This is a genomic window from Mucilaginibacter sp. P2_A4 (assembly GCF_056405015.1).
Map to the genome: position 1 here is coordinate 346,030 of NZ_JBFUCX010000002.1, position 230,686 is coordinate 576,715.

General features: G+C 41.3%; 220 protein-coding genes and 1 pseudogene (2 of these 221 running past the window's edge). 132 read left to right on the top strand and 89 right to left on the bottom strand.

Features of this window, described 5'->3' with window-relative positions; translation table 11 throughout:
• A protein-coding gene (gene odhB, locus AC1DYB_RS05460) for a 2-oxoglutarate dehydrogenase complex dihydrolipoyllysine-residue succinyltransferase (protein WP_477433127.1) crosses the window boundary here: on the top strand, positions 1-421 show its final stretch. The gene continues 1,145 nt to the left of window position 1, outside the view; 421 of the gene's 1,566 nt are visible here — the last part of the coding sequence; its start codon lies beyond the left edge, outside the window; the stop codon is at positions 419-421.
• A 210-nt stretch (positions 422-631) separates the two neighbouring features.
• On the opposite strand, the gene AC1DYB_RS05465 is transcribed toward odhB, so the two are convergent.
• Positions 632-1,522: an alpha/beta hydrolase gene (locus AC1DYB_RS05465; protein ID WP_477433129.1), complete on the bottom strand. Its 891-nt coding sequence runs from the start codon at positions 1,520-1,522 to the stop codon at positions 632-634.
• A gap of 131 nt (positions 1,523-1,653) precedes the next feature.
• On the opposite strand from AC1DYB_RS05465, the gene trxA reads away from it, so the two are divergent.
• The 7 genes from trxA (at position 1,654) to AC1DYB_RS05500 (ending at position 8,397) form a co-directional block, all read left to right on the top strand.
• Positions 1,654-1,950, top strand: coding sequence for a thioredoxin (gene trxA, locus AC1DYB_RS05470; protein ID WP_295717750.1), 297 nt, complete (start codon positions 1,654-1,656; stop codon positions 1,948-1,950).
• A gap of 107 nt (positions 1,951-2,057) precedes the next feature.
• Positions 2,058-2,693, top strand: coding sequence for a TetR family transcriptional regulator C-terminal domain-containing protein (locus AC1DYB_RS05475; protein WP_477391559.1), 636 nt, complete (start codon positions 2,058-2,060; stop codon positions 2,691-2,693).
• 27 nt (positions 2,694-2,720) lie between these two features.
• Complete coding sequence (locus AC1DYB_RS05480) at positions 2,721-4,088, top strand: ABC1 kinase family protein (protein WP_295717744.1); 1,368 nt, start codon at positions 2,721-2,723, stop codon at positions 4,086-4,088.
• A gap of 200 nt (positions 4,089-4,288) precedes the next feature.
• Positions 4,289-4,603 (top strand): Dabb family protein, encoded by a 315-nt coding sequence (locus AC1DYB_RS05485; protein ID WP_477433131.1) that lies wholly within the window; start codon positions 4,289-4,291, stop codon positions 4,601-4,603.
• A 59-nt stretch (positions 4,604-4,662) separates the two neighbouring features.
• A complete protein-coding gene (locus AC1DYB_RS05490) occupies positions 4,663-6,108 on the top strand; it encodes an SDR family oxidoreductase (RefSeq protein ID WP_477433133.1) in 1,446 nt (481 codons plus the stop codon).
• Positions 6,109-6,191: 83 nt separating this feature from the next.
• The gene (locus AC1DYB_RS05495; RefSeq protein WP_477433135.1) at positions 6,192-7,091 is read left to right on the top strand and encodes a TIGR01777 family oxidoreductase; all 900 of its coding nucleotides are present in this window, start codon (positions 6,192-6,194) and stop codon (positions 7,089-7,091) included.
• Positions 7,084-8,397, top strand: coding sequence for a cryptochrome/photolyase family protein (locus AC1DYB_RS05500; RefSeq protein WP_477433137.1), 1,314 nt, complete (start codon positions 7,084-7,086; stop codon positions 8,395-8,397). Before AC1DYB_RS05495 ends, AC1DYB_RS05500 begins: the two co-directional genes overlap by 8 nt.
• On the opposite strand, the gene AC1DYB_RS05505 is transcribed toward AC1DYB_RS05500, so the two are convergent.
• From AC1DYB_RS05505 to ggt, 4 genes are all read right to left on the bottom strand, one after another.
• On the bottom strand, positions 8,398-9,333 hold the full coding sequence (locus tag AC1DYB_RS05505) for an FKBP-type peptidyl-prolyl cis-trans isomerase (protein ID WP_477433139.1): 936 nt from the start codon (positions 9,331-9,333) through the stop codon (positions 8,398-8,400).
• A 61-nt stretch (positions 9,334-9,394) separates the two neighbouring features.
• The gene (locus AC1DYB_RS05510; RefSeq protein ID WP_295717733.1) at positions 9,395-9,892 is read right to left on the bottom strand and encodes an FKBP-type peptidyl-prolyl cis-trans isomerase; all 498 of its coding nucleotides are present in this window, start codon (positions 9,890-9,892) and stop codon (positions 9,395-9,397) included.
• A gap of 234 nt (positions 9,893-10,126) precedes the next feature.
• Positions 10,127-10,579, bottom strand: coding sequence for a MarR family winged helix-turn-helix transcriptional regulator (locus AC1DYB_RS05515; protein WP_295717731.1), 453 nt, complete (start codon positions 10,577-10,579; stop codon positions 10,127-10,129).
• 121 nt (positions 10,580-10,700) lie between these two features.
• Complete coding sequence (gene ggt, locus AC1DYB_RS05520) at positions 10,701-12,422, bottom strand: gamma-glutamyltransferase (protein ID WP_477433141.1); 1,722 nt, start codon at positions 12,420-12,422, stop codon at positions 10,701-10,703.
• A gap of 244 nt (positions 12,423-12,666) precedes the next feature.
• On the opposite strand from ggt, the gene AC1DYB_RS05525 reads away from it, so the two are divergent.
• Positions 12,667-13,164 carry a hypothetical protein gene (locus AC1DYB_RS05525; RefSeq protein WP_295717729.1) on the top strand — a complete coding sequence of 166 codons (498 nt, stop codon included), beginning with the start codon at positions 12,667-12,669 and terminating at the stop codon, positions 13,162-13,164.
• Positions 13,165-13,345: 181 nt separating this feature from the next.
• Here AC1DYB_RS05525 and AC1DYB_RS05530 read toward each other — a convergent pair whose 3' ends face one another.
• Positions 13,346-17,089 carry a S8 family serine peptidase gene (locus tag AC1DYB_RS05530; RefSeq protein ID WP_477433143.1) on the bottom strand — a complete coding sequence of 1,248 codons (3,744 nt, stop codon included), beginning with the start codon at positions 17,087-17,089 and terminating at the stop codon, positions 13,346-13,348.
• 96 nt (positions 17,090-17,185) lie between these two features.
• Entirely contained in the window at positions 17,186-18,835 is a 1,650-nt protein-coding gene (locus tag AC1DYB_RS05535; protein ID WP_477433145.1) for an NAD+ synthase, read from the bottom strand.
• Positions 18,836-18,892: 57 nt separating this feature from the next.
• Between AC1DYB_RS05535 and gldB the strand changes: the two genes are divergently transcribed.
• Positions 18,893-19,930, top strand: coding sequence for a gliding motility lipoprotein GldB (gene gldB / locus AC1DYB_RS05540; protein WP_477433147.1), 1,038 nt, complete (start codon positions 18,893-18,895; stop codon positions 19,928-19,930).
• 92 nt (positions 19,931-20,022) lie between these two features.
• On the opposite strand, the gene AC1DYB_RS05545 is transcribed toward gldB, so the two are convergent.
• The 4 genes from AC1DYB_RS05545 to AC1DYB_RS05560 form a co-directional block, all read right to left on the bottom strand.
• Positions 20,023-20,217, bottom strand: a complete 195-nt coding sequence (locus tag AC1DYB_RS05545; protein WP_295717720.1) for a hypothetical protein — start codon at positions 20,215-20,217, stop codon at positions 20,023-20,025.
• 59 nt (positions 20,218-20,276) lie between these two features.
• Complete coding sequence (locus AC1DYB_RS05550; protein ID WP_477433149.1) at positions 20,277-21,167, bottom strand: DUF4349 domain-containing protein; 891 nt, start codon at positions 21,165-21,167, stop codon at positions 20,277-20,279.
• 182 nt (positions 21,168-21,349) lie between these two features.
• On the bottom strand, positions 21,350-22,234 hold the full coding sequence (locus tag AC1DYB_RS05555; protein WP_477433151.1) for a hypothetical protein: 885 nt from the start codon (positions 22,232-22,234) through the stop codon (positions 21,350-21,352).
• A gap of 291 nt (positions 22,235-22,525) precedes the next feature.
• Positions 22,526-23,422, bottom strand: coding sequence for an MBL fold metallo-hydrolase (locus AC1DYB_RS05560; RefSeq protein WP_477433153.1), 897 nt, complete (start codon positions 23,420-23,422; stop codon positions 22,526-22,528).
• A gap of 218 nt (positions 23,423-23,640) precedes the next feature.
• On the opposite strand from AC1DYB_RS05560, the gene AC1DYB_RS05565 reads away from it, so the two are divergent.
• The gene (locus AC1DYB_RS05565) at positions 23,641-26,049 is read left to right on the top strand and encodes an ABC transporter permease (protein ID WP_477433155.1); all 2,409 of its coding nucleotides are present in this window, start codon (positions 23,641-23,643) and stop codon (positions 26,047-26,049) included.
• Positions 26,050-26,072: 23 nt separating this feature from the next.
• On the opposite strand, the gene AC1DYB_RS05570 is transcribed toward AC1DYB_RS05565, so the two are convergent.
• Both AC1DYB_RS05570 and AC1DYB_RS05575 read right to left on the bottom strand, forming a co-directional pair.
• Positions 26,073-27,293 (bottom strand): serpin family protein, encoded by a 1,221-nt coding sequence (locus tag AC1DYB_RS05570; RefSeq protein ID WP_477433157.1) that lies wholly within the window; start codon positions 27,291-27,293, stop codon positions 26,073-26,075.
• Positions 27,294-27,349: 56 nt separating this feature from the next.
• Positions 27,350-29,023 carry an ArnT family glycosyltransferase gene (locus AC1DYB_RS05575; protein WP_477433159.1) on the bottom strand — a complete coding sequence of 558 codons (1,674 nt, stop codon included), beginning with the start codon at positions 29,021-29,023 and terminating at the stop codon, positions 27,350-27,352.
• A 119-nt stretch (positions 29,024-29,142) separates the two neighbouring features.
• On the opposite strand from AC1DYB_RS05575, the gene AC1DYB_RS05580 reads away from it, so the two are divergent.
• Both AC1DYB_RS05580 and AC1DYB_RS05585 read left to right on the top strand, forming a co-directional pair.
• Positions 29,143-30,384, top strand: coding sequence for an alkaline phosphatase family protein (locus AC1DYB_RS05580; RefSeq protein ID WP_477433161.1), 1,242 nt, complete (start codon positions 29,143-29,145; stop codon positions 30,382-30,384).
• A gap of 96 nt (positions 30,385-30,480) precedes the next feature.
• Complete coding sequence (locus tag AC1DYB_RS05585) at positions 30,481-31,329, top strand: metallophosphoesterase family protein (protein WP_477433163.1); 849 nt, start codon at positions 30,481-30,483, stop codon at positions 31,327-31,329.
• A gap of 2 nt (positions 31,330-31,331) precedes the next feature.
• Here AC1DYB_RS05585 and AC1DYB_RS05590 read toward each other — a convergent pair whose 3' ends face one another.
• The 6 genes from AC1DYB_RS05590 to AC1DYB_RS05615 all read right to left on the bottom strand — a co-directional run bounded on the left by AC1DYB_RS05590 (position 31,332) and on the right by AC1DYB_RS05615 (position 36,650).
• Complete coding sequence (locus AC1DYB_RS05590; RefSeq protein ID WP_477433165.1) at positions 31,332-32,300, bottom strand: Gfo/Idh/MocA family protein; 969 nt, start codon at positions 32,298-32,300, stop codon at positions 31,332-31,334.
• A 115-nt stretch (positions 32,301-32,415) separates the two neighbouring features.
• Complete coding sequence (locus AC1DYB_RS05595) at positions 32,416-33,483, bottom strand: hypothetical protein (protein ID WP_295717703.1); 1,068 nt, start codon at positions 33,481-33,483, stop codon at positions 32,416-32,418.
• 121 nt (positions 33,484-33,604) lie between these two features.
• Entirely contained in the window at positions 33,605-34,495 is an 891-nt protein-coding gene (locus AC1DYB_RS05600; protein WP_295717701.1) for a class I SAM-dependent methyltransferase, read from the bottom strand.
• Between the two features lie 174 nt (positions 34,496-34,669).
• Complete coding sequence (locus tag AC1DYB_RS05605) at positions 34,670-34,957, bottom strand: four helix bundle protein (protein ID WP_477433167.1); 288 nt, start codon at positions 34,955-34,957, stop codon at positions 34,670-34,672.
• Between the two features lie 212 nt (positions 34,958-35,169).
• A complete protein-coding gene (locus AC1DYB_RS05610) occupies positions 35,170-35,922 on the bottom strand; it encodes an ABC transporter ATP-binding protein (protein WP_295717698.1) in 753 nt (250 codons plus the stop codon).
• A complete protein-coding gene (locus AC1DYB_RS05615; protein WP_295717696.1) occupies positions 35,919-36,650 on the bottom strand; it encodes an MlaE family ABC transporter permease in 732 nt (243 codons plus the stop codon). The genes AC1DYB_RS05610 and AC1DYB_RS05615 overlap by 4 nt, the downstream gene beginning before the upstream one ends.
• Before the next feature lie 206 nt (positions 36,651-36,856).
• Between AC1DYB_RS05615 and AC1DYB_RS05620 the strand changes: the two genes are divergently transcribed.
• The 4 genes from AC1DYB_RS05620 (at position 36,857) to AC1DYB_RS05635 (ending at position 40,339) form a co-directional block, all read left to right on the top strand.
• Positions 36,857-37,564 carry an SDR family oxidoreductase gene (locus AC1DYB_RS05620; RefSeq protein WP_477391539.1) on the top strand — a complete coding sequence of 236 codons (708 nt, stop codon included), beginning with the start codon at positions 36,857-36,859 and terminating at the stop codon, positions 37,562-37,564.
• Between the two features lie 192 nt (positions 37,565-37,756).
• Positions 37,757-38,353 (top strand): PspC domain-containing protein, encoded by a 597-nt coding sequence (locus AC1DYB_RS05625; RefSeq protein ID WP_477433169.1) that lies wholly within the window; start codon positions 37,757-37,759, stop codon positions 38,351-38,353.
• Positions 38,354-38,357: 4 nt separating this feature from the next.
• The gene (locus tag AC1DYB_RS05630) at positions 38,358-39,350 is read left to right on the top strand and encodes a LiaI-LiaF-like domain-containing protein (RefSeq protein ID WP_295717691.1); all 993 of its coding nucleotides are present in this window, start codon (positions 38,358-38,360) and stop codon (positions 39,348-39,350) included.
• A gap of 287 nt (positions 39,351-39,637) precedes the next feature.
• Positions 39,638-40,339 (top strand): carboxypeptidase-like regulatory domain-containing protein, encoded by a 702-nt coding sequence (locus AC1DYB_RS05635; protein ID WP_295717685.1) that lies wholly within the window; start codon positions 39,638-39,640, stop codon positions 40,337-40,339.
• Positions 40,340-40,525: 186 nt separating this feature from the next.
• Here the strand turns inward: AC1DYB_RS05635 and AC1DYB_RS05640 are convergent, their stop codons facing one another.
• Complete coding sequence (locus AC1DYB_RS05640; RefSeq protein WP_477433171.1) at positions 40,526-41,149, bottom strand: NUDIX hydrolase; 624 nt, start codon at positions 41,147-41,149, stop codon at positions 40,526-40,528.
• 313 nt (positions 41,150-41,462) lie between these two features.
• A complete protein-coding gene (locus AC1DYB_RS05645; RefSeq protein WP_477433173.1) occupies positions 41,463-42,212 on the bottom strand; it encodes a hypothetical protein in 750 nt (249 codons plus the stop codon).
• 126 nt (positions 42,213-42,338) lie between these two features.
• On the opposite strand from AC1DYB_RS05645, the gene AC1DYB_RS05650 reads away from it, so the two are divergent.
• Positions 42,339-43,598: an NAD(P)-binding domain-containing protein gene (locus AC1DYB_RS05650; protein WP_477433175.1), complete on the top strand. Its 1,260-nt coding sequence runs from the start codon at positions 42,339-42,341 to the stop codon at positions 43,596-43,598.
• 50 nt (positions 43,599-43,648) lie between these two features.
• On the opposite strand, the gene AC1DYB_RS05655 is transcribed toward AC1DYB_RS05650, so the two are convergent.
• The 6 genes from AC1DYB_RS05655 to AC1DYB_RS05680 all read right to left on the bottom strand — a co-directional run bounded on the left by AC1DYB_RS05655 (position 43,649) and on the right by AC1DYB_RS05680 (position 50,832).
• Entirely contained in the window at positions 43,649-46,108 is a 2,460-nt protein-coding gene (locus tag AC1DYB_RS05655; protein ID WP_477433177.1) for a M1 family aminopeptidase, read from the bottom strand.
• Between the two features lie 86 nt (positions 46,109-46,194).
• Complete coding sequence (locus AC1DYB_RS05660; protein WP_477433179.1) at positions 46,195-47,040, bottom strand: hypothetical protein; 846 nt, start codon at positions 47,038-47,040, stop codon at positions 46,195-46,197.
• A 15-nt stretch (positions 47,041-47,055) separates the two neighbouring features.
• A complete protein-coding gene (locus AC1DYB_RS05665) occupies positions 47,056-47,688 on the bottom strand; it encodes an energy transducer TonB (protein ID WP_477433181.1) in 633 nt (210 codons plus the stop codon).
• A gap of 150 nt (positions 47,689-47,838) precedes the next feature.
• Positions 47,839-49,254 carry a C45 family autoproteolytic acyltransferase/hydolase gene (locus AC1DYB_RS05670; RefSeq protein WP_477433183.1) on the bottom strand — a complete coding sequence of 472 codons (1,416 nt, stop codon included), beginning with the start codon at positions 49,252-49,254 and terminating at the stop codon, positions 47,839-47,841.
• Positions 49,255-49,345: 91 nt separating this feature from the next.
• Positions 49,346-49,567: a hypothetical protein gene (locus AC1DYB_RS05675; protein ID WP_477433185.1), complete on the bottom strand. Its 222-nt coding sequence runs from the start codon at positions 49,565-49,567 to the stop codon at positions 49,346-49,348.
• On the bottom strand, positions 49,564-50,832 hold the full coding sequence (locus AC1DYB_RS05680) for a hypothetical protein (RefSeq protein WP_477433187.1): 1,269 nt from the start codon (positions 50,830-50,832) through the stop codon (positions 49,564-49,566). The genes AC1DYB_RS05675 and AC1DYB_RS05680 overlap by 4 nt, the downstream gene beginning before the upstream one ends.
• Before the next feature lie 703 nt (positions 50,833-51,535).
• Here AC1DYB_RS05680 and rplC point away from each other — a divergent pair.
• The 29 genes from rplC to rplQ all read left to right on the top strand — a co-directional run bounded on the left by rplC (position 51,536) and on the right by rplQ (position 66,819).
• The gene (gene rplC / locus AC1DYB_RS05685) at positions 51,536-52,153 is read left to right on the top strand and encodes a 50S ribosomal protein L3 (protein WP_295717663.1); all 618 of its coding nucleotides are present in this window, start codon (positions 51,536-51,538) and stop codon (positions 52,151-52,153) included.
• 1 nt (position 52,154) lies between these two features.
• Positions 52,155-52,787 carry a 50S ribosomal protein L4 gene (rplD, locus tag AC1DYB_RS05690; protein WP_295717661.1) on the top strand — a complete coding sequence of 211 codons (633 nt, stop codon included), beginning with the start codon at positions 52,155-52,157 and terminating at the stop codon, positions 52,785-52,787.
• Positions 52,788-52,789: 2 nt separating this feature from the next.
• On the top strand, positions 52,790-53,080 hold the full coding sequence (rplW, locus tag AC1DYB_RS05695) for a 50S ribosomal protein L23 (protein WP_090643376.1): 291 nt from the start codon (positions 52,790-52,792) through the stop codon (positions 53,078-53,080).
• A gap of 7 nt (positions 53,081-53,087) precedes the next feature.
• A complete protein-coding gene (rplB, locus tag AC1DYB_RS05700) occupies positions 53,088-53,915 on the top strand; it encodes a 50S ribosomal protein L2 (protein ID WP_295717657.1) in 828 nt (275 codons plus the stop codon).
• Positions 53,915-54,181 (top strand): 30S ribosomal protein S19, encoded by a 267-nt coding sequence (gene rpsS / locus AC1DYB_RS05705; RefSeq protein WP_076377419.1) that lies wholly within the window; start codon positions 53,915-53,917, stop codon positions 54,179-54,181. The genes rplB and rpsS overlap by 1 nt, the downstream gene beginning before the upstream one ends.
• 3 nt (positions 54,182-54,184) lie before the next feature.
• A complete protein-coding gene (gene rplV / locus AC1DYB_RS05710; protein ID WP_295717653.1) occupies positions 54,185-54,613 on the top strand; it encodes a 50S ribosomal protein L22 in 429 nt (142 codons plus the stop codon).
• Between the two features lie 6 nt (positions 54,614-54,619).
• Positions 54,620-55,534, top strand: a complete 915-nt coding sequence (gene rpsC, locus AC1DYB_RS05715) for a 30S ribosomal protein S3 (RefSeq protein WP_477433189.1) — start codon at positions 54,620-54,622, stop codon at positions 55,532-55,534.
• Between the two features lie 49 nt (positions 55,535-55,583).
• Positions 55,584-56,006, top strand: coding sequence for a 50S ribosomal protein L16 (gene rplP, locus AC1DYB_RS05720; protein WP_295717649.1), 423 nt, complete (start codon positions 55,584-55,586; stop codon positions 56,004-56,006).
• A gap of 133 nt (positions 56,007-56,139) precedes the next feature.
• Entirely contained in the window at positions 56,140-56,349 is a 210-nt protein-coding gene (gene rpmC / locus AC1DYB_RS05725; protein ID WP_295717647.1) for a 50S ribosomal protein L29, read from the top strand.
• 20 nt (positions 56,350-56,369) lie between these two features.
• Positions 56,370-56,624, top strand: a complete 255-nt coding sequence (rpsQ, locus tag AC1DYB_RS05730) for a 30S ribosomal protein S17 (protein WP_008506277.1) — start codon at positions 56,370-56,372, stop codon at positions 56,622-56,624.
• A 1-nt stretch (position 56,625) separates the two neighbouring features.
• The gene (gene rplN, locus AC1DYB_RS05735; RefSeq protein WP_073405786.1) at positions 56,626-56,994 is read left to right on the top strand and encodes a 50S ribosomal protein L14; all 369 of its coding nucleotides are present in this window, start codon (positions 56,626-56,628) and stop codon (positions 56,992-56,994) included.
• A gap of 2 nt (positions 56,995-56,996) precedes the next feature.
• On the top strand, positions 56,997-57,341 hold the full coding sequence (gene rplX, locus AC1DYB_RS05740) for a 50S ribosomal protein L24 (protein WP_477433191.1): 345 nt from the start codon (positions 56,997-56,999) through the stop codon (positions 57,339-57,341).
• Complete coding sequence (rplE, locus tag AC1DYB_RS05745; protein WP_090643407.1) at positions 57,341-57,904, top strand: 50S ribosomal protein L5; 564 nt, start codon at positions 57,341-57,343, stop codon at positions 57,902-57,904. Before rplX ends, rplE begins: the two co-directional genes overlap by 1 nt.
• Positions 57,897-58,166 carry a 30S ribosomal protein S14 gene (gene rpsN / locus AC1DYB_RS05750; RefSeq protein WP_295717634.1) on the top strand — a complete coding sequence of 90 codons (270 nt, stop codon included), beginning with the start codon at positions 57,897-57,899 and terminating at the stop codon, positions 58,164-58,166. Before rplE ends, rpsN begins: the two co-directional genes overlap by 8 nt.
• Before the next feature lie 148 nt (positions 58,167-58,314).
• Complete coding sequence (rpsH, locus tag AC1DYB_RS05755; RefSeq protein ID WP_477391526.1) at positions 58,315-58,713, top strand: 30S ribosomal protein S8; 399 nt, start codon at positions 58,315-58,317, stop codon at positions 58,711-58,713.
• Positions 58,714-58,729: 16 nt separating this feature from the next.
• Positions 58,730-59,287: a 50S ribosomal protein L6 gene (gene rplF / locus AC1DYB_RS05760; RefSeq protein ID WP_295717630.1), complete on the top strand. Its 558-nt coding sequence runs from the start codon at positions 58,730-58,732 to the stop codon at positions 59,285-59,287.
• A 5-nt stretch (positions 59,288-59,292) separates the two neighbouring features.
• On the top strand, positions 59,293-59,646 hold the full coding sequence (gene rplR / locus AC1DYB_RS05765) for a 50S ribosomal protein L18 (protein WP_295717628.1): 354 nt from the start codon (positions 59,293-59,295) through the stop codon (positions 59,644-59,646).
• A gap of 12 nt (positions 59,647-59,658) precedes the next feature.
• Positions 59,659-60,177 (top strand): 30S ribosomal protein S5, encoded by a 519-nt coding sequence (gene rpsE, locus AC1DYB_RS05770; RefSeq protein ID WP_295717627.1) that lies wholly within the window; start codon positions 59,659-59,661, stop codon positions 60,175-60,177.
• Positions 60,178-60,183: 6 nt separating this feature from the next.
• A complete protein-coding gene (gene rpmD / locus AC1DYB_RS05775; protein WP_183556590.1) occupies positions 60,184-60,363 on the top strand; it encodes a 50S ribosomal protein L30 in 180 nt (59 codons plus the stop codon).
• Positions 60,364-60,367: 4 nt separating this feature from the next.
• Entirely contained in the window at positions 60,368-60,814 is a 447-nt protein-coding gene (gene rplO, locus AC1DYB_RS05780) for a 50S ribosomal protein L15 (protein WP_295717624.1), read from the top strand.
• A gap of 7 nt (positions 60,815-60,821) precedes the next feature.
• Positions 60,822-62,162 (top strand): preprotein translocase subunit SecY, encoded by a 1,341-nt coding sequence (gene secY, locus AC1DYB_RS05785; RefSeq protein ID WP_477433193.1) that lies wholly within the window; start codon positions 60,822-60,824, stop codon positions 62,160-62,162.
• Between the two features lie 8 nt (positions 62,163-62,170).
• On the top strand, positions 62,171-62,962 hold the full coding sequence (gene map / locus AC1DYB_RS05790; RefSeq protein ID WP_477433195.1) for a type I methionyl aminopeptidase: 792 nt from the start codon (positions 62,171-62,173) through the stop codon (positions 62,960-62,962).
• Between the two features lie 63 nt (positions 62,963-63,025).
• Positions 63,026-63,244: a translation initiation factor IF-1 gene (infA, locus tag AC1DYB_RS05795; RefSeq protein ID WP_090643449.1), complete on the top strand. Its 219-nt coding sequence runs from the start codon at positions 63,026-63,028 to the stop codon at positions 63,242-63,244.
• An 8-nt stretch (positions 63,245-63,252) separates the two neighbouring features.
• Positions 63,253-63,369, top strand: a complete 117-nt coding sequence (gene rpmJ / locus AC1DYB_RS05800; protein ID WP_074487407.1) for a 50S ribosomal protein L36 — start codon at positions 63,253-63,255, stop codon at positions 63,367-63,369.
• A gap of 91 nt (positions 63,370-63,460) precedes the next feature.
• Entirely contained in the window at positions 63,461-63,838 is a 378-nt protein-coding gene (gene rpsM / locus AC1DYB_RS05805) for a 30S ribosomal protein S13 (RefSeq protein WP_295717612.1), read from the top strand.
• Positions 63,839-63,968: 130 nt separating this feature from the next.
• Positions 63,969-64,358 carry a 30S ribosomal protein S11 gene (gene rpsK / locus AC1DYB_RS05810; RefSeq protein ID WP_259097382.1) on the top strand — a complete coding sequence of 130 codons (390 nt, stop codon included), beginning with the start codon at positions 63,969-63,971 and terminating at the stop codon, positions 64,356-64,358.
• Between the two features lie 65 nt (positions 64,359-64,423).
• The gene (rpsD, locus tag AC1DYB_RS05815) at positions 64,424-65,032 is read left to right on the top strand and encodes a 30S ribosomal protein S4 (protein ID WP_295717606.1); all 609 of its coding nucleotides are present in this window, start codon (positions 64,424-64,426) and stop codon (positions 65,030-65,032) included.
• A 95-nt stretch (positions 65,033-65,127) separates the two neighbouring features.
• On the top strand, positions 65,128-66,120 hold the full coding sequence (locus AC1DYB_RS05820; RefSeq protein WP_295717604.1) for a DNA-directed RNA polymerase subunit alpha: 993 nt from the start codon (positions 65,128-65,130) through the stop codon (positions 66,118-66,120).
• Between the two features lie 153 nt (positions 66,121-66,273).
• On the top strand, positions 66,274-66,819 hold the full coding sequence (gene rplQ / locus AC1DYB_RS05825) for a 50S ribosomal protein L17 (protein ID WP_295717603.1): 546 nt from the start codon (positions 66,274-66,276) through the stop codon (positions 66,817-66,819).
• A 192-nt stretch (positions 66,820-67,011) separates the two neighbouring features.
• On the opposite strand, the gene AC1DYB_RS05830 is transcribed toward rplQ, so the two are convergent.
• Positions 67,012-67,533 (bottom strand): GNAT family N-acetyltransferase, encoded by a 522-nt coding sequence (locus AC1DYB_RS05830; RefSeq protein ID WP_477433197.1) that lies wholly within the window; start codon positions 67,531-67,533, stop codon positions 67,012-67,014.
• A gap of 610 nt (positions 67,534-68,143) precedes the next feature.
• On the opposite strand from AC1DYB_RS05830, the gene dnaK reads away from it, so the two are divergent.
• The 3 genes from dnaK (at position 68,144) to AC1DYB_RS05845 (ending at position 72,074) form a co-directional block, all read left to right on the top strand.
• The gene (gene dnaK / locus AC1DYB_RS05835; RefSeq protein WP_477433199.1) at positions 68,144-70,057 is read left to right on the top strand and encodes a molecular chaperone DnaK; all 1,914 of its coding nucleotides are present in this window, start codon (positions 68,144-68,146) and stop codon (positions 70,055-70,057) included.
• 466 nt (positions 70,058-70,523) lie between these two features.
• Entirely contained in the window at positions 70,524-71,543 is a 1,020-nt protein-coding gene (locus AC1DYB_RS05840; protein WP_477433201.1) for a Gfo/Idh/MocA family oxidoreductase, read from the top strand.
• Positions 71,544-71,585: 42 nt separating this feature from the next.
• Positions 71,586-72,074, top strand: coding sequence for a TlpA family protein disulfide reductase (locus AC1DYB_RS05845; RefSeq protein WP_295717597.1), 489 nt, complete (start codon positions 71,586-71,588; stop codon positions 72,072-72,074).
• A gap of 192 nt (positions 72,075-72,266) precedes the next feature.
• Here the strand turns inward: AC1DYB_RS05845 and AC1DYB_RS05850 are convergent, their stop codons facing one another.
• The 3 genes from AC1DYB_RS05850 to AC1DYB_RS05860 all read right to left on the bottom strand — a co-directional run bounded on the left by AC1DYB_RS05850 (position 72,267) and on the right by AC1DYB_RS05860 (position 75,844).
• On the bottom strand, positions 72,267-73,235 hold the full coding sequence (locus AC1DYB_RS05850; RefSeq protein WP_477433203.1) for a transglutaminase family protein: 969 nt from the start codon (positions 73,233-73,235) through the stop codon (positions 72,267-72,269).
• A 106-nt stretch (positions 73,236-73,341) separates the two neighbouring features.
• Positions 73,342-74,277: an alpha-E domain-containing protein gene (locus AC1DYB_RS05855; protein WP_295717595.1), complete on the bottom strand. Its 936-nt coding sequence runs from the start codon at positions 74,275-74,277 to the stop codon at positions 73,342-73,344.
• A 118-nt stretch (positions 74,278-74,395) separates the two neighbouring features.
• A complete protein-coding gene (locus tag AC1DYB_RS05860) occupies positions 74,396-75,844 on the bottom strand; it encodes a circularly permuted type 2 ATP-grasp protein (protein WP_477433205.1) in 1,449 nt (482 codons plus the stop codon).
• A gap of 524 nt (positions 75,845-76,368) precedes the next feature.
• On the opposite strand from AC1DYB_RS05860, the gene AC1DYB_RS05865 reads away from it, so the two are divergent.
• Positions 76,369-77,127: a hypothetical protein gene (locus AC1DYB_RS05865; protein ID WP_477433207.1), complete on the top strand. Its 759-nt coding sequence runs from the start codon at positions 76,369-76,371 to the stop codon at positions 77,125-77,127.
• Positions 77,128-77,144: 17 nt separating this feature from the next.
• Here the strand turns inward: AC1DYB_RS05865 and AC1DYB_RS05870 are convergent, their stop codons facing one another.
• Positions 77,145-78,008: an AraC family transcriptional regulator gene (locus AC1DYB_RS05870; protein ID WP_477433209.1), complete on the bottom strand. Its 864-nt coding sequence runs from the start codon at positions 78,006-78,008 to the stop codon at positions 77,145-77,147.
• A gap of 113 nt (positions 78,009-78,121) precedes the next feature.
• Here AC1DYB_RS05870 and AC1DYB_RS05875 point away from each other — a divergent pair, with 113 nt between their 5' ends.
• Positions 78,122-79,108 carry a zinc-dependent alcohol dehydrogenase family protein gene (locus AC1DYB_RS05875; protein WP_477433211.1) on the top strand — a complete coding sequence of 329 codons (987 nt, stop codon included), beginning with the start codon at positions 78,122-78,124 and terminating at the stop codon, positions 79,106-79,108.
• 824 nt (positions 79,109-79,932) lie between these two features.
• Here AC1DYB_RS05875 and AC1DYB_RS05880 read toward each other — a convergent pair.
• From AC1DYB_RS05880 to pdeM, 4 genes are all read right to left on the bottom strand, one after another.
• On the bottom strand, positions 79,933-80,718 hold the full coding sequence (locus AC1DYB_RS05880; protein ID WP_295721441.1) for a succinate dehydrogenase/fumarate reductase iron-sulfur subunit: 786 nt from the start codon (positions 80,716-80,718) through the stop codon (positions 79,933-79,935).
• 107 nt (positions 80,719-80,825) lie between these two features.
• A complete protein-coding gene (locus tag AC1DYB_RS05885) occupies positions 80,826-82,760 on the bottom strand; it encodes a fumarate reductase/succinate dehydrogenase flavoprotein subunit (protein WP_477398415.1) in 1,935 nt (644 codons plus the stop codon).
• A 98-nt stretch (positions 82,761-82,858) separates the two neighbouring features.
• A complete protein-coding gene (locus tag AC1DYB_RS05890; protein ID WP_295721437.1) occupies positions 82,859-83,641 on the bottom strand; it encodes a succinate dehydrogenase cytochrome b subunit in 783 nt (260 codons plus the stop codon).
• Between the two features lie 160 nt (positions 83,642-83,801).
• Complete coding sequence (gene pdeM / locus AC1DYB_RS05895) at positions 83,802-84,467, bottom strand: ligase-associated DNA damage response endonuclease PdeM (RefSeq protein ID WP_295721435.1); 666 nt, start codon at positions 84,465-84,467, stop codon at positions 83,802-83,804.
• A 127-nt stretch (positions 84,468-84,594) separates the two neighbouring features.
• Here pdeM and AC1DYB_RS05900 point away from each other — a divergent pair, with 127 nt between their 5' ends.
• The 13 genes from AC1DYB_RS05900 to AC1DYB_RS05960 all read left to right on the top strand — a co-directional run bounded on the left by AC1DYB_RS05900 (position 84,595) and on the right by AC1DYB_RS05960 (position 94,687).
• Complete coding sequence (locus tag AC1DYB_RS05900; RefSeq protein ID WP_477433213.1) at positions 84,595-84,999, top strand: hypothetical protein; 405 nt, start codon at positions 84,595-84,597, stop codon at positions 84,997-84,999.
• Between the two features lie 164 nt (positions 85,000-85,163).
• Entirely contained in the window at positions 85,164-85,583 is a 420-nt protein-coding gene (locus AC1DYB_RS05905; RefSeq protein ID WP_477398407.1) for a cobalamin B12-binding domain-containing protein, read from the top strand.
• A 12-nt stretch (positions 85,584-85,595) separates the two neighbouring features.
• Positions 85,596-86,378, top strand: coding sequence for an enoyl-CoA hydratase/isomerase family protein (locus AC1DYB_RS05910; protein ID WP_477433215.1), 783 nt, complete (start codon positions 85,596-85,598; stop codon positions 86,376-86,378).
• A 737-nt stretch (positions 86,379-87,115) separates the two neighbouring features.
• Entirely contained in the window at positions 87,116-87,718 is a 603-nt protein-coding gene (locus AC1DYB_RS05915) for a hypothetical protein (protein WP_477433217.1), read from the top strand.
• Positions 87,719-87,893: 175 nt separating this feature from the next.
• Positions 87,894-89,324: a sigma-54-dependent transcriptional regulator gene (locus AC1DYB_RS05920; RefSeq protein ID WP_477433219.1), complete on the top strand. Its 1,431-nt coding sequence runs from the start codon at positions 87,894-87,896 to the stop codon at positions 89,322-89,324.
• Positions 89,325-89,327: 3 nt separating this feature from the next.
• Entirely contained in the window at positions 89,328-89,537 is a 210-nt protein-coding gene (locus AC1DYB_RS05925; protein WP_295721422.1) for a hypothetical protein, read from the top strand.
• Between the two features lie 164 nt (positions 89,538-89,701).
• A complete protein-coding gene (locus tag AC1DYB_RS05930; protein ID WP_295721420.1) occupies positions 89,702-90,745 on the top strand; it encodes an AI-2E family transporter in 1,044 nt (347 codons plus the stop codon).
• A 154-nt stretch (positions 90,746-90,899) separates the two neighbouring features.
• The gene (locus AC1DYB_RS05935) at positions 90,900-91,166 is read left to right on the top strand and encodes a YtxH domain-containing protein (protein ID WP_147052900.1); all 267 of its coding nucleotides are present in this window, start codon (positions 90,900-90,902) and stop codon (positions 91,164-91,166) included.
• A 73-nt stretch (positions 91,167-91,239) separates the two neighbouring features.
• The gene (locus AC1DYB_RS05940; protein WP_477433221.1) at positions 91,240-91,590 is read left to right on the top strand and encodes a phage holin family protein; all 351 of its coding nucleotides are present in this window, start codon (positions 91,240-91,242) and stop codon (positions 91,588-91,590) included.
• Positions 91,591-91,595: 5 nt separating this feature from the next.
• Positions 91,596-92,042, top strand: coding sequence for a hypothetical protein (locus AC1DYB_RS05945; RefSeq protein WP_477433223.1), 447 nt, complete (start codon positions 91,596-91,598; stop codon positions 92,040-92,042).
• Between the two features lie 71 nt (positions 92,043-92,113).
• A complete protein-coding gene (gene trmB, locus AC1DYB_RS05950; protein WP_477433225.1) occupies positions 92,114-92,764 on the top strand; it encodes a tRNA (guanosine(46)-N7)-methyltransferase TrmB in 651 nt (216 codons plus the stop codon).
• 8 nt (positions 92,765-92,772) lie between these two features.
• Positions 92,773-93,105 (top strand): MGMT family protein, encoded by a 333-nt coding sequence (locus tag AC1DYB_RS05955; protein WP_477398883.1) that lies wholly within the window; start codon positions 92,773-92,775, stop codon positions 93,103-93,105.
• Between the two features lie 64 nt (positions 93,106-93,169).
• Complete coding sequence (locus AC1DYB_RS05960) at positions 93,170-94,687, top strand: TlpA family protein disulfide reductase (protein ID WP_477433227.1); 1,518 nt, start codon at positions 93,170-93,172, stop codon at positions 94,685-94,687.
• A gap of 15 nt (positions 94,688-94,702) precedes the next feature.
• Here the strand turns inward: AC1DYB_RS05960 and AC1DYB_RS05965 are convergent, their stop codons facing one another.
• Together AC1DYB_RS05965 and AC1DYB_RS05970 are read right to left on the bottom strand one after the other, a co-directional pair.
• On the bottom strand, positions 94,703-95,065 hold the full coding sequence (locus AC1DYB_RS05965) for a VOC family protein (protein ID WP_477433229.1): 363 nt from the start codon (positions 95,063-95,065) through the stop codon (positions 94,703-94,705).
• Between the two features lie 58 nt (positions 95,066-95,123).
• The gene (locus AC1DYB_RS05970) at positions 95,124-95,501 is read right to left on the bottom strand and encodes a VOC family protein (protein ID WP_477398889.1); all 378 of its coding nucleotides are present in this window, start codon (positions 95,499-95,501) and stop codon (positions 95,124-95,126) included.
• 194 nt (positions 95,502-95,695) lie between these two features.
• On the opposite strand from AC1DYB_RS05970, the gene AC1DYB_RS05975 reads away from it, so the two are divergent.
• The 8 genes from AC1DYB_RS05975 (at position 95,696) to AC1DYB_RS06010 (ending at position 104,542) form a co-directional block, all read left to right on the top strand.
• A complete protein-coding gene (locus tag AC1DYB_RS05975) occupies positions 95,696-96,040 on the top strand; it encodes a carboxymuconolactone decarboxylase family protein (RefSeq protein WP_477398891.1) in 345 nt (114 codons plus the stop codon).
• 238 nt (positions 96,041-96,278) lie between these two features.
• Positions 96,279-96,893: a biopolymer transporter ExbD gene (locus AC1DYB_RS05980; RefSeq protein ID WP_477433231.1), complete on the top strand. Its 615-nt coding sequence runs from the start codon at positions 96,279-96,281 to the stop codon at positions 96,891-96,893.
• A complete protein-coding gene (locus AC1DYB_RS05985; RefSeq protein ID WP_477433415.1) occupies positions 96,890-97,456 on the top strand; it encodes a DNA-3-methyladenine glycosylase I in 567 nt (188 codons plus the stop codon). The genes AC1DYB_RS05980 and AC1DYB_RS05985 overlap by 4 nt, the downstream gene beginning before the upstream one ends.
• A gap of 254 nt (positions 97,457-97,710) precedes the next feature.
• Entirely contained in the window at positions 97,711-100,518 is a 2,808-nt protein-coding gene (polA, locus tag AC1DYB_RS05990) for a DNA polymerase I (protein WP_477433233.1), read from the top strand.
• Positions 100,519-100,558: 40 nt separating this feature from the next.
• Entirely contained in the window at positions 100,559-101,350 is a 792-nt protein-coding gene (locus AC1DYB_RS05995; RefSeq protein WP_477433235.1) for a hypothetical protein, read from the top strand.
• Between the two features lie 255 nt (positions 101,351-101,605).
• Complete coding sequence (locus AC1DYB_RS06000) at positions 101,606-103,030, top strand: glycogen synthase (protein WP_477433237.1); 1,425 nt, start codon at positions 101,606-101,608, stop codon at positions 103,028-103,030.
• Positions 103,027-104,289, top strand: coding sequence for a glucose-1-phosphate adenylyltransferase (locus AC1DYB_RS06005; RefSeq protein WP_477398857.1), 1,263 nt, complete (start codon positions 103,027-103,029; stop codon positions 104,287-104,289). The genes AC1DYB_RS06000 and AC1DYB_RS06005 overlap by 4 nt, the downstream gene beginning before the upstream one ends.
• A 70-nt stretch (positions 104,290-104,359) precedes the next feature.
• Entirely contained in the window at positions 104,360-104,542 is a 183-nt protein-coding gene (locus AC1DYB_RS06010) for a hypothetical protein (RefSeq protein ID WP_477398855.1), read from the top strand.
• A gap of 159 nt (positions 104,543-104,701) precedes the next feature.
• Here the strand turns inward: AC1DYB_RS06010 and AC1DYB_RS06015 are convergent, their stop codons facing one another.
• The 3 genes from AC1DYB_RS06015 to AC1DYB_RS06025 all read right to left on the bottom strand — a co-directional run bounded on the left by AC1DYB_RS06015 (position 104,702) and on the right by AC1DYB_RS06025 (position 107,139).
• Positions 104,702-105,382, bottom strand: coding sequence for a metal-dependent hydrolase (locus AC1DYB_RS06015; protein ID WP_477433239.1), 681 nt, complete (start codon positions 105,380-105,382; stop codon positions 104,702-104,704).
• Between the two features lie 60 nt (positions 105,383-105,442).
• A complete protein-coding gene (locus AC1DYB_RS06020) occupies positions 105,443-105,757 on the bottom strand; it encodes a YbaB/EbfC family nucleoid-associated protein (protein ID WP_295716627.1) in 315 nt (104 codons plus the stop codon).
• A gap of 167 nt (positions 105,758-105,924) precedes the next feature.
• Entirely contained in the window at positions 105,925-107,139 is a 1,215-nt protein-coding gene (locus tag AC1DYB_RS06025; RefSeq protein WP_477433241.1) for a serine hydrolase domain-containing protein, read from the bottom strand.
• A gap of 109 nt (positions 107,140-107,248) precedes the next feature.
• On the opposite strand from AC1DYB_RS06025, the gene AC1DYB_RS06030 reads away from it, so the two are divergent.
• Positions 107,249-108,250 carry a tetratricopeptide repeat protein gene (locus AC1DYB_RS06030; protein WP_477433243.1) on the top strand — a complete coding sequence of 334 codons (1,002 nt, stop codon included), beginning with the start codon at positions 107,249-107,251 and terminating at the stop codon, positions 108,248-108,250.
• 65 nt (positions 108,251-108,315) lie between these two features.
• On the opposite strand, the gene AC1DYB_RS06035 is transcribed toward AC1DYB_RS06030, so the two are convergent.
• The gene (locus AC1DYB_RS06035) at positions 108,316-108,903 is read right to left on the bottom strand and encodes a hypothetical protein (protein ID WP_477433245.1); all 588 of its coding nucleotides are present in this window, start codon (positions 108,901-108,903) and stop codon (positions 108,316-108,318) included.
• Positions 108,904-109,212: 309 nt separating this feature from the next.
• On the opposite strand from AC1DYB_RS06035, the gene AC1DYB_RS06040 reads away from it, so the two are divergent.
• Positions 109,213-111,549 carry a TlpA family protein disulfide reductase gene (locus AC1DYB_RS06040; protein WP_477433247.1) on the top strand — a complete coding sequence of 779 codons (2,337 nt, stop codon included), beginning with the start codon at positions 109,213-109,215 and terminating at the stop codon, positions 111,547-111,549.
• A gap of 166 nt (positions 111,550-111,715) precedes the next feature.
• On the opposite strand, the gene AC1DYB_RS06045 is transcribed toward AC1DYB_RS06040, so the two are convergent.
• The gene (locus AC1DYB_RS06045; RefSeq protein WP_477433249.1) at positions 111,716-113,572 is read right to left on the bottom strand and encodes an alpha-amylase family glycosyl hydrolase; all 1,857 of its coding nucleotides are present in this window, start codon (positions 113,570-113,572) and stop codon (positions 111,716-111,718) included.
• Positions 113,573-113,776: 204 nt separating this feature from the next.
• On the opposite strand from AC1DYB_RS06045, the gene AC1DYB_RS06050 reads away from it, so the two are divergent.
• Positions 113,777-114,562: a LytR/AlgR family response regulator transcription factor gene (locus AC1DYB_RS06050; RefSeq protein WP_477433251.1), complete on the top strand. Its 786-nt coding sequence runs from the start codon at positions 113,777-113,779 to the stop codon at positions 114,560-114,562.
• A 16-nt stretch (positions 114,563-114,578) separates the two neighbouring features.
• Here the strand turns inward: AC1DYB_RS06050 and AC1DYB_RS06055 are convergent, their stop codons facing one another.
• Positions 114,579-114,788 (bottom strand): hypervirulence associated TUDOR domain-containing protein, encoded by a 210-nt coding sequence (locus AC1DYB_RS06055; RefSeq protein WP_477433253.1) that lies wholly within the window; start codon positions 114,786-114,788, stop codon positions 114,579-114,581.
• A 481-nt stretch (positions 114,789-115,269) separates the two neighbouring features.
• Here AC1DYB_RS06055 and AC1DYB_RS06060 point away from each other — a divergent pair.
• From AC1DYB_RS06060 to AC1DYB_RS06080, 5 genes and pseudogenes are all read left to right on the top strand, one after another.
• Positions 115,270-116,762: pseudogene (locus AC1DYB_RS06060) on the top strand (molybdopterin-dependent oxidoreductase).
• A 356-nt stretch (positions 116,763-117,118) separates the two neighbouring features.
• Complete coding sequence (gene fumC, locus AC1DYB_RS06065; RefSeq protein WP_477433255.1) at positions 117,119-118,513, top strand: class II fumarate hydratase; 1,395 nt, start codon at positions 117,119-117,121, stop codon at positions 118,511-118,513.
• Positions 118,514-118,620: 107 nt separating this feature from the next.
• Complete coding sequence (locus tag AC1DYB_RS06070; protein ID WP_477433257.1) at positions 118,621-119,169, top strand: fumarate hydratase; 549 nt, start codon at positions 118,621-118,623, stop codon at positions 119,167-119,169.
• A gap of 2 nt (positions 119,170-119,171) precedes the next feature.
• On the top strand, positions 119,172-119,966 hold the full coding sequence (locus AC1DYB_RS06075; RefSeq protein ID WP_477433259.1) for a S1/P1 nuclease: 795 nt from the start codon (positions 119,172-119,174) through the stop codon (positions 119,964-119,966).
• A 70-nt stretch (positions 119,967-120,036) separates the two neighbouring features.
• A complete protein-coding gene (locus AC1DYB_RS06080) occupies positions 120,037-120,477 on the top strand; it encodes a low molecular weight protein-tyrosine-phosphatase (protein WP_477433261.1) in 441 nt (146 codons plus the stop codon).
• A 706-nt stretch (positions 120,478-121,183) separates the two neighbouring features.
• Here AC1DYB_RS06080 and AC1DYB_RS06085 read toward each other — a convergent pair.
• On the bottom strand, positions 121,184-121,690 hold the full coding sequence (locus tag AC1DYB_RS06085; protein ID WP_477433263.1) for a GNAT family N-acetyltransferase: 507 nt from the start codon (positions 121,688-121,690) through the stop codon (positions 121,184-121,186).
• Positions 121,691-121,978: 288 nt separating this feature from the next.
• On the opposite strand from AC1DYB_RS06085, the gene hisS reads away from it, so the two are divergent.
• The 4 genes from hisS (at position 121,979) to AC1DYB_RS06105 (ending at position 127,415) form a co-directional block, all read left to right on the top strand.
• Complete coding sequence (gene hisS, locus AC1DYB_RS06090) at positions 121,979-123,358, top strand: histidine--tRNA ligase (protein WP_477433265.1); 1,380 nt, start codon at positions 121,979-121,981, stop codon at positions 123,356-123,358.
• Positions 123,359-123,664: 306 nt separating this feature from the next.
• The gene (locus AC1DYB_RS06095; protein WP_295720994.1) at positions 123,665-124,270 is read left to right on the top strand and encodes a DUF4142 domain-containing protein; all 606 of its coding nucleotides are present in this window, start codon (positions 123,665-123,667) and stop codon (positions 124,268-124,270) included.
• A gap of 90 nt (positions 124,271-124,360) precedes the next feature.
• Positions 124,361-126,787, top strand: a complete 2,427-nt coding sequence (locus tag AC1DYB_RS06100) for a zinc-dependent metalloprotease (protein WP_477433268.1) — start codon at positions 124,361-124,363, stop codon at positions 126,785-126,787.
• Positions 126,788-127,031: 244 nt separating this feature from the next.
• A complete protein-coding gene (locus AC1DYB_RS06105) occupies positions 127,032-127,415 on the top strand; it encodes a hypothetical protein (RefSeq protein ID WP_295720996.1) in 384 nt (127 codons plus the stop codon).
• Between the two features lie 66 nt (positions 127,416-127,481).
• Here the strand turns inward: AC1DYB_RS06105 and AC1DYB_RS06110 are convergent, their stop codons facing one another.
• Positions 127,482-128,381, bottom strand: coding sequence for a nucleotidyltransferase family protein (locus AC1DYB_RS06110; protein WP_477433271.1), 900 nt, complete (start codon positions 128,379-128,381; stop codon positions 127,482-127,484).
• Between the two features lie 86 nt (positions 128,382-128,467).
• A complete protein-coding gene (locus AC1DYB_RS06115) occupies positions 128,468-129,583 on the bottom strand; it encodes a M42 family metallopeptidase (RefSeq protein ID WP_477395780.1) in 1,116 nt (371 codons plus the stop codon).
• A gap of 267 nt (positions 129,584-129,850) precedes the next feature.
• Here AC1DYB_RS06115 and AC1DYB_RS06120 point away from each other — a divergent pair, with 267 nt between their 5' ends.
• On the top strand, positions 129,851-130,765 hold the full coding sequence (locus tag AC1DYB_RS06120) for a DUF6340 family protein (RefSeq protein ID WP_477433273.1): 915 nt from the start codon (positions 129,851-129,853) through the stop codon (positions 130,763-130,765).
• Between the two features lie 147 nt (positions 130,766-130,912).
• On the opposite strand, the gene AC1DYB_RS06125 is transcribed toward AC1DYB_RS06120, so the two are convergent.
• Together AC1DYB_RS06125 and AC1DYB_RS06130 are read right to left on the bottom strand one after the other, a co-directional pair.
• Positions 130,913-131,353, bottom strand: coding sequence for a GNAT family N-acetyltransferase (locus AC1DYB_RS06125; RefSeq protein ID WP_477433275.1), 441 nt, complete (start codon positions 131,351-131,353; stop codon positions 130,913-130,915).
• Positions 131,354-131,503: 150 nt separating this feature from the next.
• Entirely contained in the window at positions 131,504-133,045 is a 1,542-nt protein-coding gene (locus tag AC1DYB_RS06130) for an acyl-CoA carboxylase subunit beta (protein WP_477433277.1), read from the bottom strand.
• 107 nt (positions 133,046-133,152) lie between these two features.
• Here AC1DYB_RS06130 and AC1DYB_RS06135 point away from each other — a divergent pair, with 107 nt between their 5' ends.
• The 5 genes from AC1DYB_RS06135 (at position 133,153) to can (ending at position 137,511) form a co-directional block, all read left to right on the top strand.
• Positions 133,153-133,485 carry a hypothetical protein gene (locus AC1DYB_RS06135; protein WP_295721002.1) on the top strand — a complete coding sequence of 111 codons (333 nt, stop codon included), beginning with the start codon at positions 133,153-133,155 and terminating at the stop codon, positions 133,483-133,485.
• 77 nt (positions 133,486-133,562) lie between these two features.
• Positions 133,563-135,167 (top strand): SulP family inorganic anion transporter, encoded by a 1,605-nt coding sequence (locus AC1DYB_RS06140; RefSeq protein WP_477433280.1) that lies wholly within the window; start codon positions 133,563-133,565, stop codon positions 135,165-135,167.
• A gap of 9 nt (positions 135,168-135,176) precedes the next feature.
• Positions 135,177-135,899, top strand: coding sequence for a carbonic anhydrase (locus AC1DYB_RS06145; RefSeq protein WP_295721004.1), 723 nt, complete (start codon positions 135,177-135,179; stop codon positions 135,897-135,899).
• A 174-nt stretch (positions 135,900-136,073) separates the two neighbouring features.
• A complete protein-coding gene (locus tag AC1DYB_RS06150) occupies positions 136,074-136,811 on the top strand; it encodes a YoaK family protein (RefSeq protein ID WP_295721005.1) in 738 nt (245 codons plus the stop codon).
• 37 nt (positions 136,812-136,848) lie between these two features.
• On the top strand, positions 136,849-137,511 hold the full coding sequence (gene can, locus AC1DYB_RS06155) for a carbonate dehydratase (protein ID WP_295721006.1): 663 nt from the start codon (positions 136,849-136,851) through the stop codon (positions 137,509-137,511).
• Between the two features lie 199 nt (positions 137,512-137,710).
• Here the strand turns inward: can and pruA are convergent, their stop codons facing one another.
• Positions 137,711-139,348 carry an L-glutamate gamma-semialdehyde dehydrogenase gene (gene pruA, locus AC1DYB_RS06160; protein WP_477433283.1) on the bottom strand — a complete coding sequence of 546 codons (1,638 nt, stop codon included), beginning with the start codon at positions 139,346-139,348 and terminating at the stop codon, positions 137,711-137,713.
• A 152-nt stretch (positions 139,349-139,500) separates the two neighbouring features.
• On the opposite strand from pruA, the gene AC1DYB_RS06165 reads away from it, so the two are divergent.
• From AC1DYB_RS06165 to AC1DYB_RS06180, 4 genes are all read left to right on the top strand, one after another.
• Entirely contained in the window at positions 139,501-139,950 is a 450-nt protein-coding gene (locus tag AC1DYB_RS06165) for a WapI family immunity protein (RefSeq protein ID WP_477433285.1), read from the top strand.
• A 130-nt stretch (positions 139,951-140,080) separates the two neighbouring features.
• Positions 140,081-140,446 (top strand): glyoxalase superfamily protein, encoded by a 366-nt coding sequence (locus AC1DYB_RS06170; RefSeq protein WP_477433287.1) that lies wholly within the window; start codon positions 140,081-140,083, stop codon positions 140,444-140,446.
• A 9-nt stretch (positions 140,447-140,455) separates the two neighbouring features.
• Positions 140,456-140,803 carry an MmcQ/YjbR family DNA-binding protein gene (locus tag AC1DYB_RS06175; RefSeq protein WP_477433289.1) on the top strand — a complete coding sequence of 116 codons (348 nt, stop codon included), beginning with the start codon at positions 140,456-140,458 and terminating at the stop codon, positions 140,801-140,803.
• Between the two features lie 101 nt (positions 140,804-140,904).
• Entirely contained in the window at positions 140,905-141,315 is a 411-nt protein-coding gene (locus AC1DYB_RS06180) for a VOC family protein (RefSeq protein WP_477433291.1), read from the top strand.
• Positions 141,316-141,806: 491 nt separating this feature from the next.
• On the opposite strand, the gene rpsJ is transcribed toward AC1DYB_RS06180, so the two are convergent.
• From rpsJ to AC1DYB_RS06210, 6 genes are all read right to left on the bottom strand, one after another.
• Positions 141,807-142,112 (bottom strand): 30S ribosomal protein S10, encoded by a 306-nt coding sequence (rpsJ, locus tag AC1DYB_RS06185; RefSeq protein ID WP_022830652.1) that lies wholly within the window; start codon positions 142,110-142,112, stop codon positions 141,807-141,809.
• Between the two features lie 132 nt (positions 142,113-142,244).
• Positions 142,245-144,356 carry an elongation factor G gene (gene fusA, locus AC1DYB_RS06190; RefSeq protein WP_295721010.1) on the bottom strand — a complete coding sequence of 704 codons (2,112 nt, stop codon included), beginning with the start codon at positions 144,354-144,356 and terminating at the stop codon, positions 142,245-142,247.
• A gap of 144 nt (positions 144,357-144,500) precedes the next feature.
• Positions 144,501-144,968 carry a 30S ribosomal protein S7 gene (rpsG, locus tag AC1DYB_RS06195; RefSeq protein WP_091149764.1) on the bottom strand — a complete coding sequence of 156 codons (468 nt, stop codon included), beginning with the start codon at positions 144,966-144,968 and terminating at the stop codon, positions 144,501-144,503.
• 19 nt (positions 144,969-144,987) lie between these two features.
• On the bottom strand, positions 144,988-145,410 hold the full coding sequence (gene rpsL / locus AC1DYB_RS06200; protein WP_067190071.1) for a 30S ribosomal protein S12: 423 nt from the start codon (positions 145,408-145,410) through the stop codon (positions 144,988-144,990).
• A 1,072-nt stretch (positions 145,411-146,482) separates the two neighbouring features.
• A complete protein-coding gene (locus AC1DYB_RS06205; protein ID WP_295721011.1) occupies positions 146,483-146,677 on the bottom strand; it encodes a hypothetical protein in 195 nt (64 codons plus the stop codon).
• A 122-nt stretch (positions 146,678-146,799) separates the two neighbouring features.
• Positions 146,800-146,922 carry a hypothetical protein gene (locus AC1DYB_RS06210; protein WP_477433294.1) on the bottom strand — a complete coding sequence of 41 codons (123 nt, stop codon included), beginning with the start codon at positions 146,920-146,922 and terminating at the stop codon, positions 146,800-146,802.
• Positions 146,923-147,004: 82 nt separating this feature from the next.
• Here AC1DYB_RS06210 and AC1DYB_RS06215 point away from each other — a divergent pair, with 82 nt between their 5' ends.
• Together AC1DYB_RS06215 and AC1DYB_RS06220 are read left to right on the top strand one after the other, a co-directional pair.
• Complete coding sequence (locus tag AC1DYB_RS06215) at positions 147,005-148,759, top strand: DUF885 domain-containing protein (RefSeq protein ID WP_477433296.1); 1,755 nt, start codon at positions 147,005-147,007, stop codon at positions 148,757-148,759.
• 246 nt (positions 148,760-149,005) lie between these two features.
• The gene (locus AC1DYB_RS06220) at positions 149,006-149,428 is read left to right on the top strand and encodes a hypothetical protein (RefSeq protein ID WP_477433298.1); all 423 of its coding nucleotides are present in this window, start codon (positions 149,006-149,008) and stop codon (positions 149,426-149,428) included.
• 347 nt (positions 149,429-149,775) lie between these two features.
• On the opposite strand, the gene AC1DYB_RS06225 is transcribed toward AC1DYB_RS06220, so the two are convergent.
• The 8 genes from AC1DYB_RS06225 to sucD all read right to left on the bottom strand — a co-directional run bounded on the left by AC1DYB_RS06225 (position 149,776) and on the right by sucD (position 158,457).
• On the bottom strand, positions 149,776-149,976 hold the full coding sequence (locus AC1DYB_RS06225) for a cysteine-rich CWC family protein (protein WP_477433300.1): 201 nt from the start codon (positions 149,974-149,976) through the stop codon (positions 149,776-149,778).
• A gap of 193 nt (positions 149,977-150,169) precedes the next feature.
• Positions 150,170-152,542 carry a ribonucleoside-diphosphate reductase subunit alpha gene (locus AC1DYB_RS06230; protein WP_477433302.1) on the bottom strand — a complete coding sequence of 791 codons (2,373 nt, stop codon included), beginning with the start codon at positions 152,540-152,542 and terminating at the stop codon, positions 150,170-150,172.
• A 174-nt stretch (positions 152,543-152,716) separates the two neighbouring features.
• Entirely contained in the window at positions 152,717-153,688 is a 972-nt protein-coding gene (locus tag AC1DYB_RS06235) for a ribonucleoside-diphosphate reductase small subunit (protein WP_477433304.1), read from the bottom strand.
• Between the two features lie 574 nt (positions 153,689-154,262).
• The gene (locus tag AC1DYB_RS06240) at positions 154,263-154,634 is read right to left on the bottom strand and encodes a methionine-R-sulfoxide reductase (RefSeq protein ID WP_295721017.1); all 372 of its coding nucleotides are present in this window, start codon (positions 154,632-154,634) and stop codon (positions 154,263-154,265) included.
• Between the two features lie 207 nt (positions 154,635-154,841).
• The gene (locus AC1DYB_RS06245) at positions 154,842-156,392 is read right to left on the bottom strand and encodes a serine hydrolase domain-containing protein (RefSeq protein WP_477433307.1); all 1,551 of its coding nucleotides are present in this window, start codon (positions 156,390-156,392) and stop codon (positions 154,842-154,844) included.
• A gap of 272 nt (positions 156,393-156,664) precedes the next feature.
• Complete coding sequence (locus AC1DYB_RS06250) at positions 156,665-157,141, bottom strand: PIN domain-containing protein (RefSeq protein ID WP_477433309.1); 477 nt, start codon at positions 157,139-157,141, stop codon at positions 156,665-156,667.
• Positions 157,113-157,349 carry a UPF0175 family protein gene (locus AC1DYB_RS06255; RefSeq protein WP_477433311.1) on the bottom strand — a complete coding sequence of 79 codons (237 nt, stop codon included), beginning with the start codon at positions 157,347-157,349 and terminating at the stop codon, positions 157,113-157,115. Before AC1DYB_RS06255 ends, AC1DYB_RS06250 begins: the two co-directional genes overlap by 29 nt.
• A gap of 229 nt (positions 157,350-157,578) precedes the next feature.
• A complete protein-coding gene (gene sucD / locus AC1DYB_RS06260) occupies positions 157,579-158,457 on the bottom strand; it encodes a succinate--CoA ligase subunit alpha (RefSeq protein ID WP_477433313.1) in 879 nt (292 codons plus the stop codon).
• Positions 158,458-159,677: 1,220 nt separating this feature from the next.
• Between sucD and AC1DYB_RS06265 the strand changes: the two genes are divergently transcribed.
• From AC1DYB_RS06265 to AC1DYB_RS06290, 6 genes are all read left to right on the top strand, one after another.
• Complete coding sequence (locus tag AC1DYB_RS06265) at positions 159,678-159,854, top strand: hypothetical protein (RefSeq protein ID WP_477433315.1); 177 nt, start codon at positions 159,678-159,680, stop codon at positions 159,852-159,854.
• A gap of 226 nt (positions 159,855-160,080) precedes the next feature.
• Positions 160,081-161,358 carry a hypothetical protein gene (locus tag AC1DYB_RS06270; RefSeq protein WP_477433317.1) on the top strand — a complete coding sequence of 426 codons (1,278 nt, stop codon included), beginning with the start codon at positions 160,081-160,083 and terminating at the stop codon, positions 161,356-161,358.
• Positions 161,355-162,767 carry a hypothetical protein gene (locus tag AC1DYB_RS06275; RefSeq protein WP_477433319.1) on the top strand — a complete coding sequence of 471 codons (1,413 nt, stop codon included), beginning with the start codon at positions 161,355-161,357 and terminating at the stop codon, positions 162,765-162,767. Before AC1DYB_RS06270 ends, AC1DYB_RS06275 begins: the two co-directional genes overlap by 4 nt.
• A complete protein-coding gene (locus tag AC1DYB_RS06280) occupies positions 162,764-163,156 on the top strand; it encodes a hypothetical protein (protein WP_477433321.1) in 393 nt (130 codons plus the stop codon). The genes AC1DYB_RS06275 and AC1DYB_RS06280 overlap by 4 nt, the downstream gene beginning before the upstream one ends.
• Positions 163,134-163,577 (top strand): PIN domain-containing protein, encoded by a 444-nt coding sequence (locus tag AC1DYB_RS06285; RefSeq protein ID WP_477433323.1) that lies wholly within the window; start codon positions 163,134-163,136, stop codon positions 163,575-163,577. The genes AC1DYB_RS06280 and AC1DYB_RS06285 overlap by 23 nt, the downstream gene beginning before the upstream one ends.
• Positions 163,578-163,928: 351 nt before the next feature.
• A complete protein-coding gene (locus tag AC1DYB_RS06290) occupies positions 163,929-164,330 on the top strand; it encodes a transcriptional regulator (RefSeq protein ID WP_477433325.1) in 402 nt (133 codons plus the stop codon).
• Between the two features lie 455 nt (positions 164,331-164,785).
• Here AC1DYB_RS06290 and AC1DYB_RS06295 read toward each other — a convergent pair whose 3' ends face one another.
• The 3 genes from AC1DYB_RS06295 to AC1DYB_RS06305 form a co-directional block, all read right to left on the bottom strand.
• Positions 164,786-166,012 carry a dicarboxylate/amino acid:cation symporter gene (locus AC1DYB_RS06295; protein ID WP_477433327.1) on the bottom strand — a complete coding sequence of 409 codons (1,227 nt, stop codon included), beginning with the start codon at positions 166,010-166,012 and terminating at the stop codon, positions 164,786-164,788.
• 140 nt (positions 166,013-166,152) lie between these two features.
• Positions 166,153-166,932 carry a hypothetical protein gene (locus AC1DYB_RS06300; protein WP_477433329.1) on the bottom strand — a complete coding sequence of 260 codons (780 nt, stop codon included), beginning with the start codon at positions 166,930-166,932 and terminating at the stop codon, positions 166,153-166,155.
• A 450-nt stretch (positions 166,933-167,382) separates the two neighbouring features.
• Positions 167,383-168,168 (bottom strand): hypothetical protein, encoded by a 786-nt coding sequence (locus tag AC1DYB_RS06305; protein ID WP_477433331.1) that lies wholly within the window; start codon positions 168,166-168,168, stop codon positions 167,383-167,385.
• A 238-nt stretch (positions 168,169-168,406) separates the two neighbouring features.
• On the opposite strand from AC1DYB_RS06305, the gene AC1DYB_RS06310 reads away from it, so the two are divergent.
• The 3 genes from AC1DYB_RS06310 to AC1DYB_RS06320 all read left to right on the top strand — a co-directional run bounded on the left by AC1DYB_RS06310 (position 168,407) and on the right by AC1DYB_RS06320 (position 175,176).
• Positions 168,407-171,379, top strand: a complete 2,973-nt coding sequence (locus tag AC1DYB_RS06310; RefSeq protein ID WP_477433333.1) for a leucine--tRNA ligase — start codon at positions 168,407-168,409, stop codon at positions 171,377-171,379.
• 165 nt (positions 171,380-171,544) lie between these two features.
• Positions 171,545-172,501 (top strand): acyltransferase family protein, encoded by a 957-nt coding sequence (locus AC1DYB_RS06315; protein ID WP_477433335.1) that lies wholly within the window; start codon positions 171,545-171,547, stop codon positions 172,499-172,501.
• A gap of 131 nt (positions 172,502-172,632) precedes the next feature.
• Positions 172,633-175,176, top strand: coding sequence for a TonB-dependent receptor (locus tag AC1DYB_RS06320; protein ID WP_477433337.1), 2,544 nt, complete (start codon positions 172,633-172,635; stop codon positions 175,174-175,176).
• Between the two features lie 220 nt (positions 175,177-175,396).
• Here the strand turns inward: AC1DYB_RS06320 and AC1DYB_RS06325 are convergent, their stop codons facing one another.
• On the bottom strand, positions 175,397-177,205 hold the full coding sequence (locus AC1DYB_RS06325; RefSeq protein ID WP_477433339.1) for a MutS-related protein: 1,809 nt from the start codon (positions 177,203-177,205) through the stop codon (positions 175,397-175,399).
• 67 nt (positions 177,206-177,272) lie between these two features.
• Between AC1DYB_RS06325 and rlmH the strand changes: the two genes are divergently transcribed.
• The 3 genes from rlmH to AC1DYB_RS06340 all read left to right on the top strand — a co-directional run bounded on the left by rlmH (position 177,273) and on the right by AC1DYB_RS06340 (position 179,609).
• On the top strand, positions 177,273-177,746 hold the full coding sequence (rlmH, locus tag AC1DYB_RS06330; protein ID WP_477433341.1) for a 23S rRNA (pseudouridine(1915)-N(3))-methyltransferase RlmH: 474 nt from the start codon (positions 177,273-177,275) through the stop codon (positions 177,744-177,746).
• 275 nt (positions 177,747-178,021) lie between these two features.
• Complete coding sequence (locus tag AC1DYB_RS06335; protein WP_295721036.1) at positions 178,022-178,951, top strand: cation diffusion facilitator family transporter; 930 nt, start codon at positions 178,022-178,024, stop codon at positions 178,949-178,951.
• Positions 178,952-179,198: 247 nt separating this feature from the next.
• Complete coding sequence (locus tag AC1DYB_RS06340; RefSeq protein ID WP_477433343.1) at positions 179,199-179,609, top strand: Dabb family protein; 411 nt, start codon at positions 179,199-179,201, stop codon at positions 179,607-179,609.
• 774 nt (positions 179,610-180,383) lie between these two features.
• Here the strand turns inward: AC1DYB_RS06340 and AC1DYB_RS06345 are convergent.
• Positions 180,384-180,896, bottom strand: coding sequence for a DUF5606 family protein (locus AC1DYB_RS06345; RefSeq protein ID WP_477433345.1), 513 nt, complete (start codon positions 180,894-180,896; stop codon positions 180,384-180,386).
• An 88-nt stretch (positions 180,897-180,984) separates the two neighbouring features.
• The gene (locus AC1DYB_RS06350; protein WP_295718332.1) at positions 180,985-181,422 is read right to left on the bottom strand and encodes a peptidylprolyl isomerase; all 438 of its coding nucleotides are present in this window, start codon (positions 181,420-181,422) and stop codon (positions 180,985-180,987) included.
• A gap of 291 nt (positions 181,423-181,713) precedes the next feature.
• Between AC1DYB_RS06350 and AC1DYB_RS06355 the strand changes: the two genes are divergently transcribed.
• Entirely contained in the window at positions 181,714-182,895 is a 1,182-nt protein-coding gene (locus tag AC1DYB_RS06355; protein ID WP_477433347.1) for an asparagine synthetase B, read from the top strand.
• Here the strand turns inward: AC1DYB_RS06355 and AC1DYB_RS06360 are convergent.
• From AC1DYB_RS06360 to lpxK, 4 genes are all read right to left on the bottom strand, one after another.
• Positions 182,892-183,035: a Kazal-type serine protease inhibitor domain-containing protein gene (locus AC1DYB_RS06360; protein WP_477433349.1), complete on the bottom strand. Its 144-nt coding sequence runs from the start codon at positions 183,033-183,035 to the stop codon at positions 182,892-182,894. The genes AC1DYB_RS06355 and AC1DYB_RS06360 overlap by 4 nt on opposite strands.
• A gap of 138 nt (positions 183,036-183,173) precedes the next feature.
• Positions 183,174-185,270, bottom strand: coding sequence for a putative porin (locus tag AC1DYB_RS06365; RefSeq protein WP_477433351.1), 2,097 nt, complete (start codon positions 185,268-185,270; stop codon positions 183,174-183,176).
• Entirely contained in the window at positions 185,270-186,085 is an 816-nt protein-coding gene (locus AC1DYB_RS06370; protein ID WP_477433354.1) for a purine-nucleoside phosphorylase, read from the bottom strand. Before AC1DYB_RS06370 ends, AC1DYB_RS06365 begins: the two co-directional genes overlap by 1 nt.
• Positions 186,069-187,112, bottom strand: coding sequence for a tetraacyldisaccharide 4'-kinase (lpxK, locus tag AC1DYB_RS06375; RefSeq protein WP_477433356.1), 1,044 nt, complete (start codon positions 187,110-187,112; stop codon positions 186,069-186,071). Before lpxK ends, AC1DYB_RS06370 begins: the two co-directional genes overlap by 17 nt.
• Positions 187,113-187,377: 265 nt before the next feature.
• Here lpxK and AC1DYB_RS06380 point away from each other — a divergent pair, with 265 nt between their 5' ends.
• The gene (locus tag AC1DYB_RS06380) at positions 187,378-188,286 is read left to right on the top strand and encodes a serine hydrolase (RefSeq protein ID WP_477433358.1); all 909 of its coding nucleotides are present in this window, start codon (positions 187,378-187,380) and stop codon (positions 188,284-188,286) included.
• A gap of 139 nt (positions 188,287-188,425) precedes the next feature.
• Positions 188,426-188,992: a hypothetical protein gene (locus AC1DYB_RS06385; protein WP_477433360.1), complete on the top strand. Its 567-nt coding sequence runs from the start codon at positions 188,426-188,428 to the stop codon at positions 188,990-188,992.
• A gap of 240 nt (positions 188,993-189,232) precedes the next feature.
• Here AC1DYB_RS06385 and purN read toward each other — a convergent pair whose 3' ends face one another.
• Both purN and AC1DYB_RS06395 read right to left on the bottom strand, forming a co-directional pair.
• Entirely contained in the window at positions 189,233-189,811 is a 579-nt protein-coding gene (gene purN, locus AC1DYB_RS06390; RefSeq protein ID WP_295718351.1) for a phosphoribosylglycinamide formyltransferase, read from the bottom strand.
• A 110-nt stretch (positions 189,812-189,921) separates the two neighbouring features.
• Entirely contained in the window at positions 189,922-190,443 is a 522-nt protein-coding gene (locus AC1DYB_RS06395; protein WP_295718354.1) for a hypothetical protein, read from the bottom strand.
• Positions 190,444-190,659: 216 nt separating this feature from the next.
• On the opposite strand from AC1DYB_RS06395, the gene yiaK reads away from it, so the two are divergent.
• Positions 190,660-191,685, top strand: a complete 1,026-nt coding sequence (yiaK, locus tag AC1DYB_RS06400) for a 3-dehydro-L-gulonate 2-dehydrogenase (RefSeq protein ID WP_477433363.1) — start codon at positions 190,660-190,662, stop codon at positions 191,683-191,685.
• Positions 191,686-191,725: 40 nt separating this feature from the next.
• Positions 191,726-191,896 (top strand): hypothetical protein, encoded by a 171-nt coding sequence (locus AC1DYB_RS06405; RefSeq protein ID WP_477433365.1) that lies wholly within the window; start codon positions 191,726-191,728, stop codon positions 191,894-191,896.
• 69 nt (positions 191,897-191,965) lie between these two features.
• Here AC1DYB_RS06405 and AC1DYB_RS06410 read toward each other — a convergent pair whose 3' ends face one another.
• Together AC1DYB_RS06410 and panB are read right to left on the bottom strand one after the other, a co-directional pair.
• The gene (locus AC1DYB_RS06410; RefSeq protein WP_477433367.1) at positions 191,966-192,688 is read right to left on the bottom strand and encodes an RluA family pseudouridine synthase; all 723 of its coding nucleotides are present in this window, start codon (positions 192,686-192,688) and stop codon (positions 191,966-191,968) included.
• A gap of 150 nt (positions 192,689-192,838) precedes the next feature.
• The gene (gene panB, locus AC1DYB_RS06415; protein WP_477394782.1) at positions 192,839-193,651 is read right to left on the bottom strand and encodes a 3-methyl-2-oxobutanoate hydroxymethyltransferase; all 813 of its coding nucleotides are present in this window, start codon (positions 193,649-193,651) and stop codon (positions 192,839-192,841) included.
• 350 nt (positions 193,652-194,001) lie between these two features.
• On the opposite strand from panB, the gene carA reads away from it, so the two are divergent.
• Positions 194,002-195,102 carry a glutamine-hydrolyzing carbamoyl-phosphate synthase small subunit gene (gene carA, locus AC1DYB_RS06420; protein ID WP_477433369.1) on the top strand — a complete coding sequence of 367 codons (1,101 nt, stop codon included), beginning with the start codon at positions 194,002-194,004 and terminating at the stop codon, positions 195,100-195,102.
• A 96-nt stretch (positions 195,103-195,198) separates the two neighbouring features.
• Here the strand turns inward: carA and AC1DYB_RS06425 are convergent, their stop codons facing one another.
• Positions 195,199-197,442: an ATP-binding protein gene (locus AC1DYB_RS06425; protein WP_477433371.1), complete on the bottom strand. Its 2,244-nt coding sequence runs from the start codon at positions 197,440-197,442 to the stop codon at positions 195,199-195,201.
• 122 nt (positions 197,443-197,564) lie between these two features.
• Between AC1DYB_RS06425 and AC1DYB_RS06430 the strand changes: the two genes are divergently transcribed.
• Positions 197,565-198,041 carry a helix-hairpin-helix domain-containing protein gene (locus tag AC1DYB_RS06430; RefSeq protein WP_477433374.1) on the top strand — a complete coding sequence of 159 codons (477 nt, stop codon included), beginning with the start codon at positions 197,565-197,567 and terminating at the stop codon, positions 198,039-198,041.
• Between the two features lie 514 nt (positions 198,042-198,555).
• Here AC1DYB_RS06430 and AC1DYB_RS06435 read toward each other — a convergent pair.
• Complete coding sequence (locus AC1DYB_RS06435; protein ID WP_477433376.1) at positions 198,556-200,130, bottom strand: hypothetical protein; 1,575 nt, start codon at positions 200,128-200,130, stop codon at positions 198,556-198,558.
• A 601-nt stretch (positions 200,131-200,731) separates the two neighbouring features.
• Here AC1DYB_RS06435 and AC1DYB_RS06440 point away from each other — a divergent pair.
• The 5 genes from AC1DYB_RS06440 (at position 200,732) to lspA (ending at position 205,844) form a co-directional block, all read left to right on the top strand.
• Positions 200,732-201,496, top strand: coding sequence for an ABC transporter ATP-binding protein (locus tag AC1DYB_RS06440; RefSeq protein ID WP_295718383.1), 765 nt, complete (start codon positions 200,732-200,734; stop codon positions 201,494-201,496).
• 147 nt (positions 201,497-201,643) lie between these two features.
• Positions 201,644-202,741 carry an ABC transporter permease gene (locus AC1DYB_RS06445; protein WP_477433378.1) on the top strand — a complete coding sequence of 366 codons (1,098 nt, stop codon included), beginning with the start codon at positions 201,644-201,646 and terminating at the stop codon, positions 202,739-202,741.
• A 303-nt stretch (positions 202,742-203,044) separates the two neighbouring features.
• Positions 203,045-203,782 (top strand): DUF2490 domain-containing protein, encoded by a 738-nt coding sequence (locus AC1DYB_RS06450; RefSeq protein ID WP_477433380.1) that lies wholly within the window; start codon positions 203,045-203,047, stop codon positions 203,780-203,782.
• Between the two features lie 96 nt (positions 203,783-203,878).
• Entirely contained in the window at positions 203,879-205,174 is a 1,296-nt protein-coding gene (gene eno, locus AC1DYB_RS06455; RefSeq protein WP_295718391.1) for a phosphopyruvate hydratase, read from the top strand.
• A gap of 139 nt (positions 205,175-205,313) precedes the next feature.
• Positions 205,314-205,844, top strand: a complete 531-nt coding sequence (gene lspA / locus AC1DYB_RS06460; RefSeq protein WP_477433382.1) for a signal peptidase II — start codon at positions 205,314-205,316, stop codon at positions 205,842-205,844.
• 112 nt (positions 205,845-205,956) lie between these two features.
• Here lspA and AC1DYB_RS06465 read toward each other — a convergent pair whose 3' ends face one another.
• Both AC1DYB_RS06465 and AC1DYB_RS06470 read right to left on the bottom strand, forming a co-directional pair.
• Positions 205,957-206,127, bottom strand: coding sequence for a TlpA family protein disulfide reductase (locus tag AC1DYB_RS06465; RefSeq protein ID WP_477433384.1), 171 nt, complete (start codon positions 206,125-206,127; stop codon positions 205,957-205,959).
• Positions 206,128-206,130: 3 nt separating this feature from the next.
• The gene (locus tag AC1DYB_RS06470; RefSeq protein ID WP_477433386.1) at positions 206,131-207,135 is read right to left on the bottom strand and encodes a TlpA family protein disulfide reductase; all 1,005 of its coding nucleotides are present in this window, start codon (positions 207,133-207,135) and stop codon (positions 206,131-206,133) included.
• Positions 207,136-207,510: 375 nt separating this feature from the next.
• Here AC1DYB_RS06470 and AC1DYB_RS06475 point away from each other — a divergent pair, with 375 nt between their 5' ends.
• Both AC1DYB_RS06475 and AC1DYB_RS06480 read left to right on the top strand, forming a co-directional pair.
• Positions 207,511-208,839 (top strand): DEAD/DEAH box helicase, encoded by a 1,329-nt coding sequence (locus AC1DYB_RS06475; protein ID WP_477433388.1) that lies wholly within the window; start codon positions 207,511-207,513, stop codon positions 208,837-208,839.
• A gap of 161 nt (positions 208,840-209,000) precedes the next feature.
• Positions 209,001-209,300 carry an FtsB family cell division protein gene (locus AC1DYB_RS06480; RefSeq protein WP_477433390.1) on the top strand — a complete coding sequence of 100 codons (300 nt, stop codon included), beginning with the start codon at positions 209,001-209,003 and terminating at the stop codon, positions 209,298-209,300.
• Between the two features lie 295 nt (positions 209,301-209,595).
• Here the strand turns inward: AC1DYB_RS06480 and AC1DYB_RS06485 are convergent, their stop codons facing one another.
• From AC1DYB_RS06485 to fabG, 3 genes are all read right to left on the bottom strand, one after another.
• A complete protein-coding gene (locus AC1DYB_RS06485) occupies positions 209,596-210,021 on the bottom strand; it encodes an endonuclease domain-containing protein (protein WP_477433392.1) in 426 nt (141 codons plus the stop codon).
• A 260-nt stretch (positions 210,022-210,281) separates the two neighbouring features.
• On the bottom strand, positions 210,282-212,366 hold the full coding sequence (locus AC1DYB_RS06490; protein ID WP_477433394.1) for a hypothetical protein: 2,085 nt from the start codon (positions 212,364-212,366) through the stop codon (positions 210,282-210,284).
• 258 nt (positions 212,367-212,624) lie between these two features.
• Complete coding sequence (fabG, locus tag AC1DYB_RS06495) at positions 212,625-213,368, bottom strand: 3-oxoacyl-[acyl-carrier-protein] reductase (protein ID WP_295718403.1); 744 nt, start codon at positions 213,366-213,368, stop codon at positions 212,625-212,627.
• Between the two features lie 292 nt (positions 213,369-213,660).
• Here fabG and purH point away from each other — a divergent pair, with 292 nt between their 5' ends.
• The 6 genes from purH to rodA all read left to right on the top strand — a co-directional run bounded on the left by purH (position 213,661) and on the right by rodA (position 221,219).
• Positions 213,661-215,190, top strand: a complete 1,530-nt coding sequence (purH, locus tag AC1DYB_RS06500) for a bifunctional phosphoribosylaminoimidazolecarboxamide formyltransferase/IMP cyclohydrolase (RefSeq protein ID WP_477433396.1) — start codon at positions 213,661-213,663, stop codon at positions 215,188-215,190.
• 276 nt (positions 215,191-215,466) lie between these two features.
• The gene (locus AC1DYB_RS06505) at positions 215,467-216,489 is read left to right on the top strand and encodes a rod shape-determining protein (protein WP_090651245.1); all 1,023 of its coding nucleotides are present in this window, start codon (positions 215,467-215,469) and stop codon (positions 216,487-216,489) included.
• A gap of 105 nt (positions 216,490-216,594) precedes the next feature.
• Entirely contained in the window at positions 216,595-217,419 is an 825-nt protein-coding gene (gene mreC / locus AC1DYB_RS06510; RefSeq protein WP_295718408.1) for a rod shape-determining protein MreC, read from the top strand.
• The gene (locus AC1DYB_RS06515; RefSeq protein ID WP_295718409.1) at positions 217,419-217,937 is read left to right on the top strand and encodes a rod shape-determining protein MreD; all 519 of its coding nucleotides are present in this window, start codon (positions 217,419-217,421) and stop codon (positions 217,935-217,937) included. The genes mreC and AC1DYB_RS06515 overlap by 1 nt, the downstream gene beginning before the upstream one ends.
• The gene (gene mrdA / locus AC1DYB_RS06520; RefSeq protein ID WP_477433398.1) at positions 217,934-219,946 is read left to right on the top strand and encodes a penicillin-binding protein 2; all 2,013 of its coding nucleotides are present in this window, start codon (positions 217,934-217,936) and stop codon (positions 219,944-219,946) included. The genes AC1DYB_RS06515 and mrdA overlap by 4 nt, the downstream gene beginning before the upstream one ends.
• Position 219,947: 1 nt before the next feature.
• On the top strand, positions 219,948-221,219 hold the full coding sequence (gene rodA / locus AC1DYB_RS06525; protein ID WP_295718414.1) for a rod shape-determining protein RodA: 1,272 nt from the start codon (positions 219,948-219,950) through the stop codon (positions 221,217-221,219).
• Between the two features lie 142 nt (positions 221,220-221,361).
• Here the strand turns inward: rodA and AC1DYB_RS06530 are convergent, their stop codons facing one another.
• Positions 221,362-223,449, bottom strand: a complete 2,088-nt coding sequence (locus AC1DYB_RS06530) for a TonB-dependent receptor (RefSeq protein ID WP_477433400.1) — start codon at positions 223,447-223,449, stop codon at positions 221,362-221,364.
• Positions 223,450-223,530: 81 nt separating this feature from the next.
• Positions 223,531-223,896 carry an MmcQ/YjbR family DNA-binding protein gene (locus tag AC1DYB_RS06535; RefSeq protein WP_477395849.1) on the bottom strand — a complete coding sequence of 122 codons (366 nt, stop codon included), beginning with the start codon at positions 223,894-223,896 and terminating at the stop codon, positions 223,531-223,533.
• 118 nt (positions 223,897-224,014) lie between these two features.
• On the opposite strand from AC1DYB_RS06535, the gene AC1DYB_RS06540 reads away from it, so the two are divergent.
• The 3 genes from AC1DYB_RS06540 (at position 224,015) to AC1DYB_RS06550 (ending at position 229,544) form a co-directional block, all read left to right on the top strand.
• The gene (locus tag AC1DYB_RS06540) at positions 224,015-224,626 is read left to right on the top strand and encodes a class I SAM-dependent methyltransferase (RefSeq protein WP_477433403.1); all 612 of its coding nucleotides are present in this window, start codon (positions 224,015-224,017) and stop codon (positions 224,624-224,626) included.
• 236 nt (positions 224,627-224,862) lie between these two features.
• Positions 224,863-227,277, top strand: coding sequence for a glycoside hydrolase family 31 protein (locus tag AC1DYB_RS06545; RefSeq protein WP_477433405.1), 2,415 nt, complete (start codon positions 224,863-224,865; stop codon positions 227,275-227,277).
• 92 nt (positions 227,278-227,369) lie between these two features.
• Positions 227,370-229,544 (top strand): DUF5916 domain-containing protein, encoded by a 2,175-nt coding sequence (locus AC1DYB_RS06550; protein ID WP_477433407.1) that lies wholly within the window; start codon positions 227,370-227,372, stop codon positions 229,542-229,544.
• Between the two features lie 107 nt (positions 229,545-229,651).
• On the opposite strand, the gene AC1DYB_RS06555 is transcribed toward AC1DYB_RS06550, so the two are convergent.
• Both AC1DYB_RS06555 and AC1DYB_RS06560 read right to left on the bottom strand, forming a co-directional pair.
• Entirely contained in the window at positions 229,652-230,446 is a 795-nt protein-coding gene (locus AC1DYB_RS06555) for a class I SAM-dependent methyltransferase (RefSeq protein WP_477433409.1), read from the bottom strand.
• A 70-nt stretch (positions 230,447-230,516) separates the two neighbouring features.
• Positions 230,517-230,686, bottom strand: partial view of a GNAT family N-acetyltransferase gene (locus AC1DYB_RS06560; protein WP_477433411.1) — the 3' portion only. The gene runs 124 nt beyond the window's last position; 170 of the gene's 294 nt are visible here — the last part of the coding sequence; its start codon lies beyond the right edge, outside the window; it ends in the stop codon at positions 230,517-230,519.

Genomic DNA, 230,686 nt, shown 5'->3' on the forward strand with positions numbered 1-230,686 from the left:
TGCTGATATCTCTATAGCTGTATCGGCTCCTAAAGGTTTGGTGGTTCCGGTTATCCGTAATGCGGATAGCATGAGCCTTGCCGAAATTGAAAAAGCGATTGTTGTATTAGCCGGTAAAGCCCGCGAAAACAAATTAACCATACCAGAAATGACAGGTGGTACTTTCACTATCACCAACGGTGGTGTGTTTGGTTCTATGATGTCTACCCCGATATTAAATTCACCTCAATCTGCCATTTTAGGGATGCACAATATTATTGAGCGCCCGGTTGCCGTAAATGGACAAGTGGTTATCCGCCCGATGATGTACCTGGCCCTGTCATATGATCACCGCATCATTGATGGCCGCGAATCGGTAAGCTTCCTCGTACGTGTAAAACAATTACTGGAAGATCCTGCAAGATTGTTATTAGGGGTGTAAATTCCTCCATGATGATATAAAAAAAAGCCTGGTGAAAGCCGGGCTTTTTTTATGAAGAACGAAAACTTTTTAAAGGCTGAAAAACTTGTTCTTTTTTGTGTTTTTTTGACTGTTTTTTACTCTTTTTAGGGCTGTTTATTGATCATAATTGACACTTTTTAGGCATTTATGATGCAAAAAAGCAGCTTTAAGAAGTTTTTAGCGAAATGATCAATGCAAAATCTTCCTGCGCTCCTTACTAACCGGGTTTAGGTAATTATTATCGGCCAGCCAGTCGGCCATGCGTTGCGGCCAGGTACTGATGGATTGGAGCTTTGAGCGATTGCCCATATTAAAGCCGTGCCCACCTTGCGTAAAAATATGCACTTCGATAGGCACCTTAGCTTCCCTGTACTTTTGCAGCAGACTTACCACCGGTACCGCGCAGCAGGGATCATCATTGGCGGCCAATAAAAAAGCTGGAGGGGCATCTGCCGGGATCACATCCGGTATATACAGTGGTCCCGGGTATATCTGGATCACAAACTTGGGTTTGGCATTTAGGCGATCAATAGGGTCGGGGGCAGCAGGATCGCCTTTGCCTTCTCCATAGGCTACCATATCAACTACTTCGCCACCGGCAGAAAAGCCCATCATGCCTATTCGGTTGGTATCCAGCCCGTATTCGGCGGCTTTGCTACGCACCAGGCGCATAGCCCTATAACCGTCCTGCTTAGCGTGTACATCAATTTTATAGGGCGAAAGGGTATCCCTGCCCAATCGGTATTTCAATACAAAAACAGTAATACCCAGGTTGTTGAGGTATTTTGCGGGCTCCACGCCCTCGGCAGTATAAACCAGCAAACGATGACCTCCGCCGGGGCATATGACCACCGCCGCGCCGTTAGCTTTACCCGCCGGAGGTAAAAATACCGTAAGCGAGGGGTTATGGATATTTTTCACCCAATAATCCTTAGCCTGCTCGGGTTCATTACGCCGGCTCTCAAACCCCGGTGCGCCTTTTGGCCACAGTGGTATTACTACAGGTTTATCCTGCGCTGATACGGCTAATGGTGCTGCAAATAGTAGCAGGCATAGGTAAATGGCGAGTTTTGTTTGCATAAAGTAAATATAGTTTATAGTTGATGTTTCAAAGTTTATTAGCTTAAACTTTTCTGTAACTTAATAGTTATAAATGAGGATCATAGCTAAGGTTAATTTAGCTATGATATTGAACCATTAACTAAAATTATATGGCAAATTTCCAGGAAATTATAGCATCAGAGATACCTGTACTGGTTGATTTTTCGGCCGAGTGGTGTGGCCCGTGTAAAATGATGCCACCCATATTGCAGGATGTAAAGCACGCCCTTGGCGATAAGGTAAAGATTATCAAAATAGATATCGACAAAAACCCGCAGGCAGCAAGCGCGTACAAGGTGCAAAGTGTGCCTACGCTTATGATATTTCAAAAGGGGCAAACCAAATGGCGCCAAAGCGGCGTGGTGCAGGCAAGGGACCTACAGCGGACGATTGAGATGTTTATATAAGCCTTAGTCCCGCCTCTCAAAAGCAGGTGGGCTACGTGAGGCTTCTGTGACAAACAGTTCATACTATGTATGTAACTTTAACGTATAATACTAAAAGTAAATCCATTATGGCAACTATCGAAAGCATTCAGAATTCATATATTGATTATGTACTTACGGAGGGCTCACAACCTAAATCGGTATACATATTTGCTAAACAAAACGAAATGACCGAGGCTGAATTTTACCAGTTCTTTGGCTCGTTCGAGGCGGTGGAACAAGCTATTTGGGCAGGTTTTGCAACAAAAACATTAGCCGAAATAAGAGCTCAGGAAGTATGGGCACAGTATAGCGCCCGTGAAAAAGCCCTGTCATTCTTTTATGGCTTTTTTGAGTTGCTTAAAGGTAGTCGCAGTTTTGCCATTTATACTATCAATAAGCAGCCTAAAGGGTTTACTACCCCACGCGTTTTTGAAAACCTGAAAAATATTTACGAAAATTTTGCCGATGAGATCCTTAAAGAAGGCATTGAAACAACAGAACTTACTGATCGCAAATTTTTCAGCAAGCGTTATAAAGATGCACTGTGGATCCAGTTTGTATTTGTGCTAAACTTTTGGGTAAATGATAATTCGGCCGGATTTGAGAAAACCGATGAAGCTATTGAAAAAGGTGTTAACGTAACGTTCGATCTGTTTCAGCGTTCGCCCATCGATAACCTTTTTGAGTATGGTAAATTCCTTGTGAAAAACGGTAGGGTTTAAAGATAAGATGGGATTTTAAAATTCATTATGACAGATAACAAAAAAGATCTTCCGTCGGCTGATGGAGGAGATTTACAGGGGGCTGCTCCCGAACAAAGCAGCATGCCAACCACCAAAACTGAGCGCTCCGCCAAGTTTGTAAAAACGGGTTTTAAAATAGGAGGCAATTATATAAAGCATTATTCAAAAAAGCTGTTCAACCCGGATATGGATAAGTCCCAGCTGAACGAGGATAATGCCGCAGATATCTACCAGTCGCTAAGTGAACTTAAGGGCAGCGCGCTTAAGGTTGCCCAAATGCTCAGCATGGATAAAAACCTGCTGCCGCAGGCTTATGTAGATAAATTCACGCAATCGCAATACAATGCTCCACCGCTTTCGGGGCCGCTTATTGTACAAACGTTTAAAAAGTATTTTGGCAAAAATCCCGACAAGATCTATGATAAGTTCAATATCCGGTCGACCAATGCCGCATCAATAGGCCAGGTTCACCAGGCCGAACTGGATGGTAAAAAGCTGGCTGTGAAAATCCAATACCCCGGTGTGGGTGATTCTATATCATCCGACCTTAAACTGATTAAGCCTTTTGCTTTCCGTATGCTGGGCATGAGCGAAAAGGAATTGAATGTTTACATGAGCGAGGTAGAAGAACGCCTGCTGGAAGAGACTGATTATGAGCTGGAAGTGCGCCGCTCTATCGAGTTTTCTACCGCCTGCGCCAACCTGGATAACGTAGTGTTTCCTAAATACTATCCCGAACTATCCAGCAAGCGTATCATCACTATGGATTGGCTGGAAGGAAAACACCTGAAAGAATTTTTGGCTACCAACCCATCACAGGAACTGCGTAATCAGATAGGGCAGGCCCTTTGGGATTTTTATAATTTTCAGCAGCACGAACTGCGTGCAGTACATGCCGATCCGCATCCCGGCAACTTCATGATCACCCCGGAAGGTAAGCTTGGCGTTATTGATTTTGGTTGTATTAAAGAGATGCCGGAGGATTTTTATTATCCCTTCTTCTCGCTTACATCAACTAACCTGCTTGATAATAAAGAGGAAACCATCAAGGCTTTCCGGTTATTGGATATGATCCGCAAGGATGATACCCCGGCACAAATTGAGTTTTATTATACGCAATTTAAGGAGATGATCAGCTTATTTGCCATGCCTTACATTGATGATCATTTCGACTTTAGCCAAACCGAGTTTTTTGACAAGCTATTTGCTTTTGGCGAACGCCTTTCCAAAATGCCCGAATTTAAACAGGCCCGTGGAGTTAAGCATTTTATTTATGTTAACCGCACCAATTTCGGCTTGTATAATATTTTACATGAACTAAAGGCCGAAGTTAAAACGGATACCTTTAAACCGCATGTGGTATTGGAGTATTGAGCTCATCCAACCCATTTCAAAAAAGATCACTTTTGATTTGCGCTTGCATAGAAACTTACGAAGTTTTCAAAACTTCGTAAGTTTGACTTAAACGTTTTGTTGGAGTATTGAGCTTTATCAACCATTCTCCAGACGACGGGGCTTTTGATTTGAAGTTTTATTTATATTTGAATTTCCTCAGCCATATATAAAATATACATATGCCATTACTCGCAAACACCTTCGTTCACCACGTACATTTCTGGCTTACCAATAAAGCGGATAAGGATAAATTGATAGAGGGGCTAAACATCCTGAAACCTATCGCCCACATCCGTGATTTTCATATTGGCGTGTCTGCTGATACCAACCGCGATGTGATTGACCGCTCTTATGATGTATCCTTGTTGCTTTTGTTTGATTCGCCAGAGTTACAGGAGGCCTACCAGGTAGATCCTACCCATATTATTTTTGCCGAGCAGTATGCAAAGCCGCTTTGCAGTAAAGTCGTAGTGGTTGATAGCGTAAATATTTAATAAGTACCGGGTAAACACGCAATTTAAAACAGCCTGCCTGCTTTGTTGTTGCACATAACATGAAGGTATTACTTGCGGGGGCTAACGGTTACATAGGTACAAGGCTTATCCCGGTTTTGTTGGAGAAAGGCTATGACGTGGTTTGCCTTGTGCGTGATAAACGGCGTTTTCATGAACATAGCGACTTTAGTAAGCAAGTAACACTTACAACAGGAGATCTGCTTAAGGAATCGAGTATTGAGGCCTTTCCTGAAGATATTGATGCCGCTTATTACCTGGTGCATTCTATGTCGCAGGCGCAGGATTTTGCGGCGTTGGAGGCTTTATCAGCATATAATTTTATTCATGCGCTTGATAAAACCAGCTGCAGGCAAACGATATTTTTAAGCGGTATCACCAATGATAATAATCTCTCCAAACATCTCGAATCGCGCAGGCATGTAGAGGATGTTTTAAAGGAGGGTAAATCGGCGCTTACTGTGTTAAGGGCGGCTATTATCATCGGTTCCGGAAGCGCCTCGTTTGAGATCATTCGTGATCTTACCGAAAAACTACCCGTCATGACCGTGCCCCGCTGGGTAAACACCCGCTGTCAGCCTATAGCCATCCGCGATGTGCTGGGTTACCTGGTAAGTGTGATGCTCAACGAAAAAACGTTTAAGAAAACCTTTGATATAGGTGGACCGGATATTTTATCGTTCAAGGATATGATGCTTGTTTATGCCAAGGTGCGTAAGTTGAAAAGGCATATTTTTATCATTCCGTTCCTGTCGCCCAAAATTTCTTCCTACTGGCTTTACTTTGTTACTTCAACCAGTTATACCTTAGCGCAAAGCCTGGTAAACAGCATGAAGAACGAAACCATTATGCAGGATCATCGCATAGATGATATTGTATCGAGAAAATGCTTAACTTATGAGGAAGCACTTAACCTGGCCTTTGTTAAGATAGAGCAGAACTCTATTGTATCCAGCTGGAAGGACGCCCTGAATATGGGCTATCTCCATTCGGGTTTTATGGACCAGATAAAAGTACCACAGAATGGTACGCTGCAGTATAAAGTTAAAATGCCTTTTGAGCGAGAAAGCGCAGATGTATTCACTAATTTTATGTCAATAGGTGGCAACCGGGGTTGGTATTACTGGGACTGGATCTGGAACATCCGCGGTTTTATTGATAAGTTATTTGGAGGCGTAGGCATACGCAGGGGCCGCACCAGCAACATCAATATAGCTCCCGGCGATGTCATAGATTTTTGGCGTGTTTTGCTGGCCGATAAAGAAAATAAGCGCCTGCTGTTATATGCCGAAATGAAGCTGCCAGGCGAAGCCTGGCTGGAATTTAAAATAATTGAACGTAACGGGAATAAAAACCTGAGCCAGGTTGCTACTTTTAGGCCCAGCGGTTTGTGGGGGCGTTTGTACTGGTACGCCATGTGGCCTTTCCACCTGTTTATTTTTAATGGCATGGCAAAAGAAATTATACATTACGGGGAGGGAGTTTAGCCATTTGTTTTTTGGCTCTTAACTCCTCGCTTTGCGACGATCCAATAACATGAAAACAAAAAACCTTGACAAATAACAACAAGATGAACATATTGATAACGGGTGGTTCTGGCGGTTTAGGTAAGCGGCTTAGTAAGCTATTGCTGGCGAAAGGCTATTCCCTAAGTTTTTTGAGCCGGAACCCTGCTAAAGACATAGATATAAAAACCTTTATATGGAATGTGAATAATGGCACTATTGATGAACATTGTATTGATGGTGTAGATACTATTATTCATTTGGCGGGGGCCGGGATTGCAGATAAACGCTGGACGGAAAATCGTAAAAAAGAAATAGTAGAAAGTCGCACCAAGTCAATTGCCCTGTTATATAGCCTGCTTAAAACCCGGGCTAACAAAGTTACTTCGGTTATCTCTGCCTCGGGTATTGGTTATTATAGTGATAGGGGAGATGAATTACTGACAGAAACCAGCCCGCCGGTTAGTGATTTTATATCGCAATGCTGTATTGATTGGGAGGCCGCAGTTGATGAAGGTGAAAAGCTGGGTTTGCGCATAGTAAAATTCCGCACCGGTGTGGTGTTGGATAAAGAAGCAGGAGCATTGCCTGCGCTGGCCTTACCCGTAAAGCTTTTTGTAGGTTCGCCAATAGGGAATGGTAAACAATGGATTCCCTGGATCCACTGGCAGGATGTAGTTGACATGTACCTGTTTGCAATAGAAAACAAAGGGCTGAAAGGGGTTTTTAATATGGTGGCACCTAACCCGGTAACCAATGCCCAAATGACAACGGCAGTAGCTAAACAATTGCATAAACCTATGTGGGCGCCAAATGTGCCTGCATTTGTGCTAAAATTATTGCTGGGCGAAATGAGTAGCCTGGTGTTAGGAAGCACTAAAGTATCTGATCAAAAAATTAAAGATGCAGGCTTCAGTTTTAAGTATACCGAGGTGACAGCCGCATTGAAAGAAATATATGGATAAAAATACCCCAATAACTATCTTCTGGTTTCGCCGCGACCTGCGTTTAAATGACAATGCGGGTTTATATCAGGCCTTGAAAAGTGGCAACCCTGTTTTGCCTTTGTTTATTTTTGATAAGGAGATATTAGATAAGCTGGAAGACAAGGATGACGCCCGTGTCACTTTTATTTATGATGCTATTCAAGAGCTGCATGCAGAACTCCAAAAACATGGAAGCAGCCTATTGGTGATTTATGATAAGGCCGAACATGCCTGGGATAAAATAATCAAGGAACATAATATTGCATCGGTGTATACCAATCATGATTATGAACCCTACGCTACCAGGCGCGACGATGCTGTAGGGGAGAGGCTGAAAAAACAGAATATCGAGTTCAAAACCTTTAAAGACCAGGTAATATTTGAAAAAGATGAGGTAACCAAAGATGATGGTAAACCTTACACTGTTTATACCCCATATCAGCGCAAATGGTATGCAGCACTTAAGCCATTTCATCTTAAACCTTATCCTACCCTAAAGTATATAACCAACCTGGTTAAAACCCAGCCTTTGGCAATACCTTCATTAAAAGAAATGGGCTTTGAAAAAAGTACCCTTCCCTTGCCAGGTAAGGAGTATAAGGATGTTATCAGCGATTATGCGGAGAAACGAAATTTTCCTGCTATTAAAGGCACATCACATATTGGGATGCATTTACGTTTTGGTACCATAAGCATCAGGGAGCTGGCAAAAACGGCATATGGTTATAGTAGTAAAACGTGGCTTAATGAACTGATATGGCGCGAGTTTTATATGATGATATTATACCATTTTCCGCACACGATGGATCATGCTTTTCGCCCGGAGTATGACCGCATTAGATGGGTTAATGATGAAGCGCAATTTAAGGCCTGGTGCGATGGGCAGACCGGTTACCCGATAATTGACGCAGGCATGCGCGAACTGAATGCCACAGGCTTTATGCACAACCGTGTACGCATGATAGTGGCCAGCTTTTTAAGTAAAGATTTACTGATAGACTGGCGCTGGGGCGAACATTATTTTGCCCGTAAGCTGCTTGATTATGAAATGGCCAGCAATGTTGGCGGCTGGCAATGGGCTGCAGGCTCGGGTACAGATGCTGCGCCGTATTTCAGGATATTTAATCCTGAATCTCAAACAAAAAAGTTTGACCCGGAATTGAAATACATAAAAAAATGGGTTCCGGAATATGCTGACTTTAGCACATATCCGAAACCCATTATTGATCACGCTTTTGCACGCGAGCGTTGTTTAAAAGTATTTAAAGAGGCTTTAGCTAAATAATTAATTAGTCACGGTAACTATTGTAAAGTCGAAACGTAAGTTGGTATTCCCGGCTATACCGGTAGTACCCGCTCTTCCATAGGCATATCTTGAAGGTAATAGTAGTGTAACTGCGGCGCCTGCAGTATAACCCTGTAAACCCTCCGCTACACCTGTTACAGGTATGCTTCCACTATTGCCCGAAAGGTCAAAGGTTGTACCAGTTGTGTTGGAGTCAAATTCTGTTCCGGTTAAAAATTTGCCCGAGTAAGTTGTGGTAAAGGCTGAATATTGACCTATGGCATTGGCGCCTGTACCAGGAGTTGTTACTTTATAATAATAACCACCTGGAGCCTTAACAAAGCCAGTTAAGCCATTGGCAGCCTTGTAGTTATTTATAACCTGATCATCATACTTGTTTTGATCGGTATATACATTAAGATAATAATCAAGGCATTGGTTACCTGCAATACGGGTATTAACGTTACTTGCACTGCCCGTTCCATAGCCGTTTATTCCATAGGCCAGGCGCGAAGGTATTAATACCCTTGCTCTTGTTCCTTTATATTTAATGAGGTTATGAATAGCAATCTGCAAACCTTTTGGAAGCGCACTTTGATTTATGTGGCCTAAAAAACCATCGTAATGGTTATTGGTCAGCGAATCAAGTGAGTTGTATTTTCCGTCGAATGATTTTAAGGTAAAAACGAACTTCACTGTATCTGAATAGTCCAATGGCAGACCCGCAGTTGATCCCTGCGAAAGAATCTGGTAATAAATGCCGCTGGTATCATGATCAGTAGTATCACGTTTCATAGCTGTGAGGCCATTGGCTTTAATATAGTTTTGAATATTGGTTTCGTCGACTTGTGTAATATTAGGATCGTTGGCTGTTTTGCGGCAAGATATAAAACCTATTGTGGCAAGTAATAATAGCGTAAAAGTAATTTTCTTCATTTATATTGTTTGTTAACAGTAAACAGCTAATCATTGTGGCCCTTTACCTTTATTCTTTTGTCTAATTAGTTATATTATATAGCTGTATACGAAAATCAAGTACCGAATTAGCGGGCAAATGTACCGAATCCTGCGGATATGGCCCGTAAGCATATCTTGACGGAATAAGCAACCTTATTTTGCCACCTTTCTTTATCTGTGGTATGCCCAATTGCCAACCTCTTATCACACTTCCTAATGTATAGGACGGGTGAAAATTGGTAGTTTGCGCAAACACAACACCATCAGCCAACCGTTGCCCTGTAAAGCCCACTGTTACAGTTGTTGAACTGGTAAACAGGTCATTTCCTGAACCTTCTTCGCCCTTTTTAATAATGTAAAACACTCCTGATGTGTCCACACGTTTAGCGCTGTCTTCTGGATGCTTTGCCAGGTAATCGCTGATTATTTTATCATCAATTGCCGCTTGAATTTTATACTGTACCATAGGATCGGCAGATTTTTTACATGCGCCCAATCCCGCCATCAATACCAATAGTAAAACAAGTAACCTGTTCATTTTTTCAAAAGGCAAATTTATTCTTTTATAATAGAAAAACGGCAGCTTAACATTTTTTAACAATTAATAATCCGCACAGCATTAAATAAGTGTAGTTAAGAGCTTTATTTCAAACTAAACGAATCATTTTAAAGAAAATTACTTCGGTTTATGGCTGTACGTCCGTTAGTTTTTCTGGCCGCACTATTACTGGTTTACGGCAAAGTGTTTTTACAATAAAAGCTCTTGTAATGCTTATTGACTATTAGGTTTGTAGTTAACAGTAAGCTTGTTTATTTTTTTTAGCATTTCGGTAAGGTATTCTTTATCTGCCGGGCTGATGTGGGCATCAAGGTAGTTATTAAATTGTTTTACAACCACGCGTGCCTGGTGCCGTTTTTCTTTGCCCACATCTGTCAGATAAATCTTTACCGAACGTTTATCGCCCTGGTTAGATTCCCGATAGATTAGTCCTGTTTTTTCCAGCTGACTAAGCATTCTTGATAAACTGGTTGATTTAAGCCCTAATAATGCGGCCGCCTGGGATACAGTGGTGCCTTCCTTTTCGTCGATATTGATTAACAGGTAGCCTATAGACTGCGTGATGCCAAACTCAGTAACCAACTGGTTGTACCTGTTGGCAACGGTTTGCCACACAATTTTTAAAAAATAATCAATGGTTTCCTGGTGTTTTACACTATTATGCATGCATACCAAACGTAAGAAATGCTTGTTAATTACACAAATTTAAGTTTGCAGTTTGCCGTTGCCAGTTTGTGGTTTTTATTAAAACAGATGTTAAGCAAACCGCCAACTCCTAACCGCCTTACTACCACCCCAGTTTAGTATCATCACCCCGTGGATCGGCGCCGCCTTCGTAATAACCCCATTGGGTTTTTAGAATGGCATCTACCCGACCTATGGTCCCGTGGCTGGTTATTTTGTAGCCTTTACCTTGGAGTTTTGTAACGGTGGCACTATCAATAGCATCTTTTTCAATCGTTACCTCATCGGGCAGCCATTGTGAGTGGAAGCGTTTTGAAGTTACCGCCTGTTGCATGCTTTGGTTAAACTCTATTACATTAAGTATGGTTTGAAAAACTGATGTAATGATTGTTGAGCCGCCGGGAGTACCTACTACCATAAACAGTTTTCCGTCTTTTTCAACAATGGTTGGTGTCATGGATGATAGCATGCGTTTACCGGGTTGGATGCTGTTGGCCTTGCCTCCAATCAATCCGTACATATTGGGTACTCCCGGTTTGGAGCTAAAGTCGTCCATTTCATTGTTAAGCAGGAACCCCGCGCCTTTAACAAAAATTTTGGAACCAAAGCTGTCGTTCAATGTGGTAGTAATTGATACCGCGTTGCCATCCCTATCTACAATAGAATAGTGTGTTGTTTGGTCGCTTTCGTAACTTACAAAGGTGCCGGGCTGTATACTGGTGCTTGGTGTGGCAGCATCCCAGCTAAAATTGCTCATACGCGATGCGGTATAAGCTGGTTTCAGCAGGCTATCAACCGGCACTTTAAAAAAATCAGGATCGCCAAGGTATTTGGATCTATCTGCATAAACCCGGCGTTCGGCTTCAACTACCAATCGCACGGTTGAATCCTGGTTGTATCCCCACCTTTTTAAAGGATATTTTTCAACAGATTGCAGCAATTGGAGCAAAGCTATGCCTCCGCTTGATGGTGGCGGCATTGTAATGATCTTGTACCCTTTATAATTGCCTGTAATAGCGTTGCGCCAAACAGAGTGGTAATTTTTGAGATCTTCCTTTGTCATTAGTCCTTTGCCGCTTTTCATTTCGGCAACAATTTCATCGGCCACTATACCATCGTAAAATCCCTCTCTGCCTTTATCGCGGATGAGTTCAAAGGTTTTGGCCAAATCCTCCTGCAACAATACATCGCCTGCATTCCAATCTCCATCTTTTATCAAATAGGTTTTGCCCGGATTTAATTTTGTGAACTGGGCTTTGGTGCGATTGAGGTCGCTGGCTAAATGTTTTGTTATTTTAAAACCGTTGCGGGCAAGTTCAATAGCAGGTTGTACAAGATCGGCCCATTTAAGCTTGCCATATTTACGGTGTGCCTCAACCATCCCATCAACAGAACCGGGAACGCCGGATGCCTGGTGTGTATACAGGCTCATATCAGGAATTACATTCCCGGCAGAATCCAGGTACATATTGGCACTTGCTCCGGCTGGTCCTTTTTCCCTAAAATCCAGGGTATTTGTTTTGCCGCTTTTTGAACGGAAAACCATAAAGCCCCCACCGCCAATATTGCCTGCTTGCGGGTGTGTTACTGTTAATGCAAATTGTACCGCTACTGCGGCATCAACAGCGTTGCCACCTTTCTTTAAAATATCAAGCCCAACCTGCGCGGCATCCGGGTAAGCGCAAACCACCATCCCATTACGATATTGGTTACTATTGTTAACACCCAGTTGCCCGTGTACACATCCTGTGGTTATAAAAAAAAGTATGGTTAAAAACAGGGTTATGTAATTGCTCTTTCTTATTTTAAAGCTATATATCATCATTATCAGCGAAAATTATTTTACTAAAATAATCTATTTAAGGCCATAAATACATTAAAAGAAGACCAATATTTCCTGTTGAAAGTCAGTTAGATGAATATTTAACAATGTAGTTTTTTCTTTACAATACCATAAAAATTCATAATTGGCGTTTATTACTGAACATTTACGCCCAGACGGGGTTAATTCTTCATTAAGCTAATATGCGTTTACATTACCTGTTTAATTGTTTACTTAAAACTACTACATGAAAAAATTTATTTACATTCTGTTATGCTCGGTTTCTTTTTTATTAATAGGCAAGCGCTCGCAGGCGCAGGATTATAAGGTAGCCGCCGGATTAAAATTTGGCGCATATGAAATTGGGCCATCCGGCAAGTACTTCCTTGATAAGACCACTGCACTTGAAGGTATCCTGGGTATCCGCGATCACGGCCTGGTAATAACCGGTTTGTACGAGATACATACACAAGCGTTTAACGTTGATAAGCTTAATTTTTATTACGGTTTTGGAGGCCATTTGGGTTCTATTGGCAGTGGGTATTACCATCGCTTTGGCAGTGATGCCCAATACTATAAAGACAGGCACCTTTTATTAGGAGCCGATGGTGTTTTGGGCCTGGAATGGATGATTCCTAATAGCCCAATTGCAGTAAGCTTGGATCTTAATCCCCGCCTTGAAGTAGCCACAGGGCCATTTTTCGATATTGCACCGGGTGTAGGTGTAAAATATACTTTTCAATAAACATTAAAGCTAATGCCTATGGCATAAAGCTTTGATTTACTTACCCCAAAATTACAGTTACAATTTAAGAGCAGGCATTTTAGGCCTGCTCTATTTTTTTGCCATAAAATGTGAACTTTCCCTCACTTATCTGTGTAAAGGATTACAGCTTTTGGGGATGTTCTTTAATGGTATCAAGTTTTTAATGACTGATGATCACCTTTTTTCCATACACCTTACTGCCCAATAATACCTTTAAGACATATACGCCCGGTGGCAAATTGCTCACATTCATTACCGTGCTAAAATTACCTTGCGGGATATTTTGCTTATCCGAAATTATGATTTGCCCCACCGAATTTACAAGTGAGAGGTTGAGATCTGCGGCCGTTTTAGCTGTAAATAAAACGTTTAGGTTGGCGTTTGCCGGCACCGGGAATACCGTTAATCCTATGTCAGTTGATTTATCTGCATTGGCTACCGTTCTGGCATAAACAAAAACATCTGATATGGCCACGCATCCACTGCTTAAAGTATCTGCTACCTGGTAGTTTCCGCTTTGTATGGGATCATAGGTAACACCTGTGGCTCCTTTTATCGGTGCTCCATTTAATAACCATTGATTGCCCATTGCAATACTCGAGTTTAAGGTATTATTACTTTGTACAATAACAGGCTTCGTTAATGTGACGGCCTTCCTGGCTGCAGAAGCGCAACCCAGGCTTTGAACCTTCATATCATAAAAGTAATAGTAAAAGCTTTTGTAATAACTGGTATCTGAAGGGTTATCACTGGTTGCGTCATTTCCGGTGATGCTGAATATATTACCCGTGCTGAACGGATAGGCTGTTACACCCGCGTTGTTGCGATAAATAGTTGCGCTATTATCATATTCAACTGATATTACGTATTTACCGGCGGCTGGTAATTCAAGATTGAGGTCATAAACCTTACCGGGGTCTGCCGGATCATTTGCTTGCGGACCGGGGAGTGGTATGCTGCGGGTAGCCTGGGCGTTTATAGTTGTTGATGCCACAGTTTGCCCGTTGCTGTTACTTACATTAAATGTGATTTTGCCTGGGTTGCCGATATATAAACGCGCGCTTTGAATAACTACCGGTACTTTGGTATCAACAATAACAGATGGGGTAAACTGATCATATCCACCATCACTGAAAATATTTTTAGTTGCCGGCCCTACGGTGCCCTTAAAATCATTTATGCCTGCGTAATAAGTATTATTTACAGGCGGATATGTTGTGCTTATTGGGCTGCCAACAGCAACGGGGGCAGTATCTCCAATATTTTGGTACCAAAGCAAAGTGCCATCGCCATTCCCGGATAAAAGGTATTGTTTGCTATCGGTACAGTAATAAGCGCTAAGATCGCCAATAGTAGATGGAAAGTTAATAACTATGGTTGTTGTTACGGTATCATTTGTTTTTACCGGGTCGCCGGTTAAATTGCTTACAGCAGTTATGGTATAAGTGGCCCCGGCCATCGCGTTAAAATTTTGACTAAAGGTGAAGTTGTCTTCATCGCCGGGTGCAAGGGTACCTGTGTAGGTTCCGTTAAAGGTAGTAACAGTATTATCGGGCGCGGTTATTTTTACCATTAACGGAATATTGCTGATTGCCGCGCTGCCAAAATTTTTAACCCGGATAGTTACGGGCGTAGTGATAGAGCATGCCCCACTTGAGCCGGGGTTAACTATGGCCGATATGCCGGCATCAATACTGGTTTGTAAAAATTGTACACGGTAGTCCTGGGTTTCGCCTTTGCTGTAACTGCCACAGGCTTGTATGGTTGAGGCATCGGCGGTTTCGTTTAATACTACCCTCATTAAACTGTAAGTGCCCGGCAAAACGTTGGCCGGTATCTTAATGTTTGTGGTGTATGTTCCAGTGCCGTTAAAAATGCCGGTAGTTGCTACTTCTTCATTGCTATCAAAAATACCGTTTTCATTATAATCAATAAATACCTTAGCGGCTTTAGTGAAATTGCTGCCGCAGGTACCCAGGGTAATGCTTAGGGGGTAGGATTTGTCCTCCTCTAATTGAATGGTTAAATTGGTGTAATCAGAATAGCTTTTGCATCCCGGGGCAGGTGTATTGTCAATATTAGCAAGTTTAACGTTATCAATGCGCGAATCGGCATTACTCAAAGGTGCCGATGAGCAGTAAGCAGTACCGCCCATTCCGGTTACGATGAGGGAGTAAGCCTGCAAGCCTGATGAAAGGGTACCTTTATGAGATACAGTAATGGTGTAAGCCTTGCCTGGCACCGCGTTGGCAATATAAACCTGCTCCACATTATCCCGGATATTATTGCCGGTTGTTGCTGTGGCAGATGGGTGATCGGGATCCAAAACCCAAGCGTTGTAGGTAGTTGTGCCATCACTCACTTTTATATCCAAATCGTTTACCAATTTTGGTGTGCGGCTGTTTATTGTCCCGTCGGGTAAAACTGTCCCTTGTGGATCTGTCCAGGCAATAGTTGCAATCAAAGCATCAGCACCCGATGCCAGTACATTAAAGGTTTGCGTTTGACCCTGGGTAAGTGTACTCTCTTTAATAAGGCTTTTGGTGCCGTTTTCAGTTATAGCCTGGGCGGCCTTTGCCGTATTGAGCAGCCCCCATCCATAAATATAATCGGGCCCCACATTACCGGCATCAAAGGCAGTGTGACAAACCAGGCCCTTTAGTGTGGCCGAGCGCATAAAGCTTTGATTGTTTTTTTTGTAGTAGTACTCCTGCAATAAATATAAAGAGCCTGTAATGTTGGGTGCAGCCATTGATGTACCTGATAGGGTGAGGTACGATGTACTGTTGGCAACACCTGCTGAAGTTACATTTACACCATCACCAACAATATCTGGTTTTACGCGCCCATCATCGGTCGGTCCCCGGCTACTGAAATAAGCGATACTTACATCTTGCCGGTTTGTAGGGCCGGATGGTAAGGGATTTACGGCGCCAACAGTAATTATATTTTTAGCATTACCTGTTGTGCTGATGATATCATAGCCGCTGTTATCGCTGATGTTTGCAGGCCTTGCTCCTTTGTTAACAATGGTTTGATCTGTTCTGCTCCTGTAGCCATAATATGTTGATCCGATGGCTGGCCCGTTACTGGACCGGCTATTACCTGCCGATTCAACGATGAGGTAATACGGCGCGGTATAGGCAATTTTATCCCATGACTGCGCGCGGGTATCATAAAAACCAAAAGTGTAATCAACAGAATCACCGGGTAAGCCATACCATTCCCAACGCGAGTCGCTATCATTATAATCCCAGCCCGCCACATCTCCATAGGAGTGGTTAGATAGTAATAAGCCCGATGCGGCACCGCTCATTTCTGATACATCGTTATCAAAATCCCATGATAGCAAACCGGCCGAGTTAAAAGCCATGCCTTTAGCAGGTGCATATACCCCTTTGGCTATCATAGTACCTGCCACGTGAGTGGTATGGTCAAGTACAGCAGCACCATCTTTTATGGTGATGGTTTTACCGGCAAATTCCTGGTGAGCGGCGTAAACGGAGCCACCATCCCACATGGCCAATTTATTGAGGAGGCTGGTACTGGACCCTGAAAGATTTAATCCTAAAGAGCCGCCTGGTTGTATCTTATTGGTATTTGTTGTTGCCGCAGCGGTAGTATTATTATGTGTAATGAGGTATACCGGGAACCCCAAACTGTTTATGCCTTGTAACGATAATAAATTGCCATTTTTTGATCGGCGGCTTATGGTCCACCCGCGTTTGCCGGCTAATGACAGGGCCTGTTGCCTGCCCACGGTATAAGTGTTTCTTAATTGGGATGAAAAATTATCAAGTTCGGCCTTTTTTGCGGTGCTTACCAATGGTTGTTGAGCAAAAAGCTCAGTAGTGGTACCCAGCAAAAACAATAAAAAGTAAATTGCGGAGTATAGCTTATTCATTGACTTGGATATAGGCATTTTCAAAATAATGAGAAGGCAAATTAACTCATATATTTATACGAATATGCATATAATCGATAAACTCAATGAATATATCTACGAAAGATATTTACCTACTATCGGCATTCTGCGGCCCATACCAAAAGCCTTTGGCGAAACCCTTAAGATTGGCGGTGTTTGGTAACGTTTATGCTCGGCCGAGTTGGTAAGCTTGATTACCCGGCGAACTGTTGCTTCGTCATAGCCCATTTTAATGATCTCGGCAGATGAACGACGGTATTCAATATATTCTTCCAGTATTTTGTCCAAAATATCATATTCGGGCAGGGAGTCGGTATCTTTTTGATCAGGTCTTAACTCAGCCGAAGGCGGTTTAACGATGGAGTTAATCGGGATGATCTCCTTATCGCGGTTAATGTGGCGGGCCAATTCAAAAACCTGCGTTTTATACACATCGCCTATAACAGAAATGCCTCCGCACATATCGCCATATAAAGTACCGTAACCTACCGCCGCTTCGCTTTTATTGCTGGTGTTTAGCAAAATATAACCAAACTTATTGCACATCGCCATTAATAAAACAGCCCTGGTACGCGATTGGATATTTTCTTCGGCAATATTAAACGTAAGGTTTTTAAACTGCGGGTGCAGGGAACTCTCAATCGCTTCGGTAATATGCTTTATAGCTATGGTTTCACTTTTGCAGCCCAGGTTTTTCACAAGGTCCTCTGCATCTTTAAGGGAATGATCTGTTGAAAAACGCGAAGGCAGTAATACGGCCATCACATTCATCGGACCTAAGGCCTCCGCAGCCAGAGCACAAACCACTGCCGAATCTATCCCGCCGGATAAACCTAATATAGCTTGTTTAAAGCCGGATTTATAAAAATAATCACGGATCCCCAAAATAATTCCCTGGTGTATCTGGTCAATATCACTCGGGCGTTCGGCTTTTAGGGTTGATGTATGCTCAAAACTTATGGTGTTGTTATCGGCCAGGGTGTAATAAGCCATATTTTCCTCAAAATAGGGCAATTCATCTATAAGTTTGCCTGTATTGTCAAATACCAGCGATCCTCCATCAAATATCAGTTCGGTTTGTGCGCCTACCTGGTTTACATAAAGTAGTGGCAAATTATAGCGGCTGGCATTATCGCTCAAAATATCAATCCGCACCTCATCGTGGTTATAGGCAAATGGCGAAGCCGCGATATTAATCATTACATCGGGTTGCTGATGAATGAGGATATCCATGGGGCGGGTAATGTACAGCGGGTTCTCTATGGTATTCCACAAGTCCTCGCATATGGTAAGCGCTATTTTTTTGCCTTTAAATTCAATACAGTTAAAATCTGTTGATGGTTCAAAATAGCGGTATTCGTCAAATACATCGTAATTTGGTAGCAGAGCTTTATTCACTATCGCCTTAACCTTCCCGTCCTCAATAAAATATGCCGAGTTGTTAAGATCTTTACCCTCTGTTTTGTTATTGAAAGTGGGCAGGCCAATAATGCAGGCCACATCTGTACATACTGAGGCTATTTTTTTTGCGGCTTCATCGCACAAACCTATAAACTCATCAAATTCAAGAAAGTCGCGTGCCGGGTACCCGCAAACGCATAGTTCGGCAAATACAACAAGGTCGGCACCGTTTTGCTTTGCCTCTAAAATATGATCAATAATTTTGGCTGTGTTCGATTCGAAATTACCTATATGATAGTTGAGCTGGGCTAATGCGATTTTCATGGATGGTATAGTAACGTATTAATGCAAATAAAAATTATTTTTGCTCAAAGGATAAAAATGATAACTACCCGGTATAAAGCAAAACAAATTTACTTATTTTTTTTTATTGGCCTGATTTTGACAGCCTGCGGGCGCAATAAAAAGGTTGATGTAAGTAATATTAACCTTGATGTGACGATAGAGCGCTTTGATCATGATTTTGATGCTATGCGCACCGGGCGCATAAACCAGCAAGCCGTTTCTCTTCATAATAAGTATGGGGCATTTTACCAGGATTTTATTGAACGTGTTTTGCAGGCCGGTAGTACAAGAGATACTGCCTATTTTAAAACCCTGCATGAGGTATTTAAAGGTAAAGCTTATAACGATCTGAAACATGATGTAGAGGCTGTTTACCCAAATATGGATAAACAGAACGCCGAACTGACAGAGGCTTTTAAATACATCAAATACTATTATCCCAAAAAGAGAATCCCGAAAGTTTATGCTTACCTATCTGGATTCCAGGCGCAAACATCCATTGGTGATGGGTATTTTGCCATAGGGCTTGATTTGTTTTTGGGGGCCAACTCCAGGTTTTATCCTTCAATCACCAGTGCGTTTCCGCATTATTTATCAAGGCATTTTACGCCCGATAATATTACCCCCCGTGTGGTTGAGGGCATTGCCCGTGAGGATATGTTTCCCGAAGACGATAATGATAAATCATTACTATCAAAAATGGTGTACAACGGTAAGATCATGTATTTTATGGATAGGATATTACCTGATGTTAGTGATACAACTAAAATTAGCTATACCGCCACCCAGTTAAAATGGTGTAATGATTTTGAATCGAAAATATGGGGATACTTTTTAGAGGAGAACCTATTGTACGAAACCGATTATCCAAAAATTCAAAAATATCTTACTGAAGCGCCGTTTACTCCGGGCCTGGGCGAAAGAAATGAATCGGCACCAAAGTTGGCTGTATATACGGGCTGGCAAATTGTACGTGCCTATATGAATAAGCACCCTGAAGTTACCTTGCCACAATTAATGGCTGATAAGGATGCGCAAAAGATCCTGAATCAATCGAAATATAAGCCGAAGTAAATGTGCAGATTACGGATATGAGATGAGCAGATGAAGCATAAAAAAAGCGTCAGGGATAACCTTGACGCTTTTCTTATATATTGAATAATAAATTATTTCATAATATCGAACACTGCTTTTAAAGCAATACCGGCACCTAATGCTAATAATACATTGGCGATCCATGAAAAGTATGGGGTATTTTCATCACCTGCAAAGCGGATAAATACACCTACAATGCCTATGATAATAGCTACAACTAATAGTTTGTAATGTTTCTCTGAATTGGCGTTTTCCATTGACTCCATGATACCGTATTTAATGTTTTGGCAAAAATAGAAATGTTTAGCGAAAATGCCACTAATTTTTATGATTTTATCGAGCCTAAAAATGTGGGGTGTTTTCTTTTGTAATACCTTATTAATATCCACACACCAATACCCGCTAAAATAAACATCCACAAGTTGGCTAACCCCAAAACAAGTTGAGTAAACAGGTACCAGCCATAATGCAATGAATTTGCAAAACGTTTGTTAAATGACAATTGATAAGCCGAGGGATCATCATTCGCGATGGTTTCGTTCACTATAGTATTGCTTTGGTAAAAGCTAAGGGTTACTACGCTAAACTTAACAGCGGCGTCAATTTTCATATTGTCAATTTGCCCATCAACCATATCATCTTTTAATAACAGTACATTCAATGGGTTTTTTATGGTGATTTTCCCTTTTTTCTGTTGCTCTACCAGCTCTTTCCGGCTGTTAAGTTTTAATTTTGATGATAGAAAATCAAGTGATTTATCGTCGATATCCATTTTGCTGTAAGTAACATATATGCCCATATGTGCTACCTGCTGCATAAAATCGCCCAGCTTATCAGAGGGTACCTTAACAGTCATTTCTTCTGTAGTACTAAAAGCTGATACACGCTTTACAGAATCATCGCTAATGCGGTAATCCTGGGCTCCCTGCACAGACGATTCCATTTGGTGATGCATGACCATTCCGTTGTTCTTAATGGTTAAGGCGCTGATTTTTTCGGCCGTTTGCTGCACGTTTTGAACCTTGAAGCGCATGTCTGCAGTTTTTACCAGTTTGGGGTTTATTGTCGTCAATGAATCTGCGCGGGTATCTACAGCGGCCGAATCTGCAGACGAACTGCTACTGTTGTTAACAGCTTCGTACTTGGATACACCTCCCTTACACGCGCCCAGCAGAACAATGCCCGCCAGCAGCGCAGTTACAATTTTTGTTTTCATGAATTTTAATTGTTTTTTTTGGTTACTATTAATTCTGATAAAGGCGAATAAGTAACCCTTCTGTGGAGAGAATGAGGTAGTTGCAGAATAAATAAGATGGATATTGAACCGGCTTACGCCAATAAGGTAAATAGCAACGGCACCAAAACAAACATCGATGCCACTGTAATTTTTATGTTTTGTTATTTGATCAGTGTTCTGTTTAGTGAAAGGGGTAAGCCAATAGAGAAAACCATGTTGGCTTTATTTGATGAATACCTGGTTAAGTTAGCTACGCCTATGCCAAAGCTTATGAGGTTTTTGAAAGGCCTTAAGCCGGCCGAAAATGCTAAATTCATGCCTGTCCATTCGGCATTTATGCTTACATGTCTTATCGCCTCAAATGAAATACTGCCAAATATTGCGGTACCATGGGTGCCTTTTCCGTTAGCAATATCAATGGGGCTTTTTTCATAAAACCTGCCACTGCCTAAGCCAATGGTGTAACTAAGCCTTGAGCAGCCGGGAGTTAACGATGGAATTGTTTGTACCGCATGGCTTATAGCCATATAAAACGTTGATCCCGGCGAGTCTGATTGCCTATCATTGGCAAACATTTGCAGGGCGCCTGCCGAAATGCTTGTACCGGCAAATAACTTTCTGCTTAGGATGAAGTTGCCAGAAAAGTCACGAAACAGGTGTACATCAGTAACGTTCAAGCTGGTAGCAAAGTTTACTGCCGATTCTGGGTTGCCCACACAAAAACCAATTGAACCAATGAGGTCGGCCTTGTTGTTCCTGTATACTTCCGGGTAGGCCCCGCCTAAACCGCCGAAAATATATGTGCCATATCCGCCAAAGCCAGTCGGTGTTAAAAGTGCGATGGGGGCATCGCTGGGATAAAGATCTCCGTTTTCTATCTGTGATGCCCCCTGCGCGGCTACAACCGGAACGGGGGCCAAAAATGAATCTACTTGTTGCTTTAACTCCTTTTCGAAAGAATTTTGACTGAAGGCAGATCTGGCACACAAACAAAGTGCTACAATGGCACAAAACTTGAATGACTGCAGCCGGAATTTGCAAATCATGATGAGATGATTAGGGGACGAAATGAGTTAAGTAATGAGTTTATTACCGCTGTTTACGCATTACTGCATTGGTTAGTTATGGTAATTGAAAACTAATCAGCATGATTTGTTGAGGTATAACGCAATAAGGAGGGCCGTTCTTTTTAAAAGGACCCAAACCGGAAATATCCTGGTTCAGTAAATTAAACTGAACCAGGATTAAGCAGATTCATAAGATTTTTGGATTTTGATTGGGCAAGCTAAAAACCTTACGATTCTTTTAATCGGATAAATCCTGGTTCAGACAAATTTTTATGCACTTAGCTCTTCATAGGCTGAGGTTAAGCCTCTTTCAATACCATCACCCTGCCATTCAGTTACGCCGGTAATACTTTTAGCCCCAATGATTTCTTCTTTTGATTTGCCTGCTTTAATGCTGGTATCAACAAAGGTTACCAGGTTTTCCATAAAGTGTTGCATGGCTTTTACATCGTCCATAGTGCCGGTTACCTTAAGCGGATCAAAGGCATGGCCGAAAACGAAGATGGTATTCTTATCAAATTGTTTGGTGGCAGCCTCCAGCGTGGTTATCCAGCTTTTGCATGATGCACCGGCGCTGCGGTCAACAAAAGGGTATCGGCGATTAAATACCAGGTCGCCGGTGTGTACAACGTTGGCGTTTTCAAAGTGTATAAAACTATCGCCATTGGTATGGCCCGCGCCAAAGTAATGTGCGGTGATATGCTCATCACCTACCTTAGTTTTCCACTTATCGGTATAGGTAATATCTGGGTATAGTTGTTTATCGTCGTTATTTTGTTTTGCTGCCGATGCTTTTTGGTTGATAAGCGAGTTGGTGTGGGCCGCTACATTTTGGGCTATACCTTTAAAAGCGATGTTGCCGCTGGTATGGTCGCCGTGGTGATGGGTATTGATGAGCCATTTGAAAGGTTTATCTGATTGTTTCTTCAACTCAGCTATAAGGTGCGTAGCCTGTTCCGGAAATTCAGCATCAACCACAACAATACCTTCCTTGTTTGCCAGCCAGGCAATGGTGCCGCCTTTTTCGGCAAACATGCCAACATTACCACGTAATGTTTTAAACTGAAAAGTTGGGTCGGCCAGTATTGATGCCAGGCTTCTTTTTCCGAATAATGCAATTGAGCCTGCAGTAAGGGCTGTGTTCATTAAAAACTTACGGCGTTCCATAGATTTATTTGTTATGATTTTGGTAGTTGGGGATTAGTAAATTTAGGTATTTTAATTTCTAAGTAGCAAGCAGATAATAGGTTGTATCAATAATAATATATTAACCCGGAACAAATAACGGCGCAGCGAAATATCAACGGCCAAATGTGTTAAATTATGTTAACACAGCTACTTACGTTAATTAATGCCATTATCTTTATTGGATAATAATAAAACCTATGCTGAAAAATTACTTTAAACTGGCCTGGCGTAACCTTTGGAAAAACAAAGCTTTTTCATTGATCAATATCTTCGGTCTTTCGGTGGGTATTGCCTTTACCTTACTTATTGGTGCCTACATTTGGGGGCAGCTGCAGGTAAACCATCAGCTTAAAAATTTTAAGAACCAGTATATTTTAACAAGCCGGTGGAAAGATCCGGGCCAGGGTAATGAAATTGCTTCGGCAGGGCAGATGCCAAGAGCGCTAAGGGATAATTACCCCAACCTGGTAGCTAATTATTATCATTTTGATGGCGTTACCACTAATGTATCCAGGGGTGATATGCATTTTAGGGAGAGCCTGCAGCTGGGTGATAGCACGCTGCTCAAGATGTATGGATTAAAGTTATTGTATGGTGATGCTAAAACCGCCATGAATGATCCGTTTTCGGTGGTGCTTACGCAAAAAATGGCTTTGAAATATTTTGGTAAGCTGGATGTTGTTGGGCAAACCATCAACTTTGAAAGTTTTGGCGGCGAAAAGCACGATTTTGTGATCAGCGGGGTGTTGGATAATGTGCCCAAAAACTCGGTGACCAACCTTGATCAAAACAATAATTCCGATTTCTTTTTTACGGCCAGCTCGGCAAAATACTTTAAACGCAACCTGGAAGGGTGGACAAACTTTAGCACCGTAGGCTATGTTGAATTAAAAGATGGTGTTACCGCAAAGGACCTGGAAAGGCCGCTGCGTGAGCTGATGAAAAAGAACGCACCTGCAGATATCAGCAAAAGCCTTACAAACGTAGCGGTACCACTTACGGATTATTACCTTGAAGGATGGGGCGGCACCGTTAAAACCATGTGTTATACATTGGGTTACATCGCGCTGTTTATTTTGCTGATGGCTATCATCAATTTTGTGAACATCTGTATCGGCCGCTCATCCGGGCGAATGAAGGAGATGGGCATCCGCAAGGTGTTAGGTGGTTTACGCGGCCAGCTTATTTGGCAGTTTTTAACCGAATCGGTGCTCATGGTTTTAATTGCTACTGTGATTGCCCTGGTATTATACGCCCTGGCGAGGCCATATTTTAGCAATGTGCTTGGCGAGCAAATCACCGGGCTGTTTGGCTTCCCGGTTTATTTTATAGCGATACCTTTTTTGTTTGCCCTGTTTGTGGGGATATTGGCAGGTATTTACCCGGCGTTGGTGTTATCCGCATTGAAATCAGTCGACTCGCTAAAAGGCAAGCTGGCATCGGTAAAAGAGAGTGTGCTATTCCGCAAAACGCTGGTGGGCTTTCAGTTTGGTACCGCGGCTATCGTATTTATTGGTGCGCTTATCATTTCGCAGCAAATAAACCTGTTTTTTAACGGCAAGCTGGGTTATAATAAAGACTATGTAGTGTATGCCCAGCTGCCAAGGGATTGGTCGGTTAAAGGGGTGCAAAAAATGCAATCGGTAAAAGATCAGCTGATGCAGATGCCTGAGGTAAGCAGTGTTTCGCTTTCATGGGATATTCCGAACGGACAAAACGGCGGCAATTATACCGTGTACAAGCAAGGAGGGAACCCCGCGCAAGCAATCACTGCAACGGGTTTAATGGTTGATAATCAATACGCCGCCACCTACAATATCCCCATGAGGGCCGGTACATTTTTTAAGCCGGTTTTTATCCCGGCAGATACAACGCAGGTGGTGATTAACGAAACACAAGCTAAAATAATGGGATATAAAACTCCCGATGACGCCATAGGTCAAAAGATGATGCAGCAGGGCAGCAATATTCCGCTCATCATTTGCGGTGTAACGGCCGACTTTCATTTCGGGTCGATGCATGATTTAATATCGCCCATCACTTTTATGAATGTTAATTACACTACTTACTACCGGTATTTTTCTATCAAACTAAAGCCGGGCAACATGCAGCAAAGCATCACTGCGCTACAAAAAAGGTGGGCGGTGCTTTTACCCGGAGCTCCCTTTGAATATGGCTTTATGGACGATGCCCTTAAAAAAGTTTATCAATCCGAGATCCAGTTAAAGCAGGCCGCTTATATTGCTACAGTTTTAGCGGTGATTATTGTACTGTTGGGTGTATTGGGGCTAATATCACTAAGTATCCAGAAGCGTACTAAGGAGATCGGTATCCGCAAAGTATTGGGTTCATCGGTTGCAGGCATCATCACCTTGTTTATAAAAGAGTTTTTAGGGGTGATAGTAATTGCTTGTTTAGTGGCCTGCCCGCTGGCTTATTTAATGATGAATAACTGGCTTAATAATTATGCTTATAAAATAGCCATTACCCTAAATCCATTTATGGTTGCTATTGTTGGCCTTACCTTGGTTGCGGCTGTATTGATCACTATACAAACTATAAAAGCTGCCCTGGATAGCCCGGTGAAGAGTTTGAGGAGTGAATAGGTAATACACCCTAATAGCTCAGCTTATTTAGTAGGGTCATTCACTACGCCTGCAAACAATACCAACCCGCTTTTCATTTCGCGAATAGCAAAGATGAACGGATGATCAAACCTGATATAATTGGGAGCGGGGGCTGTACTTCCAACGCCTACGGATGTTACTGCGGCAGCCGTTGTACCATCTTCGTTTACCTCAACATAGGCTTTGTGTTTTACCTCGGTAATAGCGAGGCCGCCAGCCGCTACTATGCGGGTAAAATCGGCATTTCCTGAAAACGCATTGGCCATGCCCAGGTTGCTTAAAATATTAGTTAAAATTATGTCATAGCTGAATTTGAATTTTGGCATAGTGATCTGGGCATGTGTTGCCGTTAAACCGGCCATAAGGGTTTGCCATTTAGCCGAATCAAGCCCTGCCGCGTATTCCTTTACTGATTTTTGGGTTGGAGATAATATGACCATGCTGAATTTCTTATTGGAGTAAGGTAGCTCCAGAATTTTGGCGTCGGGTGTTATAACCGAATTAAAGTTGCCATCACCATTCATCAAATCTGCCTGAACCGTATTGCCCGATGCTAAATAGAAGTTTCCCTTTTGGGTTTGGGTTACATCAAATTTACTGGCCCAGCTACTTTTAAAGTAAATGGCGTTAATAAGATACATCCGGGCGTTTGAGGGTATATTGTTGATGATGCTGGTGATTTTGCCATCGGTTGCATTGTTAACCCAGCTATTGATAACATCCTTGGTAGCTGGATTATTAAAATCAAGAGCTTCAATTTTTGCATTGTAATTTGAAGCATTCCCCTGTAAAAATGCAGGTATGGGTGTAAATATGTTGGCGTACCAAATGGAATTGGCAAATTTCAAAGTGGTTTTAGGGTCGAGCTGGGGCAACTCAGCCATCATTTTGTGATAGTAACTATTAACCTGGTCTTCGGTAAAATCATTAAAATCCATAGTGTTCCTGATAGCTTGCAGGGTTTGTCCGGAGGCTCCGTTGCTGGTCATCCCTACGGCTATGCTCACGCTCAATGGCGACAGGAAAAGGTTATCAGCATCGGGATTACCACTAAGGGTAGCTTTAAATAGTTTCAGGGTAAAAGCATTATCCGCCGTAATTTTTAGTTGCTCGTTGGTGGTAAGCGAAAGCTCTTTGCCAGTATCCGGGGCGGTGTCTGTTTTTTTGCAGGCAGTAATTACTATGAGCGATAAGGCAATTGCTGTAAAGGTTTTGCGGATCATATGTGGCTGGTTTATAATGATATTACGAATCGCCCAACCGGAATGCAACAGTTTTTTTATTTTTTTTGCGAACTAACGATGGCTACCTCCATGGGATACAATTCCTTATCGCGGGCGGATTTGTTTAAAAAAGGAAGTGAGAGGCGGGTAACCGGGAAGGCTTTTAAAACTTTAACAACTTTTACATTCCACCCTTTACTCATGTATTTGCTCATCGCATCGGCACTGGTATAAAGCAGCACCGGGCCCGGCAGGGTATCTGTACTGTTGGTGTTAATTTCTGTAAATGGGGCATCCAGGTAAAAGTTCATATCATCATGAAACTGACCGGCATCTATATAAACGGGGAATTTAACGGGGTTGTTATGGTTTATCCACATGGCGGCCTCACTGCCGCTTTGGTAACGCAGTAGCGAGGGATAAAAGCACAGGTTCAAAAACAAGTTAACTATAAAGGATACTAAAAGGGTGCGGTAAATGGTTTGCTGTATTCCTGTTGATATTTGCTGTGGTAAAAATATCAGCAACAGTATAAATATGGCAATGATGAGTCCTGATAGCCAGCCAAAGGTCTCGGGCCTGAAAAAGTATTCGAGCAAACCCAAAACCATTAGCAGGAACACTATTGCCACGGTTTGTGTTAAACGCACAGCTTGTATGCTTTTTAGCGAAGTTAAATTATACAGGTATTGTGCCGTTATAATGGCAAAAAATGGAAATACGATATTGAGGTAATGCGGCAGCTGGAATTTGGAGGCTGAAAACAACAGAAAGGTGATCAACGATCCGCAGATGCAATACCACTCCTGCGCCTGTACATTTTTAACTCCTTTTTTGATAAACTGGAATATGGCTGCAAACAATAAAAGCGACCATGGCAAAAATGCCCATAGCAAAGTATGGATAAAGAAACCAGGGTCGCCACTCCCTTTGATGGGGCCGGTATTAAAAAAACGACCGAACTGGCTATCCCAAAAAAAGAATCTGATGCCTGATACGCCTGTATGTCCAAACACTACTTTTTCGGGATGGAGGTCAAACTGTTGGTACAGGCTCCAGATCTCGGGCAGTATGAATACCAGGATCAATACTGCGGCCAGCAGCCATCGCCAGTGAAATAATTGTTTCCATTGCCGGGTGATAAGCAGGTGACCTACAATAGCGCCCCCAATGGTTATAAGCGCGAACATGCCTTTGGTCATGAGTGCGCATGCGGTAAACAGGCTGGCCAGTGCTAAATGCCGGAAGCTGTTGCCGGGTTGGGCTTTATAAAAATGATAAACCGCTGCAATAATGAGCCCGGTTAAATAAGGCTCGGCCCTAACATCGGTATTGGATAGGATGATGTGCTGGGCGGTAAGCAATATCAGCACCGCCCAAAGTGCAATTTGTTTATTATAGAGATCTTTGGCAAACAGATAGGTATAAGCTACGCCCATCATCATAAACAAAATACCGGGTAGCTTATAGGCCCATGTTTTAAACCCAAAACATTTAAAAAACAAAGCGGTAACCCAAAACGGAAAATGCGGCTTATCCAGCCAGTCGGTGCCCCAGGCAAACAGGCTGCTGTAATTGTTACGCAACACCATGTTTTTGGCAATAGTGGCATACAAATTTGCATCCGGCCCCATAATGGTAGTAAACAAGCCGCTAAAATTTATAACAACTGCTATCCCAATAAACAGGTACAGCCATTTGGTTTGATTTGCTGTGTTGTTTTGATTCATATGGTTACGTGTGTAAATATAGAAAAGAGGCGAGAGAATATTCCATTATACAAAACCATAACAATTTATTAACCCAGCAATTTTTTATTCATCTTAGCTTCGCACATCATTCAACTAAAATGCAAAACCCTTTTAAATTATTATTTGTAAGCCTGCTTTGTGCGGCGACTATGGGAGCAAACGCCCAACCCCGTATTAAGAAAGCGGTATTTATTATTGCTGATGGTATCCCGGCCGATGTGATTGAAAAGTTAAATACCCCAAATTTGAAATTAATAGCTGGCCAGGGTACTTACCTGCGGGCACATGTTGGTGGCGAAAAGGGTGGTTATTCGCAAACACCTACCATATCAGCAAATGGGTATAATAGCCTGCTTACAGCAACCTGGGTAAATAAGCATAACGTTTGGGGTAACGATATTAAAGCGCCAAATTATAATTACTGGAATATCTTCAGGATGTTTAAGAATGCATACCCGGGTAAAAAAACTGCTGTATTTTCCAGCTGGACGGATAACCGCACCAAGCTCATTGGCGACAATCTGCCCGAGGCAGGCAACATCCACCCGGATTATGCTTATGATGGTTTTGAGTTGGATACAATAAAGTTTCAGCATGACAAAGCTGGAAATTATATGCACCTGATTGATGAGCAGGTGGCCGCCTCTGCCGCGTCGTGCATTAAAGATAAAGCACCCGATCTTTCATGGGTGTACCTGGAGTATACCGACGATATGGGGCACAAGTATGGCGATAGTCCGCAATATTATGATGCCATTGAGAAAATGGATGCGCAGGTTGGTCGTATCTGGCAGGCTATTCAATACCGCCAAAAAAACTTTAAGGAAGATTGGCTGATATTTATCACTACCGATCATGGCCGGGATGAGCAAACAGGCAAAAACCACGGCGGCCAAAGCGACCGTCAGCGCAACACCTGGATGGTTACCAATTATAAACCGCTTAATAATTACGCCAAATACTATACGCCGGGCATAGTAGATATTACGCCATCCATCAACAGCTTTTTAAATGTAAAAGTGCCGGAAACGCAATTACGCGAGTTGGACGGCATCTCATTAATTGGCGCTCTATCTGTTGCCCGGCCCGAAGTTAGTTTAATACAAGGCGCGCTTGATGTAAGCTGGAAAGCTATGGATGCTAAAGGTAAAGTGAAGATATGGGTAGCTGCCGCCAATAATTTTAAGGAAGGTAAAGCCGATGAATATAAATTATTAACTGAAGTTCCTGTTGCTGCAGAGCATGCCTTAGTTGATGTTAAAAATATGCCTTCGGGGTTTTATAAGGTTTGCATTGAAGGGGAATTGAATACAGTGAACAGGTGGGTGATAGTGAAGTAGGACTTTTAGACGAAGGATTTTTGGACAAAGGAGCAAGGATAGGGCATGAAAAACTTTATAAAATTTTAAAGTATTAACTGTTAATTTATACAAACAATGAGCAACCGCAGGGATTTTATTGGGACAAGCTTAACGGGCATAGCGGCTTTAACTTTGTTGCCTGCTGTTAATTCTTTTGCAAATGTTGGTAACAGTTATCAGCGGGAGCGTAAAACAAAACTTAAGTTTCGTTTTGCGCTGGCATCTGATATTCACTACGGGCAGCCGGGTACCGATTTTGCTACCAACACCGCCAACATGGTGAAATGGCTAAATGATGATCATGCTAAAAATCACCTGGATATGGTGATTGTAAATGGCGACCTGGTGCATAACCATCCCGACCTGCTACCCGAAATCAAAAGTACTTACCTTGATAAGCTGAGTGTGCCTTATCATACCATTCCCGGCAATCATGATTTTGCAGATGCCTCTGTTTGGAAGAAGAATTTTGGGTACGAGGATAAATATACTATTGAGTTTGGTGATATCGCGTTTGTGTTGGCCAATACTGCCGATACCAAAGGGACGTATGTTTGTCCTGATAATACCTTTATCAAAGCATCGCTGGATAAATTTGCCGACAAGAAAATTGTATTGGTAATACTGCATATTCCGCCAATAAATTGGACTAAAAATGATGTTTTTACAGATTGCCCCGAAACCATCGAACTGCTGCATAGCTACCCAAATGTAAAGGCCGCCTTTCATGGGCACGATCATTTGCTGGATGGGGTGCGTTATACCGGCAACAAGTTTCCGCACTTTTTTGATTCACATATTGGAGGCAACTGGGGTACCGATTACAAGGGATATAGAATAGTGGAGATAGATGAGCAAAATACCATTTACACTTACCAGGTAAATGCCAGCCAGAATCCGGTACTCAACTCCAATAAGTTTTAGTTTTATTTCTCCAACGGATATTTCAACCCAATCTGCGCCCGCGCCCGGTCGATCATATCAATCATCTGCCGCGACATTTGGTGAGGAATAATGGGGCTTTCTGTTGCACCTGATCTGATCAGATCGCAAAAATGGATAATTTCATAGTTTAAGCCACCAGCCGTAAATGGCTCATTGATCTCTACGCTGCGGCCATCCAGGTAATCAATAGTGGCCCGGGCAGGATTCCACCAGTTTTTATGGATGGTCACATGACCAAACGGACCGGCTATAAGCGCGTCGCCTTTGCCATGCAGATCAAAGCCAGCATATAATTGCGAGTAACCGCCTTTGTGCATGGTTTGGAATATGGCAAACATATCAATACCTGTTTCGCCAAAGCGCCCCATGGTTTGTATATCCTGCAATTCGCCAAGCCAGTCTATCGCCAAAAATGCTTCATAAATACCAATGCCCATTAAACTGCCGCCACCCAGGTCGAGGTTGTAATTTGGATGATCGGGCGGGCAATCTGCCACGGCCGATCCGGCACGTACATAACCAGCAGGGCCAATAGGATCTGTAGCCAGGTATTCTTTTAAACGGGTGTATAGCGGATAGAAGGGAGGTTTCATTCCTTCCATAAATAAAAGCCCGGTTGATTTTACTACTTCTAAAACCTCATCCAACTCAGATAAATTTACGGTGGCTGGTTTTTCGCACAGCACATGTTTGCCCGCTTTAAGGGCGGCTATGCTATAGGCGGCATGGCTATCAGGTAAGGTGGCTATATATACCGCGTCAATATCGCTTGCCAATAATTCATCAATACTTGAACAGGCTAAGCCTCCATGATGTGCAACAAAAGCGTTAACGGTTGACGATCTGCGCGACCATGACGATACCAGTTGGGTATCAGCCACATCATTTAAGCCTTGCATAAACCTATGGGCAATGCGCCCGCAACCGATAATGCCCCATTTAATCATCATTTGAATTAGTTTGTTGAATGTTGAAAATATTGATTTAATAAAAAAGCCTTAAATCAAAAATATATAAATATTCATGACTTAAGGCTTTTAACCCAGGCTACTTGTAGTGACCTGCTTATTGGTACTGAATGTAAATAGGGTACGGTTTGTATCTTGATAAAACCTCCTCTGGTGTTAGCATGTGGTGAGGAGCTTTTTTGATATCGTTTTTGTAGAACAATTTAAATCCTGTAAACTGAACTGGCTCCTGGTTAATAAAGTAGCGGTAAGTTCCTGTTTTAAGATCAGGTTCGCCCCAGCCATCCATATCCATAACCAACTGTACTTCTTTATGCAGCTTGATGTTTTTGTAATTGGTTACCATTTTTTTAGTGAAACGGTGTACGATAAGGATTTTTGGAGGTATGCCGTTTTTCTTTACAATTTTAGCCAGGTAGTCTGATACATAGTTAATATCTGCAGCATCATAGGTACCTATCTTTCGGCCTGGTTTGCTTCCGTCTTTCATCGAAAACTCAGGATCCATACCAAAATGAACCTGTGGCATTGATAAATATTTTTCAAATAATGGTAGCTCAGCCTGTATGTTACTTAAAGCCACCTGCACATCTAAAAATACAATTGCATGTGCTTTTTTTGCTAAAACCAATACACTGTCTATCTGCTTAAATGGCATGCGATAACGGTATTTACCGTCTTTACCACCGTCGCCTTGTGCTACAACAGCGATGTAATGCAGGGCTGGCTGTACAGGTGTTTTAGGATCGGCCTTTTCCCAATGTTTAACTTCGCCCTTTAATTTGGCAAGCATTTCTTTAGGGGGCAACTCGCCCAAAATACCCATTTTTTTGGAGTAAAGATTGCCATAAAAAGCAACTACACGTTTGAAGGGCAAAATTGCACCGCCATTAGGGTATGGGGTATTTTTAACCGGCCATCTGCCAGAAGTATCGCCATGAGCATTAAATTTTAACAAAGTATCATACTTTGCCTTATCTAAAGGCGGATAATCTGATTTTTTTACGCTGAGCGTATCCGCTTCTTCGGCTTTGGCCGAATCTTTAGCAGTAGCTGGTTTCTTATCTTCTTTTTTGCCTGCGCCGTCGCTTTGCGAGCAACCGGGTAGTACTATAATGGATGATAAGACGATGGTGGCAGATAATAGGACGTTTTTTAATTTCATGTGTCGACGTTCGGTAAATGGCAGATGTGTGTGTAAGATGTAATGTAAATTAAACTAATTTTCAGCAACTTATAAAGAAACTAAAGCTGGTTTAGTTTGCCGCAAATATAGATATTGAAAATTAATTACTTTTAACTTTATAAAACTTTCCAAAAACGCCCAGTGGTAATTTTGAACCCGCTGTGGCTTGTAAATAAAGTTCACCAATCTCCAGGTTTTCTACTTTTGGGTGTGCGCTTTTAATCAGATTTTCTATGATCACCGATGAAAAGCCAAGCGAATAGGTGTTCAGGATCAGGAAATGTTCCTCAGGATCCAGCAGTTGAATCACATCGGCCATCATCTCGTTGATATTATCTTCCAGCTTCCATTTTTCGCCATTTGGCCCATTGCCGTAAGCTGGTGGGTCAAGGATAATGCCATTGTACTTTTTGCCACGTTTCAATTCGCGCTTTACAAACTTAAGTGCATCCTCAACCACCCAGCGGATATTGCTTAAGCCCGAGATCTCCTGGTTTTCGTTTGCCCAGGTAACCACCTGTTTAATTGAATCCACGTGTGTGGTATCGGCACCGGCAGCTTGCGCAATTAATGATGCCCCGCCAGTGTAAGCAAAAAGGTTAAGCACCTTTGGCTGTGGTGTTTTAAAACGTTTTATATTCTGGGTAATGTAATCCCAGTTTACCGCCTGCTCCGGGAATATCCCAAGATGTTTAAAGGAGGTTAAGCCCAAACGGAATTTAATGGCCGCATCATTGTTTTTATATTCGATGTGCCAGCGGTCGGGAGTTTTAGGATCTTTTTTTATCCAGTCGCCTGCAGTGGCAGAGCGGCCTTTAAATTTAATATGGTGCAGGCGCTGCCATTCAGACGGGGGGAGGCTTTTGCTCCAAACTGCCTGCGGCTCGGGGCGTATCAGTACGGTATTGCCAAAACGCTCAAGCTTTTCAAAATCGCCGCAATCAATCAGCTCGTAATCTTTCCAGTGCGTCGGGGTTAATAGTTGAATCATTTTTTAGTATCAAGTAGTTAGTATCAAGTATCAAGACAGCTGCACTTGTGTGGCGCAAATTTAGTATCTTTTTTGGATAAAAGATTTGCTAATCCAATTGCCTTATAATCAATTCGATCAAAACCTTGAAATTGCGACCTTATACTATCCCCAAAAAACTCTTGCGACTTGATACTAATTAGCGAGGCTTTTTTGCAAGCCGTAGATCATCTTTTGAATGTCGTTGATCTGTATGCAAACTCTATCTAATGTTTCCGTGGTTATATAATTAAACTCTTTGGCGATAATAAATTGGGTTTCCAACTCAAAGGAGGATCCCAAAGCAATGTTTAAAAATTGATGTAATTCTTTGTTCGACTTTCTTCCACAACCTTCTGCAATATTGGATGGGATTGAAATGGCTGCACGAACCATTTGAGAAATTAATCCATACTTTTCTTCGGACGGAAATGTTCTGCACAATTGAAAAGTAGTTTTAGATACCTCAATGCCAGCTTTCCATACTTTAACTCCTTGAAATTGTGCATGTTTATTATATTAGTATCAAGTAGTTAGTATCAAGTATCAAGACAGCTGCACTTGTGTGGCGCAAAATTAGTTTTTTTAGGAGTGTCGTGGTCTTATATCTCATTGTCGCGCCGATCAAAAATCTTGATACTAACTACTTGATACTATTATAGTTTAGCTTTAGCCGCTCTCATGAACTTGCTGGCAAATACAAAGTCGTTAAGTTCCTTATTATCGGTGTGGGCAATTTCTTTGTTGCTGCCTTCCCACCATTTTTTGCCCTGGTGCAGGAACAAAATATGATCGCCTATCCCCATTACCGAATTCATATCATGTGTAACCACAACCGTTGTGATCTGGTATTCTTCGGTAAGTTCACTTATCAGGTCATCAATCAGGATAGATGTCATTGGGTCGAGGCCAGAGTTTGGCTCATCAACAAACAAATACTTTGGTTGCATAGATATGGCTCTTGCAATACCCACACGTTTTTTCATACCACCAGAAAGCTCAGATGGATACAATTTATTTTTCCCGGCCAGGTTAACCCTCTCGAGGCAAAAATTGGCCCTTTCCCGTTTTTCGGCTTTGCTTTGGTTGGTGAACAAGTTTAGCGGGAACATGATGTTTTCCTCCACTGTCATACTATCAAACAGGGCCGAGTTTTGGAATAGCATCCCAATATGGGTGCGGATAGGAACCCGCTCCTCAAAGCCCATATCGGTAAAATTTTCACCATTAAAAAGCACATCTCCTTCGGTAGGTTCATGCAAACCTACAATGCATTTTAATAAGGTTGTTTTACCTGATCCGGACCCACCGATGATGAGGTTATTGACACCGGGTTTAAAATTTGCGCTTATACCAGAAAGAACTTCGTGTTCGCCAAATGTTTTATGGATGTTTTTGATTTCTATCATAAAAATAGGCGGGAAATTATTAAATCGAACAATAAAATCATTACACAGCTATAAACCACACCGCGGGTTGCCGCCTGGCCTACTTCAAGGGCGCCGCCCTTGGTATAAAAGCCCTGGTAGCTGCAAATGGTAGTGATGATGAAACCAAACACAACCGCTTTAACCATACATACCGTAATAATAACTGAGTTAAAACCATCAGACAGGCCGATCATGAAATCATCAGTGGTCACTTCACTTGAAGAAAAACAGGCAATGTATCCACCCATAAATCCTAATAACACAGAAACAATTACCAGCAGCGGGAACATGCTTACACCGGCAATTACTTTAGGTGATATCAAATAGCCCGGCGCATTTACCCCCATGATCTCCAAAGCATCAATTTGCTCGGTTACCCGCATGGTGCCTATTTGGGATGCCATACTTGAGCCAACCCGGCCTGCAAGTACCAAAGATGAAATGGTGGGGCTAAATTCAAGAACCATACTATCCCGGGTAATACCACCTACTACCGATTTTGCAATTAGTGGACTTACCAACTGGAAAGCGGTTTGGATGGTTACTGCTGCACCAATAAAAAGAGAAATAATCATGATAATGCCTAATGAGCCAATACCGGCTGAAACCATTTCGCGCATTACCTCGGCCCAGTATACGGTGAATTTTTCGGGCTTACGGAAACTTAATCGTAGTAAGAGGATATATCTGCCTAAACTTTGAATCATTGTTATGTATTAAAAATTGGATAAAATTACATTTTTAAATTTAGCTTACCATTCGCTATTGTTTAATTGCCTAAAATAGGGGCTTTTTACCAGCCATTATTTTAGCTTACGTAATTTAGCATAGTAAAGCTTCAACAGGTATAAAATAAAAAATCACCCTTATTAGTCCGGGTATTTAAATTAAAGAACAATTAAAGAACATTATTATGATGAAAAACGCCCTTATTACCGGTTCCACAAAAGGCATGGGCCGTGCCATTGCCATAGCTTTTGCTAATGAAGGATTAAACGTAGCCATTTGTTCCAGAAATGAAAAAGAATTATTGGAATTTAAGGACGAGCTGCTGGGGGTTAATCCCAATATTAAGGTTTTAGCTAAGGTAGCCGATGGCAGCAACAAAAGTCAGCTGCTTGATTTTGCCGCCGCCGCGCAGCATGACCTTGGTTTTATTGATGTAGTTGTGAATAATTTGGGCATGTTCATTCCATCAAGCATACTTGATGATGCTGATGACACTTTTCAAAAGGAGTTGAATACCAACCTTATGCCTACCTATGAGCTATATCGTTTTTTTGGGAAAACCATGATAGCCGCACGCAAGGGACACTTTTTTAATATATGCTCGGTAGCGTCGTTAAATCCTATCGCTCAGGCAGGTACGTATAGCGTAACAAAATATGCGCTGTTAGGTCTAACCAAGGTAATGAGGCTTGAAATGCAGGAGCATGGTGTAAAGGTGACCGCGATAATTCCGGGATCGACGTTAACGGATTCATGGAAGGATGCAGTTGTTGATAAAAACACAATGGTTTTACCAGAAGACATCGCATCGGCAATCATCAATATATACAGGATGAGTGCCGGGGCTAATGTTGATGAGATAATCATTAAACCGGCGCCGGGACAGATATAAAAAACTGTAAATACCCGGCATTTGGTAATAGCTCATAGATGGCGCTTTTTCACCGGGGAGTTTCACCGCCAAAACCCGGCAATTCACCGACTTGTTGCCCCTGCTAACCTATATTGTATAGGTGTTTTTAGCTGTCCGCTGTACTTTTATATCATCAAACAAACCCAAACTTGAACGATTTAAAATAAAATTATGGAAAAGAAACTTTACCGGGATGAATACCGGAAGAAAATAGGCGGTGTTTGCGCCGGGCTGGCCGAATACTTTGATATGGATGTTGCTATTATCAGGGCCTTGTTTTTACTCACATTTATATTTATGGGCACCGGGCTGATGGCCTACGTTGTGCTATGGATAGTGCTACCAAAAAAAGGGATCAATTTTTATAACCCCAATGTTGATTACAGGGTGCCACCAGAACAGCAATATAATCCCAATGTCGATTACAGGGTACCGCCAGAGCAACAATATAACCCATTTGAAGCTGTGCCTCCACGGAAATCATCATCAACCGCAGGCGTTATTTTTGGATGTATACTGATATTCTTTGGCGCATCATTCCTGCTTCATGAGCTGCATGTTTTTTACTTTTGGCACGTTGCTAAATTATGGCCGGCTATTTTAATAGTGGTTGGTTTGGCAGTCATCGTATCTGGTCAAAAAAAGCAACCATGGGAAACAGATTTTCAAAATGCCAATAAGGGGCCGGAAGTTAAAGCAACTGACGAATCTCTGAACACTGAAGAGAAAAAAGACGACAATTTTACAGACACCCCTCCAACTATATAAGATCATGAAGAGTGATAAACTAATCCCGGGTACTATCCTGGTATGTATAGGAGCCATATTTCTGCTCCACAATTTTGATATTATTGATTTCCATTGGATAAATATATTACACCTGTGGCCTATATTTTTAATTATAGGCGGGGTAAACCTGGTGTTTGCAGGTAATAAATCGCCACTGGCAACAATTTTAAAACTTAGCGTGGTAATTGCCGGTTTTGCACTATTGCTTTTTGGCCGCTTTGGCGATCGGTATAATTTTTGGCCGGGTGATTTTGTTCATTTCGATGGAAACAACAACGATGATAATGGTGATGGCGACAATGATAGCGACAGCACCAGTACCGACCACGGCGTTGTGAAAATTGAAGGCAGCAGTATATTTAATAAAGAATATACCCCAGATGCCAAACTGGCCCGCCTTAACATCAGTGGTGGCGGTACCACTTATACACTTAACGATACCACGAGCCAACTGTTTAAGGCCGAAACAAAGGAGTTTTATGGTAAGTATGAGTTTAATACCAGCAAGGATGATTCGGTTTATGTATTAAACCTGAAGATGAAAAATAACAAAGGGTGGCATTTTGACTCTAACGACAATAAATCAAACCTCGCTAACATCAGGCTTAATCCAAATCCTATCTGGGATATTTATGTGGAAACTGGTGCAACAAAACTGGACTTTGATTTATCAAAATTTAAAATTAAAAGTGTAACTTTAAAAGGCGGTGCAGCATCATTTGGTGTAAAACTGGGTGCCCCGTTAGAAACCACCAATGTTGAAGTTGCAACCGGGGTATCCGAAGTTACCATAAGTGTGCCTAAGAACGCGGCTTGCAGCATAAATGCCAACACCGGCTTGTCATCTAACGAGTTTGAAGGGTTTGATAAAAAGAATAATAACACTTATGAAACTGCAGGCTTTGATGCAGCAAAAAACAAAATATATATCCATATGAGTGGTGGCATATCTGATTTTAAAGTAAACAGGTATTAACCACTCCCCAACCATTACCGGGACAAAACTTATATATTGCCAATTTCACCGCTTCATGAACAATGGGGCGGTTTTTTTATGTTGAGGCTTCATAATGTTACTTACACGTTAAATCAACCAGTGCCTTTCCCCCACAAAAACTTCTCGTTTTTCATGTTTAAAACCACTCCCTGGTGTAAGCATAACCTCACCCTTTTGTAATTTATACACTACAAAAAGGTAAATATGTTAAATTGAAAACCATTCACACAAAAAATAGGTTTAATTTACAGCTTAAATCCACTTCTATGAAAGTAACGAGTATTATATGTGTAGCCTTTCTTTTTATTACCGCAACTGTGCATGCGCAGGATGTACTCAAAGGAACGGTGTACGAAAAAAGTAAGAGCGAGAAACTGGCTAATGTTTTTGTGAAGGACGTTAATAACAAACAGATCACTATAACAGATAATAACGGTAATTTCAGCATTCGTACCCTAACGGGTCATACACTAATATTCAATTCACCAGGTTTTGTATCCGATACATTATATGTTACAGATTTGCGGCCCAAACGAGTGGAAATGGTATCGCAAACCATATCATTGAGGCAGGTTAACGTAACAGCCACCCGCGAGGCTTTTGATCCACATAAAGAATATCCGGAAGTTTATACCAAGAGCAGGGTTTCGGTAATGTCGCCATCCACCTGGTTTAGTAAAGAGGGTAAGGATGCACGGCGGTTAAAAAGATATTTTCAGCATGAAGAAGAAGAGAGGCAGGTAGATGAAGCCTTTAATGTTGACTATGTAAAAAGTGTAGTGCCGCTACGCGGCGCGGAGCTGGAGAACTTCATGTCGATATACAGGCCAAGCTATGCTTTCCTTAAAAATAATAATGCACCATCAATGACAGCATATATTAATGATGCTTACAAAAAGTACCAGGCCTTGCCCGCTAATAAAAAGGCTTTGCCAAAGTTAGGGGCGGCACCTGTGAGTTTGCAGTAAATATGTAGTTGCGAGGTCCTAAAAGGTAAAAATGTTTTAAAGGGTTTGTCATGCTGAACGCAGTGAAGTGTCTATTCGTAGACTATACAGGGCGAACATGCATAGCGAATAATAGATCCTTCACTGCGTTCAGGATGACAAAAAGTTTTTTACAATCTCTGTGTACCTTCAATGATATAAGTTACATTAATCCACTTCCGCAGTCAAATCTCCTGTTACTATCTTTTGGTATAGTAATTCAATCTGGCTTTTCAGAATCCTGTCTTCAGACAGGTCCGGGAGGTTATTGATATCGAAATATGCCACATCAAGTACATCAAAGCCTTTATTAAGGGTGCTTGAAAGTGCTTTGCAGTAAAATACCATCTTATAAACATAAAATGGCTGTGGGGGATGAGGGTGCATCTTTTTATCGAATACAGCAAGCAATCGTTCGGGAACTATAGTAAGCCCGGTTTCTTCCTCAAATTCTTTGATGATCACTTCCTTTGCACTATAGCCAATATCTGCCCATCCACCCGGTAACGACCATTTGCCATCCGCGCTTTCCTTTGCCAGCAATATTTTGTTCTCCGCATTGAGCAGTATCCCGCGTACATCCACTTTAACGGTAGGATAATCGGACGGCATCGGAAAGTTTAGTTTAATATCTTCAGCGCCCCAACCGGTAACATTATTCAGCATTTTAATGCTAATATGTTGTAACTCGCTATAACGTTCAATATCATATTCGTTTTTGGCGTAAAGTAAGCCAACATCGGCCACAGAGCGTAGTTGGGTTATAAGTGTTAAAAGTTCGGTGTTATTCATGCAGAGAAAGTTATTGAAGTAACATGTCAGGGGTAGTTGATAAAATTTCGCGAAATTCTGAAGGCGAAATAAAATTTTAAAGGGTTTGTCATCCTGAACGCAGTGAAGGATCTATTCGCAGATTTACAGGGCGGAAAAGCATGGCGAATAATAGATCCTTCACTGCGTTCAGGATGACAAAATGTTTTTTGCAAAAAAACGTCATAGGTGACGGAATGAACCATCCAATCGCCGACATGAATTGCGCGAAATAGATCCTTGGATGCGCTTAGGATGACAAATGAGAAAATATATCCGAAATCTTAAATCAAACCTAACCTCTCCCTAACAATTCATCAAGCTTGTTGCGCTCGGTTTGCAGCTCACGGGCAAGTTTCTTTTCCTTTTCGTTGGCTTTTGCTTTGTAGGTTTTGTATTCTTCATCAAGCTCGTTATACAACTTAATGCGGTATTTGGCTTCGCGGCTATGAGCACCAGAACGGGCTATTACAATGGCGGCAGCCAAACCAAAAACAATAACCAAGCCCCACATAACTAAGTTATAAGTGGCTTTGGTAAAGCTTACACCTAAAAGATTTATTTCATCGCGTTTGGCATTTGATTCAGAAAGGGTTTGATCTTTGGTTGCTACATCGGTTTTAAGCGTGGCTATATCCTGCGTTTGCGCGGCCAGTTTGGTTTGGGCCTCTTTAAGCTTGCGGCGTTCTATTGTTAAGGTATCATGCATGTTTTTCCATAATGCAGAAACCAAAGGCTGTTGGTAACGGAATAGTTTACTAAGCAGGTATTGATATTGGCCATTCAGGCTTTTATCCTTTGCCAGTGCCGAATCGGCAGCGGTTTCGCGGGGCTTAGCATAGTTTGGTTGATATGCAGTAACGGGCTTTGCACCCGCAGGAGCGGCGGCATTATATTTTACTGCCGGTTTTATAACAGCCGGTTTTGCAGCCGGCAGCTTAGCGGCAGTTTTTTTAATAGTATCCTGGGCAAAACCCATATGGCTGATGCCTAAAATAATTACTATTAAAACAGAGATACGAAATATAAAATGCTTGTTCATCATGTAAAATAGGTATCAGATTATTAACAAAACAGGATTTTAAAGGTTTTAATTATATTATCCTGAGCTTTCTGATCGCTAATGTAAGCTTTCATACGGAATTTTGCTACTCATAGTTATATTAGCGGCATGAATATAGGCATCATTGGTTTGGGCGATATGGGGCGTTTATACGCAAAGGCTTTTGCAAAAGCCGGTTACACTGTTTGTGGGTGCGATTTGCCCGAAAATCGTAATAAGCTGGAAGAGGAACTTACACCCTTTGGCATTACTATTATAGATAGGGCCGGCGATGTATCGCGCACCAACGACCTCGTTATTTATTCTGTTGAAGCCGACAGGCTGGAGCAGGTAGTGGCGGAGTGTGGTCCTTTAACCAAATACGGGGTTATTGTGGCCGGGCAAACATCCGTAAAGCACCCCGAAATAGCCATATTTGAAAAATATCTGCCTGCAGATGTGCAGATCATTACCTTTCATGCCATGCACGGGCCGGGTTTTGAACCTAAAGGGCAAACGCTTATCCTGATACCGCATCGGTGTAAACCAGATGCCTACCAGCGGATGGTTGATTTGTTTACCGCCATTGGCAGCGATATAGTGGAAATTGCTGATTACCACGAACACGATAAAATTGTGGCCGATACCCAGGCAGTAACCCATGTAGGTTTTGAGAGTATGGGAACCGCGTGGAAGGCCGCCGGCTTTTTCCCCTGGGAAAATGCATCTTATATTGGGGGTATTGATAATGTAAAAATATTGACCACCCTGCGCATCTTTAGTTATAAAGCGCACGTGTACGCGGGGCTTGCTATATTAAACCCCTATGCCCGGCAGCAGGTAAAACGCTATTCGGAATCCGAATCGGAATTGTTTAAGCTGATGATCAAGGAGGAGGCCCAAACTTTTAGAGAGCGGCTGTACCGTGCCCGCGATTTTGTTTTCCACGAAAGCCGAAAACCCATTATGCTAAATGATGTGGTGATGAAAGAGTTCTCGCTATCACAAAAGCCCGAACTGCAAAAGCCCAACTCGCACCTGAGTATATTAAGTATGGTTGATGCCTGGTATCACTTAGGGGTAAATCCCTATGACAACCTCATTTGCCAAACTCCGCCTTTTCGCCTCCGGTTGGGCATTGCCGAATACTTGTTCAAGAACGAGGACTTATTAGAGGAATCCATCGAAACTGCACTGTATGATAAAACCATCCGCGGTGATGATTTGGAGTTTCATTCGGCAGTAAGGGAGTGGTCGGCTATTATTGGCTATGGCGACATGGAAGGTTATAAGAAACACTTTAACGAAGTACAGTCCTTTTTCAGCCACAGGTTGGAAGAGGGTAAAGCACAAAGCGCGGAGCTGATCAGGCGGTTGATGATGGAGTAATTTTTATTTCGGAACTGGGAGTTTTGATTTAATCATATCAATAACTCCTTTTACTTCGCTTTATTAATCTCCGCTATAGCATCATCAACAACTTTTACAGATGCCGCGTCATTTAATCCGGCGCGGTTCGTTTTAACCTGTGTTAATATTCCAATTACTTTTGGCCCCACATATTTTTTAAATTCAACTCCCAGTTTTTTGATCTCCTCAATCCCCTGCAGCACGTGTTCTTGATTTTTTAAGCGGCCTAAGTAGTTTCCAAACTTTTCGCTGAGCTTATACCTTTGCTCCTCAAAACGGCTCATATAAAAATGGTATATGTAAGCCCATTTTTCATCGCCGGCATTTGCGGTATATACCGTAAATATTGCCCCGGTCAAGTCTCCTTTGTTATCTTTTTCGTACAAAGGTGCAAGTGTCATTGCTTCTGCGGGGTTTACCTGGTTTATTGCCCATAACGCCGCACCCTGTACCGCGTATGATTCGCTTTTTAGCGCCTGTTTTAATAGTTCGAGGTCGGCGGGTTTTTTAAATTTGCCCAAAAATACTATTGCCTGGGCACGGGTTAAGCTAATGCTATCCTTTTGGGCTATTTCAACTATCGATGGGTAGGCCGCTTTACGGATAGTGTCATTATCCATATTTAATGCCTGCATGGCTTTAAGCCGTAAACCGTAATATTTATCCTTCAAAGCTCCTATCAGGACCTTTTGGCCGGTAATGGTTTTTTGCCCGGCTATTGCCGCGTCAATAGCCTCGTAGCGATCCAGATATAGCGGTGCGCTGGCATATTGAAAAGCATATTCTTCAAGGGTTTTATTATCTGTTTTTTTGGCAAGCAACAGTTTATCGCCATCAACATTTACCAGCTGTGGTTTGGAAGTTACCGGGAAAACTAAAGTATCAAGCTTTTGGCGCATCCAAATCTTGTGGCGTTCCTTTTTGCCATCTGCATAAATATCAATAGCCATTGGTAAAATAAAAGTTTGCCCGGGCTGGGTTTGCTGCAGGTAAACGGTTTGTGTTTTGCGGGTTTCATCCCATTTATAACTGATACTCAATTCGGGGTGACCGGCACCATAATACCACTGATTAAAAAACCAGTTCAGATCCAGTCCGCTGGCTTTTTCCATTGCCAACCGGAGTTGCTGGGCTTCAGCGTTTTTAAAGGCGTTTGTTGTAAGGTAAATGTTCAACCCTTTATAAAAAGCATCGTTACCTAAATAGTGCCGGAGCATATTTAATATGCGGCCACCTTTTTGATAAGTAACCCCATCAAAAACATCCTGTTTATCGTTATAATAAAAACGTACCAGGTTTTTTGTGGCATTTTGAGGACTGTTAAGGTAGCCCTGTAGGCCTTCATGAATGTGTTCGTCCGCGGCATCTTGCCCATACCGGTGCTCGGCCCAAAGTATTTCGCCAAGATCGGCAAATGATTCATTAAGGGTAAGGTTGCTCCAGCTTTCGGTAGTAACGTAATCACCAAACCATTGGTGAAATAGTTCATGCACACCGCCAAAATCATTATGTACCCTATCAATCAGTTCACGTTTGGTGGCCTGTGCCCCCTCGCCGGTAACCATGGCCGTGGTGTTTTCCATCGCGCCGCTCACATAGTCGCGCACGGTAATTTGCGCGTATTTGTTCCATGGGTAATCTACACCGGTGATTTTAGAAAAGAATCCAATTGCATCGGGCGTAAAGCCGAAAATATCCTTGGCATAAGGGGCGTATTTGGGTTCAACGTAATAGTTTACCTCTTTGCCATGCCAGCTGTCCTTATATATTGAAAAATCGCCAACGGCCATCATAAATAGATAGGGGGCATTCGGAAGGTCCATTTTCCAGGTATCGGTGCGGGTATGGTCGGTATTTGTTTTTTGCGAGGCAAGCCGGCCGTTTGATAAGGTAACATATTTGGCCGGAACGGTCATGATGATCTCGCTGGTGGTTTTTTGATTTGGCTTATCAATAGTAGGGAACCAGGCCGATGAACTTTCGGGTTCTCCTTCAGTCCATATTTGTGTGGGTTTATCCTTTTCTGTTCCGTCAGGATTAATAAAGTATAATCCTTTTCCCTGCTTCCTTGACGTTTTTAACTCATTGGGCTTTGCAGTGTAATCGAGGTATATGGTATAGCTTTCGTTGTTATGATAAACCCTATCTAATGTAATTGCCACGGTAAGGCTATCATAAGTGAATTTAAGCGGGACATTTTTACCATATTTTATAATCGAGATGTTTTTCAGGTCCATGCCTTTGGCATCCAGTCTTAAAGTGTCGGTCGGGTAAAAATGCGGTTTTAAAGTAACCCATTCCTTGCCGTATAGGTGGCGTTTTTTGTAGTCGAAGCTTACATTAAGTTTGGTGTGTACTAAATCATTGATCCTGGCAGGTGTTCCCCGGTATATTTTTGATAGCCCGTCTGCTGGCTTTTCTTGTGCCACCAAGGGGCCGCTTATGAATAAAGTGCTACAAATTAAAAGGGTTAGGCAAAGCTTTTTCATATCCATTCATTTTTAATGATGAACAAATATATGCATAGTACTATTTATAACATAGTACTATTTTGAATTAATTTTTAGGACAGAACTTAATTTTCAAATCCAGGGAATACTATATGAAAAATGCTCCACCATTCGTGTTCAAATGAAAGGTATAGCTTAAAAGGGCCATGGATAACTATCGTTTCATTACTTTCTAAAATGGCATTGTACTTAATATACCCTTCGGCATAGCCCATACCGGTTTCGGTCTTAAACTCGAAACCAATATCTGCAATCTTGTATTCAGGATCAGTAAAAGCGTTGTAGGAATTAAAAATTTGATTCAGCTTTTCTACCAATTCAACCTTGCTTACGGATCTATCACCCTTTAATATAAAAGGATCAGCAATGCACCAGCTACGCTCATTAAGTTTTTGTGCTAACCATCCTGATAAAAATTCTTCTGCCCTGTTCCCGATATCTAATTTATGATTGGGGTGAAACTCTTCGTAAGTGAAGTGTGTAACCATCCCCGGAATATTAAAGTCATCGGTTTCCTGGTCAAACAGTTCTTCGGTAATAAAGGAATATTTAGTGCGGTTGTCATATGCTGCGATAAAATCTACCTCAATATTTTTTTGAGCTAACAAATCGGTTACTTCCTCAAATGCCAAATCTACCAGGTCATCACTCAGTTCATCGGCCCTTTTAAAATCGGGTTTGCCTAACAGGTCAAATACCTTAATGCGTTTCGCGCCGGCGTAATTTTGTTCAAAAGCCATCACGTGTTTTAAAAATTCATTCTCAATTAATGGGTCTAAATTTCCAGAACTTTGTGAATCTGCGCCTAATTCTGCCTTTAACTTTAAACGCAGCAATTCATTTTCCATCCGCAGGTTATCTTCCTCGTCGTCGTAAAGAGGATCATTTGGCATATCTTGATTGGTTTGCATGGTAAGTTTGCGTTATTATGATTTCATCTTTAATAAATAAATTTCCTTTTTGGAAGGCATTTTAAATTTCTCGATGTTATCACTGTTGTAAAACGGATCGGCTATTTCGATCTGATCTGATGGGAATTCTTTTCCGAGGATTTTTTCGGCCTCGTCAATAGTATAACGTGTGCCTTTAATGTCGAAAACAAAACCGTAGTCAGATTTTTTTAGCTGCTTCATGTTTACGCTTCCTTTTGGTATCGAGAAATCAATTGGCACGGTGTATTGTACGCGCACCGGTTTGCCATCCTGTACTCCGGGCGACCATTGAGGGCTGTTTTGTAAAACAGTTACAGCCTCTGCTTCACAGCCGGCACCTATACAATTCATTGGCGTAACATTGGTAACCCTTCCGTCGCGCTCAACTACAAAGGAAAGTCTCACTTTTCCGTTAATACCTATTAAGCGGGCAACTTCCGGATATTTAACGTTCTTACTAATATATTTACCAAAAGCCTGTATTCCTCCGGGAAACTCGGGAAGGACTTCAACAGCCTTGAATCCTCGATTATTGGGAAGTTGAGTTGTATCAGTTTTTTGAGTTGATTGGGCAAAAGAAGTTTGTACTATAAAAAAAGGGATAAGGAGCAGGTAATAAGGTTTCATGAGGTAAAGATAAATATTTGCTTTACAACAGGCCGTGAGTGCATGGCTGAAATCGAAATATTTGAGCGGAAGATATTTTATTAGGAAACCTTACGAAGCTTTTAAAGTTTCGTAAGGTTTGGAGCATTTAACAAATTCTCAAATTTTCGATTATTTAGCAGCAAATAATGTCCACGGATATGCTTTCATATCCCTTAGATATTTGGCCTGGTAATTATATTCAGGATGTTTTTTAAAGAAGGGGGCAGCCAGGAAGTCAGATCCGCCGGGGTGGCCCATGTGTGCCCATAGCTGCATCTTGCTGGCAAGATCGGCATTGGTAACTTTACCCTGTACCGCGCCCATCGGGAAATAGGGGCCTTCGCTCCACTCCGGGCAACCTTTTGGATCTTCGTCTATATGGCCGTCAATTACACAACGGTTAAACGCGTTTTTGCCGTTTAGTGCATCATAGGTATCACCTTCTATTATCTTTCCGTTCTCTACGTCCAGCTTGCCTTTGTAATTAACACAAACCAATTTCTCCATCCTTAGCTTACGGGCGTTGGGGGAGTTTGTTTTATCATTTACATCAAATGTAGTTTCCTGTTTTATCAGGTTAGGATCGGCCGGGAAGTTGGAGCCAATCATCGCCGTGTCTTTCGACCTCCATATTTTTTGAGTTTTAAGGCCCAGCTCCAGTTTAGCTACCTCGTTGGTTTTGGTATCGCCTATTAGCCAGTCGTTAGCATAACCGCCGTTATTATCTGTACTCATGATCTTTATAACATCATCAATACTATTACTGTATTGTGCAGCTTTACGGGCACGCACAAACTCGGGTGTGCGGGTGGTGTCAAAACCGTTAAAGCCGGTAATGGTGGTTTCTGTGATCAGGATGCCGGTGCTTGTTACCACAAAGTCATCGCCACTGTGAATAAATCCTGGTGCGGTGTCCATTAATATATGGTTTCCTTTTTGGGGTACAATATCTGCTATAATATTCCAACGCTCGCCCACAATGTAATCGGTCCAGTTATTATGGCCAATCACAATTTTACCATCTTTAGTATAACGACCGGTTGCTATAAATGCGCTGCAATTGCCTGGCGCTTTGTTGTTGCCGCTACCCGGTTTGGCTTTGTTCATGAGGGTGGGTACATAATATTGCGCCAGCTCAATGTTGGCATTAAGGGCTGTGATATCCAGCGTATCGTATTTTAAACCTTTGGCTTGCAAGCCCTCCGTAATGCCGCGAATCTCGTCCTGGTATTCCTTATCTATCTTTTTCCATAAAAAGCCGGCCGCTGCTTTGCGGTAAAATGCCCAATCCTTTTTACTGCTATAGGGCAGGTAGTACTGCATTACCTTTATTAAGGTATCAATCTCCTTTGATAGCAGGTAGCCGTGCTGGTAACCAATATCGGCAGGGGAGCCCGCAAGGTGCACGTAGATCCAACCGTTTTTATCCTCACGGGTAGCCTTGCCGATGCGGTCCACGGCAGTTTTTTCTGTTGATTTTTGCTTGCAGGCGAATAACAGCGTTGTGATCAGGATGATGGAAAGGGTTTGGGTAATGTGTTTCATCGTGTTTAACTGCTTAATTGTTAGATGGATGAATATAGGGAAAGAATTGGATTTTTTATAAACTGATGTTCTGGCAGGTATTATGTAACGCTTAAAGTGCCGCAATTGCATCTTTTGGTAATTGAACAAAAGGACCTTCGCCCGGATTGAAAGTACAGGCCAGTCCGGTTTTACTTATACAGCCGTAGGTACTGCCATAAAATAGGTATACTAATTCTCCCTTTTTATATTCCCTGTCAAGCCAGTGGGATTCGCGCAAGGGGATGTCCCGTGTCAGTATATGAGGATGATTTTTGTCTGGCTTGGTTTTCATATCTGTTTCTTTTTTTGCCACTTCATAAAAAGGTTACGGCTGCCCTCATACCATTCTTTACATAACAAATATTCGATGCCATTAATAGTAAAAACATCTTTCCAATATCTGGGCCGATCTTTAACCGTTCTTAATTCTGCTATAGATTTCCCGGCAACAACTTTGATTAAAAAAGGATAATTGATATCAAAGTTTACTTTCGAAAATGTTTTATCAGATAAGTTTTTAATGTCGGTGTCAGCTATTAATTTATTCTCGATTAGAGCCACGAAAGATGTTTTCACGAGCTCGCCTACTTTCATCGTAGGTTGAGCTGCTTTGGTGTTTGTGTCTTTTCCCTTTTGTTGAGACTTTGTTTTTTTCGTCTTATCGGCAGGTTTGGCGGCCATTTTATTAAGGGTGATATTGATGACCGTTTCGCCGGGTTGGGCCCCGACGGTTTTGTCAAGCGCGGCTATGCTTTGTTTATATTCGAGATATACTTCACCAAACCGGCTTAACTGGATGCCTTTCATAAAATCAAGCAGGTCGGGGTGCTCGCCAATATTATTCCCAACTGCCGATTGATGATGTTTAGCCTTTGGAACGGTAAAGTAGTTTATTGGGTGCACAAAGCGCAAAAAGTGTGTTTTAATGGTATTTTGCTCATGGGCGCTAAGTTCCACAGGATTAACGCGCGATGTCCATTTTTTGCCTTTTATCCAATCTTTGTGTTCACCAATTGTAAACAGCTTATGCTCCGCCGTTTTATAATCATAGGAGTAATCATTTTGATTTACAGAATAGATATGGGCCAGTTTCCAGCCATTGGAATTTATTTTGGGAGATTTGCCCCGCGGAGATGCCCTGTGTTCCAACTCCTCCTTGGTTTCCATATGACCATAAGGGAATTTCATCTGCAGTATAGTATCTCTAAAGTCGTCGTATTCGGGTACATAACCTTCAATGGCCATGTTATAAAAATAATGGGCCAAAAAATTATCGCAGTATATAAAAGCTGCATTGTTATATTCGGTTAAAAAGCCACGGCGAAGCAGGTTCCATTGTTTTTGCGAAGCGCCGCCAAATTTTCTGATAAAAAATTTTGCATCAGGCTCATCAACAAAGCGCATTAGTATTTGATGCCAATCCTGGACTACTTGTACAGCCGGAAGGTTAATTTCGATAGTATCCCGGTAAAAATCATGGATGGTTACCGAAGAGGAGTTGGTTAAGGGGACGATATTTTTTTGAGTAATACGATCCAGGAAGTCGAGCATTTTCATGATGTGCAATGTTAATGATAGTTTGTGTTCAGAAAATAGTTGTTTTTAATATTTTCCCTATATCCAATATGCACCATGAATTATAAGGGATTTTGAAAATAGTTTTCCACAATTTTAAGTTGTAGTGTGGGGCGTACAAAATTATGACGAAAGAAATTCGAGTATCCCCACAATAGGGATGGCAGCGAATACCGGCCCGTGGCTAATGCCTGTGCAGTATAAGCGTACAGCCCGGGCCGCAGGCATTGCCATTAATTAGATAATGGACTTTTGGACAAAGGATTAAGGATTTTGTTAATAGGCCAACACACCCCTCAGCCCCTCTCAAGAGGGGAATCGCACATGGCCTCCGCTTTTCATCCGATACGCAGCGTTAATAAGCAGCCTTTTTCAAATTTTGTTCATTCCTTAATTCAGAAAATTCTGGTCCGGGCAAATCCTACGCCGCCTGTCAATCGGGAGATTACTTTGCGCTTTGCGATGATGTGGGAGAGAAATAAATCAAGCGAATTTGAATCACTTAATCCCCAATCAAATAACTCAAAACCGCCTGTTAAAACACGTATATAAAATTTATAAAAAAATAACTCACTAACTATTTGATTATTACTACAAAGTTTCTATCTTTGCCGTCCCTTTCGGGGGGAATAATATGTCTTGAACGAAGCCCTACTGCTTCGATGGACACAAATAAATTAAGAAAATGTCAGGAATTATTGGTAAAAAAGTAGGAATGACCAGCATTTTCGATGAAACAGGGAAAAATATTCCTTGTACAGTAATCGAAGCTGGCCCTTGCGTGGTAACACAAGTTAAGTCTGTTGAATCAGACGGATATGCTGCTGTACAGCTGGCATATGGCGACAAAAAGGAAAAAAACACTTCTGGTCCGTTAAAAGGACACTTCCAAAAAGCCGGTACAACTCCAAAGCGTAAGCTTGTTGAATTCAAAACTTTCGAGGACGAAAAATCATTAGGTGATACTATCACTGTAGAGATTTTCGCTGCGGGAGATTTTGTTGATGTAGTTGGTACTTCAAAAGGTAAAGGATTTCAGGGTGTGGTAAAACGTCACGGTTTTGCGGGTGTGGGTATGCAAACTCACGGTCAGCACAATCGTTTACGTGCGCCAGGATCTTTGGGTGCGTCATCGTGGCCGTCTCGTGTATTTAAAGGCATGCGCATGGCGGGTCAAACCGGAAACGTTCGTGTTAAAACACAAAATTTACAAGTTGTAAAGGTTTACGCTGAGCAGAATCTGTTGGTTGTTAAAGGTTCCATCCCCGGAGCTAAGGGTTCATTCGTAATAGTGGATAAATAAGATGGAAGTAAACGTATTAAACGTATCAGGTAAAGAAACAGGTGCCAAGGTGCAGCTTCCTGAGTCGGTATTCGGTATTGAACCAAACGATCACGCGATCTATCTTGATGTTAAGCAGTATTTAGCTAACCAACGTCAGGGTACACACAAATCAAAACAGCGTAACGAAATTGCAGGTTCAACCCGCAAATTATATAAACAAAAAGGTACAGGTGGTGCCCGTGCAGGTAGCGTTAAATCTCCATTATTTAATGGTGGTGGTCGCGTTTTCGGTCCGCAACCACGCGATTACAGTTTCAAGTTAAACAAGAAACTTAAATCACTGGCTCGTAAATCGGCTTTATCATACAAAGCAAAGGATAACAACATTTTAGTATTGGAAGATTTTAACTTTGATAACATCAAAACTAAAACTTACATTAAAATGGAAGCTGACCTGAATGTTACTAATGAAAAAACATTATTAGTAGTAGCAGCAGCTGAAAACAACAATGTGTATTTATCAAGCAGAAACCTGAAGAAAACGAAAGTAATTTCAGTTGAGCAGCTAAACACTTATGATGTGTTAAACGCTGGTAAACTGTTATTAACTACAGGCGCTGTTAAAACTTTGGAGGAAGCATTAGCTAAGTAATTATGGAAATTTTAAAGAAACCCCTACTTACTGAAAAAGTAACTCAATTAACCGAGAAACTTAACCGTTATGCTTTCAAAGTTGATCACAGAGCAAACAAGATTCAGATTAAAGGCGCCATTGAGGCAATGTATGGTGTTAACGTTAAGGCGGTAAACACTATGAAATACGTCGGCAAACTTAAAACTCGCAATACTAAAGCAGGCGCCGTATCTGGCCGTGCTGCTACGTATAAAAAAGCGATCATTACGTTGAATGACGGTCAAACAATTGATTTTTACAGCAATATATAATTAAGAGATGGCAGTAAAGAGATTTAAACCGGTTACCCCCGGTACCCGTTTCAGAGTTGATGTATCTAATTCAGATATTACAACAAACGTTCCTGAAAAGTCGTTAGTTGAATCAGCCAACACAAGATCGGGCGGGCGTAACAATACCGGTAAAATGACTATGCGCTACATGGGTGGTGGTCATAAACAAGCATATAGGTTGATTGATTTCAAACGTAATAAATTTGACATCCCTGCAAAAGTTGCAACTATTGAGTATGATCCTAACCGTTCTGCACGTATAGCACTGTTACATTTTGTTGATGGTGAAAAACGATACATGATCGCTCCGGAAGGCTTAACAGTTGGAACGATGGTTGTAGCCGGCGAGACAGCTACTCCAGAGGTTGGTAATACCATGCCTTTGAAGAACATCCCGTTAGGTTCTATCATTCACAACATTGAGTTAAACCCAGGCCAGGGTGGTGTAATTGCCCGCAGCGCCGGTACTTACGCTCAGCTTTCAGCACGTGATGGTAAATATGCCATTATTAAATTGCCTTCAGGCGAAACACGTATGATACTGTCAACTTGTTTGGCAACTATCGGTACCGTTTCAAATGGCGAAAGAGCAAACGCGGTGTTAGGTAAAGCAGGCCGCAAACGTTGGTTAGGCCGCAGGCCGCGTGTTCGTGGTGTTGCCATGAACCCGGTAGATCACCCTATGGGTGGTGGTGAGGGTAGAGCCTCAGGTGGTCATCCACGTTCACGTAAAGGTTTGTTAGCTAAAGGCTACAAAACACGTGACAAGAAAAAAGGGTCTGATCGTTATATCATTGAAAGAAGGAAAAAATAATGGCACGTTCAATTAAAAAAGGACCTTATATTGATCATAACCTGGAAAGAAAAGTTCTTACCTTGAATGAATCAAGCAAAAAATCAGTTGTAAAAACATGGTCACGTCGTTCCATGATCTCTCCTGATTTCGTTGGTCACACATTCGCAGTACACAATGGTAACAAGTTTATCCCGGTGTATGTAACAGAAAACATGGTTGGTCACAAGCTGGGAGAGTTTGCTCCAACCCGCACATTCCGCGGTCACGCAGAAAAGAAAAAATAAGGCATGGAAGCAACAACTAAAATCAAAAAGTCTGTATTGATCAGACAGCAAAAAGAAGCTGCGAAAGCCCAGGTAGGCGGCGCTTCTGTTGCCAAGCTACAGAACTGCCCAACTTCACCACGCAAAATGCGTTTGGTGGTTGACCTGATCCGTGGTGAAAACGTTGAGAAAGCGTTATACATATTAAAATATACTAACAAAGAAGCTGCAATTCGTGTAGAGAAACTTTTGTTATCAGCTATTAAAAACTGGGAAGCAAAAAACGAAGGCAAACGCGTTGAAGATAGCGCCTTATTTGTAAAAGAGATTTCAGTAGGTGGTGGCCGTCAATTAAAAAGACTGCGCCCTGCTCCGCAAGGAAGAGGGTACCGCATACGCAAACGCTCAAACCATGTAACACTGATTGTGGATAGTAAAAACGATAATAATTAATTTGAAATGGGACAGAAAGCACATCCAATAGGTAACAGGTTAGGAATCATCAGAGGATGGGATTCTAATTGGTTCGGTGGCAATCACTATGCCGACAAATTAGTTGAAGACGAAAAGATCCGCAAATACCTTTCAGCTCGTATAGCTAAAGGTGGTGTATCAAAAGTAGTTATCGAACGCACTTTAAAACGTATCACTGTAACTATCCACACTGCCCGTCCGGGTATTGTGATTGGTAAAGGCGGTGCAGAGGTTGATAAGATCAAAGAAGAGTTGAAAAAACTTACCAAAAAGGAAGTTCAGATCAACATCTTTGAAATTAAACGCCCTGAACTTGATGCACAATTAGTAGCTGAAGGTATCGCAAAACAATTAGAAGCACGTATCTCTTTCCGTCGTGCCATGAAAACTACAATTGCTTCAACCATGAGAATGGGTGCTGAAGGAATCAAGATCATGACATCAGGCAGGTTAGGCGGTGCCGAGATGGCACGTAGCGAACAATATAAAGAAGGAAGAATTCCTTTGCACACTTTCCGTGCCGATATTGACTACGCATTAGCAGAAGCATTAACTACTTATGGTAAAATAGGTGTTAAAGTATGGATCTGTAAAGGCGAAGTTTATGGCAAACGCGACTTGTCTCCAAACATTGGTGGTACAAGCAGCAACAGCGGTAAAGGTGGCAGGCCAGATGGTGCTCCGGCATTCGGTGGACGTGGCAACGAGCGCGGTGGCGAACGTGGTGGCGAACGCAGAAATGACAGGAAACCAGGTGCTGGTGGCGACCGCAGAGGCGGCCCGGGTGCAGGTGGCAATGCTGGTCCTCGTGGTGGCGGTAGTAGCCGTCCGGGTGGTCCAGGTGGCAACCGTCCAGGTGGTCAAGGTGGTGGTAACCGTCCAGGCGGCCCAAAGAGATAATAATTACAAGTAGAAGAAAAATATCGTAACGATATAAAAGCTTAAGAAAATGCTACAGCCAAAAAGAACGAAGTTCAGAAAGATGCAAAAAGGCAGGATGAAAGGTTTAACCACTCGTGGTGCTGAACTTTCATTCGGATCTTTTGGTGTAAAATCACTCGAAGCGGCATGGATTACCAGCCGCCAGATCGAGGCTGCACGTATCGCTGTAACACGTTTTATGAAACGTGAAGGCCAGGTTTGGATCAGGATTTTTCCTGACAAGCCTGTAACCAAAAAACCAGCAGAGGTACGTATGGGTAAAGGTAAAGGTGCTCCAGAATATTGGGTAGCGGTAGTTCGCCCCGGAAGGATCATCTTTGAAGCCGAAGGAGTGCCTTTGGAAGTTGCTAAAGAGGCTTTACGCCTTGCAGCTGCCAAGCTTCCAGTACAAACAAGATTTATAGTACGTAGGGATTACGTAGAAGCATAAATAATTGTTCGGAGTAGTTGAAAGGTTGTAATGTTTAAAGGTTGAAAAACCATATTGATTTAGCAACCGCCCCAAAAGGGAACTTTTTAACATTTCAACTTTCCAACTTTACAACGAATAAAATAATAAGAAAATGAAAAACTCAGAAATTTTGGAGCTATCAACAGAAGAATTGAACGCAAAACTCGCAGAGGAAAGGTCAACCCTAACCAAATTGAAATTTGCTCACGCAGTTTCTGCTATTGAGAATCCATCCCGTATAACAAAGGTACGCAAGGGAATTGCTCAGTTAAATACTGAATTAACACAGCGCAAAGCGGCGTCGGCTTCTGAAAAGAATTAATTTTTTAAGCATTCAGAAAAATGGAAAGAAATTTAAGAAAAACACGTACCGGCCTGGTGGTTAGCAATAAGATGGAGAAATCTATTGTTGTGGCTGTTGAGCGTAAAGTAAAACACCCTATCTACGGTAAGTTCGTTAAAAAAACCACAAAATTTATGGCTCATGATGAGACTAATACTTGTGGCATAGGCGATACCGTACTGATTATGGAAACCCGCCCGCTGAGCAAAAGCAAAAACTGGAGATTAGTTCAAATTTTAGAAAGGGCTAAATAAGATGGTACAACAGGAATCAAGATTAAACGTAGCCGATAACAGTGGCGCTAAAGAAGTTTTAGTGATCCGTGTGTTAGGTGGTACCGGCAAAAGGTACGCATCTATAGGCGATAAGATAGTAGTAACCGTAAAAAGCGCTTTACCTTCAGGTAACGTAAAAAAAGGTACTGTATCAAAAGCCGTAGTAGTACGCACCAAAAAAGAGATCCGCAGAAAAGATGGTTCATACATCCGTTTCGACGATAACGCAGCTGTTTTGTTAAATAACCAGGACGAGCCAAGAGGTACCCGTATCTTTGGCCCGGTTGCAAGAGAACTGCGTGAGAAACAATTTATGAAAATTGTATCATTAGCACCGGAGGTATTGTAATCATGGAAAAGAAAAAACACGCACAGCCAACTAAACTAAAGATCCGCAAAGGTGATTTAGTGAAAGTTATAGCCGGTGATTCAAAGGGAACACAAGGCAAAATTGTTGAAGTATTAGTTGATAAAGGTAGAGCTATTGTTGAAGGTGCCAATATGGTATCAAAACATACTAAACCTAATGCTGCTAATCCTAACGGCGGAATTGTTAAACAAGAAGCTGCAATACATATTTCAAACCTAATGCTGGTTGATCCTAAAACAGGTAATACAACCCGTGTTGGCCGTAAGAAAAACGAAGCCGGCAAATTAGTAAGGGTAGCAAAAAAATCAGGGGAGGAAATTAAGTAATGACTTACGTACCAAGATTAAAAACAAAATATAAGGACGAAATTCGTACTGCACTGAAAGATAAATTTCAGTACAAAAGCGTAATGCAGGTTCCTAAACTGGAAAAGATTGCCATTAACCAGGGTGTTGGCGGTGCTACTACCGATAAAAAACTTATCGAGAACACAATCACCGAATTAACAACCATCACTGGTCAGCAGGCAGTATCTTCAAAATCTAAGAAAGATATCTCAAACTTTAAATTGCGTAAAAATATGCCGGTTGGCGTACGTGTTACCTTGCGTGACAACACAATGTATGAGTTTTTGGATCGCTTAATTGCTGTTGCCCTTCCACGTATCCGTGATTTTAAAGGCATCAACGATAAAGGTTTTGACGGAAGAGGTAACTATACTTTAGGTATAACAGAGCAAATTATATTCCCTGAGATAAATATTGACAAAATCAATAAAATCCAAGGTATGGATATTACCTTTGTAACCTCCGCAACAAACGATGTTGAAGCATTGGAGTTGTTGAAACAATTTGGATTACCATTTAAAAATCAAAATAGCAATGGCTAAAGAAGGTGTAAAAGCTCGTGAAGTAAAGCGCGCTAAATTGGTTGCAAAATACGCAGAGAAAAGAGCAGCCCTTAAAGAAGCCGGCGATTTCGTTGGTTTAGATAAATTGCCTAAAGCGTCGTCTCCGGTAAAATTACACAACCGTTGTAAATTGACTGGTCGCCCTCGTGGTTATATGCGTCAGTTTGGTATTTCACGCGTAACATTCCGTGAAATGGCATTGGCAGGTAAAATACCGGGAGTAAAGAAAGCTAGCTGGTAAAAAAGAGCAAAAAGCTCAAGGCATAAAGCATAAAGCTAAACAGGCTTTAAGCTTTGTGCTTTTAGCATTGAGCTAAAAAAGAGAATTTAACCGATGGCAGGTCGTCCCGGATGTTACGGGAAGGAAACCACCATCATAACACAATAAAATGAATACAGATCCAATCGCAGATTATCTTACACGAGTAAGGAATGCTATTAAAGCCAACCATAGGGTTGTTGAAATTCCTGCATCAAATCTTAAAAAGGAAATCACTAAGGTGCTTTTCGATAAAGGTTACATTGCCAATTACAAGTTTGAAGAAGTTGGTCCTCAGGGCAGCATTAAAGTTGCTTTAAAGTACCACCCGATAACTAAAATTTCTGCTATCCGTAGCATTACGCGCATCAGTAAACCAGGTTTGAGAAAATACGCAGGCATGGATAACTTGCCAAGAGTATTAAATGGTTTAGGTATTGCCATCTTGTCGACTTCAAAAGGCGTAATGTCTGATAAAGAAGCCCGTCAGCAAAATGTAGGTGGCGAAGTTTTATGCTACGTTTATTAATAGGAGAAATTAAGCAATGTCAAGAGTAGGAAAAGCACCGATAGCAATGCCACAGGGAGTAACTGTTACCGTATCAGCAGATAATGTTGTTACTGTAAAAGGCCCTAAAGGTGAATTGCAGCAAGCGGTTGATAGCGATATCACCATTGCACAGGAAGACGGTCAGTTACTGGTTACACGCCCGTCTGATCAAAAACGTCACAAAGCATTACATGGTTTATACCGTGCATTGTTAAATAACATGGTAGTAGGTGTAACAGAAGGTTACAAAATACAACAGGAATTAGTGGGTGTGGGTTACCGTGCTACCAATACAGGTAATACATTAGATTTAGTGTTGGGTTACTCTCACCACTATGTATTTGAATTACCACAAGAAATTAAAGTTACAACCACTGCTGATAAGGGTAAAAACCCAACTATCATACTTGAGTCAATTGACAAACAGTTAATTGGACAAGTAGCTGCAAAAATACGCTCGTTACGTACTCCAGAGCCTTACAAGGGTAAAGGTATTAAGTTTGTAGGCGAGATATTGAGAAGAAAAGCAGGTAAATCAGCATCTAAAAAATAATCGTCATGGGAGCTAAATTATCAAGAAGAGACAGGATTAAAAAAGGTATCAGAAAACGCCTTTCAGGATCAACAGAGCGTCCTCGCCTGTCAGTATTTAGGAGCAATAAAGGTATTTACGCGCAGATCATTGACGATTTAACCGGTAAAACTATCGTATCAGCATCATCTTTATCAAAAGACTTTGTTGCAGCAGAAGGCACAAAATCTGATCAATCAGTAGCCGTAGGCAAACTGGTAGCTCAGAAAGCTATCGCAGCAGGTATTAAAGATGTGGTTTTCGACAGGAACGGTTATTTGTACCATGGTCGTGTTAAGTCACTGGCCGAAGGTGCACGTGAAGGTGGTTTAAACTTTTAATCGAAAAGAGAAATGTCAACAATCAACATAAAAAGAGTAAAAACAAGCGAGATCGAATTAAAAGACCGCTTGGTAAGCATACAACGTGTTGCCAAAGTAACCAAAGGTGGTCGTACTTTTAGCTTCAGTGCCATTGTGGTAGTGGGCGATGAGAACGGTGTTGTAGGTTACGGTTTAGGTAAAGCAAAAGAGGTTACTGAAGCAATTGCTAAAGGTATTGATGATGCAAAAAAGAACCTGGTAAAAGTGCCAATTATTAACGGTACTGTACCTCATGAGCAGATAGGTAAATTTAGCGGTGGTTTTGTTTTTATTAAACCAGCAGCAAATGGTACCGGTGTTATTGCGGGTGGTGCAATGCGTGCAGTGTTAGAGTCTGCAGGTATCCACAACGTATTGGCAAAATCAAAAGGTTCATCAAATCCGCACAACGTGGTTAAAGCAACTGTATCTGCATTATCACAATTACGTGATGCACATACTGTAGCGCAGCAACGTGGCGTTAGTTTAGGTAAAGTATTTAACGGATAATCAGTCATGGCCAAAATCAAAATAACTCAGATTAAAAGCGTGATCGACAGAAGTGAGCGCCAAAAAAAGACGATCGAAGCATTAGGCTTGCGTAAAATTAACCACAGTGTGGAAGTTGAGGCAACTCCTGCTATAGTAGGTATGGTTAGAAAAGTTAATCACCTGGTAGCGGTAGAAAATATTTAATATCATGAATTTAAGTAATTTAAAACCTGCAGAAGGTTCTACTAAAAATAGAAAAAGAATTGGCCGTGGTACAGGTTCTGGCCGTGGTGGAACATCAACCCGTGGCCATAAAGGCGCCGGGTCACGTTCAGGTACAAGCACAAAGGTTGGTTTTGAAGGCGGTCAGATGCCTTTACAACGTCGTGTGCCTAAGGTTGGTTTTAAAAACCCTAACCGTGTAGAGTATACAGGCGTTAACCTTGATGTGCTGCAAGAATTAGTTGAAAAATATACACTTACAAAGGTTGATTTCGCTACTTTGAAAGAGCACGGTTTAGCATCTCGTAATGACCTGGTTAAGATCCTTGGTCGTGGCGAGTTAAAAGCCAAATTAGAAGTTGAGGCACATGCATTTACTGCTACAGCTCAAAAAGCTATTGAAGCAGCTGGTGGTACCATAGTTAAGCTATAATTTTAGGATGAAGAAATTTTTCACCACATTATCCAATATCTGGAAAATCGAAGATCTGAGAGTGCGTATTATAAACACACTCTTATTTCTTTTAATATATCGCGTCGGTTCATTTGTGGTTCTGCCAGGGGTTAATCCTGCATCAGTATCAAACCAAAAAGCAGAAGGATTAGTAGGATTGCTGAATATGTTTGCGGGAGGTTCGTTTTCACGTTCCTCAATTTTTGCATTGGGTGTAATGCCTTATATCTCGGCTTCAATTGTGGTGCAATTATTAGGTATCGCTGTTCCTTACTTCACCAAATTGCAAAAAGAAGGCGAAAGCGGTCGTAATAAACTTAACCAGTGGACGCGATACCTAACTATAGGTATCACGTTTTTACAGGCTATAGGTTACCTTAAATCGCAGGTTGCTCCTGATGCTATGCTGATAAGCAATCCGATGTTTACTATACTTAATACGTTTGTTTTAACCGCAGGTACATTATTTGTAATGTGGCTGGGAGAGAAAATTACGGATAAAGGTATTGGTAACGGTATATCACTGATCATCATGGTTGGTATTATTGCCCAATTGCCAGGCGCTTTCTTAACAGAGTTCACATCACGTACCACAGGTACTGGTGGTTTAGTAACTTTCATTGTTGAAATTGTAGCCTTAATTGGTGTGGTAATGTTTACTATCATGATAGTACAGGGTACCCGTAAAATTGCGGTACAGTATGCTAAACGAATAGTAGGTAATAAACAATACGGCGGTGTACGTCAGTACATACCTTTAAAGGTAAACGCGGCAGGTGTAATGCCTATCATATTTGCCCAGGCTTTAATGTTTATACCACAAACGGTACAACAATTTTTGCCAAGCATTTCATCAAACGGTATATTAATTGCGTTATCAAATTATAACTCATGGCAGCACAATTTGCTGTTTGGCGTACTGATAATCCTGTTCACTTATTTCTATACAGCAATTACGGTTAATCCTAACCAAATGGCTGATGATATGAAAAAGAATGGCGGTTTTATCCCCGGCGTTAAACCAGGTAAAACAACTGCAGATTATATTGATGGTGTAATTTCAAGAATTACTTTACCAGGATCTATTTTCCTGGCTATTATAGCAATCATTCCTGCAATTGCCAGTTTGGTTGGTGTGTCTCCAATTTTCGCAAGATTCTTTGGTGGTACATCGCTGATCATCCTGGTGGGTGTTGTATTGGATACATTGCAACAAATAGAAAGTCACCTGTTGATGCGCCATTATGATGGTTTAATGAAAACCGGACGAATTAAAGGACGTACAGCAATGCCTGCTGCTGCCGGAACAAGTCCGACAGCGATCTAATATATAAGATGTCAAAAATCAATTATAAGTCTGTCGAGGAGATAGAACTCATAAGGGAAAGTTCGTTACTCGTATCTAAGACCCTTGGGGAAATAGCTAAGGTTATCGGACCTGGTGTGAGGACTATCGAGCTTGACAAGCTGGCTGAGACTTTTATACGCGATAACGGCGGTATACCTGCTTTTTTAAACTATCACGGCTTCCCTTTTTCACTATGCATCTCCCTGAACGATCAGGTGGTGCATGGTTTTCCAGGCAAGCATGTTTTAACCGACGGTGATCTGGTTTCTGTTGACTGCGGTGTTATCTTAAACAAATACTTTGGTGATTCTGCTTATACCTTTGCCATTGGTGAGGTATCAGAACAGACTAAGAAACTCATGCGTGTTACGCAGGAGTGTTTAGACCTGGGCGTAGCAAAAGCTGTTGTAGGTATGCGCATAGGCGATATAGGCTATGCTGTACAGGAACATGCGGAGAAGAATGGCTTCGGTGTTGTTAAAGAGCTTGTAGGGCATGGGGTAGGGCTTCAGTTACATGAAAAACCCGAAGTACCAAACTATGGCAAGCGTGGTGCAGGTACCAAACTGGAAGAAGGTATGGTGATTGCTATTGAACCAATGATTAATGCAGGCCGTGCCGGTGTTAAGTTTTGGGATGATGGCTGGACAGTATCAACTTCAGATAAAAAGGTATCGGCGCATTACGAGCATACAGTTGCCATTGGCAAAGGTAAGCCAGACATTTTATCAACGTTTGAATATGTTGATAATGTTTTAAAAGAAAAGAATAATAATTAAATAATTTTTATTAATTTTGCATCCCGGTTTTAGGGCGGATAATTAAGTAATAATCAACAAAATATGGCTAAACAATCTTCGATTGAGCAAGACGGTACAATTAGGGAGGCATTGTCAAATGCAATGTTCAGGGTTGAACTTGAAAATGGTCACGAGATTATTGCACATATTTCCGGCAAGATGCGTATGCACTATATCAAGATTTTACCTGGCGACAGAGTGAAATTAGAAATGAGTCCGTACGATTTAAGTAAGGGTAGAATAACCTATAGATATAAATAATAAAAGAGATGAAAGTTAGAGCATCCATTAAGAAACGCAGCGCTGATTGCAAAATCATTCGCCGTAACGGGAAACTTTATGTTATTAACAAAAAGAATCCTAAGTACAAACAACGCCAGGGCTAAGAACAATTTTGAATTGGAGAAAGATTGAATTACTGATTTTAAGGAATTCGATAATTCAATAATTCGATAACTCAATAAATAAAAAAGAAATATGGCAAGGATATCAGGTATTGATTTACCAAAAAATAAAAGAGGAGAAATCGGACTTACTTACATTTTCGGTATAGGCCGCTCAACAGCTCAAAAGATTTTGACTGAAGCAGGTATTGATTTTAATACCAAAGTGCAAGACTGGAGCGATGATCAGTTAGCCGCGATTCGTGGAATCATTAACGATCAGATCAAGGTTGAAGGTTCACTTCGTTCAGAAGTTCAATTAAACATTAAGCGTTTAATGGATATAGGTTGCTACCGTGGTACACGTCACCGTAAAGGTTTACCATTACGTGGTCAGCGTACTAAGAACAACTCACGTACCCGTAAAGGAAAACGTAAAACAGTTGCCAACAAAAAGAAGGCTACTAAATAATAATTGATTAGTGGTTGAGAGGTGGTAATTTATTATTGCTTTAAGATCATTAGGAATAAGTTATAAAGAATGGTTACGGGTCCTGGTTATGGTATTAACCAAGTAATTCGTAAAATCAATAATCAAAAAAATGGCTAAAAGTAAAAAAGTTACCAAAAAGCGCATTGTAATTGTGGAGCCGGTTGGCGAAGCACACATCAATGCAACTTTTAACAACATCATTATCACCCTTACCAACAAAACCGGCCAGGCTATTTCATGGTCATCAGCTGGTAAAATGGGCTTTAAGGGTTCAAAAAAGAATACTCCTTACGCTGCAGGTCAAGCTGCCGGCGATTGCGGTAAAGTTGCCTATGATTTAGGTTTACGCAAGGTAGAAGTATTTGTAAAAGGCCCTGGTGCCGGTCGTGAATCAGCTATCCGTACTTTGCAAACTGCAGGTATTGAAGTTACCACGATAAAAGACATTACGCCGCTTCCACACAATGGTTGCCGTCCGTCTAAAAGAAGAAGAGTTTAATTAACAGATTTTAAAGCTAAGATTCTGCAGCGTAAGGTTGCATGATACTTTAAGAACACACAACAATGGCAAGATATACAGGACCAAAGTCCAAAATAGCACGTCGTTTCCGTGAGCCGATCTTCGGTCCGGATAAGGCGTTAGAACGTAAAAACTATCCACCCGGAATGCATGGTGCTTCCAAACGTCGTGGAAAGCAATCAGAATATTCAACCCAGTTAATGGAGAAACAAAAAGTTAAATACACTTACGGTGTATTAGAGCGTCAGTTCGAAAACTTGTTTCACCGTGCATCGGCTAAAGAAGGTATCACAGGCGAAAACCTGCTGAAATTTTTAGAGGCTCGTTTAGATAATGCTGTTTACCGTTTAGGTATATCACCTACACGTTCTGGAGCCCGTCAGCTGGTTAATCACAAACACATTAACGTTAATGGTGCTGTTGTAAACATTGCATCTTACGCGTTAAAAGCAGGTGATGTGATTTCTGTACGTGAAAAATCTAAATCACTTGAAGCTATTACTACATCAGTAGCCGGAAGAAGAATCAACAAATACAGCTGGTTAGAGTGGGATGCAAATGCCTTAACAGGTAAATTCCTTAACTATCCTAACCGCGATGAGATACCTGAAAACATTAAGGAAAATTTAATCGTTGAGTTGTACTCAAAATAATAACGATACTTATCCACGTGATGATTGGCATGTTATGTCAATCATTTTCGTGGTTTAAATCATTTCAATTAGCAAACAATAAATAAAGGATATAAATGGCAATTTTAGCATTTCAAAAACCAGACAAGGTTATCATGCAGAAATCGAATGATTTTGATGGAACGTTTGAATTTCGTCCGTTAGAACCAGGCTTCGGTATAACCATTGGTAATGCTCTACGTCGTATCTTACTTTCATCACTAGAAGGTTATGCAATAACTTCTGTTCGTTTTTCAGGAGTTACGCATGAGTTTTCAACCATCAAAGGTGTTGTTGAAGACGTAACCGAGATCATTTTGAACCTTAAGCAAGTTCGTTTCAAAAAAACAGGTGAATCTGGCGATAACGAGAAAGTATTTGTTATCATAAATGGTCAGGATGAATTTAAAGCTGGTGATATCACTAAATTCTCCAACAACTTTACTGTATTAAATCCTGATCTGATACTTTGCAATATGGATTCATCAGTAACGCTTGAAATTGAGCTTACTGTTGGTAAAGGCCGTGGTTATGTTCCAAGCGAGGAAAATAAAAACCCGGATGCAAATGTTGGTGTTATTGCTATCGATTCTATTTTTACGCCTATAAAAAACGTAAAATATACTATCGAGAACTATCGTGTTGAGCAAAAAACTGATTATGAAAAATTAGTTTTAGATATTGCTACCGATGGATCTATCCATCCTGAAGATGCATTAAAAGAAGCTGCTAAGATCCTTATCCAGCACTTTATGTTATTTAGCGATGAGAACATGATGCTTGAAGCTCAGGCCAAAGAAGAAACCAAAGAAGTTGATGAAGAGATATTACACATGCGTAAGATCCTTAAAACTGAATTGGTTGATCTTGACTTGTCTGTACGTGCATTGAATTGCCTTAAAGCTGCTGATATCCGCAGCCTTGCCGATTTAGTATCGTATGATGTTGCTGATATGTTGAAGTTCAGAAACTTTGGTAAAAAATCATTAACTGAAATTCAGGACCTGGTTAAATCAAAAGGTTTATCTTTTGGTATGAACCTGTCTAAATTTAAGTTAGACGAAGAATAATAAAAGAGAATCAAGAGTTAAGAATCAAGATATAAGAAAAGATCCTGATTCTTGACTCTTAATTCTTCAATCTAATAATAAAAATAGCGAAGGCATAATTCCGAAGGCTTGAGTTGATCGCCAGACGGTATGCACGTGAAATAATTAAAAACAATGAGACACGGAAACAAAAACAATCACTTAGGCCGTACTACCAGCCACCGCAAAGCGATGCTGGCCAACATGGCAACTTCGCTTATCTTACACAAGCGCATCACTACAACATTAGCTAAAGCGAAAGTTTTACGCGGTTATGTTGAGCCACTTTTAACAAAATCAAAAAGCGATACTACACACTCTCGTCGTATAGTATTTAGCTACCTGCAGGATAAAGATGCAGTTACTATCCTTTTCCGCGAAATTGCTGAGAAAATAGCAACCCGTCCAGGTGGTTACACTCGTATCATTAAGTTAGAAAACCGTTTAGGTGATAACGCTGAAATGGCAATGATTGAGTTAGTTGATTATAACACCGTTTACGGAGTTGATACTGCAGCTGCGGCTAAAAAATCAACTCGTCGTCGTGGTGCTTCTGCAAAAGCTAAAACTGCTGCACCTGTTGCTGCTGAAGAAGCTGTTGTTGCCGAAGAAGTTAAAGAAGCGCCAGTTGCTGAAACTGAAGCTCCTGCAACTCCGGAAGCAGAAGAAAAAGGAGAATAATTTCATCTACCTCTTAGATATTGAAAAACGCACTGTTCATTTGAGCAGGGCGTTTTTTTTTGTGAAATACTTTTTGTCTGAACCGGGATTAACGGGATTTTTCGGATTAAGGGATTTTACCTGTCATCACGTCTTTCACAATCAAATCCAGGAATCAGCTGAATCTGTTGAGTCCCCGTGCTGACAAATTGATTACTTCTCCAACCTATAAGTAAGCAACCCTTCCACGTCTTCCACCTGTTCAAAACCACATTTATCTAACAAGCGGCGCGAAGGCAGGTTATCTGCATAGGTGTGCACAATAATAGCTTTTACAAATTGATGCGTGAACGCCCAGGTAATCATTGTTTGTAAAGCTTCTGTCGCGAAGCCTTTGTTGTGATGGTTGCCATCAATCATATAGCCTATCTCTGCTTCGCCATTTTCATTAGGGTAGCCTGCAAAGCCCATGCCGCCTACCGAGGTATTTGCACTTTTAAGCACCAGTTCCCAATCTGTATACCATAGATATTTTTCGGGGTGGGCGAGGGTGTTGGGTAGCCAGAAGTTGTCGAGCGCATCTATGATTTCGGCATAGTAAAAGGGTTCGACAAGCATAAATGACGGTGTTAACCCGATGGAAATTTCCATGAGTGCACGGTCTTGCCGTAGCAGCAAAAGTTGTTCGTGTGTTAACGGTATCAGTTTTAACCGTTCCGATTCGATAAAAAACATTTGATTTGTTTGGAATTAAATAACAATAGTAAACCAGTTCTCTTTTTTAAAGTGAAGGGTAAGCTTTGTATACAAAGCTTTTGTTATGCAATTCCAGGCGTGGTAATAAGCCTGTTTGGAGTATTTGGTAACAGAGGCGTTTTGTTTGTATAAAGTTAATGAAATTTTAAACTTATGACGATGAGAGTTTTTGTTGATCAAGAATCAAGCTTATTGATTGAAATTTAACAAACTTCTATTTGAACGTATTTCAGTATATAATAGAAGATAAGTAGACCAGGCAGTTTTAAAGTAAACCTTAACTGCTTTAGCAATGGCCTCCGAGGCAGCTGACTGCTCTTTATATTTAGATAGTGCAATTAATGTTTCCACATATAAGTTTGCAGCCTTTTAAATGAAATTTAGACTACATTTTTAACTTCTAAACGCAACCTTTCACCCTTAACCTTTCAGCTTTCACCTTAATTTCTGCCAACCTGTCACCACTGGGGATGACTTTTCTGACGCAATAATTGTCATCCTGACCATATGCCCTGCCAAATAGGTATTGGCACAAACGTTGTTAAATAGGTGTTGTAGTAAATTAATAAAATCAAGAAAAAACAATCATATGTCTAAAATAATTGGAATCGACTTAGGAACAACAAACTCCTGCGTGGCTGTAATGGAAGGTAACGAACCTGTAGTTATAGCAAACAGCGAGGGCAAACGTACTACGCCGTCCGTAGTAGCTTTTATAGATAACGGCGAGCGTAAAGTTGGCGATCCTGCAAAACGTCAGGCAATCACTAACCCTACAAAAACCATCTCATCTATCAAACGCTTTATGGGTAACCAGTTTAACGAGGTTACAAGTGAAGCTGCACGTGTACCTTATAATGTAGTTAAAGGTGACAACAACACTCCACGTGTTGAAATTGGCGACCGTAAATATACTCCGCAAGAGATCTCTGCAATGATTCTTCAGAAAATGAAGAAAACTGCTGAAGACTTTTTAGGACATGAAGTTACAGAAGCTGTTATCACTGTACCAGCTTACTTTAACGATGCACAACGCCAGGCCACTAAAGAAGCCGGTGAAATTGCTGGTTTAAAAGTACGTCGTATCATTAACGAACCTACTGCTGCTGCCTTAGCTTATGGCTTTGATAAAGCACACAAGGATATGAAAATTGCAGTTTTTGACTGCGGTGGTGGTACACATGACGTATCAATCCTTGAATTAGGTGATGGCGTTTTTGAAGTAAAATCAACTGATGGTGATACTCACTTAGGTGGTGATGATTTTGACCAGGTAATTATTGACTGGTTGGCTGATGAATTTAAAAGTGATGAAGGTATTGATCTGCGTAAAGATCCAATGGCTTTGCAACGTTTAAAAGAATCTGCCGAAAAAGCTAAAATTGAGTTATCAAGTTCTGCACAAACAGAAATTAACTTACCATACATTACTGCTGCTGATGGCATGCCAAAGCACTTGGTTAAAACTTTAACCCGTGCTAAATTTGAGCAACTGGCAGATAGCCTGATCAAACGTACTATTGAGCCTTGCAGAACTGCATTGAAAAATGCTGGTTACAGCACTTCTGATATCGACGAAGTTATCCTTGTAGGTGGTTCTACACGTATCCCTGCAATACAGGAAGCTGTTCAAAAATTCTTTGGTAAAACTCCTTCAAAAGGTGTTAACCCTGATGAAGTTGTTGCAATTGGTGCTGCTATTCAAGGTGGTGTGTTAACAGGTGAGGTTAAGGATGTGTTGTTATTGGATGTTACTCCACTTTCATTAGGTATTGAAACTATGGGTGGTGTAATGACAAAATTAATTGAAGCAAACACAACTATCCCAACTAAAAAATCTGAAACTTTCTCAACTGCGTCTGATAGCCAGCCATCTGTAGAGATTCACATATTACAGGGTGAGCGCCCAATGGCTGCGGGTAACCGTACTATAGGCCGTTTCCACCTGGATGGTATTCCACCAGCACCTCGTGGTGTACCACAGGTTGAAGTAACTTTTGATATTGATGCCAACGGTATATTGCATGTATCTGCTAAAGATAAAGCAACCGGTAAAGAGCAAAAAATCCGTATCGAAGCTTCTTCTGGCTTAACTGATGCTGAGATCAAGAAGATGAAGGATGAGGCTGAAGCAAATGCTGAATCAGATAAAAAAGCACGTGAAGAAGTTGAAAAACTGAATGGTGCTGATGCTTTGATCTTCTCAACAGAAAAACAACTGAAAGAGTACGGCGATAAAATTTCTGCCGACAAAAAAGGTCCTATCGAAGCTGGTTTAGCTAAGTTGAAAGAAGCTTATGCTGCTAAAAACTTTGATGCGATAGATGCCGCTCAAACTGAACTGAATGCTGCATGGGCTATTGCATCTGAAGAGATGTACAAAGCTGCAGGCGACGCTCAGCAAGGTGGTCAGCCTGAAGGTAACACAGGAGCAGGTGCACAGGATCATGGCGATACTGTAACTGATGTTGACTTTGAAGAAGTTAAAGACGAAAAAAACTAAGTTTTAGTTAAATACATTGTAAAGCCCGGCTGGATTATTTCAGCCGGGCTTTTTTGTGTGCGCACGGACTTTTCCCAACGCATCATTGTTTCGTTCCTACCTATGACAAGTTGTAGAATCCCAGACTTACGAAGTTTTTAAAACTTCGTAAGTCTTTCACCGCCTGTTATTTTCACCTTTAGAGTTTTTCAAATTTTGTCAACTACCCATGACGTGTTTGCAAAAAAAACTTTTGTCATGCTGAACGCAGTGAAGCATCTATTATTCGCTATCCCTTTTCGCCCTGTATAGTCTGCGAATAGATTCTTCGCGATGCTCAGAATGACAAAAACTATTTAAAATGCCAATTCTCTTTCAAAGTTCCGGGTTTTAAAACTCGCAATGACGTTACAGAAGAACTTTATCATTATCTAAAAACCTCCCGCAAATAATCTTATTTTTACTTCCAAACTAAAGGCAAACACCTATGTCAACAAAACCAATAGTAACCGGCCTGATGGCCTACGGCATGTCGGGCAGAATTTTTCATGCTCCATTTTTAACCACTAACCCCGGCTTTACTTTTAAAGCAGTTGTAGAACGTCATGAAAAAAAGGCCGGTAAAATATATCCGGATGTAATTAGCTATAATTCAGTTGATGAGCTGCTTAATGATGCTGAAATTGAACTGATCGTAGTTAACACCCCCAACAATACCCACTTTGACTATGCCATGCAGGCCCTTAATGCCGGGAAACATGTACTGATAGAAAAACCCGCGGCGGTAACTTCGGCAGAGGTAAAGGCCTTATTTGATTTAGGCAGAAAGTTGAATCTTAAAGTAATGATCTACCAGAACCGCAGATATGACAGTGGTTTTCTATCGGTGAAAAAGGTAATTGAAAGTGGACGTCTTGGTGAGTTAATAGAGGTTCATTTTCGGTTGGACAGGTACCGGATGCCTATTGGTGTAAAACAATTTAAAGAAACCAAAGGCACCCCCGGTAATGGCTTAACTTATGATTTGGGTGCACACCTTGTTGATAACGCGATCAGTATATTTGGCAGGCCGTTAAGTTATATAAAAACTACTGCCACTCACCGGCCCGGTTCGCAGGTGGATGATTACTTCAACATTCACTTAACCTATCCTAATCAGCTGCATGTTTATTTAACTTCGGGATTGCTTATTGCAGAGGCATTGCCTGGCTTTGTGATTCACGGAACATTGGGCAGTTTTGTTAAATTACGCACCGATGTACAGGAAGCCCAATTGGATACAGGCATGATGCCAACCGACGAAGGTTTTGGTGTTGAGCCTTTAGGTAGTGAAGGAAAATTGGTGCTAATGGGCGCCGATAATCAGAAAACAGTAGAGTGGTTTCCGTCAGACAAAGGTAATTACAATGGATTATTTGATGCGGTGCATCATACCGTGCGCGAAAACGCGTTATTCCCTGTAACAGAAGAACATATTGCCTGGCAGTTGGAATTGCTGGAGAGTTAAAAATATCGTAACTATGCTTTAATGAAAAATTTTATCAATACAATGAAGAGAATATACTTGTTGCTTTGCCTTATTGTAGCTGCCGGCTGCAGTCAGGCCCAAACCATGCCTGCCAACAGCAAAATTGCACCATATCACATACTGACAACTGACAGCGTTTACGTAACGCCCGCCGACCTGAAAAAGAATAAGCCTGTGATGGTGATCTATTTTTCGCCGGATTGCAGCCATTGTCAACATTTGATGTATGACCTGAAACCACAAATGGATAAGCTCAAAGGGGTACAGATAGTTATGATCACCTTTGTTAATCAGTTAAAAGCTATCCAGGTTTTTCAGCGTGATTTTGACCTGGCCAAATACCACAATATTACCATTGGTACCGAAGGGTATACTTATGTAGTGCAACGATATTATCACGTGCAAACAACGCCATACATCGCCATTTACGACAAAAACGGAAAGTTATTCCAGGCCTTTGATAAAGTGCCAAAAATTCCGGTATTGATGGAGACGATTAAGAAAGTGTAAGCTGCAGATTGCAGATTTCAGATTTCAAATGTGCAGATGATTTGTTTTGATGTCTGATATCTCCCACGCGTCATTGCGAGGTACGAAGCAATCCCCGATAAGCAGAGCCGCTCTGTAAGTAGGGGATTGCTTCGTACCTTACAGCAATGACGCTTTTTGTTTAACACACCTGCACATCTGAAATCTGCACATCTATTGCTGTTGTTGCTGCTGTTGCTGAATGATCTCCATATAGCGCTGGTAGCTATTTTTAGGGATATCGGTTACTTGTTGAAGCGGGGTGTCATAATGGGGTTTATCGTCAATGCAAAACCCGTTCCCATCGTCAACGGTAACAGCAACTTCAAGTTTATGGCCTGATGAGCCTTTATATACGCCCTTCACCGGCGAACAATCAGAAAAATTACGACCAACAGCCAGGCGCACATGGGTTTCATTGGCGACGCAGTTATTGGTAGGATCGATACCCAGCCAGCCATAATCCGGGATATAGGCTTCGGCCCAGGCATGGGTAGCGCCTTCTCCACGCATATTACTGCTATGAGTACATATATAGCCGCTTACGTAACGTGCAGGGATCTTTAATAAGCGCAGCATCACCATTAAAATATGCGCGAAATCCTGGCAAACACCGGCTTTTAAATTCCATACCTCATCAAGGGTGGTTTCAACAGTGGTAACGCCTTTTATGTAGTTGAAATTTTGATAAACATAGCTGCAAAAACGAAGGGCGATCTGGTAGGGGGTATCATCTTTGTTCCGTTCCCGGTCAACTACAACCTGTAATTCGGGTAAGCCTTCAAAATACTCCTGCTTTAAAAAATCAATATAAGGTACCATATATTGAATGTTTTTCAGGTATTCCCATTGTTGCTCGGGGAAGATATCATTTACCGGTAATGGTCGCTGCCTGGTGGTAACACTTAGTTTTGAATTGATGAGCATTACCGAATGCCGTTCGCTGTAAGTAAAGCTGCCCACCTCGTTGCCGTAATAATCAGTATGCGTATCCACAACCGGGTTGCCTGTAATTTGCATCTCCTGGTGTATTACATCCTGATATTCATCTTTGATAGGGTACAGTATGATCTGGTTGGCGCTATCGCGTACCATCCCTTCATAGGTGTATTTGGTTATATGTTGTATTTTAAATTCAGGCATGGTTTCAATTGTTTAATTTGACGATTTGAAAATGAATCAGCTCATCCATTATTAATCCTCAAATTGTTTATTAATCATTTTCAAATCAGCGAACTTTCAAATTAATTTATGAGTTGGCAAAGTAATATTCATTTAGTGAGTTACCTATGCCATAAAGTTCCGTTCGGATTTGTGTTAAAAACAAATGCAAACCCTCGGCCCGGATGCTTCTTACCGAACTGTATTTGATCCGGCTTTGTAAGCGGCCGATCTGGAATGACATCTCGCGGAATGTATCAACATTGGTATCATTCTTTAACCTATCAAAATAGCGTTGAATGTTATTTACCGAATAGATAACTGAGCGCGGGAAATCATTATTTAAAACAACCTGCTCCAGCACATTCTCGGCCTCAAAGCCTTCCCTGTAGGTTTTGAGGTATAGCTCATATCCGCCTAAAGAAAGCAATAAATGTTTCCAATAAGTGGTATCTGTCAACAGATCGGGATTATCACTTATCGAGCTGAATTTGGTATCCAAAATATCTACCGATTGTATAGCTCGTTCCAGGTATTTACCAATATTCATAAAACTCCGGCCTTCGCCCCGTTCCATCGTTATCTCAACCGTGCCATAATAAAGCATCACCTGTTTTATTAATACGTCAAGCACACCAATAGGGTCCTCGCGCTGTAGGGAGCGCTCCAGGCGCGAGTCTTTCACCGTATGGTAATACTCGTTAAGGCATTGCCATAAGTCCTTGGTGATGTGTTCCTGTACGCCACGCGCGTTTTCGCGGGCTAGCGTTATAATGCTGAGGATCGAGTTAGGGTTGTTTTTGCCCGTAACCATGTATTTTAAAACCGCACGGCTGTCATTATCCAGCTTATCGGCCTCATCTTCATTCACCCCGGCAAATATCCTGATCACCGGCTCCCAGGTAAACTCCTGAATGGTATCCTGCGATGAGGCATAATTAATTTTGAGCATCCGTAGCATACCATCGCTGCGCTCAATGTAGCGGCTTAACCAATAAAAACTTGCTGCAACTCTGCTTAACATATTAGCCCCCTAACCCCCTAAAGGGGGGATTTTTTTGATTTGTATAATTTATAAAGTTCATTTTCAGGTTTGCTTTTAGCCTCCTGCACATTTACTCCCCCTTTAGGGGGCCGGGGGGCTACGCCAATACCCATGTATCCTTACTGCCACCGCCCTGCGAGCTATTAACTACCAGTGAGCCTTCTTTTAAGGCAACGCGGGTTAATCCGCCGGGCACTATTTCTATGCCATCCGGGCCATATAATGCATAGGGGCGCAGATCAATACGGCGGGGTGTTAGTGAACCCTGCATATAACATGGCGCCGATGACAGGCTGATAGTTGGTTGCGCTATAAAGTTACGGGGATCTTTCAGGATCTCTTTTTTATAATCATCAATCTCCTGCTCAGATGCCGCGTGCCCCATCAGCATGCCGTAGCCACCACTGCCATTGGTTTTTTTAACCACCATTTTATTGAGGTTTTTAAACACGTAGTCGCGCTCGTCGCGGTTGCCTAATTGGTGGGTGGGTACGTTTTTTAGTATCGGTTCTTCGTTCAGGTAATAACGGATCATATCGGGTACATAAACATACACCGCCTTATCATCGGCAACCCCGGTGCCTATAGCGTTTACAATGGCGACATTACCTTTACGATAAGCGCCCATAATACCGGCAACACCCAGCATACTTGCCGGGTTAAACACCAGCGGATCTAAATATTCATCATCAACCCTGCGGTATATTACATCAACCTGTTGTAAACCGGTAGTGGTTTTCATATAAACCTTGTGGTTATTCACTACCAGGTCACGCCCCTCAACCAGCTCAACGCCCATTAAACGGGCAAGAGTAGTATGCTCAAAATAGGCGGAATTATAAATCCCCGGACTCAGCAATACAATGGTGGGGTTGGAGATTTGCCTGGGCGATAATGCCAGCAGGTTTTTATACAATATGGTTGGATATTCCGTCACGCTCCTTACCCCGCATTGCGGCAGCAGATCGGGGAATAAGCGTTTGGTTATCTCCCGGTTCTCCAGCATATAACTTACTCCAGATGGGGTGCGCAGGTTATCCTCGAGTACGTAAAAGGTACCGTCTTCATCGCGGATCAGATCGATGCCCGAAATATGTACATAAATATCATATGGTACTTTCAGCTGGTACATCTCGCGCAAAAAATGCGGGCACGAATATATGATATCAATAGGTACGATGCCGTCCTTTACAATAAACTGGTTATGGTAAATATCTTTCAGGAAAAGATTAAGTGCTGTAAGGCGCTGCTTAATACCGCGTTCAACAAAGGCCCACTCACTGGCGGTAATAATGCGGGGGATGATATCAAACGGAAATATTTTTTCGATGCCCTCGCCACTGTTGTACACGGTGAAGGTAATTCCCTGGCTCATGAATAAGCGCTTGGCCAGCTCTTCTTTTTTGTTGAGATCATCGGCCGATTCTTGTGAAATATATTCAATTACCTTACGATAATGCTCGCGAACATTGCTGTCCGAGCCGTACATTTCGTCCCAAACACCTTCAATAGGGTTATATTTATCAAAATAAGCTGATTCCTGCATAAAAAAATGATGAAAATGTAAAAGTTACTAATCAGTTATTTTTAAAAATGTAATTTATGAAGTGTTTTTGATAAAAAAGCAAATTATTTTGATTTTTTTGTGAATATTTTAATTGATTTTTCATTTTTAACAGGATTTCGGTATTAATATGGTAAATAATACGAGTAAATTTAACTCATAATGGCTGTTTTGTTTGGATAAGATATCAATTATTAACCGGATTAAAGCTATATTATTCTCTTTATGCTCATTCAAATTGTCAGAAACCTCTGCTTTTTATTGGGGGTAGCGTGTTGTTACTCATTGTAGTTAGGTCAAACCAAAACAGATTAGCAAAAAACTAAGTAGGCAGTCAATGTTTTGGCTTTTGCACAAATTATAAATTGAGATTCAGTAAGGTGATTTCTTAAATAATGTCCTGATTATAAGATTTGTATCAAATATTATATTTAAATTAGTTGGAGGGTTATTGTAAGGAAGTGCCAATTATTTTACCCTGATTCAAACGTAGGTGGGTTTTGAATATGAAAATCGTATGGAGCATAGTTATTTTCCTGGCAGGGTGCCTTCAGGCATTGGCGCAAACTACTGTTCTGGCCGATAATCCCGATGATGGGTGCAAAATTAAGTTCGAAAAAATCAAAGTAAAAATTGACGACAGGCGAAGAAAGTACGAATTTAATGTGCAGGAATACAAGGATGGCCTGTTCTGCAGTGAGTGCCGGCGAACTAAAAGCGAAATTGAAGAACGGGTAAATATTAGTTTTGCCCAACACATAAAAGATGGTGCAGCCCATAAAAGGCATGCTATAGCCACCCGGCAAATGTATGATGATCTTTATACGGAGTACATGACCGACTTTAATCGCTTTAAGGAAGAGTATGACGATAAATATAACGATTGCGGTGGCGACGCCGCTCAGATACCGCTGCAAACAATAACTAACCAGCAACTGCAATTATATACCAGTAAACTTAGTGGCGATACAAGCTTTTATAATTCAGAAGTTGAGGTATTCCGTATCGATTATAATTTTTATTATGCCTGGGCCATAAGGATTAGTATTGTTAAATGGCAAATTATCAGTGGTTTTGAATCTATTCAAGTAGCAAAAAAAAGCTATCGAAGAGGGATGAATAGCACAAGCAATAGTATCACACAGGCAGGCAATATGTTAAATAATTATTTAAACACTTTGGCCGATAAACAGCAGGCTGGGTTTTTGAATATAGGTTTGCAATCGCCGGTATGGCCATTGAAGGGTGTATTGGTGGCTAAATAACGGAGGCTCTTCTTTAATCAGATTGTTGCCGTTAACTTTTCTTTCGCGCCCATCTTCCTGAAATCAGATGGGTTTACATGTTTATATTTTTTAAAGATCCTGTTAAGGTGACTTTCGTCATTAAAGCCAAGTTCGTTGGCAATTTCGGCCATGCGCATATTGCTATGAAGCAAACGGTTTTCAATTAGTTTGAGCTTGTAATTGATGATGTACTGCTGCATGGTTTCGCTGGTATGTTTTTTGAAATAGCGGCCCAGATAGGTTTCGGAGATTCCCATTTTATCGCTCATAACTTCTGCCTTTAATTTTTCGGGGAAGTAGATATTCGCCTGGATGTACTGCAAAATATTCAATGCCTTTTCTTCGGTTGTTTCGTCAACCTCCTGGGGTAAGCTAAGGGCAATGTTGCGGGTAACAATCATAATAACCGTGTATATATACTGTTGCAATAGCTCTTTGCTATATAGGCCATGATTTAAATGCTCAGTTATTACAGCATTCATTATAGATTTCATAACCGGCCGGTCATCATAATTTTTGATTACACAGCCCGGCGCCTGGTTAGCATTTTTTAAAATAAATTCCAGGTTTTTCAGCATCTCACCGGATAGGTTGTGCTGTTTAATATAATCTAAATTGAACCGGATAAACAGAAATTGTGTGGTAGTTTCAATAGTAAAATAGTGCGAATCATTGGGCGTAAGTAAAAACAAATGTCCCGGTTTATAGGTAAATTTACTTTGGTTGATGCACTGCTTACCTGTGCCGCTCACAATATAAATAAACTCAAAAAAACTGTGCGAGTGCATGTTACGAGGGCATACATCCATAGGTTCTCTGAGTACTATCTCAAACGGCTGATACAGGTTATCTTTTACCATAGTATAAATGTACAATTATTAAGAAATATTGTGCAAGGATTTGGGTTCTGTTCTTGCATAATTTTACATCGCTAAAACAAAATAGAACGATGAAAACTAACCACCTAACAACAATGAAAGCGCTTGTATTAGAAGCTGCCAATACTCCATTTAAACTTACAGAGGTTGATCGGCCGGTTGCCGGCGCGGGCCAGGTTCTGGTGCGTATAGTGGCCAGCGGCGTAAGTCCGCTTGATAATAAAATCCGGACAGGCGGCGGCGCGCATGCAAAGCAGGCTTTACCCGCTATTTTAGGGATGGACCTTGCCGGAATAGTGGAGGAAGTTGGTGCAGGTGTTACTAACTTTAAACCTGGCGACGAAGTTTATGGTATGGCAGGTGGCATCGGCGGACTGCAGGGCACTCTTGCCGAATATGGCGCATTTGACGCCGACTTGCTGGCTATAAAACCCGGAAACCTGAGTATGCGCCAGGTAGCTGCGATGCCATTGAATTTTATTACCGCCTGGGAGGGCCTGGTTGACAGGGCTAAAGTAAGCGTGGGGCAAAAGGTGTTGATTCACGGTGGGGCAGGTGGCGTAGGGCATTTGGCCATACAAATAGCCAAAGCTTATGGCGCCGATGTTTTTGCAACGGGCAGCGCAACGCAACAGGGATATATAGAAAGCCTGGGCGCCACTTTTATTGACTACCGGACTACCACTGTTGATGAATATGTAAATAAATATACCGGAGGCGATGGTTTTGATATTGTGTATGATACGGTTGGCGGCGCAACGCTTGATGCATCATTTAGCGCCGCACGTTACTATACAGGTCATGTATTAAGCAGCCTAGGTTGGGGCGAGCACAAGTTGGCGCCACTATCATTCAGAGGAGCAACCTATTCAGGCGTATTTACGCTCATGCCAATGATCACCGGAAAAGGCCGTAAACATCATGGGGACATTATGCGGGCGGCTACCAAACTTGCCGAAGCAGGTAAACTACAGCCTTTGGTTTATGAAAGGAAATTTACCCTGGCAACAGCACAACAGGCGCATGAGATCATAGAAAACGGGAAGACTGTAGGGAAGTTGGTGGTGGATGTAATGGAGTAAGCTTTTCTTTATCGTCGAGTTGTAAAAATCGGTGGCCTCTGAAGGAGAAAATGATGTAACAAAAATGACTGTCATATTGAGCCTGTCGAAGGATAACGGGCAAAGGCCTCTGCCCGCGAGTCTTCGACAGGCTACGTATGACAAGTTGTAGAATCCCAGACTTACGAAGTTTTAAAAACTTCGTAAGTCTTTCGCCGCTTGTCATTTCCCCCTTTAGAGTCTTCCGAATTTTATCAACTCAGACGGACAGGCCCACACGCCTCAAAATCCACCACGTCATTGCGAGGTACGAAGCAATCTCCACAAGGGCAGGGCCATTATACTGGGTATACATTTCAACCCGCTCTGTACAGTATAGAGATTGCTTCGTGCCTTATATGTTAATGTAAGTTATTGATTACCAGTATTATTTGTAGAGACGCATATTTGCGTCTCCCGCGTGCAAATCGGAAGTGTAAATCCGCTCTGTATAGCTAGAGACGCAAATATGCGTCTCTACGAAAAGCCGCGCTTGCCATACTTCATCACCATTTTTTTCAGGTTTACCTTGATGGATTTTCGCAATGGCGTGTTAGCAAAAAAAACATTTTGTCATCCCGGAACGGAGTGAAGGATCTGTTATTCGCCATACTTCTTCGCCCTGTACAGGCTGCGAATAGATCCTTCACTGCGTTCAGGATGACAAACTTTTCAAATGTCATGTCCCTTTTAATATCCCACGGATTTTAAAACCTCACGGCAATGACGGATTTTCAAGGTTAAGTCTTAACAAAACAGGCCCGGGAAAACTCCCGGGCCTGTTAAAGTATCTAAGTAAAACAATCTTAGTGTTTGTCTTCGTGGATCTCTTCTTCTCTAAACAGCTTAGCACTGAAAAAATCATTATTCATGCGTGCAATATTAGTCAGCTTAATTTCTTTAGGGCATTCAGCCTCGCATGCACCAGTGTTGGTACAACTGCCAAATCCTTCTTCGTCCATTTGGGCAACCATTGATTGTGCACGACGGTAACGCTCTGGCTGACCTTGCGGCAACAAGCCTAACTGGGTTATCTTTGCTCCAACAAAAAGCATGGCCGAAGCATTTTTACATGCTGCAACGCAGGCGCCGCAACCAATACAGGTTGCAGAGTTAAATGCTTCATCGGCAATAACTTTAGGGATAGCGATAGCATTACCATCGGGTACTCCACCGGTATTAACTGATACATAACCACCAGCCTGCTGGATCCTGTCGAAAGCAGAGCGATCAACAGCTAAGTCTTTTACAACGGGGAATGCTGATGCGCGCCATGGCTCAATAGTAATGGTTTCACCATCATGAAAAGTACGCATGTGCAGCTGGCAGGTAGTAACACCTCGCTTAGGCCCATGTGGGTGGCCATTTATATATAACGAGCACATGCCACAAATACCTTCGCGGCAATCGTGATCAAAGTTGATAGGCTCGTCGCCTTTGTGGGTTAAACTTTCGTTAACAACGTCAAGCATTTCCAGGAATGACATATCAGGCGAAATACTTTCGGCCTTGTAGGTCACAAATTTGCCCGATGTTTGAGCGTTTTTTTGACGCCATACTTTCAGCGTCAGGTTCATATTTCCGTTACTCATCTCTTTAAGATTTTGTATCAAATGTTTTGTTGTTAGTATCAAGCCGCAAGTATCAAGTATCAAGGTTTTTTGCTTCCGTCCTGATACTCGATACTAACTACTTGCTACTAAGCATAATTTCTTTGCGATAAATGAACTGATTCAAATACCAATGCTTCTTTATGTAGTACTTCTGGCTGGTTTTCACCTTTAAACTCCCAGGCTGCCACAAACGCGAAGTTTTCATCGTCGCGCAGTGCTTCGCCATCGGCAGTTTGTGATTCAACCCTGAAGTGACCACCGCACGATTCGCGGCGCATCAAAGCGTCATCAACCATCAGTTCGCCCAGTTCAATGAAATCGGCAATCCGGCCCGCTCTTTCCAACGAAGCGTTTACTTCTTCGTTTTCGCCGGTCACGATAGCATTTTTCCAGAAATCAACTTTCAGTGCCTGGATCAATCCTTTAGCTTTTTTCAGTCCTTCTTCTGTACGTGCCATTCCGCAATATTCCCACATAATATGGCCAAGGTCGCGGTGGTATTCGTTAACAGTTTTATTGCCTTTTAAAGCCAACAGTTTATTGATATATGTAATTACATCCTGTTTGGTTTTCTCAAAAGCAGGGTGTGAAATATCAACCTTTTTAGGGCCAATTTTTGCCAGGTAATCGCCAAGTGTATAAGGGATTACAAAATAACCATCAGATAAACCCTGCATCAAAGCAGATGCACCTAAACGGTTAGCGCCGTGATCAGAGAAGTTACACTCACCTAAAGCATATAATCCCGGTACATTGGTGCTCAGGTTATAATCAACCCAAAGGCCACCCATGGTATAGTGAACAGCAGGGTAAATACGCATTGGCTGTTTGTATGGGTTCTCGTCGGTTATCTGGATATACATATCAAACAGGTTACCATATTTGGCTTTCACTGTTTCTTCGCCCAAACGTTTAATAGCATCGGCAAAGTCAAGGAAAACCGCGAAGCCTGAGCCTCCTACACCTTTACCTTCTTCAATCATTTCCTTGGCGTTACGTGAAGCCACGTCGCGCGGAACAAGGTTACCAAACGCCGGATATTTACGTTCAAGGAAGTAATCACGATCGTCCTCTTTTACCTGGTCGGCCTTGATAGTGCCTTTACGCAATTGTTCAGCAATCTCCACAGTTTTTGGAGCCCAAACACGTCCATCGTTACGTAACGACTCAGACATCAGCGTAAGCTTTGACTGGTGATCGCCGCTTACCGGGATACATGTAGGGTGAATTTGTGTATAGCATGGGTTGCCAAAGAAAGCGCCACGTTTGTGTGCCCTCCAGGCCGCAGTTACGTTTGAGCCAATGGCGTTTGTTGACAGGTAGAACACATTGCTGTATCCACCGGTACATAACAATACTGCGTGGCCTGCATGTGTTTCAATAGCGCCGGTGATCATGTTGCGGGTAACAATACCTTTGGCATGGCCATCTATGGTAACAACATCCAACATTTCTGTACGGGTGTACATTTTAACTTTACCGGCGTGTATCTGGCGGTTTAATGCCGAGTAAGCACCTAAAAGTAATTGTTGTCCGGTTTGGCCACGTGCATAGAACGTACGTGACACCTGCGAACCACCAAATGAGCGGTTATCCAGCAAGCCGCCGTATTCGCGGGCAAAAGGAACACCCTGTGCAACACATTGGTCAATTATATTAACAGATACTTCGGCAAGGCGGTACACGTTACCTTCGCGGGCACGGTAGTCACCACCTTTAATAGTATCATAAAACAAACGGTAAACACTGTCACCATCGTTTTGGTAGTTTTTTGCTGCGTTGATACCACCCTGTGCTGCAATGGAGTGTGCACGACGGGGGCTATCCTGGAAACAAAAAGATTTTACGTTATAACCAAGCTCGGCCAATGAAGCCGCGGCTGATGCGCCTGCCAAACCCGTACCTACAATAATGATATCGTATTTACGCTTGTTGGCCGGGTTAACCAGCTTCAGGTCAAATTTATGCTTGCTCCATTTTTCGGCTAATGGGCCTTGAGGAATTTTAGCATCTAAACTCATTTCTTTTATAATTTTATATTAGTGAGTAGTTGATAGGGAGAATTGTGCAAGGTTTTAATCAATTTACAATTCAACTTCATCAACCAAATCCAACTTAATTAACCTCTGTGCATAAAAAAGTAATACACCGGCATCGCTGCAAAAGCCAGCGGAATAATTACCGCAAAAAACCAGGTGCCTACTGCATACACTACAGGTGTGTATTTACGGTGTACCCAGCCCAACGTGCGGAAAGCACTCTGGAAACCATGTAGCAGGTGGAATGATAAAGCACCCATGGCAATTACGTAGAATATAACATACCATAAGCTGCTAAAGCTTCTAACCACGCGTGCATGCAGGTCTTTCACTCTTACAATTTCCACATCGTTTACAACAGAAACTGATTTGTTGAACTCGGCATAGCCAGGGTTGTAATCAACATCTGTAGTCACGCCGGTTTTCAGGTCGGTACGGTACTCTTTAAAGCCCATGGTTTTATCGTTATGATAACTGAACCAGAAATCGCTCATGTGAATCACGATGAATAAAAACAGGATTGAACCAAGCAGTCCCATGTTTTTTGACGACCATGTTGCATCTGATTTTTGTGCTACAGCATAACCTACAGGGCGTGCCTTGCGGTTTTTAACTGTTAAAATAATTGCGTACAACGCATGTACCAGGATAGACAGGTAAAGCAGGTATGCGATAACTTCGATAGGTGGAAAATGTGTTAAAAAATTGGCATACACATTAAAACCAAAACCATTATCGTTGCTAAATAACAACAGGTTGCCCCCAAGGTGTACTATGATAAAAGTACACAAAAACAAGCCTGTTAAAGCCATGATAAGCTTTTTTCCCAGCGATGAGTTAAAGGTTTGTTTAATTTCGCTCATTATGAAATAGATTTATTTTGGCAAAAGTATTTATTAAATGCCAAAAGATATAAATGGATTCGGCTTATTAGCGGCTAAAAAGTTATTTAGAATCAATCTAAGAAATTACAGTGCAATTACACGGTAATTATGATTAAAATGAGGGTTAAAGCAGGGAGAATTAAGCAATTGCTATTACCTTATCTTTTAAAACGGCAAATATTTTATCGTTTTGAGCGCTGCGGATAGCCACCCTGCCAGTAAACTTGCCAAAAGAAGGTAGTATGGCCTGCCTGCTGCCAAAAGCAAAACAGGGTAGGGTTATGCTTTGCCTGCCACGGCCGCTTAAGTTTATACCGGGGTGAATATGACCACAAAAAACATAGGCGGCGGCGTTTTGCAGCTTATCATCGGGCAAAGGATGGTGGAGCATCAGGAACGGTGCGATCAGCAGTTCGTTATGTAGTTCGATGTTAAGTTTTTGGTAATGGCTGTCGGCAATAATATCATGGTTGCCTTTTATGAGGATGATCTGTATCTGCGGGAACTGACTGCGCCAAAGGATGAACCAATCCCAGTCGTTATTCATATCGCTATGAAACAGATCGCCCAGGAATAACAGCTTTTCGGGTTTGTGTTCGTGGATGAGATCAGATAGGGTAGCCAGGTCGCTTTGCTCCATATCGCGGGGCACGGCTATGCCGGCTTTACGAAAATGCCCCACCTTACCAAAATGCACATCGGTAATGATTAAAGCTTTTTGCTGTTGCCAGTAAATGGCTTTTTGTGGGAGGAGTAAAAGATCTTGTTCAAGCAAGTTGAAAGTTGTGGCCTCACTGATCATCATAACAGGGCAAAGTTAAAATTTATTTTTTGAGATGTTTACCAGGCCGTTACTAAGCCAATAAATAAATGTTATTTAACAAACTGTAGCACAAGTGCAATGCTTATCGTAATGGTATAAAAATGATTTTATGAAAGCATTTGGCCTACTGTTTTTATTCATCGCGCTTGTAGTGGCGGGTGGTTGCAAAAAGGATAACGTGACATCGCAGAAGCTTCAGGGTAATTACACAGGCAGGCTGGTTACCCAGGGTGCTCAATCGACACCAGGCGTTATTGATTTTAAACTGGAAATAACAGGCAATAATTACCACGCTTTTCCTACTACGGGACTTCTGCCACTGAGCAGCAAGGGAACCTTCGCCTTAAATAATAACGATCAGATTGCTTTTACAGATAGCCTGGTGCACACCGCTAATTTTAACTGGAGTCTTTTATTAAGTGGTACTTATTCTGCAGAATATAAAGGAGACAGTTTAATACTGGTTAAAGGTGGTGATGGCTATAGTTATACCTACCGGCTAAAAAAACAATAAATTGCCTGTTCAGTTTGCCTCAGCTTGTTTGCTCCCGAACATTCAATGACCAATATCAAAGATGAATTTTAATTAATCATCAATTTCGATGTTCGGAGCTATAAATTCAGTATTCGGTATTATCTTTCATTCTTATTACTTTTACGGCAACCAATCCGGTTTACATGAGTAATACCTTTAACCGACCCATCCGCGTTTTAGTTGCCAAAGTAGGGCTTGACGGGCACGACCGCGGCGCACGCATTATAGCTACGTCGCTGCGCGATGCCGGTATGGAAGTAATTTATACCGGCTTGCGCCAAACACCTGAGATGGTAGTAAATACCGCCCTGCAGGAAGATGTGGATGCCATTGGTATTTCCATATTATCAGGAGCGCACATGACGGTCTTCCCCAAAATACTCAAGCTTATAAAAGAGAAGCAGATGGATGACGTGCTTGTAACCGGCGGCGGGATTATCCCAAATGATGATATGATAACCCTGAAAGAGCAGGGCGTAGGTGAACTTTTTCCGCCCGGAACCAGCACGCAGGACATTGTTAAATACATAACGGATTGGGTGCATAAGCACCGTAACTTTTAAATAGCTATTGCAATGGAATTTCAAAATTTGTTGATCAACAATCAAGATCGTATACAATATATTACTATCAATAGGGAAAGCAAGCTCAATGCGCTCAACAAAGCCACCCTTGCCGAGCTGCATACCGCATTTTTTGAAGCATTTAATAACCCGGCTGTGGGCGGCATTATTTTAACCGGGGCAGGAACAAAGGCTTTTGTAGCCGGCGCCGATATTAGTGAATTTGCCGACCTGGCTGTTGACGGGGGTACCGCGCTTGCCAGCAATAACCAAACTGAAGTTTTTGACCAGATTGCTAATGGCAGTAAACCCGTGCTTGCGGCCATAAACGGGTTTGCTTTGGGTGGAGGCCTTGAACTGGCCATGGCCTGCCATATCCGCGTGGCTGCCGAAACAGCAAAAATGGGCACGCCCGAAGTTACCCTGGGATTAATTCCGGGGTATGGTGGTACCCAACGCTTACCCCAATTGGTGGGTAAAGGCAAAGCCTTTGAGATGATTTTAACAGGCGACATGATCAATGCGGCCGATGCGCTTCATTATGGATTAGTTACCCATGTGTTTGCTCCGGAAGCGTTGTTGGAAAAAGCCGAAGAGTTAATGAAAAAGATATTGCTTCGGGCTCCTTTAGCCCTTGCTGCTGCTATCCGGTCTGTAAATGTCGGTTTTAATGATGGGGTAAACGGATTTGAAACCGAAATAGAAGAGTTTGGAAAATGTTTCGGTACCGAAGACTTTAAAGAAGGTGTTGCCGCTTTTTTAGGGAAACGTAAAGCGGAATTTAAAGGGAAGTAATAGCCTCAAGGGAAGCAGATTTTTATTAGCCCATAGCACAAATTAACCCCGATGTCATTTCGATTGAGCTCGGGAAGGGATAGTGAGGTGGGGCGAAAGAGAAATCTTATGCAAGATGCTAAGCCTGGATATTATCTTATATTAGGAAATGGTTTGTTTATATATAATTATATTCTAATCATTGCCTCTTCATCATTCAGGAAAGTCCAATGTTTCTACAGGCTTTAAAGGTACAACTTGTATAGTTCCCTGAATATCAAAAGATCTTTATTCGAAACAGTGCACGTAGACTTAGCATATCGCATAAGATTTCTCTTTCGCGCCGCGCTCATTCCTGTCCCTGCTCAATCGAAATGACATCGGGGTTAATTTGTGCTATGTGGTAATTAATATCCCCCTCTGATTCTCTCAACAAACAAGAACCACAAAAAAGAATCGCGCAGCTTTTTTTTCTCCAAATTTCAATCTAAACTGAAAAAAAGATCAATTCACGCAGAAAACCCCTTTCTGTGCCTTGAAGTCCAATGTTAATTCTGTGTTAATTTTGACAGTAAAAAGGCAATTGTAATCCCATTTGACAATAGCCTGACCATGGTACCCTTATGGTCAGAAAATAAAATACTATTAATCAATTGATTAAATACTCGTGACTTTGGGATGAAAAATCATATATGATTTGGTGCTTTAATTTGCCCTGTGTTTAAAACAAAAACAAATATCAAAACACAACAATTGTTATGAAAAATTCATTCAAAATTTCAGCTTTAATTTTAGCTTTTGCCGGTTTAGGCCTTGGCGCATCAGCTCAAACAACAACTACCACAACAACTACTTCTACTACAACTACTACCCCGGGCGGTATCCGTTACAGCATTGGTGTTGATGCAGGTATACCTGTAGGTAACTTTAAAGATAACTACAAATGGAACTTAGGCGGTTCGGTACAGGCAGATATCCCGGTTTACAAAAACCAATTATTTGTAACTGTTAATGCGGGTTACAATAACATTTTTGGTAAAAAGAATATTGGTGGTGTTGCTAATGCAGATGTAACTGATTTTCATTTAATACCTGTAAAAGCCGGTTTAAAATTCTTCCCTATCGAAAACTTTTATGTTCAGGGTGAAGCAGGTGCAGCATTTTTGTTAAACAAAAGTGATGTTGGCGCTAATAAATCAACCGCGTTTGTTTATGCTCCGCAAATTGGTGTTCAGTTCCCTGTAAGCAAAAGCAGCTTTATTGATGCCGGTGTACGTTACGAGGCTACTACCAAGTATGCTACTGGCGTTGATGCAAGTAAAGTAAACTTTATTGGCGTACGTGTAGCTTACGGATTTTAATATCGATCCTACTTATACCTATTAAAGAGGGAGGCCAAATTTGGTCTCCCTTTTTTGTTCTCTGACATTTTTTTAACCTGTGAACAACTATTATTAAATAAAACATCCTCAAATTAGCAACATTGTTTGTAACTTAACGGCTTTAATACATTTACCATCACCTGTTATAACTGATATGAAGAAAATCCTCATCATTGATGATGAAGTTAATGTAGGCTTATTGCTATCTAAATTTTTAATACGCAATGGTTTTGATGTAAAGACCGCAACAAGCGGCACAGGCGGAATGGAGGCACTTAAAGAAAGCGAGTACAACCTGGTGCTTTGCGATTTCAGGCTGGAGGATACCGATGGCCGCGAAATGTTGCGTAATATTAAAATACATTATCCAAAAACGGGTGTTATTATTATTACAGGCTACTCGGATATAAAAATGGCTGTCGAGCTCATTAAAATGGGAGCCTATGACTATATCACCAAGCCTTTGTACCCCGACGAGATATTAAATACCATTAATAAAGCCTTTGAAACCCATTACGCATTGGTCGAAGAGTCGGGAAATGCTGTTACGGTAGTTGCTGATAAATCAAAAAGCAAGGAGAACAAAAAGCAGGTTTTTGCAAGTGAGTTTGTTGCAGGTGTCAGCAAAACTTCGAAGGAGCTTTTGCGGCAGATTGAATTGGTTGCACCAACCAATTACAGTGTGATTATTTTGGGCGAAAGCGGTACCGGTAAAGAATCGGTAGCCAAAAGCATCCACCTGAACAGCCCGCGTCATAATCAGCCCTTTATAGCTATGGATTGCGGTTCATTAACAAAGGAGCTTGCCGCAAGTGAGTTTTTTGGTCACGAAAAAGGATCATTTACCGGAGCGCTATATACAAAAATAGGTCACTTTGAAATGGCTAATGGGGGCACTTTGTTTTTGGACGAGGTAGGCAACCTATCCTATGAAATTCAGGCTGCCTTATTGCGTACCGTACAAGAGCGTAAGGTTAAAAGAATAGGCAGTACTAAGGAGATTGATCTTGATGTGCGCATTATTATAGCCACTAATGAGAGTCTGCAGGAGGGCATCCAAAAGGGAAGATTCAGGGAAGATCTGTACCATCGCTTTAATGAGTTTACCATATATATGCCGCCTTTGCGCGAACGTGGTAATGACATCATGCTGCTGGCCGACCATTTTTTAAGAATAGCAAACAATGAATTGGGGCGTAATGTAGATACTTTTTCGCCCGAGGTAATTGATTGTTTTATGAATTACCGCTGGCCGGGAAATATCCGCGAACTGAAGAACGTGATCAGGAGGGCGGCTTTACTTGCCGAGGATAATGAGATCACGATGAAGGCATTGCCTTTGGAGATATCAAATTTTAAAACACCATCGTTTGAGTACTCCCATAATTCTAATTCAATACCACATGATGCGCCGGAAATAAGGGAAAATCGTCATGATTTGAAAAACGCGGCACTTGAAGCAGAATATGAAACCATTATAAGGGTTTTAAGAGAAGTGAACTTTAACAAAACCAAGGCCGCCGAGATATTGAAGATAGACAGGAAAACGCTGTATAACAAAATGAAAGCCATCAACCTTAAATAAAAGATGGATTTACTACAAAATCAGGGGACAGGCGAGGATGAAAACCTGCGCAAGTTAAAGCACGACATAAAAAATCAGCTTTCAAACATTCACCTTGCGCTTGAACAGCTAAAGTATGAACTGCCCGATATCAGCGAGGATTGCATGTTTTATATTGATACTATTTCAACAAGTTCGACCAAAATAAATGACCTGTTAAACGATACTCATTAAATGAAGTACAAAGGATATTCTTTCAAAAACGCCAAAACTTTTTGGCGTTTTTTTGTTTAATATGGAAGAGAATTAAGATATAGGAATCAAGAGATATTGGTTTTGGTGCTTTTTTCTACCCGGATTCCTGACTTTAACCTTTTGATTCTTTAGCTAAGCCTTTAATGTCAATTTTTAATTATAAGCAGCGCAACAACATCATCCTGGCAAGCATCATTATATTGGGGTGCTTTTTGCTTTACGCGCTTAGCGGTTTGTTTAGCAGCATACTTGGCGCCATTGTGTTATACACTATTTTTAGGCCTTTGTATATTAACCTGTCCGATAAAAGGGGCTGGAACGGCTCGCTGGTAGCCCTGCTCATTATTTTCACCTCGCTTATTATTATTGTTATCCCTTTTCTTACGCTAAGCATTATGGTGGTGGGGAAAATATCGAGTATAAATATCAAAGATCTTCCTATTGATCAATGGACTTCAAAAATTGATGCTTTTGCGGGTGCAAACCTCAATCAGCCACACTTTGCCGAAGATACACTTCAAAAACTGGGCAGCATTGGCGCAGGTTTGTTCCCATCCATATTAAGCAGCGCGGCCAGCATTATTATTACATTGCTGGTTTTGTACTTTATTTTGTACTTTATGCTTACACAGATGAGTGAGTTTGAAGCCGGATTGCTCAAATATGCGCCTTTTCGTGAGCAGCACGCGTTAAAATTTGCAGCCGCCCTGCGCGATTCTACCTATTCTAACGTTTTAGGACAAGGAATAATAGCCCTGACACAGGGTGTGCTGCTGGCAAATGGCTTTTTAATATTTGGCATACCCGATCCGGTATTCTGGGGAGTTATAGCTGTATTTATTTCGTTTTTACCGGTTGTGGGCGCGCCAACATTATGTATACCGGCAAGTATAGTTTTATTTGCACAGGGCCATAACTGGCAGGGAGTTTTGTTGCTGGCTTATGGCTTGTTGTTTATTGGCAACGTTGATAATTTTCTAAGAATGATCATTAACAAACGCATAGCCAATACGCATCCTATTATATCTATCGTTGGGGTATTCATTGGAATTCCTCTTTTTGGAATTTTGGGCTTGGTTTTTGGTCCGGTTTTGTTATCTTACTTTTTATTGTTACTGGAGATTTATGAAACCAACCGTTTAGCTGCCGACCGACTGGAAAGGATACGTACAGTGCCAGAAAACTGACAGGTATAATGCTCACTTTTGTAAACACAGTATCAAAAACACAATAAGTAAAAAAACTATTTATACAGAAATTGTATACAAATAATACAATTGATGATATTTGGCAAGGTATTTAGTATTAATCAATCAATGTTCAACTTTAAATTATATTCCAATGAACGATAACACAAAAGTAGTTGTTGCTTTACTTGCAGGCCTGGCGGCAGGAGCAGCTTTAGGTATTTTATTTGCTCCGGATAAAGGGGGCGAAACACGCGATAAACTTACAGAATCATTAAAGAACCTTGGCGACTCTATAAAAGAAACCGCTGCGGCAGAAATTGATAACCTTGTTGGATTAAAAGACAAGGTAGTTGAAAACATTAAATCAAAGATAAGGGGTGCCGAAGAAGAGTACCAGGACGATTTGGAACATGCATAATTTTAAATTGCCCGGATAATTCATTTTGTGTGAATTATCCGGGATTATAAAATTATAAAACAAACAAACACCTATGGAAGCCCAAAAAGAAACACCACCACCATTACCGCCCATTATTGATCAGTTAAAGGAATACGCCGAAACGCGTTTTAAACTTTTAAAATATGAGGCTATAGAGGGGAGTACTTCAATTTTAGCAAGCGTTATTACCGATGTTATTGTTGCAATAAGCATGTTACTGGCTTTTATATTTGCCAGTTTTACACTCGCTTTTTATTTAGGTGATCTGTTTCAATCATTGTGGGAGGGCTTTGGTTGCGTGGCTCTTATTTATTTAATAATTGCCATTATTATAAAGCTTAATAAACGTGCTTTTGAAAAGCCTTTGGCTAACATCTTTATCCAGAAAATATTTAAACGGTAGTCACAATGAGTTATAAAATAAGAAGTATAAACGATTTGCAGGACGAGATTTTCAGGCTGAAAACATTGGAGAGTCAGCAAAGCTTTGCATTAAAGGCACGTTTTAGTAGTCCTTCTGCCATATTTTCATCTGTTCTGTCAATGTTTCCGCGCTCTGTTGATAGTGATGGTGTGCGTAGTTCAGGGCTTTTTCATCCGGATATTATAAACCTTATTTCGCGGTTCGTTATTCCCTTAACCCTAAATAAAACCATTTTTAAAAACTCCAATTTTTTAATTAAAACATTGGTAGGGCTGGTATCACAAAAAGCATCAAACTACGTTAACGAAGATTCGGTTTCGGGCATTTGGGGTACGGTGAAGGGGCTTTTTGAAAAATTCACCAAAAAGAAATCAACGGGCGATTATAAACCCGAACCATACAAAAAACCGGCAACCGGGGCAGTTGTTTAAAGCTATTTTAAACCGCGTTCTGCTCAATTAACATAAAAACCTATTTTTGCACTTTATTTTTAAAATATAAAGTGGGAAAAGATAAGTTAAAACGCTTTGCTGAGATAGATACTTTTAGTAATGTATTACAGTTAGATGCCGGTAAACCTTTTAAGGGACAATGGAATACCGGTTTTTTCAATAACAACAACCCTGTAGTTTTGGAGCTTGCCTGTGGTAAAGGCGAATACACCGTAAACCTGGCCAATTTATTTCCCGATAAAAATTTTATTGGTATTGATTATAAAGGTAACCGCATATGGCGCGGGGCTAAAACAGCTATTGAAGATAGTGTAAACAATGTTGCCTTCCTGAGGATACAAATAGAGAACCTGCTGGATTACTTTGCCGATGGAGAAGTTGATGAAATTTGGATCACCTTCCCCGATCCGCAGCCGCAGTTAAGTCGCGAAAAGAAACGCCTCACATCGCCGCGCTTTTTAGATAAGTATATTGAAATCCTAAAACCATCGGGCTGTGTTAACCTTAAAACGGATAATGACGACCTGCATGCTTATACTGCCGAAAAGATAGAAGAGCTAAAACTGAAACTGCATGCTAAAACCGAAGATCTATATCATTCGGAATATGCAGATGAGGTTTTATCCATTAAAACTTACTACGAGAAAAAATATTTAAAAGATAATAAGAACATTAACTACCTTAAGTTTTCTTTTGCGTAGGTTAATCAATGGAAGATATCAATTTTTTCGATAAAGTTTACCAGGTTGCCCGGCTGATACCTAAAGGACGGGTAACTTCTTATGGTGCTATTGCCTCATACCTGGGCACCAAAGGCTCCTCGCGCGTGGTGGGCTATGCCATGCAGGCGGCTGGCAGGGTTAATCCACCGGTACCGGCGCATAGGGTAGTTAACAGGCAAGGCTTGCTCACCGCTAAATTTCATTTCGGCGGTAGCACCATGCAGGAGATGCTGGAAAGCGAAGGCGTAAAAGTAGTTGACGACCAGGTGCAGGATTTTAAAACGGTGTATTGGGATCCTAATATTGAGCTGGCTTTGTGATTGAGGGTAGGATATAACAATGTTTAAAAAATATCGTTATTCACTCTACAAATCCTACCTAATCATGAAAAAAACTTTTGTCGCATTTATTGTCTTTTTATTTATTCTAAAAGTAGCCGCAGCTCAGAAAGCGGTTTTACATATCACCTTGTTAAATTCTGCTAATCCTGATTGTTCATTGTCCACCAGTGATGCCTTTGATTTTGATTATCTGAAAAAAGGAGATATCGATATTCATTTAGGTAAAGGATATAAATCGTCATATGCTTTCAATTTAACTCAGCCAAGATTTGTTTCCTTTTTCTGTTCAAGAGATTCAACCCGTTCTAATTCGTTGAGATATGTTTTCTTTTTGTCGCCGGGAGATAATCTTTTTTTTAAGGTCGATTTTAGTAAAAATAATAATGGTATTGTTGTTACCGGCAAAGGAGCAAACAACAACCAACCATTAATTGGGAGTTTCAGCGACATCGATTTAATGAAGTATTACGGTGATACAATACCTAATCGGGTTATAGATGTTATCAACCATCAACAATCATTTTATAAAAGTAACGCCGAAAGTTATATTAAACAATTTAAACCCACAGCGGCTTTTATAAAGAACATCAATTATAATGTGCAATATAATGCGGCAAACACTTATTATAATTTTAAAGAAAATAATAAATTCCAGGTACGGGATGCATATACCCGAAATTTTGACAAATGGCAACATGTAAACGATAGCTTGTTTGCAATAATTAAACTTAACAATAACGATGCTTTAATCTCCAATAGTTATACAGGCTTGATTCGCAGTTTTCTAATGCGAGAAAAGGAAAGGCTATGGGGTGAAAGTTTTAAAAATCCCGTAACTTTTTTTAAAGAATGGTATAACTCCGATACAACCGTCGGGCCAAAATTATTTAATGAAGATCAGCAAAACCTTCTGAAAGAAAAGATCATCAATAAACATTTTACAGGAAGGTCGGCCGAATACCTTTACGCGGTATTATTTGATAATGCTATGGGGGATCGAAATCCTAAAAATATAGTCCAGATCTTTGAGCGCTTTAAACAGCGTTACCCACACAGTAAATATGTGGAGTGGTTTAGCCCTTCAATTGATACCGTTAAAAAAAAGCAGCGGCAAAGCCTGACAGCTGATATGGTTTTTGTTACCGATAATGGTATAAGGCTTAATAATTTTGATGAGGTACTTGCAATTACAAAAGGGAAAACCATACTATTAGATATGTGGGGAACCTGGTGCGGACCATGCCGTGGAGAAATTGAAAAAAATAGTGCTGCTATAAAAGCCCATTTTAAAGATAAAGGGTTAAGTTATTTATATGTTGCCAATTTTGATTTACAAAACGAAAAGGAATGGAAAAAACTTATAGCCTACTTTGATTTAAAAGGTACACATATCTTGGCCAACAAAAACCTATCTCAAGATATTATGGCGAAGGTAAAAGGCAACGGTTATCCTACTTATGTAGTGATCAAAAAAGATGGATCGTACGAACAATCAAAAGCCGGTTTCCCCATGAACAGAGATGTATTAATTAAGCAGTTAGAGGATGCTTTGGCTCAGTAATTGGAATAAATAACACTACCTGGTCATCTCTAGCAACTCCATCCGGTTACCAAAGGGATCTATAAAAGCAAAACGTTCACGCCCTGCAATTTGGGGCTCTTCCACAATTTCAATACCGTGATCTTGCAGATGTTTTCGGGCAGCAACAATACTCGTTACCTCAAAAGCGCTATGCCTGATGGTGCGCGGCAATAAGTGTTCAACACCAATATGTAGATCAATATTGCCGATAGCGAACCAATAACCTGCAGAAGTGAATACATCGGGCCTTTCAATCAATTCCAGCCCGATAACGTTGGTGTAAAATAGTTTTGCCTCCTCCAGTTTTTCTGGTGAAACGCAAATGTGAATGTGGTCGGCACGTTTAAAGTTGATCATTGAAAAGAAGATAAATTACCGTTATTGCTGATGATGAGTTGCAAAAAAGTTGGAATTATTACTCATCCTCCGCAAAAGTCAGCACATAATTGTTATTATCCTTGATAGAAAATTCGGTAGCCCCATAAAAAGTAGTTTCCAGTCCTTTAATTACAGGTACAAGCTCTTTTATCCCCTCAAAAAAAGTGCGGATGTTTTTAAGTTTGATATAGAATAGCATGGAGGCTCCATCCTGCCGGCTAATATCGGGCAGTTCCTCACCCAGACTGGCCATGGTTTGAAACATAAACGTAACGTTACCTTTGGCCATCATAGCCCACACCAGGTTGTTGCCGGTTTCGGGCACGGTAACCACCAGTTCGAAACCCAGTAGCTGGTAAAATTTAATGGTTTCGTTAATATCCTTAACAAAAATATTGGGTGATAAACTTTCCATGTTTTCTTTGATTATGCGGTAAAAATTGAAATAAAATTCTTGAGATAAAAATAAAGATTTATAACTTTAAATGCTAAATAAATTAGTAAAATTGTAAGGTAAATGGCTAAAGGTAATGTTATAAATTATTTGAGGCAATCACTAATCCAACAATTTGCTATTGTTAAGGCATTCAATAACTCAATAAATATAAAGTGGGAAAATTAATAGAAGAATTTGACGCCTATCGGTCTAAAATGAACGACAGGATAATGGAGACTGCTAACACCAACATCAAACGCTTTTTCGCGCTTGATACCACCAGTTACGCCGATGGAGCCCTTGATGTAAAAACCAAAGAAATGCTGGGCCTGGTAGCCAGCATGGTGCTACGTTGCGATGACTGTATTAAATATCACCTGGGCAAATGCTTTGAGGCTGGTGTAAAGCACGATGAAATGAACGAGATCTTTATGATTGCCAACCTGGTAGGAGGTTCCATCGTGATACCGCATTACCGCCGGGCAGTGGAGTATTGGGATGAGCTGAATGAGGTTTAGCTGACCGCTGAGTGGTTGCAATTGGTAAATCCGTGATATCTGGATGCATGGCGACGAGTCGACTCACCCCGACATCGCTTCGCTTGTCACCCTTCTCTCCGCTTCGCGCATAGAGGGGCAGAAAAATAAATTTCCTTACCCTCTTTGCACCGTAGGTGAAAGAAGGTCGGCCAGTGCAGCGGAGATCCAATAGTTGTGCGGTGCATGTTTATAATTGTTATCACTTAATCCTAAACTTATGTATAAGTCTAAATCAAGCCGCAAACTGTTTTATGTTGACATGTTTCCTATGGTTAATTTAGCATTAATTATACTGATGTTTTTGCTGGTTTACGGAAAACCGGTTGCACGTTATCCCATCAATATCAATTTACCAGCTGGGTATTCATTTAATACGCGTGATCCGGATTTTGACTTCATAAGTGTTTTGGTTGGACAAAACAAAATTATGCTCGCACTTAAATCTCCTGAAATACGCGAAGATGTTTTAAAACAAATGGCCGAAATATATCATATCCCATTTACCGGGGGAGAAGTAACCAAATTTGGCAAAACCGATGTTATCGGCATGCCCCTGAGTGCATTAAAGCGGTATATTAACAATTATTACAATGTTTCTGACTATTACTCCCAGGTCGGTATTCTGCCGGATTTATCATGTAATGATGAATTATATAATTGGATAAAGTGTGCAGAACGAGCCTCAGTTAAATTACATTACGCAACGTTACCCGTCGAAATTCAAGCTGATGGAGAGACCCCTTACCCGGTTATTAAAAATATTATAAGTGTGTTACAAAAACAACGCATCAATAAATTTACCATAGTATACACATTTTTATGGCAACGATGAATCAACAAACCAACGAAATAACCCGCTGCTCATGGGCCGGGACCGACGAACTTTATATCAAGTATCACGATGAAGAATGGGGTAAGGAAGTTCATGATGACCATATCCTGTTTGAGTTTTTGATCCTTGAATCGGCCCAGGCCGGTTTAAGCTGGATCACCATTTTGCGTAGGAGATATGGCTATAAAAAAGCCTTTGCAGATTTTGATGTGCATAAAGTAGCTGCCTTTACAGATGAGGATGTGGAACGCCTGATGCAGGATGCCGGTATTATCCGCAACCGGCTTAAAATTCTGGCGGCTATCAGCAATGCGAAGCTGTTTATCGGCATTCAACAGGAATTTGGCTCGTTTGATAAATACCTGTACAGTTTTATGCCCGGTGGTAAGCCTATTATAAATCACTTCCACAAAATACCTGCTAGCACAGCCGAATCTGACGCTATTAGCAAAGACATGAAAAAGCGGGGCTTCAAATTCTTTGGTACCACTATTTGCTACGCCCATATGCAGGCAACAGGAATGGTGAATGATCATATTCCGGAGTGTAGCTATAAATTTTAATAGACACGAATTGCACGAACGAGAACGAATTACACTAATTTTAATAGACACTAATGGCACAAATGAGAACGAATTACACGAATTAGTAGTGGAGGTTTTTTGACTTACGCAAATTGATTTGCATCTATTTAATAATGAATTTGATTAAGCGTGATTCTAAAATATCGTATAAATTCGTGTACTTTGCAAAAGCCCATTGCACGCGGGTTTCGTGAAAATTCGAACCTATTCGTGTAATTCGTGAAAAATTAATTATGAAAAAACTATTTCTTTTGGATGGTATGGCCCTTATTTACCGGGCGCATTTTGCTTTGAGTAAAAGTCCGCGGTTTACCTCGGGCGGGATGAATACATCGGCAGTGATGGGGTTTACCAATACCCTGCTGGATGTTTTGAAAAAAGAAAAGCCTACCCACATGGCTGTTGTTTTTGATACCGAAGCACCAACCGAACGCCATACAGATTATGAGCATTATAAAGCACATCGCGAAGCCATGCCCGAGGATCTGTCCAAAGCATTGCCTTATGTGGTTAAACTGATTTTAGGTTTCAATATCCCCGTTATTACATCAGACGGGTATGAGGCAGATGATATCATTGGTACCCTGGCCAAAAAAGCCGAACAAAAAGGTTACCAGGTTTACTGTATGACACCCGATAAGGATTTTGCACAACTGGTATCTGATAATATCCGCATTTACAAACCCGCCCGTATGGGTAACGAAATGGAGATATTGGGCGTTAAGGAAGTGCTGGAGAAATGGGAAATTGAACGTGTTGAACAGGTAATAGATATTTTGGGTTTATGGGGCGATGCGGTAGATAATATTCCTGGTATCCCGGGGATTGGCGAAAAAACCGCGAAGTCGCTTATTAAACAATATGGTTCTATGGAAGAGATCATTGCCCATAGCCATGAGTTAAAAGGGAAGCAGCGCGAAAACGTGGAGCAATTTGCCGAGCAGGGCTTGCTTTCAAAAAAACTGGCTACTATTCTTTTGAATGTACCCGTGGAGTTGGACGAGGAAGGACTGGAGATCTGCGCGCCAAGCAAGGAACTGTTGGAACCACTTTTTGCCGAACTGGAGTTCCGCACACTGGGGAAACGTGTTTTTGGCGATGATTTCAGCATTACCGAAATGAAACCTGCTGGTACGCAAACAGATTTGTTTGGTAACGATGTTGCAACCGGCCGTACTACCATGACCGTTGATATTGAGGATATCCGGGAGGATTTTATTATTGCCTCTAAAAATATAGATAACGTACCGCACGAATACCACCTGGCCGATACCTTTGAAAAACGTGCCAGCTTAATTGCCATGCTTCAACAGCAGGAGTCGTTTTGTTTTGATACCGAAACAACCGGCACCGACGCCAATAATTGTGAATTGGTAGGTCTTTCATTCTCGGTAAAGGCAGGCGAGGCCTGGTACATACCTGTACCTGTTGACCAGGAAGCTGTTAAAAGCATTGTTAAAGAGTTTAAGCCTATATTGGAAAATGAAAAAATCAGTAAAATAGGGCAAAACCTCAAATTTGATATCCTGGTGCTTAAATGGTACGATGTGCAGGTTAAGGGCAAGCTGTTTGATACCATGATGGCGCATTATGTTATAGACCCAGATACCCGCCATGGTATGGATGTTTTGTCAGAAAATTACCTGAACTATAAGCCGGTTTCTATCACTTCGCTCATTGGTGCCAAAGGTAAAAACCAGGGCAACATGCGCGATGTAGAGATAGGAAAAATAAAAGAATATGCGGCCGAAGATGCAGATATTACCCTGCAGTTGAAAGCCGTATTTGAACCTAAATTAAAAGAAGTTGAAAGCGAAAAGCTGATTCATGAAATAGAGCATCCGCTGATATATGTACTGGCTGATATTGAGTACGAAGGCGTAAAAATAGATCATGATACCCTTCGTGAGTTTAGCAAGGAGTTGGAAACGGATGTAGCTAAATTAGAGAAAACGGTTTTTGAGAAAGCAGGAGTAAGGTTCAATATTGCGTCGCCAAAACAATTGGGTGAAGTGCTTTTTGAAAAACTGATGCTTGATCCCAAGGCAAAGAAAACCAAAACCGGTCAGTACCAAACAGGCGAAGATGTATTGCTTTCCCTGGCTGCCAAAAGCGATATTGTAAGGGATATATTAGATTTTCGCCAGCTGCAAAAGCTAAAATCTACTTATGTTGATGCCTTGCCGCTCATGGTAAATCCTAAAACGGGCAGGGTGCATACCTCTTATAACCAGGCTGTAGCTGCAACTGGCAGATTGAGTAGCGTTAATCCTAATCTTCAAAATATCCCTATCCGTACAGAGCGTGGCCGCGAGGTGCGTAAGGCATTTATTCCAAGAGATAACGGGCATAGCATTATATCTGCCGATTATTCGCAGATAGAGTTACGCATTATTGCCGAGATCAGCAAAGATCCCAACATGATGCAGGCCTTTGTTGATAACCTGGATATACACACCGCAACCGCTGCCAATGTTTATGGTATTGCTTTGGATGAAGTAACCAGCGAACAACGCCGTAATGCCAAGGCCGTTAACTTCGGGATCATTTACGGGCAATCGGCATTCGGTTTATCGCAAGGCCTGGGCATTCCGCGTAAGGAAGCTGCCGATATTATTGAGCAATACTTTGCGCAGTTTGTTGGTATTAAGCAATACATGAGTGATACCATGAACTTTGCCCGCGAGAATGGTTATGTATGCACACTGATGGGTAGGCGCAGGTATTTACGGGATATCAATTCGGCCAACGCGACTGTACGTGGCTTCGCCGAGCGAAATGCCATCAACGCGCCCATACAAGGCTCGGCTGCAGATATGATCAAGATAGCCATGATCAATATTCACCGCGAATTTAAAGCACAAAACCTGGAGGCCCGCATGACTATGCAGGTGCATGATGAGTTGGTGTTTGATGTGCCTAATAACGAGATTGAAATAGTGAAGCCTATTATTATGCATAACATGAAAACGGCTATTAAAACTACGGTACCTATTATGGTAGAGATTGGTACAGGCTTGAATTGGTTGGAGGCACATTGATAACGCCGCGATTGTGAGGTATTTGGTCTTTTTGATGGTTATGGTAATTGGTTGTAAACCGGCTGTTAGGCCAGTTGTCTCAATTAACACCAAGCCAGCAGTTGCGCTTAAAAAGAAAATTAATGGTGATGCTTCTAAAGATTATGCAGAAATAGACAAAAAAGACAGCATTCAACTTAAAGTAATGTTGAATGATATGCTCCGTATCGCAAATCAATTAAAAGATAGAAGCGATTACCATAAACAGGTAAATCAATGGAATTATACCTGCGAAACAACAGGAGATATCCGGTTTGGACATCTTTTTGCCAGGGATAAAAGGCACCTGGTAATAAAACGGAATATGGGTACCTGGCTTACCCATATTGATGTTTTCTTGTTGGATAGATCAAATTTTCGTTTAGTTTTAAATACTGTTATAACGGATATGACCATGCTTGGAGATTCTATCCGTGAAATTAATGGAGACCATTTTAAAGACTTTGTTGTGCATTGGTACCCCTCTTCGGGATGTTGCCGGCGAAACATCTACGATGTGTATTTATACCAAAAGGATAAAGGCAATTTTACATCGAAGTATGAATTTATTAATCCAACATTTTCGGCATCTGAAAAAATTATCCGTGGTATAGACTATGGTCAGCCGGGCGAAGGACCGCTTTATAAATATAAATGGAACGGCCTGCATGTTGATACGATAGAATATATTTATCCTGCTGATACCTTACAGAAGGGCCTCCCCAGAGAATATCGTAAAATTGAGGACATTGATTGGTTTATAGATCATTCCATTGGAGAGGTACCAAAAAAACATAAAGCAAAACCGCGTTAGTCGTTCCTTAATTGCATTGTTTAACCTTCAGTCGGAACAATAGCGGCTTTTTTTATTAGCCTCATCCTACCTTAGTGTACCCAAATCATAAAGCGGAGCGGGGCTGAATGCCTCTTTTTCTACCAATATTTCAATATATACATGAAAAGGTTAATAAGATTTTTACAATATCATATCTAAATTTAAAAAACTATATTAATTATTATAGGTTTCTCTTTTGGTAATCTTTCCTTAAATTGAGCCAATAAAACCTAAATGAAAATATTCCATCTGAGTGCCGAATGTTATCCTGTCGCCAAAGTTGGCGGTCTTGCAGATGTTGTTGGTGCACTGCCTAAATACCAAAATATGGCAGGTTTGCAGGCAGCAGTTGTGATGCCTTATTACGACCGCAAGTTTACCCAGGAAAACGAATTTGAGGTAGTTTTTAGTGCCGTTACTTTACTGAATACACGCCGCCTTTATTTTGAAATTTTAAAGGAGAAGACCGATAAACTGGGTTTTGAGCTATTTTTAGTTTACATCCCTGGTCTGCTTGACCGGGAAAATGTGTACAGCTATCCCGACGAAAGGGAGCAGTTTATCGCGTTCCAGCTGGCTTTTTTAGATTGGATCAGCTACTCGCAGCAAACGCCTGATCTTATCCATTGCCATGACCATCATTCTGGCCTGGTCCCATTCCTGCTTTATCACTCCAGGTTATATAAGCGATTGGCAAATGTGCCAACCATTTTTACTATACACAATGGCCAGTATCATGGTGCTTTTGGTTGGGAACAGTTACCCTATCTGCCCGAGATTGATATGACTGCCGCTGGTTTACTTGATTGGGCCGGTGGAATAAACCCCTTGGCAGCCGCTGTAAAATGTAGCTGGCTGTATACCACGGTATCACCAACTTACTTACGCGAGCTCACCATCAATTCAAACGGGTTAGAATACCTTTTTTATATTGAAAGGGCTAAAGGCTATGGTATCATCAACGGTATTGATACAGAGGTTTGGAATCCTCAAACCGACCCAATGGTACCTCATCATTTTAATACCCGGACGCTGGCTAAAGGCAAGCAAGCCAACAAAGAAGCGCTTTGCACCCGCTTTGGCTTAAACCCGGCTAAGCCATTGTTTGTGTTTATTGGCAGATTGGTGATTGAAAAAGGTGCCGATCTGTTGCCTGAAGCCATTGATCGTATACTGGCAGAGTATGGAGATGAAGCTAACTTCTTTATACTTGGCTCTGGCGATAAGGAAATGGAGATAGCATTGCTTGATCTTAAGGACAAATATCCTGGCAGGTGCAATGTGTTTATTGGTTATGATGAGGCATTAGCCCATGTGGTATACGCCGGTGCCGATTTCCTGCTGATGCCATCGCGTGTGGAACCATGTGGACTTAATCAACTATATTCTTTACGCTATGGCACCATGCCAATTGTACGTAGTACAGGCGGGTTGATAGATTCGGTAATTGATTTTGGTGATGAGGGGGGCTACGGTATCCGCTTTAACCAGGTTAGTGTTGATGATATTTACCATGCTATTACGCGTGCCATAACACTTTACCAAAACCCCGCACAATTACAAATATTACGCAAGCGTATGATGGCCCTTGATTTTTCCTGGGACCGTTCGGCCAAAGAATATATAAACCTTTATGAAAGTTTAAACCCTCAGATATGACATCTAAAGTAATCTCAATTGTGCTTGGCGGTGGCCAGGGCAGTCGCTTATCACCACTTACTGCAACACGTTCAAAACCGGCTGTGCCAATTGCCGGTAAGTACCGTTTGGTTGATATTCCAATTTCGAATTGCCTGCACTCGGGTATTACGCGTATTTATGTATTAACGCAGTTTAACTCTGCATCTTTAAACAAGCACATCAAAAACACCTATCACTTTAGCAGTTTCAGTGATGCTTTTGTTGATATTTTGGCTGCCGAGCAAACACCATCAAGCGTGGCCTGGTTCCAGGGTACGGCCGATGCGGTAAGGCAAAGCCTCCACCATTTGGCGGTGCACGAGTTTGAGTATGTACTGATCCTATCAGGCGACCAATTATACCAGATGGATTTTGAGGATATGATCAACAAGCACATCGAATCCGGCGCCGAGATCTCTATCGCTACCATTCCTGTTGATGCAGCTGATGTACCGGGCTTTGGTATTTTAAAAGCTGATGAGCATAGCATGGTTACTGCTTTTGTTGAAAAACCAAAATCAAACTTTGAGAGCTGGGCATCTGAGGTAAGTGATGAAATGCAGGCTGAAGGCAGGGTTTACCTGGCATCTATGGGTATTTACATTTTCAACCGCAAATTGCTGTATGATTTGTTGGAAGGGAATGATCGTACCGACTTTGGTAAAGAGATTATCCCGCAGTCAATAGTTGAGCATAAAGTATTGAGCTATCAATATGAAGGTTACTGGACAGATATTGGTACCATTCCATCGTTTTTTGACGCTAACCTGGGTTTAACGGATGAGATTCCTAAATTTAATCTTTTTGGCGAAAATCATATCTATACCCGGGCGCGCATGCTGCCGCCATCAAAAGTATCAGGCACAACATTGAACAAATCTATTGTTGCTGATGGCTGCATTATCAGCGCTAAAGAAATTACGCGATCGATTATAGGGATTCGTACCCGTATTGGAGTTGATACCGAAATTGAAAACTGCTATGTAATGGGTTGCGATAGCTACCAAACATTAGAGCAGATTGCCGAACTGAAACTAAGTGCATCGCCAATTATGGGTATAGGCGATAGGTGTAAGATTAAAAATGCCATCATTGATAAAAACACCTATATCGGCGACGACGTGGTTATCAACTGTGGCGAAAAGCTGGAAGACGGCGATTACGGCACCCACACGGTACAGGATGGTATTGTAGTTGTTAAAAAGCGAGCCATTATTCCAAACGGCACCGTTATTTAATAATAAATTAAGTAAAAACAATCAATGGTTAATTTGTTATAGATATATTAAAACTATAAAACAATTAACTATGAAAAAGGCACTTTGTATGATTGCTTTAGCAGCAATCTCTTTCGGAAGCGTTTTTGCGCATGGGGTACCCGTAAAATCTTCAAATGGTATTATGCAAACAGATACTACCAAGAAAAAAATGAAAAAGAAGATGAAAAAGGATACAACAATGAAAAAGGACACCATGAAAATGAAGAAGTAACCTTCATGTAACCAAAAAGCCTCCTGATCATCAGGAGGCTTTTTGGTTTATATCCGGGTCATCCTGAACTTGTTTCAGGATCTCACAGGACAAGTAGCCAACATGGTGTATACCATGCGCGTGGGGTGCCGAAACAAGTTCGGCAAGACTATTCAGAAGCTACAAATCAATCGTTTCGCCAATTGCAGGTAACTTTAAATTCAGGCCTGCTTTGATGAACTTTTCTCTTACTTCGTCTTTATCAATCCTGATAACTTCAAACGAATCATAATGTATGCCAATGATGTTTTTACAATTGATGAAAGCGCTGGCTTTTATGGCATCATCTGCACCCATGGTATAGTTATCGCCAATTGGCAAATATGCCCAGTTGAGGTTCTCGTCTGCCAGCAGTTTCATATCATAAGTAAGGGCCGTATCGCCGGCAAAGTATATCTTTTTACCTTCAACCGATAACAGGAAACCAGCTGGATTGCCACCCGGTGAGCCATCGTGCATGGTACTGGAGTGTACGGCATTCACCATTTTTACCCTGCCAAAATCAAAATTAAAGCCGCCGCCAATGTTCATTCCATGTACATTATCAACACCTTTGCTGTTAAGCCAGTCGGCAATTTCAGCAATACATATTACTTTGGCGCCGCTATTTTTCTGAATCTCAAACAGGTCGGCAATATGATCGCCATGGCCATGAGATATCAAAATGTAATCTGGTTTTAAGCTATTGATGTCAATATCCTTTGCCAGTGGGTTATGTGTTATAAATGGATCAAACAATAGTTTTTTGCCATTGCTCAATTCTATTTCGACTGTCGATTGGCCGTAATAGGTAGTTTTCATAGTAAAATGATATTTGTTTTCAGTTATCTTAAACCGTTGTTCCCTTAAAAGGGTATTGAACTATTTACCAAATAAGCTGCCCAGGCCGCCCATACCGCCAAACATATCTTTGGTCATGGCAGCCATTTCGGCCTGGCTTATATTATCGGCCTGTTCCATGGCTTTATTAAAGGCTACAACCAATAGCTCTTCCAGTTCTTCTTTATCAGCATCAGCCAAAAAAGCACTATCAATATTTACCGATTGTACCACTTTATTAGCATTGGCTGTAACTGTAATTTTACCACCTTCGGCAGTACCCGATACGCTGATAGCATCCAGGCGTTTTTTTGATTCGCCAGCCTTTTGCTGGGCTTCCATTATTTTATCAAACATAATTTTATTAGATGTGCAAATATGCGGATGTGCAGATTACAGATGTGCAAATATGCAGATGAGTAACTGCTTAAATGAATTGACACTTAAATTTTACAATTTCAAAACCAAATAGTTTTAAGTCGATTCCAACCACGAATCACGAATCACGAACCACGAACCACGAATTAATCGTCACTGGTATCACCATTGCCGTTGTAGGCGCTTTTTCTTACTACAGGCATACCGGCAGCTCTAAAAAGATCGTCGAGTTTAAGCAGGCTTCCGTTGGCTAAATTAGACAACAACACAACAGTGATATCGTTTTTCATATCGCGCAGGTAAATGTGCCTGAAACCATGCCACCAGCCGGTATGGTAAATAACCTCCTGGCCCGGTGCGGTAAAGGTACGCCAGCCATAACCATAGCTAAAGTGGCCATGCAGCATAGGATTGCGCGGCACATAAGCCGAATCAAGCGTAGCCTGTTTTAATAACAGTCCGGCGCGCAAAGCGCGGTCAAATAAAAACAGGTCGCCCACGGTGCTGTAAATGCCCTTATCGCCCACAGGGCCATCCAAAAAGTTTTGTGCCACAGAATATTTCCACTGACCGCGATCATGCCCTACAACGTGAACCGGGATTTTGTCATATACCGCTTTGGAGTATACATTGGTATGCGCCATACTTGCAGGTTTAAATACATTATCCTTCATGAACTGCGTGTAGGATTCTCCGCTCACTTTTTCGATAATGGAACCCAATACCATAAAATTGGAATTGTTGTAAAGGAATCTTTTGTTGGGTACGTTAAAAGGTCGCGGTTTATATTCCGCAATCATTTTCATGGCGTCAGCATTTGAAATTCCTTTCCTTTGGTTAAGATGCTGGCTGCGGTATATATCATCAATAAAATATACATAGTTCATCATGCCGGAACGGTGCGTAAGCAACAGGCGGATGGTTACCCCATCATAAGGGAAATCCGGAAAAAACTTTTTTACATCATCATCCAATTTAAGCTTGCCGCGCTCCATCAGCATCAGTATACCGGTAGATGTCATGGTTTTGGTAACCGAGGCCAGTTCAAACTGGTAACTTAGCTTCAGGCTGTCGCGGTGCAGGTAATCGGCCCAGCCAATGGCGTTTTCATAAACTATTTTACCTTTTTTTGCAACCAGCACATTGCCGTTGAACCCACGGGTACGGTGCAGTTCCTGCATTACCGCGTCTATCTTTTTATCCCCCTGTTTGGGGTTGTAGGCCATCAGTGCCGTGGTATCTAAAGGTTTGCCGGGAAGGGGGGCAGCAGCTTGGTTTTTATCTTTATTTTTTGATGAACAGGCTGTTAAAATCAGCAGGGTGGCGGTAAACAAAAAGGCGCTCTTATACAATAACTTCATAGGTAAATTTCTCACTCTTAAACGAAAGCGAAAATTAGAAATTATACAGCAGGTATCGATTAAAGTTTTTATTTTTTTCTTTTAGTTAAATCTCTTTGTATGTTTAAGTATGAATTTGATTAAAACCAGTTGCCTGTTGATAGCGATTTTATTGTTTTCTGCTGTTGCTTACACGCAGGAAAGCGACGTTGCTGCCTTAATAAAGCAAGGTATCCAACTAAATAACGATCATAATTATGCGGGCGCGATAGAAAAATATAAGCAAGCTTTGGCAGCCGATCCAGAAAACGCGCAAGCGAATTACCAGATGGCTTTTAGTTTAAATGCATCGGGTAAAGGAATGGAAGGGGTGCCATATTTAAACAAGGTAATTAAAACCAATTCCAACTTTACCGGACCGGCTTATGAATTGCTGGGCGGTATTTATGATAGCAGCCACCAGCCGCAGCAGGCAATTGATGCCTACAAGGAAGGGCTGAAAATAAAGCCGGATTACCAGCCACTGTATTTTAACCTTGGGATAGCCTATTTCCGCGCCAAACAATATCCCGAAGCAGAGCAGGCCGCTATGGAAGCTATTAAACTCGATCCTAAACATGCCAACAGTCAGCGCTTGTATGGCCTGGTTACTTTTCATCAAAACAAAAGGGCGGCGGCCCTAATGGGATTGTGCAGCTTTTTGTTGCTGGAACCCGATGGCCCAAGAAGTGACGAAGCCTATACCAATATGCAAAGCATTTTAAAAGGCGGTACCTTAAAAACAGAAGACGCTAAAGCGGAAGCATCAACCGCTGCATTGAACAGAACATTAAATGCGGCCATAGCAAAGGCAAAACCCGGCTCAACCGCTGCCGAATTATTGGAGAACCAGTTGCAAGCCGTTTTTGAGGCTGTTGGCCAGCTGGCCGAAAAGCAAACAGGTAACGATTTTTTCAGGCATTACTACGCTAACTTCTTTTATCAGCTGAGTAAAACCAATAACATGCAGGCATTTGCCAGGCTGATGGGCTTAAGCGCCAATAAAGAGGCAGGCAAACAATGGCTGCAGCAAAATGAGGATAAGCGCAAGGCGCTGGAGGCCTGGGTTGCCGGCGTGGAAAGAAAGTTTTGAAAAAGAAAGAAATTTTAGACTTACGAGGATAATATCGCAAGTCTAAAATCTCATTTTAAATAATATCAATGAGCCCAGGTAAAGCCAGTTACATCGAATTCCATTTCCTTACTTCCACTTTCATAAAATTCTGCTTGGATAATTATTTTTTTTGCTGTTTTTAGCTTTTTGATCAATTTGTTGGTCGAATTTATAAAAATGACGTTGGTGCTTCCATCAGATGAAGATGAACAGTTAAATGTGGTTGGCTGTTCGCTATCAAATTTGATTTTAACTTCTGTACCTTCAACATCAGTTATGAATTGCCCTTTACTTACTTGCAAAATAGCCTCATTTCCGGTGCTTGTTTTTCTTATGTTTAAGGATGCCGTTGAGCCTCCATCATAAGGAAATGGAAAATCTAATAATTCATTTGCATCTATTGATGCATAGTAATTTGTTTTATTGGTCATTTTATCCTCTTTTTCTGAGTATTCCCATTTTGGCTTTTCGGAGTCTTGAGATTCAGTGACAGAAGAATCTGATTTGCTTTCCAATTTTTTTGATGTTGATGTGTCAGTTTTAGTTGAATCGGAATTTGATGAAATTGCTTTATCATTTGAGTCGCATGAGAAAGCAAACAGAATAAGAGCTAAAAAAGTAAATTTTTTCATAATTATGATTTGGTTTTTTTGCCTAAAATAAAAAATATAAACATATGTTATGCTAAAAAAAATAGTATTTTTTATTTTTAATGGAAATATATTGTATATAATATATAAGCTGCTTTAAGGCAATATGTTAAACTTTAAGCTGAGTGCATTCAATCTGCATAGCGTCTACTGCTCAATTCCGTCCCCTCTGGATTCTCCTTTGGCGTTACCCCACAAATATGCAAAATCACATAATCCATCAAAATAGAGGTATTTGCTATTTTCAACCTGGACGAAAGAATTAATTTTGATGTCACCATAACCTATCAGATGAGATCCTTCTTTATTTCCATATTAGTATTGCTTAGTTTAAATTCAGCGGCGCAGAAAAACACCCCTCCAAAGGTAACGCGTGGTAATACAGACGACTTTGCCATTCCTCAACTAAATATCCCCCAAAACAAAGTATTTGAAATTACTACGCACAGTAAGGATGAGGGTACTTACGGGCGGGAAGAAATTTACACGTACGCATTTAAATCGTTAGGTAAAAACAGGGAAGGTAACAACGTATTGGAGGGTAAAATTGTGCGTGCTTATATATACGATGTTAGAAGCGGAACCACCTTGCTCAATACCGACTCTATCCGTAACACTGGCTTTTTATCAACAATAATATGGTTGCCGCTGGCGATGCTAAATAAGCCCTTTACGGTGGTTGTGAGCCAAAAAGGGGAAATGATAGGGTTAAATGGTATACAACAAACTTTGCAGGAAATCATATCCCGTTGGCATATTAGCGATCTTTCTTCTAAATATATTTTGAATGATGGCAAACGTGTTTTTTCGCAAGCCATAGCCAATCTGTTCTTTAATCAGCATGGTTCAACAGCTGATACTGCTGTAACTGATTACCCTTTTGATAAGGGTAACAGTGCCCCATTTAAGATAACAGGTAAAAGCAAGGGAACTGTTACCGTACAATCTATATATAATTCAGACGGTAATGAGAGTGGCCGTAAATATATTTTAGATACACGTACGGGCTTAATTAAAAGCGGCGTTAAAACGCAGGATATCCGGTTTAAAACAAGTCCGCAGCCCGGTTACGCTGCAAATACTGTAATTAAACTTAAAACAATGGTAACGCTAACCTCAGCGCGTTTGCATCCATTGCCCGATACCGCCTGGGTAAATATGGCGGCTGGATTAAGCAACTATAGTAACTGTTTTACAAAGGGCATTGGTTTTGATAAGATCAAGATCCGGGATTTTATAAACTCGCCAGATCCGCGCTTTTTAAACGATAGATACTACATTTCAGCAAGATTGCGCCTTGCACGGAAATTGCAAAGTGACGATACCTACGATGGTACCTATGATAGTTTGTTACTATCGGCACCTAATAGATATATAGCAAATGACGAGATTAACCTGTGGAATAAATTAAATTTAGCGTTGAGTATGCAAGGTGCTGCTGAAGCTTATGAGGTAAGTAAATACGCCTATAAAATAGGAACAACATTTGACGACTGGTTACAATCCAATTTTTCAACAGATGTAAAAAATAATAATGGCGAAGCATCAATAAAGAAAAATTACGAATTACTGGCGTTGTTCAAGACCAATGAGGATCCCAAATACATTAGAAAGACCACTCCCTTATACTTGTGGGCCATGGCCGAAAAGCGAAAAAGCGATTCGTCTTTTGTAATTGAAACCGCCAAAGTATTTAAAAACATGGACGATCAAGATATGCTTGCAGGCAATGGTGGCCGCTATGCTTTATTGGTTTACCGAATGTTGATAGACACTAAACAACAGGTGCAAGCCAAAGACCTGTTAGTAGCGACTATAACGAAATTGGAAAGATTTACGGCTGATACATTGAACGAAAGAAGGTATGCCGATAAAAATTTACTTGCCGGAGCCTGGTATTTTAAATATCTCGCCGAAGAAGCTGCTGCCGATCCAAATGCCACACAGTCTTTGGCCCAGGCAGTTAAGTATTCGCCTGTAGAACAAAAAGAAAAAGTACATATCAGTACTATAGATCGTGGGTTTTTAAACACCAAAGAAAGCTATCGTGAATTGTTTTTTGAGCGACTGCTCAGTTCTGGTAACGAAGCGGCAGCCCTCAAAATGTTTGCAGAGCATGTAACGGCAATGCCCGAAAGCATAGAGGAAATGAAGGGATTATTCGCAAAAAAATTCCCGGGTAAAGATTTTAAGGTTTTTTTTAATACAGAGATTATAGGTTTATGGCCAGTGGCCCCAGCCTTTATGGTAAAAGGTATAGACGGCAAACAACATAACCTGGCCCAATACAAAGACAAGTGGCTGTTGATAGATTTTTGGGGCACATGGTGTAGCCCATGCCGGGCAGAAATGCCTGTGGTAAATAATTTTAGTACAGAGGTAACTGCCGGAAAATATCAAAACGTTAACTTTTTAAGTATTGCATGCAGTGATACAGAAGCAAGGGTAAAGGCATATCTGAAGGATAGTAAATTCATGATGCCGACGGCTTTATCTGATGGCGCTGTTGAGCGCAATTATAAAATTTTACATTACCCTACAAAGGTAATTATTGCGCCAAACGGCAGAATGATAACAATGGAAAGTAAAGACTGGGAAACCGTAATAAAAAACTTTAGCCAACTGTAAAAAAGCGTCCTGTCTCGGCAAATGTCTCCCTTAAAAAGAACCCCGAGGCCGCATGCTAAATATAAGTCTATACATGTCCGATCTTCATGTTCCCTCAAGGCCATCTTTTAGAGAAGCCCTGAAGGAACGAGAAAGCTTTTGCCAGGAAAGCTGGTTATAAATTATTTTAATTACTCAACTTTAAAACCCACATATGCATAGCAGGTATGGTTGCTTTTTTGGTGGTGTTTAACAAGTCGCCGGTTATTACATTTTGTGCTTTGGTAAAGCCAGCTATTCTTTCTGTGTATTTACCAAAATCAACGGTGCTTTCTTTTTTTGCAGTGTTCATAATACACATTATCGTTTGTTTGGCATCATATCTGAAATATACATATAGTCCGTTAACAGGTATATAATGCATCATTTTTCCGGTTTTTAATGCTGAGGAGGTTTTCCGGAAAGTGCCCAATTTTTTAACAATTTTTTGAACAGCGAGTTCATCGGCTGTAAGACCTTCGCCGGTAAAGGCATTTTTTTTATCCACTGCCCATCCGCCAGGAAAATCAGCTCTTACCAAACCATCGGGATTTGTAAAGCCTTTTAAAAGCACCTCCGATCCATAATATAGCTGCGGAACACCCCTACAGGTTAATAACCATTCATAGCCAATCTTTTGTTTTTCTACATCTTCGCCTACAACCGAAAAAAAGCGGGGCTCATCGTGGTTATCCAACAAAAGCACATTGTGGGTTGCATCTTTATTCAAAAAATCGCTGCTCAAGGTATAATATAATTTATTAACGCCATCCGTCCAGTCAAATGGTTGCATCAACGCGGGTATAATGCCAAAATACAGGCATTGAAAATCTACCGAACCCTGTAAATTGCTTTTGAAAGGTAAACTAAAATTGTTCTGGTTAAAATACGATTGATTGGCTACGCCAAATACCCGTGTTTCGCCAAATAAAGTAAGCTTAGGGAATTCGTCCATAATGGCCTGGTTACACCGGTTAGCAAAATTCATGTCGTTGTAGGTATAGGTATCTATTCTTATACCATCAATTCCAAATTTTTGCACATACCAGATGATATTTTGGATCATATAGTTGGCCATAAATGGGTTGGATTGATTAACATCCGGCATTTCGGCGGTAAACCAGCCATCGGTCATTTTCTTTTTATCTGATGGCGCCGCGTATGGATCAAACTGGGTTTGTTCCCTGTAATTAGTCTGGGTAAATTGCGACCAGCGGTGCATCCAGTCTTGCGCCGGCGGATCCTGCTCCAAAAAATGGTAGAGACCGGTATGATTGTATACAACATCCATGATCAGTTTCATCCCATTTTTATGCAGCGTATTACTTAATTGCGTATAAAGAGCGTCGCTCCCATATCGGGGATCAATTTTATAATGATCGGTAATGGCATAGCCGTGCTCGGTACGGTTGGGCATGTCATTTTCCATAACCGGTGTAAGCCATAAAGCAGTTACGCCAAGGCTTTTAAAATAGTCGATATGATTTAATATGCCCTGAAAGTCGCCGCCATGTCTTAAGTACATCGAATCACGATTCAGTGATTGGTCCCTCATTCCGGTTATTCTATCGTTTTTTGTATCGCCATTACTAAACCGGTCTGTTAACAGCAGATCTATAAAATCGCCCGAAGTTACGCCCTGCGCATAACTACTGCCGTTGCCCAGCGGTTTTGCCAATAAAGGCCATGGTATTACCGAAGAATTAGCCCCATCTCCAAAAACGATTTTTACTGATCCCGGCTTTGCGGCGGGGCTGATAACGATATCAACGGCCGTATATTTTAAGTTGGGGAAATGGTGAGTTTGGAGTACGGTAATACCCGGGTAATTGATTTTAATTTTTTGCTGAGACAGAGCTTTGTTTTCGCTTCTGATTAATAATTGAACATGGTTCATTTTCATGCCAACCCACCAATTGGTAGGATAGACGTTGGTTTGCTGCCCGTACAGATTTAAATATCCAAGTACGGTAATAAATAATAAGGTTAAAAGATTCTTCTTCATGATCATTTAAATGGAGTTGATTAATTGGAGGCAGCAAAGTAAATGTTGACTTACGTATAGCAAATTTTTGATGCAGACAGCAAAAAAAGGAGGGTGAATGACGTATGGATCGGTTACCTTTCAAGTAAATGCGTATTACTTTTATGGCGGCCTCGCTAATTTTATTACTTTTAAAACGTGCCGGATTTGATCGCTAACAGAAAGTTGAAGAAAATTGAATTGTATATCCTATACTGGATATGCTACTTGCTGTTATTTACCATACTGCAGGGGCTTACAGAGGGAGATTTTTTGACGGTTTTTAGAAACGAGTTTTTTAGTTTAATCCCCAAAGTATTTTTTGTTGCCATAGTTGTTGAAGCTTTAATGGCAGATTTGCTTTTCCATCAAAAAATTGTCCGCTTTATAGCGGTGTATGTTTTATTGATGGCGGCGTTCGCGCTGATGTTACGCCTGATAGATAATTATATTATACTGAAATATTTTTTAACCAGCTGGACAAAAGAACCGATACTAAGTGTTGCTCCGTTTTTATATAATTGTGTTAAGCTTCAATTTGTGCTCACAATTCCTTTTTGTATAAAACTATATCAGCTTTTAAATTTGGAAAAGGTGCGGGCATTGGAAAATGAGGCAGAAAAAAATATAGAGGAGAAGAATTTATTAATGGCCTCCAACAGTGGCGACACGTTCCTGTCTGTTAAATGCGAACGGCGAATGGTAAAGATGAATTTTAACGATATATGCTATGCTGAAGCACAAGGCAATTATCTCGTTATCTTCACGATGAACGAAACTTATAAAACCTATTTATCAATTTCGGATCTGCAGAGCAAACTGCCTGGGGTATTGTTTGCGAGGGTACACCGGTCGTTTATTGTTGCTTTGAATAAGATAGAAAGTCATAACAATAGTGAGATAATTATAGGCGATAAAAAAATTCCAATCGGAAGGTCATATATTTCTAAGGTTCGGGAGATATTGCCGTAATGGGTGTGTTTGTAAATTAGATTTTCTTTAAGGCCGAACCTTTGTGAGCAGCAATGTGATCGCTTTTATCACTTTTAATTTCGTATTGCGGCGTTTCCGGGCTGCAATGATGGATATAACCTTTATAGTTAAAATCAGAAGTGTGTATTTTAATAATTTTACCGGTTACGTAACCTGCCTCAGAATTCCATTTTACGTGATCCCCTATTTTAAACCTATCTGCCATATTGTTATGATTTCTGTTTATTAATCAATTAGCTATATCTATATGCCTTGAACTCAATAACAATGCAAAAAAACTATTCAATTGAGTATCAAAACTTAAAGAAATAAATAGTGTTGCCTGTTTATAATATCCATATTTGAGGACCTCAGAATATAATGATAGACTACCTTTTGAGGCCGGATATAATAAGCGGACTAAATTCAGTCTTTACTGTATAACGTTTAAAACCACACATTCTTACAACTTTACGCCATACTGTATAGCTTAAGGTAAGTGTTTATTACTTAATAAATAACAGGCAACAATGTTTACAAACTTTAACGAAGCTGAGCGGGCAATCCGTTTTCCCGACGACAGGCGAATGTTTATTGGCATCAATCCCTATGCGCTTGTTATTATTTTTTTCTTTTTGTTTTTAACTATCGGTCTGGCTTGGTTGCAATTTTTGGTATTTGGTTTGCCACCCGATCCTTCCATAGTTATGCCTGCAATTACCCCGGCAGATCCTGTTGGTTTTCCAGGATGGCTTCGTCTTAGCCATTGGATTAATTTCTTCTTTTTGGCGCTTATTATCAGGAGCGGACTTTCCATACTGGCTGATCATCCCCGCCTGTACTGGAATCGTGGCTGTTCGCCCAGTTCAGAGTGGATCCGTTTTACTCCTGTAAAGGTGCCGGCTGATCGGGTTTATACAGCCAAAGAAGATAGCAGGTATTTAAATCCTGTAGCCGGACTGCCTGGTTACCGCCATTCTGTAGGAATTGCCCGGTCATGGCATTTTATAACCGTGCCTTTTTTTCTGTTTAATGGTGCGGGATGTATTGTGCTAATGTTTTTTACCAATCAATGGAAACGGTTAATTCCTACATCGTGGCAGGTATTGCCTGATGCCTGGAATGTTTTTGTACACTACGCAACCTTTCATATGCCCATTGAGCCAAATGGTTTTTATCATTTTAATGCCTTGCAACAGATTTCTTACTTCGGCGTAGTTTTTATTTTAGCTCCCATTGCGATGCTTAGCGGGATGTCAATGTCTCCCGCTATAGAAAATCGTTTCCATTGGATTCCAAAACTATTTGGTAACAGGCAGGGCGCACGCTCGGTTCATTTTTTGGTGATGCTGGCTTTTGTTGCCTTTACCATCATTCATGTAGCAATGGTTGCAGCAACAGGATTTACACGCAATATGAACCACATAACCGTGAATACAGATGCACCCATGAGCCATACAGGATTATACGTTGGGCTTGGTATTGTTTTATTCACTGTGGCTTTTGGTTTCCTGGCACATTGGATATCCTGGCAAAGGCCCCGTTCGTTACAAAAAACGGAAGCGGCTATCAACGGTACTTTATGGCTTAACACGATCAATAAATTCAAGCCTAAAGTTTATTATAAACAAAAGGATATATCACCTTACTTCTGGGTAAACGGCAAGATGCCCGAATCTGATGAATGGCTCAAGCTGGCAGCAAATGATTTTAAAGATTTTAAGCTCAAGATAGGCGGCCTGGTTGAAAACCCGGTTGAGCTATCGCTCGAAGATTTGAAACAAATGAATTTGGAGCAAAACATAACGATGCACCATTGCATCCAGGGCTGGTCTGGAATTGCTGAATGGGGCGGCTTCCCCTTAAACTGCTCATAGATATGGTAAAGCCTTATCCTGCTGCAACAATTGCGGTGTTTTATTCTTTTGGTGAAGGCATTTATGGAGGAACCTATTATGATACGCATAGCCTGGATAATTGTCTTAAACCAGAATCTATCCTTGCATGGGAAATGAATTACCACACGCTTCCCGAAAAACATGGAGCGCCTTTAAGGCTCAGAATAGAAAATCAATTGGGTTATAAAATGGTAAAATGGATCAGTAAAATAGAATTTTTAGATACCCATAAGCATATAGGAAAAGGATATGGCGGCAAAAATGAAGACGATGAATATTTTGACTTGCTGGCAAATACTTAGTGGCTATTTAAATTTGATTTAGTAGCTTTTTTATACTTCGAATGAAGCACATATCCACGCGTCGATTGCGAGGCACGAAGCAATCCCCAATAAGCAGGTGCGCTTGCAATTTCGCCCTGTGTAGTTGGGGATTGCTTCGTCGTTCCTCCTCGCAATGACGTTTTTTTATATTGATGGGTCAGTACCTTATAATGACGGTAGGTTTATTTATTTTTAAACAGCCTCTTGAGACACAGCATGAATTTTGACGAAATCTTTTAGAGATAATATACTTCCATCCATCACAAAAAGATTACCATTTCCCATTCCCTTACATCATATAAAAGCATAACTTTGCCCCTGCAAAATTTAATGCTATGAGTTTCAGAACCGAACACGATACCATGGGCGAGGTACAGGTACCTGCCGATAAATACTGGGGAGCACAAACAGAAAGATCACGCAACAACTTTAAAATTGGTCCGGAGGCATCTATGCCTAAAGAGATCATTGAAGCCTTTGCTTACCTGAAAAAAGCTGCCGCTTATACCAATACTGATCTTGGCGTACTATCTGCCGAAAAACGCGACCTGATAGCCCAGGTTTGCGATGAGATTCTGACCGGTGCATTATCATCAGAGTTTCCGCTGGTGATCTGGCAAACAGGCTCGGGCACACAATCAAACATGAACGTGAACGAGGTGGTGGCTAATAGGTCGCACGTTTTACAGGGCAACAAATTGGGCGAGGGCAAAACCTTTATCCACCCTAATGATGACGTGAACAAATCACAATCATCAAACGACACCTACCCAACTGCCATGCACATTGCTGCTTACAAGATCCTGGTAGATGTAACTATCCCCGGTGTTGAAAAACTGCGCGATACTTTGCAGGCTAAAGTTGAAGCTTTTAAATCGGTAGTGAAAATTGGCAGAACCCATTTAATGGATGCTACACCACTTACCCTGGGCCAGGAGTTTTCTGGTTACGTATCTCAACTAAATCATGGCTTAAAAGCGCTGCGCAATACATTAGATCACCTTTCTGAGCTTGCCCTTGGTGGTACTGCTGTAGGTACAGGTATCAATACCCCTAAAGGTTATGATGTTAAGGTAGCCGAATATATTGCCCAATTTACGGGCCTGCCATTTATTACGGCAGAAAACAAATTTGAAGCTTTAGCCGCCCACGATGCCATTGTGGAAAGCCATGGTGCTTTAAAACAAATCGCGGTATCATTAATGAAGATAGCTAACGACATCAGGATGCTGGCTTCTGGTCCGCGTTCTGGTATTGGCGAAATCCATATCCCCGATAACGAACCGGGATCGTCCATTATGCCGGGCAAGGTTAACCCAACCCAAAACGAAGCCGTTACCATGGTAGCAGCACAGGTAATGGGTAACGATGTAACCATCTCTATCGGCGGATCAAACGGGCATTACGAGCTGAACGTATTTAAACCGGTTATGGCTGCCAACTTCCTGCAATCGGCAAGATTGATAGGCGATGCATGTGTATCTTTCAATGACCATTGCGCGGTTGGTATCGAACCAAACTACGCCGGTATTAAAAAACACCTTGAAAATTCATTGATGCTGGTAACCGCGCTTAATCCGCATATCGGTTATGAAAACGCGGCTAAAATTGCCAAAACAGCTTTAAAGGAAAATAAATCGCTACGCGAAGCCGCCATTGGTTTAGGATTGTTAACCAACGAACAGTTTGACCAATGGGTGATACCCGAAAATATGATAGGTTCTTTATAAGAAGAGCCTCACCCAGCCCTCTTCCAAAGGAGAGGGCTTTTGATTTACTGCTTTTGAACAGCAATTGTATGCCAAACCCTCTGAACGATTTTCTTTCAGCGCCCTCAATGAAAAAGACTTTCAGCAAAAGACTCTATAGCCTTTTGTCTTTTACCTTTCACCCTAAAAAAGCCTTTTATCTTTTGCCTTTCGCTTTTTACCTCAGTGCCTGCACCATGAACCCCAATTTACAAAAAACGGGTGTTAAATATTTGCAGGGCGAATGGCGGCAGGATTCGGTTCCGGCGCAAAAACGACTGGTAACTTATTCATTGTACGACCTGAAATTTAGCTGCGATTCTTTTTTAATGAAGATAAGCACCGTGAGCAAGGTAAATTATGGAGCTGATACCTGCATGAACAGCGGCCATTGGGCCGAGTACATTCGCGGTACCTATGTGCAAAAGCAGGATACCCTGCACCTTAAAGGTCAGTTTTGCAATGCCGATGGCAGTTATAAAGATGAGAAAAGCTGTTTCCGCTATGGCGATTACGAAGAGTTTTTTAGGGTGAAACAAAAGGCCGATTCTTTAATTGAATTTACAAGTACATCAAACGTAATACCCATTAATGCGCGTTTAATTAAAAGAACAAGCTGCATCCCAAAACCACTATGAAAATGAGCACTAACTTTTTCAAAAAGATCATTCTTTTTGTAGCTGTATGCTACATCCCATTGCAAAGCATGGCATGGGGAACCAACGGGCACCGCATTTGCGGCCAAATAGCTGATAGCTATTTAACTCCAAAAGCACGCTTAGCTATCCAGGCTATTTTAGGCAATGAGTCTATTGCTATTACCAGCAACTGGGCCGATTTTATTAAATCGGATCCGGCTTACAGTTACCTGTACAACTGGCATTTTATTGATATGGATAAGGCTTACACTTATCCCGAGCTGCAAGTTTATTTAAAGGCAGATACCGCCGTAGATTCATACACCAAAATGAATTTTTTAATTGCCGAACTCAAGAAAAAAACGACCACCAAAACCAATAAATTGTTATACCTGCGTATGCTGATCCATATTGTGGAGGATGTACACCAGCCCTTCCATACCGGGCATACCAGCGATAAGGGTGGCAATGATTTTAAAGTACAGTGGTTTGGCAAGGATAGCAACCTGCATTCGGTTTGGGATAGCCAGCTGATAGATAATCAGCAGTTAAGCTATACCGAGTATGCCACCTGGATAAACCACACTGCGGCCGCGCAACGTGCCACATTGCAAAAAGACCCTATAAGCCAATGGCTTTTTGAAAGCAATCAACTGGCCGAAAAGTTTTATGCCGATATTAAACCAGGTGATAACCTGAACTACAAATACAATTTTAGTCATATAGCAATCCTTAACCAGCAGCTGTTAAAAGCAGGAGTACGTTTGGCCGGAGTGCTTAATCAGATATTTGGTTAATTGTAGCCGAAGGCTGAAAGCTTAAAGCAAAAAGCTTTGAGCTTTCGGCCTTTTGCTTTAAGCTTAAACAATGAAAATACTAATGGTTTGCCTCGGTAACATTTGCCGTTCGCCGCTGGCGGAAGGGATCATGCAGCACCTGAGCGATGGGGAAGGACTTGGCTGGGAAATTGATTCTGCAGGCACAGGCGACTGGCATGTAGGAGAGGGCCCCGACAGGCGAGCTACCCGCACGGCGCGCAATCACGGTATCGATATCAGTAGCCAGGTTTGTCGTTTATTCAGGCAAAGTGATTTTGATGAGTTCGATCATATATTTGTGATGGATAAATACAACCTCAATGATATCCTGAACATGGCCCGCAATGATAGGCACGCCCAAAAAGTAAAGCTATTATTAGGCGACAAAATAGTACCCGATCCATACCATGATGATACCCAGTTTGAACCAGTGTTTACGCTGATTGAAGGCGGCTGCAAGGATCTAATCAGGAAGCTGACGAGCCGATAATATAAAGAATCGACGTTGTTAGGTAACTCACGTGTTTTGCAAAAAAGAACACTTTATCCCCGTAGTTTGTATCCCCACAAACTACAGCTTCCAAAGCAATTGTGCCGGCTGTTTGTGAGGACGCAAACAGCGGGGAAAAAATAGTATTAGAATCGTCGCGAAGCACGAAGCAATCTTACCCCGTAGTTTGGGTCCCCACAAACTACAGTTTCCAAAGCAATTGTGCTGGCTGTTTGTGAGGACACAAACAGCGGGGAAAGAATAGTATTAGAATCGTCGCGAACGACGAAGCAATCCCCCCCCGTAGTTTGTGTCCCCACAAACTACAGCTTCCAAAGCAATTGTGCAGGCTGTTTGTGAGGACACAAACAGCGGGGAAGCGGAAAAATATATGTTTTAGTAGCCAAAAGCTTTTGTTTTCCAGAAGCGTCAGCAGAACAGCTTCGGCCGAAAATGGGCAGAACGATGGTGGGTTGTGCGGCTGTAGGGCATAGGAAGTTTTTGCCTGGATTGGGCATTGGGTGAGGGCAAAATAATTCCAGCCCAGGTTCTGCCCGTTTTGCAGAGCAAAGGCCGGTGCGGCAAAGAAGCATTTCTGCTGACTTGATTTTTTGGTTACTTTTGTATCAAGACAAAAGTAACTAGGCCCTCCCGCGGCCATGAGCGGGCCAATGTTGTTTGATTACTACTAAGTAGACTTAGAACCTTAAAGGGCTTTCCTCACCCTAAAAAACGGCAGATCTTCTCCATACCAGAAAGCCTCTCCCCAGCGCTCAAAACCAGCTTTAAGTAAAACCTTTTGTGATGCAGCATTATTTGGATGGGTAACAGCACATATCTCCAGTAGGCCAACTTTATTTAAGCCATAATTAATCAAAGCTTTGGCAAGTTCGGTTGCAATGCCCTGACCCCAATATTTCAAATGCAGGCGGTATCCAAGCTCAATTTTGTCACCGTCAGATTCGCTTGGTTTTAGCATACATACACCTATAAACTCATTATCGCCCACATTAAATATACCCCAACGACCCAGACCGGTTTTGTTCTTATAATCTTTAAGAGTATCCTTAAAAACCTGCTTGCTTTCGGCGGGCGTACGCTTTTTTACATATTGGGTAAGGCGTTCATCCTCGTCCATCAAAAGGGAAAGTTCTTCGTCGGCAGCAGTAAATTCTCGTATCAGCAGGCGGGGCGTTTGAATGATAATGTTCATGGTTTTCAAAAATATATTATTCTGCAGGTAATCAGGAAGGGGTAAGGTAAAAAGTATGTCATTTAAGGGGATATGCCGCTATAATCTATAAAAAGGTCAATCCTTTAAAAAATATAAGTTATTGATAGTCAAAAAGAACAGTGTTTCAACCCTTTATTTAGCAAAAACTTAGAACCTTGACTATCAACATAAATAGTGTTCGGTCCGCTCCACATGTTCCACCCGTTCCGGTGGAACGCCGAAATGATTGCCGTTAGCGCATAAATCTCTTTTTTGTACATTTGCCGCATGGCATCTATTAAACCATCCGTACCTAAAGGAACCCGCGATTTTTCACCTGTTGAAATGGTGAAACGTAACTACATCTTCGATACTATTAAAAGCGTTTTCCGTAAATACGGCTACCAGCAGATAGAAACACCAACCATGGAAAACCTATCAACCCTAACTGGTAAATACGGTGATGAGGGAGATAAGCTGATATTTAAAGTGCTGAACAGTGGCGATTACCTGGCCAAAGTAAAACCCGAGAAACTGGCTACGCTTAACTCCAATGCCATAACGTTGGATATCTCCGAAAAAGCCCTGCGCTATGATCTTACCGTTCCATTCGCCCGCTACGTAGTGATGCACCAGAATGAGATTACACTCCCGTTCAAACGTTTCCAGGTGCAGCCTGTTTGGCGTGCAGATAGGCCTCAGCGAGGCCGTTACCGCGAATTTTACCAGTGCGATGCCGACGTGGTGGGTTCCGACTCTTTACTGAACGAAGCAGAGTTTGTACTGATATATGATGAGGCTTTAGGCAAATTGGGATTGAAGGATTTTACCATCAAGATCAATAACCGCAAAATCCTGTCGGGCATAGCCCAGATCATTGATAAGGCCGATAATATCATTGACCTTACCGTTGCCATTGATAAGCTGGATAAAATAGGCCTGGATGGCGTTATCAAAGAGCTCATGGAACGTGGCTTTACCGAAGCCGACATAGAAAAAATAAAACCGGTCATTTTACTGGAAGGCACTAATACCGAAAAACTGCAAAGTCTGCGTGTGGCCTTGGCTGGCTCAGAAACCGGGCTGAAAGGCTGCGATGAGATAGAAACTGTTTTTAAATACATCGAAAGCTGCCCGCTACAAACGGCAAAGCTTGAACTGGATATAACCCTTGCCCGCGGACTTAACTATTACACAGGCGCCATATTTGAGGTGAAAACTAACGAGGCAGTCATGGGCAGCATCGGCGGTGGCGGTCGTTATGATGATCTTACAGGTATGTTTGGTTTAAAAGGCCTTACCGGGGTTGGTATTTCTTTTGGTGCAGACAGGATCTATGATGTATTGGAGGAATTGAACCTTTTCCCATCGACAACAAACCAAAGCACACAGGTACTCATCTGTAACTTTGATAAGGAAGGCGAAACTTATGCTTTGCCTTTATTACAACAACTCCGCCGTCAAAATGTAAATACCGAACTTTACCCGGCAGGTGCCAAGATCAAAAAGCAACTGGATTATGCTAATAACAAAAACATCCCCTATACGGTTGTAATTGGCGGTGATGAAATGCAAAGCGGCCTTTTAACATTTAAAGATATGGCCAGTGGTGTACAGGAAAAACTGACTGCGGATGAGATTGTGAAAAGGATGGTCAATCTTCAATAAAAAAGCTCTGAGTCCTGCCGAACTTGTTTCGGCATCCCATAAGCAAGGTCTACAGCATGACGGTTACATGTTTTGTGGGATGCTGAAACAAGTTCAGCACGACAAGTTTTAGAATGCCAGACTTACGAAGTTTTTAAAACTTCGTAAGTCTTCGCTGATTTGTCACTCCCTCCCTCGGCTTTTCGCGAAATTTTATCAGTTAGCATGATATTTTCTTTAACTATATTGTCTGTAATTTTACAAATAAGAAAATAAAACTTATCGTAGTGAAAGTTGTTGACTATAAAAACAATATAAATCATCACTATGAAAAAGTTAAGTTTAATAACGATGCTGGCGATTGCAGCCTTATCGTTCCAATCATGCGGGGGAGCTAAAGACAGCAAAGAAGCTGCTGATAGTACAAACGCAAGTAAAGATTCTTCAACAATGGCAGTTAAAGATACCGCCGGTGTTACCGGGGCTCATGGTATAGCTGTTGACGAAAATGATGCCAAATTTGCTACCGCTGCAGCAAACGGTGGTATGGCCGAAGTAGCTGTTGGGCAATTAGCCGGCGAAAAAGCTATGAATGCCAAGGTAAAGGCATTTGCCGCAATGATGGTAACCGATCACAGCAAAGTAAATGAAGAGTTAATGGCTATTGCTAAAGCTAAAAACATCACATTACCTTCTGCCCCTGATGAAGATCATCAAAAAATGAAAGCCGATCTGGCAGCAAAACCAGGCGCCGATTTTGATAAGGCGTATGTAGATGCCATGATTGACGGCCATAAGAAAACAATTTCTTTGTTTGAAGATGCTGCCAAAAATTGCAAGGATGCCGACCTGAAAGCTTTTGCAGAAAAAACCTTGCCTACTATTAAAGGTCACCTGACCGAAATTGAAGGTATTAAAAAAGGGATGAAATAATTTCTGATATATAGGTAATGGGAGGGAGGTGATTTTCACCTCCTTTCTTTTTTTATACCTATTTTAGGGCTGATTAATAAGTCGGCCCCTATGAAAAAAAGCTACTACTTCTTCTTATTCCTCCTTTCATTTTCCTGTTTTAACGCAAAAGCGCAAAAGGCAGATGATATTGAAACCAAAACCAAAGGTTTTACCAAATATACAGGTTACTTCAATTTTTACTGGGATGACAAGACAGGGAAGGTTTTTTTGGAAATAGATAAACTGAACCAGGAGTTTCTTTATGTGAACTCCTTACCTGCGGGTGTAGGTTCAAACGACCTGGGGCTCGATCGAGGGCAAATTGGTAACAGCCGGATTGTGAAGTTTATAAAAAGTGGTCCTAAGGTGTTGTTGATCCAGCCCAATTACAGTTACCGGGCTATAAGCGATAATGTTGATGAACGTAAATCCGTTGCTGAAGCCTTTGCGCAATCGGCCATATGGGGCTTTACCGCCCTTGCCCAGGATGGCGATAAAGTACTGGTTGATTTTACTCCTTTTTTGCTGCGCGACAGCCATAAAATTACTGATAGGTTAAATGATAATAATCAAGGCAGCTTTAGCTTTGATGAAAGCCGCTCGGCGGTGTACTTGCCCAATACCAAAAGTTTTCCTGATAATTCGGAGTTTGAAGCCACCATTACATTGGCAGGTAAAGCTAAAGGGGCCGAAATTAGTTCGGTGTCGCCTGATCCTAATGCTGTTACGGTGAGGATGCACCAGTCGTTCATAAAACTGCCCGATGATAATTATAAACAGCGTAAGTTCGATCCGCGCTCGGGTTATTATGATGTGGAGTATATGGATTATGCAACACCGATAGATCAGCCAATCATGAAACGTTTACTGACAAGGCATCGCCTCCAAAAAAAGGAGCCTACGGCAACCATCAGTGAACCGGTAAAGCCCATCATATATTATGTTGATCGTGGAGCGCCCGAGCCTGTGCGCAATGCCTTAATAGAAGGGGCCAGTTGGTGGAACCAGGCTTTTGAGGCGGCGGGGTATAAAAACGCGTTCCAGGTGAAGTTGCTGCCAGACGACGCCGATCCGATGGATATCCGTTACAATATTATTCAATGGATCCACCGCTCAACCAGGGGATGGTCATACGGCGAGGGGATTAGTGATCCACGTACCGGCGAAATTATTAAGGGGCAGGTATCACTCGGTTCGTTGCGCGACAGGCAGGATTTTTTAATAGCCGAAGGATTGGTGCAACCGTATGAAGATGGTAAACCGGTTAGTGATAAAATGATGAAACTGGCCCTTGCCCGGTTGCGGCAACTGGCCGCGCATGAGGTTGGGCATACACTGGGCTTACAGCATAATTTTACAGCCAGTGTAAATGGCAGGGCATCTGTAATGGATTACCCGCCGCCCGTGATCAGTTTGAATACTGACGGCACCATCGATCTGAGTAAAGCTTACCGCACAGAGATTGGAGAATACGATAAACGCGCTATTCTTTATGGCTACCAGGATTTCCAGGCAGGCACCAATGAGGATGAGGCCTTAAAGGGTATTGTTACTCAAACTATTAAACAAGGCTTCTTATTTATATCCGATGATGACGCCCGCCCCGCCGGTAGCGCGCATCCGCAGGCACATCTTTGGGATAGTGGTACCAATGCTGCTGATGAATTGAATAGGCTGATGGTGCTTCGGAAACATGTATTAGATAATTTCTCTGAAAAGGCCATCCGCCAGGATGCGCCAATGGCCACGCTTGAAGAGGTATTGGTGCCTATGTACTTGATGCACCGTTTCCAGGCCGAGGCTGCTTCAAAAATGCTGGGCGGTTTGTATTATACCTTCGCTTTAAAAAACGATGGACAAACCATTACTAAGTTTGTTCCCCCTGCCGAGCAATGGAAAGCATTTGATGCATTAATGGGAACCATAGCTCCCAACGCACTTGCACTACCCGAAAAGTTGATCGAAAAAATACCACCGCGACCAATAGGGTACCCGCGAACAAGGGAAACCTTTAAATCGCACACAGGGTTAACCTTTGATCCTATGGCTGCTGCAGAATCTGTCGCGGGTGCAACGCTCTCTTTTATGCTGCAACCAGAGCGGGCGGCAAGATTGATTGAATATCAATCGCGGGATAATACCCAGCCGGGCTTATTACCGGTGCTGAATAAATTAGTGGCCCAAACCTGGAAAGCACCACAGGCAGCAGGCTATAAAGGCGAATTGCAACGCCTGGTAAATAATTTAACCCTTAAACAGATCCTGACTCTTGCTGCTACCACCAGTGCCCCGGAGAACGTGCGCGGCATTGCCCTGCTGCAAATTGATGAATTGAAGAAATGGATGCAAACTGCTATAAATACCGCTACTGATCTCCGAAAAGCAAATTTGTTGTTCGGAATGTCGCAGATCAGTCAGTTTGAAAAAAATCCGGATAAGTTTCAACCGGCAGCAGTGTTGAACATGCCCGATGGCTCACCTATTGGTATGGATTAACGGATATGGGCATTTATTACCGACGAAGCCTGAAATTACACCGATGAAGGCTGCGTATTGAGCGATGAATGTGTAATTGATTGATTGTTAGTGCGTTTATGAGTGTTTGCCGAGTGGAATAGGCTTTTGGTCTATAATAATATAACGATGGTCTATTGCATTTTTTTGATGCCGAAAGATGTTGTTGATTTGAATATTGAAACTAAAAACAAAATTCAAAAACGATATTTAAAATCAAAAGATCATGAAAAATTCAATCAAATTATCAGCATTATTCTTTCTATTAAGCGCCGGCATTTTTGCCACAACAGCAGCAAGTGCTAAAAACCATACCCCCAAAACTAATGATGTTATCACCGTATCAGCCATGAAGAAAAATCTTGGGGTAGCGGTTAATATTATCAAAGCCGATGAAGGAAAATCAGTTGTAAGGATTTACGATAAAGAAAACCACATATTACTAAAAGACTTTTTGCCTAATAAAGCCGAAGCTTCAAAGGGTTATATTTTAACCAGCCTGGAAAATGGTGATTATACCTTTGAAGTGACTTCAAACAAGGAAGTAGTTACAAAAACAGTTCATGTATATGATGAAGACCAAAAGAAAACATTTTTCTTTGTTGACTAATCCAGAGTGTTATAAAACAAAAAAATCCCGCCATAAGCGGGATTTTTTTGTTTTATATAAGGGATATTAATCCCAAAGGTTTGTTGGATAAGTGCCATTGGCAACTAATTCCGAAATACATTTTTGTACAATAGGTTTATCTTCTTTATAAGTTACACCAAACCATTTTGCGCCGGTAGGGATAACTTTAAATGATGCAGTACCTGCTTTGATCAGCTCATCAGCAACTAAAGGGATAAAGAACTCCGATTTTGGGTTGTTCTCGTTAGCTGCAACAAATGTCCTGAACATTTCTTCGCTTTGCTTAAAAATAGCGGGAGTAAAGCCCCAGAAATTCATAGATACACGGGTTTCATTTGGTAATGGATGTTCGCCGGTGGCATCTTTATAGGCAACGCTGCCATCTTCTTTAAAATAAACCTCGGTGCGCTCGTTAATTGCTACCATATTGCCTTCTTCAACCTGGCAAACTCCACGTGATACGGAGCCATAATCAGAAAGCGTTCTGTCTATCTGGTAGCCTATTATAGAGTAAGTATCATCGGAAACTTCAGTAGTTAAAAATTTCGCCATTTTTTCAAAAGAATCGTAACCATAAAAATCATCGGCGTTAATTACACAAAAAGGCTCATTGATTTGGTTGCGGGCGGCAAGTACAGCATGTGCGGTACCCCATGGTTTTGCGCGTTCAATAGTTTTATCAATGCCAAAAGGTTTCAGGTCTAAGCTTTGAAAAACGTAATCTGTTTCTATACGGCCTTTTAATTTGGGTTCAAATATCGCTTTAAAATTATCTGCAAATTCTTCACGTATAATAAAGCTTACTTTGCCAAAACCGGCTTTAATAGCATCATATATAGAATAATCGATAATAGTCTCTCCGTTGGGGCCAAAGCCGTCAACCTGTTTCATGCTTCCGTAGCGGCTGGCCATACCGGCAGCCAAAATAAGTAGTGTGGGTTTCATAGAGTGTCTGTGGGGTATTTGTTAAGCTAATTTTTTAATTGTGTATTAAGGAAGGGTTTAAGGTCGAAAATGTTTTAATGAATAGATTATTTGATGTATCTGAAATCCTGTCCGGCTTTGATATTTAACAAAACTTCGTATATCAAACGGATAACATTATCAACATCCTCCTTGTGAATCATCTCCACAGTGGTATGCATATAACGTAGAGGTAAAGATATCAGCGCAGATGGTACGCCATCATTTGAGTAAGCAAATGCGTCAGTATCGGTACCGGTTGATCGTGATGAGGCCTGGCGCTGAAAAGGTATTCCTGCCTTTTGGGCAGTTTCAATTAGCAGTTTATTCAGGTTGTTTTGTACCGCAGGGGCATAAGATACAACCGGGCCACGGCCGCAAGCCAGATCGCCCTGGGTAATCTTATTGATCATTGGGGTTTGGGTATCATGCGTAACATCGGTAACAATAGCTACATTGGGTTTTATTTTATGAGCTATCATTTCTGCGCCACGTAAGCCAATCTCTTCCTGTACGGCGTTTACAATATATAAGCCAAACGGCAGTTTTATGTTGTTCTCTTTTAATAGGCGGGCAACCTCGGCAATCATGAAACCACCTGCGCGGTTATCCAGCGCGCGGCCAACATAATAACGATCATTCAGGATCATAAACTCATCCTCGTAGGTAATTACGCAACCAACATGGATGCCTAATTTTTCTACCTCATCTTTAGATGTACAGCCACAATCTAAAAAGATATTTTTAAGGGTTGGAGCTTCCTCTTTTTCGCCGCCAGAACGGGTATGGATAGCAGGCCAGCCAAATACTGCTTTTACAATGCCATTATCGGTATGGATATTTACCCTTTTTGATGGTGCTATCTGGTGATCAGAGCCACCATTGCGAATAACGTATATTAAACCATCGCTGGTGATGTAGTTTACAAACCATGATATTTCATCGGCATGTGCCTCAATCACTACCTTATAATCTGCTTTTGGATTAATGATCCCAACTGCTGTACCATAATTGTCTACATAATGGTCATCAATATAGGGCTTTAGATATTCGAGCCATAATTCCTGGCCTTTCCATTCAAAGCCGGTAGGAGAGGGATTATTAATGTATTTCTCGAAAAATGGTAGCGAAGTTTCGTTTACTATAGAAATATGCGAAGCGGAATCAGATTTTTTTTTAGCCATGTTATTTTTAGTAACCTTACAATATGCAATAAGCAAATATAATAAAGCCGTTGATAAAGCCTTAAAATAACTTGCCATAATGGGAATAAATGTGTGTTTTTATTATAAATTTAATACTTCAATATCCTGAATTGGTGTTTTTTTTAATTATTGAGTGTTTTAAACCATTTGATTAATTATTTGTCATTAACTGTGTACTTTACAGTAATCTGTAAAGTCGGGTTATTTATAATATTTTTGTTCTTTGCTACTTTAATTTACTACATCGTGAAACGATTTGCGCCTTTTTTTATTTTGATAATTGCCTTTTTAACGTCATGCAATGTTGCTCAGTACGTTACTGTGCCGGTTAATTACGGCCCTAAAATGGGTTTCAGGCATGATAGCACTACCATTGTAGTTATAAACAGGTATAAGCCCGATAGCATAAAGATAAGAGATCAGCGAAGGTTGACTGTTTTGAAAAAAATGGCCGTTACCTCTCTCCAGACGGCTGCTACTCAGTTAAAATATTTACGCGGGGTACGTATCATCAATATTGTTGATTCTTTAAATTACGCCGTAAATACCGATTCTGTTAAATTCCTGGCATCAAAGTATGGTGCCCACTATGTTTTAGCGCTAAATGATATAACCGCGGGTATATATGCCGAGAATAGTTATTACAACGGTAATGTAAGTACTTATTATACAACCAAAGTAAAAACGATTCTTAACTTGTATGAAAACAACGGTCTTTATTCCAAAAGACTTTCAGGAATGGCCGAAGTGCCCCAGGATGAAGTGTATTCGGGCGGCTTTGCGGCATTATTTTATCGCCCCTCTTACAGGAGTAGTATTCCGACTTTAACAATAGCTACCCAAAATGCAACGCTGGATGCGTTAAAGGATTACTTGCCCTTCTCTATTTCAAACGAGCGACCGCTATACACAGATGGCGAAGCACTACAATCATCAGCAGCGCTGATAAAAGCGGGGAAATTTGATTTGGCTTTTAAGATACTAAATCCCTTAATTGATGGTGCCGATGTAAAGCTGGCAAGTAAGGCAGCTTACAACCTTGCGGTAGTTTACGAGGCGCAGGGCGATATTGAGGAGGCATTGAAAACTGCTAAGCTATCAAACGACAAGCGCCGGAGCGAAATGGCCCAGGCCCTGATTGCCGATTTACTGAAGGAGTAGGTTTAAACGCGCAGATTTTTAAATGTGCAGATTTTTTTTTCTGAACCTGAATTTTAAGAATTTAGGAATGGGCAGAATATAAACGGCATTCTGTTAATTCATTAATTCGGTAAATTCTGGTTCAGACATCATCTGACATCTGCACATCTAAATACCCTTCTCCAATATTTCGTAATCAAAACCATTTTTAGCAAATAGTATACCAGTCTGTTTAAAGCCAGACTTTAAGTAGAAACCGATGGCTAATAAACGGGCATTGCACCATAAACGTTTGCCGCCATTTGTAACTGCAAAATCTGTAATGTGATTTAGCAACTGTTTGCCAATGCCCATGCCTTGTACTGATTCATCAATCCCAAATTTTCGGAACTGGAAATCATCACCCTTTTGAAACAAGGATACCACTCCAACAATGGCATTATCCTTAAAAGCTGCAAAGTGCAGCCCTTCATTATCCTCGTCCATTTCCATTTCATATAGTTTTTGGGCAGGATATAAAACCTTTTGCCGTAATCGCCAGGTAAGCTCCGGGCGGATCTGCTCAATGCTTATTTCGGATTTCGGATGTTCGATCTCGGATTTGGTCATTTTGGGAATGTAGATTTCTGATTTTATGATGGTATCCTATTTTTTAAATTATGCAATTCAAGAATTAAAAATAAACCCGAAACGGAGAAGTCCTCTTTAACACCCCTGAAAACAATTAAAGGTTAAAAATCGAACTTCCCAATTCCGAAATCAAAGCGGAATATTCCCATGTTTTTTCCTTGGGTTGTTTACTACTTTATTTTCCAGCATTTTAAAGGCCTGAATGAGTTTAATGCGCGTTTCTGCAGGTTCAATTACCTCGTCGATGAAACCGCGCTCAGCGGCACGGTAGGGGTTGGCAAAGGTATCGGAATAGAGTTGTTCCATTTCCTTCCATTTGGCTTCCTTATCTACTGCGGTTGTAATCTCCCTTTTAAAAATGATTTCGGCTGCGCCTTTGGCACCCATTACAGCAATCTCTGCAGATGGCCACGCATAGTTCATATCGGCGCCAATATGTTTGGAGTTCATCACATCATAGGCCCCACCGTAGGCCTTACGGGTTATCACCGTAATACGCGGAACGGTAGCCTCGCAAAAAGCATACAGCAATTTAGCACCGTTGGTGATAATTGCATTCCATTCCTGATCGGTACCGGGTAAAAAACCAGGAACATCTTCAAAAACCAGCAACGGAATGTTGAAGCTATCGCAAAAACGCACAAAGCGCGCTGCTTTGGTTGAACTGTTGATATCTAAAACACCGGCCAAAAACGCCGGTTGGTTAGCTACAATGCCAATGCTGCGGCCTGCAAGGCGGGCAAAGCCAACAACAATGTTTTCTGCAAAATCCTTATGGATCTCTAAAAAAGAGCCTGTATCTATCACATGGTCAATAATCTCGCGGATATCATAGGGGGTAGATGCAATCTGCGGCAAAAGGGTATTCAGCTCCGATCGATATTCGTTTCCTATATCATAAGGCAAGGCCGGAGCCCTATCCTCACAATTTTGCGGCATGTAGCTTAGTAGTTTTTTTATGTTTTGAATAGCCTCAATTTCATTGGTACACGCAAAATGTGTTACGCCCGATTTGGTGGCATGAGTTGTAGCGCCGCCGAGTTCTTCAGACGTCACCACTTCGTGAGTAACCGTTTTTACAACGTTAGGCCCGGTCACAAACATGTAGGATGTGTTTTCCACCATCAAAATAAAATCAGTGATGGCAGGTGAGTAAACCGCCCCACCGGCGCAGGGACCCATGATGGCCGAAATTTGCGGAACAACGCCAGATGCCATGGTGTTTTTATAGAATATATCGGCATAGCCGCCTAAGGATACCACGCCTTCCTGTATGCGTGCGCCGCCCGAGTCGTTTAGCCCGATAACGGGAGCGCCGTTTTTGATAGCGAGATCCATGATCTTGCAAATCTTTTCGGCATGAGTTTCAGATAAGGATCCACCGAAAACGGTAAAATCCTGGGAAAATACGTAAACCAACCTGCCATTTATGGTGCCATAACCGGTTACAACACCATCGCCCGGATATTTTTCTTTCTCCATTCCAAAGTCGGTGGAGCGATGAGCTACCAGCATTCCGATCTCCTGGAACGAGCCTTCATCCATTAAAAAATGCAGGCGTTCCCGCGCCGTTAATTTCCCTTTTTTATGCTGACTTTCAATACGTACTGTGCCGCCGCCTTCAAATGCCTTCTGGCGTTTTTGCCTTAATAATCCAAGCTTTTTATCCACAATTCAGGTTGTTTGTAACATGATAAAAATAGTAATTAAATTGTAAGATAAGGGTAAATCTGCTGTACATGCTTTTAACAACCCCATTTTTACCTATATTTGTAATAATGAAGATCAGGAATTTTAAAATACTGGTAGCAATAATGTTTTTGGGTGTCTTTGTCATAAAGATGGCCATATCTCTTGCTCCTGCATTTTTATATCTTGACAATAAAACTGTAAGCGCAGTTATCCTGCAACTGGAGCAGGAATCAAAGGCCGAAAAGGACACACCTGATAAGGATACTTTTAAAGAAAAAAAGGTTTTTGATGAATATGATTTGCACGCAATTGATTTTATCACCTTTGTGGTAGAAACCAATGTGCTGCATAACCAGGAACATTCGCTCTACAAGCAGGTTTACCATCCTATAGTACCTACCCCGCCTCCCAACGTTTAAATGATTTAACCGGATATTCCTTATCCGGAAGCAACGCTTTACAATTCATTTAAATTTTCATTCAAACATTCATTCTCATGCAAATTAAGCAAGGTGGGTTTGCCGTTGGCAATCTTAACCTAAAAAAATACTTTTTACCCAAAAATCTAAAAAGAGATCTTCCGGCAAGTCTTGTAGTTTTCCTGGTAGCCTTACCACTATGTCTTGGTATAGCGCTGGCATCTGGCGCACCACTGTTTGCGGGTGTACTTACAGGTATTATTGGTGGTATAGTTGTTGGTTCATTAAGCGGCTCGCAGTTGAGCGTTGCTGGTCCGGCGGCAGGTTTAACGGTTATTGTATTAAATGCCATTACCAGCCTCGGTTCCTATGAAACATTTTTACTTGCCCTGGTACTGGCTGGTGCTTTCCAGATTTTGCTTGGTGTTTTAAAAGCAGGTACCATTGCCAACTATTTTCCATCATCGGTAATTGAGGGAATGCTGGCGGCTATTGGAATTATCCTCATCATGAAGCAATTTCCGCATGCGGTGGGTTACGATGCTAATTTTGAAGGGGATGAAAGCTTTAGCCAGGCAGATGAACATAACAGTTTCTCCGGGATACTTGGCGCCTTCGCTAAAATAAACTACGGCGCGGTAATAATCAGCGTGGTTTCATTGGCATTCATGATCTACTGGCCTAAATTTAAAAAGCTGGCAATGATACCTGCCCCATTATTAGTGGTGCTCGCTGGTATTGGTTTAAGCACAGCGTTTGCGGGTACCGATTTAGCGTTGCTTGATAAGCAGTTTGTGCGTATACCCATTGTGAATAGCAGCAGTGAGTTTTTTGCTTTATTTAAAACAGCTGATTTTAGTGGAATTGGTAATAAACAGGTTTGGATAACCGCTTTTACCATTGCTATTGTGGCCAGCCTGGAAACGTTGTTGAGCCTGGAGGCCGTTGATAAAATTGACCCTATAAAGCGAATTTCGCCTACCAATCGTGAATTGGTTGCACAGGGAATAGGTAATATTACCAGTGGACTATTGGGTGGCTTACCCATGACTGCCGTTATTGTACGTTCATCGGCTAACGTAAATTCCGGTGCCCGTACCAAGATGAGCACGGTGGTTCATGGCTCATTGCTACTGGTGTCGCTACTGTTTATCCCTGTACTTATCAACCTGATACCACTATCATGCCTGGCAGCTATCCTGCTCATGACCGGCTATAAACTGGCCCGCATATCGTTATTTAAGCATATGTGGCATTTAGGTTTAAGCCAGTTTATCCCTTTTGTGGTAACTATAGCCGCAGTTGTGTTAACAGACCTGCTTATTGGCGTTGGTATTGGCATGTTGGTTGGGATCTTTTATATCCTGCGCACCAACTTACGCAATCCCTATTTTTACCAGATCACCAAAAATGGCGATAAAAAAGTGATTAATATAAAGCTTGCAGAAGAGGTTTCCTTTTTGAATAAAGCAGCGATACAGATCACTTTAACAAGTTTACCAAGTGGTACAGATGTGATCATTGACGGCTCCAACTCGCGCTATATTGACCCGGATGTACTGGAGATCATCCATAATTATAAGCACAACGCCTATACCAAAGGTATAATTGTCCAATTACTTGATATAAAGGATAAGTACGATGTACCTCCTTTAAAAGAATTAATGTATAACCCTAACTAAGAAAAAATCATGGCACTTATAGAAAATAAAAAAAACGAGAAACCGGTAATTGATACCACTAATCTAAAACTGGCCCAGTCTGATAGCTATAACGCGTTATTACGCGGAAACAATGAGTGGGTGGAGAGAAAGTTAAAAGAAGACGGCGACTTTTTCAAAAACCTGGCAAAAGGCCAGCACCCGCAGGTATTGTGGATAGGCTGTTCAGATAGCAGGGTACCTGCAAACGAGGTTACCGGTACCAAGGCAGGCGAGGTGTTTGTACACCGTAATATTGCCAACGTATGTGTACACTCGGATATGAATATGCTGAGCGTATTGGATTATGCGGTAAACGTGCTTAAAGTAAAACATGTTATAGTAGCTGGTCATTATGGTTGCGGCGGTGTGGCAGCTGCCATGAGCAACAAGCAATTCGGTTTGATAGACAACTGGTTGCGCCATATTAAAGATGTGTACCGCTTGCATAGTCATGAACTTGACCGCATTACCGACGAGACTCAAAGACAGAATCGCCTTGTAGAGCTTAACGTGAGCGAACAGGTGTATAACCTATGTAAAACATCCATCATTCAAAATGCCTGGATGGAACGTAATGATCTGGAAGTACACGGCTGGGTGATTGATTTGGGTACTGGCTTGGTGAAAGACATCAAGGTAAGCAGCAGCAGTCCGCATAATTTAGGTTATGTGTATGAGCTGGATAGCATCGAAGCTGTGGCTTCGCATTAAAAATAATAATACAATAATTTCTCTGTGCCGAAGGGGCACAGGGAGGTTTTTTTAGTTTGCCCCGGTTCATGCAAATGGCCGGGGTTTTTTGTTTACAGGAGGTTAACAATAGCGTAAGCAATAACTATAAATTTTTATCCTATTTTTATGCGTTGTTAATAAACAGCATTAACTATGCTCAGGCAATCAAAAGAAGAACGCACCCTTAAACAAAATTTATTGCTGGCTTCGTCAACGGCTTTTGTATCGGGCGTTACCAATGTTGCGGGGATGGTTGCTTTTTTAGCTTTTACCTCCAATATTACCGGGCATGTGGCCAACCTTGCCAAACATATTGTGGAGCAGAATTTTAGGGAGATTGTGGTATTTGTAATCTGGTTGCTGCTTTTCTTTGCGGGGGCTTTTTTATCCAATTTTATAGTGCGCTCGCTGGAGCATAAAAGCCGTTACCGGGCACATTCCACACCAATCATCATCGAAATTATTTTGCTATTGTTTGTTGCCGTTTATGGTCATAACTTTTATAAAGAAACTGATCTGGAACGCGAGATAGTTATAGGAGTTATTATTTTTTCGATGGGTTTGCAAAATAGCCTGGTATCAACCATATCCGGCGGGTTAATCAAATCGACCCATTTAACAGGTTTGTTTACTGATTTGGGTGGTGATGTTTCTGAATGGCTACATCCCAATGTCGAAAAAACAACTGTCATTCGCAATAAAATAATTGTTCGGGTTACGGTGCTCTCCTTTTATTTTATTGGGGCAATATTGGGTGGTTTTCTTTTTAATTTGTATGAGTTTGCTATTTTTTATTTCATACCATTAATTTTGCTTACTATATTGTATTACGATCTTTCGCCTGTTGCGCTGCACAAAATAACCCGTTTATTTTGGACTGAAAAAAGGTGATCGACTTAAAAAAAATCTAACTATAAAACTATAAACTATGTGTGCCAAAAAAATTTTCCATGATACCAGCCATATTACATACGAAAGCTTGTTAGATGGCAATAAGCAATTTATTGAAGATGCTTTAGCCGAAGACCCTGAGTATTTTTTGAAACTGGCCAACGGGCAAACGCCACCTGTACTTTGGATTGGTTGTGCCGATAGTCGCGTGCCGGCCAACCAGATCACCAATACTTCGCCGGGCGAGATTTTTGTGCACCGTAATATTGCCAATATGGTAATCCATTCGGATATGAATATGTTATCGGTACTGGATTATGCTGTAAATGTATTAAAGGTAAAACACGTTATTGTAACCGGTCATTACGGTTGTGGCGGCGTAATAGCGGCAATGAGCAATAGTGAATTCGGCTTGATAGATAACTGGCTACGCCATATTAAAGATGTTTACCGTCTGCATGCTGACGAACTTGACGCGATTGAAAACGATCAGGAACGCACTAACCGACTGGTAGAGTTGAATGTGATAGAAAACGTTTACAACCTATGCAAAACCTCCATTGTGCAAAATGCCTGGAAACACGGCCAGGAACTGGCAGTACATGGCTGGGTATATAGCATCAGCACCGGTATAATTAAGGATATGAAAGTGAGCACCAGCGACAATGCCAATTTGGGAGATGTGTTTAAGTTTAAATAGGGAATTAAGAGTCAAGAATCAAGAGACAAGAATCAAGAGACAAGAATCAAGAATTAAGAGTCAAGAATCAAGAATTAAGACGGGAGAAAAGTTGACAATAGTTATCTTAAAAGTAAAGCGCCGGGAATTGGTTTTCCGGCGCTTTTTTTGATCTATTCAAAAGTCTTAACTCTTGATTCTTGTCTCTTGATTCTATAACTTATATTTCTTTAGCCAAAAACGGGTACCTGTAATCCTTCGGTGGATCAAAGGTTTCTTTGATGGTGCGTGGCGATACCCAGCGTAACAGGTTGATCATAGAGCCAGCCTTGTCATTGGTGCCTGATCCTCTTGCGCCGCCAAATGGCTGCTGACCAACAACTGCTCCGGTTGGTTTGTCGTTGATGTAGAAGTTACCGGCTGCGTTGCGTAGCTGATAGGTTGCTTTGGCAATAGCATATCTGTCTTGTGATATGATAGAGCCCGTAAGGGCGTAGATAGATGTTTTATCTACAATGTTAAGCACCTCGTCAAATTGATCATCCTCGTACACGTAAATAGTCAATACAGGGCCAAAAAGCTCTTCGCACATGGTTACGTAGTACGGGTCTTCTACTTTTAACACGGTTGGCTCCACAAACCAGCCTTTTGTTTTATCGTAGCTGCCACCGGCAACAATTTCAACACCTTCATCTGCCTTGGCGGCATCAATGTATTTAGCCAGTTTATCAAACGAAGCCTCGGTGATTACGGCATTGATGAAATTTTCAAAATTCTCAACCGGACCTATCTTGAATGAGGTGATATCGCGCTGCATGTTGGCTTTTACTGCAGGCCATAATGAGGCAGGCACATAAGCCCTTGAAGCAGCAGAACATTTTTGTCCCTGGTACTCAAACGCACCACGAACAAGGGCTGTACTTACCACATCGGCATTGGCGCTTGGGTGGGCAAGTACAAAATCTTTACCGCCTGTTTCGCCCACAATGCGTGGATAGGTTTTGTATTTATGAATGTTGGTGCCTATTGTTTGCCAAATGTTTTGGAACACCTTGGTTGATCCTGTAAAGTGAATACCTGCAAAATCGGGGTGATTAAATATTACTTCGCCTGCAACCGGGCCATCAACGTAGATCAGGTTGATTACGCCAGCAGGTACGCCGGCTTCTATAAATACCTTCATGATTACGTCTGCAGCGTAAATCTGGGTGTAAGCAGGTTTCCATACTACAACGTTACCCATCATTGCGGCCGAAGCGGGTAAATTACCCGCTATAGCTGTAAAGTTGAAGGGCGTTAAAGCAAATACAAAACCTTCCAGCGGGCGTTGCTCTACGCGATTCCAAACGCCTTTGCCTGATACGGGTGGCTGTTGTTTGTAGATTTCGGTCATGTACTCCACGTTAAAACGCAGAAAATCTATCAGCTCACAAGCCGAATCAATCTCGGCCTGGTAAGCATTTTTTGACTGGCCAAGCATCGTAGCCGCGTTTATAGCAGCGCGGTACGGACCTGCAATTAAATCGGCAGCTTTTAAAAATATTGCAGCACGCTGCTCCCATGGCAGGTTTTCCCAATCGGCTTTAGCAGCCAGGGCAGCATCAATAGCAGTGGTTACGTGGCTGGCATCACCTTCGCTGAAGGTGGCTAACAAATGTTTATGATCATGCGGCGGACGAATTTCCAGCTTTGTGCCGGTGCGTACTTCCTTACCTCCAATGTACATGGGTATGTCTAACTGTTGCGCGCGGGCCTCGTCTAAAGCAGCTTTGAGTGCTACACGTTCAAGACTTCGAGGGCCATAGTTTAAAACCGGCTCGTTTTGGGGAGCAGGAACATTAAAAAATCCTTTAAGCATAATGGGTCGTCAATTTATTGGCGCAAAGATAGGGATTTTGGAGAGGATGGCGGGTGAAGGGATTGTCAAATTGTTAATGTAGGAAATACAAACGCGATGAAAGTATTAATATTTTTATTATTTAATGCTTTTATTATTAATATATTTATTGTGTGGAAGAAAAGGAAGAATCATTTTTTGAATTAAATATAGATGGAGATTCAGTCACAATCATCCCACTAAAAATAATAAATTATAATTCGGAATTATCCTGGGATAAAAATTGGATAGAAGCTCAAATAATAGTTGAAGCCGGCGGTTTTAAAGGGGATTATACGGGAGAATTCATGATCCAGGATTTTGTTAGGTTTAGAGAAGAATTAAAAGAATTGTATACAAATTTAGATAGTTCGGCTAAATTTAGGGGTTATGAAAATTATTTAGAAATTGATATCAAGGGACATGGGGCAGGATATTTTAATGCGACATGTATAGCTGTTGACCAATCTGGTTATCAATTCGGGCCTGAATTGAAGTTTGAATTAGGTTTTGACCAAACATACATTCCAGGTTATATAAAGCAACTCGATGGAATCATAAGTCGATTTCCTTTCATTAAATAATACTAATAAATTCGTATTTTTTTTATGCGAAAGCAGGCAGAGGCTTTGCTATAAATTCAAACCTCCGGGAATTTTAATTAAATAGTAATGTTTGATTTTGATTACTTTTAATAAATTATACCGATTGCTCATGTCCACCATAAAACCTATCCTCCGTATTTTCAATTACGATAAAGCCATCGAATTTTACATTAACTGGCTTGGCTTTAAAACAGACTGGGAGCATAAGCCGAATCATGCGCCTATTTACATGCAGGTATCATTAAGGGACGTTGTATTTTACCTTTCCGAGCATCATGGCGATGCAAGTCCGGGTGCTCATATTTTTGTGGAGGGCTTTAGCAGCTTAAAAGATTTTCATACTCAAATTACCGACAAAAAGTATAAGTATAATACTCCGGGTTTAGAAGTACCCGAATGGAATCCAAAAGCGATAACTGTAACAGTGAGCGATCCTTTTGGTAATCGAATAACTTTTTTGGAGGAATTAGTATAAGTTTATAGTATGACCATAGAAGATATTCAATCCATTTGCAATCAACTACCCGGCGTTACCGAAGATATTAAACTCGGCGAACATTTGTGTTTCAACGTAGGCGGTAAAACTTTCCTGTTTACAGGTCCCGATTCGGTACCGGCAACCGCGTCGGTAAAAGTGCCGGATGAGGATTTTGAAGAAACATTGCAAAAGGAGTGCTTTTCGCCCCAGGCATATATTGGCCGGTATAAATGGGTGCATATAGCTGATATCAGCTGTTTGAGCATCCCCGATTGGGAATTTTACATCAAACAATCGTATCGGCTTATTGCCGAAAAGCTTCCGGCCAAAGTGCGGAAAGAAATAGGGGTATAGGCAATGCTGGCAATAATCGCCCTTTAATTGTCGTATTTGCACCGCGTGGGTTTGGGGGGATGGCTTTACTTTTGCATCATAACAAATAAAAACAAACTATCATGGCAACTCAAATTTTTGTAAATCTTCCGGTTAAAGATCTTAGTAAATCAATTGAATTTTTTACCAGCCTGGGTTATACTTTTAATCCTCAATTTACTAATGAATACGCCGGTTCATTGGTTATAAGCGATACCATATTTTTTATGCTGGTAACCGAGCCTTTCTTTAAAACTTTCACCAAAAAGGAAATTGCCGATGCCGGCAAAGTTACCGAAGCCATCAACTGTATTTCCCTGGACAGCCGCGAAGCTGTAGATGAAATGATAACCAAAGCGGTAGCTGCCGGAGCCACTACACCAAACGACAAGCAGGATCATGGCTGGATGTATGGCCACGGTTTCGAAGACCTTGATGGGCACCTATGGGAGTTCGCGTATATGGATATGAGCCAGGCTCCGCAACACATGTAAGGGGAGTATTGAAGAAGTATCAAGTAGTTAGTATCAAGTATCAAGACAATTTCGTGGCATCGCACCGTGAGTGGTGGCTTGATGCTGAAATTCTGTTAATTCTTAAATTCGTTTAATTCCCGTTCAGACAAATTTGCGTTAGTGACAGGCGCGGATACCGGCCGGGAGCGGAATGCCTGCAGGCGTATGAGCAGATGGCCCGGCCGCAGGCAACGCCCTCAAATGGGGCCAAAGGATGAATAGATAATGGATGAAGGAACATTTCATCTCCCGTCATTGCGAGGTACGAAGCAATCTCCACACAGGCAGGTCAATCAGGCAAGTTTTACACTATCATGTCCGCTCTGTATTGTTTGGAGATTGCTTCGTGCTTCGCAATGACGCGTTGGAGAGGTTTGCCGTATAAGTAGCTTTATAACAAAAAAACACCACCCGAAACCGGATGGTGTTTTTGTATGTTGTCCCACACCTTTCAGTGGGCCGGGCATCTATCAAACTTTGATTTCAACTTCAACTCCGCTTGGCAACTCAAGCTTCATCAGGGCATCTACAGTTTTTGAATTTGAGCTGTAAATGTCTAATAAGCGCTTGTATGAGCATAATTGAAATTGCTCACGTGCCTTTTTGTTTACGTGTGGTGAACGTAAAACGGTGAAAATTTTCTTTTCGGTTGGTAACGGAAGTGGTCCGCTAACTACAGCGCCTGTTGGCTTTACTGTTTTTACGATCTTCTCAGCAGATTTATCTACCAGGTTGTAATCGTAAGATTTTAATTTGATCCTGATTCTTTGGCTCATGTTAATTTGATTTTAACCACCCTAAGAGCTATTTATTAGGGCAATTGTTGAATTATTGATTTATTGAATTACTGAATTAGCTTTCTTGTGTTTTTGATTCACTCAATCACTAATTCAATAATTCTAAATTATTTATGCGTTTGCAGCAGCTTTTTTGCCTTTTACTTTGGCAACTACTTCTTCCTGTACGTTACGTGGTGCTTCAGAATAGTGATCAAACTCCATTGTTGAAGTAGCACGGCCTGAAGTGATGGTACGTAACTGAGTTACATAACCAAACATTTCTGAAAGTGGTACAGTAGCTTTAATTACCTGTGCACCTGCACGTGAATCCATACCTAAAAGCTGGCCACGACGACGGTTCATGTCACCGATAACATCACCCATGTTTTCTTCTGGGGTAAGGATCTCGATTTTCATGATCGGCTCAAGCAATACTGGTTTACATTTTGGCAATGCCTCACGGTAAGCCATTTTTGCAGCTAACTCGAAAGATAGCGCATCTGAATCGACCGCGTGGAATGAACCATCAATTAACCTTACTTTTAAGCTGGTTAACGGGAAGCCGGCTAATACACCGTTTGCCATTGAAGCAGCAAAGCCTTTTTCAACAGATGGAATAAACTCACGAGGGATTGAACCACCGCTAATTTCATTCACAAACTGTAAACCTTCTTTACCTTCATCGTTTGGAGAAAGGATAACCTGGATATCGGCAAATTTACCACGACCACCGGTTTGTTTCTTATAAGTTTCACGGTGTTGGATAGTACCTGTAATTGCTTCTTTGTAAGCAACTTGTGGCGCACCCTGGTTAACTTCTACTTTAAACTCACGTTTTAAGCGGTCCATGATGATATCTAAGTGAAGCTCGCCCATACCTGAAATTACAGTTTGGCCGGTTTCTTCGTCAGATTTTACGTGGAAAGTTGGATCTTCCTCAGATAATTTACCAAGAGCGATACCTAATTTATCTACGTCGGCCTGTGTTTTAGGCTCAATAGCTAAACCGATAACCGGCTCAGGGAAATTCATCGATTCAAGAATGATCGGGTGTTTTTCATCACAAAGGGTATCACCTGTTTTAATATCCTTAAAGCCTACTACCGCTGCAATATCACCTGCACCTACATTAGGGATAGGGTTTTGCTTGTTAGCGTGCATCTGGAAGATACGGGAGATACGTTCTTTGTTATCTGAACGCATGTTGTGTACGTATGAACCAGCCTCTAAATTACCAGAGTATACGCGGATAAAGCACAAACGACCTACGAAAGGATCGGTAGCAATTTTAAACGCTAATGCTGCAAATGGTTCTTTTTCTGATGGTTTACGTAAAATTTCTTCGCCTGTATCAGGGTGATGACCAATAATACCTTCAACATCCATTGGTGAAGGCAATAATTCCATCACATAATCAAGCATGGTTTGTACACCTTTGTTTTTGAAAGATGAACCACAAACCATAGGTACAATTTTAGCATCTAATACTGCTTTACGCAATGCATCTAAAATTTCTCTTTCTGTGATTGATTCTGGCGCTTCAAAGAATTTCTCCATCAGGCTTTCATCATAATCAGCTACTGATTCAAGAAGTTTTTCTCTCCACTCAGTTGCTTCTTCGATCATATCCTCAGGGATAGGCACTTCTGTAAAGGTCATACCTTTATCATGCTCATTCCAAACAATACCTCTCCAGTTAATTAAATCAACAACACCTGTAAATTTCTCTTCGGCACCAATAGGTAACTGAAGTGGTACAGCGTTGCTGCCTAACATGCTTTTTACCTGTTTTACAACATTTAAAAAGTCGGCACCAGAACGGTCCATTTTATTAACGAAACCTATACGGGCAACGTTATAATTGTTTGCAAGTCTCCAGTTGGTTTCTGATTGTGGCTCAACACCATCAACAGCACTAAAAAGGAATACCAAACCATCTAATACACGCAGTGAGCGGTTTACCTCAACGGTAAAATCCACGTGACCTGGTGTATCAATAATGTTGATATGATATTTTTGTCCTCTGTAGTTCCAATCTACTGTTGTAGCAGCAGATGTAATGGTAATACCACGTTCCTGCTCTTGCGCCATCCAGTCCATTGTTGCAGCACCTTCGTGTACTTCACCAATTTTGTGGCTTACGCCCGAGTAATAAAGGATACGCTCGGTAGTAGTGGTTTTACCGGCATCAATGTGAGCGGCAATACCTATATTTCTTGTAAATCTTAGATCTCTTGACATGTTTTTTATTTTATGATTTCACTGATTTAATAAAACGATTACACTGATTTATTGATTTTGCTGTTTAGGGCGCAATCATAATAAATCAGTGTAACCTTAATATATAATCGGTGTAATCCTTTCTATATCGGTGTAATCCTTTAATTAAAATCTAAAGTGAGAGAACGCTTTGTTGGCTTCAGCCATTTTGTGCGTATCTTCTTTCTTTTTCACTGCTGCACCTTCACCTTTAGCTGCTGATATGATTTCACCGGCTAATTTCTCCATCATGGTTTTTTCACCACGACGACGGGCATAGCTAATTAACCATTTCATACCTAAAGCGATTTTACGCTCAGGACGAACTTCGGTTGGTACCTGGAAGTTAGCACCACCAACACGACGGCTTTTAACTTCAACTGCAGGCATAACATTGTTTAAAGCCTTTTTCCAGGTTTCTAAACCGCTTTCGCTGGTTTTCTTTTCAACAATATCAACTGCGTTATAAAATATGGCGTATGCGGTTGATTTTTTACCATCATACATCATGTTATTTACGAACCTTGTTACCATGGTATCATTGAACCGTGGATCAGGAAGGATAATTCTTTTTTTTGGTTTTGACTTTCTCATTGCTTTCTATCCTCCTTAATTATTTCTTTTTCTTAGCTGGTGCGCCTTTTGTAGGTGCAGCTGCCTGACCTGGTTTAGGGCGTTTTGTTCCGTATTTACTACGACGTTGGTTCCTGCCGGCAACACCTGATGTATCTAATGCACCACGGATGATGTGGTAACGTACACCTGGTAAATCCTTAACACGACCACCGCGGATCAAAACAATAGAGTGCTCCTGTAAGTTGTGACCTTCACCTGGGATGTAAGCATTTACTTCTTTTCCGTTGGTTAAGCGCACACGGGCAACTTTACGCATTGCTGAGTTTGGTTTTTTAGGGGTAGTGGTATACACGCGTGTGCATACTCCTCTTCGCTGTGGACAGCTGTCCAACGCTGGTGACTTACTCTTGTCAACCAGAGCTACTCTACCTTTTCTAACTAATTGCTGAATAGTAGGCATTTTTTCCTTTTTGTATTTACTGTTTTATCCTTATTTTAAGGACTGCAAAGGTATGGAGTATTTTTTGATTTTCAAGGGGTTGAGACGAAAAAGTTTTGTAAAGGGTTGATTGGGTGGGCGAAGGGGGGGGATAGCTGGGAAATTATTGTCATTTTAGGTGTTAGGGACAGTTTTAACATCTGTCATCCCGCCATTGTCATTGCGGGTTTTATTATCCTGGGGACATTGAACGGAAAATGACATCTCCATCACGTCATGCTGAACTTGTTTCAGCACCCCACTTGCTAAGTGTACTTCATGCGGTCCACCCGTCCTGTGGGATCCTGAAACAAGTTCACTGTTGTCCGGTAAAAGATTTGAATAAAACTTTACCGGACAGCCGGTTGAGAAATGGCTGCGATATTTTCAGTAAAAACTTTTTTTTGAAGCTATAGCGCATTCACAACAGGTTAAATGGCAAAAATATCGAAGATTGCGTGCTTTTTTTACCGGACAGCCGGTTCTTAAAAAAGAAATGAATTATTGAGTTTTTAGGGGGCTTGGTTTTGAAAATGCACAAAAAAAGGCCTTTTTTAGGCCTTAAGAGATGTTTTTATATATCAAAGGAGATTTTACCGGACAACAGTGAAACAAGTTCAGGACGACTTCAGTTTTATAATTTGCCATAGGTAGGCACGAAGCAATCGCCGACATGCAGAGACACTTCGTAGGTTTGCAATATGGTTACATAATACTAAAATGATGGAGCGAGCAAAAAAGTCTTTAATCCTTACTCCATAAACAGTGAAGCACTCAACGGAGTTAATCCTTTATCTAATAATGGCAATGCCTGCGGCCCGGGCTGTACGTTTATACTGCGCATGCATTAGTCACAGGCCGGTATTCACTTCCATCCCTATTGCGGGCGTAGGGAGTCCACAACATGTTATTCTCCTTGTTTAATAAAATAATTCGGCTGGATTTTTCAGAATAGGTTAAAACAAACGGTAAAAACCAATCGCCTATAAACAAACAAAGCGGTGATCACTCACCGCCTTGCCATCAATCACTCAAAAACAACACTCTTTATAAATTAATAATGGTTATAACCACCCTGGTTATAGTCGTGGTTATGGCCACGATCATGTCCGCGGTCATGATCATCATCATCATGGTACCTGCCATGGTGATTTCCGCGCCCGTATCCATCACGTACAACACAACCAGATGATACCGATATTACTACTGTTGATATTAATAATGCAAATGCAACAAATCTCTTTTTCATGGTAAATAATTTTAGTGGTACACCTTATTTAAACGATGTACATATGTATGATACATTTTTACCGAAAAGGTTTAATTTCAATATAAAAGCCTTTAACTGGTTATGGTTAAAGGCTTTTATTGTTATGCTGCTGCCGGCTTTGGCGGCGGTGGCGGATGTGGCATGTTGCGCGGCGGAGCGCAGCTTGTGGCTAATGTGGCAATTGTTACTGCAAGTAATAATATGCCGGTGAATCTCTTTTTCATAGTAGTATGTTTATTAATACAATACCAACAGGCCGAAAATTGTTTTTAAAACCATTATCTTAGATTTTCCAATTCCATCAGTATGAAAAAGTTAGCTTACCTTATCCTTCCATTTTGTATCCTTGTTAGTTGTAAACCAAAACCGACAGCTGAAAGCGCGCTATCGGGCGATGTGGCATTTCAAAAACTGGCAGATGATTATCTTGATGGTTACCTGGCCTGGCGCCCTGCCAATGGTGTTGCACTTGGCTATCATCAATACGATGGTAAGGTTACTGATATTAGTAAGGCCTCGATAGATAAAGAACTGGCGCGTTTAAAGGATTTTGATACCAAATTAAGCGGGGCTGATACCGCATCTTTTAGTCCAACGGTTTTTTATGATTACCGCATTTTACGTTCGGCTGTAAAAGGAGAGATCTGGACTTTTGATGATCTGGGCACTTTTACTAAAAACCCGATGACCTATGCCGGGATAGTTGATGTAAGCATTTATGTAAAGCGCAATTTTGCACCGATAGAGGAGCGTGTAAAATCAATTATCGCTATTGAAAAAATGGCGCCCAAACTACTGGCCGATGCCAGGCTTAATTTGAATGATACTTTGGCCAAGCCGTATGTAGAAACCGCTATCCAGATAGCTCAGGGTTCGGCAGCATTTTTAGGTGGCGATCTTAAAGTAGCACTGAAAGATGTTAAGAACGATACGCTGATGAAGGCTTTCAATACCGCTAACGATGCGGCAATTTTGGCGGTTAATGCTTTCGCCGATTACCTGAAGAAGGAAAAGCTGCCAAAGGCAAATAATAAATATGCCATTGGCACGGCCAGCTATCAAAAAATGCTGCTTTATAGCGAGGGAATTAAGCTATCGCCAGATAAAATATTGCAAATTGGCTTAACCGAATTGAAAGATCAACAGCATGCTTTTAACGATGCTGCTAAGATCATTAATCCAAATAAAAAACCGGTTGATGTATATCACGACCTTCAAAAGGATCACCCTACTGCTGAGACTCTGATCCCCGATGCCAAAAAGAACCTGGAACAGATCAGGCAGTTCCTGATCGATAAAAATATCGTGACGATGCCATCAGAAGTAAGGGTTAAGGTAGAGGAAACCCCGCAATATGCACGCGCCACAGGCACGGCGTCAATGGATACGCCCGGTCCGTTTGAAACTAAGGCGACTGAGGCTTATTACTACATTACTCCGGTTGATCCCAAATGGACAGCACAACAAAAAGAAGATTGGCTGAAACAGTTTGATTATTATACTACAGATAATGTAACTATTCATGAAGCCTATCCCGGTCACTACACCCAGTTTTTACACCTGAATGCCTCATCGGCAACAAAAATTGAAAAGATATTTGGCAGCTACGCCTACATTGAAGGCTGGGCGCACTACTGCGAAAAAATGATGGCCGATGAAGGTTATGGTCATAATGGCGATTCGGTAAAGGCTGCTAAATATCGCCTGGCACAAGCCGGTGATGCATTGTTAAGGCTCTGCCGTTTATGTGTATCTGTTAAAACCCATACCCAGGGTATGAGTGTTGATGAGGCTACTAAGTTTTTTATGGACAACTGGTACCAGGGCGATAAGCCATCCAGGCAGGAAGCCCTGCGCGGAACCTTTGATCCCGGTTACTTGTTCTATACCATCGGCAAGCTGGAGATATTAAAGCTGCGCGAGGATTACAAGAAACAGGAAGGCGCCAGCTTTTCCCTCAAAAAATTCCATGACGAAGTGCTTGACCACGGCATGCCCCAGATTGGTATGCTGCGCGAAATTATGCTGAAGGATAAAAGTACCTGGGGAGATGTGCTGTAGGGGGGAGCAAATAACTATTTTATTAAAAGCCTTTAATTGAAAAATTAGGGGCTTTGTCTTTAATAACTGCTTGTTCGATTAAAGTAACTTTAATTTTTTACATCTACTTTTCACCAAAAAAAGTAGATGCAAAATCTACTTTGTCTACACATGTCTACATTTTATTTATTGGTTGAGATATTTATTTCTTTTTTATTGCATTTTATAATTTTTTATCTACATTTGTGTATCGATACCTCATACAAAATGGAAATAACAGATAAGGATATACTCGATAGCTTAAAGGCTAAGAAAGAGAAGTTATTAACTGAGCTTCATAAAGTTAATGTAGCTATTTGTGTTTATGAAGGTGTAGAGATAGAAGGGGGATCTAAAGTAGTTATAGAAGGTGATATACCGGTAAGTAGTAATGCAATTAAGGTAGATGCTAAACCTCTTAATTATGAGCCAGGACTTACTTATAGCGGAAAGATACTTTTTGTTCTTAAGAAAAATGGACCATCTTATGTAACTGATATAGTAGAGGAGTTGTTAAAATTGGAACCAGGTGCTTTTGAAAGGGAGCAGCTAAGTAAGAGAATTACTATTATGACTTCACGGTTATATACGACTAAGAAGATAACGGCTAAGAAAGTAGGTAGGAAGAATAAGTACATGTTACTAACATAAAATACAAAGGGCGATTTAACGCCCTTTGTAAAATACTCGTAAGTTGTAGTTTAGAGTGCATTAATCATATTATGCAAACCATCATTAGAGTTGCGAAGTGAAGATGATATCATTAATCATATTAACAAGCGCCTCAACTACTTCTAATTAGTGCAGGAAAATGGATGCGACTCCGTTGGAAAGGCTGCCTTATGGTGGCCTTTCATGTTTATTGAAAACTAAGTTATATACAATATATGATTTATGCAACTTATAAGGATGTCCTTAGCTGTTTCTTTTAATATGTTTCTTAGTCATGCTGTAACTATGTAAGAGAAAATAAGATGCAATTTGAGTTCTAAAATATTTTACAAGGTGTTAATATATTCCTGCTGAATAACAAGCAGGCAATTAGCGCATAGGCATCCGTCATACAATTCACTCACATACTGCACTTCGTTGATAGTGAGCTGCACGGTACTGCACTGGCACTTGGTGAATGAATTGGCTTTACATTCAAAAGTGGCCTCACAGCGTTCGCAACGGATAATCTCGTGTTTTGGGTGCATAGTTTTAGTCCGGAAGTCGGGAAAGTCCGGGAAGTCCGAAAGTTTGTTTTTTGTTGTTTGTCAAAGGTCGACAAGTTTGATAGTAAATAAAAGCTTTGCGAATCATTATAATGTAAAAGACCGGTAAGCTGTTGAGCTACCGGTCTTCTTTTATCTTTCGGACTTTTCCGACTTGCTGACTTTCCGACTACGCTTACGCAGAGCAGGTAACGCAACCTTCTTCCATTGAGCAGCTTGGGCCTTCTGGAACATTATCTGCAAGTTGGTTTACATGTTCCGGAATAACAGGCTCCATGTTTGATCCGCCCTGATTCTCTACTGTGAACTTAACAGCTTGTGAAGCAGCTTGTGTACGCAGGTAATACATACCAGTTTTTAAGCCTTTTTTCCATGCGTAGAAGTGCATTGAAGTTAGTTTGGAGGCGTTTGGCGAGTTGATGAAAAGGTTCAATGATTGCGATTGACAAACATAAGCACCTCTATCAGCAGCCATATCAATGATGTTACGCATCTTTATTTCCCAAACTGTTTTGTACAGTTCTTTGATATCTGCAGGTATTTCGGCAATGTCCTGTACAGATCCGTTTGCTGTGATGATCTTATCTTTCATAGCAGGGGTCCATAAGCCAAGGTTAACCAGGTCGCGCAATAAGTATTTGTTTACTACGATGAACTCACCACTCAATACCCTACGGGTGTAAATGTTTGAAGTATATGGCTCAAAGCACTCGTTGTTACCTAATATTTGTGAGGTTGATGCAGTTGGCATTGGCGCTACTAACAGTGAGTTGCGTACACCATGGTTCATTACATCCAGGCGCAGGTTTTCCCAATCCCAACGGTTAGTGGCAGGTGATACATTCCAAAGATCAAACTGGAATTTACCTTTTGATAACGGTGAACCTTTAAATGTTTCGTAAGGGCCATCTTTTATAGCCAAATCTTTAGAAGCCGTCATGGCAGCAAAATAAATGGTTTCAAAGATCTCTTTGTTCAGTTGTTTAGCCTCATCGCTTTCAAACGGCATACGCAGCTGGATGAAAGTATCCGCCAAACCTTGTACACCTAAACCAATAGGGCGGTGACGTAAGTTTGAATATTCGGCTTCCTTAACCGGGTAGTAGTTATAATCGATGATCTTGTTCAGGTTTAAAGTAGCCTGGTAAGTAACATCATACAATTTGTTATGATCAAAGGTTCCGTTGCTGATGTAACGTGGCAGTGCCAATGAAGCAAGGTTACAAACCGCTATCTCGTTAGCATCGGTATACTCCATAATTTCGGTACAAAGGTTTGAACTTTTTATAGTACCTAAATTTTGCTGGTTTGATTTGCTGTTGGCAGCATCTTTATACAAGAGGTATGGTGTACCGGTTTCTACCTGGGCATCTAATACGGCAAACCAAAGTTCCTGTGCTTTGATGGTTCTGCGGGCACGGCCTTCTTTTTCGTACCTGGTGTACAATTCAACAAACTCGGCACCGAAACAATCGGCCAAACCTGGTGCTTCATGCGGGCAAAACAAGCTCCACTCTTCGTTGGCCTCAACACGCTCCATGAACAGGTCAGATACCCAAAGGGCATAGAACAAATCGCGGGCACGCATTTCTTCTTTACCGTGGTTTTTACGCAGATCTAAAAATTCAAATATATCTGCATGCCATGGCTCAAGGTAGATAGCGAAAGCGCCTTTACGCTTGCCACCGCCCTGGTCAACATAGCGGGCGGTATCGTTAAATACACGCAGCATTGGGATAATTCCATTACTTGTGCCATTTGTACCGCTGATGTATGAGCCTGTAGCCCTTACGTTGTGGATGCTTAAACCGATACCACCGGCACTTTGCGAAATTTTAGCAGTTTGTTTTAAAGTATCATATATGCCATCAATGCTATCATCTTTCATGGTTAACAGGAAGCATGATGACATTTGTGGTTTTGGTGTACCTGCATTAAAAAGGGTAGGAGTAGCGTGAGTAAACCAGCGCTCGCTCATTAAATGGTATGTTTTGATTGCGCTTTCAACATCCTCTTTGTGAATACCAACAGATACACGCATAAACAGGTGTTGCGGACGCTCCACAATTTTACCATCCACCTTTAACAGGTATGATTTTTCAAGTGTTTTGAAACCGAAGTAGTCGAAACCAAAGTCGCGGTCATAAATGATCGTACTATCTAACAGTTCGGCATTTGATTGAATAACTTCCCATACATCATCGGCTATAAGTGAAGCATTTTTGCCTGTTTTGCCATCCACGTAGTTGTACAGGAGGCGCATAGTTTCTGAGAACGACTTGATCGTATTTTTGTGCAGGTTTGATACTGCTATACGCGAAGCCAGTAAAGCATAATCAGGGTGCTTCGTCGTTAATGATGCTGCAGTTTCGGCAGCGAGGTTGTCAAGTTCTGAAGTTGTTACTCCATCAAATAAACCTTCAATTACCTTTTTTGCCACATCAATTGGGTCAACCAGTTGGAACCCATAACACAGTTTTTCGATACGAGCTGTGATCTTGTCGAATTTTACCGATTCTTTTCTACCGTCTCTTTTTACTACAAGCATATTTAATGGTATTTAGTAGTTAGTGTCAAGTAGCAAGACCTGAACCAACTTGTGTGTATATTGTATTTTGTTAACTCTTATTTTTTGTATCAAGTAGTTAGTATCAAGTAGCAAGACCTTTTACCAACCGGTGATTTTTACAGATAATTAAGCATCCCGATACTTGATACTGACTTAAAAGTCTTCATCTAATGAGAATGCTTTACTTTCGGCATTGTTTAATACACCGCTTTTTTGATAATCGCCAACGCGTTTTTCAAAAAAGTTGGTTTTGCCTTGTAGTGATATCATCTCCATAAAATCAAACGGGTTGCTGGCGCCGTAATGTTTTTCGTACCCCAGTTCGCCCAGCCACCTGTCGGCCACAAATTCAATATATTGACTCATTAATTTGGCATTCATCCCTATCAGGTTAACAGGTAACGCGTCAGTAACAAATTCTTTTTCAATTTCAACAGCATCGGTAATAATGCTTAAAACTGCTTCGGCGCTCAACCTTTTGTTTAGCATTTTGTAAAGCAGGCAGGCAAATTCGCAATGCGAACCTTCATCACGGGAGATCAATTCATTGCTGAAAGTTAATCCCGGCATCAGGCCACGTTTTTTAAGCCAGAAGATAGAGCAGAAGCTACCTGAGAAGAAGATCCCTTCAACAGCAGCAAAAGCTACCAAACGCTCGGCAAAATTACCGTTGTTTATCCAGCGTAAAGCCCACTCGGCCTTTTTACCCACACATGGTACCGTATCAATGGCATGGAACAGGCGGTCTTTTTCGGCCGGATCTTTAATGTAGGTATCAATCAGCAAGGCATAGGTTTCTGAGTGGATGTTCTCCATCATGATCTGGAAACCGTAAAAGCAACGGGCTTCTGGTAATTGTACCTCGCTCATGAAATTCACAGCCAGGTTCTCATTCACTATACCATCGCTTGCCGCAAAGAAAGCCAGGATGTGCGAGATGAAATGCTTCTCGCCTGAATTCAGATTTTCCCAATGCTTCATATCGTCCGAGAGATCGATTTCTTCGGCTGTCCAAAAACTGGCTTCAGCCTTTTTATACATTTCCCAAATGGCCGGATACTTAATAGGTAGTATCACAAACCTGTCTTTATTCTCTCTCAGTAATATTTCGTCTTCCTGTATCATTGGTACCTGTTTTTTATTCGTTTTATCCCTACGTAGCGCCATCAGACACCAAAGCGAGCCTTATTAAAAATAAAGCTTTCAAGTTTTTGTGATTTAGCTTGACCAATCACAATGTTTAGTATGTAAATCTATGACAGCTAAGTGTTTGTATTGTGGATGACGAATGCATCCGCTGCCTGTTGAATACCTTTTTTATTACCTTGTAGAACAAAGTTAATGTTTGAGTTGGAATGCTTATAATGATAGTTTTTAACAAAGGCCAGAGTTATTAACACTTTGTGCCATAACTTTTAAAGCCGCCTGGCTAAACAGAAAATTAATGAACTTGATTACAGCTAATTAAAATTGAACCCTAAAATGGATAGTGTAAAAACTTGCCGAAAACAATAATTTAACATTGTAAATTACTTTACTTAACACCGACAATCATTGAAAAATGCATAATGGCTTTGCTAAAGCCGGATGGGAATCTCGAAATCTGGCTCTGAAAATAGCCGCAAAACCGGTTTGTGGAAAACAAAAGGTCCCGATCGACTTTAATCGACCGGGACATTCCTGAATTGTTTAAAGAAAATTATTTAATATCATCTGCCGATACAAATTTCATCGACACTGAATTTACACAATGGCGGGTGTTTTTTGGGGTGAAGTATTCACCTTCAAAAACGTGACCTAAGTGCGCGCCGCAATTAGCGCACTCAATTTCAACGCGGCGACCATCCGGATCTGGTACTCTTTTTACTGCACCGGGTATTTCATCATCAAAACTTGGCCATCCGCAATGCGATTCAAATTTTGACTCGGAAGTGTAAAGCGGGGTGTCGCAACGTTTGCAAACATATAAACCCTGAGCATGGTTATTTAACAACGCGCCTGTAAACGGGCGCTCGGTGCCTTTATGTAATATAATATATTCTTCTTCGGGTGTTAACTTGTTGTATTCCATTTTTATTTAGTGAGTTTATGAGTGGGTGAATTAGTGATTTTAGTTCACCTTTTTGCTACATAAAGATACGACAATTTAAAGGTTTTGATTGTTTTGGAAGGGGATGTTTACATTGGGTTGACTGGAGATTAGGTGTGCAGATGTGTAAATTTCAGATGTGCAGATATAACATTACGGTTCAGACAAAGCCGCATTGATACCCCCCCTTCAGGGGGCCGGGGGGCTAACATCCAAATGATACTCCTGTATCAAAGGCGGATTCTCGGGCGTTAGCGTAAAGCTCACTTTAATATTTGCATTTTCGCCCTTAATAATGAAATACCCCCTTAACTGGTTCTCTGCAACTACATCACCAATGCTTAAGGTTTTACCTGCTTTGCCAAAGGCTTCTGCTGTTGCAATTTTTAGCTTCTCGGGGAAGTAATCCATAAAGAAGTTATCGGCGAAGATGCCGCTTTCTTTGGCCTTGCTCCAGTCGGCAATAACTTTGAGAAGGTCGTTTTTACGCTGATCAAGAATTAGGGAGGTTGGTAATTGGCGTGGTTTTATGCCTGATAACGCCAGTAGGGTATCCAAAACCTGCGAGTTAGGATAACCTGCCCGAGCATAAGTAAGGTTGGCAAAGGACACTACACCGATGCCATAATCGGGCATGATATTCCATTGGCTGCCGAAGCCGGGCAGGCCGCCGGTATGCCCGATATAAACCCGGTTATCACAATCCTTAGCCCACCGCAAGCCGTAGGCATAGGCACTCACATTGGGGCAGGGACGACCGGTTGTAGTTTTGGCATTTGCTGTTAAATAATTTACATCCCATGGGTATTGCATTTCGCGGATGGAACTCCTTTTTATCGGGCCGGTTTCGGCGTTATCCCGTGGGGGCCAGGCATCCAGGTGAAGAGCCATGTAGATGCTGAAATCCTCAATGGTGGTGATCAGACCTCCCATGGCGCCATAAGCCCCATCATGCAGTAAAGGCTGCTCTACCCATTGGTTATCAAGCCATCTGTAGCCCAGCGCCAGTTGCTGCTTGGGTACTTTGGTATATTCCCAATAAGTATGGGTCATGCCTAATGGTTTCAGGATATTTTCGGTAATGTAAGTTTCATAGGTTTTGCCCGAAACTTTTTTAATGATGTAGCCCAAAGTAGCAAAGCCGAGGTTACTATACTCATAGCCCAGACCTGGGTTGTTGGAAAAGGAGACGCCTTTTTTATACAAGGCAATCAGTTCATCATCGCTTACGGCCAGTTGCCTGTCGCCCCAGGGATTATCTTCGGGGTAACCGGCGGAGTGGGTTAACAGATTCCTTACAGTTACCGGTGTGGCATCTTTGGTAAGGTAATGTGTGTTTTTCATTTCGGGGATGTACAGGTAAGCGGGGTCATCCAGTTTCAGTTTGCCCTCATCGCGCAGTTTTAAGATAGCCATGGCGGTAAGGCTTTTGGTCATGGATGCAATGCGGAAATCGGATTTTGGGGTAGCAGCTATTTTATTAGGCACATCGGTATAGCCAAGGCCACCCACATGCACCAGTTTACCATCTACAACTATACCATATGCCAGGCCGGGCCAATGGTTTTTCTCGGCGTAGTCCTTATAAATCTGGTCGATGACGGGAAAGGTAGCCTCTATCTTTTTTAACCGGTCGGGATCGGTGAAAACGGCTGGTTTGTAGGTTTGAGCGAGGGCTGTTGTGCAACAGCTGGATATCAGAATTAAGCTGAGCAGTTTATGCAGATTCTTTGTGGTCATAAGTAAGTTGAAGCTTTACTTTCTAAAAATAAAGAATTTATGGCTGGTAAGGAAACAGGTGTTCGCTTTTTCAGGAGTATCCGTTGTTAGTAAAAATTCGAATATTTAATTATTTGTCAATCAGAAATTTAAGTGTTCGCTTGGTTTGGGTATCGAAATTGCTGCTTTTGATTATCAGTAATTTAGGTGTTCGGGCTGTAGTATGGCGGTTTTGAAAAGTGCGAACACCTGTTTTGGTGATGTGCTCTGAATGCAACTTTTCTTAATTCGTACTATTCCCCTGCCTGTTCAAGCACATAGGAGATAACCACCTGAGAAACTCGAAAATTTGTTTCCTGGATGCGGTCAACATAAGGCTTGATTAGTGGGATGATATGGTGCTGTTTTGCTTTAAGGAGCAGCCCTAAAGTTCCCATGATGTTAAGTGCCATTCTTTTTGCCAGTTTTCGGCCTTTAAGGTCGTCGATGATTACCAGGGGATTTGTGGTTTCTATAGCGAGCGCGAGGGCGCTGGCTTCGCCGGGATCAACGGTTTCCTTTAACACCTCCATGAGAGCGATGTCTTTAACTGCCTTGATGATTATCCACTCAGGCAGGCCGGTGCCAAATTCGTTTTTGATTTCAGGCGTAGTTGTCACGCTTGTAAACAAGCTTTGTAATATCCCGAATCCATCGATCTTTTCGAGTAAGATGAGGCAACTTGTATCGGTGATAATAATGTTATATTCCTGAAATGCTGTCAAGCTCATCTTTCAGATCGTCAACTGAATAATTGATGTAAGAAACGCCATAATCATTGAGCAGTTCAGCGAAGGTGCGTTTGGTGAGACCGGACATAACAGCGGCCTGTCCGAGAGATAGCTTGCCGGATTCATAAAGTTTGGCAGCGATAAAGCGGACAGTATCTTTCTGATACTCGCCCAGGCTATCGGGAACTTCTATGGTAATCGTTGTCATATCGTAAATATACAAATAGTTGAAAAACTATGAGAAAAATTGCAGAAACAATAAAAAAAGGAAATAAGAAATTTAAGTTATATAGAAGTATCTTATAAAGATTTGCAATGAAAATTTAACAGAACTGTTTTTATAAGCATTCAAATTTTTTGCATAAAAAAATCCCGGCCAAACATGACCGGGATCTCAAATATGTTTTTCCAGTTCCCCCTTTAGGGGGTTAGGGGGCTTAAACTAATTTAGCCAATTCTTCTGCCATGGCAGCGCCAATTTCGGCTGGAGATTCAACTACGCGGATACCGCACTCGCGCATGATCTTCATTTTAGCGGCAGCTGTATCGTCGGCACCGCCAACAATAGCACCAGCGTGACCCATTCTACGGCCCGGAGGCGCAGTTTGGCCGGCTATAAATCCTACTACTGGTTTAGTGCCAAATTCTTTAATCCAACGGGCTGCTTCAGCTTCCATGCTTCCGCCAATTTCGCCTATCATGATGATACCATGAGTATCAGGATCATTCATTAACAATTCAACAGCTTCTTTAGTAGGCGTACCAATGATCGGGTCGCCACCAATACCTATAGCGGTAGTGATACCTAAACCAGCTTTAACCACCTGGTCAACCGCTTCATAAGTTAGCGTACCTGATTTTGAAACCACACCAACATTACCTTTTTTGAAGATAAAGCCTGGCATAATACCAATTTTACTTTCATCAGCAGTAATAATACCCGGGCAGTTAGGGCCAATAAGGCGTGCATCCTTATCTGTTAAATATTCTTTTACCGCAATCATATCCTTTGTCGGGATACCTTCGGTGATACAAACAATAACCTTAATACCAGCCTCGGCAGCTTCCATAATGGCATCAGCGCCGAAAGCAGGAGGTACAAAAATGATAGATACATCAGCACCTGTTTGGTCAACAGCGTCTTTAACGGTGTTAAAAACAGGCCTGTCTAAATGCGTCTGACCGCCTTTACCTGGTGTAACACCTCCAACAAGCTGGGTGCCATAAGCAATCATTTGCTCAGCATGGTAAGTGCCTTCTTTACCGGTGAAACCTTGTACAATAACTTTTGAATCTTTATTTACGAGAACACTCATTGGTTTTTTTCGTTTAGTACGGCAAAGCTAAAGTTTTTGTCCGAATGTCAACCCCCTAATTTTCTAAAGGGCGAATAATTTTAAATGTTAACAAAAAAGTGACTTTGTGGTAATTGAATAATTGTTTCACCGGGTAGGTTTTGGATGTTTCCCCCGATAAAATCGGGAGCAGGGCTTTCCGTTGCAAGCACTCGTTTTGCGGTTGCCGCAGGTCCGCGTCGGTTGTGGGCTTTCACGCAAATCCTGGATGTGAGTTCATCCGGAATTTTGTATTTTTAAAATCTGCAAATTGATGGTGGAATGTTAAACATGTGGTTAATAAATTGAATTGTGCAGAAGATACTTATGAAATAACTGCCTTCTTATGAAGTCACGAGTATTCCACGCTTTTGGCCATGGCTGCATACTCCCGCCAAATGGGGGGATGTTGAGGATTCACTTGCGGCAGCTTGGGTTTTGATACACTACCCAACTTCACATAGAACTTCCAGTATGCACCAATATTTCAATTCGCTCCGTGTCGGCCAGTCTATAAATCTTATCTATCGATTTCAAATTAGAGATATATTCTTTTTTATAACACCCGTTATCAGGAAGACTTTCACTAAATGTTGTCTTGTTTGCTGGCAATGTCCAAAACTCACCTGATATTTTAGCAATGTTCAGTGTCAGGTGCCTTCCATTTGATAACTTAGCCGTGCTAAATTCCGTCATCTTTTTGGAAAGCGGCAGCAGCCTCTTATAGTAATTTTTAGAAAATATTGCTTCCTGTTCAGCGCTCTTAAACTGGTAACGTAACCGGTTTTTTTTAATGTGAGAAACGGCTCTTCAAATAATATTAATTTTTCAGTCAGTCTACAAATGATTGAGTCCTGGTCGCCAGCTTTTAAACACCCGTAAATAGAAGGCAAATCTTTACTTAGTAAATATTCCGTCACAGGTCGTCCATTATCTAATGTCCCCGAAACCAAGCAAATGAACACAGTATCTTTTATAGATTTACTAGGCTGTCCGTAAGATCGTTGAAAACAAGGCAGCAAAATAATAAGTCCCAGGATTCTAAGGTTTCTTTTCATCTTTCTTTTCTGTTTTTGATTTGTCATCAGGGGGAGGAATATTCGGCAGCTGATCAATAACGGTACTGACATCTAGATCATTGGGCATATCCTGTTTGTCGTAAGAACCGATCCCCGACCCAGCGCCATCATAATCATAAAACAATGTATGAAAATTTCATGGATTCTATTTCTTTTTGTATCACGTTTGTCATTCATTGCGACGCCCTGATGGCCATCTGTCACGCCACGCTGCCGCAAGGCTTCAGCCTTGTGGCCCACATTCAAGGTATTGAATATGCAAATATCGGATGTTTTTTCATTCAGGATTTTGTATTTTAAAGCCTACCTGTATGCATTAATTTGAATCATGGCGGATTGTCGTAAGGGGATGGCGTATACTTAGCATGCGGGTAGTTTTAAACAACGGGCATAATCGTTCGAAGTCGGAGACATTCGAACAGCGGGAGACTTCAGACAGCAAGGGCGAACAAAAATCCAATAAAATGTCCCAAAGCTTAAAGAGATATTAAAATATTCATAGTTTTATAAACTAAAACATTTATGAGTGGATATTTTCGAGCAGCTAGATTATAAATTATCTGAAGTAAAAAAGTTCTACTTTTTCGACTATTTCTACATCCTACTCAAAGCCGTTGAGAAAGCTAATCGTTCCCCACGTGTTTTTCTACACTTTCAAAATTTAAAGGAAGCGTTGAATTTGGGGGAATCTAAATATAAAAAAATTGGTGCTGGTTCAGATACTATATCCGACTCTATGTTTAATAGATATTGGTACACATTCAACGAAGTTGTCGAAGAGTCGGAATCATTGGGATTGATTTCTCAAAATGCAAACTTGATTACATTAACGGAAAAAGGATACTCAATACTTCAAGTATATGATATTGAAGGTGCTGAAAATTTTAATGAACAACTCTTTGTTTTAATGGAAAATAAAAGTTTTGGCTTTCATTATTTGGTTTCATCGCTGTTTCTTATCAATCCCAATAACGCTGGTACTCTTATATTTCCTAGTTATTCCCCGTTAAAACTCCATTTTTCAAAGCAAGATTTGGTAAAGGATAATAAGTTTGTCGATTATTTAAATTCATTGTCTGGTCGTTTGATGGATGATCTTTCGATTCACTTGGGACAACAAATTAATTTAAATAGTGCTAATATTGAATTGATCGATAAGTTAGTAGAGACTGGAATAATCGATAAAGATTATAATTTAAAAAACTCCGGAGACTACAATTTAATTGTAAAACGCGTACGAGACTTTTGGGCCAACCATCTTCTGAGAAATGTTTACGGCTTTAAACACATTAATAGTATAAGTAATTTTGATATCTGGGCTTATCGAGCCAAACAAGTTGGGATATTAAACATAACTGAGTTTCATCCTGGGTTTAGTGGGAAGATGATATACCCAACTTCAATTATTTACAAAAAAATTAAATCGCCTGAATTCAAAAAAATTTTCGAGTATCCCACTGGTGACGTGTTATATCTTCATAATCCAAAGTTTAATGACAGTTTTATTTCGAGTTTATATGAGTCATATATTGAACTTAAAAGGTCACATACTAGCTACTTTGTAAATCTTAATGATTTAAGAGATATGGTTTGTTATAAGTTGAAAATTTCAAATAAAAAATTTACTGACCTTTTAGCTAAAGCATACGAACTAAATTTAAAAGGGCATCTAAGTGTTAGTATAAGTTTAGAAGCGGATAAATTACCGTCTGAAAAGGCCGTATATATAACGCGCGACCCTATATACATAGCTGGAAAAGTAAAGAATATTATCGCAATAGAAATAAATACCAACAAAAAATGAGTAAAATTTTCAGAAAAGCCACTGAGCAAATCACTGAGGAACAAATCAATAAGAAATTCTCCAAATATGGCTTATTAGAGAATCCGTTTCCAATTACTCCGTATGTTAATCAAGACTCTCCAGAAAAGAAATATAATGGAAGCATTTATGACGATTCAATCAGGCAAGATGAATTCGAAAAAATAAAAGCGAATTTTTTAAATATCCCGCAAAGTGAAGCAGATCACTTGAGATTAGGTTTTATCGTTGACAAATCGTTTATCGGCAGAGGTAATGGGAAATCATCATTTCTCTTGCACCTTAACAAAGCCATAAATAGCGATTATTGTCTCGATTTTTCAAAAGATGTCAATAAGTGTTTTTCCATTTACTTTTCTCCAGATGGCGGTGGCACGATAAAATCATTTGACAAGTTCGTCGATAACTTTTTTCACGCTATTTTAAAAAATAAAATCATTAACGAAGCATTGGCTATATTACGATTTGAAGCAATAGAAGAATTGAATGAGTGGAGAAATATTAATATAAATGAACTTGAAGAAAACGACATAGTCGATTTTTTAAATGATAAAGAATGGTTGGCTAAGCACACAAAATCTTTTAGATCAGTCATAACGAAGCAAATTCTGAAAAAGCCGTTATTAGGCGGTTTGCCAGCAGAGTTTCCACTTTATAAAGAGGCGAATGGCGGCAAAATAGCTAACCAAGAAACGTTTGTAGAATATTATTCAACTTTAAGAAAGGATAAAGCCAAGTTAGATTTTATCTTTGATCATCTTACTGCGATTTTTATTGCGGCCGGTTTTAACGGCGCTTATGTGCTAGTTGATGATTTTGAAAAAATACCTGATTTTCAAAGCTCAAATCAGAAGAAGGATTTTGCAACCCAATTGCGTACTGTCCTATTCGACGGAGGATATTTGAATTCAAAAATAGGATTTTTCAATTTCATTTTGGCTCTACATGCAGGCGTGCCGAGGTTGATGTCTGAGCCTTGGAGTTTAGCGGGAATGGAGCAGAGAGTTCCTATGTCTTCTAACGTTGATCAAAAACATATTATTGATTTTGGCAAGCTAGAAAATAAGCACGCGATAACTTTAATCAAAAGATATTTATCAGAATTCCGTAGAGACGATTATAAAGGTGAAGAGCTACATCCTTTTAATAAAGAGAGTGTAATATTATTAGCCAACAATTCGGAAATGAATATTTCAAAAATACTTAAAAACTCTAATCAACTATTGGAGTCGGCGGATTCTGAAGGAATTGAAATTATTGACGACAAGATTGTCAATGCCTTTTTTTCGAAAAAAACCCAGTCGCCACAACAAGATGCCGAAGATAGAATTATAAATAAATCGGAAAAAGTTGACTTATTACAAAAAATCGATCCAGGATTAAAGAAATGAATTATTGTTTAGGAAAGGAAGAATTTCCCTTGTTTTTTGATGCATTTATTAACAAAGATTCAATGCATAACACCTTCGAAGAAGATTTGCAAATGAGAATTGATGCGTGTATGAACTGGGAAGATAATATAGGAGTTTTGTTGTATGTATTTACATATTATCTCCAAAAAAAATCAAAAAAGGCCGAGGGCTCAAACCCTGAATATATTGAACGTCTCTTTAAATTAAATGAAGTAGGTAATTTTGTCCTTGAAACTATCGATAGAAATTTTGTGACGTACATGCTTAACTATAGCAGGACTAAAATAAATGAAGATTTATCAGACAGCTTGACACTAATTTTGCAAAACTATTTAGATCATTCATATGATTCATCATTTTGTTTTTGACACCGTAGGATTTATAAATTTCCATCACGACTTTTTTAACGAAAAATTGCATTTATCACAAAGATTAATTGAGGATGTAAATAAATGTTTAAGTCCAGACTATATTGATTACAAGCTAATAATACCGAGTATAGTATTTGTTGAAATATTTGACAAACAGCTTAGAACCGACGAGAAAGCGTCGCAATTTAAATATGAGATATTGTCAAAATATTTGAGTTGCGATGATGTGGAAATTAAAGGAATAGACAAAGAGGTTTTGGAAATCTATTATAGCATCAACAATAACGTCATACAGTTGGAAACCCATGATAAAATCGTGTTATCGTCAGCAATACAAATGCAAGGCAAATTAATCACAAATGATGGAAAAATCACAACTTATGTCGAAGCAACGCAGGCGGTCGAAATAGTTTTTTGAATAATATTATTTATCTCAATTACTGTGTGGCTTATAGGTCTAATCCTCCACGCTGCCGCAAGGCTCCAGCCTTGTGGCCCGCATGCAATGTCTTGAATATGCAAATCCCGGATGTGTCATCCGGGATTTTGTATTTTAGAGCCTACCTGTATGCATTAATTTGAATCATAGTGGACCGTCCTAAAGGCATGGCGCATAATTAGCATGCGGGCCACAAGGCTGGAGCCTTGCGGCAGCGGTGTGGACTCTTTGCGATAGCGGTGGCTGTCGCGTTTACCCCCTTTTATTGTCATTTTCTACCCTTGCCCGTTTCAAAGTGATGAATTACTTTTATTCAGTAAAACTTTTGACATGGAAAAATATACAATTGAAAGAGATATTACTGTCATTTATGTACAGGCAACCTCTTTCCCGATGGGTGTTGGTGGCGCATTTGCGGCGTTGGATGCTCTTTTGCCAGGTCGGGACAGGCTTTACGGTATTTCAAATCCAGACAAAGAAGGCCGGATCATTTACCGTGCTGCTGCTGAAGAGGCGTATCCGGGCGAGGGTAAAGAAAAAAAAGCGGAAACTTTCCTGGTAAGGAAAGGAACTTATATCAGTTTGTATTTAAAGGACTGGAAAAAAGATGAGGCCAGTGTTGGCCAGGCGTTCAGGCAATTGCTAAGCTATCCTGATATCGACCCGAAAGGCTATTGCCTGGAAATTTATGAAAACGATAGCGATGTACGATGCCTGGTACCCTTGGTGTGATGCAAATTATTAACTCATTTGGCGCGAGTATGCAGCCCTGGCCAAAAACGTAGAGTACTCGTGACTTTATAGGTAAAAATCATTCTTTGAAAAGAAGAATTTTCGCGTAAGGGATTGTACCGGGTACCGGCCAACGAGCGTAATGCCTGCAGGCGTATGAGGGGAAAGCCCGGCCCGCTTCTATCAGCGGGAAACGCCCGGATACAATTCGAATTTAATATCTTACTCGTTGACAACGCAAGCAAACCAAGCCTTAGATAAGAAGAAATTCAATTGCGCCGATAAGCACCAACAACACCCATGAAGATAAGCTTCTTTTTATCTCCCAAAATTCCGGGTATGAAATAAGCCAGTGTATAGCCCATTCCGGCGAACATAATTATAATTTTAAGAGCAAAAATCATCGCAGATATGTTAAGAGCATAAATCTAACTTTCTAATAAAAAACTCCCCCTTCAGGCAGTCGGTGATCTAAACTCACCCTCGCTTTTCGCTATCACAATAGTAGCAACGCCGTTGCCTATTACATTGGTGATGGCCCTCGCTTCTGACATAAACCTGTCGACACCTATCAGGATAGCCAAACCTTCCACAGGGATAATTTTAATAGCCGCCAGTGTGCTGCTCAATACAATAAAGCCGCTGCCGGTAACACCGGCAGCGCCCTTTGAAGTGATCATCAGGATACCGATAATGGTTAATTGCTGGGCAAGGGAGAGCGGTACATTAAATACCTGTGCCAAAAATATCACGCACATAGACAGGTAAATGGTAGTGCCATCCAAATTAAAGGAATAGCCGGTAGGGATCACCAGGCCCACAACCGATTTGGAGCAGCCGAATTTTTCCATCTTCTCCATCATAGCCGGAAGGGCCGACTCGGACGAGGACGTCCCCAACACAATCAATATTTCCTCGCGGATGTATTTAAGGTATTGCCAAAGGCTAAATTTGTAGATGCGGCAAATGATATTCAGCACCACAAAGATGAACAGGAACATGGTTAAATAAACCGAGCCCATGAGGATAGCTAATGGCTGTAACGTTTTTAAACCGTACTTGCTGATGGTAAATGCCATCCCGCCGAATGCGCCCAAAGGGGCTACCTTCATCACAATTTTCATGATGTTGAAGAATACTTTTGACAGCTTATCAAACAGTTGGATAACTGATTGCCCGGTTTCGCCCATGCGACTTAACCCGATGCCAAACAAAATAGCGAAGAACAGGATCTGTAATATATCACCTTTGGCAAAAGCCTCAAACACGTTGCCGGGTACAATATGGGCAATGAAATCGCCCCAGTGCATTTCGGCGGCAGCTTTTTCATACACGGCAAGCTTGCTGGTATCGGCAACGGCATGGTTTACAAAGCCAGCGCCGGGTTTAACAATATTGGCCACGGCAACGCCAATGATAAGCGCGAATGAAGTAACTATTTCAAAATAAAGCAAAGCCTTGCCACCCACGCGGCCCACCTTTTTCATGTCGCTCATGCCGGCAATGCCCAGCACGATGGTGAAAAATATGATTGGCGCTATCAGCATAGTGATTAAGCTGATGAATGTTTTGCTAATGAGTTCGGCAGTTGGGGCAAAGCCCTTAAAGTTTAGTCCGACGATGACACCGAGGGCAATAGCGATAAGAACCTGGAAAGTGAGGTTTGAGAATAGGCGTTTCATGGTTTGGCAATCCCCCGGCTCCCTAAGGGGGGAGCAAAAGGTTTTATTTTGCCAATATAATAAGTTATTAGTTCTGATTATAACAAAAAGAGCTCCCTCCGGAAACCGAAGAGAGCTCTTTTATTATTTAATGCCTTGTGTTAATTAGGCTTTACTTCGCCTGTTAGTAAATCAACAAGGTATTCGTGGTTTAAAAATGTCATTTGAGCTTTATGATTGCCTAAGAATTTAAGCGTTCCGCTATAATCCCATCCGCCGCCATTGGTTTTTCCTTTTGAATTAAAAGTTGCAGAGCCGCTTGTGATATCAAAGTTATCGTCGGCATGTACGTACAGATTGCTGAAGTTATAAACGTTATGAACAGACATGAACGTGTTATACTTGGTGTATTGATTATCGGTAAAAGATTTTAATTTTCCATCCAGTGAGAAATTGGAATTGTTGGTATTTAAACCTCTTACGTGGTAATCCTGAATAATGGCATAAGTAAAAGCATAGCCCGGGCCGCTGCCTTTTGTAGTAATGGAATCTATCAGATCGTATCCTATGGTTTTGTTATTGTTGCATACAAAGTAATAGTTTACGCCACCTGTTTTATGCGCCTTTAAGGTATCGCCCTGGTTAAAAGTAAGGTTTAAGCTGGTATCAATATAAAAGCCGCAATTGTAATTGTTGCTTTGTACTTTAAGCTTTGATGTTGAAAAGCTGGCAGATGGATTAACACCATCTTTAATACTGGCACCACCGAAAGCACCAACAATTGATTGTGCAAGGTTTTTACCAATTTCAACACTTGCCTGGGTTGTAGCCGGGGTATTGGGGGGGGTAGGGGTGGCGGTATTTTCAGTTTTTTTACATGCCGAATAAGAAATGACAACACCCATTAGTAACGGCAATACGATGCGTAGGTTTAGATTCATGATTTTGATTTAGATATTTTTATTGGAAAACGATACTCAATAAATATTCCAATCATACATTATTTATAAAAGGATATTTTAATACCCTAAAACGCAATAATTAATTAATTTTCAGTTAAAGATTTGCCGACTGAAAGCTTGTTTTTTGGTTACGGGAGGGGTGTGTTTTGCACCAAATGGGGAATTGTTTGCAATGTTTAATTTCCCGTTAAGGATTTTGGAGCAAGGAGCAAGGACTTTTGGAGCAAGGAGCAAGGACTTTTGGAGCAAGACAGACTTGTAAAACGGAAGTCATGCCGAACTTGTTTCGGCACCCCACGGGACAGGTCAACAACAAGTATATTGCAGACTTTGCATGTGGGGTGCCGAAACAAGTTCGGCATGACTTCGTGTTTTTTTTTATAGCAATTTCTCCGATAGTAGTCGGGGGGTACATATTTTAGGTTCGGGTTATAACACCTGTCCGGTTTTAATATTGATGGTGTAAACGTCGCCGTTAATAGTAACCTTGGCTTTATGGCCACCGATGAATACTATGGTTCCGGAGTAATTCCAGGTGCCTTTATCATAAGTTCCTTTGGTAGAAAATTTTCCGGTTCCGCTTATAATATCAGCGTCCGCAGAGCGGTCAATAACAAGCGTAGATAAACTGAAGTTGTGCGACGCAGCAATGGCTTTTGTAGTGGTGTTTTCTTTATAGGTGCCGTTTACAAATAAGTTCAATTTGCCATCCAGCTGAAGTTTTGCGCCTGTTTGGCCTGGGCTAAGGCTTTTTAATAAAAAGCTTTTGCCATATTTTGCTGTAATGTTATTGCCGCCACCAACTATAACTAAACGTAAGCTATCATTAACATTTACACTTGAAGGTACGCTGTTGGTGCACAAAACTTCGTATTTGATTTTTTCCCACAGGTCAAGCTTTGCGCTGTCGGTATCAAAGTTGGCCGAGAAGGTGGTATCAATTTTAAAACCGCAAACAAGGTGATGGTTTGATTGAACTTTAATTTTGCCTTTGTGAGCAAAATCAAGATTGCTTGGATAGTCAATACCGTCTTCGATGCTAAAGCCACCTTGCGCGCCATACAAAGATTCGCTAAGGCTTGAAGCCATTTGTGTGCTAACTACTTTGGTGCTAACTGTGCTGGTGTTGGGTTCGTCTTTTAATTTTCTGCAGGCCGACCAGGTGAAGGCCACGCATAATAAGGCTAATAAAAGCAGTTTGTAATTGTGTTTCATGTTTAAGTTTAATAAGTGTCACCAAATTTAACTTTAATACGGTTAATTATATAATTAGTTAACTAAAAATATTAATATCTATTAATAATGATGAGGATGACGTTATTATGGAGGGTTTTGCAATCATAACAAAGGTTATGTACCTTAAAAGGAATAGGTTAATCAACTAATCGCCAATAAACTACCATACTAATAGAGATTTTCTTAATTTCGCAACCTCATACGCGTAAATAATAAAATGGACTATCAATTTAAGGATATAGAGCAAAAATGGCAGCAGTTTTGGGCACAGAACGGAACGTTTAAAGCCGAAGATAAAAGCGCCAAACCCAAGTATTATGTGCTGGATATGTTCCCTTACCCATCGGGTGCGGGTTTGCATGTGGGTCACCCGCTGGGCTACATCGCATCTGATATTTTTGCACGTTATAAACGGTTAAAAGGGTTTAACGTGCTGCACCCCATGGGTTATGATAGTTTTGGCTTACCGGCCGAGCAGTATGCCATACAAACAGGGCAACACCCTGCGGTTACTACCGAAGATAATATTGCTACCTACCGCCGTCAGCTGGATCAGATTGGTTTCTCTTTTGATTGGAGTCGCGAGGTGCGCACCAGCTCGCCCGATTATTATAAATGGACACAGTGGATTTTTATGCAGTTGTTTAACAGCTGGTATAATAAGGATGCAAACAAGGCCGAATCTATTGCCAAACTGGTTGCCCATTTTGAGCAAGAGGGTTCTGCAGGCATCAATGCTGTATGTGATGAAGAAATATTAAGTTTTACTGCCGGTGAATGGAATGCCATGAGCAACCCAAAGCAGCAGGCCGAACTTTTAAAATACCGCCTAACCTACCTGCGCGAAAGTACCGTAAACTGGTGCCCCGCTTTAGGAACCGTGCTGGCTAATGACGAAGTAAAAGACGGCTTTAGCGAGCGCGGCGGCTACCCTGTTGAGCAAAAGAAAATGATGCAATGGAGCATGCGCATTACCGCCTATGCCGAAAGATTATTACAGGGACTGGATACCATTGACTGGCCCGAGCCATTAAAAGAGATGCAAAGGAACTGGATAGGTAAAAGTACCGGCGCCAGTGTTAAATTTCCGATAGATAAAACTACTCACCACATACAACTCACCACTCACGATTACATCGAAGTTTTCACTACCCGTGTTGATACCATTTTTGGTGTTACATTTTTGGTGATAGCTCCTGAGCATGAGTTGGTGGCAACTTTAACTACGCCAGAGCAAAAGGCAGATATTGATGCTTATATAGCTGTAACCAAAAAGAAATCGGAACTGGATAGGATGGCCGATGCCAAAACGGTTTCGGGCGCGTTTACCGGGAGCTATGTGTTGAATCCGCTTAATGGCGAAAAGATCCAGATTTGGATTGCTGATTATGTTTTAGCCGGATATGGTACCGGGGCTGTGATGGCCGTACCATCGGGCGATCAGCGCGATTATTTGTTTGCCAAACATTTTAACCTCCCGATAGTACCTATCCTCGATATACAAAATATTGAAACAGAAGCCGACCCTACCAAGGAAGGTAAATATATCAACTCCGACTTTATGAACGGGCTGGACTACAAAGCAGGTACAGCAGCCGTTATTGCCAAACTGGAGTCAATTGGCGCCGGTAAAGCAAAAATAAACTTCAGGATGCGTGATGCTATTTTTGGCCGTCAGCGTTATTGGGGCGAGCCGGTACCGGTTTATTTTAAAGAGGGCTTGCCACATTTAATTGAAGAAAGTCATCTGCCATTGTTATTGCCCGAGGTTGACAAATACCTGCCAACCGAAAGCGGCGAACCACCGTTAGGCAGAGCCGAAGACTGGAGCTACAAGAGTGAAACGGGGGGTGATGGTGCGAGCTATCATTACGAACTTTCGACCATGCCGGGTTGGGCAGGTTCAAGCTGGTACTGGTACCGTTATATGGATGCAAAAAACGATAAGGAGTTTGCATCAAGAGAAGCTATTGAATATTGGAAAGATGTTGACCTGTATATCGGCGGCAGCGAACATGCTACCGGCCACTTATTGTATAGCCGTTTCTGGAACAAGTTTTTAAAGGACCTTGACCTGGTGGTTGAAGATGAGCCCTTTAAAAAGTTGATTAACCAGGGGATGATACAGGGAAGGAGCAATTTTGTATACAGAATTATGCCGGAATTGGTTTATGATCCTTCCAAAGATGATTTCGAAAGACCCGAGTTGTTTATTTCAAAGGGGATTTTTGATAAATATAAAAACGGAGATCCTTTTATAAGTCATGAAATTGAAAAAAATTATAAAAGCTTATTGCCAGATGGAATAGGTGTTATTAACCTTAGTGCTTCAGGAATTCATGTTGATGTTAATATTGTTGTAAATGAAGTGCTGAATATTGATAAATTCAGGACATGGAGGTCTGATTATAAAAATTCAGTCTTTATTCTTGAGGATGGTTCTATCTCCTCCCCTTCCGGGGGAGGTCGGGAGGGGGCTTACATCTGCGGTGTTGAAGTTGAAAAGATGTCAAAATCCAAGTTCAATGTTGTGAACCCGGATGACATCATTAGCCGTTACGGTGCCGATACCCTGCGCATGTACGAGATGTTCCTTGGTCCGCTGGAGCAGAGCAAGCCATGGAATACTAATGGTATTGAGGGGGTGTTCAAATTTCTGCGTAAATTCTGGAGGATGTTCCATAACGAGGCATGGGAGTTTAGTGTATCTAATGCCGAGCCTTCAAAAGCAGAGTTGAAATCATTACATAAGATCATCCGCAAGGTGGAGGAAGATGTGGAACGCTTCTCGTTCAATACCTCGGTTTCCAGCTTCATGATCGCCGTTAATGAACTAACCGACCTGAAATGTAATAACCGCGCGATATTGCAGGATATGGTGATCATACTATCGCCATACGCCCCACACATTTGCGAAGAATTATGGACATTGCTGGGTAACCCGGCTGGTACGTTGTCGTACGCGCCTTTCCCTAAGTTCATCAGTTCGTACTTAATTGAGGATGAATTTGCATATCCGATATCTATCAACGGTAAAATGAAAATGAACCTCAGTATTTCATTAAGCCTTGATGTAAAGGAAATAGAAGCTGCTGTTTTAGCCAGCGCCGATGTACAAAAATATCTCGACGGCAAAGCCCCTAAAAAGGTAATTGTTGTTAAAGGCAGGATTGTGAATATGGTTGTGTAGGCAGCCGGTTTAAATATTCGTCAACCCAGTAGCATGTAATAACCATGTCATTGCGAGGTACGAAGCAATCGCGAACAGTGCAGGAACGCTCTGTAAAGCGTGCGATTGCTTCGTACCTCGCAATGACGTTTTTTTAATTTCGTTGTTAACCCGGTTTAAGTGGATGTGCTAACAATACCCCCTATCAGTACCCAGCAAAAAAAGCATATACCGCAGGTTGATTATATCCGCGCTATTGCTGCTATGGCTGTTGCGCTTTTTCATTTGGGAGGTAAAGCCCTGCCGGTTTTAAAGTATGGCTGGCTGGGGGTATACATGTTTTTTCTGCTCTCGGGTTTTATCATTTGCTGGGCCATCCCGCAAAACTATACCTGGAAATTAAGCGGGCGTTTCATTTTAAAACGTATTATCCGCATCGAGCCTCCCTATATTATTTCTATTGCGCTGGCCATCATTATTAAATTTTTTTGGGTAGAAAATTATAGCCCCGACTGGTTGAACGCCTTATGCCATTTGGCTTACCTCAATACCTTTGTAGGGCAATCTTATCTTAGTCCGGTTTATTGGACTTTGGGTATTGAGTTTCAATATTACCTGTTTGTTGCCCTGTGTTTCCCCTGGTTTACCAGTAAATGGGGGCAATGGTTGGTGTTACTATTAAGTATTTTGCCCATCATGATAAATGTACCGGAGGCCGGTTTGGTCAATAGCTTTCCGGTGTTTGCGTTGGGCATTTTGTATTACCTATACCTGGTAAAAGGGAAAAACTTAATAGAAGTATTGGTTTTAGGTATTTTGATAACTACATGTGGTATATATACCCTTGGCTGGCTGCCAACCTGCGCTGCATTATTTGCTTTGGGGCTGTTGCTGTTACCTCTAAAAAAACACCCGGTAATTAGTTTCCTCTCCCGGATCTCGTTTTCATTATACCTTACACATGATATGATTGGCAGCAACCTTGTTGTTTATTTAGGTACGCTGTTACCCAAAACATTTATTTTTAAAGGATTAGAGTTTATGACAGGGATTATAGTGAGTGTGTTATTTGCGTGGCTATTTTATTTACTGGTGGAAGGGCCTTGTATAAAACTTTCCAAAAAAGTGGCTTATAAAATATAAATACGCATGGTGTTTACCTGTGTTAACTTAGTGTAACATATACATGACAAAAGGCGCTTTATTGAAAAAATAAAGGTTTACGGTGTAACATTTGAAGTATTTTCGCCTCCAATTACGAAAATATATAATAAATGAAACGTTTTTACATACTAATAGCACTTTTTTGTTTTACTCTTTCGGCCAAAGCCCAGTTTAGTGTGGGTGGTGGCGGCCCAAGCATTGTTGGCCGTATTTCAGGTACCGTTATAGATTCAATTACAAAAAAGCCAATGGATTATACTACTGTAGGCTTATACCGCAGTGGTGGTAAATCGCCGATAAACGGCGTTTTAACCGACGAAAAAGGAAACTTTAAATTAGATAACGTAAAGCCAGGTTCTTATAAACTGGTTATATCTTTTATCGGGTATCCATCAAAAACAATTGAGCCAATAACTACTACAGCTTCAAAGCCGGATAATAAAATGGGCGCTGTGTTTATATCTCCGGGAGCAAAAACACTGGCTACCGTAAATGTAGTTGGCCAGGCACCACTGATTGAAAACAAGATAGATAAGATTGTTTACAATGCCGAAAAGGATCTTACATCTGCCGGTGGTAACGCTACCGATGTGCTGCAAAAAGTGCCATTGGTGGCTGTGGATATTAACGGTAACGTATCTATCCGTGGCGACCAAAACGTGCGTGTATTAATTAACGGTAAACCATCGGGGGCAACATCGGCCAGTTTAGCTGATGTTTTAAAAACCATCCCTGCCGATCAGATCAAAAGTATCGAGGTGGTAACATCTCCATCAGCAAAATATGATGCGGAAGGTTCTGGTGGTATCATCAACATTATTACCAAACAAAAAAATGTTTCGGGTTTTAGTGGTTCGGTAAGCGGTGGTGTAGGTACCCGTCAAAATAACGGTAACGTTAACTTAAACTATAACAAAAACAGGTTTAGCCTGGGCATTAACGCGGGAGGGAACTTAACCTGGCCGCAAACATCAACAACAAACTTTGATCAGGTTTTTAGAGGTGAAAATGGGGAGGTTATCCGCCATAACTACAATAATTCATCAAGCCGTATTAAAAGGCATGGGGCAATTGGTTCTGTAACTATGGGTTATGAGGTTAATGCTTTTAACAGCTTTAACAGCACTTTCAGACTTAATGACGGTGGTTTTAATACTGATGGAAAAGGAATCAATAATGTTGATTTAGCAGGTATAGTAAGCAATTACAAAAGCACAACCCAATCGCATAATCACTTTGGCGGTTTTGACTGGAATCTTGATTATACGCACAAGTTTAAAAAAGAGGGAGAAGAGTTTACCCTTTCGGGCCAATGGAGCCACAGTATAATTACAACTAATTATACCAACTTATTTACCGCGGTTAACCCAAGCCAAATGGGCGCCAACAATGGTAAAAATAATGAATATACGTTCCAGGGCGATTATACATTACCGGTAAGTAAAGTATTAAAGGTTGAGGCTGGTGGTAAAACCATACAACGCCGTATCAATAGTAACTATGATATATTTAACACAGACAGCGATGGTAATGACGCATTACGTGATTCATTAAACTCCAACCTGTACAACTATAATCAAAACGTATATGCAGGTTACGCGGTATTAACCTTCACTTTGCCTAAAAGCTATTCATTGCTTGTAGGTGGCAGGGTTGAAAACACAAGGATAACAGGCGATCCACAAAATCCTTTCCAGGACCCTAATAAATTGGGCGACCTTTACCAGGATTTAAAACCGTTCTCTTCCAGCTATACTACTTATGTACCAAGCTTAACCATACAAAAGCAGTTGGGTAGCCAAACTTTAAAGCTATCATACAGCAAGCGTATTCAAAGGCCGAGTTTGCAGTTTTTAAATCCATTCATTAACCGTAGTAACGTACAAAGCCAAACTGTGGGTAACGTGAATTTATCGCCCGAGGTATCACAAACTGTGGAGTTAAACATCAATAAGTTCGTGAAATCATCTGTGCTTAACTTTTCGGTTTATTACAAGCATACCAATAACCTGATAGAAGGTATTGCAGATACTTTAAGTGAAAAAATAAATGGCCAGGTAATAAACGGAACGCGTACTGCTTACCAAAATGTTGGCAGAAACAATTCATTTGGTGCCAGTTTCTTTGGGTCGATAAACCCGATAAAGCCACTTACCATCCGTGCCAGCATTAACGCATATACTTATAATCCATCTATATTCCCTCAGTATGATATTGCTGCATCAAAAACAGGTGTTTATTTTCAATACTCTGCTTTTGGAAGCGCTTCATACCAGTTTCCACATAACTTTCTGGCAGAATTATTTGGCTTTACCAATTCATCACGCAGAACCATCCAGGGTACTAACCCCGCGTTTGGGATATATGCCTTTGGTTTTAAGAAACAGTTTATGGACAAAAAACTGGCTATCGGTTTTAACACTGTACAGCCATTTGCCAGGGACAAACATTTTGACTCCAACATCAGCAATGCTTCATTTACGCAAACCAGTTCAACTGCGTTTCCGTTCCGTTCATTCGGTTTAACGTTTAGCTATAGCTTTGGTAAACTAAGCTTCAGCAATCCGCAGCAACAGAAAAAAGGTGTAAACAATGATGACCTTAAACAAGGCGATCAGGGTGGACAGGGTAATACCCCAGCAGGCGGACGATAGGTTAGTAAATTAGAGTCGGAAATTAAGACTTGAAAAATATAAGGGCCGGGAGATTTATTCTTCCGGCCCTTTTTATGTTCCATAAGGTCATGCCGAACTTGTTTCGGCATCCCATTTGCAAGGTGTACAGCATGTTGGCAACCTGTCCTGTGGGGTCCTGAAACAAGTTCAGGATGACTTCGGGGGAGAGGATTTTTGCGTTATGCTTACTCTCTCCCTTCTATTCAGCTTCCACGTCAATTCCTATCTGTTTCAGCAATAAGGAAGCATTAAAGGTTTTGCATTCGCCGTGTTTGATTTTATAGTCAAACAGCATTTCGCCATCTTTTACCTGGATATCGAAGTAGAAGTTGCGTACATAATCAGGGTATTTATCTTCCAGGCGGGCAATCTGCAGGTCGTGAGTGGCAACCATGCCAACCGCGTTTTTACGGATCAGCTGCTCTATTACCGCTTTTGAACCGAGGTATTTATCAACCGAGTTGGTGCCGCGCAGCATTTCATCAATCAGGAAAAATATCTTGGGATGATTCTCTACTGCGGCAAGCAGCATTTGGAGGCGGTCAAGCTCGGCTTTAAAGGTGGATGTGCTTTCGTTCAGCGAATCCTTTATACGCATATAGGTAATCATGGTTATTACAGAAACACGCATGCTTTTAGCGCATACAGGTGCACCGCAAAGGGCCAGTACAGTATTTATGCCAATGGTGCGTAAAAAGGTGCTCTTGCCCGCCATATTTGATCCGGTGATGATGTCAATCTTGTGGGTGTCTTCCAGCTCATAATTATTTTCAATACGTTTTGCGGCACTAATAAGCGGGTGGGCAAGGGATTGCGCAATGAGTGTATAACCAGGTTTATCCTCAATTTGCGGAAAAGCCCAGTCGGGATAATTAACTGCCAGTCCAGACAGGCTGATGAGCGCTTCAAATTCGGCAATTACATCAAAGGCTGTTTCCAGGCTCTCGGTGTTTTGGCGTTTCCAGTTTTCTATGGCAATAACCTGGCGTATATCCCACAAAAAAAACAGGTTTAAAATAAAGCCAACTATCATATTTAAATGATAATTGAGTTTATTGATGAGTGAAGCCAGCTCTTTTATTTTGCCGGATGTTTTACCGGATTTTAACATTCCTGCATGTGAAACGTTATAGGTGGCATGCCATTGCTCTTCTTCAATGCGTTTAAATACATCGGCATAGTTGGTTAGCGTATTGCCAATTTTACCGGCAATCATATCTGCCTTGCTGATATACATGGCCTTTGAAAACACGATACCCATATTGGCTATACCAATTATAATTGCAGCCAGTTTTGCCTGGGGGATAAACCATGCCAGTATTAATATACCTGTAAATAAATAAGGGGCAATTTTGGCATATAGCGCAAGCCATTTTTCGCCGGGCATATCCAATGGCAGGTGCAGGTATTTAAACAGGTTTTTAAGCTGATTAGCATCCTGCTGAATACCAAATAGCAGGCGGGTTTGGATCTCCAGTTTCCAATCTTTTTTGGTTGCTATTTCTTTAATCGCTTCCTGTCTTGGTAAAATAATCTCTTTGATTGATGGTTCGTCAAACCAATCGGCAAGTTTGGCATTACCGGTTGATGTAGCGGTGCGGTTTACCAGTTGATACAGGGATGCATTGCCAAAAATATCCAGATCGGCAGTGTAAAAATGTTTTTCGCTGGCAAAGCGGGCTCCATCGTTATAAATATTGGCGTGGGTTTGTATGCTGGCAACTTCGTTAAGGTTTACTTTTTGCAGATCATCAAAGTATTGTTTCAGCTTTTCGAACCGGCTTTGCCGCGATACCAACCAGGCAAAAGCAAAAATAAGAACAACAAAAGCCACCGCCACTATAGTGAAATTATCTTGCTGCACGGCAATGCTGATAGCTACAACAATCAGCGCGAAAATACTTAGTCTGAGTAACGAATAGGTATTGGCCAGCTTTTTATATTTAGCGGCTTCCTGCTGTGCTGCGCTGGCCCTTTGATTGTAATCGTTAATAATATCCTGTTCCATTTTTTGTTAAAAAAGTTGAGGCTAAATAAACACATATATTTCAAATAAACGTTTATTTGTTTCAGATATGAAGATCACGTTTTTAACTGTTGGCAAAACCGAAGATGCCTATTTAAAAGAGGGCATAGATAAATATGTAAAGCGCCTGAAGCATTACACCAAAATAGAAATAGTTGAAATTAACGAACTGAAAAATACCAAGTCGCTTACGGCCGAGCAACAAAAGGCTAAAGAAGCCGAGCTGATTCTCAAAAAAATAGCACCGCTTGACCATGTGATACTGATGGATGAAAAGGGTACCGAATATTCGTCGACCCAATTTGCCGCCTATATCAGCAAAAAGGAGCTCAGCTCATCAGCCACCCTGGTATTTGTTATTGGTGGTCCCTATGGTTTTGATCAATCAGTGTATCAAAGAGCAAATGATAAAATCGCCCTTTCCCGAATGACATTCTCGCATCAAATGGTTCGCCTGTTTTTTATAGAGCAGCTGTACCGGGCGTTTACGATCATGAAAGGTGAGCCGTATCATCATGAATAATAGATGTGCAGATATGCAGATTTCAGATGTGCAGATGATTGTTTGATTGTCTGAACCGAAATTTCTCGAATTCATGGAATTACTTGAATTTTAAGAATTCTATCGCACACAATATAAGTTTGGTAATTCTGCCCATTCTTTAATTCGTTTAATTCGAGTTCAGACAAAAATATTACCAAATGTTTAATCGCTGTTCACATGAACTTTTGATTAAGACAAACAATCTGCACATCTGAAATCCACGCATCTAAAATCATTTTTCCTACCTTTGCTATATGTCAGGTCACGATCATTCTCATGCACACGGTCATCATCATCATGATCATGCCCCCAAGTTAGATCATTTGAACAACGCGTTCATCATTGGTATTATATTAAACTCGGTGTTTGTGATTGTGGAGGCTGTAGCCGGTTTTGTAACCCATTCTCTGTCGTTGTTAACAGATGCCGGGCATAACCTGAGCGATGTAGCTTCGCTGGCCCTGGCGTTGCTGGCCTTTAAACTCACCAAAGTAAGTTCCAATAGCAAATATACCTACGGCTATAAACGATCAACCATCATCGTATCTTTCTTTAATGCTATGATCCTGTTTGTTGCAGTTGGCTTTATAGTTTACGAGGCAATAATGCGCTTTATAAATCCCGAAACCATATCCGGCGGAACAATGGCCTGGGTAGCTTTTATAGGGATAGGCATTAACGCGCTTACCGCCTGGCTTTTTGTAAAGGATAAGGATACCGATCTTAATATTAAAGGAGCGTACCTGCACATGGCGGTTGATGCTATTGTATCTTTCGGCGTAGTGATATCGGGTATTATTATTTATTTTACCCGCCTGTACTGGATTGATAGCGTGGTGAGTATAGTAATTGCGGTAGTGATACTGCGTGGCACCTGGGGGCTGTTAAAAGCCAGCCTGCGCCTGGAAATGGATGGCGTACCTGCCGAAATGGACCTGGAAAAGATAAAAGCCGAACTAATGAAGGGCAAAGGCGTTTTAGATGTGCACCACATGCACGTTTGGGCACTAAGCACTACAGAAAATGCCCTAACGGCCCACCTGGTTATTAAGCCCGAAGCTGTTGCCGATTTTGATAGCATTAAGCATGATCTGCGGCACCGCCTGCAACACATGGATATTAACCATAGCACTTTTGAGCCGGAGTTTGCCGATGAGGAGTGCAAGCATGTAGATTGCTTGTAACGGAGATTGCTTAAAATACGAACTTGCGTCATGCCGAATTTATTTCGGCATCCCACAGGATATTCACACCTGCCAGGGCTGCGACTTGCCTGTAGCAAACTTTCACCGTGCTTACTTTCGCGTGAGATGCCGAAATGAATTCGGCATGACACCGTGTTTTTTTTGAACGTGACTCCCCTGGAGAATATCTATAGCACTCTTCCATTTTAAATAATTCTTCCTAATTTAAGCCATTATTTAGCCTACCATGAGCACCTCTAACAGAAGAAAATTTATAACAACCACAGCAATCCTTGCGGCAGGCACGGTAGCTGCATCAGGATTGCCATTAGTTCAACAAAAAGAAGAATGGCCGGTAGTTCACCATGTATTTTTTTGGCTTAAAAACCCGGCCTCGGTTGAAGATCGTGATAAGCTGGTAGCCGGCGTTAAAACCCTTTCGAAAATTGAAACCGTGCGGAAGCTGCGCGTAGGCGTTGTAGCCAGTACCGAAAAGCGCGATGTAGTTGATAACAGCTGGGCAGTATCTGAGTTGATGTTCTTCAGCGATCTGGCTGGTCAGGCTACGTATCAAACTCACCCTATACACCTTGAATTTATTAAAAACTGTAGTCACCTTTGGGAAAAGGTTATAGTGTATGATGCGGTAGATGCGTAGGGGGTAAAATATCCCGCTATTGCACATTATAGAATCCCATGTATTCTGAAGGGGAATTGACGTTGATATGAAAACAAACCCTAAATGGCCTGTCAGTCTGAGCCTGTCGAAGACTCGCGCGGAGAGGCCTTTGCCCGCTATGGTTCGATAGGCTCACGATGACATTCCACTAACCATCAATTCCGGTTTTAAAATCCAATGGGCATTTAAAGGGAAATGACGTTTTAAAAGGTTTGTCATCCTGAACGCAGTGAAGGATCTAATCGCAGACTTTACAGGTCGAAAAAGCATGGCGAATAATAGATCCTTCACTGCGTTCAGGATGACAAAAAGGTTTTTTGCAAAAAAGAAACGTCATACGAGTGAAAGAATTTTGCGGAACTCTGAAGGAGAAATGACGCTCTTAAAAAAGGCTGTCTTGCTGAGTTTTAAAATCCGTTTCGGCCTGTGAAGGAGAAAATGACGTAACAAAAATGGCTGTCATCCTGAGTGGTAAAATTCGGTGGCCTCTGAAGGGGAAATGACGTAACAAAACTGGCTGTCATCCTGAGCCTGTCGAAGGATAGCGGGCAAAGGCCTCTCCGCGCGAGTCTTCGACAGGCTCAGACTGACAGGCCGACACGCCTCAAAATCCAATACGTCATGGGTAGCCTGTCGAAGGATAGTGGGCAAAGGCCTTTCCGCGCGAGTCTTCGACAGGCTCAGACTGACATGCCTACCCACCTTGCAATTACGGTCGGAAAATGATTAATGGGAAGAAAAGCAAAAAGCCGATTACTCGGCTTTTTTTGTAGTCTTTTTAGCTTTTGCTTTGGGGGCTTCGGCTGGTGCAGATTCTGCTGCTACGGTTTCTGCAACCGGTTCTTCTGCAACCGGAGTTTCAACTGCGGGTGCCTGGGTTGGATCAACTTCGTTAAAAAGTGGCAAATCCTTTAATAACTGGAACCATGATACGATCTTTTTCATATCAGAGGCATATACTTTTTCTTCGTCGTGCTGTGGTGCTACTTCATAAAAGAAAGTTCTTAGCTTTTTACCATCAGCCTTAGCATCCGGAACATTTGAAGCAGCTTTCATTTGCTCAAATACATCAGTAAGCCTGATATCATCATCAACACCAAAAATGGTGATCTCGCTCAGTGCAGCTAATTTGGCTGTTGAAAGGTTGGCTACCAGTTTGGTTTTTTGAGCATCAAGGCTCTCCAGTACATAACCGGTTTTATTTTGTGCTAAAGCTCTCCACAAGCCCGGTTTACCCGATACGGCTACAATTCCTTGTAAATTCATTTGTTTTGGTTGATTAGGTGAGTGGTTGATTGAGTGACGTTGTTTTGGAAATTTAACCTGATCAACTCAATCAACCGTTCACTATTCGCTATTCTTCTATTACTTCGATTGTTAAAATTTTATCGCCCTGGCGGATAGCATCAACTACGTCAACATTCTCAATCACTTTACCAAACACAGTGTGGTTACGATCTAAGTGAGCTGTATTTGCACGGCTATGGCAGATGAAGAACTGTGAACTGCCAGTGTTACGACCTGCATGAGCCATTGAAAGTACACCACGATCATGGTATTGGTTTTCGCCTGTAAGTTCGCAATCAATTTTGTAACCTGCGCCACCAGCACCAGTGCCGGTTGGATCGCCACCTTGAACCATGAAATTAGGGATAACGCGGTGAAAGGTTACGTTATCATAAAACTTTGATTTTGCTAATTTTTTAAAGTTAGCTACGGTATTTGGGGCATCCTGATCGTAAAACTCTACGGTCATATCACCTTTTTCAGTTTTGATTATTGCTTTGCTCATTTCTTTGTTTTTTTAAAAACAGTTGGCAAAGGTAATAAAAAAGCATAAAGCCAAAAGCATAAGGCTTAAAGCTTTTTATACAATAGTTGTAAGATAAAAAGACAGACCTTGCATGGTAATACATTAACCGTTTATTCGTTACATTTGATAAATCGACACCCAAACAAATACTACCGGATAGTGAATAATCAATTATATAAGAAACGTTTTTTATCTTCTTTCCGGGTTTTAGCTTTCTGCCTTTTGCTTTTAGCTCCAATAATATCCCGGGCTGCATCTATCCTAATCCCCATGGATGAGGAGCAAAAAGACCACCTGAAATCATATGGTATAGCTTTTCTGGCTTTAAAGAATGGCGAGGAAGTTGACTGGTTGCTCAATTACCGCGGCGGGAGTTTTATGCTGAAGTACGATGAGAAGATAGAGCAGGAGTGTAAGATTCGTGGGGTAAGCTACCAGGTGCTGGCGGATGCTAAGGTGAACGAGATTGTGGCCGAAGTAAGTGATCCATCTGTGAATATGGATTTGGTAAAACTGGAGAAGGCTCCCAAAATGGCTGTATACTCGCCCAAGAATAAGTTACCTTGGGATGATGCCGTTACGCTGGTATTAAAGTATGCCGAGATTCCGTATGATGTGGTTTATGATGAGGAAGTAATAAAAGGCGATCTGCCTAAATACGATTGGCTGCACCTGCACCACGAAGATTTTACCGGGCAGTACAGTAAGTTTTATGGTGCATTCAGATTTGCGCAGTGGTATAATGATGATGTAAAAGGGCAGGAGGCATTGGCGCACAAACTGGGCTTTAAAAAGGTATCGCAAATGAAACTGGCAGTAGCCAAAAATATCCGTGATTTTTGCGCAGGCGGAGGCTTTTTGTTTGCCATGTGCTCGGGTACCGATACTTTTGATATTGCCCTGGCATCGGCTAATACGGATATTTGCGAGCGCATGTTTGATGGTGACGCTGCCGACCCGGATGCGCAATCAAAGCTTGATTTTACGCAAACCTTCGCCTTTCAGAATTTCACGCTTGATTTGAATCCGATGTCGCATCAGTTCAGTAATATTGATGTAACTACTACCCGGCAGGTTGAGCGTCAGCGTGATTTTTTTACCTTGTTTGATTTTTCGGCCAAGTGGGATGTGGTGCCAAGTATGCTTACGCAGGATCATGATAAAGTGATTAAAGGCTTTATGGGGCTTACCACCGCCTTTAACAAAAGCATGCTTAAGCCGGGCGTAACTATCATGGGCGAAATGAAAACATCCAACGAGGCCCGCTATATTCACGGCGAATTTGGAAAGGGACAATGGACTTTCTACGGTGGCCACGACCCCGAAGATTACCAGCATGCCGTTGGCGACCCGCCAACCGATCTTAAACTCCACCCAAATTCGGCAGGTTACAGGTTAATACTCAACAACGTATTATTCCCCGCCGCTAAAAAGAAGAAACAGAAAACTTAAGCAGTTTGCAGTTTGCAGTTTGCAGTTTGCAGTTTGCAGTTTGCAGTTTGCAGTTTGCAGTTTGCAGTTTGCAGTTTGCAGTTTGCAGTTTGCAGTTTGCAGTTTGCAGTTTGCAGTTTGCAGTTTTTGGGATAGGCCAATCAAGTTAGGTAAAATTCTGTGAATTCTTGAATTCTGAAAATTCTGATTCAGACAAATGCGTACGCCCAGCAAGCTTTTAATTCATAACAAATTCTTTCTCCCCGAACCTCGCAACACGACCCCCGAACCCCGTAATCCTAATTATAAAACGTCCAGCTTACGCCAAATTTTAACAGGCGATCTTGTTGCGGGTATCGGTTAACAGTATAATATCCTTTGCTTTGAATACCCTGGTTGGCATAATCATACATCAGGAACAGGTTGGTACGTTGCAGGGTGGCTTTAAAATACACAGATGCAACAGGATAGGAAGAAAAGGTAATGTCTGGTCCGTTATAAAACTGGGCAATCCCTACTGCATATGATGGCGCAACATATGGGCTATTGTAACGAACGCTCACACCAAAATTTGATTTCAGCACCCCGAAAAATGTTTTGTTGAAATACAGGTTGCTATAAGTGTAAACCTCCGGAGTGCGCAGAGTTGATTGATAATCTGTTTTTTGATAAACCACATAATTATCAAAGTGCAGGCTATGGTAGCTTAAGTTTTTACCAATGCTGATTTTAAGCAGGTTTATATCATTGCTTAACTGGGCAGGGTGGGCATCAATGCCGCCTGGCTGTGCTGTAAAATACAGGTAGTTGGCTATCAAAAAATACTCGGCCTTAATATCTAACTGTAATGGATTGTTCACATAGTTAAACGAGGCGCTTGTAGTTTTTTGATTATCAAAACTGTTGTGGAAAATGTAGTGGTTTGATACCCAGTTGGTGTATATTAACGGGGGCGTACTGTTTTGCGAGTAAGCTTCTAAAATAATTTTACCTGCTTTGGCTCCGCCTGCAAGGGTAAGCTTTGCGCCATAGTAATAATCGCCAAAATCGCGTCCCTGTACTATTTGTCGCAGATCGCCCTCCAGGCCTATTCTATCGCTAAAACGGTAACTTAGTTTTGCTTTAAGGGTGATATCCTGGAAGGTATTATTCTGAACCTTATTCTGGTGAATGTATTGGTAACCATATTGATTTAAGGTAGTATCACTTACATATTGCGCGTAATGATAAAGGTCATGTATCAGGCCCAGATCAAGCTTCAGCTCATTCTTTACAAACTTTACCGATTTGCTCCTCAGGTAAAAACTGTACGAAAACTCATTTTGAATATGCGTAACCACCAATGAATCTCTTGACCTGTTATTGCTGTAATAATAATCGGGGAATACATTATAGGTATCGGGCTGGTTGGTTTGCAGGTAATTGTACGTGTTGTTTTGTACAAGAAACGTATGTGCAACGCGTTGTGTTGGCAATATTTTAGAATTGGCATTCCCTTTATTTAAGCTGTCAATCCGCCCTAAATAATAAAACTGTTTAATGTAAAGGCTTTTATCAGTCCAGTTTTCATAGCTGTTGGGTAGGCGTACTGCTGCAGAATTTTTATAAAAAAGGGTGTTGCCGGAGCTTGTAAAAACAGAGTCGTTGAGGATAGCGCCTGTTTCTGGTGATTTTAAGTTGTTATATATCACATTAGCCAACAGGTTGTACCGCTTGCTTTTTGATTGGTACCAGGTAAATAATGCTGCGTTAACGTCGCTCACATTTTGCTGCAGAACATTGCTGTAACTATAGAAACCCCTTGATCCATTAAAATTAAGGTTAAAGCCCACATTCCAGTTAGGCTTAATGTTTTGGGTATGAATGATTTTAAACACCTGCTCGGCCGAACTGCCGAAACCGTTGAATAGGGTGAGATTGGAGTAAGCTACCCGCGCATTGTAATATTTTATATCCTGCGGTCGTAAAGCATAAACATCAAGCGCATGCTGACCGGCATCAAAGCCAATAGTTTTACTGGGCTCAAACAGCAAACTCCTTTGCGACAGGCCCGTATAGCCCAAACTAATACGCGGGTTGCGCGGATCCATCAGAGGGCTATAGTTTTCAAAATTATACAAACCTGTATCCAGGGCGAAGGTTTGTGTACTATCGCTCAGGAACCGCTCCATAGTTACCCGGATAAATTTGGCGCTAAAAACAACGGAGTCTTTTTTATTGTCTTCTTTTTTACGTAAACTATCCAGCAGTTGGTCGTCGCTAACTTTTTTTTCCGTTCTTAATGTATCCCTTGTTGATAGTGGTTTTGCACGGTTTATTTGGCCGTATTGCGCGAAAACAGTGTGCACATTGAGGCACAACAGTAACAATAAAATATATTTGAGCTCTTTACGCATTAATTACCTGCTATCAGATTTTTTAAGATCATGGTCAGTTTGGGTTCGGCATCCTCGGCAATTTTTATGATATCCTCAAGAGATACAGGTTCCAGTACATCGGTAAAGCCTTCGTCTGTTAATACAGATATGGCAAATACCGGCAGGCCCATGTGGTTTGCAACAATAACTTCTGGTACGGTACTCATGCCAACCGCGTCGCCGCCTATAATCCTTAAGTAAGTGTACTCTGCCTTGGTTTCTAAATTAGGGCCGGTTACAGCAACATAAACTCCCTTGTGGCAGGTAATATTGTTTGCAACGGCAATACTTAAAGCTTTATCAATCAGTGATCGCTGGTATGGCTGGCTCATATCCGGAAAACGCGGGCCAAGCTCTTCATAATTGCGCCCCACAAGTGGATTTTGTGGCTGCAGGTTAATATGATCGGCAATAACCATCAGGTCGCCTTTTTTAAAATCTGGGTTTAGTGATCCGCTGGCGTTTGATACATACAGAGTTTTAATCCCCAGGTATTTCATTACCCTAACGGGGAAGGTGATCTGTTGCATGCTATACCCCTCGTAATAATGTAAGCGGCCCTGCATGGCAACAACCTTTACACCGCCAAGGGTACCAAATATTAATTTACCAGAGTGAAATTCCAAGGTAGAAATGGGGAAATCGGGTATATTAGAATACATTAATTGTTTTTCAACAACTATCTCTTTAACCAGGCCGCCCAGTCCTGTGCCTAAAATAATACCCACTTCGGGTTCAAAATCGCCAATACGGTTTTTAATATACCGGGCGGTGCTTTCAATATTGTCTAACATATTCAGTTACTAAATTATCAAACTGCTGCTGGCTTTTATTTAAAAAATTGATGCCTATTGGCAATACCAAAACAGGGAGTTTTTTTATGGCCGATTGCAATTCCTGTTCCCCTAAACGCTGCGCATCCTTTTCTGTTGTGATGATTATTTTTTTTTGTGATGGGCAGCCAGAAAAATCATCGGCAAGTTTACTGATATTTTTTAAGGTAAACTGGTGATGATCGGGATAATTATGGTGAATGATGAGGGGAGTGAACTTTTTTAAATGCGATAATAATGGTGCTGGATTGGCAATGCCAGTAAGCAGGAATACGGTTGTATGCTCATCAATAGTATGATAAATAGTGGAGCCTTCCATATTGCGCAGGGGCAGATAGCTTATGGAGGTGAAGAATAAAGACTGATGTGGAAATGGCTTGATACGTTTGCTAATCCTCGCTTGGTCCTCAGCAGATAACGTTGCCGGGCATTTGCTGATGACGAGGATATTCGCCCTTTCGCGACCGCTGAAGGGTTCACGCATATTGCCGGCCGGTAATAAAAAATGGGGCTCAAATACGCGGCTATAATCAAACAATAAAATGCTAAAACCGGGTTTAACTGCCCTGTGCTGGTAAGCATCGTCCAAAATAATAACGTTATGTTTATAAGCAAGCTGCTTAATGCCTTCCACCCGCTTTTCGCAAACGGCAACCGTAACGCCGGGGAATTTACTTTTAAATTGGGCAGGCTCATCGCCAACTGATGATGCACCGGTTAGGTCATCAGCAATTAAAAAGCCTTTGGTTTTTCGGCCGTAACCCCTGCTGAGTGTGGCCAGTTTATACTTATCCTTAAACAGGCGAATCAGGTACTCCGTCATCGGGCTTTTGCCTGCACCGCCCACATCCAAGTTACCTACAGCTAATATTGGTTTATTAAAAGTTGTGGTTTTAAATACCCCTGCATCATAACACCAGTTACGAATGGTAACTACCAGGTTATAAATTAGTGAGAAGGGAAACAGAAGCCAGCGCAGGTATTTCATATATGTTGTGAACTTCTTAAAACGTTATTTCGGGCCTTCCTATGACGAAAAAAAAACTTTTTGTCATCCTGAACGCAGTGAAGGATCTAATATGCGCTATGCTTCTTCGCCCTGTAATGTCTGCGAATAGATCCTTCACTGCGTTCAGGATGACAAATCTTTTTAATTATGTCATCTCCTCAAACCCACAATAACGTTTTAAGAAAACAAATCTAATTATTTAAAGCCCATTTTAATAACTTAGTGTTTCAACGTATCATTCCTTATGAAATTTAAACTCTTTACTCTTTTTACATTTCTCACTCTTTCTTCCTTCGCTCAAACTGATAAAAAGCTTACTGCCCAATTGCAAAATGCCATTAGCGGTTTTCACGGGCAGGCAGGTATCTATGTGCAAAACCTTAAGACGGGTAAAACAGTTGCCATAAATGCAGATACGCTGTTCCCTACAGCCAGTATGATCAAGGTGAGCATTCAATGTGGCTTGATGGATAAAATAGAAAAGGGCGAATTGAAGTATAATCAGAAGCTTGTTTACCGCGATTCGCTTTTGTACGCCGGCGAGGATATTTTGGGCTCGTTTAAAGATAAAGATACCGTACAGTTAAGCAAGGTGGCCATGCTGATGATTACCATGAGCGATAATACTGCCAGCCTGTGGCTGCAAAAGCTGGTTGGCGGCGATTATATTAATAACTGGCTTCAACAAAATGGCTTTAAAGTGATGCGGGTAAATTCAAGGGTAGCCGGTCGTGAGGCTATCCGCAAGATTTATGGCTGGGGAGTAAGTACTCCTTATGAAATGTGCCGTTTGTTTACCATGATAGGGCGGGGAGAAGCGGTAAGCCCGGCGGCCAGTGAACGGATGGTCCGCAACATGGGCCGGATTTATTGGGATGAGAAAGCACTGTCACAGATTCCGCCGTATGTGCATACGATATCAAAACAGGGCGCGGTTGATGAATCAAGATCCGAAATCGTACTGGTGAACGCTCCGCATGGCGATTATGTATTCTCCATTATTACCAACCACAATACCGATCAAAGCTGGGGAACTACTAATGAGGCCGGTTTGCTTATAAAAAAGGTATCGGCGCTGCTGTGGCATTACTATGAACCAGGCAGCGACTGGAAGCCTGCCGATGGCGTTGATAAATACATGTTAAATGAGTAAAATTCAGGTAAACTGGATGGTAAGGATATTGAAGAACGGATAAGTATCGCCCGGTTTAATTTTTACTATGTATTGAGCTAAGCATCAACAAATAAGGTAAGTTTTAATAAATTAGAGTGATTTATTAAAACTTACAATTATGACTCAGCCTACCTCACTCAAGTATAAAGTGTTAACGATTAAGAAAAAATTCCTGACGTTAATATGTCTCGTGGTTTTAACCTTGGTTTACCAGCCATCCCGTGCCCAGGTAATTACCAAATACGGTGATAACGTGAGCACGCTTGACGGTATCATGAAAGCCTATTACGATGTAGTAACCGTGAAGAAAGGGGAGAAGGTAAGCTATGAGCGCGATAGCCTGCTGCATATTGCTGATGCGCGGGTAGGCTCGGGCTATATTGATAAGCAGGGAAAACAGCGTTTTAATTATATGACGCTTAAAGAATATCACCGCCTCTCGGATGCCTCACTTTCCCGTGATGGCTTTGATGAAAGGGAGATTTCCCGGAAGGTGGAAAAGTTTGGCAGTATATACCATGTTTTCAGTACCTATGAATCGCGCAATATCAAAAACGGACCTGTGATTGAGCGGGGCATCAACAGCATCGAACTATTTAATGATGGTACCCGTTTCTGGATCCTGGCCTGGTTTTTTGATGGCGAACGGAAAGATAACCCTATACCAAAGGAGTATTTAAATTAGTATCAAGTAGTTAGTATCAAGTATCAAGACTTGATGGGGGAAGACTTCTGAACAAAGATCAATTTAATTACGCCGATAGCCTGTACTTAGCCTTTTACTGTAGCGGTTTTGTTGCGATTTGTAAAATATGACAAGTCGCAATTTATTGATTGTTAGATAGATGTGTTTTTTTGCTGTTTCACCCGTTGCGAACGCAACAGCAAAAAGATCTTGTCAATCCTACCAAATCCTAAAATCGTGTTAACTTTTCATCTTCTTCAACAGCGCTTCAACCACTTTAGGGAAATGCAGGTGTTCCAGTTGCTGCCCCTTGAATTTTATCATTTCCAGGTTATCACCGGCCTCTATTTTGAATTTCGACTGGTGGATAACTTCGCCTTCGTCAAAATTCTCATTCACAAAATGGATGGTGATGCCGCTTTCTTCTTCTTTGGCGTCTAAGATAGCTTTGTGTACATGATCGCCATACATGCCTTTGCCGCCATACTTAGGCAACAGGGAAGGGTGCAGGTTGATGATTTTATTGGGGAAAGCCTTTAGTAAGGATCCCGGTATCAGCCATAAAAAGCCAGCCAGTACAATGAGGTCAACCTGGAGGTTTTTAAGCAGACGAATTACATCATCTGTCTCAAAAAATTCATGACGGGTAAATATGTGCGATGGCACTTCAAAATTGTCGGCACGTTGTAATACGTAAGCTTGTGGGTTGTTGGTGAGTATCAGTACAACTTCGGCTTCGGCATTGCGTTTAAAATGCTCCATTAATTTTTGGGCGTTTGATCCCGAACCTGAAGCAAAAATGGCAATTCGTTTCTTCATTAAAGTTTATGCTTTTCAAAAGGTTATGAAGCTACCGGTAATCTGTATGCTACCGGTAATTAAGTAATAAATCGTTCAATTATATTTCAAATATATATTTATTACGTGTTTTAATTGGTAATTGTTGTCGCATTTTGCCTTATAAATCCATATCGTACTACCTGCCGCTTTTTCGTTGCCGAATAATTGGGTTCAACATCACCGGTTTGCAATACCAGCGAGTAGGTGCCAAGGTTAAATATCTGCGTATTTTTAAATGGGGTACTTGTACTAAAGCCACCACCTGCTACATTAATCTTACAAACCATATCCGATGCAAAATATAACCTGTTAGGCGTCAGTGTCCAGGTGCTGTTTGTGGTTTGATCAAGGCAGTCAAAATTTGTATAAGAACAGGTATTGTCTGTTTTAAAGGTGAAAAACTGTGATTTTTGACAATCGGTATTTAATGTATCCGGGTCGCCTACCTGTGCATTGCCTAAGTAATGATAAACCTGTACAGAGGCCAGTTGCCAAACACCGGTTGTTAACAGGTGTGGTATATTACTATTATTATCCTTTTTGCAGGAATTACTGAACAGGCTAAGCGTAACTAAACCAAGTATAAATATTAATGGGAGTTTATTTTTCATGTAAAGTGTACCCGCAAAAGTAAAAAATCCTGTTTATTAGTTGGCTATCAGGATGTATTTATAACTGTTTTAAAGAAAAATTATTACCTAACCCCATAACGGGCGTAAGAAAGGGCTTGAAAACCTGAAAATTGCCTTTAGACCTGGTTATTGCTATAGCGCAAATTCTTGACTACAGAATCGGCATCAAAAATTGATTGTCCTGCTATAATAAGGATGGATTTTTTACATTTGAATTTTGACGTTAATACTATGCGCATTCCCTTCCCTCAACTCAAAGCCGAATTTAAACGTGTTTTGCAAAGTCTTGATTTTACAGAAGCCAAGGCTGAAGCATGTGCTGATATTTTTGCAGGTAACAGTAGAGATGGTGTATATACGCATGGACTTAACCGGTTCCCGGTTTTTGTACAGCATGTAAAGGATGGTTTGGTAAAGCCAGGCATGGAGCCAACCAAAGAAGGTGGTTTTGGCGCGATGGAACAATGGAACGGTAACTACGGACCAGGCATACTGAACGCTGTTTTTTGTATGGACAGAGCAATTGCGCTGGCAAATTTGAATGGGATAAGCTGTGTAGCTATAAAAAATACCAACCACTGGATGCGTGGCGGCACCTATGGCTGGCAGGCTGCCGAAGCAGGTTATATTGGGATCTGTTTTACCAATACCATAGCAAACCTGCCGCCCTGGGGAGGGCTTGATCCTCGTTTAGGGAACAACCCATTGGTTATAGCTGTGCCCCGTAAAGATGGTCACGTGGTGCTGGATATGGCTATATCACAATACGCTGTAGGTAAACTACAGCAATACAAATCAAATGATGAAGAACTGCCTTTACCCGGCGGTTATGATAGTGAAGGTAATTTAAGTACCGATGCCACTGCCATTCTGCAGTCTAAAAGATTGTTGCCGGTTGGTTTCTGGAAAGGGTCGGGCTTATCATTGGTGCTTGATCTGTTGGCAACGGTTTTAAGCGGGGGTAATTCCACAGCTAAGATTACTGAAAGCGGTGCAGAATCCGGCGTATCGCAGGTTTTTATATGTATAAAACCTAATAGCGATGCGCAAACAACTGCACTTATCGAAGAAATTATAACCTATACTAAAACCAGCGCTCCTGAGCACGAAGGCGGATCAATATCCTACCCGGGAGAAAACACCATTAAAACCCGCATCAAGAATTTAAGCGAAGGTGTTTTAGTGGATGAACGGATATGGGAAGAGGTGAGAGGGTTGTAAGGATGTTTCAATAAATTGACGCTACAAAAATCTAATCATCATGACTATAAAACCTATTAAAAACGAAAACGATTATCAACGGGCTTTAGAAAGGCTTGAATTGATATTTGATGCGCAAAAGGGTTCTGAAGATGGTGATGAGCTTGAAGTTTTGGGAATTTTAATTGAAAGGTACGAGGATGAGTATTTTCCAATCGATTTTCCAGACTGATCCAAGCTTATTAATTAATGATTAAATTTTTTTGATAATATACTAAATCAAGCGTTGATAGGATAGAAATTAATCCATCATCCCCTCAAATTTTTCCCAAAAGCCATCACGCGGAACAGGTGCTATAATTTCAACCGGTTCATTTTTTACAGGATGAATAAAGGTTAACCGGCGTGCATGCAGGCAGATGCTTTTACGCAGGCTGCCACGCGGATAACCATACTTATTGTCACCCACAATAGGGGTACCCAAAGTGGATAGCTGTACCCTGATCTGGTGAGGACGGCCGGTTATAGGGTCAACCTCAATTAAGTAATAGCCGTTAAGCTCGCCAACCAACTTGTAACTCAGTTCGGCCCGTAAGCTGCCTTGTACTTCTTTGTCGTGCGCTTTAGTTACATTTTTCTGCGGGTTTTTAACCAGCCAGTGCACTAATGTACCTGCTTCGGGGTACGGTTTTTTGCGTACTACGGCAAAATAAGTTTTGTGCATTTCGCGCCCCTTAAACATTTTATTGATCCGCTCCAGGGCCTTGCTTGTTTTGGCAAACAGGATAACGCCGCTTACGGGCCTGTCAAGCCGGTGTACCACACCCAGGAAAGCGCCATTAGGTTTGCTGTATTTTTTGGCAATATATTTTTTCACCTTGTCATCAAGCGATTCATCGCCGGTATCATCAACCTGCACAATATCGCCGGCACGCTTGTTTATGGCAATAAGATGGTTATCCTCATAAAGAATATCCGCATCGGTAATATCGTAACTTGTATAATTAAATTCTGGGCGAGCCATTTTTATTTAGTTCATGGTTGATGGTTAATAGTACATGGTAGCTGCAAATGACTATGAACAATAATCTGCTAACTATTAACTATTTAATCGGTTCATTTTCAAATCTTCAAATCATTTGCATATCTGCATATCTGAAATTTGCACATCTATTTAGTATTGTTCCTTATCATTAGGGAAGCTCTTTGATTTTACATCGCTGATGTAGCTTTTAAAGGCCCCGTTCATTTGCTCATATAAATTGGCGTACTGGCGTAAAAAACGAGGTTTAAAGTCGTTATTGATACCCAGCATATCGTGTACCACTAAAACTTGTCCGTCGCACTGGCCGGCACCGATGCCGATGATCGGGATCTGTACGCTTTCACTTACTTCCTGGGCAAGTTTGGCCGGGATTTTCTCCAGTACTATGGCAAAACAACCTAACTCCTGTAATTTTAAGGCATCTTCCCTTAATTTTTGGGCTTCTACCTCTTCTTTTGCACGTACGGTATAGGTGCCAAATTTATAAATAGACTGTGGTGTTAAACCCAGGTGCCCCATAACCGGTATGCCTGCGGTAAGTATGCGACTAACGGATTCTGCAATTTCTACGCCGCCTTCCATTTTAACACCATGTGCACCCGATTCCTTCATGATACGGATAGAGGAGTTCAGCGCTTCTTTTGAGTTTCCCTGGTACGAACCGAAAGGCAGATCGACCACCACCAACGCACGTTTTGCAGCGCGAACCACCGAAGAGGCGTGGTATATCATCTGATCGAGCGTTATAGGCAATGTAGTTTCATGACCGGCCATTACGTTGGAGGCCGAGTCGCCCACCAAAATAATATCCATACCGGCATCATCAACAATGGCCGCCATAGAGTAATCATAGGCGGTTAGCATGGCAATCTTTTCGCCACGGTTTTTCATCTCCTGCAGTATATGCGTGGTGATTCTTTTAACTTCTTTGTTTACAGACATTGTTAATTGTATTAAAGAAAGCACAAAGGTATTGAAAGGCACGAATTTCACGAATTTAATCGAATCGGGCTAACTGGATATATGAAATGAATAAGAAATATTAACTTTCAAGAAGTGGTCCCAGATGGATTTTATAATCAGCCAGTAAAAAATTTGCTGCGTAAATTGGTGAAAATCCGGTTTTGTAATTTGTGAAATTCGTGTTTTATAAATTTGTCTTTTAAATCCGAAATAAATTCCTACTTTTGCACCGTGAATCCGGAAGTTCCTTACTTCAATATTTCTATCAGTTTTCACGGGGCTTTGAACCAGGCGATCCGATTTAATAATCCATTCAATTTTTTTGCTAAATGACTTACTTCACCAAATTACCGGCTGTACTTTTATTGGCCGACGGAACCGTTTTTCACGGTAAAGCCGCCGGAAAGATTGGCACTACAACCGGCGAGATCTGTTTTAATACAGGTATGACCGGCTACCAGGAAATTTTTACCGACCCATCATACTTTGGGCAAATAATGGTTGCAACCAATGCTCATATTGGTAATTATGGCATAGCCGATAACGAAGTTGAGTCTGGAAATATCCAGATCTCGGGCTTGGTTTGTAAAAATTACAATATCGCTTACAGCCGTAAACAGGCCAATGAATCTATCCAGGATTATTTTCAGACGCAAAATATTGTAGGTATCTCTGATGTGGATACCCGCCAGATAGTTCGCCACATCCGTGATAAGGGTGCAATGAACGCTATCATCTCATCTGAAATACTGGATATTGAAGAACTGAAAGCCAGGCTTGCCGAAGTGCCTTCAATGGATGGACTGGAGCTTTCATCGCAGGTATCAACTACCGAAACTTATACTTTTGGCGATGAGAACGCAGCTTACCGCGTTGCTGTGCTTGACCTGGGTGTTAAAAAGAACATCTTGCGCAATTTTGATGATCGTGATGTATATGCCAAGGTATTCCCTGCAAAAACCACTTTTGCCGAAATGGAAAAAGACTTTGCACCAACCGGTTACTTTATATCAAACGGCCCCGGTGATCCATCGGCTATGCCTTACGCTATTGATACCGTAAAAGAAATTTTAGCGGCTGATAAGCCCATGTTTGGAATTTGCTTAGGCCACCAGTTGCTGGCTTTAGCCAATGATATTCCAACCAAAAAAATGTTTAACGGTCACCGCGGCTTAAATCACCCGGTAAAAAATATCATCATTAACCATTGCGAAGTAACTTCACAAAACCATGGTTTTGGTGTAGTGCCCGAAGCTGTACGCGCATCTGATAAGGTAGAGATCACCCATGTGAACCTTAATGATCAGTCGATAGAAGGCATTCGTGTAAAAGATAAAAAAGCATTCTCGGTACAATATCACCCGGAGTCATCTCCTGGTCCACATGATTCAAGGTATCTGTTTGATGACTTTATAAAATTGATGAAATAAGTTTTTTTAATTTGAAGATTTGAAAATCTGAGGATTTGAAAATGATTTTAAAAGCCTTTTGAGTTTTAAACTTTAAAGGCTTTTTTGTTGCTTTATCTAAACGGCTACTGCATTAGCAACAACCATTACAGGCACTGTAAACATAAATTCAGTACCAACCCCCGGCTCGCTGGATACCCATATTTTGCCATGGCAGCGTTCAACCAGGTCTTTACAAAATAGCATACCCATGCCAGTGCCCGATTCATTTTTGGTGCCAACTTTACTATTCACCTTACCTTTAAAAAGTTTTTCGCGCTGATCTGCAGACATGCCGACCCCGGTATCTTTTACTTTTATAGTGATTTGCTGGTCGTTATCCTGCCAGGCGGTTATCTCTATGGTATCATGTTCCCGCGAGAACTTTAAGGCATTGGTGATCAGGTTACGTATAACAATGCGGATAGAGTTGGGGTCGGCCAGGGCCGATAGATCATTAGGGATGCTATCTACCAGTTTAATGCCTTTTAACGCGGCCTGTTCCAGGTAGCTATCAATTTCAAAACTAACCAGCTCCTTAATTGAAAAGTTTTTTACCGAAGCATCAAAGTTCTCCATCTGACTATTGATCCAGAACAATAAGGTATCTAAAAAGTCGGATGTGTATTCCAGTTTTTTCAATACATTGGGTATCATCTCCAGTAACTCATGGTGACTGATACTATCATCCTGTAACAGATCAAACAGTCCCCGTAAAGTGCTTAACGGCGCGCGCAGGTCATGCGCTAAAATAGAGATAAGGCGGTCCTTTAAAACGTTCAGGTCATTTAGCTTCTCGGCCTGATCATCAATATTGGTTTTTTGTTGCAATATTTCATGATTTCTATCTTCAAGCAGGGCGTTTATCTTTTGCTGTTTGCGTTTTTGCCGGTAATAAATGCCAACGGTAACTATCATTGCCAGGATGATAATGAGGAATATAGCATTTATAAGGCGTTGGCTTTTTATTTTTTGCTGATATATCAGGTCGCGCTCGTGTTGCTGTTGGGTTAGTTGCCGCTTTTTTTCGGCAAATCCAAGTTCGTAATTATAGGAGGTGAGTTTTTGAATGCTCTCGTTATCGTTAACTTGGTTTTTCAGGTCAATGTATTCATTCAGCAAGCGGTTGGCATCTTTAAACTTACCCAAACCTGCCATTGCCTTATTTAGCTGCAATGCCGCGTTTGAGCGTACCGATATGTTGCCTAATTTAATGGCATATATTTCACCGTGGATGGCATATTTATAGGCGTTTTTATAGTCCTTCATCAAATTATATACAGTTGCATAACCATTTAAGGCATAAGCCTGGTTGTATACAATTTTAAATTTGGTGGCTATTTGTAATGAAGTGTCAAGATAGGCTATTGCCAGTTTCATTTGGTTTTTGTTGGCATAGCACAGCCCAAGGTCGGTATAAACAGAACTCAGCCCATCTTTATCATCCTGTTTTTTTGCAATATTTATCGATTTTAGTAAATAAGTAATCGCCTCATCGTATTTGCCTTGTGCAAGCAATACCTCACCAATGTTTTCATTTATGGTACCCATAGCTTGTTTGTTATTGGTGGTTTCAAACACCTGGGCGGCTTTCTTATAATTTTCAAGCGCATTTGGATATACCTCCATGCCTTGCAATACTACACCTATATCATTATAAATCTCTGCCGATGTGGTAGTATAGCTGTTTTTCAGGGCAATAAAAAGGCCCTTGTAGTAAAAATCAAGCGCATTTGAAAGTTGTCCCTTACTAAAATAGGTAATACCAATGTTTTTATAGCAATCCGTTAATGTAGCTTCATCATTATCTCTGAGGCATATCAAACGCGCCATATCTAAATAGTTCAAAGCCAATTTATATTCGGCAAGCAGGTTGTACATGCGTCCGTATGAAATATAGCACTTGCTTAGCCCCTTATTATCATTCAGGCTTTTGAATAGAGCAATGGCTTCGTCAAAGTTTTGTTTGGCTTGTGCCGATTTACCTTTAAAATAATTTACGTGGCCGGTTTCAAGCAACCCATTGGCTATGCCGGCCCTGTATTTGATTTTTCGGGATAGCTCGATGCCTTTTTGACCGTAATAGAAAGCACTATCAGGATTGGATTTGAAATAATTTGCCGCCAGTTTGTTCAACGTATTTATGGTGGCAGTATCCGGAGTTTTTTGATGAAGCGCGGCAGGAGAAAGCGAGTTTTTGATGCTGTCGACCTCGGGATTCGATGTTGCAAATGCCGGTATAAACAAAAACAAAAAGAAAAGCATCGGCAAAAGCTTCGACGGATGAGGATTACCAGTATCGATATGTTGTGTAAATTTCAAACTCAGTTAAATAGTTAAAGTACTTTATACGAAAGTAATAGACGATTTAGTTCGGTTTATTTTTAATTAATAATTTATTGTTGTGCCTTTTGATTTTATATAAATTAGCTATTTGTTGAGCTATGAAAAAGAATATCGATCTGAAGCTAAGTGCCTCTGAAAAGGCTTTACTAAAAGTGCAAAAGATAAAAATAAGTGAGTTGGGCGGATATGCACCTGATGAAATTGCTTCCGTATTAAAAGCCCCGGCTCAACGTGCAAAAGAGATTGCTGCACTGATTGAATTTCAAAGCATCCCATCATTAGGGATCAATTTTACTACTGAGCTGATTGATCAGGGTTATTATTCGTTACAACAATTGGAAGATAAAGATCCCGTTGAACTGTTTAATGCTTTTGAAAAACATTGCGGCGCATGGGCTGATCCGTGTGTGGAAGATTCATACCGCTTGTTAACCCACTATATTCAACACCGGGACGATAGTAAACGCTGGTGGCATTTTACAGCTGAGCGAAAAGCTTATCGCGAAAAATATGGCTTTCCGACTGACAGGCCGGTTAAGCCATGGCATCAATTACCGCAATATCAAAAAATTTGAATGATGGTAATTGATTTATGCGATTTGACTTTAGCCAACTAATGTCAGACGAGCTTTTTATACGGGGGGAATTTAAGAATCCATTTCGTACTAAAAAGTATCTTATCTAACTATAAGAAACGGGAGATTCTTAAACCTCGTTGGTGCATCGGTGATAAGCCGCGGCTCTTAGTGCCTGTGTATCTATATATAGAATAGTAACCTTATTCTAAGCTTCTCGCGAGAACAGTCTGTACAAATCAGGGATTTTCGATGGAGCTCAATTTTGTAAATTATACATTTCCACAGGAGCGTATGGTAATGTGTAAACGGTAAACGATGTACAGTTTACCTTCAGCACCGATGAGTGGGAAGATTTTCACGCCGCCATGGATGAAGGCATTTACATGCAGGAAGTATATTCTTTGATGGAGGGGGAAATAGATTGATAGATTTTAGATGAGGGGATTATCTGAAACAAAGCGGCGATGAAACTTGATTTCATCGCCGCTTTGTTTTTATTGAAAGTTAAGCGCTAAGGTTGCAACCAAACCAGTTTTACCCCTTTTTTACCGCTTTCTTTTGAAAGTTGTAGAGTTACATAAATATTGTTTTGTCTGTCATATTGTGATATTGCAAAAAGGCCTAATTCATGATCCCTCTTTTTTTCGGGATTGCCAAATACGTAGTCTCTTTTCAATATAGCATCTGGCCCGGTAAGCTGGTAATAAAAGCCATCGCAGTTGCTCACTCTTTCCATATCCTCAAGCTTGCCTTTTTCTTGTTTATCATTATTTTTTTCCGAATCATTAAATAATATGTAGCTTTTGGTTTTTCCATCTAAATAGGCAAATGATTTAAACTGTGTGCCTTTCTTTAATGATTGAGCTGTACCCTCCCTTGATGCCAGGTATAACAGGCCAAGATAAACCTGATTTAAAGTTTGACTTTTTCTGATCAGGTAATCGGTCATTGGTTCGCCTGTTTTACTGTAGTTAACAATAGCCATGTCTCCTAACAGGCTTATGGGAACTGTTCCATACTTACCACCGTATTCCACAGTTAATTCTTCAGATACAACGGTAAATGTGCCGTCATCATTTATGTAAAGATTTTGCGGCAAGCCCCTGAACCCTTTCTTTGAATATTGATCAATCCTTTTTGATGGTGATATAATATCAGAACGGTTTATCTTTTTTTCGTATGGGTTGATGAATGTTAAAATAGGAATGTAGCCATCAGATTTTTTCTTTTTTTCCTCAGCCATTGATAATAATAATAAAGAGTTAGTAGAAGGGTTAAACTTAGCCACACAGTCAAAGGCGTCGAGCCCCTCCGGAAAGTTTAGTTTTGTAAAATTAACGTCCGACGATCCTTTATCAAGATTAGCCATCAATAATTCGCTTTCAGAATTGTTGGATTTGTTGTAGCCATAGGCAAACACGCATATTTTTTTGTCGCCCAAAACTACCATATCCCGGTATGCTATATATTTATATTTCCCCTCGGGCGATGCGTAAAATACTCTGTTTGTTTCCTTATTGTTAGCATCATAACTAATTATTTCAATCCGCTTGCTTCTATCCGATTCTAAAGAGTTAAAACGTGCTACAGCATAATTGTCACTATATGGGTCTTTTTTTATAAAGAACGATGGCCTTGAAATACCACCCCAGCTGGTCGCAAATTTGTCGCCAAATGTGAGTTTGTTTAATTGCTCAATATTATCCTCGCTTAATACTGCTCCCGTTTTCCCATCCAAAATAAGGCGATATAAAGTGGGGGTTTTTGAATCAACCTCGCTTATCATCAAAATAGCGTTCCCATTAATTTCAAAAATGTTTTCTATCTCGGCCTTTTTTAATTTAATGTAGGTGGGTTTAAAATTTGTAGCAGATATTTCGTGGTGTTGAGAGTCGTAAACTCTTAAATCGATACCGTCTTTTTCGGTTAACCGGAAAAATATGGTGCCTCCGCTTTTCATTTGTAAAATTTTGGCGAACCCTTCTTCCGGTTCTTTAAATACCGGTCCTTCGGCAATGAGTTTAAATTGGGCATTAGCAATGTTGAACGCTAAAATGGATAGAAATAGTAATAAGGTTTTTTTCATATTTTATAATAATAAGGAGGCTAAAGGTATAAGTAATACTTATAAATGGGGGTTATGTGAAATAAACTTATATGACTATATCGTATTGATGCTACCGTTGTTTGGGATTGTTTTAAGTAAATTAATTAATATTTAATATCTGCCCGCGACTTTTACCGACGCCGCTCCATTTTCACCATACATTCATCGGTATTTTTCCGCCGTTTACCGGAACTTTGGTCAACTTCGCCTAATAACTATTTCGTAAAGGGCTTTCTGTGTGCAATTTTGAATCAACAAATCGCAACCATCATGAAAACTTTACTTGCTATACAGATAATCCATTTGGTAATGAAGGCAGCCCAACATGCCGAATCGATCATTCACTCCATTGGTCACCTGGTAAAATAAGCCTCAACCCATAAAAGGGGCTTAAATCAAGAATTAAAAAAAGGGAATAATTAACCTGGAACAGGGTGAAACCGGAAGCTTAAGGCACGATGAACCCGTAACCAAAATCATAAAAGTGTAGCCTCGCCCGGCTCTTATCCAAAGGATAGGAGCCGGGCGAGGCTTAAAAATAATTCATGGTTATTTCATTATTCTGATGCATTTTTACGCTATGGCAAAACAACCTATTATCACTGTAAAAAACCTGGTAAAAAATTACGGCGATTTTGCAGCCGTAAAGGGAATTAGTTTTGAAGTATATGAGGGCGAGATATTTGGCCTGCTTGGGCCTAACGGCGCCGGAAAAACCACCACCCTCGAAGTAATAGAAACCCTTCGCGAAAAAACATCGGGCGAGATCACCGTTGATGGTTTCAATATTGAAACCGATAAAGACAGCATTAAACAACGCATCGGGGTACAACTACAAGCCGCGGGCTATTATCCAAATCTTAACCTGTCGGAGTTGATTGACCTGTTCTCTGGCTTGTACGGGATTGATAAAAGCCCCATGGAGATGTTGAGCAAGGTAGCACTCACAGACAAAGCCAAAGCAAAATACAAAGACCTCTCAGGCGGGCAAAAACAAAGGTTCTCCATAGCCACTACGCTTATTAATAATCCAAGGATCATTTTTTTGGATGAGCCAACTACGGGCCTTGATCCGCAGGCCCGCCGCAATCTTTGGGATTTGATCCGCGAAATTCGCGACCAGGGGACTACTGTTGTAATCACCACGCACTATATGGATGAAGCTGAAGTATTGTGTGATCGTGTGGCTTTTGTTGATGGCGGCCGCATTATTGGTATTGATACACCCGATCATTTTATTGATCAGTTGGTCGCATCTGGTTTCGAACGCAAGAAACAAGTAAAGTTGGCCAACCTGGAAGATGTGTTTATAAAACTTACGGGTAAGGAGTGGAGAGAAGGGTAGCCCCCCGGCCCCCTGAAGGGGGAGCAAGTTTGCAGTTTTAAGTTGGCAGTTTAGGAGCAAAAAAACTATGAATGGATTACACTGCAACCAAATAACCTGACGATACTTCGCCAAAAAAGACCAATGAACTAATGAACAATTGAACTAATGAACCAAAAGAAATACAGCAATACAAAAGCAACCCTGGCTATTGCCAAGGCAAGTTTCCGGTCGATACTGCGCAGTCCTTCGGCGGTGGTGTTTACATTGGCTTTTCCTTTAATTTTCATTATTGTATTTGCCAATATTGGTGGCGGCGGTGTTAAGGTTGATGTGGGCGTGGCTAAAACCAGCGATACCTTAAGCCCGGTTTACCAGGCGCTTAAAAATATAAAGGTTGTTCATTTGATACAGGATCAAACAGCGGAGGATATGAAGGGCAACCTGGCAAAGGGCATTATTGATGCCGTGGTTGATATTCATAAAAACAATGCGCAACCCATCTATACTATAAATGTACAGTATACTAAAGCATCTGCCGAAAAGGGTAATATTTTACGGTCGGTACTTAGCAATATTTACTATAATATAAATAGCAGAAGCCTTGGTGCTACCCCGCCTGTTGCCGAGATCAAAGAAACCACGGTGTCTGGCCGCGAATACAAATACATCGATTTTATTTTACCCGGGCAGTTGGGCTTCTCTATTTTAAGCAGCGGGGTTTTTGGTACCGCTTTTGTGTTTTTAAGCCTGCGTTTAACGCTGGTGATCAAACGTTTTTTTGCTACGCCGGTAAAACGCTCCAGCATAGTTTTGGGCGAGGCTTTGGCCCGCATCACCTTCTCGTTATTAGGCGCGTTGTTCATTATCCTGGTAGGCCATTATCTGTTTGGTTTTACATTGATACATGGCGTAATTACGGTATTGAATATGCTGGTGCTCTCCACCTTAGGGCTTATCATATTTATGGGGTTTGGATTTATCATATCGGGCATTGCCAAAAACGAAAGTACGGTTCCGCCGCTTTCCAACATCATTACCATGCCCCAGTTTTTATTATCGGGAACCTTCTTTTCCGTAACGGCATTCCCCAAATGGCTGCAGGCAATCAGTAACGTGCTGCCGTTAACGCATCTCAACAATGCCATGCGCAAAGTAGCCTTTGAAGGCGCAGGTTTAGGCGATGTAACCCATCAGCTTTTGATACTGCTTGTTTGGTTTGTAATTACTTATGCGGTTGCAGTGAAGACGTTTAAATGGGAGTAATAGGAATCAGGAAGTCTTCTGGTGTTTCTATCTAAGAGGCTGTCTGAAATTTGATTCATTAATGTTTTCATGCTTCTAATGAAGCGCATATTTTCGCGTCATTGCGAGGTACGAAGCAATCTCCCCATAGATAGATCAACCTTATGAACCCCTCTGTACAGCTTAGAGAATGCTTTATACCTCGCAATGACGATTTTTAAGGCCTATTATCGCTAAAACTTAACATTAATTTAACATTAACATTCTTGTATTTAACATTGAGATAACATTAAGGAAATACATTTGCAGAATTAAACTCCTGTAATGATGTATAAAGTGTTTATTAATATTGTTTTAGTGTTTGTTTTGTTAATTGTGTGTTCAATTACTGTTAATGCCCAGGATTCCAAACTGGGTACCTGGGGTATTGCCACCGTAGTTTTACCTGGCGATAGCAGCCATAAATGGGGTGGATATTCTGAACTGCAAACCCGTACTAACGGTGCATTTACCCAATTCCAGTATTACGAAGCTAAGGCTGGTGTAAGTTATGATCTGGACAGAAATTTTACGGCATTATTAGGTACCGGTACTTACCATACTTATGACTATACAGATTTAGGTAAAGGCCCTACTACAAACGAGTTTCGGTTATGGGAGCAAATGACCGTTAACCAATTTCTTTATCGTTTTAAATTCGAACATCGTTACCGTGTAGAGCAACGCTGGGTAAATGGTGATTTCAGAAACCGATTCAGGTACAGGTTAAACCTGTTTATCCCTTTAAATAATACCAAAATTGTAGCCAAAACACTATTTATATCTGTTTTTGATGAGGTGTTTTTTAATAACAAAGCCCCCAATTTTGAGCGTAACCGTGTATCAGCAGCTTTAGGTTATCAGTTTGATAAAAAATGGATAGTACAGGCAGGTTGGATAAACCAGCACAATTATACGCTTACGCAAAGTAGCGGTAAAAATAATATTATGTTAATGTTAATGTATCGCATTGGTCGCAAAAATGCGGTTGAGCAAGAGCATGTTCCTACAACAACAGATTAAGAATTATAACAAATACGAAATTTCCATTGTGATTTCTTGTTTTTGCTATTAACTTAGCCGCCGGTTTACAAATTACAAATATCTGACAATAAAGAAATGAGCTTAATAATTGACGTACACGCCCGCCAGATTTTAGATTCGCGCGGTAACCCTACTATCGAAGTAGAAGTATTAACTGAGAATGGTGCATTCGGTCGCGCCGCGGTACCTTCAGGTGCATCAACCGGTATACACGAGGCTGTTGAACTTCGCGATGATGATAAAACAAAATACATGGGTAAAGGCGTGTTAAAGGCCGTTGCCAACGTAAATGACATTTTAGCTCCTGAATTAAAAGGTATTGATGTTTTTGACCAAAACACCATTGATGCGTTAATGATTGAGATTGATGGCACCGAAAACAAAGGTAAAATTGGCGCTAACGCTATATTAGGTGTTTCTTTAGCAGTTGCAAAAGCAGCAGCACAGGAAAGCCGCCAGCCTTTATACCGCTACATTGGTGGTGTAAATGCAAACACATTGCCTATCCCGATGATGAATATCGTTAACGGTGGTTCACACTCTGATGCTCCTATCGCTTTCCAGGAATTTATGATCATGCCGGTTGGCGCGCCATCTTTTTCTGAAGCATTACGTTGGGGTACCGAAGTATTCCACAATCTGAAAAAGATCCTTCACGATCGTGGCTTATCTACAGCTGTTGGTGATGAAGGTGGTTTTGCTCCAACTTTTGACAGCACTGAAGATGGTGTTGAAACTATTTTAAAAGCTATTGAAAAAGCTGGTTACAAAGCTGGCGAAGATATTTTCATCGCGTTTGACTGTGCTGCTTCTGAGTTTTACAAAGATGGCAAATACGATTACACTAAGTTTGAAGGCGAAAAAGGTGCTATCCGCACCAGCGCTCAGCAAGCTGATTACCTTGCAGAACTTGTAGCTAAATACCCTGTTATTTCGATAGAAGACGGTATGGCTGAGGATGATTGGGATGGCTGGAAAATTTTAACCGAAAAGCTTGGTAAAACTGTGCAGCTGGTAGGTGATGATTTATTTGTTACCAACACCAAACGTTTACAACGCGGTATTAACGAAGATACAGCAAACTCAATCCTGGTTAAAGTAAACCAGATTGGTTCGTTAACCGAAACCATTAACGCGGTAACTTTGGCGCAAACTAATGGCTATACTTCTGTAATGAGTCACCGTTCTGGCGAAACTGAAGATGCAACCATTGCTGATTTAGCTGTAGCATTAAATTGCGGTCAGATCAAAACCGGTTCGGCTTCACGTTCAGACAGGATCGCTAAATACAACCAATTGCTTCGTATTGAAGAAGAATTAGGCAGCAATGCAAAATTCATTGGTAAAGATTTTAAATTCTACAAAAAATAATTTAACCTTATTAAAGAGCCATCTGCATAAAACAGATGGCTCTTTTTTATTTAAACCTATATATCAACCATAGTATTTTCGGTTGATAATTAAAGTAACTCCTGTTACGTTATATACTAATACCAGTAATTGAATTTTGATGAATAAGAAAAGGATTTCGCGCGGATTGGGTTTATTGTTGCTTTTAGCTTTCGTTATTGGTTTTGACAGGGTTACAAAAATATATGTTAGGGATCATATCCATTTTTCTATCATGATCACCGTTATAAAGGATTTTTTAACCATTACCAGGGTTGAAAATACCGGCGCGTTTTTAAGCCTGGGTACTTCTCTGCAAAATCCGTGGCGTTTTATAATTCTCAACCTTTTACCCGCGGTAGCGCTTGTTTGGGGCTTACTTTACGTATTAATAAAACCTAATCTGCACCTGCTCAACCAGGTTGGCATTATAACAATTTTGGCCGGTGGTATGGGCAACCTGTATGACAGGGCTGTTTATGGAAGCGTAACCGATTTTGTACACATGAATTTCGGCATTTTTGAAACAGGCATATTTAACGTAGCCGATGTAGCCATCATGATTGGAGTAGGTATATTACTGTTAAACGCTTATTTACGTGAGCGTGATGAGAAGAAACAGGCTTCGGACGAGAAACCGGTTACGGTTTAGGTAGAGTGATTGCCATTTCGAAATGGCAACTTCTTTATATCAGATATATGGTCACATAGTAGTTCTCAAAAGAGAGACTGAAAAAAACGTCACGCAAATCAAAACTATTTCCTCAATTCAAACCTTCAAGCACTCCTGGCAACTTGTCCTTGTCACTTTGTACAAGATCACTTTTATAAATCATCCTTCCTTCTTTGTCTATTAAAATTAGCGTAGGGATTGCTTCAATGCTGTAAAGCGGGCTAATTTCCTCATTCCGATCATAAAAATGCGACCAGTTCATCTTTTAGTTTTTTACAAAGGCTTCTAACTTTTTTGAATCATGATCCAAGCTAACACCGATAATTACCAGTTTTTCCAGTGGATATTTTTTCCTGATTTCCTTAATAAAAGGCATGTCGGCCAGACAGGGTGGGCACCATGTTGCCCAAAAATCAAGCAGAACATATTTCCCTTTTAATTGATTAAGGCTGATCTTTTTACCCTCAATGGTTGTAATGGTAAATGGCGGCACGGCTTCATTTAGTTTTAATACTGATGGTTGTATTTTAGCCTCATAGGCCTTAATTAATGCCTTCCCGGCTATGCTGTCGGTGTATTTGGCAGGGAACACAGTCTTTAAATAGGCTAATTGCTCTTTCAAATAGGCGGTATCTCTACTTAAAGCGCCACTAAGTTGTGCCACCTGCTGAATAAAATACCAAAATGAAAAGTAATCATCGGGATATTGCTTTAAAAACAGCATACTCCTATTTAAACGCGCCTTGTAAAATGTATTGAAAACCCGGGTGAGCGAATCATTTTTTATAAAGCCACTATGCTGTGTTAAAAAAAGGTCGAATGCTTCATTTTGTTTGGTTACGGTGGTGTCGGTCATAAAAACAACCATTTTGGCCCAGGTTTTATTGGCGGCAGTGTCATAAATGGGGACGGCATTTTTAATAGAGGTGTAAACTAATTTATTTCCCTTATTAGGCTTAGAATAAAAGCTAATAGTTGCCGGCATGTCGTTTATAAAAAAGTCATTATCAAAAAACGCCTTTGCAGAGTCGGTGTAGCTGATGTTGATAGACGTAAAAGGCGAATAGAATTTGTCTTTTAATACAATCACTCTTTTATTGCTAAAAGTATCGGGTACAAATGTGGTGTTTTTACCATCATAATATTGATAGCGTACGTTTTGCGGGTTGATACTGCTATCTAACTTAATAGTAACATTAAAGCTTTTTTGCGCATAGCTCACAAAGGGGAAAGTAAAAAACGTGATTGTGAGAAATAGGTTAGGTTTCATTTAGCTAAAGTAGGCTGGATTTTAATACATCGCTGTTAAAAGATGTTAAATGAGGCTTTTAACAAAGCGACGGCTACTACAAACCTCCTGTGGTTAGATTTTTGGCGGTGGCTATTAATCCATAATATTTTTTGTGGAATTTTTTAACTCACCACACAAAAAAGAATTGGTATTATAGTATTCGAATTTTCAATCAATCATCTGCACTTTGTAATCAGGAATCTGCATATTTGCACAGCCAATATTATCTAAGATTAAAACTGTATCTTTGCAGAAATTTAATGCCTTAATTAAAACATGAGGACATTAGCAATCTATAATATTACCAGCACATCTGCACATCTGAAATTTGCACATCTGCACATTTAAAGAATCATGTCATTCGAAAATTTAAAATTGATTGAGCCTCTCCTCAAGGCCTTAAAAACTGAGGGATATACAACCCCAACTCCAATACAAGCGCAAGCTATTCCTATTGTACTAAACCATCGCGACCTGTTGGGATGCGCGCAAACAGGTACCGGTAAAACGGCTGCATTTGCACTACCTACTTTACAGTTGTTGTACCAGGACAGGATGGCTCATAAAGAGCAAAAAACCATCAAGGCTTTGGTTTTAACACCAACCCGTGAGCTGGCCATACAAATTGCCGAAAGCTTTACTGCTTACGGTAAAAATACCGGACTGAAAAACCTGGTTATATTTGGTGGTGTATCACAAAATCCACAGGTTGATGCCTTACGTCGTGGTGTTGATATATTGATAGCAACTCCGGGCCGTTTGTTGGATTTAATGAACCAACGCTTTGTACACCTTGAGCATGTTAAAATGCTGATATTGGATGAGGCCGACCGTATGTTGGATATGGGTTTTGTAAATGATGTAAAAAAGATCATCGCCAAAGTTCCTTCAAAAAGACAAACGCTGTTTTTCTCGGCCACAATGCCTAATGAGATCCAGTCGTTGGCTAATACTATATTAACCAATCCGGAAAAGGTTGAGGTTACACCGGTTTCGTCAACTGCCGATACCATACAACAGTCATTGTTTTACGTACAGAAAAACGATAAAAAATCATTGTTGGTCCATATATTAAAAGACAAAGAAATTAAAACCGCGTTAGTTTTTACCCGTACCAAACATGGTGCCGATAAAGTGGTAAAAGATCTTGTGCGGGTTGGTATAACCGCCGAAGCTATTCACGGTAACAAATCACAAAACGCGCGTCAGCGGGCGTTAACCAACTTTAAAAACCGTACTACACGTGTACTAATAGCTACAGATATTGCCGCCCGCGGTATTGATATTGACGAGCTTACCCACGTTATTAACTACGAGTTACCAAACATTCCAGAAACTTATGTGCATCGTATTGGCCGTACCGGCCGCGCGGGTGCAAATGGCATAGCACTATCTTTTTGCGATGAAGAGGAGATCCTGTTTTTAAGGGATATTCATAAACTTATAGCCAAGGAAATCCCTGTTGAAGAAGAGCATCCATACCCTATGAGCCCTGTAGCCATGACAGCAACCTTAATGGCAGGTCAATCCAAAAAAGGATCGGGCAGCTTTAAACGCGACAGCGGCCGGGGCGGAAGCGGACGTAAACCATCAGGTGGCGGCGGCGGCAGGCCGGCAGGCGGCGGAAGTCGCTCAGGTGGCAGCGGTATGAGTGGTGCAAGCCGTTCTTCGGGCAGGAGGTAAGTTATTGAGTTATTGGTTGATTAGGTTAAGTTGTTAGTTTTTTAGACTTAAATAGCCTAATCAACCAATAATTTGTTCAGCTACCCGCTACTGAGCTTAAAAAATTTGTTTCCTTCAAAAAAAATAAATAGCTTTAAATGAAAATCATAGAGCTCATATCAATGCAACGCCTCATAAGCCTTTTTAAGAATAAATTCTTTTTGGTTACGTTGGCTTTTTTAGTGTGGATGATATTTTTTGATAAGAACGATCTGTTCTCGCAGTATGAGTATCGCCACCAGGTAACTAAACTAAAGCAGGAACGAGATTTTTATAAAGCAGAAACCGACCAGGTAACTAAAGAACTAAACGAGCTTAGCTCGAATCCACAGCAACTGGAAAAATTCGCCCGGGAAAAATATCTCATGAAAAAAGATAATGAGGATGTTTATTTGGTAGTACCGGAGAAAACGGATAAATAGAATCAAGAGTTTAGAATCAAGAAATTAATAGCGATGGGTTTAAACCTGTCGCTTTTTTTGTGATAAAATATTTTGTGATAAAATTGTGATAAAATATGAGGAGCAGGGGCCTCGTGCGATTCCCTCCCAACGGGAGGGTGCAGGGAGGGGTTTCTGTAACATTAAGGCAAATGCTATTATTTTAATAAATCAAGGTCAAAAGTGTGATGAAATTAATAAAAGCAGAGGCCTCGTGCGATTCCCTCCCAACGGGAGGGTGCAGGGAGGGGTTTCTGTAACATTAAGGCAAACGCTATTATTTTAATAAATCCAGGTCAAAACCCTTAGGTAATTTAATAGAAAGATCCCCCCTGATAATTTCAATTACTTTACTCTCAAGAGTTCTTAATACGTTAACCATATCGTTTTTCATTTCGGATTCTGTAAAACGTAGAAACTGTATTCCAAAGCTTTCTAATTTTTGCTGTCTTATTTCATCTTTGGCAAATGCCTCTTCATTATTGTGCGACATGCCATCAATTTCAATAGCCAGCATTAAATCCTTACAGTAAAAGTCAACTATATAATTATCGATAAAGCGTTGACGATCAAAATCGAATCCTAATAGTTTATCGTTTTTCAAGTCATTCCATAATAATAGCTCGCCATCAGTCATGTTTTTACGAAGTTTGCGAGCAAGGGCTTTTAAAATTGGGTTGTATGGAATGATCTTTTTAGCCATGGTAGTGCTGTTTTATGCCGCTTTAAGAAACCCCTCCCTGCACCCTCCCGTTGGGAGGGAATCGCGCGAGGCCTCTGCTTTTATATTTATCACACTTTTGACTTAGGAGTATTAAAGCAGTAGCGCTTACTTGAATGCCGCTTTAAGAAACCCCTCCCTGCACCCTCCAGTTGGGAGGGAATCGCACAAGGCCAAGCTTTTGAATTGCTATTTTTTGCTTCTTTTTTCTTGATTCCTGACTCTAACCTCTTGATTCTAACTTAAATCTCTCCTTCACGCTTCCTTAAAAACCACTCCGCACTTAGTAATAGAAGTATCAGCACAAACAACCATTTTACATCAATAATGTCGGCGTAATGTTTGTCTTCATACACAACGGTTTTGATATTGTCATTCTTGCGGATAAGGTCTGCAAGCTGATTTATTTGTGATGGCTGCAGCATTTGGCCTCCACTTTGTTTAGCGAGCGCGTTAAGCAGTTGATGATTCGCGGCGCTTTGGCGGGTTTCCAGGTTAAGGGCCTTTATAGTTAGCTGTCCGCTGGCTTTAAATAGGTTTTTGCCGTTTTGGGTTGATGCATTGTAAGTGTATTCGCCAACAGGTAAGGTGCCTGCATCCAGTTGGTAGCTTTGCCCGCTGCGACTAAACAGGAAACTATAGTTTTTGCTTGTTCCGCTTTTCAGGTCGATCTTAACATCGGGGGTATTGATGAGTTCGAGAGCATCATTATAAAGTTCGGCGTTAAGGATTACGTTTTCACCTTCATCAAATACATTACGTGCCGGGTAAACCCTAAAGCGCTGGCGGTTAGCGTTGGCGGTTAAGTATTGTACGGTTTGGCTCAACAGTTCGTCTGTAGCATTGCGGTTGCCATAGTTTTGATATTCGGCTAATTGCCAGCGCCAGATGCCTTCACCGCTTAGCACAGCTGTGCGCCTGCCTGCTTCATCTCCAAATGCAAGTAATGGATAGGTGGTAGTAACGGCTCCAATTTTTTGTCGCAGCAAAATATTTGTTCCCGTTGATGTTCCGTAGCTGCCAAAGGGTGCCAGTAGTGGCGGCAATGTGGCAATTTTTTTACGGGACGAATCGGATAGGGTAAATGCTGTAAAACCAGCTTCGGGCAGGGCATAAACTTCTTGCGTTTCGCTTCGGCCCGCGCTTATTTTTACTATATTCTGTTCGGCATTAAAAGCCGGCAGGTTACTTTGCGAACCTATGATGTACCAAACAGGTATTTTGCTTTTGGCGATGAAGTTTTTTACCGGTTCAATATTACTTGCGTTTACCTGGTAAAGGATTATTAAACTATAATCTGCCAGTTTAACGCCTGCCATATCTGGTAGCAGCACAGTTTTTACTTCAAAGTTTTTGTTGGTTTCTATAGCTTGTTTAATAACAGTGATATCCGGGTGTGCACTTTGGTAAAGCGCCAATACCTTTTGCCGGGCATCCAACACATCTACATAAATAATTTCGGTATTGTTTTGGGTAGATAGCTCGTTTTTAACGGGGGCTATGCTGATGGTAAATTTTCTTAACCCCTTCTTATCTGCGGTTAATTTTATGGGGACAAGTTTTTTAAAATCAGCACCGGTTGCTGGAATGGTTTGAGCGAAAACCTGTTTGCCGTCTTCATTAACGGTTAGGCGCATGTTTTCGCCTTTGCTTTGATAGGCTGCCGTTAAAACCTCCACTTCAAAATCGTTGCCTAAAAAAGCGGTTTTGTTATAGTTTACATTGTCTATCAGCAGGTCGCGTTTGGCGGTGGTATCACCCAGGGCAATGGAATAGATGCTGGTCTTGATGTTTTTGGCCTCGTATTGCGGGTCGTCTCCCTGGTTATATACGCCGTCGGTAGCCAAAACCAAAGCGCCTATGTTTTGATTTACAAATTTGTTATTCAGCTGGCGCAGGGCATTCGCAATATCGGTTTGTTTACCATTGAATTTATTGGAGAGGCCATTGTTCAGGTCTTTATCAAAATTAAATTCCTGTACATCGTATTTGTCGCCAAGTTCCTGTTTCAATTTAGCCAGATCGGCAATGAATTTATCAGCATTGAAGCCGGGAGCTTTAAATGTGTTGATGGATGAGGAATTATCCTGCGCAACTAATACCAATGGTTTCTGAGGATCATATTTTGTCGACTTGACCAATGGAGAAACCAACAGCATCGCGACAAAAAATACCACCACTGCACGGATAGCCGAAAGCCCATATCTGAAATACTTGCCCAGGTTAACCGGTTGCCGGTAAAGTAACCATGCGTACAGTGCCCCCAATACCAAACAGGCAGGCACCCACCATCCTGAAACCGAACCCCATGTTAGTGAAAATTGCATATAAGTTTACGTAGTACGCAATACGTTTTACGTTCACCTGCAAAATGCGAAATTATTGTGAAATGATTGGAATTAGTTTTAAGGTAGGGGATATTAAACAAGTAAGGCAAGCTTTTAGCTTGCCTTACTTGTTTAATATGAGTCGTGCCGAACTTGTTTCGGCATCCCACATGCTAAGTGTGCAACATGCGGCTTACCTGTCCTGTGGGGTCCCGAAACAAGTTCGGGATGACTTTGGTGTTGTTTTTGATTTAATTACTACAACATTCCACCATCAACAGGAATAACCTGCCCGGTGATGTAGGTTGCCATATCTGATGCCAGGAAAACACATGCATTGGCTACGTCTTCAGCTTCGCCGGCGCGTTTAAGCGGGATTGCTGCTGCCCAGCCTTCAACAACTTTAGGATCCAGTACTTCGGTCATTTCGGTTTTAATGAAACCCGGCGCAACCACATTGGTGCGTATGTTACGTGAGCCTAATTCTTTAGCCATTGATTTGGAGAAACCGATGATGCCCGCTTTTGAAGCTGCATAATTGGCTTGGCCTGCATTACCCTGTACACCTACAACCGAGCTCATGTTGATGAACACACCATTGCGGTTCTTCATCATGATTTTAGACGCTGCTTTGGTAACGTTGAAGATAGATTTCAGGTTCACGTTTAAAACATCATCCCAGGCCTCTTCGGTCATGCGCATTAGCAAACCATCTTTGGTTATACCGGCGTTGTTTACTACAATATGGAGGGTGCCAAAATCGGCTATAATGTCTGAGATCAACTTTTCGGCTTCATCAAATTTGGAAGCATCAGAGCGGTAGCCCTTAACCTGTGTGCCAAAACTTTGCAGTTCCTGCTCAAGCGCCTGGCCTTTTTCTACAGATGATAAATAGGTAAAAGCTACGTTGGCGCCATGCTCGGCAAACTTTTCGGCTATTTTACGGCCTATTCCTTTTGATGCACCGGTGATAAGTGCGGTTTTTCCTTCTAATAATTTCATTTATGTACTATTTCGGGCGGTGAAGGTAGTTAATTATTGTGAAAAGTCCGAAAGTTGGAAAGTCCGGGAGTCGGAAAGTTTGAATTGGATAAAACGAATTGCTGCAAGGTTTCATTGAAATTTATGCGATCGTAAAGCTTAAAAATTAGCCGGTACTTAATGTTGACTATCAAAAGATTGCTTCAAAAAATCAGGAGAAAAAAACTTTCGATCTTTTCTGACTTTCGGTCTTTTCTGACTCTCCGACTAATAAAAAATATCACTACCTTTGCGGCTCAAAAAATCACTGTAAATGAGCCAGTCTGTTCAAATAAAAAATGCTTTAATTTCTGTTTACTACAAAGATAATTTAGAGCCTATAATCCACGAGTTAAATCGCCTTGGTGTTAATATATATTCAACCGGTGGTACCGAAACTTTTATACGCAATTTAGGTGTTAATGTAATACCTGTTGAAGATCTTACTTCATATCCATCTATATTGGGCGGTCGTGTTAAAACCTTGCATCCTAAGGTGTTTGGTGGTATTCTGGCGCGCAGAAGCTTTGATAGCGACCAACAGCAACTGGCCGAATTTGAGATCCCGGAAATTGACCTGGTGATTGTTGACCTGTATCCTTTTGAAGAAACCGTACAATCTGGCGCGGGTGCCGAAGATGTGATCGAGAAGATCGATATCGGTGGTATTTCCCTGATCAGGGCAGGTGCCAAAAATTTTAAAGATGTAGTGATCGTTGCATCAAAAGATGACTACGGTACGCTTGAAGATATTCTGAAAACACAGGATGGTGTTACCACTATTGATCAGCGCAAGTCATTTGCCCATAAAGCATTCAATATTACTTCACATTATGATACTGCCATTTTTCAGTATTTTAACCAGGAAGAGCCTTTGCCTTTTTTTAAACAGAGCATTCAAAAAAGCCAGACTTTACGGTATGGCGAAAATCCGCATCAAAAAGGTGTTTTCTATGGTAACCTTGATGCCATGTTCAATAAGCTGCATGGTAAAGAATTATCATACAACAACCTGGTAGATGTTGACGCCGCGGTTGCTTTGATCGACGAGTTCACTGGCGAGCCAACCATCGCTATATTAAAACATACCAATGCCTGCGGTATTGCTTCCCGTTCATTTATTAAAGAAGCCTGGATAGATGCTTTGGCATGTGACCCGGTTTCGGCTTTTGGTGGTGTTATCATCGCTAATGACGAGATTGACGCGGCTACAGCTACCGAGATCAGCAAGATATTTTACGAAGTACTGATTGCCCCGGCTTATACGGATGAGGCTGTACAAATATTACAGGAGAAAAAGAACCGTATCATCCTGGTTCGTCAGCCTGTTGAGCTACCCGCCAAGCAATTTAAAACTTTGCTGAACGGTGTTATTGAGCAGGATAAGGATGCGGTTATTGAAGGCCCGGCTCAAATGAACCCGGTTACCAACAGGAAACCCACCGAGCAGGAAATGAAAGACCTGTACTTTGCCAACAAAGTGGTAAAGCATACCAAATCAAACACTATTGTGTTTGCTAAAAACAACCAGCTGATGTCAAGCGGTGTTGGCCAAACATCACGGGTTGATTCATTAAGGCATGCGGTTATTAAAGCGCACAGCTTTGGTTTTGATTTGAATGGTGCTGTGATGGCCTCTGATGCATTTTTCCCGTTCCCTGATTGTGTGGAACTGGCTGCAGATGCAGGTATAACGGCGGTATTGCAACCAGGAGGATCAATAAACGACAAGCTATCAATAGCCATGTGCGATGAAAAAAACATCTCCATGGTTACCACAGGAGTACGTCATTTTAAACATTAATTTGATAAACACGAATTGCACTAATTATTTCGAATTTCACGAATTAATAAGGCAAGAATTACATTAATTAAAACGTATTTTCACAAGAGGATATTTACACGAACTGCAGGGGTAAAAAGTAACAAATAAAAGGGGTGGGGATACGAATAAGGGAATTTTTGAGTTATTATAACCAACCTGCATTAATTCGTGAAAATTGTGTAGGCAACGCAAGGATTCGTGAAATTCGTGCCCTTATATTATTTAACTTTGCAGATTATTTCAAGGAAACATTAGATGGGTTTATTTAACTTTTTTACACAAGAAATTGCTATTGATTTAGGTACCGCAAATACCCTCATTATACATAATGACAAAGTTGTTGTTGATGAACCGTCTATCGTTGCATTCGACAGGACTACTAATAAAGTTATCGCCATTGGTCGGCAGGCCATGCAAATGGAAGGTAAAACACATGATAATATCCGTACCGTTCGCCCGCTTAAAGATGGTGTAATAGCCGACTTTAACGCCGCCGAGCATATGATACGCGGGATGATCAAAATGATTAACCAGGGTAAAGGCTGGTTCTTCCCTTCATTACGTATGGTAATCTGTATTCCATCGGGTATTACCGAGGTAGAGAAACGTGCTGTGCGCGATTCGGCCGAGATTGCCGGTGCTAAGGAGGTTTATCTTATTCATGAGCCAATGGCTGCCGCGGTAGGTATTGGTATTGATGTGGAAGAGCCAATGGGTAACATGATCATCGATATTGGTGGTGGTACTACCGAGATCGCGGTTATCGCTTTATCAGGTATTGTTTGCGATCAGTCTATCCGCGTAGCGGGAGATAACTTCGATTCTGATATCGTTCAATATATCCGTCGTCAGCATAACATCATGATTGGTGATCGTACTGCCGAGAAAATCAAGATAGAAGTTGGCGCCGCATTGCCTGAGCTTGCAGATCCACCGGCTGATTTTGCTGTACAGGGTCGCGATTTAATGACCGGGGTACCAAAGCAGATCATGGTATCATATACCGAAATTGCGCATTGTCTTGATAAATCGATTTCAAAGATCGAGGAAGCGATATTAAAAGCATTGGAAATTACCCCGCCAGAACTTTCGGCGGATATTTATCAAACCGGTATTTATTTAACCGGTGGTGGTGCCCTATTGCGCGGACTTGATAAACGTGTGGCAGCCAAAACAAAGCTGCCGGTTCACGTAGCCGAAGATCCGCTGCGCGCCGTAGTACGCGGAACCGGAACCGCCCTTAAAAACATAGGTAATTTTAAATTTTTAATGCAATAGTTTTTAGAGTCAGGAATCAAGAGTCAGGAACCAAGACAACCGCGTTTGTTTTTTGTCTTGAATCTTGATTCTTAGTTCTTGATTCTATCTTCAATCTGAAAAGCAATGCGTAACCTCTTGATATTTATCACTAAGTATAACGCGTTTTTTTTATTCCTGATTTTTGAAGTAAGCTCGCTGCTTATCTACATTAAATACAACTCTTTTCAAAAAGCTACTTTTATTAATTCGCAAAACCAGGTTACCGGTAGCTTATTTGCGCAGGTAAGTGAGTTTAAAGGATATTTATCTTTAAAAGAGCAAAATGATAGCCTGGCACGTGAAAATGCCAAATTGAGGGGAATGCTTAAAACCTCATTTTATGTTGATACAGTTGAAAAGCATAAAGTGGTTGATACTGTTTACAAGCAACAATACACTTACCTTGTGGCCAGGGTTATCAATAATTCAACCAATCAATCAAATAATTATATTACCATAAACAGGGGCCGTAAAGACGGGATTGCAAAAGATATGGGTGTAATTTGCGGGGCAGGTGTTGTAGGGATGGTGGCCGATGTTACAGATCATTTTGCTATTGTTAAATCGCTGCTGCATTCAAAAAGCCAGTTTAGCGCCATGCTGGCAGATGATAAAGCCGTCGGTTCGTTTACCTGGGTAAGTAATCTCGACCGGCATAGAGGGTTGCTGAGTCTGCAAAACGATGCAAGGCCAAAACTGGGCGAACCCGTAGTTACATCCGGGTATTCTCTTTTCCCTACCGGGATTCCGTTTGGTAAAATAACAAACCTTCATGCAAAGGAAGGTGGTTTATTGCTTAACGTTGAGATTGGTTTATCGGTTGATTTTGCAAAACTGCAATATGTATATGTGGTAGTTAACAAATTTGCACAGGAACAAACCGGGCTGGAGGCCGTACAAAGTAAATAATGGGCCGTACTATCATCATCAATACTATCCGCTTTTTGGTTTTGGTTTTTATGCAGGTATTCCTGCTTAAAAACATTGCCTTTTATAATCTTGTTACACCTTACTTCTATATCCTGTTTATTTTGCTGCTGCCGTTTGAGATTCCAAATGTGCTGCTGTTTGCATTGTCATTCCTACTGGGACTTACTGTAGATGCCTTTTACGATACTCCGGGGCTGCATGCGGCTGCATGTGTAGTACTTGCCCTGGTACGTATACTCTTTATAAACATAACCGTGCAAAAAGAAGGTTTTGATAATGAGCCCGAACCTACGCTGAGCATTATGGGCTTAAGGTGGTTTTTTACATATGCGCTAATACTTACCTTATCCCATCATTTTTTCCTTCTAAACCTCGAAGTATTTAGTATTTCTGCAGTGCAGTACACACTAAGCCGTGTTGTTTTGAGTTCAATATCTACTGTGTTTTTAATATTGATTTCTGGCCTTCTATTTTTCAAAAGGAAAGAACGTAAATGAATAAATTTTTTGAACGTCGCTACGTTGTAACAGGTATTTTTATTGCTATAATTTTTACGCTGCTTGCAAGGCTTTACTATATCCAGATAGTTGACGACCGCTACGCTCTTTATGCCACTAAAAATGTTATCCGCAATTTTATTGTATACCCGGCCCGTGGACCTATACTGGACAGGAACGGTAAAGTACTTGTTCAAAATGAGCCGATCTACGATATCATGGTTAACCCAAAAGAGGTGAAACCTTTTGATACCCTTGAGTTTTGTAGAATGGTAGGTATTGATAAAGCCGGTTTTGATAAACGATGGATCAAGGCCGTAAAATATTCACCCAATAAAGATTCTCCTTTTGAAAAGCAGGTACCAGCCGAGCTGTTTGCTTCGCTGCAGGAGAAAATGGGAGATTTTGTTGGCTTTTACATATTACCCCGTACGGTGCGTACTTACCCGGATTCTGTAGCTGCACAATTTTTAGGTTTTATTGGTGAGGTGTATGACCGGGATATTAAACTCTCGGGGGGATATTACCGCCTGGGTGATTATATTGGTAAAACAGGTGTCGAGAAAGCTTATGAAAATGTGCTTCGCGGCCAGCGTGGTGTTAAAAGCATGATGGTTGATTCGCGTGGGGCGCAAAAAGGCTCATTTGCCAATGGCGCTTTTGATACCGTTGCCCGTACAGGCGAGCGGCTTACCTCATCGTTAGATATTGACCTGCAAAAACTGGGCGAGAAACTGATGACGAACAAACTGGGCAGTATTGTAGCCATTGAACCTTCAACTGGCGAGATCCTGGCCTATGTAAGCAGCCCGACTTACGATCCTAATTTGATGGTGGGGCGCGAGCGTGGTAACAATGCGGCCAAAATGTACAATGATCCGTATAAGCCATTTTTCATCAGGCCAATACAGGCGCAATATCCGCCGGGTTCCTCATTTAAGCCATTAAGTGCTTTGATAGCCTTGCAGGAAAATATTATTTCACCTTCAGAAACCTACTATTGTACAGGTCACTATAGAGCTGGTAACCGCTTGGTACCTTGTAACAACGGTGAAGCCCATGGTTCGGTTAATATGGGCAAAGCAGTAGCTGAATCCTGTAATGGTTATTTTTCGATGGTATTTCAACGCATTTTGGAACGCAGCGGAACAAAGTATACCGAAGCCGAATTTACCAAATGGAGGGCCAACGTAATGAAATTCGGTTTAGGCACCCGGCTCGACCTGGATATGCCAGCCGAAAGCCGCGGAAACGTTCCAACTCCATTGCATTATGATAACGTTTATAAAAAAGGTGCCTGGCGCGCCAGCACTATCATTTCTTTAGCTATAGGCCAGGGTGAGTTGTTGGCAACGCCTTTACAAATGGCTAACCTGGAATGTACTATTGCCAATCATGGGTTTTTTTACAAGCCACATTTAATTAAAGCCATCGGTACCGAAAACGTAATTAAGGCGGAGTATACCAAAAGGAATTATGTTGGTATCGATTCGCAATATTTTGAACCTGTTATTAATGGAATGCAAGCCGTGGTTGAGGGTGGTACAGCGCGGAGATCAAAAATTCCCGATATTATTATGTGTGGTAAGACAGGTACCGCGCAAAACCCGCGTGGCGAGGCTAACTCTGTATTTGTAGCTTTTGCCCCGCGCGAGAATCCTAAAATTGCTATAGCCGTAGTGGTTGAAAATTCTGGCGAGGGTGCACACTGGGCCGCGCCAATTGCCAGCTTTATGGTGGAAAAATATTTAAAAGGAAAGATTACTCCGCGCGAATCGGGAATTACGGTTGATTATTTTGCAAATGCCAATCGCCTGCCCGATCTTGGTCTTTATGAGCTCGACCTTAAGAAAGAGCGTCGGCGCGATAGTATCCGAACCGCAAAAGCCGATTCGATTAAAAAATTTAAGGCCGATTCTATAAAAAAAGCGGCCCGGAATAAACTGGCAAACAATAATAAGCGTGGTGTGTGGGTTAATTTTTTAGCCGCAGGGAGGACTGGCAAATAATATGAATAACAATAATAACCAGCGCAGTTTCTTTTTTAACGTTGATTGGGTTACGGTGTTTCTGTACCTGGTACTTTGCACCATTGGCTGGTTTAATATTCACGCGGCCGTGTTTGATGAAAGGCACCCAAGCATTATTGACGGAGCAACTAACTATGGCAAGCAGTTCATCTATATTATAGTAGCTGTAGTGGTGGGTATGATTATTTTATTGTTGGAGAGTCGCTTTTTTAGTGCGCTTTCTCCGGCTTTTTACGCTATAACGGTGCTGTTGCTTATCCTGGTTTTAATAATAGGCAGAAATGTGGGCGGTAACCAGGCCTGGATAAATATGGGTGGTGGTTTCAGGCTGCAGCCCTCGGAGTTTGCCAAGTTTTCTACCTGTTTATTATTGGCTCGTTACCTGAGTGGGCCTAATATTCGCGTTACCGAACCAAAATCATTTATGGCTGCAGCGGCAATTATTGGCGTGCCGATGGTGTTGATTATGCTGCAACCAGATACGGGCTCAACGCTGGTATTTTGCTCCCTTATATTTGTGTTATACCGCGAAGGTTTATCCCCTTATTTTCTGGCTGTTTCGGGTTTGCTGATCACCCTTTTTGTGGTTGCGCTTTTGTTTAATCCAATAAGTATAATTATTGGGCTGGTTGCATTTACGGCCCTGGTGATCTTTTTATTTAGACGCAACCGCAAGCTTATCACTACCATGCTGATAGGGTTGGCCATTTCCATATCGTTTATTTTTTGCGTTAAATTTATTTATAGCCACGTTTTAAAACCTCACCAAACCGAGCGTATCAATATCCTGTTGGGTATTACTACTGATTTACGGGGTAAGGGCTATAATGTAAATCAATCAAAAATAGCAATTGGTTCGGGCAAACTATGGGGTAAGGGGTATCTGCATGGCACCCAAACTAAATACGCGTTTGTACCAGAACAAAGCACCGACTTTATTTTTTGTACCGTAGGTGAGGAGTGGGGCTTTGCCGGTTCTGTTGTGGTAATAGGACTGTTCCTGTTTTTAATTTTGCGTGTAATTTTTATTGCCGAGCGACAGCGATCGCCATTTTCGCGAATCTATGCTTACGGGGTGGCATCAGTGTTGTTTTTCCACGTTGTGATCAATATCGGTATGACAATTGGCGTGGTTCCTGTGATAGGTATCCCGCTGCCGTTTATCAGCTACGGAGGCTCATCCCTGTTAAGCTTTACCATTCTCCTGTTTGTGCTTATTAAGCTCGATTCAAATAGGATGGGAATTATTTAGATTTCGGAGTTGCGATTTTCGATTTCGGATTTATCATGATGTCAAATCCCCAAAAAACAGACTAACATATCAATCCCGGTTCAGGTAAAAAAAAACGCCGCTTGTGAAGACACGAGCGGCGGGGAAATTAAATCCGAAATCACTACAACCTTACATTCATCCCAACCGAGTAATTTCTCAACGGCGAAGCATTATAATACCGGTTGCCAATAGCATTCAGGTCATTACCCAAACTGTATTTTTCATTCAGGATATTATCGGCACCGGCAAAAAGTTCTAAATGGTTGTTACGGCCGAAAGTTGGTTGCCAGCTAATTTTTGCCTGTAGCAGGTTATAATGCCCGGCATAAACTGTGTTGGCATCATTAAGCGGGATTTTTGAGGTGTAGTTATGTTGTGCAAATAAGGAAAGATCAGCAGGGAACTTAACCTGTAGGCCAGATACAAAAACATGTCTTGGTACGCCGGTTAAACGGTTACCGGCATAGCTGGCGTTTGTAGTGGCATCATTATAATCCCTGAACGTGAATTTACTGTAAGTGTACGATTCATTAAACTGCAGGCCACGGATAAAATGGGTATTGTTCTGCGCAATCAACCAATCTGTAAAGGCCAGTTCAAAACCGGGCTGGTTGGTGCCACCGGTATTGATATAGTGTTCTGTTTCATTAGCATTTATACGGCGTACAATGGCGTTGTTTAGCCGGTAGTAAAATACCGAGGCATCCAGCAACATGGTTTCATCAGTATTACGCAGTCTGAAACCTGTTTCATAGTTCCATCCTGTTTGTGCTTGCAGGGCAGTGTTGATGATGTTATCAGTCGGCCTTACTTCTGCAATGGTAGGTGTGGAGTATCCGCGACTTACCGATGTTCGCCAAATAAAGTTATTGGTAACCTGGTAGCTTAAAGCCAGCCTGGGCATTAGTTGCGGAATAAAATTACGATTGGTAAAACCGCTTTGGTTAAGCGGGTAAATGTTCCTGAAATCGTAACCATACCAATTTAAGCTCAACGCGGCTTCCACATGCAGGCGTTTAAAAATATCAGCAGCGTAACGGCTAAAAATAAAATGCTGGTTTGAGTGAATATCATCGCTGGTTTGAGTAGTATCTTTCGCACCTTTCCTGTTACCATAATTGCTGATACGGGAGTTGGTTTGCTGCCACTCCAACCCAAGGTTTACTTTCCAGTTAAAGTTTTCTTTAGGTGCGCCTGCCAGTTCAAAATAGGTGCGCAGGCCGTAGGTGTTTTCGCTCCGCTGCTCAAAATTGGTGATGGCAGGGTTGGCAAAATCAACGTGGTTACCAAACACAGAGATCACGTTTCTGATACGGTTGGTAAAATGATATTCATTGGTAAGGCCGCCCAGGTACATTTTGGTACTGATGCCCGTTCTTTGCTGAATGGCCCCCGGGAAAGCAGGAGTGGGCAAACGGGCCTGGCGGGGATTGGCTGTATACTGAGCCAGGTTTAATCCGCCGGGTGTTTCATAGGCAAGATTGGAGTAGATGCCTAAAATCCGCAATTCGTTCTTATCACTATAGTTCCATTTATCTGCAAGCTGGATATAATTACGATGGGTATCGCTGTTTTGCCTGTATCCATGATAGGTTTGGAAACTTTGGTTGATGTTAAACAAATTGGTACCCGAGTGTACTTGCAACGTTACCTTTTCATGAAACAAACCATAACTCCCCGTATTTACTCCTGCCGATAAATAGCTGGAATCACTATACCGGTTTATGGGGCTTAATAAAACCACCCCGCCAGAGTTAGCGCCAAACAGGCTGCCATCGGGGCCTTTTAATATTTCGATACTGCCTATGCTGCCAATATCAATAGCGTTCAAATAAGAGTTGCCTCCCGCATCTGTAAGCGGAATCTCGTCGAAATAGATTTTTACATCCCTCACCCCAAATGGAGATCGCAATAAACTCCCCCTGATTGATAAACGGTAACTGCCCGGCGAACGCTCCTCTGCTCTTATACCAGGCACCGTGTTTAAAGCAGATACGAAAGAATTATCGGGCTGTAACTTTAACTGGGCCGAACCAAGCACACTTACTGAAGCGGGCACACTTAATACAGGTTGCTCGCTCAAATAACCATGTACGGTTACCGTGCCGAGGTGTGTAACACTATCTTTTTGGGCGTTTTTTTTGGTTTGAGCGCTTGCATTTATAATGAGGGTAAGTACAAGAAAAAGGGAGAGGTATAGTTTTGTCATATAATGGCTTGGATAGACAAAAGTAGCTGTTTTAACTTTTAAACCCGTATCGCGTTTTACTAACAAGTTAGATAGGGCCGCTTAATTACGCTCATTAGTTCTTAACGCCTCATACTCTTTTATTAGTTTTTTGGTAGCGCGTGCCAGGTAGGCGGTAATTAACAAAGTTTTAAGATCATCGGGCGATACCGTTTCAAGGCGTATCAGCATGTATTTGTAGTTAAGGTAATGATCGGTAATGAAAAATGTATGCGGATCAACTGCCATCCACTTTTCACGTTCCACGGTGTGTAAGGCAAGCAGTTCATTCTTTAGTTTCACATTGGTGAAAATCTTATTATTTACATAAAATGCAGGATCATCAAAACACATCTTCTCGGTAACTCCAGGTAAGGGGAGCAGCATACTGCGCAGAAATTGCATGAAGATAGACATATCTGTTGCCATATTTAAAGTTAGGTAAATGTGGCTGGTTTTGGATAGTACTATTTAATTTTCATTTATTGCCACTGGTTTTAACCAACAAAACCCGCTGGGATTTATTAAAAAACGTTAATTTTCGACCATGCAAAACAACCTCCAACAAGCATTTGGCAATATTGATATTTATCTGTTCGATCAGTTATTAAAGGGGCGGTTTGATAACTGCAAAACCATCCTCGATGCCGGATGTGGTGGCGGACGCAACCTGGTGTATTTTTTGCAGAACGGATATAAAGTATATGGGGTTGATCAAAGTGAGGCAGCTATTGATGGGATAAAACAGTTATCTACTTTATTATCTCCCCAAAATTCTATAGATAATTTTACCGTTGCAGGGGTGGAGGCTTTACCTTACGGCGATGACTTTTTCGACCTGGTTATATGCAGCGCCGTACTGCACTTTGCACATGATGAGCAACATTTTGATAGTATGGTACGCTCTTTATGGCGGGTGTTAAAGTCGGGTGGTTACCTGTTTGCAAGGCTGGCATCTGATATTGGTATCGAAGAATTAGTAGTATCAAGAGGTAACAGGCGCTACTTATTACCCGATGGCTCCGAACGTTTCCTGGTAAATGAGGATACCCTGTTGCACTATACACGTGAATTGAATGGTACGCTTTATGAACCTATAAAAACTACCAATGTGCAAAACCTGCGGTGCATGACCACCTGGTGTTTGCAAAAACGATAATCCTCCTATTTCTTTCTTTCATGCTGATTGAAGTATCTACTTGCCGATCTGCATATTTGTTGTGCATGGTTTTATAATGGATGCTTCGCTAAGCCTTGGATTAATAAGAGGTTTTTTTATTCTCCAAATCCGTCAACACAAATATTTTTCTCCAATAAAAAAAAGTGACTATATTCACATTTTCAAAACTGGTGTTAATCTTACACTTATTATAAACCAAATTATTGCTGTTCAGTATGTTTAAACAATTACCCGCCTTAAATAAAAGAATAAAACAATCGATTGCGATGATGTTTTTATTGGCAGGAGGTATAGCAACTCTCCCTGCAAATGCTACCATTAAATCATTTAAAAAAGGGGCCGATGGTGTTACCTTTTCCTTAGATAAAGGCTTGATGAAAGTGCTTGTACGCAGGGCCGACATTATTGAGGTAAAGTATACCATTTTTGATGCCTTTGAAACCAGGCCATCGCTGGTGGTAGTTAACAGTTGGAAAACGCCAACTGCTTATCAGGTTGCCGAAACCAAAACTGAGGTAGTTATTACAACAGCGAAATTAAAGATAAAGGTAGATAAAGGTACCAATGCCATTACCTATACCACTTTAAAAGGAGAACTTATTACCGGTGAGGATACTGAAAATAAAACCATAACCCCGGCAACTATCGCCGGCATCAGCACTTATAATGTAAGTACACAGTTCACTTCGCCACAAAACGAAGCATTATATGGTTTAGGCTGTCACCCGCTTGATTCTTTATCCATCAATTATAAGGGCCGCAACCAGGAGTTGCTTATAAAATATCTTACAGGTGCTATCCCGGTATTGCTATCAACCAAAGGATATGGCTTGCTTTGGGACAATTATTCAGCATCAAATTTTTACGGTGGCGAAGCAAATAATACTAAATTTAAGTATGTATCTGAAAGCGGTAAACAAGTTGATTACCTCTTTTTTTACGGACCAACTTTTGATCATATCATTGATCTTTATCGTACGGCAAGCGGTCGCGCCCCGATGTTTGGTAAATGGGCTTTCGGCCTTTTCCAATCCCAGGACAGGTATATGAGCGAGAAAGAGATTATTGGCGTAAAAGACAATTACCGCAACAACCATATTCCGGTTGATGTTATTGTGCAGGACTGGTATTATTGGGATCCCTTGCCAATTGGTTCGCACGTGATGAAACCTGAGCGTTACCCACATCCGCAACAAATGGTTGATGAATTGCACCAGGCAAATATCCATGCCATGATATCTATATGGCCTGTATTTGGCAAGGGCACGCCAAATTATGATGCATTGGAAAAAATGGGTGGCTTAACAGATATTACCTGGGACAATGTAGTTACCCACACTTTTGATACCTATTACGATGCCCACAATCCAAAAGCCCGCGAGCTTTACTGGGATCAGGCGCGCGATAGCCTCGTGAAGCGCTATGGTTTTGATGCCTGGTGGATTGACCAGTGCGAGCCGGACAATGGAGCTTTGCAGGATGCACGCCGCCAGAGTAACTTCAGCATTGGTAAGGGGATTGATTATTTTAACACTTACTCTTTACAACATACCAAGGGTGTTTATGAAGGATGGCGCAGGGATATCCCTAATAAGCGCGCATTCTTTTTGGTAAGACAATCTTTCGCCGGTGAGCAGCGTAATGCCTCAACCTTATGGTCGGGCGATATTGAATGTACGTTTAAGGATTTCAAGAACCAGGTACCACAGGGTATAAATGCCTGTGCATCGGGCCTGGCTTACTGGACATCTGATATCGGCGGTTACCACTTTCATTGGAAAGCTGCCGATTGGTCGCAACCGGATAAGCGCGAGTTGTTTACCCGTTGGTTCCAGTTTGGTGCTTTTAGCCCTATCTTCCGGATCCACGGCAAAGGCGAACGCGCTTTGTTTAGCTCAAACTGGGATGCCGATACCAAAGCCATACTGCTTAATTTTGATAAACTGCGTTACCGCCTGATGCCATACATTTACTCATTGGCTGGCCGTACAACTACAGAAAACTATACCATGATGCGCGCCCTGACTTTCGATTTCAGGAACGATGAAAAAGTTTATAGCATACCAGATCAATACATGTTTGGTAATGCATTTATGGTGAACCCGGTTACCGAGCAGCTATATACATCGGCCGATGCGGATAAAAAAGCCAAAGCCCGCCAGGTTTATTTGCCGGCAGGCACCAAATGGTACAACTTTTGGAATGGCGAAGTATTGGATGGCGGACAAACCATTAGTGCCGCTGCCCCAATTGAAATTTTGCCATTATATGTAAAAGCAGGCTCTATTATCCCGATGGGCCCACATATGGAATATGCTACCGAGAAACCTGCCAATAATATCGAACTAAGAATATATCCCGGAGCTGATGGAACATTTAAGTTTTACGAGGATGAGAACGATAACTATAACTACGAAAAAGGTCAGTTTTCAACCTTCACCTTTAACTGGAATGATAAAACCCGTAAGCTTACGATATCAGATACCAAAGGTCGTTTCCAGGGAATGCTGAAAAGCCGCACTTTCAATATTGTGATGGTGAAAGGCGCACACGGATCTGATGTTGAGGTAACAGCTAAGGCCGATAAAGTAGTTAAATATGTGGGTAAAGCTTTAATGATTAACATGTAATCATTATCTTTCCGAACAAATATTTACCTCAGCCCGCAATAAAATGCGGGCTGAGGTTTGATTAAACCTTTCATAATTTAAAGTATAAAAAATTGAATTCCTTAAAACCGGCATCACTATTAAAATTCTTATTGCTGCTGGTTTTATGTTTTTTGTATTTTTCTTCATCGGCCCAAAAAAAGAATGATGGGTATCAATACCACATCCGCCGGGCTGCATCGGCCATAACTATTGATGGCGTTGTGGATGATGCCTGGCTTAAGGCCGATTCTGCCAGTAATTTTTTTATGGTTACACCCATGGATACCAGCCTGGCAAAAGTGCATACCGAGGTACGCATGACCTTTGATAACAATAACCTATACATCATTGCAGTATGCTACACCGCGGGGCCGGGCCAATACATGGTTGAGTCGCTCAAACGCGATTTTAATTTTGTTAAAAACGATAATTTCATTTTCTTTCTTGATCCTTTTGATGCCCGTACAGATGGCTTCAGCTTTGGAGCCAATGCCGCAGGTGCGCAATGGGACGGCACCATGTATGAAGGTGGTAAGGTTGACCTGAGCTGGGACAACAAATGGACCTCGGTAGTTAAAAACTATCCGGATAGGTGGGTATTTGAAGCCGCCATACCATTTAAAAGTATCCGTTACAAAAAAGGAGTGGGCCTGTGGGGCATCAACTTTAGCAGAAACGATTTGGTAACTACCGAAAAATCGAGCTGGGCGCCGGTGCCAAGGCAATTTCCTACTGCATCACTGGCATACACCGGCTCATTGATTTGGGACGAGTTACCGCCAGACGCGGGCACCAATATCTCTATTATTCCGTATGCCCTTGGTGGGATAGCTAAAGACTATACCGCTAAAACCAAAACAGATTGGCGAAAGGATTTTGGTGGTGACGCCAAGATTGGACTGACATCATCTTTAAACCTGGATCTGACTGTAAACCCTGATTTTTCGCAGGTTGATGTAGATCAGCAGGTAATTAACCTGAACCGGTATGAGTTGTTTTTTCCGGAGAAGCGCCAGTTTTTTTTAGAGAACGGCGACCTGTTTGGCAATTTTGGCTATGCCGATATTCGTCCGTTCTTTTCACGGCGCATCGGGTTAAATGCACCCATAAGGTTTGGAACAAGGCTCACGGGTAAAATTGACAGAGACTGGCGTGTAGGGTTAATGGATATACAAACCGGCGAAGCGAGTGACGCATCACAGCCCGCGCAAAACTATGGTGTGCTTACCCTGCAACGCAGAATGTTTGGACGATCAAACATAGCGTTTATGTTCATTAATAAAGATGCAACCGGTACAGCAACCCCCGGAACTGCCTATAACCGAAATGTTGGGATGGAGTACAACCTGGCATCCCCAAGTAATTTGTGGACGGGTAAGCTGCTTGGACTAAAATCATTTACGCCCGGCGTAAAGGGCCATGATATAGTAGGGGCCGCTCACCTGCAATATTTAAGTAAATACTGGACACTTTATTTACAGGATGAGTACGTTGGTAAAAACTATACTGCAGGGGTTGGCTATGTGCCGCGTGTTGGGTATAATAAAATTAGTCCGCTGATATTGCATAACTTTTTCCCAAAAAGCGGTGATGTACTAAGTCATGGGATACAATTAACGAGCAATTACTATTTTAACGAAAGCTTTAAGCGTACAGATAATGAAAGCAACCTAACCTATTTGATGACTCTGCGCAACAGGAATACTTTTTCGGTATCGGGTATTGATACTTATATAAAATTGCTGGTGCCTTTTGATCCTACCAACACGGGCAAAACGCCTCTGCCTATAGGTTCAGAACATCATTGGAAAACGCTTGATGTGCAGTTTGTATCCAAGCCGCAGGCTTTATTCACCTATTTAATTGATGCCTTGCATGGTGGATATTATTTAAATGGTAACCGTACAAGTATTACGGGCCAACTGGGTTACCGGTTTCAGCCTTACGTAAACCTGGCTGTAAACAGTTCATACATCAACCTTAGGCTGCCACAACCTTATGGCAACACCGATTTTTGGCTGATTGGTCCGAAGGCGGATATCACCCTAAGTAATACGCTTTACTTTACTACCTATGTACAATACAACGGGCAGGTTAAAAACATGAACACTAATATAAGGCTGCAATGGCGGTACAAGCCTGCGTCAGATTTGTTTATTGTTTATGGCGATAATTCAATACCATCGCCCTACACCATTAAAAACAGGCAGTTGGTTATTAAATGGACCTATTGGTGTAATTTGTAAAACTGATGACCCGTTGCCGGGGAAATAATAATCAGGCTGAACATATTACAGGATTTTTCAACCACTCACCCAGTTAACCACTCACCTAATCAACCACAATCAACCATTCACTCCCCTTTCCCACACAGCATCGAAAAATAAATGGTTTCGCCGCTGTTAAACTTATTGTAAATGTTTGAGCCGGGAACGCCTACAAAATCATTAATGGGTTTACGAAAGGGCTTAAGCACAATTTTTTTTATCATCGCCTCTTTGTAGGGCGCGCTCAATTCCATAGCCTGCAACACATTGGGGGTAATATCCTGTTCGGTAATAACCTGTAAGCCGCACTCTGTTAACTGCGCCGGCCGTTTTGGATAGTGTACACGGCCCATAAAATCAGCATATAAAAAAAATCCTCCGGGTTTAAGTGTACGTGTCACTTCTTTAAAAAAATCCCCGCGGTTACCATAACAATGTGATGATTCCAGGTTAACAATAATATCAAAGCTATTATCGTCAAACGGCAGGCTTTCGGCATTGCCAGCCACGAAATTTAAATTTGGCTGCTGATAGGTTTGCTTGCAAAAGCTAATCACGTTTTCAGAAAAATCAAGCCCGGTAATTGTTTTAGGTTGATAAGCCAGCATGAGCTCGCAGCCACCACCACGCCCGCAACCAACTTCGAGCATGTTTTTACCGGCGAGCTGGGCCTTGCCAAGTAAATGATGGTAAAGGTTTTCGCTTAGTAAATTGAAATCATCGGTTACTTTACCCTGGGTATCTGCAAAGCCATAGTTCATGTACTTCCAGTTGGTTAGTTTTTTAAACCTGCGGGCTATAAATTCGTAAAATAATTGCCAAAGGCGTAAACTCAATTTTGGAGAAAAATCAACCAGGTTCCGAAACAGCTTTGCGACCATATGTATATTTTATGCTAAAGTAATGCATCATACTTAGCAATCAACCGGAAATAAATAAAAGATATATAGCTTAATCGTGTACTGCCAGTAATCGATTCCACTCGGGATGCCGTTTTAAAAATGCCAATACATAAACACAAAGAGGCACCAATTTAAGGTGGTTGCTCTCTATATAATTAAATGCCTTTTCAACAATAGCGGCCGCAACGCCCATACCTTCCAATTCTTCGGGTACTTCGG

What these genes read in the sequence shown, in the direction of transcription:
- AC1DYB_RS05465 (WP_477433129.1), bottom strand. Translation starts at nt 1,522, where the DNA reads ATGCAAACAAAACTCGCCATTTACCTATGCCTGCTACTATTTGCAGCA.
- trxA (WP_295717750.1), top strand. Translation starts at nt 1,654, where the DNA reads ATGGCAAATTTCCAGGAAATTATAGCATCAGAGATACCTGTACTGGTT.
- AC1DYB_RS05475 (WP_477391559.1), top strand. Translation starts at nt 2,058, where the DNA reads ATGGCAACTATCGAAAGCATTCAGAATTCATATATTGATTATGTACTT.
- AC1DYB_RS05480 (WP_295717744.1), top strand. Translation starts at nt 2,721, where the DNA reads ATGACAGATAACAAAAAAGATCTTCCGTCGGCTGATGGAGGAGATTTA.
- AC1DYB_RS05485 (WP_477433131.1), top strand. Translation starts at nt 4,289, where the DNA reads ATGCCATTACTCGCAAACACCTTCGTTCACCACGTACATTTCTGGCTT.
- AC1DYB_RS05490 (WP_477433133.1), top strand. Translation starts at nt 4,663, where the DNA reads ATGAAGGTATTACTTGCGGGGGCTAACGGTTACATAGGTACAAGGCTT.
- AC1DYB_RS05495 (WP_477433135.1), top strand. Translation starts at nt 6,192, where the DNA reads ATGAACATATTGATAACGGGTGGTTCTGGCGGTTTAGGTAAGCGGCTT.
- AC1DYB_RS05500 (WP_477433137.1), top strand. Translation starts at nt 7,084, where the DNA reads ATGGATAAAAATACCCCAATAACTATCTTCTGGTTTCGCCGCGACCTG.
- AC1DYB_RS05505 (WP_477433139.1), bottom strand. Translation starts at nt 9,333, where the DNA reads ATGAAGAAAATTACTTTTACGCTATTATTACTTGCCACAATAGGTTTT.
- AC1DYB_RS05510 (WP_295717733.1), bottom strand. Translation starts at nt 9,892, where the DNA reads ATGAACAGGTTACTTGTTTTACTATTGGTATTGATGGCGGGATTGGGC.
- AC1DYB_RS05515 (WP_295717731.1), bottom strand. Translation starts at nt 10,579, where the DNA reads ATGCATAATAGTGTAAAACACCAGGAAACCATTGATTATTTTTTAAAA.
- ggt (WP_477433141.1), bottom strand. Translation starts at nt 12,422, where the DNA reads ATGATGATATATAGCTTTAAAATAAGAAAGAGCAATTACATAACCCTG.
- AC1DYB_RS05525 (WP_295717729.1), top strand. Translation starts at nt 12,667, where the DNA reads ATGAAAAAATTTATTTACATTCTGTTATGCTCGGTTTCTTTTTTATTA.
- AC1DYB_RS05530 (WP_477433143.1), bottom strand. Translation starts at nt 17,089, where the DNA reads ATGAATAAGCTATACTCCGCAATTTACTTTTTATTGTTTTTGCTGGGT.
- AC1DYB_RS05535 (WP_477433145.1), bottom strand. Translation starts at nt 18,835, where the DNA reads ATGAAAATCGCATTAGCCCAGCTCAACTATCATATAGGTAATTTCGAA.
- gldB (WP_477433147.1), top strand. Translation starts at nt 18,893, where the DNA reads ATGATAACTACCCGGTATAAAGCAAAACAAATTTACTTATTTTTTTTT.
- AC1DYB_RS05545 (WP_295717720.1), bottom strand. Translation starts at nt 20,217, where the DNA reads ATGGAGTCAATGGAAAACGCCAATTCAGAGAAACATTACAAACTATTA.
- AC1DYB_RS05550 (WP_477433149.1), bottom strand. Translation starts at nt 21,167, where the DNA reads ATGAAAACAAAAATTGTAACTGCGCTGCTGGCGGGCATTGTTCTGCTG.
- AC1DYB_RS05555 (WP_477433151.1), bottom strand. Translation starts at nt 22,234, where the DNA reads ATGATTTGCAAATTCCGGCTGCAGTCATTCAAGTTTTGTGCCATTGTA.
- AC1DYB_RS05560 (WP_477433153.1), bottom strand. Translation starts at nt 23,422, where the DNA reads ATGGAACGCCGTAAGTTTTTAATGAACACAGCCCTTACTGCAGGCTCA.
- AC1DYB_RS05565 (WP_477433155.1), top strand. Translation starts at nt 23,641, where the DNA reads ATGCTGAAAAATTACTTTAAACTGGCCTGGCGTAACCTTTGGAAAAAC.
- AC1DYB_RS05570 (WP_477433157.1), bottom strand. Translation starts at nt 27,293, where the DNA reads ATGATCCGCAAAACCTTTACAGCAATTGCCTTATCGCTCATAGTAATT.
- AC1DYB_RS05575 (WP_477433159.1), bottom strand. Translation starts at nt 29,023, where the DNA reads ATGAATCAAAACAACACAGCAAATCAAACCAAATGGCTGTACCTGTTT.
- AC1DYB_RS05580 (WP_477433161.1), top strand. Translation starts at nt 29,143, where the DNA reads ATGCAAAACCCTTTTAAATTATTATTTGTAAGCCTGCTTTGTGCGGCG.
- AC1DYB_RS05585 (WP_477433163.1), top strand. Translation starts at nt 30,481, where the DNA reads ATGAGCAACCGCAGGGATTTTATTGGGACAAGCTTAACGGGCATAGCG.
- AC1DYB_RS05590 (WP_477433165.1), bottom strand. Translation starts at nt 32,300, where the DNA reads ATGATGATTAAATGGGGCATTATCGGTTGCGGGCGCATTGCCCATAGG.
- AC1DYB_RS05595 (WP_295717703.1), bottom strand. Translation starts at nt 33,483, where the DNA reads ATGAAATTAAAAAACGTCCTATTATCTGCCACCATCGTCTTATCATCC.
- AC1DYB_RS05600 (WP_295717701.1), bottom strand. Translation starts at nt 34,495, where the DNA reads ATGATTCAACTATTAACCCCGACGCACTGGAAAGATTACGAGCTGATT.
- AC1DYB_RS05610 (WP_295717698.1), bottom strand. Translation starts at nt 35,922, where the DNA reads ATGATAGAAATCAAAAACATCCATAAAACATTTGGCGAACACGAAGTT.
- AC1DYB_RS05615 (WP_295717696.1), bottom strand. Translation starts at nt 36,650, where the DNA reads ATGATTCAAAGTTTAGGCAGATATATCCTCTTACTACGATTAAGTTTC.
- AC1DYB_RS05620 (WP_477391539.1), top strand. Translation starts at nt 36,857, where the DNA reads ATGATGAAAAACGCCCTTATTACCGGTTCCACAAAAGGCATGGGCCGT.
- AC1DYB_RS05625 (WP_477433169.1), top strand. Translation starts at nt 37,757, where the DNA reads ATGGAAAAGAAACTTTACCGGGATGAATACCGGAAGAAAATAGGCGGT.
- AC1DYB_RS05630 (WP_295717691.1), top strand. Translation starts at nt 38,358, where the DNA reads ATGAAGAGTGATAAACTAATCCCGGGTACTATCCTGGTATGTATAGGA.
- AC1DYB_RS05635 (WP_295717685.1), top strand. Translation starts at nt 39,638, where the DNA reads ATGAAAGTAACGAGTATTATATGTGTAGCCTTTCTTTTTATTACCGCA.
- AC1DYB_RS05640 (WP_477433171.1), bottom strand. Translation starts at nt 41,149, where the DNA reads ATGAATAACACCGAACTTTTAACACTTATAACCCAACTACGCTCTGTG.
- AC1DYB_RS05645 (WP_477433173.1), bottom strand. Translation starts at nt 42,212, where the DNA reads ATGATGAACAAGCATTTTATATTTCGTATCTCTGTTTTAATAGTAATT.
- AC1DYB_RS05650 (WP_477433175.1), top strand. Translation starts at nt 42,339, where the DNA reads ATGAATATAGGCATCATTGGTTTGGGCGATATGGGGCGTTTATACGCA.
- AC1DYB_RS05655 (WP_477433177.1), bottom strand. Translation starts at nt 46,108, where the DNA reads ATGAAAAAGCTTTGCCTAACCCTTTTAATTTGTAGCACTTTATTCATA.
- AC1DYB_RS05660 (WP_477433179.1), bottom strand. Translation starts at nt 47,040, where the DNA reads ATGCAAACCAATCAAGATATGCCAAATGATCCTCTTTACGACGACGAG.
- AC1DYB_RS05665 (WP_477433181.1), bottom strand. Translation starts at nt 47,688, where the DNA reads ATGAAACCTTATTACCTGCTCCTTATCCCTTTTTTTATAGTACAAACT.
- AC1DYB_RS05670 (WP_477433183.1), bottom strand. Translation starts at nt 49,254, where the DNA reads ATGAAACACATTACCCAAACCCTTTCCATCATCCTGATCACAACGCTG.
- AC1DYB_RS05675 (WP_477433185.1), bottom strand. Translation starts at nt 49,567, where the DNA reads ATGAAAACCAAGCCAGACAAAAATCATCCTCATATACTGACACGGGAC.
- AC1DYB_RS05680 (WP_477433187.1), bottom strand. Translation starts at nt 50,832, where the DNA reads ATGAAAATGCTCGACTTCCTGGATCGTATTACTCAAAAAAATATCGTC.
- rplC (WP_295717663.1), top strand. Translation starts at nt 51,536, where the DNA reads ATGTCAGGAATTATTGGTAAAAAAGTAGGAATGACCAGCATTTTCGAT.
- rplD (WP_295717661.1), top strand. Translation starts at nt 52,155, where the DNA reads ATGGAAGTAAACGTATTAAACGTATCAGGTAAAGAAACAGGTGCCAAG.
- rplW (WP_090643376.1), top strand. Translation starts at nt 52,790, where the DNA reads ATGGAAATTTTAAAGAAACCCCTACTTACTGAAAAAGTAACTCAATTA.
- rplB (WP_295717657.1), top strand. Translation starts at nt 53,088, where the DNA reads ATGGCAGTAAAGAGATTTAAACCGGTTACCCCCGGTACCCGTTTCAGA.
- rpsS (WP_076377419.1), top strand. Translation starts at nt 53,915, where the DNA reads ATGGCACGTTCAATTAAAAAAGGACCTTATATTGATCATAACCTGGAA.
- rplV (WP_295717653.1), top strand. Translation starts at nt 54,185, where the DNA reads ATGGAAGCAACAACTAAAATCAAAAAGTCTGTATTGATCAGACAGCAA.
- rpsC (WP_477433189.1), top strand. Translation starts at nt 54,620, where the DNA reads ATGGGACAGAAAGCACATCCAATAGGTAACAGGTTAGGAATCATCAGA.
- rplP (WP_295717649.1), top strand. Translation starts at nt 55,584, where the DNA reads ATGCTACAGCCAAAAAGAACGAAGTTCAGAAAGATGCAAAAAGGCAGG.
- rpmC (WP_295717647.1), top strand. Translation starts at nt 56,140, where the DNA reads ATGAAAAACTCAGAAATTTTGGAGCTATCAACAGAAGAATTGAACGCA.
- rpsQ (WP_008506277.1), top strand. Translation starts at nt 56,370, where the DNA reads ATGGAAAGAAATTTAAGAAAAACACGTACCGGCCTGGTGGTTAGCAAT.
- rplN (WP_073405786.1), top strand. Translation starts at nt 56,626, where the DNA reads ATGGTACAACAGGAATCAAGATTAAACGTAGCCGATAACAGTGGCGCT.
- rplX (WP_477433191.1), top strand. Translation starts at nt 56,997, where the DNA reads ATGGAAAAGAAAAAACACGCACAGCCAACTAAACTAAAGATCCGCAAA.
- rplE (WP_090643407.1), top strand. Translation starts at nt 57,341, where the DNA reads ATGACTTACGTACCAAGATTAAAAACAAAATATAAGGACGAAATTCGT.
- rpsN (WP_295717634.1), top strand. Translation starts at nt 57,897, where the DNA reads ATGGCTAAAGAAGGTGTAAAAGCTCGTGAAGTAAAGCGCGCTAAATTG.
- rpsH (WP_477391526.1), top strand. Translation starts at nt 58,315, where the DNA reads ATGAATACAGATCCAATCGCAGATTATCTTACACGAGTAAGGAATGCT.
- rplF (WP_295717630.1), top strand. Translation starts at nt 58,730, where the DNA reads ATGTCAAGAGTAGGAAAAGCACCGATAGCAATGCCACAGGGAGTAACT.
- rplR (WP_295717628.1), top strand. Translation starts at nt 59,293, where the DNA reads ATGGGAGCTAAATTATCAAGAAGAGACAGGATTAAAAAAGGTATCAGA.
- rpsE (WP_295717627.1), top strand. Translation starts at nt 59,659, where the DNA reads ATGTCAACAATCAACATAAAAAGAGTAAAAACAAGCGAGATCGAATTA.
- rpmD (WP_183556590.1), top strand. Translation starts at nt 60,184, where the DNA reads ATGGCCAAAATCAAAATAACTCAGATTAAAAGCGTGATCGACAGAAGT.
- rplO (WP_295717624.1), top strand. Translation starts at nt 60,368, where the DNA reads ATGAATTTAAGTAATTTAAAACCTGCAGAAGGTTCTACTAAAAATAGA.
- secY (WP_477433193.1), top strand. Translation starts at nt 60,822, where the DNA reads ATGAAGAAATTTTTCACCACATTATCCAATATCTGGAAAATCGAAGAT.
- map (WP_477433195.1), top strand. Translation starts at nt 62,171, where the DNA reads ATGTCAAAAATCAATTATAAGTCTGTCGAGGAGATAGAACTCATAAGG.
- infA (WP_090643449.1), top strand. Translation starts at nt 63,026, where the DNA reads ATGGCTAAACAATCTTCGATTGAGCAAGACGGTACAATTAGGGAGGCA.
- rpmJ (WP_074487407.1), top strand. Translation starts at nt 63,253, where the DNA reads ATGAAAGTTAGAGCATCCATTAAGAAACGCAGCGCTGATTGCAAAATC.
- rpsM (WP_295717612.1), top strand. Translation starts at nt 63,461, where the DNA reads ATGGCAAGGATATCAGGTATTGATTTACCAAAAAATAAAAGAGGAGAA.
- rpsK (WP_259097382.1), top strand. Translation starts at nt 63,969, where the DNA reads ATGGCTAAAAGTAAAAAAGTTACCAAAAAGCGCATTGTAATTGTGGAG.
- rpsD (WP_295717606.1), top strand. Translation starts at nt 64,424, where the DNA reads ATGGCAAGATATACAGGACCAAAGTCCAAAATAGCACGTCGTTTCCGT.
- AC1DYB_RS05820 (WP_295717604.1), top strand. Translation starts at nt 65,128, where the DNA reads ATGGCAATTTTAGCATTTCAAAAACCAGACAAGGTTATCATGCAGAAA.
- rplQ (WP_295717603.1), top strand. Translation starts at nt 66,274, where the DNA reads ATGAGACACGGAAACAAAAACAATCACTTAGGCCGTACTACCAGCCAC.
- AC1DYB_RS05830 (WP_477433197.1), bottom strand. Translation starts at nt 67,533, where the DNA reads ATGTTTTTTATCGAATCGGAACGGTTAAAACTGATACCGTTAACACAC.
- dnaK (WP_477433199.1), top strand. Translation starts at nt 68,144, where the DNA reads ATGTCTAAAATAATTGGAATCGACTTAGGAACAACAAACTCCTGCGTG.
- AC1DYB_RS05840 (WP_477433201.1), top strand. Translation starts at nt 70,524, where the DNA reads ATGTCAACAAAACCAATAGTAACCGGCCTGATGGCCTACGGCATGTCG.
- AC1DYB_RS05845 (WP_295717597.1), top strand. Translation starts at nt 71,586, where the DNA reads ATGAAGAGAATATACTTGTTGCTTTGCCTTATTGTAGCTGCCGGCTGC.
- AC1DYB_RS05850 (WP_477433203.1), bottom strand. Translation starts at nt 73,235, where the DNA reads ATGCCTGAATTTAAAATACAACATATAACCAAATACACCTATGAAGGG.
- AC1DYB_RS05855 (WP_295717595.1), bottom strand. Translation starts at nt 74,277, where the DNA reads ATGTTAAGCAGAGTTGCAGCAAGTTTTTATTGGTTAAGCCGCTACATT.
- AC1DYB_RS05860 (WP_477433205.1), bottom strand. Translation starts at nt 75,844, where the DNA reads ATGCAGGAATCAGCTTATTTTGATAAATATAACCCTATTGAAGGTGTT.
- AC1DYB_RS05865 (WP_477433207.1), top strand. Translation starts at nt 76,369, where the DNA reads ATGAAAATCGTATGGAGCATAGTTATTTTCCTGGCAGGGTGCCTTCAG.
- AC1DYB_RS05870 (WP_477433209.1), bottom strand. Translation starts at nt 78,008, where the DNA reads ATGGTAAAAGATAACCTGTATCAGCCGTTTGAGATAGTACTCAGAGAA.
- AC1DYB_RS05875 (WP_477433211.1), top strand. Translation starts at nt 78,122, where the DNA reads ATGAAAGCGCTTGTATTAGAAGCTGCCAATACTCCATTTAAACTTACA.
- AC1DYB_RS05880 (WP_295721441.1), bottom strand. Translation starts at nt 80,718, where the DNA reads ATGAGTAACGGAAATATGAACCTGACGCTGAAAGTATGGCGTCAAAAA.
- AC1DYB_RS05885 (WP_477398415.1), bottom strand. Translation starts at nt 82,760, where the DNA reads ATGAGTTTAGATGCTAAAATTCCTCAAGGCCCATTAGCCGAAAAATGG.
- AC1DYB_RS05890 (WP_295721437.1), bottom strand. Translation starts at nt 83,641, where the DNA reads ATGAGCGAAATTAAACAAACCTTTAACTCATCGCTGGGAAAAAAGCTT.
- pdeM (WP_295721435.1), bottom strand. Translation starts at nt 84,467, where the DNA reads ATGATGATCAGTGAGGCCACAACTTTCAACTTGCTTGAACAAGATCTT.
- AC1DYB_RS05900 (WP_477433213.1), top strand. Translation starts at nt 84,595, where the DNA reads ATGAAAGCATTTGGCCTACTGTTTTTATTCATCGCGCTTGTAGTGGCG.
- AC1DYB_RS05905 (WP_477398407.1), top strand. Translation starts at nt 85,164, where the DNA reads ATGAGTAATACCTTTAACCGACCCATCCGCGTTTTAGTTGCCAAAGTA.
- AC1DYB_RS05910 (WP_477433215.1), top strand. Translation starts at nt 85,596, where the DNA reads ATGGAATTTCAAAATTTGTTGATCAACAATCAAGATCGTATACAATAT.
- AC1DYB_RS05915 (WP_477433217.1), top strand. Translation starts at nt 87,116, where the DNA reads ATGAAAAATTCATTCAAAATTTCAGCTTTAATTTTAGCTTTTGCCGGT.
- AC1DYB_RS05920 (WP_477433219.1), top strand. Translation starts at nt 87,894, where the DNA reads ATGAAGAAAATCCTCATCATTGATGATGAAGTTAATGTAGGCTTATTG.
- AC1DYB_RS05925 (WP_295721422.1), top strand. Translation starts at nt 89,328, where the DNA reads ATGGATTTACTACAAAATCAGGGGACAGGCGAGGATGAAAACCTGCGC.
- AC1DYB_RS05930 (WP_295721420.1), top strand. Translation starts at nt 89,702, where the DNA reads ATGTCAATTTTTAATTATAAGCAGCGCAACAACATCATCCTGGCAAGC.
- AC1DYB_RS05935 (WP_147052900.1), top strand. Translation starts at nt 90,900, where the DNA reads ATGAACGATAACACAAAAGTAGTTGTTGCTTTACTTGCAGGCCTGGCG.
- AC1DYB_RS05940 (WP_477433221.1), top strand. Translation starts at nt 91,240, where the DNA reads ATGGAAGCCCAAAAAGAAACACCACCACCATTACCGCCCATTATTGAT.
- AC1DYB_RS05945 (WP_477433223.1), top strand. Translation starts at nt 91,596, where the DNA reads ATGAGTTATAAAATAAGAAGTATAAACGATTTGCAGGACGAGATTTTC.
- AC1DYB_RS05955 (WP_477398883.1), top strand. Translation starts at nt 92,773, where the DNA reads ATGGAAGATATCAATTTTTTCGATAAAGTTTACCAGGTTGCCCGGCTG.
- AC1DYB_RS05960 (WP_477433227.1), top strand. Translation starts at nt 93,170, where the DNA reads ATGAAAAAAACTTTTGTCGCATTTATTGTCTTTTTATTTATTCTAAAA.
- AC1DYB_RS05965 (WP_477433229.1), bottom strand. Translation starts at nt 95,065, where the DNA reads ATGATCAACTTTAAACGTGCCGACCACATTCACATTTGCGTTTCACCA.
- AC1DYB_RS05970 (WP_477398889.1), bottom strand. Translation starts at nt 95,501, where the DNA reads ATGGAAAGTTTATCACCCAATATTTTTGTTAAGGATATTAACGAAACC.
- AC1DYB_RS05980 (WP_477433231.1), top strand. Translation starts at nt 96,279, where the DNA reads ATGTATAAGTCTAAATCAAGCCGCAAACTGTTTTATGTTGACATGTTT.
- AC1DYB_RS05985 (WP_477433415.1), top strand. Translation starts at nt 96,890, where the DNA reads ATGAATCAACAAACCAACGAAATAACCCGCTGCTCATGGGCCGGGACC.
- polA (WP_477433233.1), top strand. Translation starts at nt 97,711, where the DNA reads ATGAAAAAACTATTTCTTTTGGATGGTATGGCCCTTATTTACCGGGCG.
- AC1DYB_RS05995 (WP_477433235.1), top strand. Translation starts at nt 100,559, where the DNA reads ATGGTAATTGGTTGTAAACCGGCTGTTAGGCCAGTTGTCTCAATTAAC.
- AC1DYB_RS06000 (WP_477433237.1), top strand. Translation starts at nt 101,606, where the DNA reads ATGAAAATATTCCATCTGAGTGCCGAATGTTATCCTGTCGCCAAAGTT.
- AC1DYB_RS06005 (WP_477398857.1), top strand. Translation starts at nt 103,027, where the DNA reads ATGACATCTAAAGTAATCTCAATTGTGCTTGGCGGTGGCCAGGGCAGT.
- AC1DYB_RS06010 (WP_477398855.1), top strand. Translation starts at nt 104,360, where the DNA reads ATGAAAAAGGCACTTTGTATGATTGCTTTAGCAGCAATCTCTTTCGGA.
- AC1DYB_RS06015 (WP_477433239.1), bottom strand. Translation starts at nt 105,382, where the DNA reads ATGAAAACTACCTATTACGGCCAATCGACAGTCGAAATAGAATTGAGC.
- AC1DYB_RS06020 (WP_295716627.1), bottom strand. Translation starts at nt 105,757, where the DNA reads ATGTTTGATAAAATAATGGAAGCCCAGCAAAAGGCTGGCGAATCAAAA.
- AC1DYB_RS06025 (WP_477433241.1), bottom strand. Translation starts at nt 107,139, where the DNA reads ATGAAGTTATTGTATAAGAGCGCCTTTTTGTTTACCGCCACCCTGCTG.
- AC1DYB_RS06030 (WP_477433243.1), top strand. Translation starts at nt 107,249, where the DNA reads ATGAATTTGATTAAAACCAGTTGCCTGTTGATAGCGATTTTATTGTTT.
- AC1DYB_RS06035 (WP_477433245.1), bottom strand. Translation starts at nt 108,903, where the DNA reads ATGAAAAAATTTACTTTTTTAGCTCTTATTCTGTTTGCTTTCTCATGC.
- AC1DYB_RS06040 (WP_477433247.1), top strand. Translation starts at nt 109,213, where the DNA reads ATGAGATCCTTCTTTATTTCCATATTAGTATTGCTTAGTTTAAATTCA.
- AC1DYB_RS06045 (WP_477433249.1), bottom strand. Translation starts at nt 113,572, where the DNA reads ATGAAGAAGAATCTTTTAACCTTATTATTTATTACCGTACTTGGATAT.
- AC1DYB_RS06055 (WP_477433253.1), bottom strand. Translation starts at nt 114,788, where the DNA reads ATGGCAGATAGGTTTAAAATAGGGGATCACGTAAAATGGAATTCTGAG.
- fumC (WP_477433255.1), top strand. Translation starts at nt 117,119, where the DNA reads ATGAGTTTCAGAACCGAACACGATACCATGGGCGAGGTACAGGTACCT.
- AC1DYB_RS06070 (WP_477433257.1), top strand. Translation starts at nt 118,621, where the DNA reads ATGAAAAAGACTTTCAGCAAAAGACTCTATAGCCTTTTGTCTTTTACC.
- AC1DYB_RS06075 (WP_477433259.1), top strand. Translation starts at nt 119,172, where the DNA reads ATGAGCACTAACTTTTTCAAAAAGATCATTCTTTTTGTAGCTGTATGC.
- AC1DYB_RS06080 (WP_477433261.1), top strand. Translation starts at nt 120,037, where the DNA reads ATGAAAATACTAATGGTTTGCCTCGGTAACATTTGCCGTTCGCCGCTG.
- AC1DYB_RS06085 (WP_477433263.1), bottom strand. Translation starts at nt 121,690, where the DNA reads ATGAACATTATCATTCAAACGCCCCGCCTGCTGATACGAGAATTTACT.
- hisS (WP_477433265.1), top strand. Translation starts at nt 121,979, where the DNA reads ATGGCATCTATTAAACCATCCGTACCTAAAGGAACCCGCGATTTTTCA.
- AC1DYB_RS06095 (WP_295720994.1), top strand. Translation starts at nt 123,665, where the DNA reads ATGAAAAAGTTAAGTTTAATAACGATGCTGGCGATTGCAGCCTTATCG.
- AC1DYB_RS06100 (WP_477433268.1), top strand. Translation starts at nt 124,361, where the DNA reads ATGAAAAAAAGCTACTACTTCTTCTTATTCCTCCTTTCATTTTCCTGT.
- AC1DYB_RS06105 (WP_295720996.1), top strand. Translation starts at nt 127,032, where the DNA reads ATGAAAAATTCAATCAAATTATCAGCATTATTCTTTCTATTAAGCGCC.
- AC1DYB_RS06110 (WP_477433271.1), bottom strand. Translation starts at nt 128,381, where the DNA reads ATGAAACCCACACTACTTATTTTGGCTGCCGGTATGGCCAGCCGCTAC.
- AC1DYB_RS06115 (WP_477395780.1), bottom strand. Translation starts at nt 129,583, where the DNA reads ATGGCTAAAAAAAAATCTGATTCCGCTTCGCATATTTCTATAGTAAAC.
- AC1DYB_RS06125 (WP_477433275.1), bottom strand. Translation starts at nt 131,353, where the DNA reads ATGACCAAATCCGAGATCGAACATCCGAAATCCGAAATAAGCATTGAG.
- AC1DYB_RS06135 (WP_295721002.1), top strand. Translation starts at nt 133,153, where the DNA reads ATGAAGATCAGGAATTTTAAAATACTGGTAGCAATAATGTTTTTGGGT.
- AC1DYB_RS06140 (WP_477433280.1), top strand. Translation starts at nt 133,563, where the DNA reads ATGCAAATTAAGCAAGGTGGGTTTGCCGTTGGCAATCTTAACCTAAAA.
- AC1DYB_RS06145 (WP_295721004.1), top strand. Translation starts at nt 135,177, where the DNA reads ATGGCACTTATAGAAAATAAAAAAAACGAGAAACCGGTAATTGATACC.
- AC1DYB_RS06150 (WP_295721005.1), top strand. Translation starts at nt 136,074, where the DNA reads ATGCTCAGGCAATCAAAAGAAGAACGCACCCTTAAACAAAATTTATTG.
- can (WP_295721006.1), top strand. Translation starts at nt 136,849, where the DNA reads ATGTGTGCCAAAAAAATTTTCCATGATACCAGCCATATTACATACGAA.
- pruA (WP_477433283.1), bottom strand. Translation starts at nt 139,348, where the DNA reads ATGCTTAAAGGATTTTTTAATGTTCCTGCTCCCCAAAACGAGCCGGTT.
- AC1DYB_RS06170 (WP_477433287.1), top strand. Translation starts at nt 140,081, where the DNA reads ATGTCCACCATAAAACCTATCCTCCGTATTTTCAATTACGATAAAGCC.
- AC1DYB_RS06175 (WP_477433289.1), top strand. Translation starts at nt 140,456, where the DNA reads ATGACCATAGAAGATATTCAATCCATTTGCAATCAACTACCCGGCGTT.
- AC1DYB_RS06180 (WP_477433291.1), top strand. Translation starts at nt 140,905, where the DNA reads ATGGCAACTCAAATTTTTGTAAATCTTCCGGTTAAAGATCTTAGTAAA.
- rpsJ (WP_022830652.1), bottom strand. Translation starts at nt 142,112, where the DNA reads ATGAGCCAAAGAATCAGGATCAAATTAAAATCTTACGATTACAACCTG.
- fusA (WP_295721010.1), bottom strand. Translation starts at nt 144,356, where the DNA reads ATGTCAAGAGATCTAAGATTTACAAGAAATATAGGTATTGCCGCTCAC.
- rpsG (WP_091149764.1), bottom strand. Translation starts at nt 144,968, where the DNA reads ATGAGAAAGTCAAAACCAAAAAAAAGAATTATCCTTCCTGATCCACGG.
- rpsL (WP_067190071.1), bottom strand. Translation starts at nt 145,410, where the DNA reads ATGCCTACTATTCAGCAATTAGTTAGAAAAGGTAGAGTAGCTCTGGTT.
- AC1DYB_RS06205 (WP_295721011.1), bottom strand. Translation starts at nt 146,677, where the DNA reads ATGAAAAAGAGATTTGTTGCATTTGCATTATTAATATCAACAGTAGTA.
- AC1DYB_RS06210 (WP_477433294.1), bottom strand. Translation starts at nt 146,922, where the DNA reads ATGAAAAAGAGATTCACCGGCATATTATTACTTGCAGTAACAATTGCC.
- AC1DYB_RS06215 (WP_477433296.1), top strand. Translation starts at nt 147,005, where the DNA reads ATGAAAAAGTTAGCTTACCTTATCCTTCCATTTTGTATCCTTGTTAGT.
- AC1DYB_RS06220 (WP_477433298.1), top strand. Translation starts at nt 149,006, where the DNA reads ATGGAAATAACAGATAAGGATATACTCGATAGCTTAAAGGCTAAGAAA.
- AC1DYB_RS06225 (WP_477433300.1), bottom strand. Translation starts at nt 149,976, where the DNA reads ATGCACCCAAAACACGAGATTATCCGTTGCGAACGCTGTGAGGCCACT.
- AC1DYB_RS06230 (WP_477433302.1), bottom strand. Translation starts at nt 152,542, where the DNA reads ATGCTTGTAGTAAAAAGAGACGGTAGAAAAGAATCGGTAAAATTCGAC.
- AC1DYB_RS06235 (WP_477433304.1), bottom strand. Translation starts at nt 153,688, where the DNA reads ATGATACAGGAAGACGAAATATTACTGAGAGAGAATAAAGACAGGTTT.
- AC1DYB_RS06240 (WP_295721017.1), bottom strand. Translation starts at nt 154,634, where the DNA reads ATGGAATACAACAAGTTAACACCCGAAGAAGAATATATTATATTACAT.
- AC1DYB_RS06245 (WP_477433307.1), bottom strand. Translation starts at nt 156,392, where the DNA reads ATGACCACAAAGAATCTGCATAAACTGCTCAGCTTAATTCTGATATCC.
- AC1DYB_RS06250 (WP_477433309.1), bottom strand. Translation starts at nt 157,141, where the DNA reads ATGAGCTTGACAGCATTTCAGGAATATAACATTATTATCACCGATACA.
- AC1DYB_RS06255 (WP_477433311.1), bottom strand. Translation starts at nt 157,349, where the DNA reads ATGACAACGATTACCATAGAAGTTCCCGATAGCCTGGGCGAGTATCAG.
- sucD (WP_477433313.1), bottom strand. Translation starts at nt 158,457, where the DNA reads ATGAGTGTTCTCGTAAATAAAGATTCAAAAGTTATTGTACAAGGTTTC.
- AC1DYB_RS06265 (WP_477433315.1), top strand. Translation starts at nt 159,678, where the DNA reads ATGTATGAAAATTTCATGGATTCTATTTCTTTTTGTATCACGTTTGTC.
- AC1DYB_RS06275 (WP_477433319.1), top strand. Translation starts at nt 161,355, where the DNA reads ATGAGTAAAATTTTCAGAAAAGCCACTGAGCAAATCACTGAGGAACAA.
- AC1DYB_RS06280 (WP_477433321.1), top strand. Translation starts at nt 162,764, where the DNA reads ATGAATTATTGTTTAGGAAAGGAAGAATTTCCCTTGTTTTTTGATGCA.
- AC1DYB_RS06285 (WP_477433323.1), top strand. Translation starts at nt 163,134, where the DNA reads ATGATTCATCATTTTGTTTTTGACACCGTAGGATTTATAAATTTCCAT.
- AC1DYB_RS06290 (WP_477433325.1), top strand. Translation starts at nt 163,929, where the DNA reads ATGGAAAAATATACAATTGAAAGAGATATTACTGTCATTTATGTACAG.
- AC1DYB_RS06295 (WP_477433327.1), bottom strand. Translation starts at nt 166,012, where the DNA reads ATGAAACGCCTATTCTCAAACCTCACTTTCCAGGTTCTTATCGCTATT.
- AC1DYB_RS06300 (WP_477433329.1), bottom strand. Translation starts at nt 166,932, where the DNA reads ATGAATCTAAACCTACGCATCGTATTGCCGTTACTAATGGGTGTTGTC.
- AC1DYB_RS06305 (WP_477433331.1), bottom strand. Translation starts at nt 168,168, where the DNA reads ATGAAACACAATTACAAACTGCTTTTATTAGCCTTATTATGCGTGGCC.
- AC1DYB_RS06310 (WP_477433333.1), top strand. Translation starts at nt 168,407, where the DNA reads ATGGACTATCAATTTAAGGATATAGAGCAAAAATGGCAGCAGTTTTGG.
- AC1DYB_RS06320 (WP_477433337.1), top strand. Translation starts at nt 172,633, where the DNA reads ATGAAACGTTTTTACATACTAATAGCACTTTTTTGTTTTACTCTTTCG.
- AC1DYB_RS06325 (WP_477433339.1), bottom strand. Translation starts at nt 177,205, where the DNA reads ATGGAACAGGATATTATTAACGATTACAATCAAAGGGCCAGCGCAGCA.
- rlmH (WP_477433341.1), top strand. Translation starts at nt 177,273, where the DNA reads ATGAAGATCACGTTTTTAACTGTTGGCAAAACCGAAGATGCCTATTTA.
- AC1DYB_RS06335 (WP_295721036.1), top strand. Translation starts at nt 178,022, where the DNA reads ATGTCAGGTCACGATCATTCTCATGCACACGGTCATCATCATCATGAT.
- AC1DYB_RS06340 (WP_477433343.1), top strand. Translation starts at nt 179,199, where the DNA reads ATGAGCACCTCTAACAGAAGAAAATTTATAACAACCACAGCAATCCTT.
- AC1DYB_RS06345 (WP_477433345.1), bottom strand. Translation starts at nt 180,896, where the DNA reads ATGAATTTACAAGGAATTGTAGCCGTATCGGGTAAACCGGGCTTGTGG.
- AC1DYB_RS06350 (WP_295718332.1), bottom strand. Translation starts at nt 181,422, where the DNA reads ATGAGCAAAGCAATAATCAAAACTGAAAAAGGTGATATGACCGTAGAG.
- AC1DYB_RS06355 (WP_477433347.1), top strand. Translation starts at nt 181,714, where the DNA reads ATGGATGAGGAGCAAAAAGACCACCTGAAATCATATGGTATAGCTTTT.
- AC1DYB_RS06365 (WP_477433351.1), bottom strand. Translation starts at nt 185,270, where the DNA reads ATGCGTAAAGAGCTCAAATATATTTTATTGTTACTGTTGTGCCTCAAT.
- AC1DYB_RS06370 (WP_477433354.1), bottom strand. Translation starts at nt 186,085, where the DNA reads ATGTTAGACAATATTGAAAGCACCGCCCGGTATATTAAAAACCGTATT.
- lpxK (WP_477433356.1), bottom strand. Translation starts at nt 187,112, where the DNA reads ATGAAATACCTGCGCTGGCTTCTGTTTCCCTTCTCACTAATTTATAAC.
- AC1DYB_RS06380 (WP_477433358.1), top strand. Translation starts at nt 187,378, where the DNA reads ATGAAATTTAAACTCTTTACTCTTTTTACATTTCTCACTCTTTCTTCC.
- AC1DYB_RS06385 (WP_477433360.1), top strand. Translation starts at nt 188,426, where the DNA reads ATGACTCAGCCTACCTCACTCAAGTATAAAGTGTTAACGATTAAGAAA.
- purN (WP_295718351.1), bottom strand. Translation starts at nt 189,811, where the DNA reads ATGAAGAAACGAATTGCCATTTTTGCTTCAGGTTCGGGATCAAACGCC.
- AC1DYB_RS06395 (WP_295718354.1), bottom strand. Translation starts at nt 190,443, where the DNA reads ATGAAAAATAAACTCCCATTAATATTTATACTTGGTTTAGTTACGCTT.
- yiaK (WP_477433363.1), top strand. Translation starts at nt 190,660, where the DNA reads ATGGATTTTTTACATTTGAATTTTGACGTTAATACTATGCGCATTCCC.
- AC1DYB_RS06405 (WP_477433365.1), top strand. Translation starts at nt 191,726, where the DNA reads ATGACTATAAAACCTATTAAAAACGAAAACGATTATCAACGGGCTTTA.
- AC1DYB_RS06410 (WP_477433367.1), bottom strand. Translation starts at nt 192,688, where the DNA reads ATGGCTCGCCCAGAATTTAATTATACAAGTTACGATATTACCGATGCG.
- panB (WP_477394782.1), bottom strand. Translation starts at nt 193,651, where the DNA reads ATGTCTGTAAACAAAGAAGTTAAAAGAATCACCACGCATATACTGCAG.
- carA (WP_477433369.1), top strand. Translation starts at nt 194,002, where the DNA reads ATGACTTACTTCACCAAATTACCGGCTGTACTTTTATTGGCCGACGGA.
- AC1DYB_RS06430 (WP_477433374.1), top strand. Translation starts at nt 197,565, where the DNA reads ATGAAAAAGAATATCGATCTGAAGCTAAGTGCCTCTGAAAAGGCTTTA.
- AC1DYB_RS06435 (WP_477433376.1), bottom strand. Translation starts at nt 200,130, where the DNA reads ATGAAAAAAACCTTATTACTATTTCTATCCATTTTAGCGTTCAACATT.
- AC1DYB_RS06440 (WP_295718383.1), top strand. Translation starts at nt 200,732, where the DNA reads ATGGCAAAACAACCTATTATCACTGTAAAAAACCTGGTAAAAAATTAC.
- AC1DYB_RS06445 (WP_477433378.1), top strand. Translation starts at nt 201,644, where the DNA reads ATGAACCAAAAGAAATACAGCAATACAAAAGCAACCCTGGCTATTGCC.
- AC1DYB_RS06450 (WP_477433380.1), top strand. Translation starts at nt 203,045, where the DNA reads ATGATGTATAAAGTGTTTATTAATATTGTTTTAGTGTTTGTTTTGTTA.
- eno (WP_295718391.1), top strand. Translation starts at nt 203,879, where the DNA reads ATGAGCTTAATAATTGACGTACACGCCCGCCAGATTTTAGATTCGCGC.
- lspA (WP_477433382.1), top strand. Translation starts at nt 205,314, where the DNA reads ATGAATAAGAAAAGGATTTCGCGCGGATTGGGTTTATTGTTGCTTTTA.
- AC1DYB_RS06465 (WP_477433384.1), bottom strand. Translation starts at nt 206,127, where the DNA reads ATGAACTGGTCGCATTTTTATGATCGGAATGAGGAAATTAGCCCGCTT.
- AC1DYB_RS06470 (WP_477433386.1), bottom strand. Translation starts at nt 207,135, where the DNA reads ATGAAACCTAACCTATTTCTCACAATCACGTTTTTTACTTTCCCCTTT.
- AC1DYB_RS06475 (WP_477433388.1), top strand. Translation starts at nt 207,511, where the DNA reads ATGTCATTCGAAAATTTAAAATTGATTGAGCCTCTCCTCAAGGCCTTA.
- AC1DYB_RS06480 (WP_477433390.1), top strand. Translation starts at nt 209,001, where the DNA reads ATGCAACGCCTCATAAGCCTTTTTAAGAATAAATTCTTTTTGGTTACG.
- AC1DYB_RS06485 (WP_477433392.1), bottom strand. Translation starts at nt 210,021, where the DNA reads ATGGCTAAAAAGATCATTCCATACAACCCAATTTTAAAAGCCCTTGCT.
- AC1DYB_RS06490 (WP_477433394.1), bottom strand. Translation starts at nt 212,366, where the DNA reads ATGCAATTTTCACTAACATGGGGTTCGGTTTCAGGATGGTGGGTGCCT.
- fabG (WP_295718403.1), bottom strand. Translation starts at nt 213,368, where the DNA reads ATGAAATTATTAGAAGGAAAAACCGCACTTATCACCGGTGCATCAAAA.
- purH (WP_477433396.1), top strand. Translation starts at nt 213,661, where the DNA reads ATGAGCCAGTCTGTTCAAATAAAAAATGCTTTAATTTCTGTTTACTAC.
- AC1DYB_RS06505 (WP_090651245.1), top strand. Translation starts at nt 215,467, where the DNA reads ATGGGTTTATTTAACTTTTTTACACAAGAAATTGCTATTGATTTAGGT.
- mreC (WP_295718408.1), top strand. Translation starts at nt 216,595, where the DNA reads ATGCGTAACCTCTTGATATTTATCACTAAGTATAACGCGTTTTTTTTA.
- AC1DYB_RS06515 (WP_295718409.1), top strand. Translation starts at nt 217,419, where the DNA reads ATGGGCCGTACTATCATCATCAATACTATCCGCTTTTTGGTTTTGGTT.
- mrdA (WP_477433398.1), top strand. Translation starts at nt 217,934, where the DNA reads ATGAATAAATTTTTTGAACGTCGCTACGTTGTAACAGGTATTTTTATT.
- rodA (WP_295718414.1), top strand. Translation starts at nt 219,948, where the DNA reads ATGAATAACAATAATAACCAGCGCAGTTTCTTTTTTAACGTTGATTGG.
- AC1DYB_RS06530 (WP_477433400.1), bottom strand. Translation starts at nt 223,449, where the DNA reads ATGACAAAACTATACCTCTCCCTTTTTCTTGTACTTACCCTCATTATA.
- AC1DYB_RS06535 (WP_477395849.1), bottom strand. Translation starts at nt 223,896, where the DNA reads ATGGCAACAGATATGTCTATCTTCATGCAATTTCTGCGCAGTATGCTG.
- AC1DYB_RS06540 (WP_477433403.1), top strand. Translation starts at nt 224,015, where the DNA reads ATGCAAAACAACCTCCAACAAGCATTTGGCAATATTGATATTTATCTG.
- AC1DYB_RS06545 (WP_477433405.1), top strand. Translation starts at nt 224,863, where the DNA reads ATGTTTAAACAATTACCCGCCTTAAATAAAAGAATAAAACAATCGATT.
- AC1DYB_RS06555 (WP_477433409.1), bottom strand. Translation starts at nt 230,446, where the DNA reads ATGGTCGCAAAGCTGTTTCGGAACCTGGTTGATTTTTCTCCAAAATTG.